The sequence below is a fragment of the Armatimonadota bacterium genome, assembly GCA_016125185.1.
In the GTDB taxonomy this organism is placed as follows: Bacteria; Armatimonadota; Fimbriimonadia; order Fimbriimonadales; family Fimbriimonadaceae; genus Fimbriimonas.
The window spans coordinates 1,597,581-1,826,470 of record WGMG01000006.1; the positions used below are offsets into that span (position 1 = coordinate 1,597,581).

A 228,890-nucleotide genomic window follows, 5' to 3' on the forward strand; every position below is an offset into this window, starting at 1 on the left:
CCAAAACGTCCGTTTGGCGGCCCGACTAACTGGCTGGACAATTGACATCCGCAGCGAGGCGCAAGCCGCCGCTGAGCGGGGACGAGGGTGAGGTGATGCTCCACAGTGCCAAGCCACGTTCCAATTCGGACCTGCATCGCCTGTCGCGGTAAATTTTCTCAGGAGAGCCTGTTTCGGCTCTCCCTGTCCGAAGAGCATATGCCAACCCCCTGGACTGGGCAGGGGCGGAGTGCGTATGTCTGCAAGTCTCGTCCGTGCGTCGAATCGTTCACGCACAAAGGACGCCTGCAAAAGGCGTTCAAAACCGGCAATCTCGTTCCAAACGAGCCCCTTTTACAAGATTTATTATGCAAACTGAGGTAAAGAAAGCAAATATGACAAGCATCGCCGAGATCGCGAAAGAATTCGAGATAAGACCGGGACAAGTGTTCACGGTCTTAAACGATCTCGGATTGAGCCACGACGGAGCCGCCTTCGATGTCGATTCCGACACGATGGAATTGGTTAAAGAAGGGTGCTTGGACCAACTCGACAAGAAAGCCATCACGCTGAAGCCGAACTCGTCGCCTCGCGACGTCGCCTTCGCACTCGATGTTCCGCAGGCCGAAATGCAGAAGAGCCTGATCGCCAAATTCCGAATCATGAAGGCGATCGGCAATCCGCTGACCGAAGAAGAGGCCCGCAAGATCGTCGAAGGGTACGGCTTCGAATACGCCGTGGCATCGGCCGTTGCGGCTAAACCCAAACCCAAGTCAGCCGCGCCCAAGCCGGGCGAAAAGATCTTGCGACCGCCGGTCGTCACCATCATGGGTCACGTCGACCACGGCAAGACATCCCTGCTCGACTACATTCGAAAGGCCAATGTCGCCGCCAAGGAGTACGGTGGCATCACCCAGCACATCGGCGCGTACCAGGTCACTCTGCCGGAAGGCGTCATCACCTTCCTGGATACCCCCGGCCACGCCGCCTTCACCAACATGCGGGCCCGTGGGGCCCAGGTCACGGACATCGCGATCCTGGTCGTTGCCGCCGATGACGGCATCATGCCGCAGACCATCGAAGCGATTCAGCACATTCAGGCCGCAAACGTTCCGATGATCGTCGCTGTCAACAAGATCGACAAGCCCGGCGCAAACCCGGACCGCGTTCTGACGCAGTTGACGGAGCACAACGTCGTTCCCGAATCGTACGGTGGCCAAACCATCACCGCCAACGTCTCGGCCATGACCGGCGAAGGCGTTCCCGAATTGCTGGAACTCATCCTCCTCCAAGCCGAAATCATGGAACTGAAGGCGGACCCGAAGGGGACGCTCGAGGGCACCGTCATCGAGGCGAAGCTGGAGAAGGGCCGCGGCCCGGTCGCCACGCTCCTCATCGAGGAAGGCACTCTGCACTCCGGCGACGCGCTGGTGGTCGGTAACACGTTCGGCCGCATCAAGGCGATGACCGACTACTTGGGCGAAAAGATGTCCGAAGCCGGACCGTCGACGCCGGTTGAGATCCTCGGTCTGAACGAAGTTCCGGCCGCCGGTGACAAGATCGAATTCTTCCCCGACGAGCGCTCGGCCCGTATCGAAGCCGAAGGTCGCGTCGCCAAGGAGCGCGCCCGATCGCTCACCAGTGGTGGACGTGGACTCACGCTTCGCGACCTGCGAAACCGAATGCAGGACGACGGTATGCGAGAGCTCAACCTCATCGTCAAGGCCGACGTTCAAGGCTCGGTCGAAGCGGTCAAGGGCATGCTCGAAAAGGTCAAGAACGAGGAAGTCGAGGCCAAAATCATCCTCAGCGGCGTCGGCCAGATCACCAAGGCGGATATCGACCTCGCGGCCGCATCCGACTCGATCGTCGTCGGCTTCAACGTGAAGCCGGAAGGCGAAGCCAAAAAGGAAGCCGAGAAGCGAAAGGTCGAAATTCGAACCTACACGATCATTTACGAACTCATCGAAGACATCGAAGCCGCCGTCAAGGGCATGCTTGCACCGAAGTTCGAGGAGCAATTCATTGGCGAGGCTGAGATTCGACTCCGCATGTCCTTCTCCAAGAAGGGCGTCATTGCCGGGTGCTACATCACCGAAGGCAAGGTCATGCGCGGTGCGAAGGCCAAGGTCTACCGCGGAAAGGACCTCATTCACGACGGCGACATCGTCACCCTCAAGCACTTCAAGGACGATGTCCGCGAAATGAACATGGGCCAGGAATGCGGTATGACGTTCGGCGATTGGGAAGGATTTGAAGAAGGCGACCGAGTCGAAGCCTTCGAAGTCGTTCAAGTTAACGCGTAACCATGATTGCGATCCGCGCCTTTTATAAGTTCGTCGCCATGACGCCTGAGCGGGCCGATGAGGTCACCGCTCAGATCAAGGCGCTGTGCGAGGAACTAGAATTCAAAGGCGCGATCACCTTCGCAACCGAAGGCATCAACGGCACCGTTTCGGCGTCGCCGGAGAACATGGAGGCGTTTTGGCGAGCGCTGACTTCCCTGCCCGAGTTTCCCGACGTGGATTACAAGGATTCGTCGCACGAAGAGCATCCGTTCCGTAAACTGCGCATCCGCCACCGAAAGGAGATCATCACGATCAAGGATCCGGCGGTCGATCCGACCAAGGTGGTGGGCACCTACGTTTCGCCTGCCGAATGGAACGACCTGATCTCCGATCCCGACGTCTTGGTCCTGGACACCCGCAACCACTATGAGTATGTCGAGGGCACCTTCGAGGGTGCCGTCGATCCCAATACCCGTAACTTCTCCCACCTGCCCGCTTGGGTGGACCAAAACCTCGATCCGTCGAAGGTCAAGAAAGTGGCGATGTTCTGCACCGGCGGAATCCGGTGCGAAAAGGCGTCGGCGATGATGCTTCAGCGCGGCTTCAAAGAGGTGTATCACCTCAAAGGTGGGATTCTGAAGTACCTGGAAGAGATCCCCGAAGGCGAGTCGAAGTTCACTGGCAGTTGCTTCATCTTCGACGATCGCGACGCGATTCTCACCGGGTTGAAGTCCGAGAAACGCAAATTCGACCAGAACAAGCTGGACGAGACCGTCGAGTATTACAGGCCTTCGTAAACGCACCGCCAAAAGTCCGTAAACACCTTCGGTGGTTCCGGCGAGGTCATCATACGCTGGGTCATCAGGACTCCACAGAGGTCATTTGATGGATCGGAGTAGGCCGAAGTGCCGAAGCCACCATCCCATCCGTACCGCCCCGGAACCTGCCACGGTTCTTCACCGCCAATGCATATGGCGCCGCCAAAGCCCCAACTACTGTGGTCACCAAAAAATATTTCACCTCCTATGCGCTGGGACGGCACTAAGCGGTCAGACATCATCATGGATATGCTTGATTCGGAAAGGACGCCCTGTCCCTTCCTCAGCAACATCCTGCAGAAACTCAGGTAGTCGCTTGCGGTGGAAACCAAGCCACCAGAGCCAGATTGGAAGGCAGGAGGAGTTGCAATTTCGCTTGACGAGCCGGCCGCATCGAAGACCTGAAGCCCGCCTTCGTTCGGCCAAAGAAGGGCAGGCAGACGATGATGCTTGCTTTCTGGAACACTGAAACCGGTGTCCGCCATCCCGAGCGGTTGGAAGAGGCGCTCTCTCATGAAGTCTTGGAGACTCATTCCCGACACTCGCGAAATTAGGATGCCAAGAACATCCGAACCTGTATTGTAGAGCCATCGTTCCCCAGGTTGATGCATTAGGGGTAGTGCGCCGAGGCGACGCATGAATTCGTCCTGCCCCGGAGCTCGGGACAGTCTTGGCGGTCCATCACCACCTAAATTCCCTTCAGCAATGGGCTTCTGAATCGGGTAGGTGCCTGGCATGGCCATGACGCTCCCAAATCCAAATGTAAACGTTTGGAGATCACGAAAAGTAATGGGTCGGTTTGCGTGAACCGTATCGTTCAACTCCGAACCGATGTCCCGCAATACTTGACGATTAGCCAATTCTGGAAGCCATGGCTCAACCGAATCATCGAGCCCGATCTTGCCATCATCGACGAGGATCATCCCCACCGCGGCAGTTACTGGCTTGGTAATCGAGGCAATCCGAAAGATCGTATCGAGTTCGACGTTTCCAAACGCCATCTGATGAACACTATCGCCGTGGCTAACCAAAGCAACAATGCCTGGCACTTCGCCGCCGACGACATGGCTCTCCATTTTCGCAAACAACCGGTCTAAATTCATAACTGATTGTAAGCCCAAATGGGTTACCAGAAGTCGTACGTTGCGAGCTAACGTTCCAGGTTTGCACCGGGATTCGGAGCGTCTCCGGGCTTTAGGGTACTCCTTCGCCCTAATCTTAGCGGCCCTAGTATCCCCTCAGAATTTTCCCGAGCTTCGACAGTCTGAATCTTTCAATCTTCATTCATTCCGTAATCTTGACCCAATGAACAGAGAAGCACCCTGGCCACCAACGAGAGTGCCCCAAAAAGCTCTGGATGAGCATCCTAACCTCCGATTGAGTCCCCTGTCTTTATCACAAACAGGACGATGAGACAAAAAAAGACCGCCCTCTCGGGCGGCCTTTGGTGCTCATTAGTGTCGGATTTAAGATCGGTTGCCGCGCAGGGCCTGCTGAGCGCGAGCCTGTTCCAGCTTCGTTCGCAGAGCCTTGTGGGTTCGGTGCAGTCGTGAGCGGATCGTGCCCACCGGAGCACCGAGCATCTCGGCGATTTCCGTGTACGGAACCTGCTTCACGTCGGCCAATTCGATTAGCTCTCGCTGATCCGGCGAAAGCGCGTCGAGAGCTTCCTGAAGCGGCTCGCTGTAGGCGTTCTCGATGAGCTGTTGCTCCGGCGAAGGACCATCGTCAGCCACTTCGAAGTGGATCGTGTCTCCGCCCACTTCGGCCGGAATTGAATTGTCATAGCTGACCGTCTGCACGCGTCGGCGTCGGTTGCGCAGAAGGTCCAGGTAGAGCCTCGTCACGATTCGGAAAATCCAGTTCTCGAACGGGCGATCTCCCTCATAGTCGTTGAACGACCGGTAGGCTCGATAGTAGGCTTCCTGCGTCAGGTCCTCTGCGTCGGGCCGATTTCCACTGAGGCGATAGGCCATGTTGTAGACCTTTCGATAGGTCTCATCCATCAATTGATTGAATCGGACCGTTTCTTTTTCGTTCAGTGCATAGGTTGTTGTCATTAGCTTTACTCCTCCTTTTGGTTCAAAGCTGCTTGCTCTGATAAGTTAAACGAGATATGTCATCGGAATGTTCCACATTTTTGAGTTTTTTGATATTAAGTAGCTTGAGCCTATGGGACTCAAGTCCCATAATCCTACCGGTCGGTAGTTCAAGACTTCTGTAGAAAAGGTAACGGGCGAGACTCCACCGGAGTTTCACTCAAACTACTATACGCACATAGTTTCGTCATTTACGGCATGGAAACATCAAATTTGGAAGCAGTGCGGGGATTTAGTACCCTTATGCGCCTCCGCCTGTCGGCGCGAATTTGTCGTAACCTTTGGGCAGTTCGAACGGTCGATTAGGCTCAAATGTGTTCCAAACCAGTTTCGAAATGTTCCTCAAAGCGACAAGCCCATCGTTATCGTGGACCCAGCGCTGGTCCTGCTGATCGGCCGTATACATGGCCAAAACGTACGGGCGCGAGGCGTAGACGATGGCCACTTCCGACCGGCTTTGGTTGACTGAACCCGTCTTCGAGCACACTTTCACATCGATCGGGCACATCGTCGGCGTAATGTCGTCCCAGTATTGGCGCGACAGAATCCTCAGTAGCTTCTCGCATACCGCCGGGCTCGCGGCCTTATGCTGGTACAGCAATTCGTATAGTCTCGCCTGCTCGCGCGGAGTAGTCATGCCCCACCCGAACTTTTGTTGCCACACGCTCTCTTGGTTGTCGCGGTCTGTGCGGTGGCCAAGAATCTTGGTATGGAGCAGGCCAAGCTTCTCCATCCTTTGGTTGACAGGCTTACTCCCGATGAAGTCCTGCATTGTCATCGTCGCCGTGTTGTCGCTCACACCGATCATCAGATTCACGTACCCGTCGATGTCCAGCGATGTCCCGTCCTTCATCAAATAGGTCCACATGCTCGCCTGCCGCTTCTCGGTGGGGAGTAGCGGGTACTTGTCGGTCATCTTGTGCTGACCTTCGTCCACCTCGCACAGTGCCTCCAAGGCAACGGAGGTCTTGATGGTCGAGGCTGTCGGGAAAATGTCCTCACCATTAAAGGAGATGCGTTTGCCGGTCGTCAGATCGACCACGCAGTAGCCCAGCCTTCCCCGAAACGCCTTAGCTATGGCCGTCAGGTCCTTCTCAAGCTTGGTGAGGTTAGGCGGAGTCGAAGAGAGGGCGAGGAACGCAGGAACCATGAGGCTAGATTACTTCAGCGGATAGCTTAGAGCCTTCAGCCTTTCTGGCCAATGGCCAAGATGTCTCTCTGGCGAGAGAGACCGGTGAGCGTTATGCGAACCGAGAGAGTCGTCTTTAGCCTTCGAGACTTGCCTCGAAGGCTAGAGCGCGAATAAATTCGCGCAGTCCAAAGGCCGCTTTCCGAAATTACTCCGCCATCATTGCTCGCAGGCCGCCAAAGTCCCCGTTGCTAAACGTCACGACCAGATCGCCAGGCTGGACCACATCCTCCAGCCAATCCCGAACGTACTTCCCCCAATCCGACTCTTTGCCTTGCTCAAGCGAAAGAACAAAAGCCGGGACCTTGAATTGGCTCCGGAGCCAATCCAAATCCAATCGTTCGGAATCCGAATATCTCCACGGTCGATCCAAGGCTCCAATCGCAACGCCGGAAGCCTTGGCGAAGCAGTCAACAATTTCCTGTTGGTAAAAGCGTCGCGTCGTGGTGTTGGTCCGGGGTTCGAAGCAAGCGATCAACCTTCTGTTCGGATACCGAGCAATTAGGGCATCGATTGTCTCGCGGATCGCGGTCGGATGATGGCCGAAATCGTCGATCACCAGCGCGCCCCGCCAGGTTCCCTTTTCCTGCATCCGTCGCTTGGGCGGAAGATAAGACGCCGCTCCCGACTGCAACTGATCGAGCGGCATTCCCAGCCGATGCCCGCAGACGAGCGCCACCAACATGTTGAGGGCATTGAACCGGCCATTGGCCGGACTCGCGAACTCGCCAAACTTTTCGCCGTTCCGCAGAACCGTAAAACGAGAGCCTTCCGGCGACTCCTCAAGGTCCACAACCCGCCAGAAGCAAGAGTCCCCAAAGCCGAACGTCTCCACCGGGGAGCAAGCAACTTTCAGAACCTCCGCGACAACGGGATCATCGCCATTGGCCAAGACCAAGCCATTGCGTGGCACCAACCGAATGAAGAGCCGGAACGACTTCTTGATCGCCTCCAAGTCATCGAAGATATCCGCGTGGTCGAACTCGATGTTATTCACCACCGCGATGTCGGGCCGATAATGCATGAACTTCGACCGCTTGTCGTAATACGCCGAATCGTATTCGTCTCCCTCAATGACGAATACATCGCTCTCGGCCGGAAGGCAGGAAACGGAAAAGTTACCCGGCACTCCGCCGATCATAAAGCCTGGTCGAAGCTCGCCAACCGTCAGCATATTGGCCGTCATCGCCGTCGTCGTGGTTTTTCCGTGCGTTCCCGCAATCACCACACTGGTCCGCTTGCCGATCAGTTGCTGGGCGACCAACTCCGGCAGAGAGATCAAGTCCAGCTTGTGCTCCAACGCGAACTCTAACTCCTCGTTGCCTCGTGAAACCGCATTGCCAACAACGATGCGATCTGGATTTAAACTGAGGATGTGTTCGGGATCGAAGGACGAGAAAACCTCGACTCCACAATCGGCCAGGTAGGACTTCATCGGCTCGTACAAAACCTCCTCCGAACCGAAGACCTCATTGCCGAGCTTTTTGCAGGCTCCGGCCACCCCGCCCATGGCGGTCCCACCGACGCGTATGAAATAGAGTTTTTCGCCCACTTTCCCGAAGAGTATGACGTAGAATCAGGGCATGGTAACCACGCTCGCAATCGCCTCATTGCTAGCCATGAAGGTAGGTAATCCGTCCGCCGGAACAATCTACGACTTCACGATGAACAACATCGACGGCAAGCCCACTCCGCTCAAGAAATTCAAGGGCAAAGTCCTCCTCGTCGTGAACGTCGCCAGCAAGTGCGGCAACACGCCTCAGTACGCCGCTCTCGAAGCGCTGTACAAGAAGTATCACAAGGAAGGCTTGGTCGTCCTCGGCTTCCCGGCGAACAACTTTGGCGGCCAAGAGCCCGGCACCAATGAAGAGATCAAGACGTTCTGCACCTCCACCTATGACGTTTCGTTCCCGATGTTCAGCAAGATTTCGGTGAAGGGCGAGGACATCGCTCCACTGTACAAGTGGCTTCTGACCGAATCGAACAGCACCACCGATATCGACTGGAACTTCGCCAAGTTCGTTGTCAGCCGAGACGGAACCACGGTCAAGCGATATGCGGCGAAAACAAAGCCGGATAGCCCCGACGTGGTCGAGGCTATCGAAGCAGCTCTGAAAGAGAAGGCTTAGAACGTCATAAGATAATCAAGGTTGATGGTCGTCGGCTGTCAACCTTCTTTGTTTATGACCGAGCAGTTTGTTCTAACGTACAATAGGTAGGCAACGACCTTTTTGAGAAAGATCATGAGCTTCGATATCCCGCCAAACATTGAGCCCCAAGTGAAGGAATTTGCCCGGGCCCAGCACATTTCGGAAACCGAAGCACTCATTCGGCTAATCCAAGCGGGGCTCAGTGTGCAGAAAATCCCGCCACAGGAAACAGTGCGTCCTTCTTACGGATCGATGTTTGGCATTCTCAAAAATGGATATGGTTCGCCCGAGGCAGTCGATAAGGCAATCGACGAGATACGCGACGCATGGTAACTCTTGCTGGCAAGCGCGTTTACTTAGACACCAACACGATCATTTACGCACTTGAGGGCTTCTCCAGCTACGCGAATCTGAAAGCTGGTCTGCTGGAACCACTAGACGCGGGGGCGTTTGTGGCGGTTACAAGTGAGCTCACGATTGTAGAAACAGTCGTTGGCGCCCGAAAGGCCGGACAGGCAAGCCACGAATCGGTACTTCGAGCCTTCCTGTCTCCAACTAGCAATTTCATTATTGAACCAATCTCAATTGCAGTTCTTGAGAAAGTGATTGACCTTAGATCGCAATTTGGATTCAAAGTGCCAGACGCCATTCACCTGGCAACGGGCATTCTGACTGGTTGCGATGTGTTTGTTTCCAACGACTCAGCTTGGAGCAATGCAGGCGTTCAGGTCATCGACCCCTCAAATATTCGGCCATAAGTCGCGAGTACACGTGGTTGGGAGTAATTACTCAATCGATTTGGATATTCCAAAGCCGGGTAGCCCCGACGTGGTCGAGGCTATCGAAGCTGCGCTGAAAGAGAAGGCTTAGATTTTCCCTTCGCTAATCTCTCTCAGCATCTTCTTACTCAGTTCTGGGATCGGAGTACTCTTTTCAATCTTGTATTGAATGAGCTTCCATCCCAGGAATCCACCGACCGCCAGAAGCAGTCCCCAAATCCATAACGGCTTCGAGGGTTTCTCTTCCTGAGCCACTCGATTAGTGGCCGTCGTGATCGCCCCGACCTTGTCGGCTTTCTCGGAGCCCAGCACAAGCGATTCCTCTCCATTCGAAGCGGCCGCCATGCCTGGCCTGGGCTTGTCGCCCTCTTGTCCAGCGTCGTTTGTATATCCCGGAACCTGACCCACGATCGGCGTTACACCGTTGAAGGCTTGCTGCTTAGCCACCTGCTCCTGAGTTTGCTCAGGGTGGTGAGGCTGGGCAACGCGGGCGTCGTTGATGGGCGCCGGGCTCAATGCCGCAGCCCCAAGAGCCGCGGCGGCAATGATTAGTTTACGTACCATATGTCGTTCCCCTATCCTGCCAAGTGCTCTTCATCAGCACTGGGCTTCTTGGCAATTTGATGTCGACCAGCGGCTTCTGCGAGAGCGTGCGCTCTTTGATCCGCGTATCGTAGTTCATCATCATCGGCAGACTGTAGATCACCATCGCCTCGTCGCGACTGATGATCGATCCATTGATCGTCACACCGCCACCGGACGTACCTAGGTTTCCACCACCGACAAAGTTCGTGTACATCACCGCGTCGATCTGATTGATGCCTTCCGCGATGCTGTTCATCGTCGTATCCGAGATGACGCTCTGATATTTCTTTCGCCCTGTCGAGTCCGTGTCGTAGGCGTTGAACGCGGGAATGGTATTGCCATTCTCGTCCAGGCGCGACTTGGTAAACGGAGGGCTCATATATTGGAGCGTGGTCGATGTGAACGAGTTCGGATTGCCCATCATGACCGATGCGCGTGCCGCCAGACCCAACAGGTCGGCTTTCTCGTTCTTGTTGTCGATCGTGGTCGGATTGGTGCCTCGGAAGTCGGGCGCGTTCACATACTTGATCGAACCGACGATGTGCACATTTCGCCCCGTATAGATCGTCCCTTGGCCTGTTACATAGCCTTTGATGACGGCATCTTGAGCGACCGTCACGGGACCATGGATTTTGATTGGGTGGCTGGAAGTGCCTACGATGACGGCCGATCCGTTCACGTAACCGCTGGTAGTCAGTCGCTGGTAGGCGTTCGTCGTCGAGTTCCAAACGTCGACGTAAGCGCCCTGCCCGTAGTACGGGTTTGCGGTGCCGTCGGCGTAAGTAGCCTTTGTATCCACATATGCGGCGCTGGCCGTTTGGTAGTCGGCAATGTCGCCGAGGTCCGGCATGATGACCTCCTCGGCCGGGGCCGGGTCGATTGTGGCGAAAGTCGGCGTCGAGGAAGAAGACGTCTTTACCCACGACCGTGATCCACTGGAATCCTGCAAGGTCGAGCCGATCAACTGGTTGTTCAGGACGCTGCCCGTGGTATCGAACAGGACATCCTTCCAAGTATCGTAGGTCGTCGATCCTTTGGTGCCATGGATCGTCGAGTCATACGCTTGACGCATGCGCGAAACATAGGTACCCGATCCACCCTGGTAGGTGGCGTAGGTTGAGTTCGTCCACTTCACCGGCGTGCCGGAGATGTTTCCCGAGACACCGGTGCTAAGTTTTTCGTTCTGGGTGGCAATGACCGTCCCATTGATGGTCGGAGTGCCGTTCGTGAACGTGAAGTCACCGTTGGCCCGGATATCGCCGTTCATAGTCAGGTCGCTCGGCCCAAAGCCGTCCATCCAACCATAGTTGTTCACGAAGTAGACGTAGTCAAAGACTTGGCTACGGCTGAGCTGGAACGTCACTTTGACGTCGATAATCTTGGCTGGCTCATTGGAGTCCAAGACCCCGTTGCCATTGCTGTCGATATAGCCGACCGCGCGCAACGTCACGCGCCGCGTGTAGTCATCGCCGTTAGGCTCGGAGTAGCTGATCACACCTACCGAGTAGTTGCCAACACCACTCATAGTCCCTGTCGTAACAGCTTTCGGGTGTTCGGTACTTGCGTTCTGGCAGGTCGATTCGAGATAGTCGAAACTCTGGGTCGATTTGAAGTCACGCCAGTAGGTTCGAAGGATGGTCTGGACGCCAGCATCGCAAAGCTGCGTCATTTGGACATCGAGCGCTCGGTGCTTGGCCGAACGCAAAGCGGTAGAAGCCGAACTCATATACGTCATGCCGGCCACGCTCAAAAGGGCCATCAGCATTGTGGCGGCAAGGTAAGTAGAGCCTCTCTTTCTTCGGAATCGGTTCATGGTTTACCTCGACAGTTGCGGAATGTTTCGCAGATACACGCTCTCACGTGATCGCGAAGGAGTCCAGTTGTTTCGAAATCCTTGTTTGGATGTGACAAGTTGAACGATGACCTGGCGGGTGACCGTACCGGAGTTGGCGGTAAAGATCTTGTAGGACGCGTTCGTGGTTGGGTCGGTTGTAAGAACGTTTTTCGAAATCGTTCGAGTGCTAGTCCCGATCGTTTGCGATAATGTTCCGTTCGACAAAGTGAACTTTCGAACGGTGGTATCCGTGGTCAGAGGCAGTATGTAGCTGCCACTGCTATCCTTCAACGGAAGTTGGTAGGAAACGGTATTCCCATCGTTGCTGATCGTCACACTGACGGCTTCGCGCAGTTGCTGCGCCATCAGCTTAACGGCGTTTTGCGAACTCGAAATAGAGTCCATTGCGCCGACGCCTTTCAGCCAGCTCATCATGCCGGCCATGTAGCAGGCAACACCGCCTACAAGTGTGAATACCGAAATGGCGGAAGCCGTGATAACTTCGAGGAGAGTTGCCGCGCGCTTGCGACGATTCGTATGTTTCCTCATAAGTTGGCCACCAATGAAGAGACCACGTAAGAGCGGGCTCTTCCCCTTTCGGTCCAGGAAATGGAGAGTGTAATCTTCTTGAGTTCAATATCGACCTGTTCGATCTTCACGGTTCCTTTGCCGTTGGGAAGCAGGTCGGTAACTCGGTCGCCGACAGCGCTGTCGGTGTTATTGCAGGAAAAGGTATTGGAGCTCACCGGTGTGGTGCTATCGATGAGATCGGCAGCGTAGAGTTTGGTTTCGTTGAGATTGGCGTAGGTTTGCGCCTTCATCAACTCGATTTCTTTTTGAGCAAAATTGGCTGCCTTGTTCGCGTAGTTCGCCTTGTTGCGGCTCAACGTCGAAATTGGCATCGCACTGGCCAAGATGGCTCCTGCACAAGCGACCATAAACACTGAAAGCATTGTTTCAACGAGAGTGAATCCTTTATGAACAGTTGCTTTCTGGTGCATCTTAAGAAATTTCTTCCATTAAGTGCGATTACCGGGGCTGGTACTTATGCAGGAATTTGGGTTCCTTGGGCTCGTAATTTTAGGGCAAAACGTGGCCCGAAACGGTGCAGGTCGGAACCGTGCCGATCGGATTGAGCGAATAGGTACCGCCTTCGGCGCACGATGGGGTCGACTTCATGTAGAGAGTCATCCCCACGAGGTCCGTAAACGCTACGGTGTCACCGTTGCTCTTGCGGTTATCCATCGCCCACTGCTCTTTGGCAGACTCGATTTCTTTCATGTTGGCAAGACACGAAGAACGTCGGCCGGATTGGCGAGCTTGGATAAAGCTCGGAACGGCGATAGACAAAAGAATGCCGATGATCAAGACCACAATCATGATCTCGACGAGAGTAAAGCCTCTCATTCGTTGGGATCCGCCGAATTTCATATATTCTCCGCGATTTCTTTTCTTATTCCACCTCGGGTCCCAAAACCAACACATCAAATTCAGTAAAGTGGCAAGAAGACTGCCTTTGTGACCATCAAACTGCGGACAGGCCCGGACCATACGGCCCGGACCCTAGACTGGAAGGAGTTTTCCTTACGGCAGCGCGTGGCCAGAGATCGAACAACTCGGGTTGGTACCGATGTTGTCGACGGTGTACGTACCGCCGCTCGGGCAGCTCGGATTGGCCTTCAGGTAAAGCGTCGCACCGACGAGGTCGGTCATTGCAACGGAGGCACCGGCATCCTTCTTGTTGTCCATTGCCCACTGCTCTTTAGCAGAGTCGATCTGCTTCAGGTTGGCAATGCAGGAATTCTTGCGGCTGCTCTCTCGAGCCTTCACAAAGTTCGGGACTGCGATCGCCATCAAGATACCAATGATCAGGACGACGATCATAATTTCGACGAGCGTGAACGCTCGATTTCGCATGTTGTTTCGCTTCATTGTTTCAGATCTTCCGCCACGCGGAATTCTCCTCAATGGTTGCAACTTTCCCTGCCGCCACCAATTCCCACACAGTAAAAATGCCTTAATCGTGAATTGGCGACCGGTCTAAAGCAAAAAAAGCCCAGGTTTTGAACCTGGGCTTTTTGACTGAAAGGATCAGAATCCTTACGGCAGCGCGTGACCGGACACCGAACAGCTCGGGTTGGTGCCGATGTTGTCGACGGTGTACGTACCGCCGCTCGGGCAGCTCGGATTGGCCTTCAGGTAAAGCGTCGCACCGACGAGGTCGGTCATCGCGACGGAGGCGCCGGCATCCTTCTTGTTATCCATTGCCCACTGCTCTTTGGCAGAGTCGATCTGCTTAAGGTTGGCAATACAGGAATTCTTGCGGCTGCTCTCTCGAGCCTTGACAAAGTTCGGGACTGCGATCGCCATCAAGATACCGATGATCAGGACGACGATCATGATTTCGACGAGCGTAAACGCTCGATTTCGCATGTTGTTTCGCTTCATATGGTTTGACATCCTCCCAGTCTTAATCCGGGATGCTCCCATTCAAAAGTTTCGGAGTTTCATTTTTGAATCCTCAGACATTTGTGGAAAATGCGGGACTCTGTTTGTCGCTTCTAAACCCACGGTTAGGAGATACAAATGGCTTATTCCACGAATCGCGAAGATTCTGGTACTAAAGGTAACTTTTTTGACAGACGCCGATCCGTGACCGGATACGGGTCGTCCTAAATCCGTAGAATAGGAAAGGAGTTCAGCCATGACCAAAAAGCTCTTAGGAACGATTTCGATAGCCTTGACGGTTGCATCCGCCAATGCCCAGCTATTCAAACCGTCTCCCGCTGACCAGGTAAAGGCAGGTAAAGAATACGCGGCTAAGATTCGCAAAGAAAACAAAGTCCTGCCCGATTCGGACCCGCGAGTCAAACTGCTTCGGGAGGTCGGCCAACGATTCCTCGATGCTCGAACCCCAGAAGAGAAGAAGAAAGAGATTTGGCAGTACTCGTTTGACGTTATCGACTCGAAAGAAGTCAATGCTTTCGCCATTCCCGGAGGCCCAGTCTTCTTCTTTACCGGTCTTCTCGACAAACTCACCAATGTCGATGAAATCGCGGGCATCATGGGGCACGAGCTCACCCACGTACGCCGCCAACACTGGGCGAGCGCCGTCAACTCCCAACAGGAGAAACAGGCAGGTCTGATCCTGCTTGGAACGCTTTTTGGCGTTAAACGCCAACAGATGGACATTCTGCAGGTCGTCAACGAGTTTGGCTTTAACCTTGCCGCCAGCCGCGGCCAGGAACGCGAAGCCGACCAATTTGGCTTCGATTTCGACTTAAGAGCGGGCTATAACCCCGAAGGCATGATCCAAGTCTTCCAAATGTTCGAGCACTTGAAGGGCTCGGGCAGTACGCCGGAATTCCTGAGCACCCACCCGGACGACAAGAGCCGCATTTCTTCGCTTCAGAAAAAGCTCGCCGACTACCAAAAGAGCGGCAAGATCAGGTCGCTTCCTGCCCTGACGCCGTTGCCTTTCGAGACCACCGCCATGAAGGAAGCCAAGAACCCCAAGACCAAAGATGGAGGCGGGGGCGGAAAGTCCTCCGGCGGAACGCGCTAGTCCAGCAACCCGTCAAATTGTAACGTGAACCAAACGATTCGGTTTGCCAAGGCAGCCAAGAATGCCGACAATCCTTGGCCCGTGCGGATCGCCTGCGCTCTGGCGACGGCGTATCTACTGTTTCCATTTGATGTCTTGCCCGACTTCTTACCCGTTATTGGATGGCTAGACGATTTCCTCGTCGTCTTCGGTGTGGTCATGTGGGTTGTCAACCGTCGCCGGAACCGTCTGCCGGTCCAATCCTAAAACCAGCAATTCAGCGAGTCGTTCAGCGTAAGGTTGGTGCCATCTAGAACCGACAATATCAGCAAACCGCCGATATGACTGAACGACAAGAGCAAGCCCTCAGCGATGCTAAATCCGCGCTCGAACTGAGCAATCGGATTCCGTATCAAGCCCTCGAACTCGCCAATAGTGCGCTGAATTTTGCGCATGATGACGACACGGAGACTCAAGCATTCGCCTTCGCCGCGCTCGGTTCGAGCTATGCGAGCCTGGGCCGATTCGAAGAAGCCGCTCGTCATATCGGCGAAGCCCAGAAACTGGCTTTCGAGCTTCGGCTGACCTACGTCATCGCCCGCATTCACCAGGCCCGAGGCTGGATCGCTTACGCCCAAGGAAACTCGGTCCTCGCGTTCTCCGACTGGCAGATCGCTTTCGACTATTTCCAACAGATTCGCGACATGCGCGGCACCGCGTGGATCCTGATGCACTACGGGGCCAACTACTGCTCGCTCGGCCTGCTCGATCACTCAATCCGATGCCAAGTCAGCGCCCTCGAATTAGTGACTCTGCTCGACGACACGGCGACTCAAATCGACTTGAGAATCTCGCTCGCCCGAACCTACGTCGAAAAGGCGTGGCAGCGATCGTTTGTCGGCGACAAGGGCTTTTCCTACTACGATGCCCAGATCGCGACCGCCATTGTCCTGAAGGTCCTCGACCAGTACGCCAATGACCTGACGCCGCTCGCGATGGAGCAGGCTTACCATTCGCTCGGAGAGGCGTTCCTCATCCAGGATCGACCTGAAGAAGCCCTGCAGAATCTGCAGATTGCCCTAGAGGCCTCGACTCACGGTGGCCACTACAGTTCCGAAGCGCGCATCCAGGGCGCTATCGGCTACGCCCATTTTCTTTGTGGAAACTCAAACGAGGCTCGCCGGTTCCTGGCGTCGGCCATCGACGAAGCACCGGACGCGACGCCCGTCGACGACATGGCGCTCATTCAACTTTTCAATTCGTCCGTCCTCGAGGGCGAACGAAACTACCGCGCCGCCATGCTGGCCATGCGTAAATCGGCCGAGCTCGAACAGAAAGCTCAGCAGTCCCGCATGACCCGCTGGGCCAAGGTCCACGACATGACGCTTGGTATTGGTCAAGCGCTCGTTCCGGTCGAGACCATCGCTCAACAAGAGAACGGCTGGATATTCACGGAGCGGCAGATCGAGCGACACCACTCGCGCGTCGAAACCATGCTCCGCTACGACCCGCTGACCGCAGTCCTCAATCAAAATGAGGCCCTCGCCCAGGCATCGTCGAATCACTTCGAAGTTGCCGCGATCTTTGAGGTCACAAACATGGGGCTGATCAACGAAAAGTTCGGTCGTACCGCCGGCGACGAGGTCCTGCGCAACATCGCAACGATCCTGGTAGCAAGTCTGCCGCGCGACGCAGTGATCGGTCGCTATTCGGGTAACGAATTCTTTGTGGCGACGCACGCCAACGGTTTCGAGAAGATCGATGCCGCGATCAAGCGGTTCCCGTGGCTAGCCATCGACCAGGAACTGAGCGTCCACGTCAATCGTCGATTGGTTCAGCCCGAAAAGCCGAACATTCTGGCGGCCTAAGATACAAAAGGTGTAGACAACTCGCTTATTTGGTCTCCCTGCAACACTTGGCCTTATCCTCACTAAGGAAGTCAAAAATACGAAGCCTGTTGCCACCAATCCTCTACAACAAAGGCATCAACAGACTACCCCAGACGTCCTGCCACTTAGGAAAAAGACCTGATTCAATTCTTGAAATCGCCTTGGATGAAAACAACCAAAGTGACTGGTGCCCCAAAGCATTATTACAAACAAATAACGCGCTCATTTGGTAAACACGCCAATGATGCTCTTATTAAGACGTCATACCTTAACAGCCTTCTTCAGTTCTTCGATTAACGTATCCATGTTCTTTAGGCGATTTCCGCCCTTCGCTCGTATAAGGTCGCGATATCTAGTCAAGTCCTTTACAGCCAGGGCAGAATCTGATTTTCGGCGAAAAGCTAGACCGCGGTAGAGCCAAAATGTCGGGTAGTTCGGCCATCGCTTAATCGCCTCCGTACAGGCCGTTTCCACGTATTTCCAATTCGGGCCCCATCCCGGTTTGAACTCTTTGTCCTCCGCGTTGCGATAACCGCCAGTATACTCCTCGACAGCGCAAGCTAGAAAGAACGGTTCGTCGGGATACATCTTTACACAATCATTGACAATCGCTCTATATTCATAGGACATAGTGCCAAGTCCAAGAGCGGCCAACGTCAAGTCATGCCCCAGAGATTTAGACGTACGCAGTTGTCCAAAATTAGCTAGAGGAGCAAGAGTTTGGGCAGTACCACTGCTTAGCCCCTGCCTGCTCAAATTAGATAATTCTCGCAAACAAACGGACATATAGCAGATGGCCAGCTGTGATTCTCCGTTCTTCAGTCGCGATAGTCCTTTTGCCAGCAGTGCGTCAGATATTTTTTCTTGAATTTTAGACACAACGGTCGTCTTGCGAAGAGAGTCAATTGCCAACTTAATTTTGAATGCAGTAACGGGCTCTGATGAAAGTTCTGTGATTACACTCTGCGCGGCCATATCAAATTTACCGATTTTGAAATCTCGATAGTATGACGATCCGAGCTCATCCTTTGTTGCTACTCTGTCCAAGGAAATATCTCCCCGCCGGTCCAACATACCGGCAGGGAAGACTTCAGATGGCAAGAGGGCTAAACGGCTCTGTAAGGCTACAACCAGCAGAGATAGAATCAATAGGAACCACCACTTGAAAATAAATGGCCCCTGACAATTATGTTGGCTGGCTGAGTGTTTGAAATCGTATCGATGTCGTCAGACTCATATCCTTCATCATCATAAAGTGCCTCGTGTCGATCCCTGTAATAAGTCCTTATTTGTATCTGTAAACCCCACTCTTCCACTGGGTCTTGACAAGGTCCGATGGGTACAGAGGCACCACTTGAGATGTTAAATCCCTGAGAATCACCAATTTGCCTATTTATGTCAGCCTTTACAGTGGCCTTTAGGAAGCCAATGTCTCCTCCAAAAGATACACCTGTCGAGAGGCCAACTGGAAATTTGTACGTATCGGTTTCTGTAATCGAGAAGGACAGCGAAGCGGATTGTCCTACTGCAGTAAGGTCCTGTCTTAGCGTGTAGTTTCCGTTAGGGCCCTGTAGTGCCGGCTCATACCAATCCGTCAATGAATCGTAATTATACGAACTTAGGAGCCTCGCTGGTGCCCAGATTTCCGCTTTCATCGTGCCAGAAAAGGGTCCCACGTTTGTGGAAAATGGATCGGTACTTTGCACCCTCAGCGTCACGTATTTTGGAGTAGTCCTCATCGAAAACATGTCGTCTACACTTATATCCATAAGGTGCTCGACTCCACTAACGTAAAACATGTCCCATGTCGGACCACCATCCCATAGTTCAACTTTACTTCCTTGATCAACAGACGAAACGAACGATTCGTTCCTTTTTACCCAATTCCCAAGCCGAGCGACCCCATAGGTGCGATCCACCGTTCCACCGTCAAAGTCCGAGTGAGGTGGAACCAAGTAGCCAATCCACTTAGACTTTGCAGCAAAGACACACGTTTGAGCGTCAAACTCAGGTGAATCCACTAGGGTACGCCTGATTTCGGGAGTGCCAGTATTAATTTCATCCCTATAGTAGGTTGGAGAGCTACTTACTCCAAGTGCCTTTGGGTCCAAAGCCGCGTCTGCGCCGCAACCCGCTCCAAGATTAGCCTTCAAGCCGGTCTTTGTCGCTTTTGCAGATACGGATACGTAGTAAGAAGCTGTATTGTCTGAGCCAACGGAGAGCTTTTTGGCATGAGTTCCAGCACTCTCGCCAGAATCACCGGATATTGTGTATGGGTCCCCTTGCCCGTCCGATCCGCTGTAAGATCCACCAGTTGCATCCCCTAATTCCGCGCTAGAAGCGCTACTGGATATTCCTAAGTACATATAATTCGGCGGACTCCCAGTTCCGTTCCAAGTCGCCGTGATCTTAATAATTCCTGTGGATTCCGCGGAACCAGAAAATGAGGTCGGCGTATTCCACGATGCTTGTGAGGGAACAGCGACTCCTTGAGGCAAAAGTGCCCCATCTTCAGACCATCGACCAGTCTTCCAGTCTCTGGTGTAGGTGTAGAGTCGATAACTTCCTTGAGACTGATCCCATTTCGGATACACATAGGTGTCTGTTCCAGCGTAGTCATAGGTGATAGTCCAGGGATTACTGTTCTGTCCCCCACCCGCTCCGGCTTGAGCGAAAGTCTCTTGCGCCATTCCGGCAAAGGTAACACTTCCAAGTAACACTCCAATAAACGCAAATAGTTTCATTGCGGTCACATTATATAGGCACTGCCACATGAATATGACAATAAAAGTTTAAAAAATATTATGCACCTTCGTTCACGATGTTGAGAGCGCGTTCGACGCCGCTCTCAACAAGCATCTCAATCCCGGCGATCGCCTTGCGGATCGCGGCGTCGACATCGACGCGCTCCTCGGGATGGAACTTGGACAGCACGAAGTCGATGGTTTCGTTGCGCCGCTCTGAGTGAATACCGATTCGGATGCGCGGATATTCGTCGGTGCCCAGCGAGTGAATGATGCTCTTGTGGCCGTTGTGCCCCGCCGATCCGCCCTTCGGCTTCATCCGAACCTTCCCGACCGGGAAATCAAGTTCATCCGCGATGACCACCAGATGGTCGGGCTTCACTCCATACTCGCGCAAGATCGGAGCTAGTGCCTGGCCGCTGAGGTTCATGAACGTCAGCGGCTTCACCAAAGCAACGCCGACACCATCGATGGTTCCGACTCCGATGCGAGCCTTGTGCTTGGCTCGATCAATCTTGATTCGATGCTTATCCGCCAGCACATCGATGAGATCGAATCCCACGTTGTGCCGGGTGCGAGCATATTCCGGCCCAGGATTGCCCAGACCTGCGATGATCCACTCGACGCTAGTTGGCGGTTGTGGTTTGCGACGAAACATTGGCGGTATCGGACGAGTGATCGACCGGATCGATCACGTGGGCGGCACAAAGGCCAAACAACAGGAGGCCGAGGATAATTCGGTAAGCAACGAAGGGCCGCGTGCCCTTGCGGGACAAGAACGAGATCAGCCAACCGATACAGGCGTAACCGACGACAAAGCTAACGAACGTCGAGACGAGGGTCGGTGTCATCATGCCACCCGACAGGTGCTTGAACTCCTTGGCGCCCTCATAGAGGCCCGCCAGCGTGACCGCCGGAACTGACATCAAGAACGAAAGGCGAGCCGCTGCCGCACGGTCGAAACCGGTCAAAAGCGCGCCGCTGATCGTACTGCCGCTTCGGCTCATGCCCGGGATCAGAGCCAGACACTGCCAGAGGCCGATCTTCAAGCCGTCCATCGGCTCAACCGTCTTAAGGTCGCGGCCACCTTGGCCCTTGTCGGCAAATCCCATCAGCACGCCCATCGCGATCATTGATCCGCCGATCACCCAGAGCGACCGAAGGGGCCCCTCGATGTACTTGTGAAGCGCCAAGCCAATGATGACGATCGGGATCGTGGCGTAGAACACCGCCCAGCCGGTTTTGGCTTCCACCGATGATTTGTCGCCCGACAGCGATCGAGCCCAGGCCATGAACGCAGCGGATAGATCCTTCCAGAAATAGATGAACACCGCGAGCACGGTTCCAAGCTGGATGACCGCCGTAAAAGCGGAGCCCGGGTCGGTCCAGTGAAGCAACGCCGGAACAAGCCGAAGGTGCGCCGTGGACGAAATAGGAAGAAATTCGGTCAGTCCTTGAACGACGCCGTAGACGATGGCTTGAATCAGGTTCATTTATGGTTTCCGTAGACCCGTACGATCAGCAATCCGATCACACAAAGGATCGCGACCGCCGTATAGAGTACCGCTACGGTTTGACGCTGAGATAGGCCCCGGGCCAAGAGTTCGTGGTGAAAATGTCGCTTGTCGGCTTGGGTGATCGGCGAGCCGCTTCGGATGCGCTTAATCACCACAACGACCGCGTCCACAATCGGCAGACCGAAGATCAGGAGGGGCATGAAAATAGCCGCCGCCGCCGCTGTCTTAAGGGTCCCGACCACGCTCAAACAAGCCAAGGTGAAGCCAAGCACGTAAGCGCCGCCAGTGCCCATGAATATCTTGGCCGGATTGTAGTTGTGGCGTAGGAATCCCAGCGCCGCGCCACAGATGCCCGCCGCGAGAATGCCTACTCTTCCCTGCCCTTCGTAAATCGCAATTAGGGAAAGGGTTGCCGCCGCAATAGTCGCAATGCCCGCCGTCAATCCATCGATCCCGTCGATGGTATCCATCGTCTTCGTCACCACGAAGATGTAGATCGCCGTGAGGGGTATCGCCATCCAGGCGAGATGAATGTAGCCAGGTGCAAACGGCACATCGAATCCCTGAATCTGAATCCGGCCATTCTTGACACCGTCATCGAAAAACTGAATAGCGACACCGGCCAGAAGCAGAACCCCGGCCTGAATCTTGGCCTTGTACTGGTAAAGGTCGTCCAACGCCCCAACCACCACGAGAGCGCTCGATATCGCCAAAATGCCCCAGATATAGGCGCCGATCCCGCGATTGAACACGAGCAGAGCGATGATCCACGCCGCCACGATACCGGCATAGATGGCCAGACCGCCCCAGCGAGGCGTCGGCTCTTTGTGGACCCGCCGGTCGTCCTGCTTCGGATCGTCCACAACCCCTCTCTTTATCGCCAGGTTGCGGACATAAGGCGTGAGGACGTAGCTGACAAAGACGGCGATTGCGAAGGCGATTCCCGCCTCCTGCACATTGTGCATCAGTGCTGCCCGATTGTGATCTCCTATCATTTACTGAACCGGCTCCAGCCTGCCATCGAAGAATCGATAGAGCTCGGTACCTGCTTCCCTAAACAGTTCTAACGAAAACTCGTCGAGATAAGCTCCCTCATAAATCACCTTCTCGATTCCGGCATTGATGATCATCTTCGCACACATGTTGCAAGGCTGATTGGTGACGTAAATGGTCGAACCGGCGCACGGTGTACCGATCATGGCTGCCGACAAGAGGGCATTCTGCTCGGCGTGCAGGGCGCGAATGCAGTGACCCGCCCGCAGACATCCTTGTGGCCATTCAGTCGAGTGACCGCCCTCGGGGCAATGCGAGATTCCGCGTGGAGCGCCGTTATAGCCCGTGGCGAGAATGCGACGATCTTTCACCAAGACCGCCCCAACACTCAGGCGAGGGCAGGTGGCCCGCGTCGCAACCAGATGGGCGATTTCCATAAAGTAGGTATCCCAACTTGGCCGTTCTGCCATACGAGTTGATTATGAAGCACAAAGCCCTCCTTGTGTCCAGAACACAGGAGGGCTTTTGCGGTCCGCCGGACCTTAGTTGTCGCCGAGTTGACCCCAGAAGTTACGGAGAATATTGAAGTCTGCCGTTCCAACCGTGCCGTTGCCATCGAGGTCGCAGTTGGCATTCCAGTTCGACGAAGTCGAAATTGAACCCCAAGCGGCTCGCATGGCGTTGAAGTCCGACGTACCGACAACGTTGCTTCCGTCGCAGTCGCCATTCTTCAGGCTTGGAGTCAGGCCACTCACGCCGGTGCTTCCGATATTCACGTTCGTAAGGGTCTTTCGCAGGAAGTGCGCGCCCTTGAACGCGAGGTCGAAGTTGCCCTGGCGCGTCGTCGTGAATGAGAAAGCCGAGCCGTTGTGAACGGTGATGTTGTGGCTTTCCAGGACAGTCGTCGTGCCATGGGTGCGAATATCGACCGTGATCGTACGATCATTCGTCGTTCCGAAGTTCTGCAACGTAATCGTGCCCGAGACGTTGACCGAAGCCGTACCAATGGTGAACGGCTTATCGACCGTCGTCGTAAAGCCTTCGCCGTTGGTGTAGATCGCTCGCATTTTGTACGAGCCGTTCGGGAGCGTTGTTCCGAACGGGAACGTCACGGCCGAACCTTCGGGGAAGATGCGATACGGGTTCACGACCACGTTGTTGCTCGAATCCAGAACCTGGAAGGTGATGTCTTCAAGCCGCGTGTCGGGGTCGTAGGCGAAGTGGTCGACGCCAAGGCCAGTCGCCGTCACCGAAGTGAGGTTCAGCCGCTGAACGACCGGCCCGTCCGAGTCGATGACGGGAGGTCCGCAGTAGAAGTCGATTCCACTTCGGTCCGAACCAGCCTTGACCTGAACATAGATGTCCTTTCGCGATCCGAAAGCCACGCCCCAGACCTTGTAGTAGCCGGGAGGCATGCCGTCGAATCGGAAGTTACCTGTCGCGTACGACGTCGTCGAATACTTCGTGCCCGAGGATGTTCCCGTCGTAGGATCCCACTTCTGGGCTTGGATCGAAGCGTTGCCGATCGGCGTTCCACCATAGTAGATAACGCCCTCAACACCGCCGATCTGCGCACCACGGGAATCCTGGTTTCGCATTAACGCATCCAGATCGAAGAAACCGTAACCGTTGGTCGGTTCCCAACCTCCGAACGCGGCGCCTTGGCTCTGGGCCGCGAGTTCTGCCGCTCGATAGACCTTGATGTTATTCCAGTCACCGTGACGCCAGTTGTTCATCGCCATGTAGTTGCCAAGCGATCCCGAAACCACCGGACAAGCCATGCTCGTACCGGTTAGGTACGTGTAGTCCAGCGTGTAGGGCGGAAAGGCCAACTGATTGATCGTGATGTAGTTGTCATAGCGCGTCGCAGTTGACCAGTCGAACTGGATCACGTAGTAGCCGTCGCCATTAAAGATGTCGCCGACCTGCTGGAAGTCGCCGCCAGGAGCGCCGACGTCAACGTACCAACCATAACCCGCATAGCTAGCAAACGTCCAGTTGGGACCATTTGCGGTAACGCCGAGCGCGCCACTGCTAGCCGCTGGCCAGATTGGCCCGAGGTCGCCGCCTCCGTTCCCATTTTCATTGCCAGCACAGACCACCACACAACCTTTTTCGGTCGCGTAGGTCACAGCGTCCTGCATTACCTGACTGAAGTTAGTGGTGCCAAGGCTGATGCTGATCACATCGGCACCGTTGTCGGTCGCCCAGTAGATCGAGCCCGCCACGTCGGAGTCCAAGCCGCTACCGTTGTCCTGCATACAGTTGATGATCATGCCTTTGCAGGAGTAGCCCGTACCCAAGGTGCCGTGACCGACAAAACTACCGTTGTTGCCCGACGCAAGCGCCAAGCCGGTCACATGGGTTCCGTGCCCGTTCATATCGGTGGGGTCGCCACCCGGCACCACATCGCCAAGTTGAAACTTGATGGATCGAGATTTGTCGATTTGACCGCCCTGCGTCACATCGCTACCTGAGCCGCCCGCATTCATAAAGTCGGGATGGTCCATGTCACAGCCGCTGTCGATGATCGCAATCGTCGGGGTGTTCGTCGGCTTGTTGGCCGCCGTGTAATATGTGTTGGGCCAGGTCGACCACCCGTTTAGGGCGTCGATTTCATCGAGGTGCCAGTCTCGACGGAACGAGAGAGGCACAGACTGATCGTCGCGGAAGTCGAGGAAGTAGGTTCCCGAACCATCATCGACCTCGAGCGCGTTAAAGTCGGGATCGTTGGGCGGGCCTAAAAGCGTGTGAACCGTATGGACATTTTCGACTGTGATTGCCCCAGGCTCATTCTTTCGAAGATAATCGGCTGCCTTCACTGGATCGACGATCGTCGGCATTCGATACATAATCCAGCCGGACTTGCCAAGCCTTGACTGGTAGGTCAGTTGAACGCCACCAGTGCCGCCCGCTCGTACGGGGCGTAACGGCTGCCCATTTGCGATCGCGTCCGCAGCCTCCTTCTTATACTTCACCATCACGAAGCCGGGCACAATCTGGCCACTCAACTGCTCCGATGTGGGGACAGGGACACGAAATGTCGGGTTAGCAAAAGATAGTCCCGCAACGGCCAGGACCAAGGAAGTTGACAATAATTTCAAGATAGACCCTCCAAGTTCAGAACTGGTACAAATGCTCGATGCTGACATTCTATCAAAAGAATGCAGAAACGAAAACTGGGACTTATGCCTGGGAGCGATAGTTCCCCCACCTGCGAAGGAAAGATTGACGAGGATAGTCCTTTAGTCCTGCTTCTTTGCCCTGTAAGAAGGCTAAAAGAATTTCCTCTGATTTTCTAACCGCAAATTACATTTTCTGCGCACGTCCGAAAAACTTGGTGTATAGTATTCCGAAACGTTTCGCGAAACGTTTCGGAATCCAGACGGCGATGGCGACGATCAAGGATATTGCGAGAGAGGCAAAGGTGTCGGTGAGCACGGTCAGCTATGCGCTGAACGACGGTCCCCGTCCTGTTCCCGAAGACGTCAAGCAGCGCATCCTCGAAGTCGCGAGCAAGCTTCACTACCGCCCGAACCGGGTCGCTCGGTCCCTCATCACCCGGCGCAGTCACGTCATCGGCGTGGTTCCGACCCGGATCGAGCGGGACATGATCATCGGTCCGTACTTCGTGAACATGCTCAATGGCATCGTCAACGCCTGCGAGGACATGCAACAAGACGTGTTGCTGCTCACCCAGATCAGCTCGACCGAATCGAAGGAGTCCCTCTATCCCCTTCTCGATGGCCGATGCGACGGCGCGATCTTCCTCGCCCCCCAAGAGGACTCGACCGGTCTCGACTACCTTCAGGAGATCGAATTCCCCCACGTCATCGTCAGCGGCCACCGACGGGACTCCACCAGCTTTGAAATCGACAATCGATCCGGCATCCGCCAGGCCGTCCGGCACTTAGCCGATCTTGGACATAGAAAGATCGGCATGCTCCTCGGTCCCGAGGACCTCGTCGATGGCCACGAACGCAATACGGCCTTTGTCGAGGCCATGAGAGAACTTGACCTCCCGATTCGCGAGGAATGGATGGTTTCCGCGATGTTTCATCCAGACACGGGCCAGCGTGCCGGGGGGTTACTGCTGGCCCAAAAATCCCTGCCCACCGCAGTTTGTTGCGCCAACGATGAAGTCGCCGTCGGCTTCTATCGAGCCTGCAAGCAGAAGGGTTTGCGCATCCCCGACGACATCTCTGTCGTCGGCTTCGACAACGCACCGGTCACAACCCTCATCGAACCCAACCTCACCACGATTGAGCAACCCATCGGCAGAATGTCCCGCCACGCCGCCGAAACGCTCATCGCCCTCATCGAGTGCAACACCGCACCGGCATCCGTACGATTTGAAACAACCTTGGTCGAGAGAGACTCGACGACCCGTCCAAAGGAGGACACGTAAGCAATGATGAAAAATAATCGAGCGTTTACGCTCATCGAACTCCTCGTCGTGATTGCGATCATCGCAATCTTAGCGGCGATTCTTTTCCCAGTCTTTGCTCAGGCCAAGCTTGCGGCAAAGAAGGCGGCTGACCTTTCTAATCTCAAGCAAATCGGGCTTGGGACGATGATGTACGCCGCTGACAACGACGACTACTATGCCCGTGGCGGCTATCCGGCCGACATGGCAAACCCTACCGGGTATTGGTACTCCTGGCGAGAATTCACGAACCCTTATATTAAGAGTGGAATCGATAAGAGCAACCCCTACACGATGGGCAAAGAGAGGGCTGTGGGTGGAATCTGGCGCTCGCCAACCGAACCGGGTAACTCGGTCAACGGCTACGGTGCGCACAACGCAATCTTCCCCGAGATGATCTGCGGCGGCTACTTCGCCTACGCTAATGAGACTGGCTGTACCCTTGGCGGTACAGGCGCACCGAGACCGTCCGTCTCCACAACCCAGCTCAGCCGACCGGCCAACCAGCTTCTCATCACGACCAACGGTCTGAACCCCGATTGGTCGAACTCCGGACCGACCACGCTGGAAGGCGACTGGTGGTTCTACGGCGGCGAAGTATGGCCTCCGAACGTCACTGGCGGTCCCAACAGCGGCGCGAAGAACGAAGGCGACGGCAACAACTACAACCAGTACGCAATGCCGCGCTACCGCTACACGCAGGTCGCCAACGTCGTCTGGGGAGACGGCCACGCCAAGGGCGTCAAGAAGTTCTCGCTGAACTGGTGTACGCAGGTCTATCCGGGCTTTAGCCACAACCCTCCAGGAGGCGACAACTGGCAGTGGATGTTTGCCCCGGGTAACCCTTGTTACGGACAAGATTCGCCACTCGGATGAAGTACTTCGTTCTCCTCGCGATGGTTGGAGCGGTGGTCGGATGTAATTCCGACCACCTCGACGTGACCAACAATCCAACGACCCCGCCCCCGACCAAGGAGCAACTGGACAAAATGCCGCCTGAAGCGGCTGCCCACGCGTCCCAGATGTCGGAGTACTCGAAGGCTATGGCCGATCAGAACAAAGGGCGTTCAAATCAACCTTCAAATCGATAAGTGAAAGGAAGATAAGCGCGGGTGTCCAAGGGAAACCTTGGGCCCCGCCGGCTCAATCATGAAACGAATACTAGTACCGATCCTCATTCTCTCCGCAGTCGTAGGTTGCTCGAATCCTGACGACGAAGTTGTAACCGCGCCAACCCAGGCTACGGTTCCCTTTGAAGGAAGCGTCGACAAGAAGCTCGTCGGCTCCTGGTCAAACGACGACAAGAGCCAAAACCTGGACATGAAGGAGGACGGAACCGTCCATATCCATGGCTTTGCCAACACCCCGAAGGGCAAGCAGGAAATCAACGACGACATGGAATGGAAGGCCGACGGAGAAAAGCTCCTTTTCAAGGCCAAGACCGGGGTCGTGCAACAGTACAAAATGTCGATGGACAAGGACGGGCTCGAACTGAAGACGTCCAAAACGACAACCAAGTACAAAAAGAATCCGTAAAGATTTTACGGCCCGGGCCTGATGCGCTTGCGTTTCGCCTGATTGGCCGCCCTCTCAACCCAGATGGCCCAAGTCACTCTGGAATACTAAAGTTTCGGATCTCGCTTCGGCGAGTGAAGAAAGTGAAACCTCTACGAACGGTGCTCCGAAAGGAGCACCTACACTTCAAGGGCGAATCACCGTTGACCGAAGCTCGGTCATCTCTTCCATTGCATAGCAAACGCCCTCGCGCCCAAATCCGCTCTCGCGCACTCCCCCGTACGGCAGACTGTCGAATCGCAGGCTCGGCGAATCGTTCACAATCAGGCCCCCAGTTTCGATCTCGGAAGCGACCAGAATGTCGTCATCCGAGTTCGTAAAGATCGACGCATGGATTCCGTACTTTCCGCAATTGAGGTCTTTGGCAAGGTCACCTAGATCCGAAAAGCGACTGAGAGTAAGGACAGGCCCAAAAACCTCTTCCGTCATCAGCGGCGAGCCTGGACGCGGCTCCTCGATTAACTGAGGCGGCAAAAGATTGCCGTTCGGTTCTCCACCGACCAACACCTTCCCTCCTGACGCGTCGATCATGTTCAAGATCTTCTCAACCAGATTCGTACCGATCAGAGGACCGCAAAGGGTCTCTTCCCTACTCGGATCGCCGGTCGATACCGCCTTCACTGCCTCGATCAGCCTGATTCGGACTTCGTCATACACAGACTCGTGGACATACAAATTCTGGAGCGAGATGCACACTTGCCCGGCGTATCCATAAGCGCTTGGCACCAGCTTGCCAATCGCTTGATCCAGATCGGCGGATGAGCAGATGATAGCTGGTGCATTCCCGCCAAGCTCCAACGTCACTGGTAGCTGCGAGTGAGCCTGCTTGATCGACCAGCCGACCGCCGCCGAACCCGTGAACGAAATCATCTTCACTCTCGGATCTCGTAAGGCCTTTTCGACCAGTGGAGTCGGGCCGTTCCAGCAGTTCACCACTCCCGGTGGACACCCGGCTTCGTGGATCAGGTGGGCCAAGGTGAGCGTGCACAGCGCCGACAGCGGATTCGGCTTTAGGATCACCGTGTTGCCGGTGGCCAGCGCGGGGGCCAGCTTATGCGCGGCCAGATTGTAGGGCCAATTGTAAGGTGTGATGGCATACACGACGCCACGCGGCCGCCTTTCGACAAACGCCTTCGCCCCCTGCGAACGGGGATCGTACGAGATGTCGACGTGCCGCGAAATCCATTCGTCGCTCTCCAACTCTTTTGCTGCAAGTTCGAAGGTTCGCACCAGCCGATCTACCTCTGCCAGGGCCATGTTGACCGGCTTCCCAATCTCCTTGACCGCAAGGTCAGCCAGTTCCTGCCGACGAGCTTTTGTCAAACTGGCGATATTGAGCAACAACTCGATGCGAGTCCCAATGCTCGACTTGCGCCAGCTATCGAAGGCATCATGAGCCGAGGCAAGCGCCGTCGAAAGCTCCGACCATCCGCCCTCTGCCACCGTTCCGACAATGGAGCCGTCATACGGATTCCGCACGACTTCCTTACCGACCGCTTGGTCGCATGGTCCTCCGATTCGATACCCAGCTATCAGCAGTTCCTGATGCACGACACTTATATATGACGCAATACTGGCCTCGCGATGCGGCATGAATTCTCCTCGGTAGACTTAATCGATGCTGTTCGAGACCGAACGCCTGCTTGTGCGTCGTCTGACTCACGAGGATGCCGAGGCAATGTTCGCCATTTACGGAGACCCGGAAGCCTCGATCTATATAGCGGACGGCGACCCGCTGCCGCTTGAAGATTGTCATAGGTGGGTTGACGTCACCGACAAGAACTTTGCAGTAAGAGGATATGGAATGGTGGCATTTGCCGACAAAGCTGCGGGCGAGGTCATCGGTTGCGGAGGCATCGTTCACCCAAACCAGCAACCCGAACCGGAGGTCAAATACGCATTCCGACGAGACAAATGGGGCCAAGGCTACGCCTCCGAAGCCATTCGCGGCCTCATCGAGTTTGGAAAGGCAAACTGGGGCATCGGGCGCCTCATCGCCACCGTCCACCCCGACAATCGCGGTTCGCAGAATGTCTTGACGAAGCTAGGCTTTCAATTAACCGAGACGCGAACCGAAGAAGATGGCTCCCACACCCAAGTGTGGGAGTTGAACTAACAGCCCCTTACAGCCCGTATAGCTCTCGGTACTTTGCGCCCAAGCCATCCAGATAGTACTTGGCGTTCATCGGCTCGCCCGTCGCGTTCAGGATCAACTCCTTCGGCGTATACTTGCGACCCTGCGAGTAGATCTTCGCCTGAAGCCAGCCCAGGATCGGCTCGAATTCGCCCTTCGCGATCAGTTCGTCAGGATTCTTCACATCCTTCTCCAGCGAATTCCAAATCTGGTAGCTGAGAATGTTGCCCATCGAGTAGGTCGGGAAGTACCCGATCGATCCCATTGACCAGTGCACATCCTGGAGGCATCCCTCAGAATCCGTCGTCGGACGGACGCCCAGGTACTCTTCATACTTGGCGTTCCAAGCTTCCGGCATGTCCTTCACCTTCAGCTCGTCCGTCAGAACCGCGCACTCGATCTCAAATCGCACTAGCGTGTGCAGGTTGTAAGTTAGTTCGTCGGCCTCCACCCGGATTAGCGAAGGTTCGACCTTGTTGATGATCTTGTAAAAGTGGTCGACCGAGAGATCGGCGATTGCCGGGAACGTCTTCTGCAGGTCGGGCAGGAAGTGCGTCCAGAACGCGCGACTGCGGCCCACGATGTTCTCCCATGTGCGGCTCTGGCTTTCGTGTACGCCCAGCGAAACGCCGCCGGCGAGCGAGGTCAGGTCCCATTTCTCCGGCGAGCCCTGCTCGTACATGCCATGCCCAGCCTCGTGCATGGAGCCGAAGATCGCTGAGCCGAGGTATGGCTTGTAGCGCGTCGTCAATCGGATATCTCCCACCGACCAGCCCGTGCAGAACGGGTGCGGCGCCGTATCCTGGCGGCCACGATTGAAGTCGAAGCCGATCGCCTTCACGATCATCTCGGTGAATTCGGACTGCTTAGTCTTGTCCCAATCGCCGTACAGTCGCGAGTCGTCGACCGGACCGCACTCCTTGATCGCCTTGACCAACTCGACCTGCGGGCCCTTGATCGACTCGTACATCTTCTTCCACTCGGCGGCGGTCATGCCTTCTTCGTACTGATCGGTCAGCGCATCGTAGATATGGTCTGTGTAGCCCAGGCACTCCGCTTCCTCCTTGCAGATGTCGAACATCTTCTCCAAGGTCTCGGCAAAGCCAGGGAAATCGTTGCGGGTCCGCGCCGAAACCCAATCTTCGTGGGCGATGGCCGCCAGCTTGCTCTTGCGTGCCACCAACTCAGACGGGAGTTTCGTCGCCAGCTCAAGATCGCGCTTGATGACTCTTACCAAAGCTAGGTCGTCGCCTTCCGCGTCTTTTGCTGCGGCCTCAACCAGCTTCTGAACTTCATCCGAAGTGAAGAGCTCGTGTCGCATTCGAGAGAGCGATTCCAAATGCGCGGCCCGGGCTTCGGCGCCACCACGCGGCATATAGGTCTGTTGGTCCCAATCCATGATCGACATGGCCGCCCCAAGGGCGTTCACATCGGCCATACGCTCTTTCAAAATGTCTAACGAAGATGACATAGGGCCCAGTGTACCGACCGGGACCTATGCCCGTCAAAAGTTAAACTTTTCTAATGATCAGGCTAGAATTATAACGAATATTGCGGAAAGGTCCCAAATAATTGAAGGTGGGACCACTATGGCTTTGCAACCGATCCGCCAAGATAAGAGTAAGTAGGCACATATGGACCGGAACAGACTTCACAGAATTCCCCACAAGGACCCGGTAAGCGGTGGCGAGCTCTTCATAAGCGAACTCACCAGCGAGGAAACCGGCATTACCATTCGTGGAAATTTTGAGATCCCGCGGTATGCGAGACTGGACCCCGACCAAATCGAATTCCTCGAAATCTTTTTGAAGAGCCGAGGAATGCTGAACGGAGTCGAACGAGAGCTTGGCATCAGCTACCCTACCGCCAAAGCTCGCCTCGATACCCTGCTCAACGCCCTGGGCCTCACGCCATACGAGACCAAGGAACGCGGCGACAAGCTATCGGGCAAACGCAAACAGATTCTCGAGCAGTTGGAGAAGGGTGAAATCACCGCTGAGGAAGCGAAGAGAAAATTGGGAGTTTTAAGTTGAAAGAGGAAATCAAGCGCATTAACAAGCTCGTAGCCGAGGGCAAGCTGTCGCCCGAGGACGCGGCCGACCTGATCGACGCCTTTTACAATTCGGAGAGCGAAGAAGCCGTCTACGCTGGTGCCGCCAGCACGACGAACGGCGCCACGACCGGCACTGAGGAGCCGCCGAAAACGGACGAGAAAGCCTACTCCGGCGAGTCTCGGCCCAGAGACCCATTCCGAGCCATCATCGACACCGTCGAGCGACTGGGCAAAGAAGTCACCGAGAACGTCGATTGGAAGGAGGTCACCGAATCCGCGCGAACCAACGCTAAGAAGGGTCTGGACGCGCTCAAATCGGGTCTCGAAGAGGTCAGCAAAGGCAAGTTCAACATCAATTGGCTGTTCAGCACCACCACCCGCGAGATTCGCCTTCCCATCACCATTAAGGAAGGTCAGACGCTCCGAGTCGAAAACGGAAGCGGCCACGTCACGATCATGCCCGACACCGCCGAATCCTACGTGATAGCCCGAGCCAAATTCCGGGGAGCCACCCAAGAAGACGCCAAAGCCAAGGCCGATGCCTACACGCTGATCGTGGAAGGCAACGACCGCGCGGTTGAGATTAAACAGCCCCACGTTACCGGCCTCGACGTTGATCTCGAGATTTTCGTCGCCGCCACCCCAGCGGTCGAAGTGAAGTCGGAGGCTGGACATGTAACGGTCAAGGACACGAAGAATTCGTGCCGCATCAATAGCACCGACGGTCGCATCGACCTGTCTGGCCTTGAGGGTCAAATCGAAGTCCAAGCCTATTCGGGTGATGTGTATCTCGAAGATTCCACCGCCAGCAATGTTCTTATCGAGAACAAAGCGGGCAACATCTCCGTCGACAAGGTCACCGGAAACATGAACCTCCGCTCGGCAAGCGGCAACATCTCGATCCGAAGCTCCAGCGGCAAGACGATCGCGGTCGAAGCCGTCTCTGGCGATATTTCGATCGACGTCATCGAACCGGTTACAGGATCGATGAACGTCCGAACCGTCAACGGCAACGCCTGGATTTCGATCCCCGATGGCTCGGACGCTCGGGTCGCGGTCACCACGCTTCGCGGCTTGGCCCAAACTTCGATTGAACTCGAAGACCGAGCTCAAAACGACCAGCGAATCACCGGCCGACTCGGCGCCGGCAATGGCTCCATCGACGTCAGTGCCGTCACTGGCAACGTCTCACTGGGCCTGAGAAACTCAGGCTAACCAATCCAGGACACAGAATGAAGGGTGCGACGATTTCGTCGCACCCTTCTCTGTTTTGATGAGTCCTTAGCGTCGAGCCCGGAACTGGTGGAGGCTCACGCGAGCATCCATCTCGTCTTCCGACCACAGCAGGTAGGTCGCAAAACCAATTCCCGCCGTTAAAATGCCGAACAGAACCAGGAATAGCAAACTGATCCAACCGCCAAATGAGGCCCGTGCGTGATCCACGGTCATCGTTAGGCTGTTGGCCAGTGCAAGGAATGTGGCGAAGCCAAAGGCGAAGAACATGCCTAGCGGCAGCTCAAACTGCACAGCCTTGTATCGCCGATTGGCAATCACGTAGTTGGCAACGCTGAAGCAAGGAACCGCATAGGCGGGCAACATGGCAACGGATTCGCCCGTCACCAAACTCAATAGAATCCCAATGATCGCATCCGCGACCAAGAATTGGACGACAATATCCCTGTGGAAGTACCACATCGTTTCGAGCTTGTCTCGAACCGTTATTCGGCTTTTGTTCATCAATCCCTCTCCCTTTGTGAGACGAGATTAGCCTGGTAAATATGACAGGTCTTCCCGATTTTGGGACTTTAGGACCTGTAGGGAACCAAAACGCGACCGCACCAAACAATTCGATAATCGAATGGACATTTGTTTTTGAGTTATTAGAAATTGACGCTGTACATCACCCAATAAATGTATCTTCCCCTATACTGGGGACCATGGCTCGTTCCCTTTTCATTGCTTTGGGTTTGGTAATTGCGACGGCGGCCAATGCTCAGACCGCGTCAAACTACTCGTTCGACATACACACCCTTCGGACAGACCGCGCTCTTAAGTTCAAGTCCCTGAACGATTCGGGCGACGTGACCGGGTTCTACCACGAGACAACCGGAGTCGAGAAGGGATTCGTGTACAACCCGTCGACCGGTTTCCAAGACATCGCCCTTGGAAACAACGACGTCATGTTTGGCAATTTCACGTCCGGCGGTTATGTCTACTCGCAGAACAAGGGTTCCTCCGGCAACGCCGACCCCAACAGCGGTATCTATCGGACTTCGGTGGGCGGAACCAAGACTCTCCTTGACCTGACCAACGGCGGAACCCTCAGCCTGGGAACAACCATTACTAATACGGTCCTCGCCGACGATGACCGCGTAAGTTTCTGGAGCGGCGGCCACTACTACGTTTGGTCCCAAGCAACTGGCACCCAGCAGCTAGCCGATGGATACGTGGTCTCCTTCGGACCTAGTGGCAGCATGTTCCTCAAGACCAGTTTGGGAATTGAGAAGGTTGACTCCGGCGGAAATCACTCGATCGTCGATCCTCCATCCGGCTCGGACCAATACGGCACCTTCGTTGGCTACAAAGAGTTGGCATCAGGAACAAAGCAGTACACGTTCACTTCTCCTTACACCGGTACGCAAACCGAGCTCGTTGTGCCCGTCGGAGGATACGCATCTAATATTTTTCGACATGGAAGTTCCGTTGGCGATTTCGGCATCACCTACTATTGGGGCGATCACGTTTTAGCGATCAACGACAACGGTCTCGCCATTACCGGAAACAATGCTGGAGGCGAGCCCTACCGCCTCAATAATCCCATGTTGTACGACGTCAAGAACGATGCAACGGGAACGGTCTATCACAACACATTCTTGGATGCCCAATTTGCTTCGACCGGCTACATCGTCGGCATCAGCAACTACGAAGCAAGCACCGGCTTCGAGACAGTCTACGGAACTTACACCGGCTTCGCCGAACCGCTTCCCGAGTCAGCCTCATTCGCCATCCTCGGCGTCGGATGCCTCGCGCTGATGCGACGAAAGAAGACTTCGTAACCGCTATTCGATCTCGTAGGCCCGCTTCGCAAGGCGGGTCTTCGAGAAGTGCAATAGGCTAAACAGGACGAACAAAAGTCCAAAGTCGATCGCGAAATACTCGGTATACGGCATTGGGGTCCAACCGTGAAAAATCTGGCTGATCGTCAAAATCGGATAAGTCTCTACGAGGCCAAAAGTAAGGATGATCGAATAGAACCCCGATCCAAGCGCCTCGTTCGATCCTGCCCAAAGGATCGGAAGACCGACGTAATAGACAACGCGAACGACGGTGATGACCGCCACCACAGCCAAAGTCAACCGCCAACTGAGGCGATGCCACAAAAGCCAGCACCGACGGTTCTTGGTGAGAAAAAGAGCCGCCACATAGGGCAAAAGCACAATGACCAGCAACAAAAACTGGGACGGAATGGCCACGATCAGCGGGACGTCTGGCTTTGGCGGGGCAAACATGGCGATCGACTAACCAAGATTGGAGACGGGCTGAGCTTTCCAGTCAAAAAACGCCAAAAGCGCTTGCATGTCAGGGTCATTGGCGCTCGACTCATTATGAAGGTGAGGAAACGGAATCGTTGGCATCTCTTCTCCAAAGCCTCGCTCGATCAAGAACTCTTCAACGGCGCCTAAGTTGCCGTAAACGTAGATCCAATCGTGCTCATCACAGATGAGCGTTCCTCCGCCCCCCTCGGCGTGAATCCACAGATGGTGCCGAGCGTCGCTCTCCAAGAATCGGCGAAACCGCCCGAAAAGGTCCACGATTTGACTTTTGTCCAACCCGGTAACTTCGTATTTCATCGGCTCGAACCCTTCCGGCGGAGTTACCAGCAGGTATGCCATCCGATACGGGCCGGGAAAGAAATCCAGCAAGTCGGTCAAGAGTTGGGTCGTGCTTCCCGCCGTCGCCGCCAGTATCCGACACACGCCCGAAATCGACTGCTTCTGAAAGCAGTTCAGATAGGTCACCGGAATCCAACCATGCACCGGATCCCACGCGCCAAGCTTCGAACCGAAATTGTCGGGCAGCACCATTCATAAGGTTACTAGAAGTTTGTTGGCGTTCTTATTGTTTCTTGAGAAGCATGATGACTTGGAAGACTTGAACTCCGATTTGTTTAGGTTTAAAGAAATCCAATTCCCATCCTTGGGCGATGTGTTCGTTAAGCGCAGACTCTGCCCGTTCCAAGACGGTGCGATCTGGCTTAAAAACCGAATCTTCCTTGACAACGTGGATGGTTTTATAGGTGGGCACAACATTAGGTACGACTCCGGGAAGAGTAAAGGTGCGGGTACCTCACCGAATGCTGGCCCTCAACACAAAGAACCTTCCCCCTGCTTCGTCGCAGTTTTCAAATCCACCTACCTTCGCCGCTGAAGGAGAAGAGTTAGATCTAGGCTTTGTTCAGGACCAGAAAGACACCCAACCAGTCACCCGAGGCTGTATTCACATTCGGAAGAATCTCCTTCAGCTTCCAGCCCTGGGTGGCCAACTCGTTCAGGATATGCTCGACTCGGCACATGAGTTCGTCGGCGTGCTCGATGCCCCGCTCCTTTTTCACCCAATGGATTTTATATTCATCCATATTCGTTTGACGGACATGCAAAGATCGAGGGTTCCCAAGGGGTATAATTTCCCCCGGCGCATCCGCGCCAATTTGTCACATCCGACAAGGAAGCCTAAACCGAATGCCTGGCACCGGAAAGATTATTCAGATTTTGGGTCCCGTTGTGGACTGCCGTTTCTCGTCCGACCAACTGCCTGCGATCTACAACGCGATTGAAATCAAAGACGCAGCCCGAAAAATCGACATCACCTGTGAGGTCGCTCAGCACCTCGGCGATGGTATCGTACGAACGGTCGCTTTGGCTTCCACCGACGGCCTCGTCCGCGGAATGGACGCCGCCGACACCGGTGCTCCGATTTCGGTTCCGGTCGGCAACGAAACCCTCGGCCGAGTCTTCAACCTTCTCGGCAAGCCGATCGACAACGGCGCCGCCGTTAGCGAAGGCACGCCGAGGCTCCCGATCCACCGCCAGCCACCGTCCTTCGAAGAGCAGTCGACCAAGGTCGAGCTTCTTCCCACCGGTCTGAAGGTCGTCGACCTTCTCATCCCGTTCAACAAGGGTGGAAAGATCGGTCTCTTTGGTGGTGCAGGTCTGGGTAAGACGGTTACCATCCAAGAGCTCATTCGAAACATTGCGGTTGAAGCCTCGGGCGTTTCGATGTTTGCTGGCGTGGGTGAGCGAACTCGTGAAGGAAACGACCTCTGGCTTGAAATGAAGGAAGCCAAGTTTAAGGATAAGGACGGCACCGAAAAGTCGGTTCTCGATAAGACGGCAATGGTCTTCGGTCAGATGAACGAGCCGCCCGGAGCACGACTTCGAGTAGCTCTGACCGCGCTTACGATGGCTGAGTACTTCCGCGACGAAGTCGGCAGCGACGTTCTGATCTTCGTTGACAACATCTTCCGATTCGTCCAGGCAGGTTCCGAGGTATCGGCGCTTCTCGGACGAATGCCCAGCGCGGTCGGCTACCAGCCGACGCTCGCCACGGAAATGGGACTTCTCCAAGAGCGAATCACCTCGACGACCAAGGGTTCGGTTACCTCGGTCCAGGCGGTCTACGTTCCGGCTGACGACCCCTCCGACCCGGCTCCGGCAACGACCTTCTCGCACCTTGACGCGTACGTCTACCTCGAGCGATCCATCGCTTCGAAGGGTCTCTTCCCGGCGGTCGACCCGCTCGCTTCTACGTCCAAGAACCTCGACCCGCACGTGGTCGGCGCTGAGCACTACGGCGTCGCTCGACAGGTTCAGCAGACGCTGCAGCGATACAAGGAACTGCAAGACATCATCGCGATCCTCGGTATCGACGAACTTTCCGACGACGACAAGCAGTTGGTTGGCCGAGCTCGAAAGCTCGAGCGATTCCTCTCGCAGCCTTTCTTCGTTGCTGAGCAGTTCACCGGTAACGCCGGTCGATACGTTTCGATCGATGAAACGGTCGCGTCGTTCAAGGAAATCGTGGAAGGCAACCTCGACCACTACCCAGAGCAGGCATTCCTCTACTGTGGCGGTCTCGAAGACGTCCACGAGAAGGCCAAGAAGCTCATGGCGGCTGGCTAAAAAATGGCAACCGAATTCGCACTCTCCGTCGTTGCTCCCGACCGCGAGGTCGTGAGCACGACCACGATCAGCGTGATCGCTCCTGGCGTCGATGGATACTTCGGCGTCCAGGCTGGCCACGTCGCCGTCGTGTCGGCTCTTCGACCGGGCGTGCTGGAGTACCTGGATAACTCCAACAACCGGCATCATGTCTATGTCGGTGGCGGATTCGTGCAGGTTGGCGACAACTCGGTGACCGTTTTGGCCGATGAGGCCCGCTATGCAGGCGATCTCGATGTCAGCGAAGCTGAAAAGGCGCTGGAGCAGGCGCGAATGGAACTCCGAGGCGATGGTAACTCGACCATGACCCAAGGGGAAGCCATCCTCGAAATCGAGCGAGCAACCGCTCGCCTCAAAGCCGCGAAGCGGTAGCTGATTGCAAATCTTGGATTGGCCTCGCCCCAGTGCGTGGCCTTTAATATGAGCGGGGATGTCTGTGGCGGCAAGTGGAGTCAGGCATAAGTCAGCTTCTTAATTTATTGAGGATTGAATTGGGAATGCCTTGTTCACCGTATTGCTCATACAGTAGGCGAAAGTGCTGAAGCTGAAGATCCGCCACTCCAGCAATCTCTCCATTTAGGATATCTGGCGCAAATTGAGTTAGCTTACGAATATCTTCTTGGATTGCTTGAGCCACTTGGGGTGAAGTTAACCGACTAGGTGCCCTCTTTTCGCCGCCACGAAGATTAACGGCATAGGCTAAGGGGAGGAGTTGTGCGTGCAATTCTCCGCTGTGGTCTCTCCAAACTCTCCCGTTCTCTAAATAGTAGGCCGTGTAATAATAGTCGCCGGTGTCGTAATGAAAAGTCAATTGGATACTTTCGTTCTCAAGGGACATCGTGAATTTTATTGGCCCTGATACACGTTCGGAGACAATCCTAAATCCAAATGCCTCAAGTCTTTGTGTGAGCTCTCGTATTTTGGGCAGATAGTACTGAATATCGTTTTCGCCAGATTTTCGAAAGAATTTCATATTTTGTCTTGCATTGCTGAGTTCGGAGGGACAAGCCCGTTGAAACTGAATTCCATTGAGTTTTACTAGACTCATAACTTGCGGGGAGAAATGTTGGCTGCTTCAATTCTAACATTAAGCGATCGGTCTCCGCAAAGAGTATCATGGGTACCCTTTGCTGCTTGCTAGAGGTACCTGGCGATTCCCGCGGAAGGGAAAAAGATGGACAAATCACAGATATACTCGTCGACTTGAAAATATCTAGACCAAGGATTGTTCTTCCTGGATTTCAGCCAAAGGAACACCATCCAAGGCTGTTCCGCGACTTTAGTGTATCATCATCGTACCTTGAGTTGGTGGCCAGCCCGTAGGCGGATAACTCAGAGGTATCGTCGGGTAATCTCCCACCCATCCTTGCTCATAGATAAAGCCAAGCCCCCGCTCGCTTCGAGCAGCGTCAATGCCAATCGAGTAAATAATGCGCCCATTAGCCTTAGCTGAATCGATGAAGGCTTGATTCTCCAATGTCAATTTATCCCAGTCTCCACGCTTTGCAGCCCTCAGCGCACTTTTGGACGGTTTGAAGTACTCTAGGTCATAAACTTTAGCCGCATTGATCACGCGATCCATGGTCTCGCCAATTACAATCGGGCGAGCCGTTACTGATTCAGACGCGCTAATCCCAGAGGCCTGCCCAGCTGTCAGCAGATTCAAAGCAATGTTTGCCCCATCCATTACGGCGGCACTAAGTGGGGTACAAGGGTCACCTCCGGCATAATGCCCTAAGTCCGTCCCCATTCGAAGAATATTGCTTAGGCCACCACCAACGAAGTCAACAGCCGTGGTTTCGAGCGTAGCAATACCGACTCCAAGCGCACCGTGATTGGCTTGACCGTCACGAATTGCGTCATCAACATAAGGCAAAAAGCGATGTATGCCCGCACCAAAATTCGATAACCAAGAGTCTGTACCTGCGGGATCCACCTTGCTGATCGGACTGTTTTGGGTATAGGAATACAGATTGATTCCCCCAGCCGCTCCAATCGGATCTCGAGTGAGGAACCGGGCCGTAGTAGGGTCGTAGTATCGATTGCCGAGACAATACATTCCGATCGCGGGCTCGAAATAATAGCCGTACTTGGCACCCATGCCGAAACACGATTCAGTTTTCTTGGATGAAATCGCTGCTAATCCGTAGGGATCAACATATTGATAACCGCCGATTGCCTGCGAAGAACTCGTCTTAAATGCAGCGTTACCTTGGCCATCAAAATGATAGTATGACGTCGTATAGGTGCCCAGGCCACCTGTAGGCGCTACCCGAGTAGATACGAGGCCATCGGGGCCATACGTATAGTAGGTTTGCCAGTCAGGCGAACTGTCAGTCTCGAACGCAACGTGCCCGTCGAGGTAGTAGAAGTATCGGGTGACGCCATCGATCGTACGGCTGGCACGATTGTTATCGAATCTATAAGTTGCAGTGTAGCTAGATCCAAAGGATAACAATCGATTCTCAGTATCATATGTTGCTGTCAAGCCTCGATAAGTCGTGGGGTTACCAGCCAGATCATAAGTGAACCCAGTTCCCGAAATCTGATTCAGGTTGTCATAGGAATACCCCGTTCCCCGAATCGTAGTCAGATTTCCGGCGCCATCGCTCGCAAAGGCCTGTGAATATCCGCCATTTAGAGTCGAAACAGCGCTAGTGAGTTCGTCCTTTGAGTTGTATGAATACGTAGACGTACCGCTGTACCTTGGGGCTCCAGGAATCGAAGAAGTCAAGCCCGTGACGTCGCCGATACCACTTCGCCCAGTGACGGAAAAGCTGCCGAGAGTAGTTCCCGAACTATTCTTGTGGATGATGCTTTGGACCTGTCGAAGAGCATTATAGCTATATGTAGTGTTGACACCATTTGCGTCTGTCTGCTTGTTAAGCGAGTTGTCAGCATTGTAGTCATAGTTGGTCGTCTCTCCAAACGGATTTACAATACTGGCCGGTCGCCCACCCGCATCATAGCTATAATTGCTCTGGAAGTCGAATTGCGGAACTTGTACCTGGCTGCGGCTGCCATTCGAGTAGTAGCCAAAGCTCATTGTTACGGACTTGACCCCAGTATAGGTAGTTGTATCCGTCAACAACTCGTCGTTCCGACCGTAGGTGTAGTTATAAGTTCCCTGACCATCCGTTACCTGCTGAGTACGACCAACGGAATCATAGAGGTAACTAATATTGTCTGACGGCGTAAGGGGGTAACTTACGCTTGTCAGGAAGCTCTCAGGGTCATTGTAATCGTAGTTGATGATTCGGCCACGAGGCTCAATTCGCTGTAGCAAATGTCCCTCATTGTCATAGGACGTATATTGCTCATTGGCACCGCCGGGGTATGTCACTTGGCTCAGCCGGCCAACATTGTCATAAGAAAACTGGGTCGCGTGATTGTTTCCGTCATAGCGGTAGGTCGGTCGATACACCGCATCGTACACCAGCGAAACGTTTTCGTTATCTCCCGATCGACCGAGCAACTCACCTTCATAACCGTACGTGAAATGAGATTGATTGACTAGCGCACCGGACTCATCGAAGAGCTTGGAATCGGAGAGTGGCCCTCCCGGCCACATAAAGGTGTCCTGCTTATGAGTATTTCCCGTACCAGTTTGCCCGCTCGCCGGGAAGTAGGCATCCGTGATGCTGCCAATGATGTCATATGTGAAGTTAGTTGTCCGCCCGACCTGATCCGTCGCATCGGTTACCCGCCCCTGGCTATCGTAGCGAAGATGCGACTGGTTGCCATTTGGATCGGTAATGACAATCGGTTCGTGCGACCTAGCTGTTTGCGAGTAGCTTCCGTCTGTCGTATAGCCGTATGTCGTCGTTGCAGACGTAACGGCGTTATTACCCGGAATCGTCTTTGTAGCGATGTTCCCGAGGCTGTCATAGGTGAAGGAAGTGTTTACCGTGCCAGAAGTAGCACCCGGCTTAGGCGACGTGACCGTATCGACGAGGCCATTACTGAAATAAGAAATGTTCGTTGGCGACTCTGAACCGCGTTGAATTTGGATGAGTCTGCCCGTCGGCCAAGCACTATAGTTGTACGAAAAGGTTGTAGTTACAGTCCGTGGCGTCGTAATAGAAACGACGTGACCAAAGCCGTCATATCCAAAGTGAGTAATATGTCCGTTTCGATCAGTGACCTTCGTCGGCCGATATGGGTTCGCTGAGTCCAGGTATTCATAAGTTGTGGTATGACCATTGGAGTCTGTGAAGCCCGTATTTCGAAGCTGGGAGTCGAAGTTCTGTGTGTACTGAAGAACAACACTATTACTCGGATCTTTGTCACTGACGACGGTTGCTAGACTGTTGTAGGTGTAGACCTCCTTGTTACCGTTTGCATCGGTGACATCGGTAACTCGAAGTCCAGAGTTATAATTAAGAACGGCCTGGCTAGTCGCCCCCCCACCAATCGGACTTGGAACAGTAACGGTACTCAAGAGTCCGTCTATGATGACTCCACCGCTGACGTCCACCGATGAATATGCGTAAGCTGCCTTCGAAGGTGGGTTAGCAGTACCGGTGGCAACTAATTGACTTGCTGACTGAAGCAATGAAGTTGTATTGCCAGAGTAAGCAAAGTAAGTACTCCTCGAGTAGCAATCTCTCACCTCGGAAAGCAAGTTGGAGCTGTAAACAAGAGTCAGGAGAGTAGTGCCATCTTGGTTCGAGACAGAAGCTAAATAGTCTCCATTCCAAGTCAAGGACAGGTACTGACCGGTGTTACTCGTGATCTTTGTTAAACGAAGCTTCCCAGAGCCGGATGGAGTGAGCGTCCAAACGGTCTCGTCATTCCACTTGATTGTTATGACATCCCAACTGAATGCGGTTGTAGTACTCGGCGTACCTTGTACAACATACGGTGAGCCTGAAGGAATCGTAAAAGAGCCCGTCGGATTTCCCGAAGAAAGGACTGGATCAAGAGTCACCTGCGAGTTGCCAGGGAACTTGAGGAGGATCGGTGCCCAACCGTTTAAGGTCGTATCATAAACGGCTGAAACATCGTAATTGTTCGACCAGCCCAAACCCATTCCTGCGGATGTCCCAGACTGAGAAACGCCAAGTTCATGGTACGTACGCTGAAAGATCACATTCGGGCCGGCAGGGTTGTAAACAGCTATGTCGGGCTTGGGCCGATAGCTTTCGAAACCCAATGCCAAATTGACAGGGTCCGCACTCCGCCCTTCATCGCTGCAGTTTGCCCTGGCACCACCCATAAGGGGGCTGCTTGGCCCACAAGGATCGCCCGGGTTAAAGGAATAATAGGGAATTGCTGGCCCATTTGGAGTCCAGATGATGGCGACGCTCGCCCACGGCCCGCCAGTTAGAACGCCATCGCCGTCGTAGTAAATGAACCTTGCCCGAATCCGGTAGATTCCCCCTACCACAGAACCGGGGCCTAGATAGAAGTTATATTGTCGTCCATCATCAAAATAGTACTCGTGCGTGACGGCGGTCCAAGCTGTCCAACCGCTTTCTGCAGGAGTCCATTTTTGAACTTCGATACTATCGGCACCTGGAATCGAATTGAGATGAGCGCTGATATTTCGAATAGCGCCCTGAAGATCAACGGTCAGATTTGGCGCAGGGAAAAATGGCGCTTCCGATGCTGCGACAGACCTGGCCCCAAAGAGTCCCCAGTTTCGGTACGAGAACTGATGGACGACAATAAAAACTGTCGACAATAAGACCGCCCAAAAAAGGCATTTGAGTTGAACAAGAGTATCAGTGCTCTTCTCCTGGGGAAGACTCTTAACCATAAGTACCATCATATTCCAGTTCGCCAAGCATTTTTACGGGAATAAATGAAAATTTAATAATATTCTAGACTTAGTCGACTGATGTGGGAGTCGTTTTGCTCGAGGCGACGCGCAAAGCTTGACCTTTCGGGCAAAAGCGAGTTACGCCGGAAAGCTCGGTCGCCTTAAAAGAAGAATCCTTACGAATCACCCCACCGTACTACTTGTTGTGATAGAACTATTCTTCGCACAGGCGTCGGACGGTCCAGGGGCGGGAGTCGTCCTTTTGCCGTTCCTGGCCCTCGTCGGGATCATTCTCTTTTTCAGTGGGGTCTTCGTCGTCGGTCAGCAGGACGCGGTCATCATCCAGAGGCTGGGCAAATTCAACCGCGTCGCCCGAGCAGGCCTCAACTTCAAGGTGCCGGTCCTTGAGACCGCCGCCGGAAGGCTCTCCCTCCGCATCCGTGAACTCGACATCCCTGGTCAGTTCAAAACCAGCGACAACGTCTTCATCAACATGATTCTGCGCGTGCAGTACGCGGTCATCCCCGAGCGAGCATCGGACGCCCATTATAAGCTCCAAAGCCCCGAACAGCAGATCACAGCGTTCGTGCTCAACGTGGTCCGCGGCGAGGTTGCCAAGATGCAACTCCGCGACGTCTTCGAGCATCAAGACTCCATCGGCAACGCCGTCAACGAGCAACTGACGATCTCCATGAGCGAGTTCGGATTCCAAATCCGCAACGCGCTGGTGAACGAAGTTCGTCCCGCCGAAGAGGTCGTTCGCGCCATGAACGCCGTTCAGGCTTCGGAGAACGAGAAGGTCGCAGCCAAGAACCAAGGTGAAGCCCAAAAGTTCCGCACCGTTCTCCACGCTGAAGCCGAAGCCGAAGCCAAGCGCCTGCAAGGCGAAGGTATCGCTGCCCAGCGCGAAGCCATCGTGCGCGGCCTGTCCATTTCAGTGGAAAGCCTCAAGACCGCCATGCCTGGCGCCGATCCCCAAACCCTGATGAACCTTGTGCTCATCAACCAGTATTTCGACGCCATGCGCGATATCTCGCAGGGTGAAAAGGCCAAGGTCATCTTCGTCCCCTCTGGACCAGGTGCTTACCGAGAAATCAGCGACCAGCTCTTCCAGTCGTTCATCAATGCCGCCGAGGCGAGTTCGCCCGTACCAGTCGCGGCCAAGAAACCTACGAAGGCAAACGAACCGCCTCCCATCCAATAACCAAAAAGGGGACCGCAATCTGCGCTCCCCTCTTTCTCTCTTACTGGCAAGAGATGTTTACTTCTTTCGTCGTCGAAGCAAGGCTACCGCGCCCAGACCGAGGACGGCGAAGGAAGCCGGTTCTGGAACCGGACTGCCAACCGTGAACTCAAGAACATCGAACGTTCCTGCCGGGTGGCTGCCAGCGTAAACCGATGTCCCATTGACATTGACGTTCATATTGCCCGTCGCATTGCCCGCGAAAGCAAAGCCGTTCGCAAACGTGCTGTTGTAGCCACCGGCCACAATGTAATAGTCCCCGTCTGCCAGGACGCCCGGAGTCAAAAGGCTGAGCGTTCCCGTGCCTCCATCGTCATCGTTGCCCAAAAGCGTTCCTGTCGACGTGTACAGAGCCAATTCGGTATCGAAGCTCGACGATTCGGTATCGATCGTAAAGTCCGTACCGGAAGAGTAGTTGCCGATGTTGATGATCGACGGACCACGGCTAAAGGTGAACGAAACGTTGTTCCAGGTCGAGTCCGGTCCAGCCCCATCATCAAAATACTCGTACGATTCGAATCCAAAGGTATCACCCGCGTTTGCCCACACGAGCGCTGAAGAATCTTTGGTAACAGAGATCGTGCCGCTATACGAACTTGTTGTACTGGGCTGAAATGACTGTGAGAACCCTGTGTTGAGATTCGAAATGTTCCAGCGAGCTTCGCTGGCATAGGTGCCTGAAATGACCTTCGTCAGATCTCCAGAGAAGCTAATATTGCCGAACAATGTTGTTGCGCCTGTGTAGGTCCCTGTGAAGTATCCGTTTCCTGCCGTCCCAATAGCCCCGACCGAGTCCAAAGGACCCGCATTCGAGACAGTAAAGTCGGCGAACGAGTAACTCGCAGAGAAGCCCAAGACAAGCATCGTGGTTAGCGATCTGCTTATTTTCATGTGTGCTCCAAAAAGAATGAGGCAAGTCCCCACGCTGGAACTCAAGCCGCTCGTATTTTTAACATGTTTAAGGAATGCCCGCAACCCGAAATCCCCCTTTTCACCCAGTATTTTTACCGTAAATAGAATTTCGTAAGAATCAGGACATTACCACGAACACAATAAAAGACCATTTGAAGTGTCTTGAATTCAGCGTGACCGTACTTCTACCAGGGCAATTCTCATACAATTTCCTAACTCCAAGCACTGCTCTATCGCCAATTCCCGCGACATTCTTTTTCGCACCGAAAAAGAGTTTGAACGATTCCCATGTTAAGGCGCACCCACGTTCTGTATGATGCTAGTTGTCCAACAACAGGCGGCCCCAAAGGTGGAAAAGCTGGATATTGCCCAACTTGCCAAGCAGCACTACGACCGTGTGTTTCGGTTCTGCTCGACGCGAGTGGGATACCACCACGCCGGAGACGCCGCCCAAGAAACCTTTCTGACGGCTCAGCGCAACCTTGCCAAATTCCGCGGCGAAAGCCAACCCCTCACCTGGCTGATCGGCATCGCGCTGAACGAATGTCGGCGCGTCAACCGCAACCTATCGCGCACCGAGCCACTCCCCGAGTTCAAGGATGAGACGTCCCAGGAATCCCAACTAATCAACCGCGAATTCCTGCGCATCGCTCTCTCCAAGCTCTCGGACGAGCACCGCGAGGTCGTCACCCTCCACGAGATCGACGGCTTCACCTACGAAGAGATCGCCCAAATCACCGGCGTCCCCGTCGGTACGGTCAAGAGCCGCCTCTTCCACGCCTTCACCAACCTGCGAAAGTCCATCTATTCGCCCGAAACCCAGCCTCAAACGGAGGTTCAGTAAATGGAAAACATCAAGAGCTACCTGGACGGCGAACTCGACCTCGCCCAGCAGACGGAAGTCGAAACCCACCTTCGAAACGATTCCCAACTGCAGAAAATGGTCGAAGACTTCAAGACGATTTCAGACACCCTTCGCACCGCCGATGCGGGCGAGCCCTACGGCTTCGACAAGCTTCAAGAGCGCTTGCAGAAGTCGGGGGCCGACCGAAAGAAGGAGACCCAGAAGATTTGGCGCATTGCCACCTATCTCAGTCTCGGCATGGGCTCACTGATCGTCGCCGCCATGATCTTCCCTGTCTTTGCCCAGTCTAAGGTTGCGGCAAAAGCGTCGAGCGAAAAGAGCGATGTGACGGCATCGGCCGCCAAACAAATGACGGAGAAGTCCAGGCTCAGCGCACAGTACCAGAACCCTGTTAACGGGGCCGCTCCCACGATGGCTGGCAAAGCACCCATGAGCCCCGGGGACAGCACCACCGATTCGCCTGCTTTGAGTGAGTCGAATGGCGTATCCGGTCTGAGTCGCTACAGTGGCGGCGGCCTCCCGGGCGATGCCGAAGCAGATAAGGCCGTTGACGGCGCTTCAATCAAGGGCATGCCCGAACAAATGAGCCAAGCCAAGGGATCAGGCTATATCCCCGCCGACTCCATGAAGAAGGCGGCCGAACCCGAAACTCCGTTCAAGTCCCAAATGCGCGACATTCGCGATAAGACTGCCAACGCGCCTGTCACCCTCAACGACACACCCCACGGCATCTACCTCGAGCGCACCGGCGAAATCCGCCTCCAGGTGGAAGACCTGCTCCGCTCGGTCGACGAAGTGACTGGCATGGTCCAAGGCTTCGACGGATTTGTGGTCAACAACCAGATGCAGAACACCGAGGACGGCGGCTCCGCCAACATGGTCGTTCGCGTCCCTACCAAGAACTACAGCGGCGCGATGAACAAGCTCCGCAACATGGGCAAGGTCCTCTCCGAAAGTGGCGCGAGCCAGGACATCACCAGCGAAACCGTCGACAGTTCCACCCGAATGATCTCGTGGGCCGACGAAGAGGATCGCCTGGTCAAGGCAATGGACAAGGCCAAAACGGAGCATGAGAAGAACGTATTGCGACGTGAGATCGCCGAGGTCCGAGTCAACCTGAACGCTTACCGAGCCCAAGTCAAGAGCCTCACCGAGCGTTCGCAGTACAGCACCATCACGGTGGACCTTCTGCGTGGCGACAAGGCCGATCAAGCCGGTGGAAGCACGAGCAGTAACTGGTCCGGCAATGCGTTCAAAGACGCTAAGAGCGGCCTCGGTTCCGTCGGACAAGTCCTCGGCGTGGTCTGCATCTACGCCCTGGTCTTCACTCCGGTCTGGCTTCCCTTCGCCATCGCCGCCTACATCGTCCGCAAGAAGAATCTTAGCTAGGTCTCTGCGAACCCTCAATGCCCCGACCCAAGTTCCTAGGGCGGGGCTTCTTCTTGCTCGCACCGGTAGTAACATAGCGATACCGTGGACAAAATCCCGATCCTCCTCGACACCGACCCAGGCAACGACATCGACGACGCCCTGGCCATCAGCTACCTTCTCAGCAAGCCGGAATGCGACCTTTTGGGGATCACCACGGTTACCGGCCCCGTCGATCAGCGAGCGGCCATCGCCGAAGTCCTGTGCTCCGCCGCTGGTCGAAAAGACGTTCCCATCCATTGCGGCCGCTCCGACGTGCTCGCCTACGGCCAGGGCCAGCCCTGGTGTGCCCAGTACGAACCCATCAAAGACCTGCCTCACAAACTCGACCGAAAGCAGGACGAAGCCGTCGACTTCCTTCGCCAAACCATCCGCTCCCGCCCTGGCGAGATCACCCTGCTTAGCATCGGCCCGTTCCCCAATGTCGCTCTGCTCTTCGCTCTTGATCCCGAAATCCCGTTCCTGCTCAAGGAGTTCGTCTCCATGGCTGGCGTCTTTCACCTCGACTTCGATACCGAATGGAACTGCGTATGCGACCCCGTCGCCACCGCCATGGTCGCCCACGCCAAACGGCGACGCCACTACTGGGTCGGGCTCGACGTCACCCTTCAATGCCAAATGGAGAAAGCCGAATGCGAAAAGCACTTCAAGGGCCCCCTGCTGGAGTTGGTGCTAAAGATGGCCACCAAGTGGTTCGAGCGTGAGGGCAAAATCACGTTCCACGACCCTCTCGCGGCCGCCTCGATCTTCAACCCCGGCTTACTCACCTTCGAGCAAGGCAAAGTCGCTGCAAATCCCGAGAAGGGTCAAACCAAATTCGCCGCTGGCGAAGGCACCGATTTTGTCGCCAGCAAAGTCGATTCCGCCAAGTTTTTCGAGGAATACTTCACCGTCGTCAAATGAGCGCACTTCACGAGATTCAAGGGATTCAAACCGCCCATCGCCGCCGAATGCTCGAAACATGGAGCATTCCAGCGGGATCAAAAGTGCTCGAGGTTGGATGCGGGCAAGGCGATATGACCGCTGTGCTCATGGAAGCCGTCGGCCCAGACGGACACGTCACTGCCGTCGACCTTGCTTCGCCGACCTACGGCGCTCCAGAGACCCTTGCCGAAGCGACGGAGAAGATTCAAAACTCTCCTATCGGCGACCGAGTCGACTTTCACTTCGAATGCGACATCCGAAGGGCTGACTTCCCCGAAAACTCCTTCGATGTCGCCGTCATGGCGATGTCGTCCTGGTACTTCGCTTCCCAACAAGAACTGGTCGAAACCCTCCAAGCGCTTCGCCGTCTCTCACCACGCCTCGCCTTCGCCGAATGGGATCTCCACCTCCACTCAAGCGATCAATTGGGTCACTTCACGGCAGTGCAAATCCAAGAAATGATCGAGTCCGCCAAACCCGAAAGTCAGGCCAACATCCGTACCCCGCTCACCCAAGATCAATTGAAAAGCCTTCTGCCCCGCTCAGGCTGGACGCTCGATAGCGAGTCGCTTGTCGATTCTCCCGACCTTCAGGACGCCGACTGGGAGATCGCCCACACCCAAAAACACTCAATCCTCGAAGCCGAGGACCTCGTCATCAACAACGAACAGAGATCGATGCTGAATCGCGACATCGCACGTCTTCGCGAGGTCGCCAAGCCGAACGGCAATCGTCCCCTCTTCGTGTACTCGTTAACCGCCGTTCATGGCCCGCTGCATGATGGCCGCGTTGGTTGAGTCCTGATCGTCGCTGGACATCTTGTCGAACTCCAGCGGAGTATTCACGCCAAAAACCTGCCCCGATTCATCCGTAATCTCGATTTTCTTGTCCGAAACTCGCTTCAGGTCGAACGGAAACTTGGCATTTGGGTCCGCCGAATAGTTGTGACCTTTCATCGTCGCCTTGCCGGCATCGACGGTCAGCTTGTCACCCTGCAAATCGCCCGGAGCCTGCATGTCCTGCCGAGTTCCAAAAAGGTTGACGGAGTTATCCTGGTAAATCTCCATCACCATGTAGTTGTCCTTCGACTTTCCCGTCCGCCAGTAGCCCTTGTACGTCGGCTTCACCGCCGTAAGGTCTGGCGGCTCGCCGCAACCAACAACAACCGAAAGGACCAAGACCACCAACGCAACCCGACGCATGGTGCATTATAACGCGGTCAAAGGCTAGCGGTTGGCAGTTCTCCGCGTCTTTCTTCGAACCAGAAGTGCCGCAGTCCCTAAGCCCAAAATTGCAAACGACGCAGGTTCAGGCACCATGCCATATTGTCCGATGATATTGACGTTCGTCCCCAGTCCAGAGCCGGTGCCACGCCCAATCACCCAGCCCATGGAGGCGCTTTGCCCTTTCACCGAAATCCCGCTATCGAGAATGTTATTCCGGTCCAGAACCGAGTAGCTGGGAAGGTTAGTAAGGTACCCATCTGCGTCTCTCCTAGCCGCATACCCGTCATCCGTCAAACCCAGGATGATTTCACCAGAATTGACCGCGCTTGCATTTGCCGAAGCGTAATAGGCCTCGCGAGAAACGACATAGGGTGCGGCTCCGCTGGATGGAACCACATAGTCGCGATTGAACCAGGAGGAGGCACCGCCGCCATAATTCTGTAGGCTAAGCATCTCGTAAACAGCGCTTCCCGACGGGGTCTCAGCGTACTGAATTTCAGTCTGACCTTGTGCAAGGGCACCAGAAGGAAAGGCAATATCCGAAGTGGTGCCATCCCCATAGACTCGCAAGATTTTGCCCGGACCGTTGGCCAACAGAGTCCCATTGTTCCCAAAGCCGAAAATGTTCGAAATTCCCGGACCCGACTTCGGAGCAAAGTAGGTCGTCCCCGTCGTCGGAGTCCAAATGTAGAAATCGGTATCGTCATTCAAAACGAGTCGGTCGTCATCGCTGACCAGCGGCGCCTGCATTTGGCCATGAAACGAGATGGCCCCGCCGTTGGTAAAGTCGATTTGAGACCGAGTGCCGTCGAGTGATGTTCGGTAGTAGGGTCCAGACGCGAATTGGCTGTAGAGCCGAGAATAAACGCTCCCGCTTTGCGTCAGCTTTCCAAAGACCTGGTCGTCATCCGTGATTCCTAGGTTGTGGAATCCGGTCGCCGAATTGTAAACCGTGCCCGTCTTGGTACCGTCCGCGTGGGTCAGAACGCCGACGACATCTCCTCGGTCGTTCACCGAGTTCATGGTAAACGGATCATCGCTCACGATCTCGGTGAACTTGAAGGATTGAGCATAAGCCGAAGAAACCGCCACTCCAAGGGCGAATGAAAAAGCAACCTTAACCATCGACTTCAATTCTACGCCAGAGATTTGAGATCTCAGACCTCGAAACCAACACTTAACTCGACTTAGCGCCCTAGCCTAGTGCACAACGGCTAGCGTGGCCGACTTGTCCGGCACAACTTGACCTTTAAGTGCACAAATCGACTTAGCCAAGGACATTCAAGTATCCTCGCAAAGTGAAGCCCGAGATATATGTCGACACTCATGTCATCACTCTTTACAACTTCCTAGACGCACCACAAAAGTTCTTGCCGGAGGGGATTGCCGAAGGAGATTTCTACATCTGCATGCCAATTCTGCGTGAATTAGAGTTAATAAAAGATAACCACATCAGCAAAGGGCAACGAAATCGAGCTCGAAATCTCCTTAACATGTTCCGAGACAATCCGATGGCCGGTAATTCCGTAAGCCTCTCATCTCTTATCAACCTTAAGATTGACCTTACCGAACCTACAGTCGATGAACATAACCTTTTTAAGCCAGTTACTCCCGACGACCAGTTCGTAGCTAAGGTGTGCGGAAGGGCAAAGTACGGCAGTCAAGATGTTTACTTGCTATCCAATGATGGTGGCGTTATCCTTAGAGCTAATTACGGTTCTCATCGGAACGGGTCGCCTAGAAATATCATTTGCTATTCCCCACCCGAGGAAGAGCGTCTCGTTAGTGATGACGATACCTTTTCTCAGAACTTCAAGGGCTTGGTGAAGCAGTTTGCGATCGCTTTAACTACGGAGCTAACGACAAATATAGTGGCTGAAGAGTGATGCTGCCCCAAAAATGAGGCAAGCGGGACCAATTTGGTCGCAACTTCGATTACCAATTACTCTAGTGGAGCCTGGAACTCAATTGTTGTGTGTTTAGGTATTTCATTCAATGCGGTCTTCGGTCAAAGTCATTTTAGGATTTGACCACGCACATCTGATAAGTGAAGTATTCGACCAAAGCCTTCCAAGGAAGTGAGAGCAAATTCTTACCTTCTTCTCTCTCTGACTTTGGAGTCTCCCTCGCTGGACGCGCCACTTCTCCCGCTCACAAAATTTCGAACCTTTCCGCCCCTCCCAACGTCTACATATCCTTGCCAATGAAGCTCATTGAGAACATTCCGTGTTGGGGCGATCCGGTTTTTCCGGAGGCCTTGCAACAACTCGACAACGCTCGAGCCACGGGTGCGGAGCGGTTGGCGCTGATGGCAGACCATCACGTCGGCTATGGCGTCCCCATCGGGGGCGTGGTGGCCTACAGACACCGAATCTCACCCAGTGGCGTCGGCTACGACATTGCCTGTGGCAATAAAGCCGTCCGGCTGGATGTAGACGCGATTAAGGTCAAAGCCAAGATCAATCCGATCATGGACGAGGTCTTTAAGAAGATCTCATTTGGCGTAGGACGCGCAAATAACGAAGACGTGGATCACGAACTCTTCGACGACGAAGCCTGGAAAATGAACCCGCTGAAAACTCTGAAAGAGAAAGCGAGGGCCCAGCTCGGAACCGTCGGGAGTGGAAACCACTACGTGGATATCTTTGAAGACGAGCAAAACCGAATCTGGGTTGGCGTGCATTTTGGTTCACGCGGACTTGGGCACGGCATTGCCCAGCACTTCATGGATATCGCGAAAGCAAACGGCCAGACGGAGCACTTCATCTCCTGGCTGTCGACTGAGAAGTACGAGGGACAGGAGTACCTGGAAGCGATGCGAGTGGCAGGCGAATACGCCTACGCCGGCCGCGACTGGGTATGCGCCAAGGTCGCCAAGATCCTCGGTGGGAAGATTGTTGAGGAAGTCCACAACCATCACAACTTCGCATGGAAAGAGAATCACGAAGGTCAGGAATTCTGGGTCGTACGCAAAGGGGCGACTCCGGCTTTCCCGGGCCAACGCGGATTCGTCGGCGGATCGATGGGTGACAATAGCGTGATCTTGGAAGGCGTCGATTCACCCGAGAGCCGAGAGGCGCTGTACTCGACCGTTCACGGCGCGGGTCGCGTGATGTCGCGAACGGCGGCCAAGGGTAAAGGCAAGGTCAAAGGTGCGGTCTCGAAAGAAGACATGCACAAGTGGATCAAACGGGAACAAGTCGTTCTTCGCGGGGCGGGAGTTGACGAAGCTCCCCTCGTGTATAAGCGACTGCACCGGGTACTGGAGCACCACTCCAGTTCAGTAAAGATCATCCATACGCTGAAGCCGCTTGGCGTGGCGATGGCAGGTGGCGACACCTTCGATCCTTACAAGGACTAGCCGTCGCTCCCCTCTCCTAGTTCTCCGCAGGAAACTGGGAGAGGGAGGCCCTCGATAGGATGGCGACCTAAGATTCTCCCTCGCTCGCCGAGGGAGCGGTGAGCCGACCATAGGCGAACCGGAGGGAGCGCCATGCTCTTGCGGTTCGAAAAGGGTTCGCCCATACTGTACTCACATCTTCATAATGTGAAGGCTATTGGGTGAGGGCTGACGCGCAACCCGCACCCATTTCTCTACTTGGCCAACGCCAGCAGAATCCGGCGATGCCCGGCTTCCAACCGAGCCAGATTATTCCCGCTCAACAGAGCGTTCACATCCACTCCGGCGTTGCTCGACGCTATGGCCCGCCGCAATCCCTCGCGAACGCTATCCAAGAACTTCGGATACTCCTTGTTTGTGATCTTGCCCGACTCGCGAGCATGAATGAACTCGAAGCATGCCTGTTGCATCTTGTCCACGCCGTCCAGCTTCGCCAGCGCCGGACGAAGGAACAGCGCCCGTTGCCACCGCACCATCTGCAGAATGTCGGCCACGTCGCCGTTCATCAACTGCATCTGCGTCAGACGCGAGTCGATGCCGTTCATCAGCGTCGCCATCGCCTGGATCATGGTCTCCGGCGTCGTCGCTTTGCCCGCCGCCGTGATCGCGGCAACCAGTCCAAACGGATCGGCGCCCGTCAGAGCCCCAGCCTTCTTCAGGTCGCTCGCCATCAGCGGTAGCGACTTCCCTTTCGTGAATGCCAGGTACGTCGCCCCATTCTTTGCCGCGCCGTCGAAATACTGACTGGGAACCTTGACGCCGCCAAATCCCGCCGCCAAGCGCTCCAACTCCTGCTGTTGCGTATCCAGACTCTCGCGGATCGCTTGCTCCAAGGTGCCAGCCGTCACGCCAACCCCAAAGCTGCTCGCCGCTTGACCGGCCGCAAGCTCATCGACGCCGACAAAAGCCGTCGTCCCTTTTGGAACTCCGTTCGTCTGGACGTTCACTCGAACCCACCGGTTTTCGCCCGGCTCCATGCCCTTCAGCACAATGGATGAACCGGTCTTGACCGTGATTGGTCGCCCTTCGCGCTGACCCGCCACCTGGTACGAAATGCTTCTCACGTAGCGTCGCGAGAGCCCCGAAACGCTGATCTGGAGCGGAATATCGCGCCGCATCAGGCCCGCGTTATGGATGATCGCCCAGTCGCCGATGAGCCCAAACCCGCCGTGCGGAGCGTCAGTCGTCAGGTGCATGTTGCGTTGCGCCTTGTTGTTGTCGCTGATGATCCGAAGGTCGGTCCCCGTGCCCCATCCTGGCGTATTGCCCACCAAGGATGGCGCGACATACGGGTCCGACGGCGACGAGATTTCAACCGCCAAGCAAAGGTGATTGCCCGAGGTCGGCTCCAGGTGCCAGTGGCACGCATCCGTAATCCACGGCCCCGCCGTACCGTCCGTCGTCAAAACCGGATCGGGATCGATCGTCACGTTCGGGTCGGCCGACGTGTTGTCCACATAGTTGCTTCCCGTCCCAAAGCGGGACACCAAGAAGTGGGCCGTCATGTTGGTCACCGGACCGCTGGTGTTGCGTCGAATCCGCGCAAACGCCCAATTATCGCCCGTCGAGCCCGAGCCGTTGCCCGCATCCTCGTTCGGCGGCTGATCGTTCACAAACGTTCCCGCCGTCGGACCCCGCCGATTCCACACGTCGCTAAACGAATAGAAGTTGCCATGGGTCGAAGGCTCCGCGCCATTGTCGCCATGAGTCGGATCATCGGTCCAGTCGCGCACATACACATCGTTGGACGGCGACGTCGTCTCGATCTCAAAGTAGTACGGATCGATCGAAGGCGCCACCGTCGTTGTGTGCGAAGCGTTGGTATACAACGTGTGCGTGGCCCAATTCACCTCCCGATTGAACTGTACGCCTGGCATAAAGTTCGCCGTATCTGGGTAATTGCTGGCGCAGAACATCCCCATGAAGTTCTTCCCCGCCGCAAACAGCGACGCGTAGTCGCCGATGTAAACGAGGTAGGTGGCCGAGGGAGTCGTCGCACTCTGGTTGCACATCGTAATGCCCGGAGTATTAAACGTCGTCGCATCGGGGTCCGTAGTCTGCACAAAGTGTGTTTCCCATCGTCCCGAAACGACCCGCTGGTACAAACAGCCGACCGTCCCTTCGATGTTCACCGCCACGTGCGGGTTCATCGCGCTCGTCACCGTCAAGAGGTCTCCCGACCACGTTTGCCCACGATTCGTCGACCGGCGAACGTGGATCGTTTCCAGATTCGAACCTCCGCTATCGCCGTACGCCAGGTACACGCGGTCGCTATTCCGAGGGTCGACGGAGATCGAAATATTGCTCGCTCCAAGCCGCTGTTGCCCCATATTGCCAGATGGCAAGGTCAACACCGGCGTAACGAATCGGCCGGCCACCGTGTCGCTAGGATCCTTCAAGATCGTAAATCCGCTTGCGCCGATGCCCCAGTTGTCATCGCGGACCACGCAGATTCGCGGCGATGAGTTCCAGTTTCCGTAGAAAGCCGCGTAAACCGTCCCGTCGTGATGCGGCGCGGGAACCTCGGCGAAGCCGTCTTGTCCACCCGTGTCACGATGCTGAATCAGGTTCAGCGCAAAACTCGCCGCCCCGACTTTGGCGTCCTGAGAGATGTCGAGCGTGGCCGTGCGGCCATTCGGAATCACACCGCCCCATCCGTTATTAAAGCCGACGTACAGTTTGTCCTCGCCGCCAAACACCGAAGTCGCCGACAGCACATGTGGCTGATCGACGTTACCGCTCCGCGTATCCAAAACCGTCATCGGCGTCGCCGAGTACGCATTTTGAGACCGCAGAACCACCATCGGCAGACCCGAAGTCGCCGTGCTGAGGATGCCCCCATACAACCAGCTCACGTCCGTCCCCGATCCGCCAAGGGTCGAGCTGAAGTTGAGCTGGATATCTCCCGTGCAAAATCCCCCGACCTTGCTCGGCACAATGAACGAAAGCGTCCACGTGTTGCCGCGGTCAGTCGAAACGTAGATCGGCGCCAGGCTACCCGTCATCGTCGATCCCGCCAGGTTGTCCCACGTAAAGGCGCTTCCCGCCAAACGGGCGTAGTTGTTCGGGTCGATCGCCAATGTCGGTTCACAGTCGCAGTTGGTTTCCGCGCTCCGGTTGTTCGGCGTCATATTGATCAATCGATTCTGGGCGAGCCCTAGGCTCGGAATCAGAGTCAATAGGCTAATCGCATGCAGACGTTTCATCGTCCAATCTCCTTCGCCATCAGCGTGCGGACCTTTTCCATCTGCGAACCAGGTTGAAACGCCGCATTGTCCGTCAAAAGCACCGCATTCATCTTGTCGATCATCTCCAAAGCGCCGGTTTCGCGCATCAAGATCGCCTCCTCTCGCTTTGGATTGCGAGTGATGAAAACACCCTCGTCGCCTTCCTTAAACTTGGGCGACGCGTACCAAACGATGTCACGACTGTTGGCAAACAGAATGTGAACGGTTTCGCCCTGCTTGACCGACTTCATCCCTGTTTCGACCGCGACCGTCGCCATCTGCCACTCGGGGTCGTGCTCAGAATCCAAATCCTTGGCCTCCCTCTCGATAGGTTCCACCTTCACGACTTTGCCCCGGAAAACCTGGCTGGCTTCCCGCAGTACAAGGCGAACTGGTAAATCGATGCGACCCTGAACGGCCGACGTGAAATCAGCTTTCGAGGCATCCGCTACTCGGCCGGTAACCTCACCAATGGCCGACATTGTCAGCGACTTGCCGATGAATCTGGGCACGCCAAAGAACACCATATCGGTTCCTGCTTTCGCGCCCCTGCTGGACATCTCTATTGTCGCGAGACTTCCGACGATGTTCCCGGTGATCGATTCCCCGACGTAAACCTTACTGACCTTTACGACCACCGTACGATTCGATGCCGGCATTAAAGGCTCGATGCTCGTATTGACTTTCTGAATCGTCCCACGCAAGATGATCGTCGATCGATCGGCCAGGCTCGCAAGGTTGACCTGCTGAGCCGAACTCCAAGGTGGCGCAAACTCGTACCGCGCTGAGGTGACCGGTGCCAGACAAATGCTCGCCGCGAGCACTCCCGGCATCACCCCTCTTATCCCATACATTTTCATAATGACTTCCTGAACCGTCGGACAAGCGACGCTCGAAGCAAGTCGGCGGGCGAATGGCGGGCCATCACGTGTCTTCCCAATGACAGGTGGGGACCGCCCGCTCGCTCTCCCACATTCAAGGCGATCAATCTCGCCAACGCACATTCACCAAACAGATGAATCGATTCCGTTATAACGCCTGGTAGAAATACTGTGTAGAGCCCCCCTCCAAAGGTCCTACTCACCCGATCAACGCCTTCGCCAGGCTTGAGCCGCCACGTTATCCCCAGCTACCTGTGGAAAACATGATGATTTTGTTAGCGCGATTGGCGTACCGCACACCTATAATAATCATGTCTCTCGTGCACAGCCTTCGGGCTCCTAAGACGCGAAAGACAGAGAGCCAGGATTCGGATGCTTCGGCAAAAGAATGCGATGCTCGTATTCCTTCGGTTGAAGGAAAAAGTCTTTCAGGTGGCTGATTTCGATCGGCCACCGAAAAGGACGAGATTTGGGACTCTGTCACAGTAGCCGAAAGGCAGCTTGGGTAGAGTCCCTTATTCATTTTTGCGAACCCTTCTTTCGGTAGCAGTTATGCACATAACATGGGGATAACTTAGCGCAATTCTTCTTGTTAATTTTCAATATGCATCGTATAGTAAAGATGTCTCCAGCAGACGGCCTCGGCCAGAAGCAAACGGAGGCACCGCCTTCAGTGAGAGACTTCGGTCAGACCATGTAAGTAGGGCAACCGTCTTCCGAGATCGACTTCGGTAGGTTCAAAGAAGACAAAAGTCTTTGAGGTGGTTAGCTTCGGCTAGCCACCGTAAAAGACGAACATTTTGGGGTTCTGCAACCAAAGCCGAAAGGCGACGGAGGTAGAGCCCCTTAATTGTCTTGAGAATTCCCAATCATTCAAGGATATAGAACTATCCACATACTATGTGGATAACTATTGGAACATTGATTTCACATCGATGCGCCCTAGGAAACCCGAATCTTTAGATCGCAAAATCCTTGCGACGCCGATCACTCGTTTGCGTCTTACACTCTGCCGGTAAGGCGAGCTTTCTTTCATGTAAGCCGGGCGCAACTAACCCTTTTAGTTATCCACACTAATTTGTGGATAACTTCGCGAATCTTTTCTTGTTTTCTAAGAATTAATGTCGTATAGTATTAATGTCTCCGGTGGAGAGCTTCGGCAGGAAACCAGGGGCGAGTCGCCTTTAGATCAGATTTCGGTCAGATCCACAGATAGGGCGGCAGCCGGAAGGCGCGGAGTTTCGACAAGGCGCAACATGGCAAAACCCGCTTTTGCTCGCTGGCTTCGGCCCGTGAGCCCTAGACAGGCGGAAAAAAGTTCTTGAAGGCGCTTAGCTTCGGCTAGGCGCCGAAGAGAGCTAAATTTTGGGGTTCCGTCAGGATCGTCGAAAGGCGACTCAGGCGGGACCCCTTAATTCTGTTTGAGCCTAGGCTACTACTTGCGATTGCGCCTCGCGTAGTAGCTCCAGAACCCCGAAGTGCTCAGCCCAGCGAGTCATGTACGCCTCGTCCAAGTCCTCTCCCTGAGTCTCCAACACCTGCACAATATCGTTCCATTGACGATCGCTGACCTTATTCCCCAGAACAAACCATCTTAGCTTCGTGATCACGATGTCTTCGGGAGACGCGAACGGTAACGACTTTCCCGGCAGGAATTCGACCCATCGCTTCCGCTCTAATTGCCCTCTGGAATATTCGTCGTGGGGCAAAAGGAAGATGTCGAACTTATCCAGCGTCTCTCCATGCAGAATCTGACCCGCCGCAAACTCCTGGCGCCCTTTCAGAGATTCCCGCATGAGTTCGGCGTCGATCACGTAGGGCCACTCGAAAGCCTCTTCCAGGAGGTCGATCTGTTCAACAGACAAAGAAGCCGCAATGTCCACGTCGCGAGTATTGCGCTCCTGCCCCCAAACAGAACTCGCCATCGACCCGCCGATCACAAAATCCACGCCAGCGGTCTGGAGCTTCTCGACCACCTCGAATAGGGTCTCGAAAATGGTCACTCGGGCCGGTACTTCCTTGTCGTCTCCCGAACGACCTTCATGCCCGCCATCAGCTCCAAAGTCTTTTTCAGACGCCAAGAAGGGCCCTTTTCACGCGAAAGCCGAACCCGAGCCCGGTGCATCTCGATCGACGTATCCTGTAGGTCCGTCCGCTTCACGAACCCATTATACTAGACACTCGTCTCCCCTAAAAACAAAAATCCCCATGGCCAAAGCCCTGGGGATTCCTATTCAAAACCGAGAACTTAGGCTTCGACCGGAGCGGACTCTTCTTCCTCTTCTGTTTCCTCGACCACGTTCAATGCCGGGTCGAAGACGTCGACGGTGATGTGTCCGTCAACATGTGCGTGCAGATCGAGCTCGACCGAGTACGAACCCAGTCGCTTGATCGGATCGTGCAGAGCAACCTGCTTCTTATCCAACTCGACACCAAGCTGAGCCTTGATCGCATCGGCGATGTTCTGCGAAGTGATCGCACCGTTCAGTCGGACGCCGTCTGCGCCAACCTTGGTCTCGATCTTGACGGTCTGACCGTCGAGCTTCGTCTTCAGGCCTTCGGCATCGGTCTTCTTCGCCGCAACCTTTTCGGCCAAGCGAGCGTTTCGCTTCTCAAGTGCCGCGATCTGGCTCTTATCGGCATAGATCGCCAAGCCGCGCGGGAAAAGGTAATTCCGCGCAAAGCCGTCGGCAACGTTCACGACCGTTCCGGCTTTGCCGACCTTCGGTACTGTCTGATTCAGGATTACCTTCATCTCGTTAAAATCTTCTCCAGCGGTTTCTTGTCCCGGGCCTCAGCGCTTAATTCCAAAGCCGATGCTCGGGGCGTTGTCCTTAAAGACGCGGTCCATGCCAAACCAGCCGTACACGTCTTTTCCGAAGTTATATCGGAGTCGCACATCGAATCTCGGATCGTTCAAACTGAACAAATCCGCACGCAACGATGCCGCAGGACCGAACGAATAATCTACCCCAAGTCCGGGCTTAGATGCAAATATTCCGTACCGTATTTGGAACCGATCGTCGATTTTCTTACCCAACTGCGCGATCAGGTTGTTCCCCTCAAACGCATTGTAAAGTCCAAAATGCACGCTGTCCCCGTTGCTCTGCGGGAAAACCAGCGTAAAGTCGGTCCGCGTAAAGTTCGGCTTCGACTCCTCGATCACGTCGAAATGCGACTCATACTTCAGAGCCGGAATCAGCGATCCGTTACCGCCCACGGTGTCGGAAACCTTCTTCACTGCCCCTTTCACATCGTCCGCAATATCGTTGATCTTCGTAGCGATTTCGTTCGCCTTCGTCATCAACTCGCTCATCTTGCGGCTGATCTCGGGCCCATCCTTCGACATCGTCTCGACGTTCTTGGCGATGACCTCGCCGTTGGCTGCCATCTTAACTCCGCTATCCGTCATCGCTTGGATGTTCTTCGCAGAACTCTTGATCGCCGTCTGGAGGTCGGGGTCGCTCACCAGCTTGTTCATCTCCGCGATCATCTTGCTTCCCTGCTCCGAAGCCACCCGGATATTCTCTAGCGTCTCCTTCAGATCGCCCTGAATCTTCCCTTCTTTCGACAGCGCGTACAGATCCTTCGTCATCCCCTGGATGTTCGCCATCGTCGCCGAAGCCTCCTGAAGCGTCTTCGAGAGGGTCGCTTGGTTCGAAACGATCAAGCTATTCACCGACGATGCCGTCTGGCCAAACTGCGCCATCGTCTTGTTCGTGGTCGCCATCAGGTCCTTGACCTCGTTCACCAGCGTCTTGTCTTCGAGGATTTTTCGGAAAGCCGCCATGGTCTTGGTCAGCTCGGCCACCGCATCCTTTCCGTTCGGCAAAAAGCTGTCCAGCGCGCCTTGCTTCACGCCCATCATCTCGTCGCCGGGCGAAAGGTAACCGTCGGCTGAGGTCGGCGGCACGACCGAAACGATGTTCTCACCAATGCCCGTCAGGCTGGTCGGAAGTTGAACCACCGATCCCCGTGGAATCTGCACCTCTGGGTTCACCGCCAGCACCATCTGCGCCTCGGTTGGAGACTTCAACGCCACCGCTTTCACCGTCCCGATGTTCACACCCGCCATCAAAACGCGGGTTCCCGGCGCGATCCCGCCCGCATCCTGGAATTTTGCGTAGTACGTCTGCGTCTTAGGCCCAAACAGCTTCTGACCCAGCACCGCATACGCGGCGTACAGCATCGCGAAAAAGGCGACAACTAAGACCCCAACTTTCCCAGCGTTTTGCATCGGCTTCCATTAAGTGTAGACGCTTAACCTGGCAATTTTGCTGTTCGAACCTGCTTACGGAGCGTTCGCCACATACAGACCGGGGTACTCGCCCGGCTCTTCGGCTAGTTCGTTGTCTACCGGCGACTCCAAAATCTTTGTCCAGAACTCCTCAAATTCCGCATCGTCCCGAATGATCCGGTCATAGCTTTCCTCGTAAAACGGTGGCCACCGCTCGCCCGTCTTCTTCACGATTCCTTTGCCCGTCTTCGTCTTCGCCTTCTCCACGATGTCGCTCAGTTCGTTGCCCTCCTCGACCCTAAACATTAGCTCTGTCTGGTTGGGTAGCACGCAGGCGATGATGAGGTCCCACTTCCGCCCATCCGGGCGGAGCAGATTGGAGAGTAACCGATTCCGCTCCTCGTCCGATAAGTCGCGCCGATGTCGAAAAGTCACGTAGTAAACGACGTTATCGGCCCGCCAATGCGGCAACCGGCCTCGCCAAATCGAAAAGTTCTCCCATCGCTTGCCCGCCATCGGCTAAGAAAGCGCTGCGTCCCCGCGCTCGTCGGTCCGAATCCGAATCGCCTCGACGATTTCGGAGACAAAAATCTTTCCGTCACCGATCTCGCCCGTCTTCGCCGCCCCAACGATCGCGTTCACCGCGACGTCCAGTTGATCGTCCGGCACCACCACCTCGACCCGCATCTTGGGCAACAGCACCGGCGCTTTGGTCTTAGCCGCGCCTTTCGTCTTCCCCATCTGTCGGCCATAGCCGCGAACCTGGTCGACGGTCACGCCTTGGATATCGGCGTCGTGCAGAGCCGCCTGCACCGCCTCAAGCTTTCCGATCTGAATAATGGCTTCGATTCGCTTCACGAGGACCCCCAAATTTACGCTGAATTAGACGATTCAATCGGTCGATTTGATGCGTCTTCTTTCTTGTGGGCGAATTTGTGTCCCAACGTTCGCTGATCATCGGTGTCCTGCTTGCCATTGGCGTTCTCGCCGTCGGCGCGTTTTCTGGTGCCTGGATCTGGGTCGCCATTCCCCTTGGCGTCGGCATTTTTGCCTTCAGTAGTGCCCTCAAGCGCGAACTCGACGCAGTGGAGGCCGACCTAGCCCGCAAACGCGAGCAGAACGAAACCCTCGGCGAAATCGCCCGATCTCAAAAGTCGGCGGTCGATGCCTTCGCCGACGGCCTCGACGTCGGCATCTTTGTCTGCGACGAGCGATGCCAAATCGCTTACGCTAACCGTTTCGCCCAAAGCCTCTTTGGCTTCGAGAATCCGCTCGGCCGCTCCCTCCTCGCCGTCACTCTCTCGGTCGAACTCGAACAGCTAGCCCTCAACGCCCTCGACGAAAAGAACGTCATCGAGGCCGAGATCAGCTTCAGCTTCCCCAAGGAGCGAATCTGCGTCGCCCGCGCCTGGACCACCAACGAGCCGCCCCAGCGCGTCTACCTTTCCCTGGTCGAAATCACGGACCTACGCCGGATGGAGCGCGTGCGAAAGGACTTCGTCGCCAACGTCAGCCACGAGCTTCGAACCCCAATGACCGTCATCCGTGCCTACGCGGAAACCATGATCGACGACGACAGCAAGGAGTTTCGCAAGAAGTATCTCCCGCGCATCATCTCCGAGGTAGATCGCCTCACCAGCATCACCCACGACCTGCTCGTCCTCAGCACCGCCGAGTCTAGCCCCGTCCGCAAAGGCCCCTGCGAGTTCGGCGCCATCATCCGCTACGCCATCAATCTACTCACGCCCCAGGCCAAGGAGAAAGGACTGGTCATCACCTACGAGGGTCCCGAGGACATGGACATCGAGGCCAACGCCCAGCAGATCACTCAAGTCGTGGTTAACCTCGTCGAGAACGCCATCAAATACACCAACGAGGGCGGCGTCGATCTTCGGCTCGAAGACCAAGGCGAATACATTCGATTCGACGTCACCGACACCGGCATCGGCATTCCCGAGGAACACCTTCCCCGCCTATTTGAACGCTTCTACCGCGTCGACAAAGCTCGTAGCCGCGCCAGCGGAGGCACAGGCCTGGGCCTCAGCATCGTCAAGCACATCGTAGAAGCCCACGGCGGCTCCATCCACGTGGACAGCGCCCAAAACCGCGGCTCGACCTTTAGCGTGGTGCTCCCGAAGGGCGACTCTACCTCTTTGTCGGTTGGATAACCGGCTCGCTCGCCACGCCGGTATCGCTGAACGTAACCGCCGCAATCGGTCCATGCGCCACGTTCACCCAACTGATCGGATCGCCCGAGTGGTACCGTTGCCAGTTCCCCCAAGTCACGTTCTCCGCTTCATCGCCGCCGTCCGGGTCTTTCCGCGTCCCGTAGCAAATCGCCATGAACTCGCCCGACTTCGGCGCCTCAAAACTCACGCTGCCCGCCACCACTATTCGCGGCATCCGCGGCTTCTTGTCGCCCAGCCACGGTGAGGCCGGCACGAACGCGTCGTCCTGGTACGGCCCGTTCTTCAGCGCCGTGGCGACATTCGCAAAGTTGTTGGCCAAGCACTTAAAGCTGAAGTGGACATTGCCCGAATCATCTTCCAACTTCCGCGAAATCGCGATCTGATTGAGGATTTCCGTAGCCTTCCAGTTCCCTTCGCTCGGGTCGGTCCGACCTGTGTAAAGCCCCGCCCACACGTGCCGGTCGTGCTTGTTTTGCCCCAGCCAATACTTCAAAAGGTCGGGGTACGGTTGCGGCGACGAAATCGCCCAATAAAGCTGGGGCGAGTAGTAGTCGCACCACCCTTCGTTCAGCCACTTCTGCGCGTCGGCATAAAGCTCGCTGTACTGATCGAAACCGGCCTTCACTGTCGACGGCTTGCCCGGACGCGCAATCCCAAACGGGCTGATACCCACGAGCACGTGCTTCTTCAGCTTCTTCACGCCCTTATACAGGTTCTCGATGAACTCGTCGACGTTTTGCCTCCGCCAGTCGTCCCGACTCAGCGTCCCTCCGCTCGATTTATACTTGTTCCAACTCGGTCCGTCGGGAAAATCAACTTCGTTCCCGCTTCCGTCCTTCACCGGGTACGGATAGAAGTAGTCGTCCAAGTGCACGCCATCGATGTCGTACCGCTTCACCACGTCGAAAATGACGTCGAGCGAGCGCTTCTGCACATCCTTCTCGCCCGGGTCCATCCAAAGATATCGGTCGTACTTCTTCACGATGCCCGGATTCGTGTTGAAAAGGTGGTTCGCCGCCAGCGGCCCCTTCTGCGCCGGGTGCTCCGCCCGATAGGGGTTGAACCAGCAATGAAGCTCAATTCCCCGTCGATGACACTCCGTCACCGCAAACTCGATCGGGTCCCACGCCGGATCGGGTGCTCGCCCCTGCAAGCCCGTCAAATACTCCGACCACGGCTCCAATGACGAGCGGTATAACGCGTCGGCCGAGGGCCGCACCTGAAACACCAACGCATTCAGATTGAGGTCCTGCGCCTTCTGAATGATCTTCAGCAGTTCGTCCTGCTGTTGCTGGGTCGTCAGGTCCCGCCGAGAGGGCCAGTCGATGTTGTCCACAGTGGCAACCCAAGCCGCCCGAAATTCCCGTGGAATCGGTGGAAGGGTGGCGGTGAGTTTGTCGTTCGCTAGCATCATTGTCGCAAACAGCAGAGTCATTACCCCCATTCTACTGGTAAATTTGAGAGTGTGAGTTCGCACGGCGTGATCCAAATCGGGGAAATAACCTCGAAGCTCACGTGGCTTATGACACCGATCGGCCTGCTGATCGATGAAGTCAATCTCCAGGGCGGCCCCCTCGATATCGACACCGACGACCTCGACAAGAGCCGCGGCAAACTCTCCTTCGAAGCTATCATCCGCAATCAGTCGGTCGCCGTCTTCCTCGAAAAACTCCAGCCGGGCGGACTGACGAATTTCCAAGTCTCGATCCAGCCCACGGGACTCCATATCCAGGCCGTCAAGACCGTCATCGTTCCGATTCCTGCCACCGCCCACGCCATCCTGAAGCTCGATTCACCCGAAGAAATCTCGGTCGAACTCGTCTCTGCCGAGGCTCTCGGAGCCGGTCTCAAGAACATGGTCGCCAACCAGATCGCGCAGATCAACCCGATCGTCAAGTCCGACATGTTCCCGATCCCCGTCCGCTTCAAAGGGGTCATTCACGGCGACGGACAGGTGACTGTCATCGGCGAAGGCGATCTTTCTGCAACCTAAACCGGTCCCAAACCCGTCTCTACAAGCATGAAGCTTGCAAGTGTTTCGGGGTTCATTCTGCTCGCGTCCATCGCCTTTTCCCAAGGCACCGACCCGCTCGGTAGTGGACGACCGTCGTCATACACGGTCGATAGCCTGCCCGCTGATTTGGTAGCCGTCGAGGTCGCAACCACCAAAGACAACCTGGCCACACTGATGGGTCTGAGCATGTCTCAAACCATGATTTCCTCCCACGATTCGGCGCCAAATCCGTTTAGCCGAGAATTCCTGATGTCGCTGATGGATGTCATTTGGATCGGCAAAGGCGAAGAACAAGGCAATAGCGAATATCTGATCGGCTACAAGCTAGATGTCTCGCGCGCCTTCCTACCGAGCCAGTCCCAAGGGAACAGCTTCACGTTCCGTCTGACCTACGTTCGCCGTCAAGCCATCGTGAGCCTCACTCCTCGCGAAGACCTCGCGCCGACCGCCCTCCGCGACATGATGAAGACCCCGGTTCAGGCCGTCGGGACGGTTACACAACGAACCGCCACGCTGTCAAACCTCAAGCAGGTCGCCACCGCCCTCGCCATCTTCGAAGCCGACTACGACGACCGGATTCCCTACGTCGAGAGCACGCCTCAACTCTTCGACCTCCTGAATCCTTACATCAAAAACCGCGAAGTATTCAAGACGCTGAATCCGGCGGGCGGCATGTTCCGGCTCAACATGAGCCTGGCGGGCACGAACTCTGACGAAATCCCCAATCCAGCGGGAACCGTGCTCTTCTACGAGTCCCTTCCGTGGGCCGATGGACGCCGGTGCGTGGCCTTCGTTGACATGCACGCCAAAGTCGTCGATGAGGCCGAATGGCAAAGCCTCCAACCCACGCTCAACCTCAAACTGAAGCGTTACGGCAAACCCCTCAAGCCCGGACAATTGCCGCCATCGACCAAATAAATTGGTCTGGTAAAATAGACGTTTCGCTGGGCGAGTGGCGAAATTGGTAGACGCACTGGATTTAGGTTCCAGCGCCTAATCAGCGTGAGAGTTCGAGTCTCTCCTCGCCCACCACGCATGTCATCGGTCGGCACTCAAACCTAGGCGACCGTGACCATGGAAGTTAAATCTAGTCTCAAAACTTTCCGCTCTACTTTAGCCTCTAAAATAGCCGAACAGCCTTGACCGCGTAGCGGTCACAGCAGGTAGCCGGGGCGTCGGAGCGAGGTACGAGCGTAGACCCCCGGATGAATTCGAACCCAAAATAGTCCGAGGAGTCCCGTGAATGGGACGACCCCGCCATTTTGGCGGCACTGATGAGATGAGGCAGAGAGTTTCATCCAACCTCGCTGTGCCAAGTGAACCTAGAAAATGGGCGACCCAAAATCCCTCTCCCAATTCTCCGATTTGAGGGTCCACATTTCAACTGCCACAAGGGCAGTTGAAATGTGGATGGGTGGCTCCTGACTGATGTCTGGAGCCGGGTGAGGGCCATTCCGCCCACCAACCCTAACTCTTAACCGGGGCAAACCATGAACCCAAAAGCTTCTCAACATCCGAAGAACTCAGCCGAGACAAATCGAGGCAACACGTAATCGGCTTCGGGCTCTTCGACAATCCATCGATCGCCAAGTTCAACTGCCACTTCACTTCGTCTCCACTCAAGCTATCGATCACGAACCGAGCCCCTGCTATGTTCGCCAAATTCACACCGAACGGCATCCCCGCCCCGCCGCCATCGAACGTAAACGGAGTGTCTTCCGTCATCAAGCAAAGCGGCACGATCTTTCCCTCAACCTTATTCGAGAGCCCCGGCAACAGGTCAGACCATACTGGCACGGAGATGCCCGCAAGCACCTTGGTCCGAAGCCGCTTTAACCCGTCCGCCATCTCCTTGGCTCGAAAATCGTCCCACTGCGCCACGTAAGGATGAATAATGTATTCATCCCCGTCGATTCGCCCATAGGTGCGCGGGTATCCCATCAGTTCCATGTCGGGAAAGAAGTATGGCGATACGTTCACGCTCGACATGAGCCCATCCGGCACCAAGTCGATCGGGTCCACGCCCGTCATCCGCAGAAACGCCGACCGCATTGACAGCGAATACCCGAGTCGCCGACCCACCAACTCCGACGGACTATTTCCGATCGAGTATCCCTCACCCAACTTCGCCTCGTAGCCGATCGGCTGTTCATCGCAGACGACCACTCCGGCAAGGCCAGGAGTCTTGGCTAGGCGACCCATCAACGACCAATCATCCGGCGTCTGATCGGGCGAAACCCCATTCTCCCAGGCAAGCACGGAACGAGTGATTTCGCTCGGTTCCCGCAGGCGGTTCAATCTTTTGCTCGTCAAAGCCCATTTCCCCGCCTCTTCCCCGGTTGTGCTGATCACCGTCCGATCGAGGTCGTCCGACGAAGAAACAGATCGCCATGGTCGGACGACGTATTTCACCTTCAACCCCGACCGAGTAGAAGCGTCCACCGCCGCCGTGAGCGTGCCCGAGTCCAGCGTGTCAACCCAAAGCTCGCTCATGCCAATCGCTTTGGCTTTCGCAACAAGCCCCCGAATCTGTTCGGGTTCATCCGTTCGGACAATGCAACTAACGTTGATGCCCTTAGCAATCGTCCACGGAGGCGTCGGTGCTGCCGGTCCCTGGCGACGTTGTCCACCAAACACAAAAGTCCTAAACTGCCCGATCGAGCCTCCCGCCTCCTCAAAGACGTCCTCTCCACTAGGCAAGGCAAAGTGGTAGCTCAGGGCATTATGAGCTCGTGCCCCGTCAACCTTTACGGGTTGCACGGTGTACTCTTCGTTGAACTTCGCCACCATCGACCGCAGACCATCGTCGACCAGACTCGGCGGTATCGCTCCCTCTCCTTTCGCAAGGTACTCCTCCATTTCCTTCGTCGGCTGATACGGGTCGCGCGGACTCGATTTGGCCGCCTTCAACAAACTGCTTTTGCCCACTGCCGCGCCCCATTCGTCCGACATCTTATATTGGTAGTCGCGAAGCTCGGCTTTCCACTGGTCGAACCTCGCTTTTCGCGTCCCCAATCCCATCAAGTCTGACGTCAGAACGTACTGGCTCCCAACTCGACGGTAGGTGCCCGTCACCATCTGTGCAATCGCCGCCAAAAGGTCCCCCGCCCGCGCCTTGCCGCCCACCATCGTCATCGAGCGCTTGGCGACTCTTGGGTCGGCATAAATCGTCAGATGGACCACTTGCCCGATACTCGCCAAAGCCTCCTGAACTGTAACCTGAGCCGAGAACCCGACGAGCGAGTCGAGGCTCTTCGCTGAATAATTCAGGTCCGAAGGTTTCTGTTTGTTAGGGACCTCCGTGCGGACGTTGATCCCAAAAATCGATCCCGGTCCGCTCTGCATGTCCGAAAGCTGGCGATAGAATCCCGCCACCTGGTGGAGCCCAACGTTGTCCATCGAGTCCGGCTGAACCGTGCCCTTACCATCCTTGAGGGAAAAGTCGAACGACACCGTCCGCGTGATGCGGAGCCGCACCTGCTTTCGTTGCTCGTCGTTCAGCGTGAACTTGTCGGTCGTCTTGAAGTCGTTGCCCAATACCTCGCGTCGCTCGACCTCAAACTTCTTGGGTAGAAGCGACTCGAACACAAGCTGTTGGTCGCGATTAAGATCGCCGAAGCCAATGCCTCTGGACGTAACCTGGTCGATCTGCCCTGGCGTCAGCGTTGAAAGCAGATAGATGATCTTGCTCCGCATGTCCATGCCCTCGTACAGGTCCGGTTGCTTGCTGAACGAGTCATCGATCTGAATCATCGTCGTGGGAACAATGGCCGTCAGGTCGCCAATCTCGACTACCTTTCGACGGAAAGCCGCAATCGAAGCGCTCTCGACCTTTAGTCGCTCTCCTTCCAGGTAAACCCCCGGACCGCCTTTAAACAAATCCGCCTTGTGCTTGGAAACATAGGCGTCGAGTGTGGTCTTTTGGCCAAAAGCGCTGGACGAAGCAACGACGAGTCCCCAAACAAGTAAGCGAAATTTCATCTCATTCCTTTGTTACTATTTTAACAGACTGTTTGTCAGGAAAAGTGACAATATCGCCTGGGCGAATTTTTCTCCCTCGACGGTTGTCCGGCTCACCATTAATCAGCGGCGAATGGTTTGCAAGATACTCCTTGGCCTCCGCCCCATTCGAGATGTAGTCCGTCAGCTTCAAAAGCTGGCCCAAGGTGATGTATTCGCTCCAAATCTCGACGGTTTTCACTGGATGAAGTATCCCCCATTTGACCCTCCTGATCCGTCTTGGAAATCATGGACTATCGGATTTACGCCTTGCTCTCGGCCCTCTTCGCCGGCATCACCGCGATTCTAGCCAAGAAAGGTGTGGAAGATGTTCCCGCCAACACCGCTCTCGCCGTCCGCGTCGCGTTTGTTTTCCTCTTCTCGCTGGGCCTGGCCGTCGCCTCCCGCCAAGCTTCCCTTGGCGGACTCACACGCCAAAACTGGATATTCCTCGTCCTCTCCGCCGTCGCTACCTGGCTCTCGTGGCTGTGCTATTTCCGCGCGTTGCAACTCGGCGAGGTTGCCAAGGTCGCTCCCATCGATAAACTCAGCTTCGTCATCGCCATGGTCCTCGGTATCGTGATCCTCAAGGAAAAGGTCGACGCCAAAGTCATCGGCGGCGCCGCCCTCATCGTCACCGGCGTTCTGCTGACCTTGCGCTAGCCTACTTGGGCTCGATGATCGAAATGGCGGTCAAGCCCTTGATGCCTCGCGTCACCATGATCTGCATCTTGTGGCCCTCAGAAACCACATCGAAGGTTTGCGAGTCGTAGCCCTTGTTGGGCACACCAAACTCTTTGCAGTAAAACTCGATCACCTGCTTTGGCGAGTCGGGTGTCGTGAGATTCGCACCAATGACACCCGCATTCTCACCGTTCGAAATGATCTTCGCGCCCGGATACAGCTTCGCATGCGGCAACTGAGCGCTAGAACCTGTGCGGGCATCGCAGCCAATCACGGCGGCAACGACAACCGCAACCAAAGCCCACTCTTTCACTGGAGCAAATGCTACCCCTACAAAGCGACATCTTCTCTGCACTCTGCACTCTGCACTCCGCTCTGAAACGTCCACCAAACCAAGGTGTCTCTCTGGCGAGAGAGACCGGAGAGTCTGTTCCCCAAAAAAGAGAATTCGAAACTGCCAGACGAACCGAGAGAGTCGCGAAAGCCTCTGAATTCTCAAGCCTGAACCATTCGGAAAACGAGGCTATCCCTTAAAAAAGGGATCGGTGAGCGAGGAACGAGCGAACCGAGGGATTGACGACAAACCCAAGACAAAACGGGCCACTAACCCTAACTCCTCATTTAATCCGATCGTACGGCGAGAACCCGTTCACCCGCGTCACCACCGGAACAAATATCTGAATCGACTTCGGTGGAGCCTCCACCGTCATCAATCCCATCTTCTGCAAAACCTTTCCGCCCGACACCAAATCCTGCATCTCCTCCCAGCTCATCAGGTTCCCCATCCGATGCGCAAACGTCTCCGTGACCTTCTTCGCCGTCGGATTCACGACCACGATCACATCCTCGCGCAACAGCCCCGTCGTCCGCGTAAACGCCAGCAGCTTCTCCGTCCTAAGAGCCTGAAAATCCCCGTACCGCAGCGACGGATGGCTCTTTCGGAACCCGATCAGCTTCTTCACCCACGCCAGGGTCTCGTTCTGCGGACTCACCAAATCCCATCGCATCGGTGCGCGATTCTCCGGGTCGCCGCCTCCGGTCATCCCCAACTCGCTTCCGTAATACACGTTTGGACAACCCGGCAACGTGAACAATAGAGCCCACTCCAACATCCGATCCTTGTCGCTGGGCAACATCGAGGTCAAGCGCGGCGTGTCATGGTTGTCCGCCACCAGCCAAGACTTCAGCACATTCTCGATGCCCGCATCCGCCACGTAGTCGTTGAGCATGTCAGCCGCTCGCCCACCGGACACTGTCCCATCCAACATCTCCATGCAAAGACCCGGTGCGAACAGATTGTATTGCCCGTCGATATTCGGGAACCAACCCGCCGGGTAGCCCAGAATCTCGCCAACCACTAAGCTTCCCTTCTTAGCCTTGTGCGCGTATTTCGTGATCTCGCCCAGCAATTCTGGGCCGATTTCATAGGCCACATCCAGCCGCCAACCGTCAATCCCCAGGTTCAAATAATGCTGAACCACCGAGTCCTTGTCTCGCCAAAGATACTTCTGAAGTCCAGCATCCTCCAGATGCAGGACCGGCATATTCACGCCTCCCAGCCACCCCTTGTAGCCCGCCTGGTACTGCTTGCCGAGGAAGAACCAATCGCGATACGGGCTCTTCGCCGACTTCAATGCGTCCTGCAAATAAGGCGATCGCCGTCCCATATGGTTGAACACGCCGTCGAGCACAACCTTGAGCCCCGACTTATGCGATTTCGAAATCAGGCCTGACAAGTCCTTCGTCGTCCCAAACGCCGGATCGACCTTCTTGTAGTCGATGGCATCGTACTTGTGGTTCGTAAACGCCTCGTGGATCGGATTCAGATAAAGTACATCCGCCCCAAGGTCGCGAATGTACGACAGCTTCGACTCCACACCCTTCAGGTCGCCGCCCCAAAAGTCGAGTTCATGCGTCCAAACCCCCAGCTTAGGGTCAAATTTTCCCGCTTTCGGCAGGTCGTCCCATGAGTGAAACGTTCGCGGACTGGCGTAAAACTTTGCTTTCGCCAGAGGGTTCGCAGGCGGCACAAACCGGTCGACGAACACCTGGTACACCACGGCGCCGTTTCTCCAATCCTTTGCGCGGCTTTCGATAGAGGCTTTCGACAAACTCATAGCAACGATCGGAACGATCATTAACGTGACCTTACCCACTCACTTTCGGCGGAGTCGCCGAAAAATCCGTGAATCTAGATTCACAAACAGAAAGGGCTCTTTCGTCAACCGAAAGAGCCCTCGAAATGGCCAAAATACGACTTAGTACATGACGATGCGCGGAAGCGCCTTCGCCTCTTCCACCCACTTCGCAACTTCGCTTTCCGATGGAACCCGATTCGTCAGGTTCTTCGTCTCGTTCACCTCGGTCATCTTTGCCGCCAGGTTCGTCGCATTGCGCGTCGCAAGCTCGGCGACGGTGTCCACACCGGCCGCTTCAAGCAGTTCGGCGAACTGCCCGGCCACACCATCGATGCGGAATAGGTCGGCATGATTAACCCATTTCAAAACGTGCGCATGGGCCAAACCGGTCCCTTCTTCGATCTTCTTTCGACCGGCCGGGGTCGAACCCTGCTCCAAAAGGGTCTCTACGGTCTTGATGCCTGCCGCTTCAAGCTTCTCCGCGTACGAATCTCCAATTCCTTCAATATCTCGAATGTTAGACATAGTCTTAAAAGGCACAGTTTCCTATCCGTGCTCTCCATTTATTCTAACGCTTCGACCCCAAACGGGCCGGGACCTAAGGGCTTTTCTGATCGTAGTGAAGACTCTTAACCACCACTTCACATTTGCCGTCCGAAGTCGGTTTGTACGAAATAATCAACTGTGCGTTGGTCTTGGTCGCCGCCATCGTCGTGGCCTGATCCGCCAAGATATTGGTGTCCAGCCCCTGATCCTTGAAGAATTGAGCCACCTTCGCCATCGGGTCGGAAGTGGTGAAAGTAATCTCATCCTTCAGCCCCCCGTCCGATCGCTTAAAGACGTCGCCACTCTCATTTTCCGTTCCCGGGTAAGCCTTGATGCCGGCAGTCTTGCACAGGTCCGCCATCGTAACCGTCCCCGACTTTTCTTCGGTCGGCTTATCGAAAGTCACCGAGTCCGGTGCCGCGTTGCTCGAGACCGCTTGCGCACCACCATTGCCGCATCCAACGATTGAAAAAATCAGAACGAGGAGAATCAGGTACCGCGACATCAGAGGAAGGTTACTTCAAAAGCTATAATTTCGGCATGACCCTCGGCGTCGCAATGGAGAGCGAAATTCGTCAGCAACCCTCTGTGCTGGCAGAAAACGGTCCGAAGTATTTTCAACAGCTCGAAGCCTTCTTCCGCGAGCGCGAAGAGTTCGACATGGTCCTGCTGGCCGCCCGTGGCTCTAGCGACAACGCGGCGCTCTACGCCCGATACCTGATCGAAATCCACCTCGGCATCCCTGTTTCGCTCGCCGCTCCCAGCGTCATCACCCGTTACAAAAGCAACATCCGCTACCGCAAGGCGCTTGCCATCGGCATCTCGCAGAGCGGCGCCGCACCCGACGTCGCCGAAGTCCTGGGCTACATGAAGGAGCAGGGCCACACCACCCTCGCCATCACCAACACGCCCAACTCCCGGCTGACCACCGTCGCCACCGAGAGCCTGCTTCTCGGATGCGGACCCGAGAACTCCGTCGCCGCCACCAAGACCTACACCTCGACGCTTCTCGCCCTCTATCAGTTGGTTCGTGCCCTTGGCGGAAAGCTCCCGTCGCCCCAAATCCCCGACGACGCCTGGATCGAGCGCAGCTCAGAAATCGCCCAAGGCTTCTCGGGACCGATGAACCGGTGCAATCCCATCTTCGCCATCGCCCGCGGCTACGGCTTTTGCACCGCTCTCGAAACCGCCCTCAAGCTGATGGAATGCGCTCTGGTGCCTTGCAAGGCCTACAGTGCCGCCGACTTCGAACATGGCCCCAAGGCTCTCGCCGGGCATGGCAGCGCGGCGATCTCTTACTTCGGGTCGCTTCCCGGCCTTCGCGATCAGGGATGCGAAATCCTCGAAGTCGATTCGCCCCTTCCGAAGTCGAGCGACACCGAACCGATCTTCCCTATCTGGGACATCATTGTCGGCCAATGGCTGGCTCTCCATGTTGCCCGCTCTCGTGGCCTCGATCCCGATAAGGCCCGTCACCTTAGCAAGGTCACCGAGACGCTATAAAAAAAGTGGGCCGTGCCTAAAAAAAGTGGGCCGTGCCTAGGCACGACCCACGGTTCGCGGCTTACCGCCGGTTACAGCTTCGTCGGAACCTTGATCTTTCCGTCGATGATGTCCTGCTTCGCCTGGTCGAGCTTCTTCAGCGTATCCGCACCGATGATGTCCTTGGTGTACTTCATGTCGCTGAGGCCCACGCCGTTGACCTTCAGGTCATAAACCTTGATACCCGGCGTGAACTTGCCGTCCTTCACGTCCTTGATCGTTTGGTAGACCGCTTCATCGACATGCTTGATCATCGAGGTCAGAACGTGGCCCGGAGCCTGGTCGTCTTGGTCGCTATCCACGCCGATGGCATACTTGCCCGTTTCCTTGGCCGCCTCGATCACGCCGATGCCGCATCGGCCCGCCGCGTGGTAAACGATGTCGGCCCCGTCGCTGAACAACGCCTTGGCGTTCTCTTTGCCCGCCTGGGTGTCGTCCCAGCTCTCGGTGTACTTGCCCGGAAGCACGACGACTTTCGGGTTGGCCGCCAGGGCGCCCGCCTTATAGCCAGCCTCAAACTTCTCGATCAGATCGATCTTTTGTCCGCCGACGAAGCCGATCTTGCCCGTCTTGGTCGTCGAACCGGCAATGAATCCCGCCAGATAGCTGCCCTGCTCTTCCGAAAACAGCAGAGATCGAACATTGGGAGCATCGACAGAAGCATCGATGATCGCAAAGTGAACCTTGGGATATTTCGGAGCAACCTGCTGAACCGCGTTCTGCTGGTTGATTCCAACTGCAAAAATAATGTCTTCGCCGTCTTCGGCAAGTGTCGAGAGGTTGGTGACGTAGTTGTTGGCGGCCTTCGTATCAACCGTTCGGCCCTTAAAGCCAAACTCTCTTTGGGCTCGGTCCAAACCTGCGTAGGCCGAGTCGTTGAAGGACTTGTCGCCCCGTCCGCCGGTATCGAAAACCATCGCAACCTTGAGGTCAGAACCGGATGGATTGGTCGCACCGTTATTCGCCGTCGAAGACGCGGAACTCGTACCGGAGCCGTTGGAATCACCACCCGTGCAGCCGGTTAGGAGGAGCGCCATGGTGGCCGCAACCAGTCCAAATGTCAGTGTTTTCATGAGAATCCTTAATACCGTACCTGGTAAACTAGGCGAATTATGGCGCAGTTTCTTGCGCCAATAGGAGCCCCATAGTTTGATTACTTGTAATCTCACCAAACTTGAATCCGCCGTAGACCAATTGCGTAAAGCTTATCCGAAAGTGGCCGCCGCTGATGCAGCCCTCGTTGCCACCGCTTTGAGCATCTCTGGTCGCCACGCTAAGGCGGTTTACGAAGGTGAGTATTTTCTTTGGCCGGACGACAATCAGAAGCTGATGGAGTCCATGTCGGCCCATCTCCACTCCGTCAACGAGGCGATCGAAGAAAGCACGCCTAAGAAGACCACCAAGGCCGCGGCCGCCGCTCTCGAAGAAGAGCCGGTCATGGTCAATATCGGCCTCGCCCCGAACCTTCCTGCCGGCGAAGCCGTTCTCACCAACCGCGAAGACCTGAAGACCCTGCTGTCTGATGTCCTTCAAGGCGGCGTCGAATACGTCTATGGTGCACAGGATATCGGCTGGCAGTGGGCGCTCGACCGAGCGAACTGGAGCACGATCTCCGATGGCGACCTCAGTCGGCGAATCAAGATCAAAGCCAACTTCACCGAAGGCGCCGTCGGCGTCGAGCAAGGTGCAACTACCAAGAAGCGCGGCAAGAAGGGCGAAGAATAAGCTTCTAGAAGTAACCGGAAATCTGGGCACTCAGACTTGTCTGAGTGCCCAGATTCATTTTTAGGAGGGCATTACGGACGGCATTCTCCCTCGCTGGCCGAGGGAGCGGTGAGCAGGCGCTAGGCGGCGAACCGGAGGGAGTGGAAACGAACCGTGGATTGAAGCAAACCGCCCAAGCGCGAAGCGCGAGCCCCAAGCGAAGCGGCCCTAGCGAAGCAGCCCTTGCACTCCGAACCAAGATATCCCTTGGCGAAGGAGGGTCCGCCAGAAAGGGCATCACAAAGATGCCCTTTCCGTGGAGGGTAAGCGACGCACGAGCGAACCGTGGGATTGAAGCAAACCGCCCTAGCGCGAAGCGCGAGCCCCAAGCGAAGCGGCCCTTGCACCAGCTTTCCTATCGGCGAGCGTCCCCAACCCCCAAACACCCACCAGCCAAAGATATCCCTTGGCGAAGGGATCGGTGAGCGACCAGCGAACCGAGGGATTGTTGCCCTGGCGACCTGAGCGAAGCGGCCCTTGCCCTGAGCGAGCCCTAGCGAAGCGAGCCCTTTGTCCCCGCCAACTTCTCCGCCGCCTCCAGATACCGCTTCGCCGCTGGCTCCGACGAATTCCACGTCGGTCGAGCCTCGCTGTTCGCCACATCCAAAACCGTCGCCGCCGTCATCCGAACGACCTTAGCCATATTGTCGTAGTCCAGTTTGTCCGCACTATCGCCAACCGCGTGATAGTCGGGAAACTCGAAGGCCGTACAAATCGTATGCGCCGGCACCCCCGCCCGCGCAAAGAACAGATTGTCGCTCGCCCCGAAGTACATCGCCGAATACCGCGGATGCCCTGTCACCGGAACCCCCATCGCCTTCCCGATCCGCTCGAACGTCGTTCCGATCGAACTAAACGAGAAGCCCGTCAACGACGCCGCGCTGACCCGCGGCCCTTCGGTATCGTCCGTCCGCCCAATCTGCTCGATATTGATATTCGCCACCGTGTCCTTCAGCGGAAAAACCGGATGATCCACGTAGTAGTGCGACCCCACCAGCCCCTTCTCCTCGCCGTAGAAGGTCATCAGAACGATCGTTCGACGCGGCTTCTCCTTGGCCAAAGCCTTTCCAATTTCAAGGACCCCTGCCACGCCGCTAGCGTCGTCGTCCGCTCCGTTGTAAATCACGTCTTCGCCGGGCTGAGCGTCGCCCCGCTTCACGCCCAGGTGGTCATAGTGAGCCGAAACAATCACGAACTGCTTCGCCAAAATCGAATCCGAGCCCGGAATCACGCCGATGACATTCCGGACCTTCTGGCCCGTCCCCGCCCCGCGCGACCAATCCGCAATCTGAAAATACGAGTCGATGTTGCCGGGCAAGACGCCCTCTTCCTTAAACTGCCTCGCGATATAGTCCGCGGCTTGGTCCAGCTCCGGCGACGGCGTCTGCCGCCCTTTCATGCTGTCCGAAGCCAAAAAGGTCACAAAATGGCGAAGGTCGGCCGCCTTCACCGACTGCAGATACGACTGGCCGAAAGCCGCCGCGACAAAAAGCGAGATCACAGATTTACCTTAGCATCTTGGCGCACGATCGTAAGGGTCGTTTTGAGGTTTCTGTTCGTCGTCTTCCCCGTCTTGATCGTCGTTGCCTCGGTGGCCGCATTCGTCTCCATCGCCACCTTGTCAAACATCCTTTTCGCCAGATCGAAAGTCGCCTTTCCCGTTCCCTTCAGGTCCGTCGTCAGCTTCACTTTCGCCGCCTCTTCTACCACTGGGTTGCCATACAGGTCCTCAAAGCCCGCTGTCTTCTGCTCGATCTCGATATCAAAATCCTGCTTGCCGTCCTTAACCGCCCCCGGCGTCACCTTGTAGTGCATCGGCACATCGTTGAAAGTCCGGTCGAACGAGTAAGCCGTCCCCGATGAAATCGCCAGCGGGTTCAGCACCACTGGCAGATAGCTGATCTCCGGCAGCTTGGTCGAATCCAATCCGGGAAGCTTGACCGGCATGTCCACCTTCCCCGCCCCGTTCGTCTTCACCAGCCCGGTGCGGTCAAAAGTCGCCACCGCACTGGGAAAGAATTCGCCGATGTTGTTCTTGTTCAGTGGCAGTTTCGCTCCAAATGCCGTCGCCGACATCTCAACGATTTCCGAGTTGACCGCTTGCAGGCTCGGCACCTTCTCCGCCACGCTCGTCGCCTGGACCACCATATCCACGTCCGCCTTGCCGTTCCGGCCGCCAAACAGTGGAATGAATCCGTCAAACTGCACTTTCACCGAGAACTTGGTGACCGAGTCGACCGGGAAGTCGTAGCCGATGGGAGATTGAAAAGAGAGAATTCCGAGGGTTAAGAGCGTGGAGATCACAAGGCTTCCTTTCTATGCCTCAACGGAATTTCGGGTAAGACCAGTTCCACATCTACCTTATTCGTGACTTTGATCAGCCGATCCAGCAGAACCTTAACCGAGCCCGCGATCGGAAACGCCAGAATCATTCCCGGCAACCCAAACAGCGCGCCGCCGCAGAAAATCACGAACATCGAAACGATCGGGTCCAAGCCGACCGCGTTACCCACGTACCGCGGATACACCATGCTGTCGAAGATGAAGTGGCAAATCACGTAGGTCGCCACCAGCACGCCAGCATAGGCCCACGATGAGGAAAAGTGAACGCCGAACCACTGAACCTTTCCGCTCAGTCCAGTGACCAAGAAGAGCGTGGTCCCGCTGATCAAAACGTTCAAATACGGAATCAGGTAGATCGCCCCGAACAAACAACCGAGCAGGAGCCCGTAAGGCGCACCCAAAACCGATAGCAGGATTGCCATGAACGCCATGTACCCAAACACTGCGATCGCCACGCCGCGTAGGTAGTTGCTAAAGACGTCCCCGATGTCGTCCGCCAGGTCGATCGACGACTCCCGCAACTGAGGTGGAATCAGATTCAGAAACTTCTTCTTGAACTTCTGCGTGTTGGGCAAGATGAACCACACCAGGAGCGGCACAAAAATCAGTGTAAAACCTTGCGAAAGGAACCCCGTCGCCGCGCTGAAAGAACCCTTGATCAGATTCTGGATCATATCCTTGATATGGTCCCTCTGCGGCTCGATGTACTGCGCGATCAGTTCGCGCTTGGTCGAAGGGAGGTTGAACCGGCTCAGCAGATCGGAATAGTTGCCGAGGAACTGGTCGACCGGATCCTTGTTGGATGCCATCTTCAACCGGTTCTCCGGGTTGCCCCGCATAAAGAAGTTATCCAGCGGGTTCGGCTTCGCCAACGAGGAAACGATCTGCTCGCCCCGATCCCGCAAGCCGCCCACCTGGTTGGTGATGATCGGCATCAGCGCAATCAATCCCACCAGCAAGGTTCCAAAGAACACCAGCATCGGCACGAATGCCGCCATGCCGTTGCCCCAGCCGTTTTTGCGAAGCATCCGGTAGATCGGATGCAAAAGAGCGCTGATCAGAATCGCAATGATGAACGGCAAAAGAATGCCGCGGACCATGTATAAAAAGCCAAGGGTTGCGATCGCAATCACAACCCATAGGACAATTCTCCAGTCGGCGGTTCTAGCCGTCACGAGGTGCTCTTAAACGCCGAGTTCTTCGGTCGAAGGAGCCGTAGCCCGCTTAGCTTTTTGTTCGTTGATCCACTCTTCGGTCTTCGACTTCAGTTCAGTGAATTTATCGTTCAACTCGTCGCGAGTCTCCGAACCGGCTTTCGGTGCGAACAGAAGTCCGGCGGCCGCGCCGATGATCGCGCCGAGCCCCACGCCGGCCAAGAGGTAGAGCATGCTGTTGCTATCGTTATTGTTATCGCTCATCTAATTCTCCTTATTGCACATTTTACGCTTGCGCTTAGGGTCGAGTTACGTTTTACTCCCCGATTACACAGAAATAAGCTCGGGAACGTCGCTCGTTAGTCTCAATTTCCTATTAGAGTCCGCAATGATACCACCGGCGATCACCGTCGCGCCGCGGTAAGCAACCGCCATCTGTCCCGGCGTCACTGCCTTCACCGGTTTCTTAAAGACGACCTTCGGCTCCGGTCCCGGATGGAGCACAGCCGACACCGGCTCCATGTTGTAGCGAATCTTTGCCTTCACCTCGATCGGCTCGTCCAACGTTTCCGACCAGTACACGTCCTCCATCGCAACTTCCGACTGCAAAAGGCTGTCTTCGGAGCCTAAAACCACCGTCTGCGTCTTTGGCTGAAGGTCGATCACGTACATCGGCTTGCCGTCTCGCGAAGCGATCTTTACGCCGCGCCGCTGGCCGATCGTAAAGTCCGCCACGCCCTCATGCCGCCCAATCTCATTGCCATCCGTGTCCAGTACCTTCCCTTCGCCGAACATTTCCGGCCGTTGCTTGCGCAAAAACTCCTTGTAGCCGCCCGCCTCACTCACGAAGCAGATTTCCTGCGAATCCGGCTTATCGTAAAGATGCAGGCCCAAATCCTTCGCCAGGCCACGCACCATCGCCTTCGAGGGCATCTCCCCCATCGGGAACATCACATCCTTCAGTTGGTCGTGGCCCAACATGTAAAGCACGTAGCTCTGGTCCTTGTCCTGCGCCCGAGATTTCAAAAGCTGATACCGGCCGTTTCGGTTCCGAATCCGTGCGTAATGGCCAGTCACGAGCTTGTCGCAACCCAGCTCCACCATCTTCTGCATCAGGATTTCAAACTTCACGTGTCGGTTGCACTGCACACAGGGGTTCGGCGTCCGACCTCGCGAATACTCCTCCACGAAGTTTTCGATAACGTTCTTCCGAAACTCTTCCCGAAAGTTCATCACGTAGTGCGGGATGTCCAGTACTCGGGCCACTCGCCGCGCATCCTCGACCGCTCCCAATGAACAGCATCCGGCGTGGCGCGGGTCGGTCTGGCTTTCTTGCCAAATCTGCATCGTCAGACCAATGACGTCGTAGCCGCGCTTCTTCATCAGAGCCGCGGCTACGCTACTGTCGACTCCGCCCGACATGGCAACCAGGACGGTAGGCTTCTTGCTCACTTCTTCGCGTTCATGATGTCCTGAATCGGTCGCGATTCAAGCTCATTCGTCAGTCCGGTGTAAGACAGCCTCTCGATCGGCTTGCCCGGAACGGAAAGCAGGAAGGTCGGCGTCCCTTTGATGCCGAAAGTTCCCAGCGCTTCGCCCAGGTCGCGCATCACGCGAGTCTGAGCCGGTGAGTTTGAATTCTGGATCGCCTTCGTGATCTCTTCGCCCGAAACGCCAACCGTCTGCGCAATCTGCTCGACGCCTTCGCGAGTCGTCGGTGCCTCTTCAGGAGCCGTAAATGCAGTCGCATAGTCCCAGAACTTGCCCTTCTCGGCCGCAAGCTCCGAGGCAACCGCCGTCACAATCGCCATCTGGTGCCCCGGAAGGGTGTCCAGCGGGAAGTGTCGATAGATGATTCGAATCTTGCCCGAATACTTCGCCGCAAGGTCATGAACCTTCGGGAACACCTGTCGGCAAGTCGGACAGCAAAGGTCGGCATATTCGACGACCGTCACCGGCGCGTCGTCCGGACCGATCTGATTTCGCTCGGAGCGAGGTTCCGGTACCAACTTGGCAATCGCGTCGGCCGAGCTAATGATCTCGATCTTTCCGGCTTCCTTCTGTCGGCCATAAACCGTTCCGGCGATCGCGAACGCCGCCAAGGCAACACCCGCAAGTCCCTGGAAAAGCGACTTCGGCGACCGCGTCTTTTCGACTTCGACCGACCCGACCTTACCAAACAAAATGGTGTAGAAAATGAACGTGATCACCATCGTGATTGCCGACGACATACACCAAACGCACAGGGCCCGAATCTGAGTCAGGCTCACGTACTGAAGGTAGATGCTCGTAATCACGCCGACCGCCGCGCCCATATAGCCAAGCCCGACTAAGATGCGGGACAACAGATCGCCCGTTGCCAGTCGAACTAGGGCAAGCGCCGTCAGCAGGAAATACCCGCCGAAGCCAACATACGCTACCGGCAGAGTTCCAAAAATATACGACGATGGGTGTCGCGCCACCACGGCGCAACCGCCGCCCGACGTACACGGAATTTGGATTTCAAATAAGTGCTCTGCCGATAGGACGCCGGAGACGTACAGTCCCACAACTCCCAGAATAAGCAGGATTCGATTGAGAGTTAGCGGACTCACTCCCTGATTATACGGTTTCGAAACGTCAACCATACCAAATTGAACCTAGCAGGTATCCTAGAAGTTCCTCGATGACCGCAATCGTAGCCCCCCGCGACCTAGTGACCACCGTGCGCCCAAAGACGCAGAAAGGGACCTATTTCGTCCAAACCTGGGGCTGCCAAATGAACGAGGAAGACAGTGAGCAGATGGGGCTATACCTGGAGCAGATCGGCCTCGTCCGAACTGATTCCATCATCGAAGCCCAAGTCGTACTTTTGAATACCTGCTCGGTTCGAAAGAAGCCGGAAGACAAAGCTTTTTCGATGCTCGGTGAACTCGCCTTTGTGAAGCAGGCGCGCCCCGATGTCGTCATCGGCGTCTGCGGATGCATGGCCCAGCTTCGGGCAAAAGAAATTCGCCAGCGCGCACCCCATGTCGACTTCGTCATCGGCACCGGAAATCTGTCCGAAATACCGGCTCTTGTTCAAGAAGCCTTCATCGAGCGACGCTTCAAAACCCGTCTCGAGCTTCCAGAACGCAAAGGCGCCGTCGTCGAAGACCTCCCTCAACGCCACGTCGGACGCGAGGCCAAGCTGAAATCTTTCATTCCGATCCAGTACGGTTGCGACAAGTTCTGCACCTTCTGCATCGTCCCCACCACCCGTGGCCGTGAGCGCTCTCGCTCCACCGCCGACATCCTCGACGAAGTCAAGCGCCTCGCCGACACCGGCACCCGCGAAGTCACCCTCCTGGGTCAGACCGTCAACTCGTACGGCAAAAACATGCCCGAGGGCAAAGTTCCGTTCTCCGAGCTCCTGCGCCTCGTCGCCGAAGTCCCCGGAATCGAACGCATCCGCTTCACCTCGCCCTACCCGCGCGACTTCAGGAAGGACGTCATCGAAGCCATCCGCGACATTCCTCAGGTCATGGAGCACGTCCACATGCCCCTCCAAGCTGGCTCCGATAGCGAGTTGAAACGCATGAAGCGGCTCTACACGCTCGACAGCTTCAACGAAATCGTTTCCAAGATGCGCGAAGCCATCCCGTCGATCGCGATCACCACCGACCTCATCGTCGGCTTCCCCGATGAGACCGACGAGGAGTTCCAAGCGACTCTCCAAGCCGTGCGCGACATCCGATTTGACGGCGCATTCATGTTCGCCTACTCTCCTCGCCCCGGCACTCCCGCCGCCGACTGGGAAAACCAAATCCCCGCTCAGGTCAAAAAGGACCGGCTCAACGAACTCATTGCTTTGCAGAACTCAATCACGCAGGAAATCAATGCCCAGCAGGTCGGCCAAGAGTTCGAAGTTCTCATCGAGGGCCCGACCCCCAAGAACAAGTCGCTCATGCAGGGCTATAGCCGCTGCTTCCGAATGATGCACTTCGAAGCCCCCACCGAACGCATCGGCCGCCTCGCCCGAGTCAAGGCCACCAAAAGCCACCAATGGGGCCTTACGGGCGAGCTAGTCTAAGACTCTGCACTCTGCAAATTAGAGTCTAATCCGCCCCTTCGTAGTTCAGCAGATACACCATAAACGCGCTAAACAACCCCGTCACGAAAATCTCGATCAGAACGATCAAGCCTGCTTCACGAGCTTTTCCGGTCGCGTCCCCGACAAAGCCAAACGCCAGACACGCGCAAAACATACATCGGATACAACTGATCACATACAGCCACTTCGAAATCGACATCCAGAAGTCGTTTCGCTGAAGGATGAAGATACAAGCCAGAACCTGAACGAACGCAATGACGAGCGTAAACCCGCCGCCTGGCGTCGCCTGACTGCCCTCCACGAACACCATAATCCCCTGGAAGGCCGCGATCAACATACCGATCCAGCAGAGGATGTTCAGCACAACCTCTTGCCACTCCGGCTTGTAGTCCGCCCCCGGCATCGCCTTGGACCGAATCACCATCTTGCAGTGCGGACACGTATGCACGCCGGCCATGATCTGCTGTTTGCAGAACGGGCACGCCTCAAACACGGAGGATGCGGCCGGAGCCATAGCCGGACCCGCCGCCGCGCTAACCGGCGGAGCCTCGGCGGGCAACTCCTTCAGCCTCGCCCGCATCGTATCCGAATTCTTCAACTGAGGTGGCAACAGTTCGGCGAACTGCCGCGCAGAATCTCCCCATCCGTTCTCAACATAGATATTAAAGATCCGCATCGCAAGTTCCGCGTTGCCCATGTCGCGTTGCCAAGCTCCGTAAAGCCACTCGATTGCCTTCATGGGCGATTCCGGCTGGTCGCGGTCGGCCAAGGCCTTGCTCGTATTCAAATAGCCCATCTTCGCGCCCGGGTGGTTCGGGTCCAATCCCAGCGCCCGCTCGAAAGACGCACGCGCCCCTTCGGTCTGCCCATTCAAATTCATGGCGTTCCCGTAGGCGAAGGCAACCGTCGCATCGTTCGGCAAAAGCTGGGCCGCCGTCATCAGCAAATGCACGGCTTCTTGATACTTGCCCTGCCCCAAAAGCGCCATTCCATACACGCGCTGCGCTTGACCATCGGTTTCCCGAATTAAAATTGGCTGAACTAAGGCAATAATTTCGTCATATTTCCGCTCGCCAAGTAAGCGGTTTGCCTCATCTATCTGAGACTGAAGGGAATCATCCATTCCGGCAATTGTAGCCGAATTCTGTTACGAAACTTATAAAGATCAGTAAGTATTCATGCTGGGATCGACGGTCGTCGCCCAACCGTTCATGCCTGTCTCAAGGTTGCGCACCCGCGTGTAGCCCTGCCCCAGCAAAAACTGTGTCGTTCGCCCACTTCGTCCACCCGTACGGCAGACCACCACAACGTCGCGATCCTTCGGAATCTCATCAAAGCGATCCTCGATTTCGCCCAGGGGGATATGCACGATATGAGGCAGAGCGCTGATGACCAGTTCATCCGGCTCTCGAACGTCCAGCAAATACAGGTCCGCCCCACCGGCGATTTCCGCCTGTAGCTCGATGGGCGTCAGCCCTGGTATATCCGACATGTCCGCATTTTACAGCTATGACACCGTAATCAGGGCTACATCTGATCGCCGTTGTTTCAGTTTTGTCCGCACTTTCGCCCACTCGGAACCGGACAGAGTCGGGTCGTCCTCGATGATTCGCATCGCCGCTTGCCGCGCGACCTCCAGTAGCTTCGAGTCTTGAACCAAGTCCGCAACCTTGAAGTCGAGCGAACCGCTTTGCTCGGTACCGGCAATATTTCCCGGTCCGCGGATATCCAAGTCCTCTTCGGCGATCCGAAAGCCGTCCGTCGTCGAAACCATCACATCCATTCGCTTCATCACATCCTCCGACTTCGTATCTGAAATCAAAATGCAGTACGACTGCGTCTCACCGCGCCCGACTCGCCCCCGAAGCTGATGGAGCTGCGCTAAACCAAACCGATTTGCATCTTCAATCACCATCACCGAGGCGTTCGGCACGTCCACCCCAACCTCGATAACCGTCGTCGCCACCAAAATCTGAAGCTCTCCGGCCCGAAACTGCTCCATCACAACGTCCTTGTCCGCCGACTTCATCTGACCGTGCAAAAGCCCAACCTTAAAGTCGATGAACACACCCGTCGAAAGCTGGCGGTACAGTTCCTCCGCCGCCTGCGCCATCATCTTCTCGTTTTCACTGACCATCGGGCAAACAAAGTAAGCCTGCCGCCCCTGGTCCACCAACTCTCGCACCTTGCTGTAAACCGAATCTCGTTGGAACGGCGGACGGTGATGCGTCTTGATCGGCTTTCGGCCCGGCGGCAATTGGTCGATGATCGACACATCGAGATCGCCGAACACCGTCATCGTGAGCGTGCGCGGGATCGGGGTCGCCGTCATCACCAAAACGTCCGGGTTGCCGTAGCCTTTATCCCGGATCGCCTTGCGCTGCAGCACCCCAAACCGGTGTTGCTCGTCCACCACCACGAAACCCAAACTCTGAAAAGTCACACCCTCCTGAATCAAGGCGTGCGTTCCCACCGCGATCTGCGCACTCCCATTCTCAAGTCGCTGATAAGCGGCCTTCCGGTCACGACTGCCCAGCTTGCCCACCAAGAGTTCGACATGGATGCCGAGCGGCTCAAACAAACCCCGCAGGTTCTTAAAGTGCTGCTCGGCCAGAATCTCGGTCGGTGCCATCAGCGCGCATTGAAATCCGCTCCGTACCGCTGCCAGCAGACAGCACGCCGCCACTGCCGTCTTTCCCGCGCCAACGTCGCCCTGCACCAGCCGGTTCATGGGGCTGGGCAACGCCATATCCGCAAACACCTCTCGAATCACTCGGTCCTGCGCATCCGTCAGCGTAAACGGCAACATCCGTCCGATCTGCGTCCACAGCGGCTCGCCCTCTCGCTTCTTCGCTTCTTCCTCAAAAAACAGGTCCTGCGGCACCATCTGGTCCGCCGTCCGCTTCGCCCGCTTGTCTTCTTTCACCATCAGTGGAGCCGGACGCTCCACCGTTTTTCCGGCCTCCAACTCCCGAATCGGAAACGCGATGCCAAGCTCCTGCTGGGTTTCGGCCCTCCGCATCGCCAATTCCAACTGCATGTACAAAAACTCTTCGAAAACAATTCGGCGACGGGCCAACAGCCGCGTCTCTTCGCTCTCGGGATGATGAATCTGCTGCAGGCACCACTGTAGGTCGCGAAGTTTCTGCGACCGAAGCAGACTCTCGGGCAAAGGATCGTCGACGAACTGCAATGCCGTCGCTAGCGCCGACTCGGCCGCCCGCCGCGCCACCTTCTGCGGCAACCCTTCGGTCAGCGGATACACCGGCACAATCTGCGCAAAGGCGTCCGCTTCGTCCTCATCGTCGATCGCTTCCCACTCTGGCGATGAAATCTCATAGAGGTTCGTCCCCGACTTCACCAATCCGTAGGCGATGATCTGCCGCGCATCGTCGAGTTGCTTCTTCAGCCAGGGTTGGTTGAACCAAGTCAGCGTGATCGCCCCCGAAGAGTCCTCGACGATCGCCCGCAGCAACACCCGCCCCTTCCCGATTGGACGCGACTCAACCCGCCGCACTCGACCGATGATGGTCACCACTTGTCCTGGTCGCGCCCGGGCAATCGGTGGAATATCGCGCCGGTCCTGATACCGCCGCGGCAGGTGAAACAGCACGTCTTCCGCCGTCTCAATCCCAATCTTCTTGTAGATCTGGGCAAACCGAGGGCCCACGCCCTTCAGAAACTGAACTTCGGTTGCCAACCCCTGACTCATGCCTTTTTACTAGACGTATGACGATTGGTTATCGTCGCTCCCATGCCGCCGGCAACTTCAATGCCTCGTACGTTTCGATTGCAAAGCGATCCGTCATGCCTGCAATATAGTCCACCGCGCCACGCAATCCAACATACCCTTCTGGCAATTCGCCCTCTTGGACAAAGTGGTCGAAAAGCTCCTTCACCAGGTTCACGGCTTTCTCCACGTCCGGGAAAACCACGGGGTAACGGAGGTACACGTTCTCAAACATCCACTCCTTCAATCCGTTCATCTTCGCCACCAGTGGCCGCGAAACCCGAACGTAAGGCTGGTCGAGGCTCTGCGTGATCACGTCCTCCACCAAAATCCCGATCCGACTCGAATATGTCGTTCCCAGCGCATCGAACTCCGAAGGAACCGAGTCGATCATCCCCGACCGCAAGGCATCGTCGATGTCGTGATTCAAATACGCGATTCGGTCGCTGATCTTCACGACGCCTGCCTCCAGACTCGAAATAGGCTCATCGTCCGCCGAAAGGTCCTTCCGGCCCTTGCTGTGGCCACCGATCCCCATTCGAACCTCCTCCGTCAGGTTCAAATTCTCCAAAACGTCTACGATCCGCAACGACTGCTCATAGTGGCGAAAGTGTCTCGGCTCGTCCACTTTCGCAACTCCCAACGGGAGTTCGTCTTGGTGCAGATTGACTGTCTCCCCTTTCTGAGCCCAATACGCCTGGATAGCCTCGTCCAGTGCCCGCTCGCCAGCATGCCCAAATGGAGAATGCCCCACGTCGTGCCCCAAGGCGATCGCCTCGATCAGATCTTCGTTCAAGCGCAAAGCCCTTCCGATGGTCCGGGCGATCTGCGCCACCTCCAGCGTATGCGTCAATCGCGTGCGATAGTGGTCGCCTAAAGGATCGATGAAAACCTGCGTCTTGTGCTTCAACCGCCGAAACGACTTGGAATGCAAAATCCGGTCGCGATCCCGCTGAAAGCAGGTTCGAACCGCGTCAGGATAGATCGCCAATTGACGTCCCAAGCTCTCCGACGCCTTCGTGGCGAAAGGAGAAAGAATCTGAGCTTCGCGCGCCTCGATTTGCTCGCGGATAGATTGGGACACGAGTCAAAGACGAAACGCATCGCCGGAAAGAACCGACTACTTGGTAGTAGCGGAACTCAGCAGAGCCGAAAGCGAGTTGCCCTGCGATTGAAGCTGAGAAATCTTGTCTTCCATCGCCGCAAACTGGTCGCGAAGCTCGGTCGCCTTGTCTTCAGCGCGCTTATTGATGGCGTCGATCTGCGTCTGAAGTTCGTCAGCCTGGTCGCGAATGCTCTTCGCACTCGTCACCGTCAAGCCGTTCGTGTAGTCGGTATAAACGTTCAGCAGCTTGTTCAGCACGCCGTTCAAGCCCGAAGTAAAGTTCACCGACCCTACCAGACCCGTGGTCGTGCCCGAATACTGAATCTGCAAACCCTTCGCCACCGTGTTCGTGGTGTCACCGGTCAAAAACTGTCCGACACCCGTTGCTGCTTGCCCGGCGATGGTGCCCGCAACGTCCAGACCGTCCGAGAGTGTTCCTGCCGAGAAGCCGACGCCCGAGTTGTCCGAAGTCGGCGACTGGTTACTAACCAGGGTAAATCGTCCGTTCGTCCCGTACTTCTTGCTGTCGACTTGCAGCTTTCCGCCGTTGTCGCTGGCAACCAGCGAATCCTTCAGCCGGGGGTCGCTATTAATCTTGTTGACGATGTCCGCCATGGTCGAGCCGATGTCGATGGTGATATCCACCGAACCGTTCGAAAACATACTTCCGGCAAAGGTCAGCTTCTCGGAAGTCGTGTTGGCCGTCGTCTTCGTCGTCCCTGCGATGTATTGCGACTTGGTGGCCGCCTGAGTGATGTTTATATCGTAGTTGCCCGTGCTCGACGTTAGCGTGTCGCTGGTACTCGAAACGTATCCAAGGCTTCCCGAAGTGGTCGTGCCAAAGTTCTGGAAGATGCGCTGCACCCCCACCGGGTCAGCCGAAATTGCCGCCTGAAGCTTAGTGTCGTCGACCGTCATGTTGCCCGTTGTGTCCAGGCCAAAACCGATGTCGATCAGGTTCTTGTAGGTTCCCGTCAGGCCCGGGACGTTGCTCATCAACGCGGAGTGAACCGAAGACTGATACTGCTGGACTAAGCTGTCGCCGAATAGCGGCCCGGTCGCGTAAGTCGAGGCATCGAACTGACTGTATTGGTTGATGAACGCTCCAACCTGGTTATAAGCCGTCATCACGCCCTTTACTCGCTCGGCAACCGCGCTCGCGTCGCTCGTCAGGTTGATGGTCGATGTCACCGGAGTGGTCGAATCCGCCTTCAAAAGCGTGACTGTCGCACCAGCGATAACATCCGTGATCGTGTTCGTCGCGCTCGTCAAGTTGACGTTGTCGATGGAATACTGCGCATCCTGAGCCTGGACCAGTTCGTTGGTCGGGTTGTTCTGCAGAATGCCGAGCGCCGCCAGGGTGTTACCGCTATCCGTAAAGGTCGGTGTCGAACTGGAACCCACAACCTGAAGCTGGTAGGAAGTGACGCCCGCGTTCTGAACCGCGACCACACTCGCCGTTGCGCCCGTCGATGCCGAGTTAATCTTGTCCGCGACGTCCTGAAGGGTATCGGTCGAGAGATCGACCGTCACACCGACGCCGTTGACCTGAAAAGTCTGGCTTGAAAGCCCCGAAGCGCCGACCATGCTGCCGACAGCCGTCGAAGAGGACGTCATCTGCGATCCTACTGCGCCGTTCGTCATCGTCTGCCGAATCGAACTCGTGCCCGAAAGAATGCCGATAGACGAAAGCAAGTTGCCGGTCAGATCAGCCAACTGCGGCTTGTTCTGAAGTCCCGTCTGAGAAGACGTAAAGGTGAGGTAGGCCTGGTTAGCGCCGCCGTTGATAACGCCCGCACTCACGCCGACGTTCAGAGCATTAACTTTGCTCGCGATGGACTGAAGCGAATCGGTCGCATCGACCGTCACCACTTTGCCATTAACCACGAACTGGCCCGTCTGGCCGAGAGCCGTCGAAGTCGAAGCTTGCGCCGCCGAAGAAATCTTTTCCGCTTGCGCCAGCTTGGAAACTTTAAGGGTGTAGCTGCCTGGCTGGGTACCCGTTGAAGTCGTGACCGAAAGGACGGAAGTGTCGGTAACCCCAACGCTCACCGCCTGAAAGGCTGTCGTGGTATTGAGGGCATTAACCGCCTGCGCAAGCCCAGATATCTGACCTTTGAACGAGTCGTATAGGTCGGCTTTCTGCTGAAGCGTTTTCTGTTGTTGAGTCAGACGCGAGATCGAGCTGGTTTCGACCGCCACCAACTTCTGAATAATGCCTTCAGTATCCAGACCGCTGGCGATGCCACCAAATGTAATTCCCGACGTACTGCTCGTAGCCATCTATTCCCTCGTTAAGCCGCCATCATGCCGTAGATTTGGCTCGCCTCATCAACTTTCTTCCGCACTTCTTCACCGATCTCATGGACGATTTCGGAGGTTAGGCCCAAAGTCTCGATCAATTGCGGGGCGAGCGGCCCGATGGGTCCTTTATTGTCGTAATAGAACGATTTGTTCATCCAATCCGCCACCGCTAAAATCGCAACCGTGATCGAAATCTCACCACTGTCGAACGGACCTTCGTGCAGTCGGATTCCTTCGACGATTTTCTCGGGAAGCTCCCATTTGTCCGCGACGATCGCGCCGACTCCGGCGTGCGTATCGCCGAGGAACAGAAACTCTTCTTCCTCGTAGCTGTTGCAGTTCTGGCAGGCTCGAAGCACAAGCTTCTGGTACGTCTGCTTGAAATTGCAGTAGAAGAACATGCGTCCGACATCGTGCAGAATGCCGATGGTCGCAATCTCGTCCGCTTGCTTGCGGTCCACGTTCAGCTTGGAGCACAGAGCTGTACAGGCCGCTGCAGTGGCAAACGAATGCTGCCAAAATCGGCGCATACCGTCTGCATCGACCGGTCCCTTCGACGAGAAAGCCGCGATCGAGCCGACGCTCAGGGTAATAGTGCGTACCTGCTGGATGCCCAAGATCAAAACCGCCTGACCTACGCTGGTGACTTGTCGCGAAAGGCCGTAATAGGCCGAGTTCACGATGCGAAGCACCTTGGAGGCCAAAGCCTGATCGCCAGAGATAATCTGGTCGATACGGTGCATGTCGGGTTCCTGACGATTGGTTTCGTCGAGAACCTTGGCAACTGCCGTAGGCAACGGCGGGAGTTCCTTGAGCGACTGCTCAAGCCTTTTCCGGATAACTAGCGCTTCTGCATCAATGACCATTTTCCAAACCTCGAGTGAACTCAAGAACCGAATTCACATCGACAATGAGCGCCACACGTCCATTTCCAAGGATTGTTGCGCCCGATAGACCCTTCAACTCCCCGCAGTACTTACTGATGGATTTAATGACGACCTCTTGTTCCCCAAGCAGCCGATCCACAACGAGACCAACCTTCTGGTCCGCTGAACCGACGACTACAACATAATCATCGGTATGTTCGCCCGCAAAACTTTGCTTAACTTTGAAAAGTTCGCGAAGTTTCAACAACGGCACAGTTTGCCCGCGTAGGAGCAGAACTGGTCGCTTGCCAACCTTCTGAACTTCCATCGATGCCGTCGCGATGGTCTCGAGGACCGATCCAATCGGCATGACGTAATCGACTGCGCCGACCCGCGACAGCAGCCCACCCATGATCGCTACCGTCAACGGCAGCTTCAAAATGATCTTCGTGCCTTCGCCCGGCGTGCTTTCGATGTCGATGATTCCGCCCATCGCCTGGATGTTCGCTCGTACGATATCCATGCCCACGCCACGGCCGGAAACGTCCGTGACTTCCTTCGCCGTGCTGAATCCACTGCTGAAGATGAGGAGTTGAGCGTCGCGATCGGTTAGTCGCGCCGCCGCTTCCTTCGTCATCAGCCCCTTCTCTACCGCCTTGGCGCGAAGCTTGTCGGGATCGATGCCTCGTCCGTCGTCGCTGAGTTCGACCCAAATCGCGTTGTCTTTGTGCTTGGCCGTCAAAAGAATCGAACCACCTTCCGGCTTGCCCTTCTTCTTTCGTTCGGCCGCGTCTTCCAAGCCGTGGTCCAGCGAGTTGCGGACCATATGGATCAACGGGTCGCTGATCCCTTCGATGACGGATCGATCGACTTCCGTCTCGCCGCCCTCGATCGTGATCGAAACCTGCTTGTTCAACTTTCGCGAGAGGTCGCGCACCATGCGCGGGAATCGCTGGAACACGGTATCGATCGGGAGCATTCGTGCTCGCATGATCTGCTCCTGCAGTTCCCCGGTTACGCGGGCGATGTGCCCAACTGTCTCCGCCAAAGCGTCCGTATTCTCCGAGTCGTTCACCTTGGCCGCGATGTTCGCGCCGATCTGGCTGAGGCGCGTTCGGTCGATGACCAATTCGCCAACCAGGTTCATCAAGGCGTCAAGGAGAGACACGTCCACGCGGATCGTCTGGCTCGCTTCTCGCTTCGGCTTGTCCGATTTAGCCCCGTCGCCTTCGGCTGCCGCTGCGACTTGCGTCGTCGCCGCATGGTCGTCGGCCTTGTCTTCCGAAACCGTGTACTTCTCAAACGTCACACTCGCGATTTCGCCGATCCCGTTCACGGTCTGAGTGGCTTCCTCGATCGAGGACTCCAGCGAGATCAGGAACTTCACATCGAAGTCAAACTCTTCGGCCTCCAGCTTGTCCTGAACCGGGTTCGAGGCCAGAACTTCACCCAGCGAGCCCAGAGCCGTCATCACCATGAAGACGCGAACGTACTTCATCACGCACGAAGGATCGAGCGTAAGGTGAACCGTGTAGATGTTTTCGTGGTTCGGCAGTTCGGTCAAAGCTTCGTTGACCGATTCGGGCCACGCAAAGCCGCTCTTCGCCGTCGGAGCCGCTTGGCTCGCCCCTGCAGCCGACTTTCCTCCGGAAAGCATCTTTAGGCTAGCCAAAAGCTCGACCTCCGCTACATAGTCCTCGCCGCTCGAAGCCAAGTGCTCCTTGCCCGTGATCATCGCGTCGACCGTCTGAATCAAAGTCTCGCCAACCTCATGGTCGACGGTCAAAGCTCCATCGCGAACGAGATAGAGAATGTTCTCAAATTCGTGTACTAGTTCGGCGTAGCTGCTAAAGCCCATCGCCTTACTCGATCCCTTGATCGTGTGCGCCGCCCGGAAAATAGAGTTGATTCGCTCAGTGGTCGGCTCCGCTTCAAGTTTGCCAATTTCGCTTTCAAGGATGGAAAGCTGCTCCTCCGTCTCCTGGAGGAAAAGGTCCAGGTAGTCCGACATGTTGATGCCGTTGCTCATTACGCTGCCACCTCCACAAGCTTTTCAAGGTCAAGAATCGAAATCAAAACGTCCTTCACATTCACAATTCCCGTTACGTAGCCTTGGATGTCATTCGAAATGTCCACCGTATTCTCCTGGATGTCATTCTCATTCACCGTCAAGACTTCGATGACGTGGTCGACTAACAAGCCAACACTGTTATGGTTGTCCTCAGTGACAATGACGAGACCGTCTTCTTTCACGACCGGCGACTCAATGCCCATCTTCAGGCGCAGATCGGTAACCGGCAGGGTGCGGCCGCGCAGATTCCCAAGCCCCAACAGATGGTCTTCGACGTTGGGAAGCGGGGTAACCTCTCGCCACTTGATGATTCCGGTGACGGAATCGACGGAAAAGGCAAAGTGCTCGTCGCCGAGTTGAAAACGGACAAACTTGAGTTCGTTGGCCACTTCAACGTCTTCATGAAGCTCTAAAGTATCTGACATGAGTTACATAAAGTGTTGGCAAACCGTCCTGTCATCTTTACAGTGATTTAAATGGCTATTCGACTGATTGCGATGGACCTCGATGGGACTGTGCTCCGCGAAGATCAAACGATTCATCCAGATCTCGCTGGATCGTTCTCACGGGCCCGCGACGCCGGCATCCAATTGGCTATCTGCACAGGCCGAGCATTCCAGAGCACCAAACGCATCGCCTCCGCCATCGATTTCAGCGGTCCGCTGGTCTGCTCCAATGGTGCCCACGTCATCAACGATGAGGAAGAGGTGATCGGTGCCGAATTCCTTCCCGGCGATGTTCAAGAGTGGATTCTCGAATACGCCGACGAGAACAGCATCCACGTGTCCTGCTATGGCGAGAATGGCGTCAGCACCCTCCGAGAGTCCGAGTGGCTCACCAAGTACAAGACCCTCGTCCGTGGCCTTGACATCCCCATCCTCGGGATGGAAGCCCTCAAGCAGAAGCCGCTTTTCAAAATCGTTCTAATCTGTTCCGCCGAAGTTCTACCGATCCATCGAGAAAAATTCGCCTTCCTCGTGGCCGAACAACGGGCTCAACTCACCGAAAGTGGGCCGGAATACCTGGAAATTTTGCCAGTGCAAGCCAATAAAGGAAATGGGCTTGCGAAGCTTGCTCAGTATCTGCGTCTGGACCGTTCGGAGATCGCCGCCATCGGCGACTATCGTAACGACCTGGAAATGCTAAGCTGGGTAGGGACGGCGGGGGCGGTAAAAAATGCACTTCCCGAAGTCAAATCACTGGCTCAATTCGTCGTAAAAAGTAACGAAGACGGAGGGGTTGCGGAATTCATTGACAGGTGTATTCTGTTAAACTCTAATATCGTTAGCGAGAGCTAAAAGGAAAAGGAACGTGAGAGGGATAAAGATTGCACTGGTTTCAGCGGGCTTGATGTCGGCTATTTCGGCTTATGCGGGTACTTTCAACGTCACAGCGCCGACCGACGGCAAGTGGCTCGGAACCACAAACACACTCAGCTTCACCGGTAAAGGTGCCAGCGTCCAGGTCACCGTCAAGGCGGTCGTCACTGGCCCCGATGGCTCCACCACCCTCACCACCACGGTCAACCCCGACGTAAACGGCGACTTCTCAGGAACCCTCGCCCTCACCTTCTCAACATCTTCCGCCCAAGGCGACTACACCATCGCCGTCACTGCCACCGAGCCGGGCAACACCTACTCGCCTGTCAATCTCGACGTCCACGTCGACACCAAAACGCCGAAGCTGCTCGAATACAGCCCAGCGCAGAACTCGTTCGCCAAAGGCACCGTGCCCATCCTCTTCAAGATTCTTGAAAACAACATGAAGGAATGGCGTATCACGGTTGGCGGGGCAGACATTCCCAACAACACGGGCACCACCGAAACCACGCTTTCGGTCAACTACGATTCATCCACCCTTGAAAACGATGGTTCCCAGAACATTGCGCTGACCGCAAAGGACCAAGCCGACAACACGCTCAGCTTCACCATTCCGCTGACGATCGACCGCAAACCCCCAGTTTCTACGATTCAGTTCCCGCAGAACGGAAGCCCGATCCGACCGAGAAGCGATGTCAACATCGTGATCGACGTCGCCGATCAATTCTCCGGCTCGGTCGATCTGACCGGACTCGACGTTGTGATTCAAAAGACCGACGGCACCTTCATTACCCGGGCCGCTCGGCAGTCGTGGCGAGACATCGGCAATAATACTTGGCGATGGACCGGCCGACTTCGCTACCGATCCGGACTGCCGCCGATCTTTAAGGTCGTTGCGTCCGCGCTCGATAAGGCGGGTAATGTAGCTACCAGACAAGAAGTAACTGTACATCCAGGCGCATAAAAGGAATTAGTTCATGAAGAAACGGATTTTGTACACCGCCCTAGGCACGCTAGGGCTCTCGGCCGCTGGGTTTGCGCAGATTCCCGATCTGCTCAACACCATCGACGCAGGAAGCCGCTCCATGGGGGCCGGCAGCGCCTTTGGCGTCACCTCAGCCGATACTCAAAGCATTCTGAACAACCCGGCTGGAATTGGATTCCTGTCGTCGAAGACGTTTGGAATCGCTTACCGAAACATGCCAAAGTCGACGACGCAGATTTTCGGCGACATCGCGAACCCAACTTACTCTTCGACCGGTCAAAGCGGCAAAACTCAATTGGCCCACTTCGGCTATGCCTTTCCGCTGAAGAAGGGCGGAACCTTCGGCTTCAGCTACCAGGTCACCGGTTACCTCGACGATTTTCGATCTGGAACGAACGTGACGATCGGCGGCTTCAGCGGCGCAACCTACGATGAGGCCGTCAAAGCCAAAACCGCGATGTACACCCTCGCGATCGGTCGCACCAATGGCGCGGGCGACAAATCTTTCGGCTGGGGTCTGACCATTGCCAATTTGGACCTGCGCGACCGACAGCTTGGTTTTGTTCCCGGCAACCCGCAAACGGTTCTGATCGACGCTGACAACTCGGCTTCGACCTGGGGCGTCGGACTGGTGGCCGGATTCCAATCGATTCCTGCCAACCGTCCAAACACGACCATCGGCGGCAGCATCCGCACCCCCATCAAGATGAGCTCGAACACGTTCGCAAACGGCGTGTACGATGTTCTTCCCGGTCAAGCCTCCTTTGGTATGGCTACCCGCAAGGATCGACTGCGCGGCAAGGATGACTACCTGATCCTTGGCGGTCAAGCCTCCTACTACTTCGGCGGAAGCGGCACCGGCCTCTTCGACCGAAACAACCAATTCGTTTTCGGCCTCGGTGCCGAATACAACATCGTTCGAGACAGCGCGACGATTCCGATTCGAGTCGGTCTTTCGTCCATCGCCTCGGGCGGCAGCCAGTTCGGAGACCGCAACGCATTCACCTTCGGCTTCGGATATCGACCCAAGGCTCAGCCCTGGTCGGTCGATCTGAACTACGGAAAGCCGAATGGCGGCGGAAGCGACTTCGCCTTTGCCTTCAATTATCGAGTGGAGAAATAAGGACATCAATATGCGACGAGTGATTACAGGGATTGTTGGGCTAGCTCTAACAGCATTTGCTTTTGGCCAATCTTGGACCGGTTCATACGATGCCGGACTCAAAGCCGCCAAGGCTGGAAAGTGGGAAGAAGCCAGGAAGGACTTCATGCAAACCAAGGCGTACCGACCGGACGATGTGGCCACCGCCACCATCCTCCCCGGACCGGTAACTGAGCAAAGGAAGTGGAGAAATGGCTCGCCCTACTCGCCAAACTTTCTCGCCGCCTACTGCCTCTATCGCGAAGGCATGGAATCCAAGCCGGACAAGGCCACCAGCCTCTTCAAGTCCGCCGCCGACGAATTCGAAGCCCTCATCACCAAGAAGCAGGTCAGCCAAGAAACCGTCTATTTCCTCTACTCGATCTATGGTCGTTTGAATCAGTCCGACAAGAAGGAAGCGCTGGCATCGAAAATCGCCCAGCCGAACTGGAAAGTTGACACCGAAATCCTCGCTCCCGAAGAAATTTCGGCGATGGGTGCCGGTGGAGCAACCACCAGCGATAACGGCGGCATCGTCAGCGTCGTTGATGCAGGCAAGGTCGATGGCAATGGCAACGCGGCCATAACCCCAGGTGGCCCCGTACCGATCATCTCGACCAAATATGCGCTCATCATCTGCAACGGTGACAACAAGCTGCCAGGTCAGCAGTTACCCTACGCCGCCGATGACGCCGCACTCCTCAAGGATTCACTTTCAACCAACGCTGGCTACCCGGCTGACAACATTGTCACGCTCACGAACGTGAATGCGGCCGCAATGCTCGCCGCCGCTAAGGACCTTGCGTCCAAAATGCCGGCCGAAGGAACGCTGTTCTTCTACTTCACCGGCGTGGGAGCCAACGTCGACGACCGCGACTGGTTCGCTGGCGTCAACACCGAGATCGCCACCGACACCTCCAGCATGGTCCGAAAGAACGACGTCTTCTTCCCCTTCACGCAGAAGGGCATCAGCGTCTACGCGTTCTACCAGGTCCCTCGCCCGTCCGTGAACGGTGCTTTCTTCGGCGAAGAAGAGTCCCGCGCTGGAAGCATCTCGCAGATGCAATCCACCATGGAAGGCGGCTCGGTCTTCTCGATCTTCCGCAACGGTAAAAACGTTGGTGCTTTCACCGACGCCATCACGCAGGTCTTCTCCGACCTCCATACCAATTCGATTCCGATCGGCGACTTCGGCTGGGCCGTCTTCTACAAGATTCGCCAAGGAGCAATCGGCGAGTCCGGCGGTGGAAGCAAGCAGACGCCAACCCTGCCGATTCTGCAGTTCCTGTCGTCCACATCGCGATTCTAAATCACTCAACTAAAACCAAAGTCCCCGAGAATCAAACTCTCGGGGACTTTTTTATTGCACACGGTTGCCAGCTTTTTAGCTGACAATCCATACAGCCTATCCATAGCCCGTAGATTCCGTTATAATGCGCCTATCGTTTTGCCTTCGCGCTTTGAGGGCATTGGTTTAGGAAGGTTATGTTTAGCGTTCATTCTCTCCTGAGAACTTCGCTTCTCGGGTGTGGACTCGCCGCCGCCGTCTTGGCGGGCGCGCAGGGTCGAGGCACCCAGAACCGAAACTTCATCGGCCCCATCGACGGCATGGCAAACCAAAAGCCGCCTCGAAACGTCAAACTGGTCCCGCGCCCGTACACGGTCCTTGTCGCTTACAAGTCCACAATGGCCCAACGAAGCATGGCGACCGTCGAAAACCAACTCGGCCTCTACGAAGACACGTCGATTCACTCGCCGTACTTCAAACGGTACTTCATCAGCCAAGAGGCGCAGTTGAGAGGCATGACCGTGGATCGGGCCATCGCCGCCCTCCATACCCTGCCCAACGTCTCGCGTGCCGAGTACGACATGCCGGTCTCGCCCGACCAGGTCAACGACCCGCAATACAATCTTCAGTGGGGCCTTAACAACACCGGCCAAACCGGCGGAACACCCGACGCCGATGTCGACGCGCCCGAAGCCTGGCCGCTCATCCCCACCGTTAGCCCCGTCACCGTCGCCGTGCTCGATGACGGCATCGAAGTCGGCCACCCCGATCTCCAAGCCAACGCCCTGGTCAACAGCGGCGAAATCCCCAACAATGGCATCGACGACGACGGCAATGGCTTCGTAGACGACTACCTCGGTTGGGACTTTGCTGATAATGACAACGATCCCACCCCGCCCGATACGTCGTTTTCCCACGGAACCCACGTCTCCGGCATCGTCGCCGCCGTCTCCAACAACGCGTTAGGCGTTGCCTCGGCGTCTCGCAACGTCAAGCTTCTCGGCGTCCGCTTCTACCGCGGACAATCCACCTGGATCTCCGACCTCATTCTCGCCGTCGACTACGCCCGCATCCGCGGCGCAAAGGTTATCAACATCTCCTACAACCTCGACGGCTGGACCCAGCTCCTCGTTGACGCTTTCGTCCGACTCAAAAATGCGGACGGCGTCGCCATGCTCTCTGCGGGCAATAACGGCGAAAAGGACCCCGCTCGTCTCGGCATGCTCGCCCAGGCGCCAAATCTCTGCTTCGTAGCCGCCACCGACCACAACGACCAGCTCGCCTCGTTTTCCAACTACGGCGCGCAGGTTCAGGTCGCGGCCCCCGGCGTGGACATCCTCAGCACGGTCCCCTTCGGTAGCTACGACACCTACAGCGGAACCTCGATGGCCTCGCCTTTCGCCGCGAGCATCATGGGCACCATCCGCGCCCTCTACCCAAGCATGACCTATTCACAGGCCATCGCCCGCCTCGGCCTCACCTGCGATCACAAGCCGCAACTCAACGGAAAAGTCACTTATGGCCGAGTCAACCTCGCCAATGCCATTCAAGACGACTCCGTGGCTCCCGCTCCCGTCAGCGGCCTCACCCTGCTCCGACGTTCGGCTGGTACCTTCCTCGTGCAGTTCATGGCCTCCGGCGATGACGGCATGGTCGGCGCGGCCAACTACTACGACGTCCGCTACAGCACGTCGCCCATCACGGCTGCGAACTTTAGCTCGGCACCCCAGAACCTATTCGCCACTCCGACTCCGGGCGCGGGCAATCCGGTCAAGACCAGTATCGGCGGCCTCGTCCCCGGCTCCAGCTACTACATAGCCGTAAAAGCCCTCGACGATGTCGGCAACGAGTCGACGATCACCACCGCCGGACCGTTCACCGTTCTCCCGGCCTTGGTCTACGAAAACATGGATGGCGCGACATCGCCGTTCACGCCAACCGGCACCTGGGCCAGAACGACCGACTACGCCAATTCGGGAAGCCAAAGCTGGACCGACAGCCCAGGCGGCAGCTACCTCAACAATGCCAACTCGACGCTGACCTACAACAACGCCGTCAACGTCACCACGCCGATGGCCGTCACGTTCCTGATGCGCTACGACCTGGAAAGCAACTACGACTACCTGTACCTGGAAGTCTCCACCGACGGCGGAGCCACCTGGTCTCAGTTAACCAAGACCACCGGCACGTCCGGTTCAGTCTTCAAGTCGTTCACGGCCTCCCTGTCCAACTATATCGGTCAGACCGTGAGGCTCCGTTTCCACATGACCTCCGACTCCTCCGTCACTTACGACGGCGTCTACATTGATGACTTCGCCGTGAAGGCTCTCACCACGACCTTCAACGACGACGTCGAGGGCGCAAACATGTTCGATCCGACCGGCTCCACGTGGGTCGTTAGCACCGAATCTGCCGCGTCGCCCACTCATGCGTGGAACGACAGCCCCGGCGCGAACTACGTCAACAACACCAACCAATGGCTCAAAGGCATCGTCAACCTCGACGCCGAAGCGAGCGGAAGCCCGTCGGTCACCTTCAAAGGACTTATCAACGTTGAGAACGGTTACGACTTCCTCAACGTGTCCACCTCGACCGACTTCGGTTCGTCGTGGGTGCCGCAAGCCAGCTACACCGGACTCGGAACGAGCTTCGCCTCGTACACGGTTCCGCTCGGCGTGCTTGGCACCGCCCGAGTCGGATTCCAGTTGACCAGTGACTCGTCCGTCGTCGCCAACGGCGCAATCATCGATGACATTAGTGTCGTCGGTGAGCCTTGGGTTCAGCAGATCGACGGCACCGTCGGACTCAATGGATTCGGCGGCACCAAGAACTTCACGGTCAAGCTCCGAACGGGTTCGACGATCGTCGCGACCTACCCGGTCACCATGACCGGTCTCACTGGCACCTTCTCGTTCCAAACCGACAAGTTCGGCATGTACGACGTAGTCATCGAAGGCCCATCCTACCTCCGACGCGTAATTCCCGGCGTAAACGTCACGGCGTTTACCACCGTTTCGACTAGCCTGGTTAACGGCGACATCGATGGTAATAACGTCATCGGCACGGCGGACTTCAACGCCATGCGCGCTGCATGGGGTGCCGTCCCCTCCAGTTCCAACTGGAACCCCAACGCCGACCTCAACGGCGACGGAGTCATTGGCGTGGCGGACTTCAACATCCTCCGCTCCAACTGGGGCGCCCTCGGCGACCTCTAAGCGAGAAGTCGTTCCCTTCCTTCTTCGGGAGGAAGGGAACCTTGACCTCATTTCAAAACACCTCTCTTGAGAGAGGTCGGCGAGGAACGAACCGGGAGAGTAGATCGATCAGAACCGTGTGCTTTGGTTCCTTGGCTACATTGGGCTTCTTGCGATCTCCTCGCCCTCGCCCTCGCCCTCGCACTGAACGAAGGGTAAACTTCCATTTCGTGCTCGACAAAATCATTTGCGCGCTCGACACGAGCGATCTCGACGTCGCCACGAAAACCGTTCAAAAGCTTTCGCCCCACATCAAACGCTTCAAAATAGGGCATTCGCTAACCCTCTCCCACTCCCTCTCGGTCGTCGCAAAACTTCAAGACGCCGGTGCGGAAAAGATCTTCCTCGATCTTAAATTCCACGACATACCCAACACTGTCGCCCTCGCCGTCAAAGAAGCCTCCAAGTACGGGGTCTGGATGACTACCGTCCACACCGTCGGTGGTCCCGAAATGATGCGTGCCGCCGCCGAAATCCCCAATCGCCCGTTGCTCATGGGCGTCTCTGTGCTCACCTCACTCGACGACCAGTCACTCCATCAGATCGGCGTTACCCGGTCGGTTGATAGCCAAATGACCGAGATGTCTTCCCTCGCCATCGAATGCGGCTTCGACGGCCTTATCTCCTCACCCCACGAAATCACGCTCCTTCGCGACAAACTCGGCCCCAAGCCACTCGTCGTCACTCCCGGAATCCGCCTTGCCGGAGGCGCATCCCACGACCAAAAGCGTATTGCCACGCCTCAACAGGCTATCGCCGACGGTGCCAGCTACCTCGTCATCGGCCGCGCCCTGTCCGAGGCTGAAGACTTGGACGTTGTGATCGAAGAGCTAAAATAGTTGACAACATAAGTAGACACTTGTATACTTTCAACGCTATGACGCTGAAGGAATATATCGTCCTTGAAACTGAAAAGTCGCTGAAGAATGTTTTCGAGTCTGCCCGCAAAGTGTCGGCTGACAAAGTCGAATGGAAACCGCTCGAAAACGGTCGATCCACCCTCGATCAGGTTCAGGAGTGCGCTTACTGCCCGCTCTGGGTCCCTGGTCTTCTCGAAAAGCGAGCCTTTGACCCTTCGGGCTTTGCCGCCTACGAGGAAACTCGCAAAGGCTGGAAGACCCTCGACGAATGCGAAGCCGCCGCGCAAAAGAACATGGAAGCATTCAAAGCTGCCGTTGACGCCCTCCCCGAGTCAGACTTCAATGTCGTCGTGAACCTGCCGTGGGGTAGCTATACCTTGGCTGAAGTTATGGGCTTCCCGATGTGGAACCTTCATTATCACATGGGCCAAATCAACTACATCCAAACCCTTTACGGCGACTTCTCGATGTAGTCTGAAACTCAATCGCTACCCCATGTCTCCGACAATTGGTGCCGAGGTAGGTCATCTTCAACGTTGACCTACCAGCTACGCTCCGCCCCAGCGGGGAGGTGTCTTCCGCTTTTAGCGGAAGACGGAGGGGAGAGTCAGGCACAAGCATCGTCGTGGCACTGGTAAAGGCTCCTGCGCAGCTGGGATTTACCAGTGATCCCAGAAGGAGCGCTGAAATCCCCTCCCCGGAGAGCCTGTCGCAAAACGATCAAAAGCCTGATCCCCGCGACAAGGACTGCCACAGGGGCAGTCCTTGTCGCGGATACAGAAGGTAGCCCGGGGTGCTTGCACCCCGGGAAAGACCCAAAAGAATTGAAAGTCCGATGGAGTCGCGAGAATCGGGACGACCCCGCCATTACGGCGGCCCCAAAAGGGTCATCGATGGTCGGAAAAACTGCCACGTGACAGGCTCAAGAAAGGAGGGCTGGTTTTGAGAATCGGAGACGGGGTGGGTGATCTTTCGTTCACCGGAGGTAAGCCCGCTGGGAGTTGCGAGCGTCTCGCTCGCAGGATCGGAATGGTCCTTCGCTCAATGGACGCCCGCCCAATGGGAGTTGCGAGCGTCACGAAGTTCCCGCCGTAGGGAAATGTCTACGATTCCGAGAGGCGAAGCTGAATCGGACAGCAAAGCGAATCGTAACCGCCGATGTAAGGTCATTCCAAACGAACACCCAACCACCTCGAACCATCCCAGTCCATTCCGTATAATGACCTTATTCGACGATGAAACTCCGCCCACTCCTCCTGCTCGCCGCGCTTGCGTTAGCCGGCTACGGAGGCTACCGCTGGGTCGAATATCAGCGCATCGCAAAAATTAAGAAAGAAGCGGACGCCTATGACCGCGATTTCCTACAGGGAAGAGTCGAACCGCTGCCCGGCCCTTACTTAGAAATAGGCAACATCTTCGAGCTTCAATTTCAAGTGATGGAATTGCCGGGCAAGATCGTCCGACTGCTTCCAAACGGAAGCATGTTGACTCAAGACGATCGGACATGGACTGTGCTCGACCGCGACGGCCACATTCAACAGTCGATCACTGCGGAAAAGGTTTTCTTGACCAGCGATGGAAAGACATACTCCTTCACCCAGGGTTCTCCAAGCAGCCAGGCGATAACAATGACGAAGCCGGACGGAGTCAAGCAGAGCATAGACGATAGCACGAAGGCGTGGAATTACGCCACTTCACCGGGATATCACATTGGCGAGCACGGATTCTATTTGGGCGGTATCGACTCCCCGGGCCAAATCGTTTTCGACGACTTCGATCTGAAACCCCACTCGGCCGCCGGATCAAAGAATCTTCGATTTCAGTTCTGCGGGTCGAGCGAAGAACTGGGCGATGTCGGCATTGGTCAGCCGACTAGCCCCTACGAAAAGAAATACCTAGTTTTCTTCAAGGGTCAGGACTTGAGCATTGAAGACACCCATTTGCCCACCGGATTTCTGGATGTGGTCGTTTCTGGCTCGACCATCGCCATCAACTGTGGCCGGGCATTCCAGGAACGAATCCCCTATCAAAGAACTGCCGCAGGTCAATACCTCCGCCTCGCGGTTCCCACCGGGGCCGTTACCGCATCTGTAACCGCCATCAATTCTAAAGGAATACACATCTTGAACTCTTGGAGCCCGTCGCCAGTCGAAGCGCGTAAACCAGGACAGTTGATGCCATATTGGTCGTATCTATACTACGTGGTCGGAAATCGATGCTACGATCTCCGAGAAATCTACACAACTCTCTTTGGCTCATTGCCCTCGCTGGATCGGGTAATTGAAACCGACAAGATCGACGAACAAGGCGACATCGTCGCCACCACCGACCGCGGAACATTCCTCCTAAAACCCATTCCCCACGTCGACCCGTAGCGATTTTCCCGTCCCCCACACCGTCTTTCCCGTCAACCTTCATTCAAAATGAACACATATGCCTTTCGAGTACGAACCGACGCTACAGCTTGGCCCCGACACCACCGAATACCGCTCCCTCGGTAAGGACGGCGTCTCCACCGTCCAGCTAAACGGCCGCGAGTACCTGCAGATCGATCGAAGCGTCCTCAAAAAGCTCGCCAAAGAGGCCTTCGCCGAAATCAACTTCTTCTTCCGCCGAAAGCACCTCCAACAGCTTCGTAGCGAACTCGACGACCCCGAAGCCAGCGACAACGATAAGTTCGTCATCTACACCCACCTCCAAAACGCCGTCGTCGCTTCCAAAGGCCTGCTTCCCACCTGTCAAGACACTGGCACCGCGATAGCCTTCGGCAAAAAGGGCCAGTTCGTCCTCACCGACTACGACGAGGAAGAAGCCATCAGCGAAGGCATCTACGAGACCTACCAAGAAAAGAACCTTCGCTACAGCCAGCTCGCCCCCACCGAGATGTTCAGCGAGGTCAACACGCGCAACAACCTCCCCGCCCAAATCGACATCATGGCGACCAAAGGCGATGAGTACAACCTCCTCTTCGTCGCCAAAGGCGGCGGAAGCGCCAACAAAATGTTTCTCTACCAGGCCACGCCCGCCGTTCTCAACGAGAAGGACATGGCCGAATTCATCCGCTCCAAGCTCAAAGAGATCGGCACCAGTGCCTGCCCGCCGTACCACCTCTGCGTCGTCATCGGCGGCACCAGCATCGAGAGCGCAACCAAAAATCTCAAGCTTCTCACCACCGGCTACCTCGACCACGTTCCGACGACCGGGAGCGACAAGGGCCGCGCCTTCCGCGATCCCGAATGGGAAGCCAAAATTCTCAAGATCGCCCAAGACTGCCACATTGGCGCCCAGTTCGGGGGCAAGTACTTCGCCCACGACGTCAAAGTCCTCCGTCTTCCCCGCCACGCCGCCTCCATGCCCATCGCCATCGGTGTCAGTTGCTCCGCTGACCGCCAGATCAAGGCCAAGATCACCAAAGAAGGTGTCTTCATCGAACAGCTTGAACACAACCCGGCCCAATTCCTTCCCGAAGAGCAACCCAAGCTGGCCCCGCCGGTGCCCATCGACCTCACGATGGGCATGGAAAAGATTCGCGAACTCCTCTCCCAATTCCCCGTCAAGACTCGCGTCAGCCTCACCGGACCGATGATCGTCGCCCGCGACAGCGCCCACGCCCGCGTCCGCAAGATGATGGAGGATGGCCAGCCGATGCCCCAATACTTCAAGGACTACCCGGTCTACTATGCCGGCCCTGCCAAAACCCCGGAAGGAATGGCCACCGGCTCGTTCGGCCCCACCACCGCCGGGCGAATGGACGCCTTCGTTGACCTTTTTCAGCAAAATGGTGGCTCGATGGTCATGCTCGCCAAAGGCAACCGCAGCCCCGGCGTCACCGCCGCCTGCAAAAAGAACGGGGGCTTCTACCTCGGTAGCATCGGTGGCCCCGCCGCCATCCTTGCCCAAAGCAACATCAAGAGCGTCAAAGTCATCGACTTCGAAGACCTCGGCATGGAGGCCATCCGCATGATCGAGGTCGAAAACTTCCCCGCCTTCATCGTCGTCGACGACAAAGGCAACGACTTCTTCGAACAGGTGTAGCGCGATCACTCCCGATCAAGTTCGAGCCCGGCTCCACGGCCTTTTGGAAGCAAACGAAGCGAAGTGCCTCTTCGCCGTGGAGTCTGGCAGTCGTGCCTGGGGGTTCGAGTCCGCCAATAGTGACTACGACGTCCGCTTCGTCTACTGGATGCCCAAGGACTGGTACCTAAGCATCGAGAACAAGCGCGACGTCATCGAAGAAATCGGAGACGACGACCTCGACTTTGCCGGATGGGATCTTCGCAAAGCCCTCAAACTGGCTCACAAATCCAACCCGTCCCTCCACGACTGGCTCGCCACTCCCGACTGCTACGACACGGACGACCGTTTCTTCACCGAGTTTAAAGAACTGAGTCGCGAGTACTTCGATCCCCACTCTGGCTACCAACACTTCCGGTCGATGGCGACCACCAACTTTCGCGACTTCGTCGATGCCGACAAACTGCCGTTCAAAAAGTACTTTTACGTCTTCCGAGCCCTTCTGTGCTCGCGCTACATCGCCGACCACCGAAAACCCGCTCCTTGCCTCTTCCAGGTTCTACTCGACGAGTATTACCCGGATGGAAATGTTCGCGAAGAGATCGAAAAGCTCCTCGAAGCAAAACGAAAAGGAATCGAAACTGCCGATACATCGCGAAATCCAACGCTCCATCGAGAGGTTGGCAGACTCCTCTCCGACACCTCGAACGAGCCACCGAAACGTCCTCTCATGCCAACCGAAAAGCTGGACGAATTCTTCAGAAAAGTGATCGAAAGCTAAATTTCGCACGGAACTTCCGACCCATACATGACGTTAGTCCGGCATAAGAACGGGCCAAAACATGAAAGTTGCATTATCGGTCGTCCTGTCGGTCTTTGCCGCCGCCACCCTCTTCGGACTCGTCTGTCAGCAACTCTTAGTCACTGGCGACATCGGCTTTAACATGAGCCTGATTGCGTTAGCTTTCTTTCTGGCTATAGTTATTCTCAAGTGGCGAAATAAAATCGTTCCCGACTTCAAAATGTGGGTCCTGGCCGTGCCATTTTGTGCCGGAATATACGGCTATGCCGTTCCAGACTCGCGCGGCCTCGACTCCCTCAACACCTGGATGGTCCTCCTCACCGTCTCCTACTGCGCCCTTCGCGCCGCCGCCAGCCGCCCCCTTTCGCTGGTAGAAAGCATTGGCAAAGCTCCTCTCGTTCTCTTCGTTCTGCCCTGGTGCGCCTTCCCCCTCCTCGGCGTCATCGACTGGAAGCAAAGCCCCAAAAACCGAAATATCCACATCAGCCGGGGAGCCTTGATCGGCTGTCTCACCGCCGTCCCTTTCCTCGCGGTCTTCGGTTCCCTGCTTGGACAGGCCGACCCAATGTTCGCCAACATGTTCTCCTTCAATCTGCAAATTGACCCTGATCAATTCGTAGTGAGATCGGTCATCTTCGCCATGACCGCATGCTTCATGGCCGGCGTACTCAGCTACTTCTCCAAGCCGATCTTCAACGCGATTAACGTCATGTTATCGCCAAGCCCAACGCCGCCACCGTACCCAATGATGACGGCCCCGAACGCCCCCACTCCCGCGGACCCCAAGGAACCGGCCGGTCAGGCTACGGAGCACGCGACGATCTTCATCACCTTCTTCGGCCTCATCTCCGCGATGTTCCTTCTCTTCGCCCTGGTCCAGGTCCGCTACCTTTTCGGCGGAAACTCCGTGGTTCAGCTCACCCAAGGCCTGACTTACGCAGACTATGCCCGCCGCGGCTTTCTAGAAATCGTCACCGTGGCGGGAATCTGCCTTCCCCTCGTCGTCTTCGGGCAATATGCCCTCCGCAACCTGTCCACCACTATTCGCAAAGGCGTCAACATCGTCATCTGGATCGTCGTTGCCCTTCTGATGCTCCTTCTCGCTTCCGCCGCCTTCCGCCTCAAGCTTTACATCGGTGCCTATGGGCTCTCCCCGCTCCGCGTCTACGTCGGGGCCGGCATGCTCTGGTTGCTGGTCCTCTTCGTGACCTACCTCATCTACGGCACCAAGTGGCAACTCGACAAAATCGGCAAGGTCGTCTATGGCGCGATGGTGTTCATCACCCTTGGGCTAAACATTGCCCGCCCCGACTACTGGATCGCCCGCGTCAACCTAACTCGAAGCCACGCCGTTAGCATCGATCCGACCATGATCACCGATGCCGGAGCCGACGCTCGCCCCGCCATCGTTCAATTCGGCAAGAAGGAATTGCTCGATAAGTTCGACGAAATGCAGTCCAAGCGCTCACGCGATTGGCGCGATCTCACCCTCTCCCAGATGGCCCTCCCCGCCCCTAAGAATTCAGCGACCGCACCAGATCAGTCAGCGGCTCCCCGTCCAGAAACCGCGAGAAGTTCCGCGCAAAATGACGCAGTAGAACATCCTGTTCATTCTGCATCCCTCCAGCCACATGAGGGGTGATCAGGCAGTTAGGCGCGCGCCAAAGCGGATGATCTTCAGGCAGCGGCTCGGGTGAAGTGACGTCGAGGTACGCCGCCCCAACATGCCCACTCTCCAAGCCTGAGACCAGGGCATCCTGATCTACCGTATCGCCGCGGCCAACATTATAGAACGCCGCTCCCGGCTTCATCAGTCCGAACCGCTGCGTATCGAAAAGCCGCGTTGTAGACTCGCTTGCGGGCAAAAGGTTCACCACATGGTCCGCCCACCCAAAGTGCTCGTCGAGTTCAGCAATAGCAAAGGTCGGCACCGGCTCATCACCTGAGACCTGTCGTCGCACACCTCGAATCTCGCACCCGAACGGCGATAGCAACTCCGTCAGTCGAACCCCGATCGCACCATATCCGACGATCAAAACCGTCTCACCGCCCAGGACTCTCTCGATCGGACGCAAGGCGTCGTAGGTCCATTTGCCCTCTCGGTGGCTCTCTGCACTCGCTATGATTCGCCGATTATGCCCCAACATCATGGCCAACGCATGTTGCGCGCAGGGGTCGTCGTAAACCGACGAGCTATTGGTAAACGCAATCCCGTTGGCGAGCAGGGCTTCGCGCAGATCGCTTCGGTCGTACCGGGTGTAACCCGCGCTCGTGATGTGGACCCATTGAAGGTCAGTTGAGGCCATCAGGTCTTCGACCGATGGCTGGCCGAAAGCGATATCGGCGTACACGCACTCTTCGTCCCTCCCTCCGGCGGTGAGATTGTTGACCCGATCTTGGTTAGAAACGATCAGGTGATGGGGGGCGATGTGTTCACGCAACCAGTCGAGCCGTTCGGCATCGAGGTCGTGATTGGTCCAGACTTTCAGCGTAGGTTGATCAGACACCAGACTTCCTCGTTGGGAAGTTTACTGGTTGCTTTCGTCGTGAATCGCTTCTTCGAGCTTTCTTTTGCCGTCTTCGAGCCCTCTCTGGAGTTCGCCGACGCCTCGCCCAATGCCTCGCATCAGTTCGGGCAGCTTATCCCCGCCAAACAAAAGGAGAATGACTAAAGCAATGACGATCCATTCGCTTCCACCGGGTAACCCAGGCATTGCTCGCTAGTCCTCTTTCTTTTCGTCTTTCTTCGGGTCATCCTTGCTGGAATCTTCGAAAGCCTTCTTTCCTTCTTCCAAGCCGCGCTTGAGCTCGCCTACACCCTGACCCACTCCTCGCATCAACTGTGGAATCTTCGCACCCCCGAACAGGAGCACGACCAAAACGAGGATGACCCAGATTTCGGAGCCACCGGGAAGGCCAAAGGCGGCGAACGGCAAGTTATTCATAGACATAAGCGTTAACGTCAGTATACTGACCTTAGTTCGAATTATCGTCGGAAGAATTGGTGGAACTACCGGTATCTGAGTCCTTATTCATCCCATCATCACTTGATCCGCTGCTAATGCCGCCCTTAATTTTCACGCCCGATCCCTCGTCGAAGGAATCGTCGAAGTTGAAGTTCTTGCCCATGTTGCGAAGGCGCCCCTTCTTGTCTCGCGTCATTAGCTCGCCGGTGGCGTTCAGCAAAATCCAACCTCGTCGCTCATCGATCATGCCGCTGAGAATCTTTGGGCTTTCGGAATAAGGCAACTCTTTGAAAGCCGCTGACTGGTTGAAGGCCACCGTCTTGGTCTCGAAGATGACGACAGTGTTCGGGTCCTTCTTCGACAGGTCCGCCACCTTCTTTTCCGAAGCATCCACATTGAACGCAAACCCCGTCTTCTCGCCACCGTCCTCGCAAGACCATTCGCCGTTCGCTTTCCAAAGTTTGAGAGGAGACTTATCCGCCTTTTCGCTGTGCTTGATGTACGGCGAGATGTCGCTCTGCCAGGTCTCCGCACTCGGCAACTTACCATCGTGAGCTTTCACATAGCTGTCCAAGGCATCCGACATCAGCTTTGCATTGGCAAAGCATCCGCCCATGTTGACGGCACCCTGGAAGCCTTTGTATCCAAAGTAACCAAGGAATCCAAGCGGTAAGCCACAGCAGATCAACAGAACGCCAAGAACGGCAAACAGGATCACCAAGCCGTTCGTCTTCGGCTTCTGTGGCGGCATCTGGCTTTCATACCCATGAAATGGCGGAGGTGTTTGCATTGCTTTCTCTCCATTACTATGACGGATTCGCCTAGGTTTTGGAAGTAGGAACGAAGCCCCATCCGTTAAAATGAACCTATGCCGGACTACCGCTCACTGCCGAGTGTGACCGAATTGGCGTCGAGTCCGGAACTAGCACCCTTTCCCGAGCGCATCCGAATCCTTGCTTCTCAATCCGCGATAGCCGCTGCCCGAGGCGAAATTGCCGACGGTGGCAAGCCCGATATCAGGGGCCTGGCCGCAGCGGAAGCCCTCCGCCTCACGACGCCTTCTCTACAAGCGATCCACAACTTTTCCGGCGTCATTCTTCACACCGGCCTCGGGCGTGCCCCGTTCGAACCGCCGATTCTTGGCAACGCCTATTTCAACTTGGAACTAGACCTTGAGTACGGAAAACGAGGCGACCGCCAAACGCACGTTCGAGAACTCCTGTGCGAGCTAACCGGAGCCGAAGACGCCTTAGTCGTCAACAACGGCGCGGCTGGCGTCCTCCTCGCCCTGACCGCTATCGCAAAAGGCAAGCAGGTACTCCTCAGCCGTAGTCAAAGCGTCGAAATTGGCGGCTCCTTCCGAATGCCGGACATCGTGCGCGCCAGCGGCTGCCGCCTTGTCGATGTTGGTACCACCAACAAGACCTACGTGTCCGACTACGTCGACGCCATTAACTCAAAAACCGGCGCTTTTCTCTTTTGCCATCCCTCGAACTACGAAGTCACCGGCTTCGTGGCATCTCCATCTCTCGACGAGGTCGCCAAAGCGGCAAAAGCGAATGGAGTTTGTTTCATCCACGACCAAGGCAACGGAGCATTGGTCGATTTCGAGCGCTACGGAATCCAGGGCATCGAAACCCTGCCCCAAAGCGTAGCCGCTGGTGCCGATTTGACGATCGCCAGCGGCGATAAGCTACTAGGCGGTCCCCAAGCCGGAATCATCGTCGGCAGGAAAGACCTCATCGCCAAACTCAAACGACATCCTCTCGCCCGTGTCGTCCGCATCGACAAAGTCAGCTTGCTAAGCCTGGAAAGTGTCCTCCTTCACTATCGCGCGGACCAACTCGCCAGAATCCCGTTGCATCGCATCCTCGGCATCCCCGCCGAAACGGTCCGCCTTTGGTGTGAGGCCATGGCTCCCGCCGGTGCAGAGGTACGGCCGACCCTTTGTGAGCTTGGCTCGGGGTCAGGATCTGGGAAAGGAGTTGAGTCTTACGCCCTGGTCCTGCCCAGCCGCAAGCCTGATGGGTTTGCAAAAGAACTCAGAAGGCTTAAGATTATTGGAAGAATCGAGAAAGATGCGATCTGGCTTGATCCTCGATGCGATGAAACAATCTATCATTCATGGCGTCCAGAGGCCGGCTCGCGGGTTCTCGACGGATTGAAAGCGAAACTCTCGGAGAGCTGGGAGAAATGGAAATAGACAACGAAACTCGTAAGGCGCGCAACGAAACCCTCCGGGCCCTGCTAAACGCCCTTGACCTCAACGCACCCGGCGAACGTATGCACGCCGAACGCGTAGCCGTTTACGCCGTCGCCACTGGGGAGGAACTTGGGCTTGGCGAAGAGGAACTCCTTCGCCTCCGTTACTCGGCGCTCCTTCACGATGTCGGAAAGACCAAACTCGACGGCTCCCTGCTCAGCAAGGTTGGCAAGCTATCCGAAGCTGAGTTGGACGTTCTGCGTCGTCACGCCGAATACTCGGTCAAGCTGGTCGAGTCCTACGATTTCCTCGTGCCCGCCATTCCTGGTATCCGATCCCACCACGAGCGATGGAACGGGATGGGCTACCCCGAAGGTCTGAAGGGACCCGAAATTCCCACCGCCGCCCAAATCATCGGTCTATGCGAAGCGTTCGACGTGATGATGAACGGCGCCGCTTGGAAGAGTTCGACGACGCGCGAAATCGCACTGGAAGAGATCGAGCGTAGCGCAGGCATCGAGTGGAACCCGGAAGTCGTTGACGCATTTCTGAAGGCAGAAAGAGTTATCCAACCGGTCGGAAGCGCTTAATCATTGTACAGAAAATGGTACAATGATTCTATGAAACCAATAACTTACTCCGAGTTGCGAGCCAACTTGGCCAAGTCCATGGACATGGTCTGCGAGAACCATGAGCCATTGGTGGTTACGCGGCAAAAGGCTGATCCGGTCGTCTTAATATCTCTCGAGGACTATCGATCAATGGAGGAAACCTACTATTTGATGAGGAGCCCGAAGAATGCCGCTCGCCTGGCAAGGTCGATTGAGTCGATCGAAAAGGGCGAAGGCATCATTGTTGAACTATGAACGTCAAATTCTCTCCCGAAGCATGGGAAGAATACGTTTCGTGGCAACAAGATGACTTAAAGAAGCTGACCAAAATCAGTAGGTTCATTGCTGAAATTAAGCGAACCCCATACGAGGGCCTAGGAAGTCCCGAAGCTTTGCGGCACGAATTATCCGGCTGGTGGTCTCGTCGCATTGACCAAGAGCAACGCCTCGTGTATCGAGTCGAAAACGACTGCATCGAGATAGTCCAGTGCCGCTATCACTACTAATCGAAACCGACACCCCCGCCTACCCCGTATAATTTCGGTATGGACGCGGATGCGTTGTACCAAGACGTGTACGATAAGTACACCAAGTACATCAACCCCAACCTCGCTCGACTCATGGGCTTCGCCGGATTCGGCGTAGAGATGACCGGCGAAGGATGCTACATCTTTGATCACGAGGGCCGGAAATACCTCGACTGCCTCGGCGGCTACGGCTGCTTCACCTTCGGCCACCGAAATCCCAAAATCGTCGGCGCGGTTCGAGACCAACTCGATCACCTCGCCCTAAGCGGCAAAGCCTTTTTCAGCAAGCAGGCGGCCGATCTCGCCGAAAAGCTGGCGCACATGACGCCGGGCGATCTCCAAATCACCTTCTTCTCGAACAGCGGAACCGAGTCCGTCGAAGCGGCCCTCAAGTTCGCCAAGGCAACCACGGGACGAATGAAAATCGTGTCGACCAACGGAAGCTACCACGGCAAAACCATCGGCGCCCTCTCCACTACCGGACGCGAGAAGTACCGCAAGAAGTTCGAGCCGCTGATGCCGGGTGTCTCCTTCGTCGAATACGGCGACATCAAAGCCCTGTCCACCGCCATCGACGACCAAACCGCCTGCTTCATCGTTGAGCCCATCCAAGGCGAAGGCGGCATCATCGTCCCGCCAGACGGCTACCTCAAGGCTGCGCGCGAAGCCTGCGACAAGCATGGCGCGCTCCTTATCTTCGACGAAGTACAGAGCGGACTTGGCCGTGCCGGATACGTCTTTGCCTGCAACCACGAGGGTGTCGCCCCCGACATCATGACGCTGGCCAAGGCGTTGGGCGGCGGCGTCATTCCCCTCGGAGCCACCATCTTCACCCAAGCGATCTACGACAAGGTCTTTGGCGACAATCCCATGGCCCACACCAGCACCTTCGGCGGCAATCCGCTCGCTTGTGCCGCAGGATTGGCGGCCATGGAGGTTTTGGAAACCGGCGGAATCGTCGAGAACTCCAAAGTCATGGGCGAGCGAATGCTTGCCGGATTTCAAGCGATCAAGGACAAATTCCCGGATCTGATGAAGGAAGTCCGCGGACGGGGCCTCATGATCGGCGTCGAATTCACCATGGACGAAGTCGGCGAGGTCGTCGTCGCCCAGTTGATGAAGCGCGGCGTCTGTGTAGCCTATGCGCTCAACAACCCGCGCGTCCTACGGTTCGAACCGCCGCTCGTCATCAACGCCGACCAGGTCGACTTCGCTCTGCAAGCATTTGAAGAAAGCCTGCAAGAGACCTCCGACCTCTTGGCTGTCCTGGTGTAATGGCTTAGAATTAACCCAGTCTCTGGGTTAGTTCTAACCTTGTTTCTCAACCGTGATTGGCGGATAATGAGGTTATGGTTGGGGCTTGTCTAGCTCTCGTTCTTGCACACCAGCAATATTCATACGGGAACATTCGCTCCCGAGCCGAGTTCGTAAAAGCCATCGACGGTGTCAAAAACGGATGGAGCGAAGACAAAGTTCGTCGTCTTCTTGGTCCTCCAGACCGCATTGTCTTCAGTATTGAAAACAACCGGCAAACCTGGCAGTACGGACTAGATGGGCCAGTCACCTGTCCTACCCTGGGGACCGTCGAAATTGAGGATGGTGTGGTCGACGTTGGGACCCGCAACTTCTTCAAACTGAAGCCCCCACCAACTAGCCTTGTACCAGAGCCTTTGCTTAGGAAGATTCTAAACGTCATGTGGCGACCCAATGACTTCCTTACGCAACTCGACGATGGATCTTCTGAACCGAACGATCCTCTAAGGCTTATCCGGGCCACTAATGCGCTTCAACGGCTAGGCACCGACGGCGCAATCTCGGTCATCAACGAGTACTGCCGAACAGTTCCCCGTAGTATTGGCTTTCCATGGAATGATTCATGGCTCTTTTGGCTAATTCGATGCGCCTTCGTCTCGTCAAATCCCGATTACGTATTTAGACCCCCTCGATTGGGTTCATACGGCGTACCTGACGATTTGAGCACTTGGCCGACGTTCCCCGTAGCCCTGATCAATGACTTCCCTGTAACGGATTTCAACGGAGCCTCCCTGAATGGCAGTCCAGAGCGATTCCTTCATTTCGAGAACTCTGATGGACTCACAATACGCCCCAACGCTCTTCGTCCGCCCGATGATCCATTCCTCATTTATGATGAGGCCATGTCGTTTCCCGGCATGAGCGAGGAAATGCTTCAAAGGGAAATTCTACGTCTTGTTCGAAACGCCTATCGCCCTAAATCGAGGATCGACGGGCCCGTGTCGCGCCAGGAATTCGAAGTGCTCCACAAAGAGTATCGAAGTGTCGGTGGACATTGGGACTCGACTCACGAGCTTTATGCCCGAAAGGACGGAAAGTTCGATCCGGATATGTATATTGATTACAGCGAGCAGTTGGTGGGTTCTTACGACGAAGCTGGCACGACCACAATCGTAGCTTGCCGCCGCCTCGATCGACACCGATGGAAGCTCATTAATATTTGCCTTGAGGCACCAAATATCAGCGTGCCGACATCGTTTGTGGCCGTCCGCCGACAGGACTCTGGCGTACTCGTAAAGGGAGTGCGAACGAGCGGACTAGACGTGCGCGAAATTGAACCCGATCAGTTCTTTGCCAAGTTGGTGCTTGCGCTACATCATGGCGAAGCCGATCGGCAGATCAGTTCGGCAACCATGGAGAGTCAGCCGGGCACTCGCTTTATCGCCGACATTTATGTAGGCCAATCTCTCCGCACTTCGTTTGTGTTTGCGCCATAGGCTAGTGGAAATACTAGGCGCGGTCTTTACACGGAACAAAAATCAGCCATAATAACTAACGACCAATAGAGCGGTGTCCGAGTGGTCGAAGGAGCACGATTGGAAATCGTGTAGGCGGCAACGTCTCGAGGGTTCGAATCCCTCCCGCTCTGCCACTTTCCTTCTCATGATCCCCGAATTGGAAAGCCTTCGAGACAAGCTTGACTCTAGAGAGCAAACCGGTCGAATCCGCATCGATTCTGAATCTGATGAAGCATTCGCCATCGTTCCGACCATCGAAGACACCTTCACCATCAACGCCTCGTATTCCGACGGAACCTACCAAATCGCGGTTGGACCTTGGTACGGCCAGTTCGAGGACATCCAGTCGGCTAGCGCCGTCACCTGTTGGCTCCTGACGCCCTACTACCGGATCGCAACTTCGTACACCCAAGACCAGCCCATCGCCAGTTGGTTAGAAATCTACACCGATGCTGGCTGGGAATCGACCGAGTATGTCTACTTCGAAGATTCCGACTCCATCGAGTCGCCCGTCGATAACGCCGACAAGATCGTCATCCTGACCCAAGCGGTCTTCCTGGACTCGTCCTTCACTGCGTACCATCCGGCGGCACACCTCGATGGCGCTGGCTACCCGCTGGGCACCATCATCGGCGAAACCACCTACGAAATGCGCGAAGATGGTTGGTATCCGACCGGTGTACCCATCGCCGACTAGGCTTCAGGAATCCTAACGACTTCCAAGTCCGTTTTGGCAAAGTCGTCACCCACAAACAAGAGCGGTGTATCAGAAAGCTTAGCCGTGGCGTAAACGATGCAGTCACCAAAATTGAGCTTCGCCGGATGTCGGCCCTTTCCGTATTTCTCGAAGGCAGTCTGGGCAATTGCTAAATGACGGAGACTAAAGTCGGTAACCGTGAAGCCATAGTCTGCCAACGCCCGATCAATCAATTCCTGAGCAGAGTCTCCCAACCTTGGTCGCAGAACAAGAAAAGTCTCAAGAATGGTCGCACTTGAAATCATTGGCTGGATTCCCAAGAGAATCGCTTCGAGCGCTTCCCAGCCGGATTCGCCCATGAGAATCGAAACGAGGACCGATGCGTCAACCGTGGCCAGTTTCATTCGAAAATCGCGTCGAAGTCCTCTTTCGTGATCTTGGTCTGCCTAATCGAGGGATTCTCTTCCCACATTTTCTCAAGCATTCGATGAAACTCCTCAAGACTCTTCCGACGATCGGGAATGCCAAGAACCTGAGCCCGATCTTGAAGCACCTGCCTAATCGCCTCGGTCTTCGAAACGCCCATTGCCTTCGCGACTTCGGTCGCCAGACGCTCGACTTCGGCATTCTTGATATTCAGGCCCATGGTAGAAATTATACCATTTTCTACCATTTTCCCCAACTCAGGTACACTTTCAGTCAGCAATGATTCGAACCGCAATCCACTGCTCTTCGTTCAGTCGAAGTTGAATCTGCCCGGTCAGTTGGCAGAGTGGTTGAATGCGCGTGATTGCTAATCCCGTGAGTCGCAAGGCTCCAAAGGTTCGAATCCTTTACTGACCGCCAAATTTCCCCTAAACCGGAAGCCCTTCTGCTTTCCGCAACCGGTCGATCAACCCGACATCAAACGTCAGCTTCTTACGAATCGGAGCCTTCGGTGGAATCATTCGCCAGAACGGCGTCACTTCCGACTCGCTCTTCCCTTCCACCAGTTCGTCGTGCGCCGCCTCCGAGGCAATCCGCACAAAGATTCCGCAACACATCGGACAGCTCACTTCCGCGCCCGCTTCCGTCGCCAAAGCCTTATTCATTTCCTGCAGAGTCCGCGCCTCGCCTTTGGGAATCGAGCGCATATAGGCATCCACTTGCATCGGCGTCGGTATCAGCATCCGATCTCCTGGCCCCGCGCCTGCATAGGACTTATCCAGAACCTCAACCGCTGGTTGCTTGCCGTTGTTCAGCTTTTCGCGCCAAGTCTTCTTTGCCATCGTCGTACGCGGCAATTATAAATCAATCTTCTGACGTAGAATAGTTAGATATGCCGAAAGCCGTCCCCGAAAGTCAGGGCGAATCGAGGGCGATGTCGACGATCGAACGAAGCCTATTCGAGTCCGAAGTCATCGAACAGATTCGGACCGTTTACGACCCCGAAATTCCGGTCAACGTTTACGATCTCGGGCTGATCTACGATATTCAAATCGACGATCACAAAAATGCGCACGTTCTGATGACACTAACCTCGCCAAGCTGTCCGGTTGCGGGCATCCTCCCTGGCCAGGTCGAGGACGCCGTCAAACAAACGCCCGGCATTGGTCAAGTCACACTCGAACTGACGTGGGATCCGCCGTTCACCATCGAAATGATGAGTGAAGAGGCTAAACTGATTTTGGGGCTCGACTAGATGAAATTTTCCGCGCAAGAAGAATATGGACTACGCTGTCTTATCCAAATCGCCAAGCGAGGCGATGGCGGGAGCGTCACAATTCCGGAGATTTCAAAGCTTGAAGGGTTGACCAGCACCCACGCCGCCAAACTGCTCATGATCCTTCGTAAGGAAGGCTATATCACCAGCGCCCGCGGACAGTCTGGTGGCTATTCGCTGGCCCGAAAGCCAAACGAAATCATGATCGGCGACGTGCTCAACAGTCTCGGCGGCAAGCTTTACGACGCCGAGTTTTGCGGCAAGCACAGCGGCGCACTCGATATCTGTACTCACGCGGTCGATTGCTCGGTACGGAGCCTCTGGCAGGTCATCCAAGGCGCAGTTGATTCCGTTCTCGACCGGCTCACCCTTGCCGACATGCTGGAGAGCCAAAAACCGAACGTCACCTTCTTCGATTCACACCCACGACAAGCCGTCTCGAACAAATGAGCACCCAAACGTTTCCTGTCATTGTCACTCCAACCGCTCTTGAGCAGGTGAAGCGAATCATCGCTAAAGATGGTCGCCCCGACGTCTTCCTTCGCCTTGGCGTGAAAGGCGGCGGCTGTTCGGGTCTGGAGTACGTGATGAAGCTCGACGTCGCTCGCAAGCCGATCGATCTGGAAATGGTCGTCGATGGCATCACGATCGTCTGTGACAGCAAGAGCGCGACCTTCCTCGAAGGCTCGACCTTCGACTACACCGGCAACCTCGTCGGTGGCGGTTTCGCCTTCCAAAACCCCAACGCCGCCCGTAGTTGCGGATGCGGAACCAGCTTCACGCCTCGAACTTAATTCGGGCGCAAAGTCCCAGGACGAACGCCCCACGTATTTGAACCCCAGAAAACGCCCAACGTTAGGCGCTTTCAATCACCAACGAGCAACCATAAAGGCTCCCAGTGAGGTCAGTTCAAATGAAAAGCATTCACATCCTCGTCGCCGCTCTCGCAGTCCTGACGGTTTCTTCGGCCTCGGCTCAAACCACCTCCGTCCAAAAGCATCACCACGCCAACTCGGCCGTTAGCCAAGATCCCAACATGCGTCTCATTCACCACGCGATGGAGGAGATCAGCAAGGGCGAAAAGGCACTCCACAAAGGCCTCCCCATCTACCAAGGCAATCGCGCCAATGCAATGGAACTTGGCCGCATGGCTCATGCCGAACTCGTGATCGGAATGGGCGAGCAGAAGGTCAATGCCCAAGCCAAGTCACCGGACAAGAAGGAAGAGGACAACAAGAGCCCCAAGGGCTACACTGACCAGCAGATCAAGGAGAGCAACGTCCACTTGGTCGTCGGCGGTCACTTTTTCGAAAACGCCATCGCTCTTCTCAATAAAACGACATGGGAAAGCAACGGCCACAAGGCCAACGCCATCGCCGACCTCCAGAGAGCGCTCGACGACCTCAAAGCGGCCCTCGCCCCCTATGGCGGAGCCAGCGCAAATATGCCGAAAGGCGGGTTCAAGCACAGCAAACCCAAGGTGAGCGGCGTAATTAAACCATAGGTCTGTCGTTGACAGACTTCCGGGGCCACCACTCCTCCTCCTTTTGGTGGCCTCACTCTATTTGGCCTGAACAAGCTCGGCCAGACTCTTTCCAAATGGCAGATTCGCCACTTCTTTGGCCCGCCAGCAAGCGCACCCAACACCGTTCTCGCTGAACTCCAAGGGAGGCTCCGATGCGCACTGATCGATTCGTAGCGGGCACCGCGGCGCAAACGAACACTCGCCGGTCAGCTTTGAAAAATCGGGCGGTTGGCCACCGATGCTCTCCAAGCGATCTTGTCCAGCGCGTGGCAACGACATCAGCAATGACCGGGAATATGGATGGGAGGCGTGGCGAAGCACCTGCTCTGCCGATCCGGTCTCGATGATGCGACCGGCGTAGAACACGGCGATGCGGTGAGAGACCGAAGCGATCGCCCCGATGTCGTGAGAAATCAGAATGACGCCCGTGCCTTCCTTTTGCTGAAGTTCGCGAAGCAATCGGAGGATTTGCGCCTGCAAAGTCACGTCCAAAGCCGTCGTCGGCTCGTCGGCAATCAGGACTTTTGGCTTACAGGCAAAAGCCATCGCAATGACCACCCTTTGCCGCTGTCCGCCACTCAACTGGTGGGGATACTTGTTGGCGCTCGATTCGGGTGCGGGAACCCCAACTTTATCGAGCATTTCGACCGCCCGCCGACGGGCTTCGCCATGGCTGATACCCTCATGCAAGGTGTACGCTTCAGCGATCTGGTCCGCGATCCGCATCATCGGATTTAGACTCGTAAATGGGTCCTGCATCACCAGCGCGATATCCTGACCTCGGATTTTTCGCATGTCGCGCTCCCTCATTCCGACCAACTCTCGGCCCTCAAGCTGAATGGAACCGGACGTGATCTTGCCAGGGGCTTGGAGCATCCCCATGATGGCGAATCCGGTCATCGATTTTCCGCATCCCGACTCGCCGACGACACCCAGGGTTTCACCCTCCTTCAGGTCAAAACTGACCCCTCGAAGAATCTCGGTAGAACCAAATGCCACGTGCAAATCGCTGACGCTCAACAAAGACATTGGCAACATTCTATCTGGAGTCCGTATAATCTGAAGTTATAAATGTCCGAAAAAATCCGCGTAGTCATCGCAGACGATGAAGATAACTATAGAAAGGCGATCCAGAAGACCCTGGGTTTCGCCCAAGACATCGATGTAATCGCCGTCTGCCGTGACGGGCAAGAAGCCCTCGACGCCTGCTTGTCCGAAGCGCCCGAGGTCCTCCTAACGGACATCAACATGCCGCGCCAAAGCGGCATCGAGCTCACACGCAAGCTTCTCCGCAAGGAAAAGGATGTCCGCGTTGTCATCCTCACGGTTCGCGAAGACGACGACTCCATTTTCGACGCCTTCCGTGCCGGAGCCCTTGGCTACCTTCTCAAAACCTCGACACCGCAAGAAGTGATCGAGAGCGTTCGCCTCGCAGCGCGAGGCGAAGCCAAGATCACGCCCCGAGTCGCCGCCAAGATCGTCGAAGATTTTCGACGTTTCGAGCGAACCGACACCACTGCCGAGGAAGCCGAAGGTGAGTTGCTCGTCCTTAGCGACCGTGAGCAGGAGATTCTCCAGTTCGTTGCCCAAGGTCTTCGCAACAAGGAAATCGCCGACAAGCTTGGCATCGCCGAAAAGACGGTGAAAAACCACGTCAGCAACATCCTCAAGGCGCTTCACGTCAACAGCCGCACTGAGGCGGCCATGAAGGCGATGAAGTCCAAGATGGGTCACTAAAGACAAAAAAAGGTCCCGGCCTGCTGGCCGAGACTGCGAAATCGTGCTTTTTCCGCCTCTGGTGGGCGCTAAGGTTAGGTTTGCCTAACTTGAAAGAGTGTACGGGTGAATTGTTAAGACAGGTTCCAAAGAATCCTGACTAGTGTCATTTCTTAACAATTCACCGCGGTTTTTTTAGCACTTGTCATACACAATTCTTACAAAAGTGAAATTCTTATGCGCCACTCTGCTGAATTTTGCGTCAGTATCTATAATAATTTTGTAAGAATCTGTCATGGAACTGAGTCGACGCAACATATTGGCTTTGCTGGGATCGGCTCCGCTCCTTTCTCTTCCCGGTGTGGCTTTAGCCTCACAGAAGCGTAAAGTTCGCATTTCGTTCCTCACCGACCTGCACCTTCCTGCCCGCAATGAGATCAACGACCGAGCGCAGAGGATTTTCAAGAAAGCCTCCGATTGCGATCTTTTCCTGTTCGGTGGCGACAATCTCATGTCCATCGACCACCAGCCCGAGGCCGAAAAGGCCGCTCAATTTGATAACTGGTCACGGTTCTTAGCCCATAACGTCTCCAAGCCTCACCTATCTGTGGTCGGCAACCATGATATTGAGATGTGGGACGATGGAGACCAATCTCACGGATGCGGCAAGCGCCGAGCCATGGAAGCCTTCGTGATGAAGCATCGGTATTGGGAGGAACGAGTGGGCGGCTGGCGAATTATCGGCTTGGATACGGTTCACCGAAATCGAGTCTCGTATTACGGCCACGTAGACCGTGAACAAATGGCGTGGCTAAGATCGACGCTCGAAGCCGACAAAAAGACGCCGACGATGGTCGTAGGGCATATGCCGCTCCTCAGCGTCACGCCGCTGGCCGACCTCTCGACTCAGGCTCGCCCGATGTCGATGCCGGTCTCATTCTGCTCGCAAGTTGGCAACGCTCGCGAAGTCATCAACCTTTTCCGCCAAGTCGACAATGTCAAGCTTTGCTTGAGTGGGCACACGCACATGGTGGACCGATGCGAATTCGACGGAACCACCTACCTTTGCGGAGGCTCCGTGTCTGGATCTTGGTGGAATGGCCCTCACCAGGGCTTTGCGCCGTCCTACACCAGCATTGAACTGATGCAAGACGGCACGTTTACGACGCAGACCGTCCGTTGCGGCTAGCCTAGTTCACTTGGAAGTGATACTTACCTGAGCCGACCTTCTCGGTCTTATCCTTCAGCATCACCTCGGCGGTCGTGTTCGGCGGCACCTGCACATCGACGGCGTATCCGCCGCCGGATCGCTTCCAATTCACCATGATCGGCCCGTGAACCGAATCATAGCTGGCCTTCACCCAATCCAGTTTGGGATCGAACAACGGCTGAAGTCGAATCGTATCGAAGCCCGGCGAACTGTACTCGATGCCGCCCAGTTCGCGATACATCCATCCAACCACCGCTCCAAATGCGTAGTGGGCAAACGAGTTCATGCCCGGGTCCTGGAAGCCCTTATCTGGAGTCCAACCGTCCCACCGCTCCCAAATCGAGGTCGCCCCGTTCTTGATGCTGAAGCCCCAAGACGGGAAGTCCGTATTGTGGAGCAGACGCAGGGCAATGTCGTTTCGGCCGATCTTTGTCAACGCGTTCATGATGTCGCGCGTACCGACAAAGCCCGTTGACAGCAGCCAGTTGCGCTTTTCGATGCTCTCCACAAACTTCGCCACCACCTTATCGCGGCTCTCCGGCTTCACCAGGTCGAACGACAGGGCCAGCACGTAGCTGCACTGCGTGTCGCCCTTCACCGTTCCGTCGACGTCGATGTAGTGGTCGTTGAAGTTCTTCACCAGTTTGGCGTGCAGGTCTTCGAACCGCTTCGCATCGTCCATCTGGCCCAGTGCCCGCGCGGATTCGGCCACCAATTGGGTCGAGTAGGCGAAGTAGGCCAGGAAGATCACTTCGTTCGGCGTATGCGCGTTGATGCTCACCCAGTCGCCGAAGCAGTGGAACTGCGCCGGTGGCATGAGGTCAGGTGTCGATCGTTTCTCGCAGAAATCGATGAACCTCTTCATGTTCGGATAGTGCTTGGCCAGCAGTTGCTTGTCGCCGTACACCTGCCAAATCGTCCACGGGCAGATCACGCCCGCGTCGGCCCAAGCCGGACCGCCATCGTCGCCCGCCACCTTCACGGGAGCGACCATCGGATACTGGCCGTCGGCTCGCTGGCCGTCGTCCAGGTCCACCAGCCACTTGGTGAAGAACGGCTGAACATCGGTCACGTAGGTCGCCGTACGGATGAATGCCTGCGCATCACCCGTCCAACCCAATCGCTCATCGCGTTGCGGACAATCGGTCGGGATGTCGATGAAGTTCATACGCTGGGTCCAGTAGGCGTTCGAGACCAGCTTGTTCAGCATCGAATCTGAGGTCTCCAGATGGCCCGCGTGCGGCGTGTCGCTGGAAATTGCCATGCCCTCGACCAGGTCCAAGCCTGGCTTCTTTTCCAGGCCAGTCACCTCGACGTACTGGAAGCCGTGGAAGGTGAAGTGCGGCTCAAAAATCTCGACGCCTGTTCCCTTGCAAACGTATGTCTCAGTCGCCAAAGCGGTACGCAGGTTGGTGGTGTAAATCGTGTTGTCAGGGTTCAACCGCTCAGCATGTCGAATCGTGATCCTTTGCCCTCGATAGCCCTGAACCTTCAGCCGAACAAAGCCCGCCATGTTCTGGCCCAGGTTGAAAACGTAAACGCCCTTCGTCGGCTCCGAAACCGAGATCGGCTTCACCATCTGGTACGACCGCACGGGGTCGCCGGGAAACGCTTCCAGAGCGCCCTTCGATGTCGCTCCAGTCACGACCGGATTCCAGGACGACGCATCGAACTTCGCCGAATCCCATCCGTCCTGCTCAAAACGGGCGTCGTACGACTCGCCCATCAGGAAGTCGGAATATTGGATCGGCCCGACCGACGCCCGCCAATCCGGCCCCGTCGTCACCGTGTCGTGCGAGCCGTCGCTGTATTCGATCTCAAGCTGGGCAATCAGCCGCGTGTGCTTGCCATAGTGTTCTCGCTGACCACCAAAGCCAACGTAACCGGCGTACCACCCTTCGCCCAGGATCGCGCCAAGGGCGTTTTCACCCTTATGCAGGGACTTTGTCACATCGTACGAGTGATAGTAAACGCGCTTTTCATAGTCGGTCCAGCCCGGCATGAAGTATTCGTTGCCGATCTTGCTGCCGTTCAGGTGGAAGTCGGCAATGCCGAACGCCGAGCAGTAAAGCACCGCCCGCTTAACCGACTTCGAGACGTCGAACGAACGCCGGAAGAACACCGGCGGCGGAAGGATATGCCCGCCCAACTCCTTCGTCTCGTCGCGGGGCTTGTCGTACCCGATCCATTCGGCTTTCCACAATGCCGGATCGGTGAGCCCAACACCAAACGATGCGGTCGGCGACCAATCGGAAACCTTTTCGTCCTGATCCCTCACTCGCACCTTCCAGAAATATTCATGGTCGGGTTGGAGTTTGTTTGTCGGAATCGAAATCCCATAGCTCTGATTGGTGGTCACCGCCCCCGAAGACCAAATATCGGCCTTCTCGGGCGAAAGGTTCTTGGGGTCCGAAGCCACCACGATTTCGTAGCAGTTCTGCCGAAGGTCCTTGGCGTCCGCTCGGACGCTGTCCAACCTCCAGCTCAGTCGCGGGTGGGTCGCGCCGATCCCGACCGGATCGACCAAGTTTTCGCATCGCAAATAGGAAGGCTTCAGGCTACACATGACAAAACCAGCGCTCAACGTCAGGAGAAGCATTGTTCGGGCATTTTACATCGAACGGCCCCGAGCCGCTATACTCAAACGTGATGGACTTGAAGATCGGTTCGATCGTCATTCTCGCCCTTTGCGCCATGACAGCCCTTGCAGACACTTGGAAACCCGCTCCTTCACCACTCAAAACGCCCTGGGCCGACAAGGTTGATCCGAACCACGTTCTGCCCGATTATCCGCGTCCGGCCATGGTGCGAAAGCAGTGGATGAACCTCAACGGTCTCTGGGATTTTGCCGCCAAAGTAGCGCCGGAATCGCAAGCCAAGATCAAGGACAAGATTCTTGTTCCGTTCCCGGTCGAATCTTCCCTCTCCGGCATTGGCTACCAAGTCCAGCCTAGCGATATCCTCATCTATTCCCGAGAGTTCACCATTCCAAAGGATTGGGGCAACGATCAGGTCCTCATCAATTTCGATGCCGTTGACTGGTCCTGCAAGGTCTACGTCAACGACCGATTTGTCGGCTCTCATGCCGGCGGCTACGATCGGTTCACCTTCGACATTCGCCCGTTCCTCACCGAATCTGGCCCGCAAAAGCTGAGAGTCGAAGTCACCGACCCCGGCAACACTGGTGGACAGCCAAACGGCAAGCAAGTTCTCAAGCCCGGCGGCATCTGGTACACCGGCACGAGCGGCATCTGGCAGACCGTCTGGCTAGAGCCCGTGTCGGATCGGTATATCCGCTCCTACCACGTCGAAACCAAAAAGGATGGCTCGTTCAAGATTTCCGTGAATGTTCCCGGTGAGTTCAAAGATCCGGTGGCCAAGCTGAGAATTCCGGGCGCCGACATCGAAGCCGAACTTCGCCCCAAGGGCGGACTGCCCAATCCGCTGGTCTTCGAAGGCAAGATTCGCCACGCAAAACTCTGGAGCCCCGACACCCCTTATCTTTATGACTTCACCCTCTCGCTTGAGGATGGAAGCGACAAGCTCGACGAAGTGAAAGGCTACTTTGGCGTCCGAGAAATCGAGGTCGCCAAAGACAAAAGCGGTATGAATCGCCTGATGCTGAACGGCGAGCCGACCTTCATGTTCGGCCCCCTCGATCAAGGCTTCAACCCCGACGGCTTGCATACCTACCCGACCGAAGATTGCTTCCTGTTCGACCTCAAGGCGATCAAGGACTACGGATGCAACATGCTCCGCAAGCACATCAAGGTTGAGCCGGATCGCTACTACTACGCTTGCGACAAGATGGGGATCATGGTCTGGCAAGACATGCCCAGCATGTCCGAACAGCCGTTCCTCAACAAGCCTGAGTTCGAATCCGAACTCACCCGCATGATCGAAACCCACTGGAACTACCCCAGCATCGTCATGTGGGTGCCCTTCAACGAAGGCTGGGGCCAGTACGACACCGAGCGGATCACGTACTTCGTCGAGCGCAAGGACCCGACCCGGCTGGTGAACAACGCCTCGGGCTGGGTAGATCACGGAGTTGGGTCCGTCAGCGACGCGCACGTCTATCCTGGTCCGGGCATGCCTGACCTCGAGGAGAAGCGCGCTTCCGTCCTCGGTGAGTTCGGTGGTCTTGGTTTGCCGGTTGCGGGCCACACCTGGCTCGACAAGGGCAACTGGGGTTATGTCAAGTTCAACTCGCCCAAGGAAGTCACCGACGCCTACGTGGACCTCATCACGAACCTGCGAGCGCTGGTTCCGCTTGGCCTTTGCGCGGCGGTCTATACCCAAACGACCGACGTCGAGGTCGAAACCAACGGGTGGATGACCTACGACCGAAAGGTCTTCAAGATTGACCAGAAGCGAGCCCGCGAAGCCACGCTGAAGCTGTACGACTCGAAGAACGGGGCCAAGCTCCTTGTCCCGCCCGCTGGCTTCGATGGAGCTTCCTCCAAGTACACGAATGCCAAGCCGGACGGCGACTGGGCCGCGGCCAAGTTCGATGACTCCTCATGGTCGACCGGCAAGGGACGCTACACGAACGAAAACCCAGCCGTGCCGCACACTGCCTGGCTCCCCGAAACGCCCGACATTTGGATCCGACGCGAGGTTAACCTCGACTCAACTTCCGACCTAAAGCTCCTGCTTCTGCACGATGACGACGTCGAGGTGTACATCAACGGCGTGCTGGCGCTTAGCCGCAAAGGGGCGATCAATAACTTCGTCCTCGCCGACCTCTCGCCGGAAGCCAAGAAAGCGCTGAAGAAGGGCAAAAACCTGATCGCCGTCCACTGCAACTCGCCCCAAGGGCGACAGCATGTAGACATCGGCCTGGTCTCGGTTAAGTAATCAAAAACAACCCCCTCCCAATTCTTGAAATGAGGGGTCCGCAGCTGTAACTGCCACAAAGGCAGTTACAGTGTGGAGAGGGTGGCTCCTGACTCGTCACGCAGGATCGCGGCTGGTACTAGCTACTTCTTCGCCGGGAAGACCTCGGTCTCCGACATAATCGGACCCGTCGGCTCTGCCGTGGCATGCGCGAATCCAGTGAAATCGCAATACGCCGTTCGCAACGTGTTCAAATCGGATGTCGTCAATTCGCCCGAGGCATTCCCCGTGTAATACATGATGTCTAAGCTATTCGGCGAATGCCCACCGATGCCCAGCGCGTGCCCCATCTCGTGGCACCCGGTCGGGTCATAGTTGTTTTGCGGGATCGAGGGCCAGGTGTAGATGGTCATTTCCGCCGAAGTCAACGTGCTCGAGCCACCGCTAAAGTAAACCGTCGTCGTGGCCAATGTTGTTTGCGGTGAGGAAGCCTGAACCTTCACCGTGAGGTCCGCACCCGACGCCGATGTGACCTCCGTCCATAAATCGCGCGAGAGGGCCGTTTCCCATTTGTTAAATCCATCCCGCACCAAATCCTCGATCGTCGTCCCCCCAATCTGCGTACTCGTTTGAAAATAAACCTTAATCGGCAGATGGTTCCACCGCCGCAGCGTCAGGTTGGAAGCTCCGGCATAATTCGGCACGTACAGCGTCGGCGAGCAGATGCCACTACTGGACGATCCTCCGCCCGAACCACCGCAACCGCCAACAAGCACGATGGCAAAGATCAGAATCGACCGACGGAACATGGCAATATCCTACTCGAATCCCTTCAAAACCGCCGAATTTGAGCCGAAAAAAGCTAAGAAGACCCAAGCAAGGTTTACAGGGAAAAGACTATAATTCAATCGCAAATGCCGGAAGTCGCTGAGTTGTGGGAACAGGTTGTGCCAGAGGTACGCAAAGGCGTCACCGGAATTGGCGTATGGACCGCCTTGAAGACGGCTGTGCCCGTCGCTCTGGAGGACGGAGTCTTCGTGCTCGGCGTCCCCCACGGAAGCGCTGAACTCGGCGGACATTTGCGAATGGCCTCGACGTCGCGGCTCATCGAAGTCACGACAGCGAAGGTTCTCGGAGCCCCCACCAAAGTTCGAATCATCGACGGCACCGATCCCCACGACTGGGAGGTCGCCAAGCGGCGCGACGCCGAGCGTCGGCGCATGCAGGAAGCCGAGATGGAAAAGATGAAGGCCGAACTCCTCGTTCGGAATTCTTGGGAATCCATCTACGAAAAAATTAGCCGCGAGTTTGCGGCCGTGCCGAACCGCTCCCTGCCCCAGAACCGCGCGAGGTTTTACGATGCGGCGATCTCGATCGTGGTCGAAGCTCGAAAAGAGCAAACCACCTACGATGACTCCAACGAGCGCAACTTCGCTCGATGCTTGGAGAGAATCGCCCAGTACACCGAAGTCCCGAGCACTCAGGTCGCGTACGAAGTTCTGAAGCGATCCGGCGAAATCTAACGATGGCTTCGGGCGAGGCGATCATCCTCGGATCAGGAACCAGCAACGGCGTGCCGATGCTCGGCGTTCACTACACCCCCGAGTTCCTCGCCAATCCCAAGAACCACCGCACCCGCTCGTCCTGCCTGCTCCAAGGTCCGGACGGCAACTTCCTCATCGACTGCACGCCTGAGATGCGCATCCAACTGGTGCGCGAGAGCATCTTCTCTGTTCAAGAGGTGCTGATCACCCATACCCACGCCGACCACGTTATGGGAATGGACGACCTCCGCTCGTTCTGCATCACCGAGGAGCGAGCCATTCCGGTCTACACCCTTCCCCGCTATCAAGACGATATCCGCCGGATCTTCCCGTACGCCTTCGTCGATCATCCCTCGGGCCTTTGGGTACCACGGTTCGATCTTCGCGACGCCCCGCCGATGCTGGAGACCTGCGGCCTCAACATCTACATCTTCGAAGTGCTGCACGGCAAAGTCCCATGCCTCGGCATCCGCGTCAATGACTTCGCCTACCTCACCGACGTGAACTTCATCCCTGACGCGGTCATCGCAAAATTACAGGACCTCGACACCTTGGTCATCGACGCCGTGCGCCACGAGCCGCATCCCAACCACTTCCACTTTGCCGCCGCGATGACGGTCATCGAAAAGCTGGCCCCCAAGAAGGCGTTCCTCACCCACCTCAGCCACGAATACGACCACAACACGTTCGAAGAAAACCTGCCCAGCCACGTCCGGCTCGCTTTCGACGGCCTTCAAATTCCCTTCTAAAAAAACAGAAGGCCCCTCACCATAACGGCGATGGGCCAATTGTTCAGGATTTTGGTTTTAGTGGCTTTGCTTCTGAATCACGACGATGCCATCGCTGGCCGTAATCGTGTACTCAGATGAGCTCAGGACGGCCTTGGCGGCCTCGCTGGCGGAAGTCTGGTTGACGTCCCATGTCACGTCGGTCTCGGCGTCCTTGGGAAGCTGAAGATGAACGACGGTTCGATACTTGGTCGCCAACAGCTTGGCGAAGGTGATGAGGTTCCCATGTCCGGCAGCTTCGTAGTCCGTGGCGGAACCAGGGAGCACGACGTAATGGTCCGTCGCCTCGCCCGTAGCTTCGACTTGGAAGACGCAGGGTTGCTCGCCGGTATTCTCCAGCGGGTTCGAAAGCTCGTTGCCGTTCAGTTCATACTTGCGGATCAGTGACTGATCCTCTTGATTCATGATCTTCAGGCTCTTCGGTCCACTGCTATTGAACGTCAGCACTGGACGGGTATTCATCATCTTAACTTCGATGGTGTCGAGAACCTTTCGCGGAGCCTCGACGGTGTGCGTCGGGCCGACTCCTGGCGTCACGCTCGACTGAACCGCTTGGGCGGCGTTTCGATTCTGAATAGCAAAGAAAGCGCCAGCGATGGCAACGCAGGCCAAGGCGCCGATTCCAAGATTTCTCCAAATAAGGCCGAACGAAAACGCAGGCTTCTTCTCATTGGCTTCCAGCCGATCCGCAATCATCGACGAAAGGTTCGTCGGAACTTCGATCTCTTCATCCTTCAAGGTATCCAAGAGCGCCATGGTCTCGGCGAACTGCTTGTAGTCGGACTGAAGATCGTAATCGGAGTCGAGCCTCGCCTTGATCTGCTGTCCGAGCCCAGGATCGATCGTCCCCTCAAATAAATCTGAGAATTGTTCCTGAATTCTTTCTCGGCTCATCGTGTTCTAAGTACTCCGTGCGTTCTATGTCCGTTGGACGAGACTAAACCTTAAACAGTTCCTCGTTTTCTGCCAGCAGTTCCCTCAGACTGATCCTCGCCCGGTTCAAACGGCTTTTTACGGTTCCAAGCGGTAGGTCTAAGGCCTCAGCGATCTCCTCGTAAGTCTGCTGCTCGGCGTGGAACATGATGATCATCGCCTTCTGAAATTCGGGCAGTTTGTTGAGGGCGCGTTGGAGCATCACTTCGCGCTGGTTGCGCTCCGCCAGCTCGTCTGGTGTGTTGCCACTGTCCTCGATTTCGCGCGTGATCTCCTCGTGGTCGTGGTGGACGGTCGCATCGATGCTCACCAGCGATTTAGATCGGTCGCGTTTGCGTCGGTCGAGATAGCAGTTGGTCACAATTCGGTACAGCCAAGTGCTGAATGCGCTGTTGCCCTTAAAATTCTTGATCGCGTTGTTGACGCGTAGGAAGGCGTCGGCGACCACGTCGCACGCCTCTTCGGGATTTCGGGTCAGGCGGAAGGCGTACTGGTAGGTCCGTTCCTGATACTTGCGGATGAGTTCATTCAGAGCGGCCTTATCGCCCCTCTGTGCTTTCTCCACCAATATCGCATCGTTTTGAAAGAACTCGCTCATGCCTACGCGCGGTCGCTCACCCAGCCTTGTATTTTAACACTACGCCGAATCGGAGCCCTTCGCGTGGGTTCGCACGGCATCCATGATCGCTTCCTGCTCTTCATCAGTGAGCGGGTGCCCAGTCTTACCGTTCGAAAGGTGCTTGCCGTAGACCTTGTTGTCGACTCGGCCAACAATACTCGTAAGGATTGCGCCGTCGCCATTGTCGTCATAGACGGCCAAAGTGAACGACTGGTTTCCTCCGATGTCAGGAAAAGCATCATATTTCGTCAGGCCAACGTGTCGCTTGGACTTCTGTAGCTTCCGCTCAAGTGTCGTAATCCGCTCCTCCAACTGCTCGGTCTTGTTGCGAAGCTCCTGCCTTTCTCTCATGTGATCCAAGAGCATCTGTTCGACGTTCTGAGACGAGTTCGCATTCAATAAATCAGAAAATTTACGCCGTGTCCTATTCAGAACCAGCCAAAAATTGACAAGAATAATGGTTATCACCCCCACCACGACCAGCAAAAATAGCAGGAGCCATCCGGCCAGGTGGGATAATGAAGTAGCTATATCGGCCATGGAATGTTCGTTAAAAGTATAAGAGTATAGCGGAGTGGGGAATGGAAGCAGTCGTTGAAAGTCAGAATCCGCCAAAGCCAAAGACCAAGGTTCGGGGCTTTACAATTTTCCTGATCGTCGTCCTCATGGTATCGATCGTCTTCTTCACCAGCTTCAAAACAGCCGAAGTTCGAGGCGAATCGATGCTTCCGACTCTGCAAAACGGACAAAAAGTTCTGACATGCCATGCCTATTGGCTTGTCGGGCAAATTAAGGTCAACGATATCATCGTCCTGAAGGAAGAAAAGTCGAATGATTACTTCATCAAGCGAGTTCTCGGCCTTCCGGGAGATGCGATCCCCTGGAGCATGGCCCCGAGGGATTGGCCCCTCGAAAAGGGCAATTATATCGTTCCGCCTGGTCGAATCTACGTGGTTGGCGACAACATCAACCACTCGGACGACAGCCGCAAGTTTGGAGCCTTTCTGCAGAGCAACATTCTAGGAAAGGTAATCACTTGGCGGTAAAGAAGTTTCCCTGCGGCTCCTACGGGCGACAGACCCTCCAGTTCTTCGCGGCCCCCTACAAAGCTCCTCTACGAGCCTTCGCCGCCCTCGTCTTTGCCTGGCAAGACGAAAACATTCTCCTCTGCAACATCGGTGACCGAGGCTGGTGCATCCCCTCCGGCCGTGTCGAGCCGTTCGAATCGTCGATCGAAGCCGTGAAGCGCGAAGCGATGGAAGAAGGCGGCGCGGAGATCGACAGCGTGCAGTACATCGGATGCTACAAAATCTGCGAAAAGGGCGAGGTCCGCTGGGCCGACGTCTACGTTGCCAACGTCGTGAGCCTCGGCGAAATCTCTATGCCCGAAGAGTCGCTTGGACGCCAAATCGTCACCATGGACGATCTGCCCAACATCTATTACGATTGGAATGACCTCACCAAGTGCGTGTTCGAACACGCCTACGAGATCATGCTGAGAGCCAAACAGCTCTAAAACCCATCGATCGTGAATTTCGGCTTCGCCTTCAGGTGAGCCATGGCAAACTCATCCGCCTCCTGATGGTGCCCGCTTTGCCGCAAGGCCCGCACGAAAGCCTGCCCGTTCTCCTCTGTGGGATTCTCTTTGTAGGCCACCCGCGCTGCAAACACATCGTCCTGAGTCGAAGGAATCTGCTCCTCCGTGTTCGGATCCTTCTCCTTAATAAACTCATCGACCTTGCCGAAGTACACGGCCTGCATGATGGGATCCATGAGGCTATTCTACGTCACAGAAGCAGGCGACGGGTAACCGATAGTCGAACGCGCCCGGCAAAAAGCCGCAGATCGTCGTCGTCCCAGGGGCACCGAACCTCCCCTTCCAGCAAGCGCTGCCCACCAGCCACTGCACTCTGAAGCAATTCCAGAAAGAGGATTCCGCGGCGGCATGTGGCCAAATCTCCATCCGCTGGAAACAGCGAAACCAAGAGACCCGGCGCGTCCTGCAAGACGCGGCAGGTTTCGGCCAAAACATCCGGCCGGTGCAGGAAAGCGCCGTCCGCCACACGAGCAAGATCGTAGCTGACGAAGGCGACCGTCCGCCGTAGCCGCTCGACGTCCATTTCCCAAATGCTTTCGGCGTCGACGGCACAACTCGTGAGGTCAGACAGCCCGTTGCCCTCGGCCCTAAAGTCCGCTCCCCAAAGCTGAATCACTCGATCTCGGTTGGTGGTCACCATCACCGCCGCTCGGCGAACGCATCCCGCCGAACACCTTCAATTATGTCGCTTGCAGGTGGCCACGAGCCTTCCGGTCGCACCTTCGTAGACCTTGGCGACCTTTCCATCCCACATCACGGCATAGTCTTTCCACGGTAGAACGCGATCGGGGTAATGATGGCTCTTGCCCGAAACCGGATCGAACACTTCGGTCTCCAGAAATGCGAGAGATTTTCCATCGATGCCGAGAGACGAACGATCAAAATAATTCTTGCCGGTGGCGATAGGACGGCTGTAACCATGTTGCTTCCAGACCAGCATTTGCCTACGCGCTGGATCAGCGATCAGGATCGCTTGATTTCCGATTTGACCGAGTGGAAATTGTCCCTTCGCGATGGGCGCAACCATTTCCCCTAGATTGCCCGAAGGGTCGCATAGGCAGATTCCATCTTGCGTCGCCACCAGAACCTTGCCACCAACTGAAAATACGCGCGGCCAGCTTGGAGCAATGGGCTCATTCTGATCGTTCAAGTACCCCAGGTCCCTAATGAAACTCGCCTTCAAGGTCGGTTCAAAGGTTATCTTCACCAGAGCCTGAGCAAGAGTCGGCTGGACTGATTCGGTCAGATTCTGAACCGTAAGAATGCCAAAGGCGTAGGTTGGCTCCACAACCACCTGGCTTAGCCAAGTTCGGTTCGTCAAAAAGCGTAAATCATTAGCCCGCTTATGGCCACCCCATTTTGCGTCGTCGCGAAGCCACTCTAGTCCGAGTGCATTGAAATCTAACCGCGATATCTCGACTCCATCTTCGTAAAGGGCGAGGTCCAAAAGCTCCCAATTCCTATTGGGTGCGACACGCTTCAACAAACGCCCCTTGCCCACCGGCCAGCCCAAAAGGTCGCCCTGAGAGTACAACCATTCCCAATTCCCAGCCTCCCTCGGAAGCCGAAAACGGGTGTTGCCCTCGATCAGCCAAGGATGCCCTTGGATCGTTTCCAGCCGAATCGAGCCGATCGAAAGGGCGTACATGGCCGCCAATGTCGCGATCATATCCAATCAGACGCTCTGCCGCCGCCGAGAGTGCCCGAGTAAACTCGTGCCGATGTCGATTTCGCGGAGAGACCTCATGGCCGGATGCCTGGGTGCCGGACTCTTTTCCGCCGTCGCCTTTGGCGACGAATCCCTCGACGCCAAAGTCAAAGCCCTTGGCGAGAAGTACTTCGACCTTTACGGTGCGCCGGGCCTCCTCGTCATCGCCGTCAAAGGTGGCAAACCGGTGACCACGCTCGCGCTCGGCTTTCGCGACATCGTCCAGCCCAACGACATCACTATCAAGGACCGCATCGCCGTCGGGTCCCTCTCCAAGCCGATCTGCGGCTACGTCGTCAGCCGCCTAGTTCAGGACAAGGTCCTGAGCTGGGAGACTCCTTTCTCCAAACTCGCTGGCGACCTTTGCCGAGACCTCCACTCGCCCGCCGCCAACGCCACGCTCGGACAGCTGATGTCCCACACCGCCGGGCTCACCTACAACGTGCCCGGCCAGGACCAAGTGACGGGTGTTGTGCCAACCGAGGGCCGTGAATATCTTGCCCGTCTGGAACTGAGCGCCACTGGGATCACAGCCCCGGGACAGCGGATGGAATACGCCGGTGGCGCGAACCTTGCTGTCGTCATGGCCGAGCGCGCCACCGAAAAGTCGTATGAAGAGCTGATCGCGCAGTACATCAACGAAGAACTGAAGCTCCCCTCTATCCAAATGGGGATGGACATCCTGGACAAAAACGTCGGCTCCACGCCCCGTGGGCATTACATCGACGGCAAGACCCACGAATTCCTCACCTACGGTCGCTACACCCTGTGGGGCCGTTCCATGCGCTATATGTGCGACGCCACCCTCGCCATCACCGGAGCCGCGAACGAAATCGCTTCCCTACTGGCTGTCGCCGCCGGGTTCGGTGGCCCCTCTGCCAGCGCGACGTTCGAGTCGGCCAGAAACACGAACAAAGACTTCCCGAAATACACTCTCGGCTCCTGGGCCAAAAACGACAAGGGTCTCTATCACTTCGGTAGCTCGAACCTGGGCGACTGGTCGTCGGTCTACGCCCTAGATTCATCCAAGACCACCGTCTTCGTCTACATGAACTGCAACACGATGGACAACTCGTTCAAAGGCGACGCCTTCGTCAACGAGCTAAATGCCCTGTTCACGAAAGGCTAGAAACGTTGCCCGACGTGGGTTTCCTGCATTCCGAAATACGGCCGGAAGGAACCAAGCCATTGGCCTTGCACCTCGGCATCGCCCATCAGCCCCTCACCGCAATTCAGAAACACTGCATGGTGGCACTGGTACTCGATCGACCCTTCGCTCGGGGTCATCATCTTCACGAAGTACTTCGGACGATCCAAAAACTCGAATTCCGACTCGTCCGTCACCATCCGATGGTCGCGGGTAATCGCGTAGCGAGCAATAATCCGGGCATGCTGGACCATGTGCCGAGGCCCCACGTGCTCGGTCTTCTCCGAATGGATTCCGTACGCCAGCCCCCCGACGTACATGAACAAGCCGATCAGCGGAATCACCTTCACCACGTTGAAAATATTGTCGATATGAAGTCCACCGATCGCTCCGCCGACGGCAAAGAAATAGACCAGCATCCCACCGGGCAAGAATAGGATCAGCCCGGCGAACATCAGCCAGCCAATGATCGTGTCTCGACGCTCCAGACGTCGCTCCTTCGAAAAAGGGTTCCAATGGTGCATCGGCATGGCGCTATACCACCGGCACATGCGGGACTTGATAAGGCCGAAACGCCCCTAGCCACCGCCCTTGAATATCCGCCTCTCCCTTCAAACCTTCACCGCACATCCAAAACACCTCTTCCACGCACTGATACTCCATTGAGCCCTCGGTCGCGCCCGACAAACGTACATAGTACTTCGGATCGTCCAGAAATTCGATCTGGCTTTGTTCGGTATACAAAACTCCTGTGCCATCGGTTGCAAATCTTGCAATCACCGTCATATTGGCGAACGTCATCCGCGTGCCTTTGCCGGGAGATCGGGCATTCACCAAGCCGTAAATAACGCTCATGACTGCGATGATCAGCCCCAGGGCCATCACCAACACGCCCCACGGAATATGCACACCCTCGCCCATGTCGGTGACAGCACCGGTGTTTGGGTTTCGTGTCGCGGTGGCCGTAAAGACGCTGCTGATCGCCAGCATCCACGTGATGACTCCGCCGCAAAGGAAAAGGACGACTCCGCCGATGAGCCCTCCTCCGACCGCGAGATGTCTCATCTTCTCGCGGTCTTCAGTGGTTTGGGGCTTCATGGACCGGCTCCTTGCTCGAATGCTTAAACCAGGCTTCGGTTGACTCCCGCAGTTCCCGGCATGATTAAGTCGGCCACGCCGTAGCTTCGACGTAGGTCGTGAAGCACGACCTTGGCGCGGTGCCCGATCGTTTCGTAGCCGTTGATGACCTCGACGAAGAAACCTTCGTCGGTCCAGCCAACCGCGCGGGTCGAGCCTTCAAAGGCCGACCGGCGAACGTTCACTTCCATCACCTGCGACCGGCGATAGATCATCAGTTCCTTGTCGAACTCGTCCAGCGTGCCCGCCGTGATCTCGTACTCTTCGTACTCCAAATCAAAGTTCGCACGGATATAGATGCCGCGTCGAATCTCGTGCTCGAGCTCTTCGACGTTCTCGCCGTCCAAGCCGATCAGTGCTTCGATGACCGCCGGGTGGGCTTCCACCAAGAAGGCATTGCCCGGCTCCAGCATGCGGCGGCGCATATCGCGCTCGATCCACAGCGAAACCGTCTCCTTACTCGGGATGCGTCCCACGCCCATGCACATCGGACAGCTTTCCGTGATCTCCTGCGTGACCGACTCGCCGGTGCGCTTTCGCGTCAACTCGACAAGGCCAAGCGACGAAATCTTGCCAACTCGCGTCCGGGCACGGTCATAGCCAAGGCCCGCCGTAAAGTGGTCGAGAATCTTCTTCTTGTCGCCCGCATCCTCCATGTCGATGAAGTCGCAGACGATAATGCCACCCATATCGCGAAGGCGGAGCTGGCGCAGGATTTCGTCCGCCGCCTCCAGGTTCGTCTTCAGGATCGTGTCGCTCAATGCGGTCGAGCCAATGTGCTTACCCGTGTTGACATCGATGGCGGTCAGCGCCTCCATCTCGTCGATGACCAGGTAGCCACCCGACTTCAGCGGAACGTGGTGTTGCATCAGCCGGTCGAGTTCCTTTTCGACTCCGTAGAAGTCGAAAATCGGCTCTTCCCGGTCGTAAAGCTGAATCTTGTTCACCATCGCCGGCGCAACCACCTTAGCGATCAGGTGTACCTTTTCGTACTCGTCCGGATCGTCGATGACCATCCGTGTGATCTGGTCGCCAAACACCTCGCGAACCGTTCGGAACAGCAGGGTTTGGTCGCGGTGGACGCACGCCGGCGCGCGGAGTCGCTTCGCCTGCTTGGTCACCTCTTCCCACACGCGAACGAGGTACAGAATGTCCGAGCGAAGCTCGGTTTCCGTGCGTCCGTCGCACTCGGTTCGGGCGATCAAGCCAAAGCCGGGCGGGCAAATCTTTTCGCCGATCTTCTTCAGCCGGTCGCGCTCACGTCGGTCGTCGATCTTTCGACTAACCGCCACGCCGCCAGATTCCGGCAGGAGGACGACATAGCGTCCCGGCAGGGAGATTCGGGTTGAAACTCGCGCCCCTTTCGTACCGCGCGGGCCTTTAGTGACCTGAACCATGACTTGCTGGCCCGGCTTCAAAAGGTCCTTGATCTTTCGACGTCGAAGCTCCGACCGCCGAACCGAAGCCGGCGAATTGTCGTTGCCTTCTTCCGGCAGAATGTCGGCGATGCTGAGGTAGGTGTTTCGCTCGAGGCCGATGTCCACAAAGGCGGCTTCCATACCTGGAAGCACGTTCTGAACAATGCCCTTGAAAATGGAGCCGACCACGCGTTCTTCGCGTTCCACGCGAAATTCCATCAGCTTGCCATCATCGAGGAGGGCGATACGGGTCTCTCGGTTCGAGACGTTGACGATGAGTTCGCTTGTGCGAGGTGCGCTTGGGGCGCTAGGTTTTAAATCGGTTGTGCGGCGCCGCGTGGTGCGTCCGGTCTGTTTTCTTGCGGCCATTGGAAATCGTTTCCAGGTTGCATTTTACCGTGAAGTAAGCTATTCCGTGGTGTTAGAACCCAACCAGAACGAACAAGCCCGCCGAGATGAGGTCATGCGGAGGATTTTAGAGTGCGTTCGCGAGGATCGCCGAGTCGCGCTTCCCGTCTTCGATCCCTCTCTTTCGCGCCCGTCCGATCAGTTCGCTCTCCTCAGTATTGGACTCGAACCCAACGACTTTTCGGGAACCCTCGGCGTTTACCGCTATCAGTTCGAAGGCGAAGAAGATCTCCTGCATCTGATCGTCACTCGCGATGATCAAGGCTCATTCTCTGCCGAAGAAGCTCAATCCGTCGCCTCGTTCGTTCTTCTCGGCGTCCCCACCGCCCTCATCTGGCTCCGCCCCGGCGAATTCTCCCACCACTTTTACTTCGGACACGACGATTTAGTTGGGAACCTCGAAATTTAGTTCGAGCCTTTAGCCAAGAAGTCTTTAGCCTTTAGCGTCCTTCGTCAATGTCAAAATCAAACTGGCAATCATCTTTGATTCCTCACCTAGCCTCGGAAGCAGTTCGAGACGATCCTTGAAGTAGCCCAATTCGACAGATATATCGAGAAGAGTTTCTAGCTCCTTGACCGAACCTAAGCTGATATGAAGGAAGCGAACGAAGTCTGCATCGGAGCTTCTCCCATGCCCCTCAGCAATGTTCGTGGGGACCGAAACCGCGGCTCGCCGAATTTGGGAAACAATTCCATATTGCTCTTGAACCGGAAAGTTGGCCGTGACCTTGTAAAGGTCGATGCAAATGGCCCTGCCTTTCACCCAAACCTGAAGATCTCGAAAGTCTGAACGCCGCATTGTCGCCTAGATTACCAATACAGCCTCGGGCTCAATTCGCTAAAGGCTAAAGGCTTCTTGGCTAAAAGCTACTTGCTACATCAGAAACTGATGTATAATTCCAATACCTCAGAAATGGGAGGTATGAAATGGCATTCAAAACGGATAATGAAGCACTGATCCTAGGGGTTCTTGCCGAACGGTCGCTCCACGGCTATGAAATCTCCAAGCAGATCAAACTCAAAAGCAAGGACGCGCTCGCGCTCCCCGAAAACAAGCTCTACCCTGCGCTCCACAAACTGGAAGAGCAAGGCCTGATCTCCGCCGAATGGGTTCCCCAGCATGGACGGCCGGATCGTAAGGTCTACTCGATCACCGCCGAGGGAACCCAGGAACTCCAAAACCAGCGCTCCGCGTGGCAAAAGTTCGTCACCAACATCAACTCGGTGATGATGGATGCAGCCATCAAGGAGGGCAAATAATGGCACGGTTTGCAGACTGGTATTCGGTCGAACTCGATAGCTACCTGAAGGGCCGCATGTCCGATGTCCGGCGCTTCGAGGCGGTCAAGGAAATCATGAGCCACCTTGCCGAACACGTCGACGATCTGATGGAGAAGGGGATGGAACCAATTCAAGCGGAAAAGGCCGCGATCTCATCGTTCGGATCACCCAGAGACGCCGCCCTTAACCTGCTGAGTCAAGGTCCTCGCTGGCGGTTTGGCGGCATGTTCCACACACTGAGCGGCATCGCGCTCTTCTTCAGTCTCATCTTCGGTGCCTGGTTGATGCGCGCCTACATGATGCACCTGGGTATGGCCTACAACTTCACATATGGCGCTCTAGGGTCGATCTGGGCTGTGCCCGTACTCGCGCTCCTCGGCGGTTTCTTTTCGCGTAAAAGCGATTGGCGAAAACTAGCCCTGGGATGGGCGGCCGGACTGGCGGTGTCTGGTTGCTACTTGGTCTTTGGTCCTCAGCCCACCTTTGCCGACGTCCCGAAGGGAGAGCTTCCCGCCAAAATCAATCTTTGGACTGATGGCCTAAACGCGACGAAAAAGCTGGCAAGTCTCGAACGTCAGATTGAGTCCAACTTCTCGTCAAACTACGATGACGGCCGGTATCAGACGAAGCCGGTCAACAAGGAGCAGGCCCTCGACGCTATTCGGAAGGTCGGCCCCCAGCTTTTGCAGGTCAAGCCGAGCTACGTCTCTCTCAACGGAAAACTGACCGCCGGGTTCCTGGTTCCTACTTCAACCAACGGAATGAACTCCTACTACTATCGCACGAGATATCACTACTCCGCCAGCGACCACGAGTTCAATCCTCCAACCGGAGAGGAATTCCCGTGGACCTACATGAATCTCAAATATGTTGCCACGGCCGACGAGGCTCTTGATGCATGGGCCAGTCGTTCGTCCCCATATCGAAGTTCGTCCTTCGAAATGATTGCCGACGAGCAGCAGTCATTCCTGTCGATGGCAAACCGAATGTCAAATCGAACCAGCACCGATGCCGCGACCGAAGTGATTGGATCGATGGCTCTGTCTGGCTTCATCTTCCTCCTCATCGCGTATGTCCTAGGTTTTATCGCATCCAAGATCCCAACGATCACCTTCTACTCGTCGTTCCGGCGTCGCCTTGCGTAGCCGCTAACGAATCCTCTCGGCAAACCACTCAGCCGACCTCTCCAGAGTCGGCTGATCCGCCGTTTCGGCCAGCTCCCGGAGCACATCCGCCAGAGATGTCTGTGCAAGCTCACGATGATAAGCCTTCTCCGCTTTCCGCATCGCCACGGCAATGAGGCAAGGCCCCTTCCCTCGATTCACCAGACAGGGGTTGTTGAATCGGATATCCGTACAGCGAAAGCAGTTCGAGTTCCCCTCCAGTCCAAGCACAATGTCTAGGAGCGAAATCTCGGCCGCTGGCTTCGCTAACTGGTATCCACCCTTTGGCCCCACTGAACCACTGAGGATTCCTGCCTCCTCAAGCCGCTGGAGTCCCTTGGCCAAATAGGCCTTCGGAACTCCATGAAACTCCGCAAGCGACGCTACCGACAGCCGCCGCCCCTCCGGTAAACCGGCCAATACGGCACAGCAGTGAATCGCCCATTCGACCTGATTCCCGTGCTGCATGCCAAGAGGATGACTAACTGAGGCCCGCTTGGTCAAGGCCAAACATCTTGTCGTAGGCGCCAGGAGTGGTTCGGAACACCGCATTCAGCCGGTTCCAAGCGTTGATGAGCCCGATTCCGTACACCAAGGCCACAAACTCCTTCTCCGAAAAGTGTTGACGCGAAGCATTGTAGAGATCATCGCTGACACCCTGATCGGGGTGAAGAGTCAAATGCTCGGTGAGAGCCAACGCTGCCCGCTCTCGCTCACTAAAGAGGTTCGATTCCGGCCATGCCGCGATGTGATACAGCTTCAGTTCCCTCTCCCCGGCTATCTTGGCCTCCTTGGAGTGCATGTCCAGGCAGAAGCTGCATCGGTTGATCTGGGAGGCGCGGATGTCCACCAGGTAAAGCAGAGAGCCGTCAATCCCCTCCTGGACGCTTCGGCCGAGGGCCGCCATGTCCATTGCCCAGCTCGGGGCGATCGTCGAATAGTTGAGTCGTTTCTCCATACTCATATTATGGATACTATTTGTCCGAAATAAACGAATCGCGGACAAAAAGTATCCGTATTTAATATTTTTCTTGTATACCTAGAAAATTGATGTATGATATTCATACATAGAAATAAGAGGTATCAAAATGGGATTTAAAGGCGACTTGGAAGCACTGATCTTAGCGGTCATCGGCGATCACGCACTCCACGGCTACGAGATATCGAAGCGAATTCGAACTCAAAGCCAGGACGTGCTGAAGTACGGCGAGGGCCAGCTCTACCCTGCCCTCCACAAACTCGAAGAATCGGGCTTCGTTGCCGCCGAATGGATCGAGCAGGATGGAAAGCCGAATCGGAAGGTCTACTCCCTGACCCCCGCAGGCAAAGTCGAACTCGAAAAGAGAAAGTCGGCTTGGACAAAGTTCGTCGCTGGCGTCGGGGGAGTCTTCTCCGCCCAAACCATGGAGGAAGGAAAATGAACCTTAGCTACATCGACTGGTACCTTGTCGAAATGGGTCGAGAGCTCAACGGCCTCATGCCCGACGAGCGCCGCGAAGCCCTCCTCTTCGAGACCAAAAATCACCTGATGGCGATCGTCGAAGAACTAACCGATGAAGGACAACAGCAGACCGAAGCCGAAAAGACCGCCATCGAGCGGTTCGGCGATCCTCGGACCATCGCGCGTCAGTTTGTGCGCACCGGCCACGACAGCCAAGGCACATTCGCCCGAGTGGCTCGCGGATCTCTGGTCTCCATGATGACGCTCTTCCTTGTCCTTGGTGCCATTGCCGTCCCATTCGTTCCTCAGTATGTCTTCGGCTGGCTCCTCTTCGCGTCTTTCGCGCTCTTCGGCATCTACGCGCGCCTCACCGGACTCATGCCCAAGGTCACTACCTTCCTCATTCCGGCCGCCGTCATCGCTGGACTGGCTCTACCCACCGCCGGCTTCTTCTCCTACTACCAGTCGTACAACGGGAGCCCAATCCTCCTTCCGAGAAATCAACTTCATGCCATGGCCGCCGATGCCGCTTCGAGGGATCGCAAGGCGATCGCTTTCGAGGATCACATCATCAGTCAGTGGAAGCAGATTCTCAGCGATCCGAAGTTCGCCAACGGCATCCCGGATGGTTCTTCTCTTTTGATCCCAGCCCTGCGTGAGGGCGGAGGCAACGGTATCTTCGTCCTCATGCCGATGGAGCCAGGAAAGACCTTCCATAAAGTCGACGGCAACGAACAAATCCTTCTCGGCGGCCCAAATGTGAGGCTGTCTGTCCCTGTTGCGAGGGCCGATGATGTGATCAAAGGCCCAGTATCCCGCGCTAAATTTGAGAGCCAAATGAAGGAGCAGATCGCTCAGACCGGTTGGCAAAGGAACTTCCGCGGTCAAGCGGTTGGCATCCTCGAATCCGCCGCCGACCGACCGTTCATCGAATGCTACGGGTTCTTCACGCTGCCACTCCTGGCGATGTACTTGCTGGGTGGAGTGCCCGTTGGCCTCCTTGCGAGCCTGCTTGGGTCGGCAATGCACCGATACTTCCGACTTCGCCGACTCAAACTCCGTCTGGCTTAGCTCACTCGCCCCGCCCTTGCCCTCGCACTCGCCCTGAATTATGCTACATCTCTCGGCGATACTCAAGCGCCGAGAGAAGGGTGGCCGAATCGGCGTAGTCCAATTCGCCACCGATCGGCATACCGTGCGCAATCCGCGTCACCTTGAGTCCGACCGGCTTCAAAAGCTTCGCCAAATAAAGCGCTGTCGAGTCACCCTCGATGGTCGGATTCGTCGCCACGATCACCTCTTCGATGGGCTCATGGTGGAACCGCTCAAGCAATTCGCGAATCCGAAGCTGCTCCGGGAAAATGTTGTCAACCGGGGAGATCAGCCCGTGAAGCACGTGGTACTGCCCCTTGTAGTCGTTGATCCGCTCGATCGCTACAATATCGCGTGGCTCGCCCACCACGCACACAACGGTCTTATCGCGCCGCACATCGCGGCAGATTTCGCACTCTTCCGACTCAGAAATGTTCTGACAGCGTATGCAGAATCGTAGCTTCTGCTTAGCGTTCATGATGGAAGAAGCCAACTTCTCCGCCTCGTGGTCGGGCACGCGCAGAAGGTGGTAAGCCAAGCGTTGCGCCGATTTCGGCCCAACGCCTGGGAGTTTCTCAAGCTCCGCGATCAGCTCAGCAAGCGGTTTCGCGAATAGCAAGGTTTAGAGCCCGAGGCCGGGAATAGGAGGCAGACCCTTCGTGATTTCACTGACGCGATCCGCGCGCAGTTCGACCGCCTTCTCAAAGCCGTCGCGAATCGCGCCCGTGATCAGGTCTTCAAGAGCTTCGACATCGTCGGGATCGACGACGCTCTTATCGATCTTGATCGTCTGGATGCGGCCGGTTCCATCGAAGGTCGCTTTGACCGGGCCTTTGTCGACGTTGATGGTCTCCGTCTCCAGCTCTTGCTCCAGGTTCTGAGCCCGAGCCATCGCATTCTGAACGTTCGCCATGAGCCCGCCGCCCATGCCACCACCGAGTCCTTTTGGAAGTTTCATTGTCTAACTTAAATCCTCTTCTTTGTTATCCGAAAGGTTGAAAACTTCTTTTACCAACCTTTCGAGCCGTGCGCCTTCAACGTGTAATTCTACCGCTTCAGACTCAATCAGCTTGTGATTGTTTTTTTTTTCAAGGATGAATTCAAGTTTCGTGCCTTCCCGGCCAATTGCCGCTAATTGGTCAGTCACGAACTTAATTCTCTGTGCATTTTCGTTGAACCACTCGAAGTCGATCTGCCGATGGATCGCCACCACCATCTTCTCGCCCGAGTCCTCGATCAAGGACGCCGCGTCGAGCTTCAGCTTATGCATGGTCGGCTTTCCGGTGTTTGGATTGATTGGAAGGGAGTTCCACAGCCGATCCCAATCGTTGTTTTCTGGTCGTCCATTGCCAGAAGAAGGCGCCAGCGCAGGCTCAGAAACGGGAGCCGCCTCAACCGGCGGAGTCGTTTCAACTGGAGGCGTTTCCACCACCGCTCGAACCTCTCTTGGTGCGGCTTCCCGAGGCATTGGCTTCGGTTCTTCACGCGCGGGCGCAGCCCGAACCGGTTCCGGCTGGGTTCCCGCCGTGGCAATGCGGATCAGCTCGCTCTCCAGCCAGAGCTTCGGCAGCGAGATGTCTCGAATGATCTTGTGCGCCTCGGCCAGCGCTGCCCGAACCTGAATCAGGAACGGCTTGCCCAACCGCGCCGCAATCTCGTGGAGCGACGACTCGCGCACTGCGTCTACTCCTTCGCCCGGCACCTGATAGATCGCCCGAGTTAGGTCCGCCAGTCGATGAAGCATCGACTCTAGCAACGACCGGGGGTCGCGTCCCGTGCGGATGATCTCTTCCAGCAGCGTGATGATCTTCGGCACATCGCCAATCTGCACCGCAATCAAAAGATCGTCGACTGACTGCTCCGAGACCAATCCCAACTGGTCGTAAACCAGATCGACCGAAATCTGCCCTTCCGACACGATGATCGCCTGTTCGAGCAGCGTTAGCGCATCTCGAAAGCCGCCGTCTGCCATTCGCGCGATCGCCGCAATCGCGGCCGGCTCTGCCGTCACACCTTCCTGCTGGCAAACGTAGTTCAGCCGGTCGATAAGGTTCTTCAGCGAGGCTCGGTGGAATTCGTACTTCTGGCATCGCGATCGAATCGTCGCCGGAACCTTGTTGTACTCCGTCGTCGCCAAGATGAAAACCAGGTGAGCCGGAGGCTCCTCGACCGTCTTTAGCAGGGCGTCAAATGCCTTGGGCGAGAGGTCATGGACCTCGTCGATGATGAAAACTTTGTAGCGACCGACCATCGGCGCATACGACACCACATCCACGATCTTATCGCGAACGTCATCCACGCCCGAGTCGCTCGCGGCGTCCATCTCGATAACGTCGGGGTGAGACCCGTTGGTGATCATGACGCATTGCTCGCACTCGTTGCACGGCGTCCCCGAGGGGCCCTTTTCGCAATTGAGCGCTTTGGCCAGCAGGCGGGCCGAAGAAGTCTTTCCCGTGCCGCGCGGACCCGTGAAAAGGAAGGTTTGGGCGGTCCGCCCAGAGTTCAGAGCGTTTTGGATCGTTCGTACGACATGGTCTTGCCCGATCAGATCCTCAAAGGTCTGACTTCGATATTTTCGGTAGAGAGCAAGTTGTGCCACGAGAAAACGAATTCACCGCCACAAGCCATATCTGCGACAAGACCCACGCTCATGGCTCGTCCGAACCAGCCAGCAAGGGTCAAATCTTCAAAAGCCTGACTTCGATTTTTTTGATTGAAAGCAAGTCGTACCACAAGAGAACGAACTCACTGCCGGGAGGGCCGCGTCACCCAGAGTTTCACCTTACCGCTGCTGCCTTCCGGCCCTGACGGAGTTCGATGAACTGCTGCCGCGCAGTTCCCGGCGATGAATTGTAGCACCGCCGGGCACTGACTTGCTTTGTCATTGACCGCGAAGAATCGGAATATCCGCTTCGCCAGTCGCAGTATGCGTGTAGTCCTTCTCGGTATCGTGATACCCGGCCGATCGGATCACGGGCGTCGTTCCACGGTACTTTCCGCGAAGAAGGATTTGGTCCTTCGAGATCGGAAGCGAAAGGTACAGGCACTTCATTCCCGGGCGGATATCCGTTCGCATATTCGTCGGATTCTCCTTGTCGGTCATGCCTTCGCCGTTCCATCCGAACTTGTCCTGAATGTGCTCAGGCGCCGATCGCGGGTTGTAGTAGAACTCCAGGACGTAGTTGTCGCCGAAGAACGGATACATCGTTGGGTCGCGGCTCATGTCGATCGTCTTGTCGAACCGTTGGTTTCGAACAAAGAGCTGCTCCTGCATGTAGGTGCTCTGTCGATCAGGGTCGAAGTTGACTGTCGCCCCCTTGTCCCAGTTGTCACCACCCGGAATCACGTTCGGGAAATTCGCATCGCGCAGAACGCATCGAATTCGCGAACCAATCGAAAGGACGTTCCAGTTACCCTGAACGCGGATCACGCGCTCGTCGGTAACCGTCACCTTCACGCTGAATCCTACGTCGAACGGAGGATTGACGTCGTACCCTTCAAGGCTGCGGTTCTCCTTCTCAGCGAAGTAGCCGCGTTGGGACATACGAATCAATAGCGTGTCGAGGTTGTTCTCAATCGTATCGCGGTTCTGACGAAGCTGGTAGTTGCGTCGATCTTTGTCCTCGTCGTAGGCCGCTTGGGCGATATCGTAGACCGTATACCAGTGGTTCAGGGCCTTGTCGATTTCGCCGTTGCGCTCATACAAACGACTTAAGAGGTTTCGTCGCGCCGGTTGAAGCAGGATGTCCTGCTTGCTGTCGGCTTGCTCCATCCAGTACACCGCCTTATCATAGTTGTCGTCGATCTTGTGGTACCAAAGCCAACCGGTTTCAAAGTACAGTTCGTAGGTGTTCGGGTTCTGCTTTGCGCCTTCCTCGCCGAGGGCCAAAGCCGAAGGCAGGTAGCGTCGGTCAGACCGTTGCTCCTCGTCCGTAAAGTTGTAGCCGATGTGCCACATACCCGTCGCGTACACGTCGATTTCGTGCGGGTCCAGGAACGTAACCAAGCGGATGATCGGAAGAATCGCGTCGTAGTTGCCAGACTCGAAGAACGAGTCAGCGCGAACCCACAGGATACCGGCGATGAACTCGCGGAATCCGGCGAGCGCGAACAGCATCTGGTCTGCACCAAGTCCGCCGGTGATCAGGTCCTTACCGGACTGTACCGGGCTGTAGTTCTGGCTCCAGCCGGGGTAGACCATCTTACTGCCCCAGAACGCTTGCAAGCCGAACAGGGCTAGGCCGGCGGCCATCAGATTGCTTCTCAGCTTTCTTTTGCTTGCGGTTGCCACTGGATTAGACCTCTCTTCGGTCGAAGATCAGCATGCCTGCGATGAGCATGATGACGATGTAGAACAGACCGTAAACCACCGCGTTGACCGCGTAGGCAAACTGGTTCTGGATGACCGTCTCTGGGTTGATTAGCTTGTTCTGAACGTTATAGCTCGCGAAGTTCGGCAGGATCGTACTAACGAACCAAGCCAATCCCTTCGAGAACGCCGGAGCGTTCGGGTTCTTATTGAACGAGTCGAAGAACGCGTAGCCCAAGGTTCCGATCAGGTAAATACCACCGCTGAGGAAGAAGTTCACCAACGGTGCGACGAACGTCGAAAGGCACATCGCCACCGACGCAAGCAAGCTCATCTGAACGAAGAACATGCCGATGCCCTGGAGAAGTTCGATACCCTTCGCCCAGTCGTGTTGCATCACGCCGAACTCGAGGATCGTCACACAAGCCATCAAACCCATCATCAGCGCCAGCGCGGACACCGCTCCTAGGTACTTGCCCATGAGGAACTGGAACCGCTGAACCGGCTTGGAGAGAATGGTGTAAATGGTGCGCCGCTCAATCTCGTTCGGCAACATGTACACAGTGAGCGTAATCGCGATCACTGCGCTGCTGAGCTGAACGATACCGAGGACGAAACCGGTCAAAACCGTCTTTTCTTGGCGGGCCGAAAGCACGCCGAGAAGCGGAGCGACGAAAAGAAGAATGGTCGCGACAAAAAGAATGATGAGGAGCACGCGGCGTCGAATCGCTTCGCCAACCGTTGCCTTTGCAATTGCGATAATCGGTCTCATAGTTGCTCCGGTTATTTGGCGGTGACCGTCTCCACAAACAGGTCTTCAAGGCGCTTTTTGCGCGGGACGACGCTGATCACCGAGCCGCCGTTCGAGCGAACGCCGTCGATGAGGGCATTGATGTCGGACTCTTCCGGAACATCGAACAGCAGGCCCGACGGAATCTCGTGCAGGTTGCTATCGTTGATCTTGAAGTCCTCGAGCAGACCTCGCTTGACACCCGAAACCGAAAGCTCGACGCGACCACCACGAAGGAGTTCGGTCAGCTTGCCTTGTCGGGCGATAACGCCGTGGTTGATGATCGCGACTCGGTCGCAGATCAGTTCGACTTCGCTCAACTCGTGCGAGGAAATGAAGACCGTTCGGCCTTCTTCGCGGAAGCTAAGGATGAGGTCTCGAATCTCGCGGTGTGCGATGGGGTCCAGACCACCCGTCGGCTCGTCCAAGAAGAGGAGTTTGGGGTCGTTGAGAAGAGCCTGCGCCAGTCCGATGCGCTGCTGCATACCTTTCGAGAACTGCGAAATGGTCTTCGTCTTGTCTCGGTGGAGGTTCACTTTCTCCAGCAGCATGTCCATGCGGGCCGTGTCCGAAATACCAAAAAGCGATCCGTAAAACTTAAGGATCTCCATTCCCGTCATGTACTCGTAATAGTACGGTCGTTCGGGAACGTAGCTGATGATCTTGTGGACATCGTAGTCGCCAAGTTCTTTTCCTAAAACGTAGCCTTCACCCGCTGTCGGTTCGATGATGCTCAGGAGCATCTTAATCGTCGTCGTCTTTCCTGCGCCGTTCGGGCCAAGGAAGCCGAAGATTTCACCTTCTTCAACGTGCAAATCGAGCTGCTTGACAACGTCAACCATCCCGTGCGCTTTACTCTTGTAACTTTTCGTCAGTTTTTTGGTTTCAATGGCGGCGGCCAAGGGACGCACACCTCCCGTGTATGATTTCGGCGTAATGATACCTAGTCCGGGCGCTTACGCGACGCTCGGCACGGGAAGTGACAACATTAATGATGCCAAAGTTCCCGTTTCTCTTTTTTCCGGTACCAGGTTCTGAGCTGGCCCAAAATTTGAGTCTAGATATGGTGTTCGCCCTCGTAAAAATACGAGCCTAACTTTACCTCTATTTGGTACTGACTACGTCAACGTTAAGGATTGACCTGCCCGCCTACTTCGGCCTCTTGGCCTGGGTCGGTAGAATGGCCCCATGAACACCTTGATCGTCGGCGCAGTGTTGCTTTGCGCTGGCTTGGGACTAACCACCTCGGCGGGCCGCGAGAATCCGCACTGGGTGTGCTGTTGGGGCGGCTCTCCCCAGCTAACCGAACCCGGCAATATGCCACCTAACCCGGGCCTTGCCGATTCCACGCTTCGCCAGGTCGTTCATCTATCCCTTGGCAGTAACCGGTTCCGATTCCATTTCTCAAACGCGTACGGAACCCGGCCACTCACGCTCATGGCTGTTCACATCGCCCAATCCGCCGGAAGCGGAAAGATCGACGTCGCCACCGATACGCCCTTGGCCTTCGGCGGACAGCCCTCCGTCACCATTCCTCCTGGAGCCGAGTTCGCGTCGGACCCCGTCAAGTTCGATGCAAAGGCCATCACCGATGTCATGGTCACCATCCGCGTTCAAGACGCCACCCGGACCATCACCGGTCACCCGGGTGCTCGGTGCACCAGCTACATCACCGCTGGTGATCACGTTTCCGACGCATCTCTGCCCGACGCCGTCCCGGTCCAGCACTGGTACTACATCTCCGCTCTCGACGCCCAAGCTCCCGCCTCGTCGGCCACCGTCGCCATTATTGGCGACTCGATTACCGATGGCCGTGGATCGACCACCGACGAAAACCGACGCTGGCCGGATTTCCTCGCTCGACGTCTCCAGGCCGACAAAGTCGCCCACCGGATCGCTATCGTCAACCAGGGCATTGGCGGCAACCGCATCCTAAATGACGGCCTTGGCCCCAGCGTCATGGCCCGGTTCGATCGCGACGTCATTGGCCGAGCAGGGGTCAAGTGGGTTGTATTGTTCGAAGGCATCAACGACTTTGGCACCAAATCCAGCGCACAGGGCCCTGGCCGTCCAGCCCAGGAAATCGCAAATGACCTCATCGCCGCCTATAGCGAACTGATCAACCGAGCCCATGACCACGGCATCAAAGCCATCGGCGCGACCATCACGCCTTGCGGAGAATCCTTCTATTTCTCGCCCGAACTCGAAGCCGCTCGCCAATCCTTTAATAAGTGGATTCGCACCAGCGGCAAGTTCGACGCCGTGTTCGACTTCGATAAGGCGATCCAAGACCCGAACACTCCAACAAAACTCCGCGCCGAAGCCGACTCGGGCGACCACCTCCACCTATCCGACGAAGGTTATCGTCTCCTCGCCGAATCCATCGATATCGGTTTTTTCGCGTAATCCCAGGCAAACGGTCAAGTGCAGCGCCATTCTCCCTCGCTGGCCGAGGGGCGATTAAGTGAGGTCAACCTGCTTTGGAGTGCTCAAGCCGGCTTGAGCTTTGGACCAGCGAAGCCTGCTTCGCTGAATCAGAAAAGCTGGATGCCATGCCCTACCAACCGAACAAAGGACTCCTAACCTTCAGAAATACTTGCTCGCGAACTCAATAAACGTCGGCCAATTCGGACCATTCGTATGCCCGCCGCTATGCTGACGGAACCCCAAGTCCCCGGCGATCAGCGCCGTTTCCATCGGCGGCATCTCCATGGTCCCCAAACCCTTCTTGCCCAACAGCTTGTAAACCGGACTCGCGTACGCCGTCGCCAAGAACATTCCCTTGTCATCGACCCAGGTCCCTTCGACATTCGGCGAACCGCAGCTCACAAACACTGGCCTTGGCGCACACAGCGCGATTAACTCATGGGCATCCACCGGCAGGTCGTTCGGCGTCAGCGGACCCGCATATTTCAGATAGTTCCCCGCCATCCAATGGTATTCGCCCGAACCCGCCAGATTCTCAACCTTCTCGCCGAAGTCCCTCCGCATCAACTTTGCTCCACCATTGCCCGAGGAACCCACAAACGCAATCGCAAACCGAGGCTCATATGCCATCGTCACCAGCGTTGCCTTGCCGTACCGCGACAAACCTTCGATCGCCACCTTCTTAGCGTCAACTGCCTTGTCAGTTTCCAGATAGTCGAGCCCTCGGCTCGCTCCCCAGGCCCACGCCCGCAACGAACCCCAGTCGTCCACCTTACGAGGTTGACCCTTGTTCGCCAGGCCAATGATTCCTTCCGTCAAACCGCCGCCATTGTCCGCTTGATAAGAGGTCGGCACGATCACCGCATAGCCCCATCCCTTCGCCAAAAGCTGTTCCTTCCAACTTGGCGGCTGAGGTCCGCCTTGCGGATTTGGTCGCGGACCAAAGTTGCCGCCGAATCCAAACTCCATCACGACCGGAACCTTCTTGGTCGCATCTTTCGGCGTACTCAAGCTCATTCGAATATCGACTTTGATGGCCGGACAGGACGAATTATCGACGTGGCCAACAAGCGTTTTCGTGACCACCTTGTACGACCCGACTGTCTCGTCCTTCGTATCCGTTACCTCCCAATTCACCTTAAACTTCTGCTTGGGAGCCCGTCCATAGACTTCCCGGTCGAAGTCCTCAAAAAGCTCTTTGCGCCGCGCCGCCCAATCGCGCGCTGTCTTCACCGGCTTTCCGTTCCTAAAGACCAGCGGGTCGGGCAAAGACGTATAGGTGGTCGCCTTCGCCTCGTCCACGTTCTGATAGTTCGCAGCTTTGGGGTTCATCCCATCTGCCCCCGGACGCAGACTATCGATATGGAGTAGCTCCATCAGCCGCTTGTGGTCTTGCTCGGCGGTTAACTTGACGGGTTGTTGAAAGACGAGCGGCAATGCGAGAACGAAAAGGCTTGAAACAACGACCATGGTGATTCTCCTTCGTCGCCATCGTACCACCCGTAAGGCAGCCTGGTTGATTTACCGATACATTTACTTATGCGAAACCTACAAGTTCGTTAACAAAACACCTTTTTATCTACCTTCAATTCTAGCTTTAGGGCCAAAATTTGAACTTAGCGCCAACATTTTTACACTTTGTAAGAATTTTGTAAGAATAGCCCTTGACAATGTATTTGCCTGCCTCGTATCATTACCGATACCGAAGCGGGACGCCCCCGGGGGAGAAACGAACACGAGGGGCCAAAGCAATCGGTGCAAGCCTTGGCGAGGGTCGCTTTAGCTCTCCTTTCAGCGCCCTCGCACTTTTTTTGTCAAGGCACCAAACCCTACGCCTGCTTCGCGTTCTGAATAAAGTCCTTCAGCATCGCCGCATCTTTCAAACCTGGCTTCTCCTCGATCCCGCTCGACACGTCCACCATAAACGGACGCACCCGCCGCACCGCATCGGCCACGTTGCCCGGGTTCAATCCGCCTGCCAAAATCACCGGCCGCTCCGCACACTGCACAAATTCCGACGCAAAATCCCAGTCGATCATCGCTCCCGTTCCACCGTACGCCCCATCCTTATAGGCATCCAAAAGCAGGGCTGATGAGTTGACCGTCAACTGCGCAAAGTCGGAAGCTTTTTGCCCGGGTCGGACCCGCAGAACATGAATCCGCTTGGTTGACGGCTCGGGATACTCTTCCCACTCCGACCCCTGCACCAAATCGAAGATGCCCGCAAAGGCCGGCTTATGCACCCGGCCAAACACCGCCACCTTGATCGGCACCGGCGGCAACACCTTTAGCCATTCCAGATCAAACTCGCTGATGCACCTCGGAGACGACGGCTCGTGGACAAATCCCACCGCATCCGCCCCCAACTCGATGGCGAGCTCCGCATCCTTATAATTGGTCAGACCGCAAATTTTCACCCTCGTCATCGGCCCATTACCTCACGCACCTTGGCCCCAATGTCGGGCGATCCGCAAAACGCCGTTCCAATCAGCACCGCGTCCGCGCCATAGCCAGCTACCCTCGCCACATCGTCGTGCGCATGCAGCGCGCTCTCGCTCACCTTAAAGATGTGATCGGGAATGAGGTTAATCAGTCTCCGAGTCGTCTCGATGTCCGTCTCAAAAGTCGAAAGGTCTCGATTGTTAATTCCAATCAGATCTGGACTCAGACCAAGCGCAATCTCCGTTTCGGGCTCATTGTGGACTTCGACCAAAACATCCACGCCTCGCTCCTTCGCCGCATCAAATAGCGACCGCAAGCGCTCGACCTCCAGTCCAGCCACAATCAGCAAAATGCAGTCCGCCCCCCAGACCAACGCCTCATCGATTTGGTATTCGTCGAAAATGAAGTCCTTCCGAAGCAGAGGGATATGAACTTCCTTTCGCACCGCCCGCAGATACTCCGGCGATCCCTTAAAGTAAGGCTCGTCGGTCAGCACCGACAAACACTCCGCCCCACTTGCCTCATAAGTCTTAGCGATCTCGACCGGGTTGAACTCTCCGTTGTAAATCTGCCCCTGCGACGGACTCGCCTGCTTCACCTCGGCGATCAACGCAGGCTTAGCCGGAGCATTCTGCAGTGCTTGCAAAAACCCGAGCCGGCGCGGACTATCCTTGGCGAAAGCCCGAAGCTCCGCCGGTGAAAGAATCGACTTCGACCGCTCGACTTCGTCTCGCTTGGTCAAAAAAATCTTCTCAAGAATCGTCAAGCGTCTTTCCTCAGATGCTCAAGCTTGTCGGCACCCTTGCCCGACCGCACCGTCTCACGCGCCAATTCATAGGCCGACGGCCAAGAGTCGGCCAGACCCGCCAACCGAATAGCCACCGCCGCGCTGGGCAAGACGGCAAGACACTTGTCGGAGTCGACCTCGGTCACCGCTCGGATCAGCATGTTGCCATTCTCGATTGACGTTTCCGCCGACAACAACGCCGAGAAATCGACCGGCTTTGCCCCAAATGTCGCCGGAGTCCACTCCTCTCGTCGCATCTCGCCGTTCTCGATGACCCGAACCTGCGTCGTGCTGATCGGCGAAATCTCATCCAGCCCCGGCTCGCCATGCACCACAATCGAAAACTCCGACTCTAGTCGCAAGAGCGTCTCCCCTACGATATTCAGGAGCGCCGGGTCCCACACGCCGACGATTTGTCGCCGGGCCGCCGCCGGATTCAACAGGGGGCCAAGAATGTTGAACACCGTGCGAAAAGGCAATTCCTTGCGAATTGGCGCAACCCGCGCCGCCGTCGGATGAAACTTCGGCGCAAAAAGGAAGGCAAAGCCCAAGTGCTCTAGTCGCCTAGTGGCAATCTCCGGCCCTTCACAGATCGGAACCCCGATCGCTTCCAGCACGTCGGCGCTCCCAAATCGACCCGTCACCGCTCGATTGCCGTGCTTGGCCACCACGGCACCCGCCGCCGCTGCGATGATCGCCGCCGCCGTCGAGACGTTAAACGACGACACGCCTCCGCCCGTCCCACAGGTGTCGATATGGTTATCGACGTGGCATGGCACCGGCACTGCGTCCTCTCGGAGTCGCTGAGCAAAGCCCGCCAATTCATCGGCCTGAATCCCCTTCACCGCCAAAGCCGTCAAGAAGGCGGAAATCTGTGCGGGAGTTCCTTCGCTAACGATCGCTCCGATCAAGACGTTGGCTTCCGGCATGGTGAGATTCTCCCGGAGGACAATCTTGTGGAGGAGCGTCGCTTGGTCCATCGTTCAATTCATTATCCACTTCTGACGCGGACATTGGGTATCTTTTCCTCTAATGGGACCGTATCTCGGCATACTCGCACTGATGGGCCTGGCCGCAACGCTTTGCGTGGTTTTCGCCACCATCAGTTGGGTTCTCGGTCCAAAGCGAATCACCTCCTATAAGAGTGCCCCCTATGAGTGCGGTGTAGCTCCCGTCGGCGACGCCCGCGAGCGATTCCCAATCAAGTTCTATCTGGTCGCCATTGTCTTCATCCTGTTCGACATTGAAGTCGTCTTCCTCTGGGCTTGGTTCACCGTCTATAAGAATGCGTCGGTTGACTTCATCCAGGCCAGCTTCATCGAGTTCATGACCTATATGGCCACCTGGATTCTCGCCTACGCCTACATCATTCGGGTTGGCGCGATCGATTGGGAAGAAGAAGCCGAACTCGCCCTCGCCGAAAAGCTCGAACGGGAGGTTGCCTAAATGTCCGAAGAAACCACCGAAGCTCCAGTCGAAACGCCAGCGCCAGCCGAAGCTGTAGCACTCGGGGATAAGCTCCTCAAGTCCACTGAAAAGAACGGTGATCTCTATTTGTGCGTATCCAAAGAGAATCTGCTGGATGCTTTGCGGACCCTGAAGGAAAGCGCCGACCTCCAATACACCTTCTTTAGTGAATGTGTCGGCGTCGATTACTCGACCTGGACGCACGAACGCGATCTCGACGGTCGCTTCGAAGTGATCTACAATTTGATCTCCGTCAAACTTAACCGACGGGTCTTCGTCAAGACGTCGGTTAACGACGGCGAATCCATCCCGACCGCAAAGCACATTTTCCTAGGTGCCGAATATCCCGAGAAAGAAATCGGCGACATGTACGGGATCGTGTTCGCAGGCAACGGACTGGCTCCTGGCAGTCGATTCATGCTCCCTGATGACTGGGTTGGCTTCCCGCTCCGCAAAGAATATCCGCTTGGCGGCGAAGACGTTTTGTTCGACAAAGGCGACCGTGGCCCCGCGGTCGAAGACAAGCAATCGCCCCATGCCGGCGAGAGCTTTGAAGGCAAAACCGGGACTCAAGACGTCAGCGGACGCTGAGGAATCTCAGATCAAACGTTAAATCATGTCCAAAGGACCGGTATTTTTGGACTTTTTAACAAAATCCTTGTATTTGAGCACGATTTTTGCTAAGATTCATACAACAGCGAGTCTCCATCTGAACCGATGGCGTGCGTCAAGGTTAAGACGGATTCAGACAAACTGGGAAAGTATTGCTTTCCAGCATTTATTTAGGAACACATCATGAAAAAAGCGTTTACGCTCATTGAACTGTTGGTTGTCATCGCGATCATCGCGATCCTGGCAGCGATCCTCTTCCCTGTCTTCGCACAGGCTAAGGAAGCAGCCAAGAAGACGGCTGACCTCTCCAACGTGAAGCAGATCGGTACCGCTGCGGCTATCTACCTGTCGGACAACGACGACCTGTTCCCGCTTCAGTCCGGTCAGAGCCTGACTGGCGTCTGGGGTCACAACTACAACAAGTACGTTCCGGCTGACTGGACGACCACGCCGACCCCGGCCGAGCGACTTCAGTACTCTCAGGGCTTCTTCATGAACACGATTCAGCCGTACACGAAGAACTACGACATGCTGTCCATGCCGGGCGCAAGCGTCGTTGAGTACGCAGCTACTCTTCCGATCGCCGCTGGCAAGAAGAAGGAAACCACCAACTACGCCTATAACGGCATGCTCACCGCCTACAGCTCCACGGCTATTGCCGACGTTGCTAAACTTCCGTTCCTGACGGGCGCTAACGGTAAGGATGCTGGTAAGGGTTGGGGCTTCGCGAACCCGGCTCTTGACTGTAGCACAGCTAACGCAAGTTGCACCTATGTTCCGTGCGGCGGTACTGGCAACGGTGCTTACGGCTACATGTACACTACGTACAACGGCAGCAGCTACTGGGCATACAGCCGAGGCCAGAACTGGGCCTTCGCCGATACCCACGGCAAGTTCCGCCGAGTTGGCGCGACCGCTTCGCCTGGCGCTACCGACTGGCGAACCGACCCGTGGACGGGCTACGATGCTTCTGGTCACGCTGGTTCCTACTGGTGGGACGGTTGCCACCCGTGGCTGTTCCGACCGGACTACGACTTCAGCATCTAAGTCGAATCGCCACTTAAATGTAAGCTCCACCGATTTCGGTGGAGCTTATTTCATTTGACGAACCAACCACTAAACTAGTAAAATTACCAACATGAGAAAAGCAATTCTCTTCGCATTTGTTCTGTCACTGATCGGCGGCGTGATGGCAGGCTGTAGCGGCGGCGACGATGGCAGCAAAGATGCCGTTAACTCCTCCTCGACGGTGAAAGCCGATACGACCAAGCCCGCGTCGAAGACCAATCCGGGTAGTGTGGCGCCAGATACGCCTCTCTAGTTTCTTACGATTTAAGTTCCAGCCTCTCCTTCAAGAAGGAGAGGCTGTTTTCATGTTAATATATGGAACTATGAAGTTTCATCTTCTTTCGTTGGCAGTCGTGTCCATGATCTTGGTCGGATGCGGCAAGGGGGATGACTCCGATCAGCCGGAAGCGAACAATGCTCCCAAGAAGTCTCCTGGCTATTCGCGAATCGTCAACCTGACAAATGGTGACGTGGATCTCTACTCAAAGAATCGAAAGGTCTGCTCGACCGTCCACACAATGGAAGCCTCCGAGCTACTTCCCATCGGCCTCAATGAACAGACCCTGAGGATTGTGCCAACCAGCGGCAAGGAATTCGAGGTCAAAACCACCCTCGAAGCGGATAAAGGCGTCTCTATCATCCTCATGCCCGACGGGAAGACGACCAAGCTCATCGAAAACGAGCTAAGATACGCTTCCAGCGAAACCAACACCCACATGGTCCCCGTCGAAGCCGGCGGCAAGATGCCCTCAAGCGCGAAAATTGACGATAAGAGCTACCCCATCAAGGACTCCTACATCAACTTGAGCCAAGGACAGGTCACGTTCCCCGATCAGACATCGTTCAATGTCAGCGATCGCATCGGCTTCTCCCTGTTCGTAGCCGCCACGCCAAGCGGCGTCCACTACATCATGGGCAAGAACGCCAGCGATCGCAAACCATCCGGATCGGGCTTGTCGGCCAACTAAGAATCAAACTGGAATCGGCTAAACTTTAAGTAATGTCAGAACAGACTTTCATGCCGTCCACCGAGACGATCTTCGAGCGTGTTGGCGAGAACACGATGATCGTCAACATGGGCCCGCAGCACCCGTCGACGCACGGAGTGTTGCGGGTAATCACCGAGTTGGACGGCGAGAATATTGTTCAGTGCAAGTGTGTCATCGGCTACTTGCACACCGGCATGGAAAAAGAAGCCGAGTACCAGCAGTACAACAAGTGTGTGGTCATGACCGACCGCATGGACTACCTCAACGCTAACGGCAATAACCTCGCCCACGCCTTGGCCGTTGAGAAACTGCTCCAGTGCGATATACCCAAACGCGCACAGTACCTTCGTGTCATCCTCGCCGAGCTCAGCCGCGTCGCCTCCCACCTCGTATGGCTGGGCACCCACGCGCTCGACCTTGGCGCGATGACGCCGTTCTTCTACGCCTTCCAGCAACGCGAACTCATCCTCGACATGTTCGAGATGTTCAGCGGCGTTCGCATGATGCCATCCTGGATCGTCCCTGGCGGTCTCCGTGGCGACATGCCTGCTGAATTCGAGTCTCGCCTGCGAACCTTTCTCAAAGGCTTTGGCAAGGAGCTAGAAACCCTTGAGGGGCTTCTCTCCGAAAACCCCATTTTCAAGGAGCGCACGTTCGACGTCGGCATCCTCTCCGCCGAAGATGCCCTCAACCTCGGTTGTTCCGGCCCTATCCTCCGCGCTAGCGGCGTCGCATGGGATCTCCGCAAGGACATGCCATACAGCAGCTACGACGACTTCGATTTCGGGGTACCCGTTGGCAAGACTGGCGATGTGTATGACCGCTATCTCGTCCGCGTCATGGAGATGAAGGAAAGCTGCCGCATCATCCAGCAGGCCATCGACGGACTACCGGAGGGCGCATTCCGCACCAGTGACCGCAAGATTTCTCCTCCCCCGCGCGAAGAGCTCGACACCTCGATGGAGTCGCTCATCCACCACTTTAAGCTGTACACGGAAGGCTACCGGCCGGCCGTCGGCGAAGCCTACGCCGCCGTCGAAGGCTCGAAAGGCGAACTGGGCTTCTATGTCGTCTCCGATGGCACCAACCGCCCGTACCGTTGGCACGAACGCCCTTCCAGCTTCATGAACCTGAAGTCGCTGGAAGTCCTCGCGGTTGGAAGAATGATCGCCGACCTCATCGCGATCATCGGCTCAATCGACATCGTCCTTGGCGAAATCGATCGCTAATACTTCGACAGCTTTGAAAACCGTCAGGTCGTCCGTTTGAATCTCGACCCGGCAGGGTCGCTTAAGGTAGCCAGGGTGTCGAAGCAAAGCGAAGACCCCTGGCCAGCTACGTAGAGACCAGAGCCTCCTTGGTGGCCCAGCAGGACACTCTTAATAGTAGTTGTTACTCGTATCGACCGCCTTATCGATCCAGTCGGCCGCAAACTTCTTCATCTTGTCCACGTCTCGCGTGCCCATCGGCATGATGCGCACAAAAGCGCCCTCATCGTCCTTGCCCATATGCTTCAGCTTGTACGTGAACATGTCCCACTTCAGCTTCGCCATGTCGGCATAATAGCCCTGGGTCGTCTTCAAAAAGTACATTGCCGTCCGCTTGTCGCCGCCCTGAGCCATGTCGAACAGCGTGATCGGCACCGTGCCGCGCGTCTTCGTCTCGATCTTGTCGATGCGCTGGTTGGTCAACTCCCAACCCTGCGCCCGAAGGCAAACCTGCGGGTCATGAAAGCTTTCCTTTCGATGGCTGGCAATCACGACCACGTCATAGCTTTCCGGACCGTCCACAAACGTCCGAGCCACAATCCCCCACGGCTGAAGAATCTGATAGTTTGATTCGTTCATCACGTAAGAGCAGTACTGTCCTTCGGCCAGTTGCGCCGTAAAGTGGTCGACCTTGGTCGGCAACATATCCGCAATCTGCTTCTCCGTGCGCTCAACCTGCTTAGCCCGCGGCGCAAAGTTAAGGGTCGCCCCTGTAGCCAAAAAGAGGCCGCAGAGAATGCCGAGTTTCTTGGTCATAGTTAGCCTTTCCATCCGAACCACCTTGCAAATTTGAAGAGGATCATGAAGCAGATCAGCAGAGTGATATATCCGCTCCAATCATGAAATTGGTGTGCCGCATCCGCGCCCTGAAGCTCTCCGACCACGCCGATCAAGGCGATTCGGAGCCCGTTGATGAACAGGCAGAGCGGAACGACGAGCATAAACATCAGTACGTTGAAACTCCACTCTTTGCGCGCAATCAGCGTAAAGTGGGCTGTAAAACACGACACCGCAACCATCAGCTTAAGGCCGCTACACGGCACCGCCACCGTCAGCGCATAACTGTTGAGCTGAAGCGTTTGCCCTTCTAGGCGGAGCGGATGGAAGCCGAACAGCTTCAACAACATCTCTGCAACATCGGTCGAAAGCATTTGCAGAGGATTGGTATAGGCGTCAATGAACGAACCCCAAATCGGGAGCGCGAACAGCGCAAAGCAAATCGGCATCGCCAGCAATTTGGCTCTTTTGAATCCGAAAAGGAGCCATATGCTCGTCATGACGAACGACACGAACATCAAACATTGGATCGCCCAGAAGTCGCCGACGAAACCAATGTACTGAATCAGCAGGATCGGCACAAACGCCGCCAAAGCCCAGACTCCATTCGTAACCGGAGTCTTGTTCCAGTCCTCCTGGCGAACCTTGATCTGCCAAGCGATCAAAAGCGGGACAATCCAGCCGTGCGAGTAGTAGTCGTTGTTGATCCAGTTCTGAACCGTTCCCCGGAACAGGGACCAAAACATGAGAAAGAGCCCGCCGATCGCACCAATAGCCAACCAAAAATTGGCTGAGCGAACAATCACGTTCCAATCGAGACCCTTCAGATAGTCAATGCGCGCTTGTAGCCAATCGCGAATATCGTCCAATATCGTTGGGTTTTCGGTATTAGTGGCGGTTACGGCTTGTTCCAAAACTACTCCACGTTGAATAACAGCAAAAAGCGTTCCAAGATTCCGAACTTGGACAGTTGCCCTATTTAATACTTGTATTATCGCCCACTTGGCATCCGATTGGCAAAAAAGTCTATGATTTACTCGGATGCTCGATCTCTCCAAAGCGGTTGTAATGGTCTGTGGCGGCGCAGGCTTTATCGGCTCACACTTCGCGCGCCTGATCCTCAAAAATCACCCTGGCGCAAAGGTGGTCATCTTCGACGCCCTCACCTACGCCGGCAACCTGTCGACGATTCAAGACATCCTTGGCGACCGAGCGACTTTCGTTCATGGAAAGATTCAGGATATGGCCGCCGTCGATGCCGCCATCAAAGCCAACGGCATCACCCATATAGTCAACTTTGCCGCCGAATCTCATAACGATCGTTCCATTCTCGACCCCGGTTCCTTCATCCACACCGATGTCTTTGGCGTCTTTGTCCTGTGCGAGGCGACCAAGAAGTTCGGCCTCGAAAAGTATGTCCAGGTCAGCACCGACGAAGTCTACGGCTCCATCAATGAAGGCCGATTCACTGAGGAGTCGCCGATCATGCCCAACACGCCGTATTCCTCCAGCAAGGCCGGCGGCGACCTCCAGGCCCGCGCCCACCACATCACCTTTGGCACCCCCGTTTGCGTCACCCGTGGCGGAAACAACTATGGCCCCTACCAATATCCTGAAAAGCTGATTTCCTTCTTCGCCGTCCGGCTGATCCTCGGCAAAAAGGTTCCCCTTTATGGAGACGGAACCCAAGTCCGTGAGTGGATTCATGTCCAAGATCACTGCCGTGGAATCGAAGCCGTTCTCCTCAAAGGCGAACCCGGCGGCGTCTACAACGTCGGCGACGAAAACGAACGCCAAAACAAAGAGATCGTTCGCATCCTCCTCGAAGAAACCGGACAGGGCGAAGAACTGGTCAAGCGCATCGAAGACCCCCGCAAAGGTGCCCACGACAAGCGCTACTCGATGACCTCCAACCGAACCCGAGCCCTAGGCTGGCAACCGGAAATGGACTTCGAAACTGAGGTCCGCAACACCGTTCGTTGGTACCGCGACAACAAGGATTGGTGGGAGCCCATCGTCGCCATGCCCGACTACCAGTCGTTCGTTAAAAGCTTCTATGGTCGCTACTTAGGAGATGATCTATGAAAGCTCTCATTCTCGCCGGCGGAAAAGGGACGCGGCTTCGCCCCATCACCTACAGTCTGGCCAAACAGCTTGTTCCCGTGGCCAATAAACCGGTCATCGAATACGGCATCGACGCCATCGTCGCCGCCGGAATCAAGGAAATCGGTATCGTCGTCATCGAGCCTAACAGCCCGATCGAAGAGTCGTGCGGCGACGGCTCTCGCTGGGGCGCAAAGTTCACCTACATTGTCCAACCCGACCCGCTCGGCCTCGCCCACGCCGTCGCCACCGCCAAGCCTTTCCTCGGTGACGATGACTTCATCATGTACCTGGGCGACAATCTCATCAAGTCGTCCCTCGGTGACCTGATCTCCGAATTCCAAGAGCATCGCCCCGCCGCCACCGTCCTCCTCACTCCGGTCCCGAACCCAACCCAATTTGGCGTGGCCGAGATGGAAAACGACAAAGTCGTCCGCCTCGAAGAAAAGCCCAAACAGCCGCGATCCAACCTCGCCCTTGTCGGCATCTACCTCTTCGATCGCGTCATCCACGACATCATCGCCGCGCTCCAGCCCAGCGCCCGTGGCGAATACGAGATAACCGAAGCCATCCAAGGTCTGATCGACCGCAACATGACCGTCCGGTCGCATATCGTCACCGGTTGGTGGAAGGACACCGGCACCGTCGAGGCCATGCTGGAGGCCAACCGCCTCATCCTCGAGGACATCGAACCCACCCAACTCGGCACCGTCACCAATTCTCAAATCGATGGCCGAGTCAGCATCGGCAAAGGTGCCGTCATCGAGAATTCGTCCGTGCGCGGCCCGGCCATCATCGGAGAGGGCTGCGTCATCACCAACAGCTACATCGGGCCATTTTCCGCCATCGACCGCAACACAAAAGTCACCAGTTCGGAGATCGAGCACAGCATCGTCCTCCAAGACTGCGAAATCGAAGGCGTCTCCCGCCTCGACGGCTGCCTCATCGGAAGGGGCGCAAAGGTGACCAAGGCGCTCCAGAAACCCGCCAGTATGCGGCTCGTGCTCGGAGACTCGAGCGAAGTCCGACTACCATAATTAGCAACCACGGGAAGATCTCTGACCGCTACTTCAGTGCGGAGGCTCCGGTCTTACTTTTGAATCCGTACGCAGAGGTTCTGAGGTTTCAGATAAAGCTCCCCATGCGAAAAACGCGGCTGACTTTTGAGGTCAGCTGCCTTCAATTTCCCGTATAGCCAAAGGCTATACGGGAAATTGACCGATCCTCCCTTACGAGATTGCCCCTTCAGGGCGCCCAAAAGAGCCCTGAAGGGGCGATCTGTTATTAGCCCAGGTCGAAGTTCCGCAGGAACGCAGGCCTGGATCATAGCCCGCGCCAGAAAAAGTCCAAGGAGCCCCGAGAATCGGGGCGACCCCAAGCTCCCTCTCCAAATTCTCTGCAGGAAATTTGGGGAGGGTGCCTCCTGACTTGTGTCAGGAGGCGGGAGGGGAAAATCCACTAAAGACAACAACCCGCCGACTTAACACAAATCTCCTTGACCTTACTTTAACCGACCAACGGTAGAACCTAGAATGGTGCATCAAGTATGCTTGCCCACGATGAGTTTGCAAGTCACACGATGGACCGTGGACTATGGCAATGGGACGATCAAGGAAGTACGAGTCCCCCACGCCTGGCGCCAAGACGTCGATGTCCGATGGGAAGGTCCAGCGATCTACAAAACCCTGATCGATGTTCCGGTTCGGCCAACCAAGCTTCGATTTAACGGCGTCAGCTACGCCTGCAAGGTCCTCATCAACGGAAAACAGGTCGCTTTCCACGAGGGCGTCTGGGACGCCTTCGAAGTCGTCCTCACCCCCTTTCGCGGCAAACGCGTCGAACTCGAAGTCCAAGTCATCAAGAACGGCGGTGCCACCTACCCCGTCAAGAAGACCCTCGCCGGGTTCCTCCCTTACGTCTACCACACCTTCGGCGGTATCTTCCGCCCGGTCGAAATCGTCGATGAAGCCGAGCCTCTCACGAAGATGCCCGGCGAACGCGCCCCGTTCGAAGACTACATGCGCGGCATCCTCCACTGGGGTTGGTATCCCGAAATCGGCCATTGCCATCCCGGCACCGAACAAATCGCCGAAGAACTCGACTACGTCCAATCCCTCGGCTTCAACACCGTCAAATTCTGCCTCTGGCTCCCGCCTCACCAATACATCGAGGAAATGCACGCGCGCGGAATGCACGCCTGGATTGAACTCCCCCTTTGGATGCCAGACGCCTGCCTTTTCGATTCGCCCTCAACCGAAGTCGAACTCGACGCGATCGTCCGCCAGTATGCCCACCATCCAAACGTCGTCGCGTGGACCCTTGGCTGTGAGTTCGGCAGCGCCCCTGCCGAATTCCGCGAAAAGTGGGTGAAGAAGCTCCAAGCGTTGACCCGGTGCCAACTTATCAAGGACAACTCCGGCGGGGCCGAGATGTACGGTGGCGACCCCCGCGAGTACGGCACGTTCTACGATTTCCACCCCTACGGGGACGCCCAGTTCTTCCCTTCCCTGCTGGATTCGCTCTCGACCGGCCCGCGCGAAAAGGAAAAGTCGTTTCTCGGAGAGACGATGGACCACGACGTCCACCGCGACATCGAGCAGATTGGCGAAACAATGCCTTTTTGGGCCTCTGCCCTTGCCGAACTCAACGACCAAGGCGTCCGCTGGCAATACGACATGCCCAAGTTCATCAGCGAGAACCGCTTCGTCAACGAAGCAAAAGTTTCCCGCCATAAGGAACTGATGGCCTCCAGTGTCGACAAAGCTCTCTTTGTCCGCAAACACCTGGTCGAACAGCTTCGCTCCAAAGGCGACTTCAACGGCTACGTCCTTACTGGCCTCCGCGACACCCCGATCTCCAGTTCAGGAATCCTCACCGACTGGGCCCGAAAGCGCTACACGCCCGACCAGTTCACCACCTGGAACTCCGACCAAGTTCTTTTCCTCATCCCCGCCCGCAACCCCCGCTGGATTCGCGGCGGAAACCGGATGGGCTACTCGGACCTGTACAACGTCTTCGCCGACCGCCCGACTCTCATCCGCATCGGTTACGCCGGATCAGCCACGACCGGGAGCGCCATTTGGACGCTCAAAACCCTCAACGGAAAGCCGATCCAGGAAGGCATCGCCGAGCCCACTAGTGCCGAAGGCGAACCAATCCAAATCGCCAGCGTCTTCCTCGATTCCCTCGCCCCCGGCTCCTACCTCTTCCACTGCGAATTCGGCGGCGCCCAGAACACCTGGGAAATTCACGCCCACTATTCGCTCACGTTCGAGGACTGTTCCCTCCTCGTCTCCGACGACCGCATGAATGACGTCAAGTTCGGAAAAGACGGAGTCCCAATCGCGCTTGGGTGGCGCGACTTCCTGCGCGAGCGCGTCGGTCAACCAATGATCGTCCTTGTCGATGGGCAAGGCGGCCTACCCATGCCCTACTGGCGCGAGTGCATCACCCAAGGCTTCGGCCTATCGTGGGAAGAACGCCTCGCCGTCTGCCCCGATCAGGTTCTCGATCCCGAATGGTTAGCCCGCCTCTGCGATGTTGAAGTTCTCGAAACCCGAATCGATACGCGAACCTATGTCGAGACGGCCTATACGGTTCGGGTTGGCGACACCATCCTCACGACCTACCGTCCGTATGGTGGTCTTGGCACGCAACCCAACGGCCTCTCCATCAACCCCGCCGGACAAACCCTCCTGCGCCGCCTTGTCGACCTCATCCACCCCGTGTTCTAGGCCACTTTAGATCTCGATCTTTGCACGGGTAAAGGCATCTGCGAAGCCGGAACTTACCCGTGCTAACGTCAGACTCGTCACCCTAGCGACCTCGCCAACTTCATGATTTGCTCGCTGTTCCGGCGTCATACAAAGAACCCCATATACGCGGCGGGCAAGAATCCTTTCTCCAAATTCTCCGAAGGAAATTTGGGGAGAGGGTCGTTCCGCAACACCGCGCGGAACGACGAGAGGGGAAAGACTACTTGAGCTCACCTCACGCCGGGAAATCCGGTGACGGCAAACCAGAATTCCTCTCCTCTAAGGAGAGGACGTTGCCGCGACGATAGGAGTCTGGCAACAGGTGGGGTAGAGAATCCTCCAAATTGGCAAACGCTAAATCACGCCGGAAAATCCGGCGACGTCTTGTACAAATACACCTGCCCCTGGTGGTACCCCGGGTGAAACGCGAACCGCGCCAACGCACCCTCGCCCGTAATAATCGGCCCCAGCGCACTCTTGATCTCTTTCGCCAAAAACTCCGGACTCGGATTCTCGATATTGCTCCTCAAATGCGACTCGGCCGTGTCTAATGCCCATGCGACCAACTCCGGCGTAATCTCCTCATCCGAAAACGGAAACGGATTGTCGTTCACCACGCCCTCCGTAGCCGAATTCGCAACCCGTTGCTCCTCGGGCGACAACTCACGACCGGTCAACTGTGAATTGAACCAAATCTCCACGCCTGCCACGTGAACCACCATTTCACCCACCGAAAGCGCCCCCGGCTGGATTCGGTAGCTCATCTGCGCATGAGAAAAGCCTTCGATTTCGGCCTTCAGTCGTCCACGGCTCAAATTCCAAGATTTCGCAAAATCCGTCACACTCGAATCGTACCCGCCAGTCATTACCTCGAACCTTTTCGGCCCAGTCCACGTTATGATCTTCAGGAGCAAAGGTGGAGGACCAAAGAGAAATCCCGGTTCAAGGATGGTTTGGCGGTGTTGGCTCTCTTCTCGCGCTCCTGTTCCCCGCCCTAGTCCTTAGTACACAGTACCAAAGGGGGCTCAATATTGCCCTCCTTTGTGGGGCCGCGGCTCCAGGTCTCGCCCTTACCTGTATCACCAAAAAGGTCATCGTCGACCGGCGCTACAAAACTATCGCGGCAAGTTATGGCCTCTTCAACCGTTGGGCGTTCTCGACCGGCCCCTCAACGCAATTTGAGCATAGCTATCTGCTGGCAAGGCCCGGAGCAAAGGGTCTCGGCACGACGTACTACGCCGGAGTCGTCACCGCCGACGTAACCAAAGATCAGCGGATATGCGCAACCGAATGGCGGACCGATACCAACGCACCCGAAAAGGTCCTCGCCTTTCTTACCTGGCTCGGCACCACCGTCACAATCATTCCGTCCAGCCAAGAAATCCCCACTCCAATCCTCCAACGAGTAGCCAAGATCAGCAACCCTGACTAACTGTAATGAGCTTCGGAAACGTCGGTGCCAAAAAGCAAAAGTATCCAGGCAAAGACGAAGAGCGCAGAACCGAGTTCCAAGACTTCAATCCGGCCTATCAAAGATGTCCCTTAGCAAAGGGACCGGTTAGCGAGGAACGAACGAACCGAGGGATTGATCCCAATGACTAACTCTCGTAGCAAAGCGAAGACCCTTGGAATGGCCCATTCTAGAAAGAGTCCAAGGAGTCCCGAGCATCAGGCGCCCCCGCCATTATGGCGGCAATGCTCATGTCTCCACGCAGGAATACCTCGCAATGCGGCTGCCCCAACTCCAACTCCCAACTCCCAACTCCCAACTAAAAGAGCTTGCAGTCAAAAAAGAAAAACCTCTCCGGGGATGGAGAGGTGTGGGTGGGGTTTTATTGGTCCCTTCCTACGAACGAGGAAGGTGGGAGGGCTTTGTAGGTCCCTCCCTAGCTTTCGCTAGAGAGAGTTTTCATTGCCTCACAATTTACATTACGCACATAGGACTTTATTTAGTTCACTTTGGCGTAGACGACGAAAAAAGATGGTGCTAAAGTCTCACCCTCGCCGGTCCTAACCGGGTCGGCGAGGGTGAAGGTGCTTAGTGGTGCCCTTTCGACTTGCCTCGGCCATGGGCTTTACCGTTGTCGTGGTGGCCCGGCTTCTGCCAGCCCTTTTCCTTCACAAACTGGTAGTACTTCTTGCCACTCTTCACTACCAGGTGTCGGTCGTAGCGAACTCCGTCTCGGTAGAAGTGGTCGCGGCTGAAGTATTCGGCTCGCAGTCGCGACAGGCGGTCCTTACTCTTCGTGTCCTCGTTGTATCGGTACAGCGAGTACAGAGCGCCCGCGCCACCGGCGAAGGTGAGCGTATCGTCCTTGCTCAGAAGTCCGAGGACCGCTACCGCCCCACTCAAGGTCGCGATGCTCTTCCATTCGTCGCGCGTCTGGTTTCGTCGAGCAATCTCCTTATTGATTTGGTGACCGCTCTGGGCCAAAGCCATCGACGGGGCCACTACCGCGCAAGCGGTAAGGGCAAGGATGCCGATTTTGGTCAGTGTCTTCTTCATTTTCTGTCTCCTTTTGTCCAAACGAGTAATCTGCTGCGTCGATTCCGAGGCTAGGTCTTTGGGCCGCCAGATGAACTAGTGGTCTCCGTGCCCTCGGTGGTTGCCATGGTCATGATGGTCGTCCCGATCATGGCCGTTGTCGTGTCGACGGTCGTCTCGGCGACGATCGTCATCGCGTCGTCGGTCTTCGTCCCGACGTCGGTCCTCGTCCCTGCGGCGCTGCTCGTCGCGCCAGCGAGCCTCTTCCCGTCGTCGTTCATCCTCGCGTCGACGTTCGTCTTCGCGCCTGCGCTCGTCTTCACGGCGCTGAGCATCTCGGCGATCGTAGTCCACGTTCACGAACTGGTAGTACTTCTGCCCACCTCTCCAAACGGTTCGCTTCTCATAGCGGCATCCGTCTCGGTAGAAGTAGTCTCGGTCGAAGTACTCGGCTCGGGCCCGAGCAATCCGGTCGATGCTCTTTTGGTCCTCGTTGTATCGGTAAGCCGAGTACAGCGCGCCGGTAGCTCCGACGAAGGTCAAAGTGTCGTCGTGATTCAGGTACCCGAGCACCGCCGCCAAGCCGCTGATCGTCGCGATGTTCTTCCACTCGTTTGCGGTTTGTTCTCGTCGCCGGATCTGAGCGTTGGCCGCTGCCGGGACCACCATTGAGATCGCCAGAGCGGTGAGAGTGCCGAATTTTGTGATGTTGTTCATCTTTCTCTCCTATGCTCTTCAAAACGGCCAGCCCCATGCCAGGATTTACAAAGCTATGACTTCCGGCCCAATTTCAGGTTGTAAACTTACACGCAATGTCTAGCTCGTTCGGCCAAATTTTCCGAATCACGACGTGGGGCGAGTCCCACGGCGGTGGTGTGGGAGTCGTGGTCGACGGATGCCCCCCGCGCCTACCCATCACGATCGAGGAAATCCAGCACGAACTCGACCGTCGCCGACCGGGCCAAAGCAAGATCGTCACCCAGCGAAAAGAGTCCGACACCGTCAAAATTCTCAGCGGAATCAACGAAAACGGCCTCACCCTCGGAACCCCGATTTCTCTCCTCGTGTTCAACGAGGACCAGCGCAGTAACGACTATGACGAAATGCAGACGAAGTACCGCCCGAGCCACGCGGACTACGCCTACGACCAAAAATACGGCATCCGAGCCTGGCAAGGCGGAGGACGATCTTCCGCTCGCGAAACCGTCGGTCGCGTCGCCGCCGGTGCCATCGCCAAAAAACTCCTCGCCGCGTTCGGTGTCGAGATCGTCGCCTTCGTCAAAAAAGTCCACACCATCCAAACCGACATCGACCCGCTCACGGTCACGATGGAAGACGTAGAATCGAATATCGTTCGGTGTCCAGACAAAACCGTCGCCGAGGCGATGATCGAACACATCGAAGCCATCCGGAAAGAGGGCAACTCTGTCGGCGGTATCGTCACCTGCGTCGCCAAAAACGTCCCCGCCGGTTGGGGCGAACCCGTATTCGACAAGCTTGAAGCCGACCTCGGCAAAGCCATCCTCTCTCTTCCCGCTTGCAAAGGCATCGAGTTTGGCGGCGGCTTTGGCCTTACCGATCACACCGGCCTCGAAGTCAACGACGAGTTCTATTCGGTTGACGAACAAAAGTCGAAAAAGTCGGTCTACACCAAGACCAATAATTCCGGTGGTATCCAAGGCGGCATCTCCAACGGAATGCCCATCATTTTCCACGCCGCATTTAAGCCGACCGCCACCGTCCTAAGGCCCCAAGACACCGTCGATACCGACCACGAAGAGACCATTCTCACCGGTCGCGGACGCCACGATCCTTGCGTCCTTCCCCGCGCGGTACCCATCGTCGAGGCCATGGCCGCCGTCACTCTTGCTGATCATTGCTTGCGTCAAGCCGCGACACAAAGCTTAACGAAGGGATAACATATATGGGCCAAGATGCTTACGTGACATCCTCGGCGACATTAACTGCCAACAAGCCCATGAGTGACATTGCCGAAGAGATCGTCGACAACCCAAAAATCGTCGCCGAGAATATCAACTTCAAATATGGGTCGTTCCAGGCGCTGAAGTCCGTCAGTATCCGAATTCCCGAAAAGAAGGTCACCGCTTTCATCGGCCCCTCCGGTTGCGGAAAGTCCACCTTCCTTCGATGCCTCAACCGCATGAATGACCTCATCGATGGCACCAGCCTGGAGGGCACTATCACTATCGACGGCATCGACATTTACGGCAAAGACGTCGACCCCGTCGCCCTTCGAAAAGACATCGGTATGGTCTTCCAAAAGCCCAATCCGTTCCCGATGTCCATCTACGACAACATCACCTACGGTCCCAAACTCCACGGCGTCAAAAGCAAATCCACCCTCGATGGTATCGTCGAAAAAACCCTCCGTCAGGCGGCCTTATTCGACGAGGTGAAGGAGAAGCTCAACAAGTCGGCAATGGAACTCTCCGGCGGTCAGCAGCAGCGACTCTGCATAGCCAGAACCCTCGCCGTTGACCCCAAAATCATCCTGATGGACGAGCCATGCTCGGCGCTCGACCCCATCGCCACCTCTCGCATCGAAGATCTCATCTTCGAACTCAAGCGGGAATACACCATTGTCATCGTCACCCACAACATGCAGCAGGCCCAGCGCGCCAGCGACCGCACCGCATTCTTCATGCTCGGTCAGCTCATCGAGGAAAACTCGACCTCGAACATGTTCCTATATCCCAAGAAAACGGAAACTCAAGGCTACATTTCGGGCCGTTTCGGATAAGAACAAACCACCGCCGCCCGATTTCGGCTTCTTCTGCTTGTCCAACATGTCTAGCAGCATCTGGCCGTTCGAATCCACCTTCTTCGGGTCCGCTTCCGCGGCTATAAACCATTCCTGCTTGCCCGGCTTATATCCGTACGTCTTCTCGAGGTCCGCCTCCATGCTCGGCAGGTGCTTGGCCCCATAGAACACCGCGATGGACTTCGGTGGCTTATCTGATGCGATCGATTTCGCCAGCGAGTCCAGCACCACCTGGTTCCGAGCCTTGATCACGATCTTGTCCGTCGTATCGTCCAGCCCAACCTCGCCCGATGCCACGCTCTTCACAATCATCAGCTTGATCGCCTCCTTCGTCCCTGGCGTCGCCGTGTCCATCATCGTCGCAAACATCTTCGACTGTGGCGACTTCGGATCGAGGAGTTGCTTGATCTGGCCGTATGTTCCGCCCTTATCGCCGTTCCCTGCTTCCTTGCTCACCTTGTCCATCTCTTCCCAAGTCAGGTCGCAATTCACCCAGTTAGCGTGGTCATAGTTCACCGCGTTAAGCTGAAACTCCAGCCCAAGGGCGTCGCTCAAAACCTTATAGATCGGCCGGTCCGTGGTCTCGCCCTCGACCTTCTTCGGCGGCTCGGCCTTCTTCTTCTGCTCGTCGGACTTCACCCCTTCGTACAGCACCACCTCCTCTTGGTCCAAAATGCCCTGGAGCGAAGAATAATACGCCTTCGACCCGATGTGAACGGCCCCCACCAGCCAGATGTCCGGCTTGCCCTCCCGCACCAACTGTTGGCACAAGGTCTTCATTTGCACGACGCCGTCCGCCGTCGTCACCGACTGCGTATAGAGGGGAGTCGTTGCCTGGGTCTGGCCAAATAAGAAGAGTGCTAGGATGGGCTGGATCATTCGCGATGGTGCCTCAAGTGGCATTGTAGCCGCAAACAAGCGTCCCAAAACAAAAAAAGTGGATGCCCCTGAAACCAGAGAGCATCCAAATAGGCATTTACTTTTGGGGGACTTTAAGCTGCTTTTCTGAGGTGGCCGGTGGCGCTTTCCGTACGGTTGCCACGCTCGATCGATCGATTCGTTTCTTCTGCCACTCGATTGAGGTTCTCGATTCCGCTGGTCAGTCGCAACAGGCCGCCGACGAGCTTATTCACCATCTCTTCGGCTTCCGATGACGAAGCTGCCATCTCCTCGGTCGCCGCCGCATTCTCTTCCGCGGTCGCCGCGATCTGCTCCACCGAGAACGAGGCCGAGTCGATGTGGTCGAACACACTGGAAAGCTTTCCTTGGATAGTCGCCGTCGCTTCGTTCACCAACCCCATCGATTCCGTCACCGCTGAGTTCAGGGAGGTCGCCTTGTTGGCCGATCCGGCGATGCCTTCAAGCGAGGAGGTCGCACGGCTTGTGATATCGAGAACTTCGTCGACGTCGCCCAACGTATCTTCCATCGCGAGCGAAACCGAATGACTGCCGTCCTGAATCACTTTGATCAGATCGGTGATCTCAAGAGCCGCCGCCGCGCTCTTCTCCGCGAGTTTGCGCACTTCATCGGCCACTACCGCAAAACCTTTGCCCTGCTCTCCCGCCCGCGCCGCCTCGATGGCGGCGTTGAGGGCGAGGAGATTGGTTTGGTTTGCGATCTCGGTGATAGTATTCGTAATATTGTTGATGGACTGCGAATGGCTGCGCATCTCCGTAATCTGCGAGGCCGTCTTCTCGACCGTCTTGCGAAGCTTCTCGATAGCATCCATGCGGTTGCTCAGCTCATGCCAGATTTCTGACTCTTTGCCGATCACGGCAACTTCCTGCTGAATGCTGGAAACGGCATCCGAAGCGCTGCCGATCGCGTTTCGCTGCTCGGTCGCGCTCGCCAGAACATCGTTAGCGCTGTTGGAAATGTTTGTCATCGCCGTCGAAATCTGACCGGCGCTTTGTGCTTGAAGCGTAATCGCCTCTGCAACCTGGTTGGTCGCAAGCTGAACTTCGGTGGCAACCCGTCCGGTCGTATCCGCGCTTTGATTAAGCACTTGGCTCTCACCGTTGAGCTCGGCGGCGATCTTTATCACCTCACCCGTCACCGCCTGAAGTTTGGCGATGAACACAAATTCGACGTAGCTTTCGATGATAAGTTCTTGATCCAAGTTGAAAACTTTCTGAATCGCTCGAACCGCCTTCAAAGCCTTCTTTCGCCCGATCTCGTCGGATTCAGCCATAAGTGTGTAAATCGCATCGATATAAGCGCTATAGCCGGCAAAAAAGAATAAAGGCGTGATGCCGATTTCAGCGTGGATTTTGCCAACTCGAAGTCGACCTTCGAAGTAGTCGCGGCCAATATCGCCGCTGAACACCGCTAAGAGATAGCCCGGGTTCGTCCGCTTAAGTCGCTCGATCGATGAACCACTTTGATCGATAATCCCGACTGCCTCGGGAAACTGCCGCAAATGTTCATAAAAGGCATCAACGATTGCAGGCATATTTGCCTCGACGAAAGGCTTCATAGCCTTCAAGGCTTTGAGGTCCTCGTCGGCAATCCGATACAGCCGTAGGCGCCGCTCAATTTCCCCGAAATCGATTCCAAAATGTTGGACAAGCACGGGGTTTATATTTGGTTTTATCAAAGCCCTTATCAGTCTTGAAACGACCCCTGGGGTCGAAAATGAGGACACAAATGAAAATGCTCTAGAAGGGGTCTAAAGAATGTAAACTATGGCCTTGATTGACGTTAATGGTAGGTTGATTCGTGCAGTTCAGCTGGCGACCCACACCCTTGCAGGCCACGGAGAATTTGATAGTCTGCTCAAGCGGGTGCTTCGGATTTCGGTAAACGCCGTCGGGGCCGAGGGAGGGACGATTTACCTTCATGATCCTGCCACCAAACGGCTCATTTTCCAGCACGTGGAACCACCGGACGTCGAGCCAAGGCTACCGATGCGCGACATCGCCGACGACTTCGGTATGGCCGGCGAAGCCTTCCAGAAGAAGCGCACCGTCCTCCGGGAAATGCCATCGCGTGCCACATCCGATCTGAATCCGTTCGAGATCGCAACCGGCATCGTGGTCCGAAACATGGTCGCCACCCCGCTCATGATGGAGCAGGAAGACCCCATCGGCGTTGTCCAACTCCTCAACAAGTCCGAGGGGCCCTTCAACGAAACGGACGGCGCGGTGTTGGACACCATCGCCTCCGTCGCCACCATGGCCTACCTCAACTACCGGCTCAGCGAAGAATCGGCCCGCGCATCCACCCTACTCGGAATGGGCAAGGTCAGTCACGATATCGGCAACCTCGCCGCTAGCCTTTACGCCAGCCTTTCCTTCTCCGAAATGGCAATCTGCGGCCTCAAGGACAGCCTCACCGACCACAACCTGCCGATGAATGCGCAGGAGAACCTCGAAGCCCTCGACCCCATGGTCGAAGACCTCAAAAAATCGGTTGATCGCATTGTCGGCTACTCGCGCCTCATCTCTGACATGTCCGCCGGTCGCGGCCTCCGTCCAAATTTCACGCTTGGCTCCATGGCCGACACCATCCAGCGCGGCGCCGCGTACCTGGAGACCGAAAGCCGATCCAAGCACGTCGATCTCGTCTACGAAATCGACCTCAACGCCCCCGAAACCTATTTTGACGACCTGTTCGTCTTCCGCATCGTCCAAAACCTCGTCGGCAACTCGGTCAAGGCCGTCTACGAAATCATCCCCGACGAAAAGATTGACGGCGCGGACGAAGACGACACCTTCGGATCTGTCACCGTGCGCTACCAGTTCCGCGACGGTGAACACGTTTTCGAAGTCAGCGACACCGGACCGGGCATGACCCGCGAGGTCGCCAACCGAATCCTGTCCGGCAACGCCCGAAGCCAATGGTCAAAGGCAGGCGGCAGCGGTTGGGGCACCAAAATCGTCCTAGAACTCGCCGTTAGCCACGGTGGCGTAGTTGAAATCGACTCCGTCGTTGGTCAAGGCTCCACCTTCCGCGTCCGCTTCCCGCATCGAGAAATGGACTCCTAAGCAAGCTTTCGCCCGCTGAACTATAATAATCGAGGAACATTCGTCATGGAGGACGTGTTGAATCTGCCGATACAAAAGATGCCGAAGCAAGGAATGCAAAGAGGTCATTCGACCGTTTCTCGCCCAGGCGAACTTCAACGAGGAAACAAGAAGATGGTCAAGCGGGGAATTTGGGGATGAGCGAGAACACGTCTTACGATCCGACCGCACCAGAGGGCGAGTCTTCACCGGGTGGACAATATCTAACCAAAAAGGACGCCAAGTGGATCATCCTCGCCGCCGTTGGCTTCTTCGTGGTCATGATTCCCATCTACCTCACGATGCGCGAGAAAGCCTATCGGGCCACCTGTGTGCGCAACATGAACGGAATCATGGAAGCCATGATCCTCTACTCCACCGAGCACGACGACCGTTTCCCGCCGCTTTATAACACCAACGACAAGGGCGAGCCCGACGCCGATAGCAGTGGCTACGCTTACACATGGGTCAGCGACGTTTGGCCTTTGCGTGCACCCCGAATCAATTTCGTCTGCCCCACCGCCACGCCCGAAGAGCTGGCCTATTCGGCCAATCCCACCGGTGGCGATCCTATCCCGTCTTCCTACGGTTTCTACGCACCCTACGCGTCCTACTCGACTCAACTGGTCGATCACCCGGAAACCGTAGTCATCCTCGCCGAAACCAGCAACGCTGGCACCCGCGACACCTACGATCCTCTGCCGTTTAAGACCAGCAAGTACGACGGCTTTGTCATCAATTGGGACACGGGCAATGATTGGCCCGACCAGCAGACCCGCTTCGTGACGCGCCTCGCCTTCCCTGGCTCAAAAGGTGGCAATCCCGGTAAAGCCGAAGCCCGTCATGGCCAATACATCAATGCCATCGCCGCCAGCCGCAGTAAAACCTTCCTCAGCCCCGACTCCATGCTGACCGACTATAACCCCGCCAAATACACCCTCTCGGGCCACTGGCAGGAACCTGTCCAGCGAAAAGGCAACTGATTCGGGAGCAAAGGCATCATTCCTTTTCAAAGCACTCGAAGGAGGTCAGCCGACTGGAAGGTGGGCATCTTACCCACCAACAAAGGCAGGATCTGGGAGCACAGCGTCTCGCCTACCACACCTTGCTTGGCAAGGGAAACGACCGAGGCGAATGAGGTACAGCCCCATTTACCCTCTCCCATTTCTTGCGGAGCAAAAATGGGAGAGGGTGGCTCCTGACCTTTGTCAGGAGCCGGGTGAGGGCTAACGGATGCGTCTAGATTCTCTCGAAGATTGAACTGGCTTAAACGATTCTGGGAAGGTGGGCATCTTGCCCACCAATAAGCTTTTTGGCATAGACGTCTCGCCCGTGGATCAATCACCCATACGCCCTTGACTTCGCTCTCTTAACTCGGTCATAATAACTCTTGCGTCGCGGGGTGGAGCAGTCTGGTAGCTCGTCGGGCTCATAACCCGGAGGTCATAGGTTCAAATCCTGTCCCCGCACCCAATTTTTCATACCGTACTCCGGTACCCAGTTTCTGGTTCTATTCCCAGATGATATTGAACTCTGGGAATAGTTCTAAAGCCCCCCTTTCTCGCTTCTTGCGTTAGCTGGCCTCTTCCGCAAACGGATCGTAGTCGTCGTCCTGCTTCTTCGGACCGACGTCCCGACGACGATCGAGCGCATACACGTTATCCGCCACGATCTCCATCGACTCCCGATTCTGCCCCGTCTGATCCTGCCATCGCCGAGTCTGGATACGCCCATCGCACGCCACCAAGCGCCCCTTCAACAGATAGTCGTGAACGTACTTTGCCGAGTGTCCCCATGTCGTGATGCGCAGAAAATCGGCGGTCGGCTCCCCCTCGCGAGGCTTGCCCTTCTTTTGGACAGCAATCGTGAACGTCGCCACACTCTTCCCCGTCGACGTCTCTCTCAATTCAGGATCGGCCGTCAAACGGCCACTCAATACGACCCGATTCACACTCATAGAAAAACTTTCCTCGGCTCCACAGCGGAACCGAGGAAAGTATAACACACATGTAACAATTTGTTACAGTTTTTCTGTAGACAAAACTATACCGGATTCAACATGCCAACCGACTGCGTCACCCAGGTGTACTGCATAGATTCCTTCAGCCGGTCCTCAAACTTCTTCATCGGATAGCCGACCGGATCGGATACCCGTCCGTGTGGCTCCGCCACGTAAGCGTGAGTGAGGATGTTGCCCAGCTTCAGCCCGTACCGCTGGCAAAGGAACGCACAAAGGTCCGCCGCCGCGCAAACTTGCTCGTCGGGCCAATCCTGGTTCGCTTTCCGCCCTACCGTCGGGTCGGGGTCAAAATGCTCATGCTCGATGCCGATCGTAGCGGCGTTCGAATACAGCGTGCTGATCGCCTTGCCAACGTGATACGCGGTGTCCGCGTTGTCCACAAATTGGTAGACCTTGCCGGTCCGAGTGATGTACCAGTGAGCCGAAACCGCGCTCGTCGTGAAGTACGACAGATCGTCGTTCTCTGAGCCGTTGCTTGCGTGCAGAATGATATTCTGCACCGGTCGGCTACGCCCAGGCAGATAGTTTCGCGCCTGAATGTACATGTACTCGATCGTCTTCACCACCGCGACCGCGCCACCCTGCGAATCAACCGACGCCGTCGGGATTGTGACCTCGACGACATCGTCGATCGAGACCCCGAGGTAACTGGCCAACCCTGGCGAAAGATTCGCGATTCGGCCCGAAGCGATCTCCGGCCCCCACTCAATGGGCTTTGCCATCGCGCTTCGTCCCGTAAGCGGGTCTCTTACCGAGACCAGCATCGTACGCAGATTCTCAACGGGATGCTCGCTATAATTCCAGCGGCAAGCGATGTAGAAGGAATCCGGGTCGAGCCGCCGAGCGGTACCACTGGTCCCCCTCGGCTGCGTCGGAAGAAAATATTCTCCGACGATCGGCCACAGCTTCTCAAGCTCTTCCGAGCTGACGAACGATAGATCGTGATCGGGGGCTGCACCTTTGTCGTGCGGCCCACCGAAAACCGATAGTTTTCCTGTTATTTTAGTTTCCATATTTTGCCGACCCCCCTTCGGCTTGATGAAGCATTTTGGCTTCTTACCGAATACTTAGCACCTTTCCACGTTTTTTACTACTGGAATTACGCAGGAAATTGAAAAAAAGTTCAAGCTCGCGGTGAACCTAAATGGCATCATTTTTCAATATGGTACAGTTTCGATATAAGTTCTTAAACATAAGTGAAATATTTTCGTCACATTTTTGATAAAAAGATCAAGATATAAATTTTGCTATAACCATTCTAAACACCAAATCTAGGCATCCAATCCAATCCTGTACCCCAAATTCAGTCCCCTCGTCCGGCTTATGGGCGACGCGGCAAACACCCGCTAAAAACGGCAAGTCTTTGGCACTACCGAGCAACCACTCGCTCCCACAAAGGATAATTCCAAGAGTATGCGTCGCACCATAGCTCTCCTGGCCGTCTGCCTTGCCGGACTTGCCTCCGCTCAGACTTCCGTGCCAAAACGTGCCAAAGCGCTCGAAGCCTGGGGTGGCGACAAAATCCTCGGGGAATGGACCCTCCACGGCACCGAGTTCGTCCATGGTCGCATCCACCCGCTCACCATCACCTTCGACTCCGTGTTTCGATTTCGAGAAGACGCCACCGGCCCCATGCCCGAGTCCGAAGGTTACGACCTCGAAGCCTCATGGACCATGAACGGGTCCGGCGTTCCCCACGCCACCTCCTACTCGGATCACGACTTTTCCCTCATCAACTTCTACGTGATGTCCGGCCAATGGACCTCCGAACAATCCCCCATCAAGGTCCTCTCCGAAAAAGACGACACGTGCGAGATCGCCCTCTCCGAAGACGGGCCTAAAGCCCTCGTCACCTTGGACGGCACCACGAACCTGCCCACCTACATGCAGTACACCGGCTCAGGCGGAACCGAAACTTGGACCTACTCCAATTACCAAAAGATGGATGGAATCCAGGTGCCAACCCTCATTGACCACATGGCTGGCAAGAATCACCAGCAAATCAAGATCAGAGGTTCAAAATTTGCTAAGAATGGCAAAGCCTCTTACGCCATGCCACCTATCGATAACACCGGCTATAAGTTCAATAGCGCTACAGGCAATACCATCGAGGTCAAGCGAGTCTTCGGCTACCTTTTCGTCAAGCCCCTGATCAATGGAAAAGACGAAGGCTGGTTCTTCCTCGATACCGGCGCCGAGGTCATGGTCATCGACACGACGCTTGCCAAGCAGCTCAAGATGAAGACGGTCGGTAATGAGGAAGTCTCCGGCGTGGTGGGCAGCGTCAACTCCGATTTTGTTCAAGGCATCGACTTCCGCCTCGGCCCCGCTTCCATCAAGAACGCCTCGTACATGACCCTCGACATGGCCCCGTTTTCCAAGGCGCTAGGCATGAAGTTCGCGGGCATCTGCGGCTACGATTGGATCTCCCGGGTCATTCTCGACATTGATCCCACCAAGCCAACGACAATCGGCGTTTACCCCGGTGGAACAACGCCCATGCCCGACGACACATTGTGGACTACCGTCCCGTTCCTCGGCTTCATTCCGTGCATGACATGTCAGTTTGAGGGCGACCACGAGGGTCTCTTCACCCTCGACACCGGCTCCGGCTCAACAGTCGATTTCTTTACGCCCACCGTCAACAAGTACGACATGATGAAGGACAAACTTCTCAGCACCGGCAAGACGGGCGGAGCGGGCGGCTCAACCGAAAGCAAGGGCGGTTCCATCGACTGGTTCCAGTTCGGTCCCAAGCGATTCGTAAAGCCACGGGTCATTTTCCAAATCACTGGCGAAGGTGAGTTTGCCAGCACCCTCTCGGCAGGCAACATCGGCATGGGATTCTTGTCGAAGTTCCGAATGATCCTCGACTATCAAAACTCGCGCATCGCCTTCACCGAAATCTCAAAATAGCGATTCGGTTTCGACCTCGTCTTTAGCCGCAGTCGGCAGCGAATGCGGCTTCACCACCGCGTTCAGGATTTCCGGTTCTTCAAGAGCCTTCTGCGTCTTCGCGCCCATCTCCTTGATGCGTCGCGTCTTTGGCAGCACGTTTCTCTCAAGCGATCCGATTCCCTCGTTGTACTTCTTCACTGCCGAGCCAAGTGCCTTCCCGACTCCCGAGAAGTGCTCGGCAAAAACCGCGACCGAGTCGTGTAGCTCTCCGCCAAGCTTAGCGATCTGGAGCGCATTCTCATAAGCCTTCTGTTGCTGCATCCCGTTCGCAATCGTCTTGAGCAACGCCACCAGCGTCATCGGGTTGGCCAGGATCACTTTCCGATTGAACGCCTCGTCCAACAATCCGGGGTCTTCCTGAATCGCGACCTGATACAGCGCCTCGCTGGGCACAAACATGACCACAAAGTCCGCTGTATCCGCATACAAGCCCTGATACGACTTGGTCGATAGCTGAAGAATGTGCTTCTTAACCTGCGCTGAGTGCTCCTTCAGCCGCACCTGCTTCTCGCTCGGGTCCTGTGTTTCGCTCGCCGCCAAATAGGCATGAAGCGGCGTCTTTGCGTCCACCACAATCACCCGATCATTCGGCAATCGCACAATCATGTCCGGCCGGAACCGGCCGTCCTCGGTCGACGTGCTGACCTGCATCTCGAAATCGGTTCCCTCGACCAGCCCGGCATGTTCCGCCGCCCGCCGCAACGTCAATTCGCCCCAGGACCCGCGAACCTCCGGCCGCTGAAGTGCGTTTCCCAACCGGTTTGTCGAGGCCATCAGCCCGCGAACCTGCGTCATCAACTCGGTATACGACTCTGTTCGCTTCTGTTCCAGGTCGCGCGTATGCTCCCGAAGCTGCTCCAGCGTCTGCTTCATCGGTGCTAGCACTTCGTCGATCTCCTTCTGGCCAACCTTTCGCTCGTCCGCAAACTTCTCCTTGGCCAACTGCAAGAACGACTCTTGCGCCTGACTCAGGGCCTGCTTGGAAAGGTTCGCGAAGGAGTTCTCCAGTTGCTCCTTCTCTTCAAGAAATCGCTTGCGCTCCCGCGCCAAGGCCTCTTCCTTTTCGGCCACCACGCTCTGCGAGGTCTGAAGCTCAGTTTGAGCTTTGATCCGCTCACTCCGCTCCGATTCCGCTTCCTGGGTTCGCGCCTGAATGCTCTCCCGCAAATGCCGAATCTCGCCCTCGAGGGAGAGAAGTTCGGACACCTTGGCCTGCTTTTCCTTCGAGTCGTTTTCCGCATTCTCCATGCGTTCTCGCATCGCCGATTCCATCACTTGGAATCGCGACCGAACCATCAGGACCGCCACTCCAGCCCCAAGGGCTAGTCCGACCAACAGGAAAAGAATCGAAATACTAGACATAACTCTATGTATATAGAGACGATGCTACCCGAAGGAGGACGCGCTTAGGTGTTCAAAATGGGCGCGTTACCCAGAGCCTTACCGCGCATTGGCCCCGCGCTGGACCTTCGTAACCGTTCCCTTCGTAAAGGTCACCAAGAGAAAATCGCCAACCTTCATGGTCTTGGCGATGTACTGGAGCCTCCCGCTAAACGCTTCAATCTTCTTCTCATCTGCCGGCAACCGAAGATCAAACCGGAAGTCGCTCGACGCCGAATAGCGAACGTCGGATTTCGGCGAAAGGCTCTTGATCACCTCGTTCACGGTCTGCTTCGGAGCCTTTTGAGAGACATGACCACTCTCGAAGACCAAGCGTCGCCCATTCTGAAAATAAATGACGTCAAAGGAATACTTGGTTCGATCCTTGAGCACAAGCAGTAACCCAGAGAGCACGGAGCGTTTCGTTGGCTTTAGGTCCGCGACTTTGGGAAGCATCCAAGGGTTGGCCTCTGCCAGGTAAGTCCCGCCGCACTTCTGAGAGAATTCCCGAGCCGACATGCCAACCTGTTGCCCTAACAGCAGTGCGCCAAAGAATGACAAAGCAATCATGTCTTTTAGAGGCTATTCCTAGCGAAAACGTTCATCACATCAAACCTTTCGCATAAAATTGAGGATGTGCTCATCCCTGCCGTCGCCCTTGTCCTCCTGAGCCACCCGCTAGATCGATCACCGATCGCCATCGACTCCTTTGAGGGCAAATCTTATCGGGGCTGGCGGGTCACCGGCACCGCGTTCGGCTCTGGACCAGCCCACGGAACCCTACCCAATCAAATGCCGGTCAGTGGCTACGAAGGCGAAGGTCTCGTCAATAGCTATAACGGCGGCGACGGCTCCACTGGCTCGATGACTTCATCGAAGTTCAAGCTCCAGCGGCCCTATCTCAACTTCAAGATTGGTGGTGGCAACCATCCCCGCGAGACCTGCATCGACCTGATCGTCGATGGAAAGGTCGTCTACTCCACCACGGGAAAATCGACGACGCCCCAAGATACCGAATCCCTCGCCTGGGCAACCTGGGACGTCTCCGCCTACCAAGGCAAGTCTGCCCAAATTCAAATTCTCGACCTCAACTCGGGCGGATGGGGTCACATCAACATTGACGAAATCGTCCAAAGCGACCAAGCCCAAGCCCCCTCGGAGCCCCTCTTGACCACCCCTGCCGAACCGTACACGCCTCCCGTTCCCGAACCGATCTACCGCGAGCGGTATCGCCCTCAGTTCCACTTCTCGGCCAAGCACAATTGGCTGAACGATCCCAACGGCTTGGTTTACTTCGAAGGTGATTACCACCTCTTCTTCCAATACAACCCGACCGGAATCCAGTGGGGCAACATGCACTGGGGACACGCCATCAGCCCAGACCTCGTCCACTGGCGCGAACTCAATCCTGCTCTGTCGCCCGACGAGCACGGGACGAACTACTCCGGTAGCGCCGCCGTCGACGTCGCCAACACCACCGGCTTCGGCAAGGAGCCCCGACCGCCTCTCGTTGCCATGTACACCGCCGCCGGAAAGCCGTTCACCCAATGTCTGGTGTACAGCAACGACCACGGCCGAACCTGGACGAAGTACTCTGGCAACCCGGTCTTGCCCCACGTCGTCGGCGAGAACCGCGATCCTCGCATCTTCTGGCACGAGCCCAGCCACAAGTGGGTGATGGCTCTCTACCTGGACGGTGACGAATTCGCCATCTACGGCTCACCCGATCTTAAATCTTGGACGGAACTGAGCCGCCTCCATATCCCCGGGAGCAGTGAATGCCCCGAGCTATTCCAAATCCCGCTGGAAGGCACCGACGAAACTCGCTGGATTTTCTACGGCGCAAACTATCACTACCTCGTAGGCACTTTCGACGGAACCACGTTCCACCAAGAGGAAGGCCCAATCCAAGGCGACTTCGGCGCAAACTTCTACGCATCGCAGACCTACAACGGCATGACCGACGGCCGTCGCGTCCAGATTGCGTGGATGAACGGCCCCGGCCCCATGCCCAACATGCCGTTCAATCAGCAGATGAGCTTCCCGTGCGAGCTCAAACTGATCCAAACCGACGACGGCCCAAGGCTCACTCGCACGCCCGTGCAGGAGATCGAGTCACTTAGGGGCCAAGGCTATGCCCTCGCCGCGACACCGATCGCCGACGGGGAGTCGGTACCTGTCAATCTTCACTCACATCAGTACGATGTGTCGCTGAGCGTCCATCTCGATCCCGGCACCCAGACCGTCATTCAGGTCGGAACCCAAGAGGTCGTCATCGATGCCGATAAGAAGACCATCACCAGCCTTGGTCGGACGGCCCCGTTGAAGCTCCAAGACGGCAATGTCGACGTACGCCTTCTCATTGATCGCTCATCACTGGAGGTATTTGCCGAGCACGGACTAGTTTCGCTGACATCCTATCTGCCGACGCCATACCGAACCAACGACGTCCGCATCCTCAGCCGAGGAGGAACTTCGAACATCGTTTCCCTGCAGGCCTTCGAGCTCAAGTCGGCTTGGCCCTAAATCGGCCACATGCCCTTCGGGCGAGCATCCTTGAAGGGTTTGCCTGCAAGCTTGGTAAGGGAGTCTCGCTGATCGTCGGTCAGCATCGCCAACAGGTCCTTCTCTTCCTGTTTGGAGATGTCCTCCATTACCTTATCAAGCTGTCCGTGCTTAGGCTTCTGCAACTCGCGAACCAATTGGCTGGTGGCTTCGCTCCGCCGCTTCTTGATCGAAGCCCTCTGATCGTCGGTGAGCTTCAGTTCGGTGGCCACGTCGTCGTCACTCAGTGATGTTGCCCCTTTGATCTGAACGCGAATCTCCGACAGGCGCTGCCGCTGCTCATCGTTAAGCACGGCCAAGATGTCTTTCTCCGTCTTATCGATGGCACCCGAGAATGCCAGACCCGCCGCTGGAGTCTTCGACTTCGGCTGGTTGGCAAACGCCTGGATAAGCCCATCTATTTGCTTCGACTGCTCCGGCGTGACCTTCAGTTCGACTCGAACGTCCCGTCGCTGAATCACCGCAAATGGCCGATAACTCTCGTCGAACATCGACGTTCCCATGCCGAACTGTGCGTTCGCCCCAACAGCCATCGCAATCAAAACAAAAGTGAGCAGGCGTTTCATATTCCTCATCGTATCCAAAAATTGGAAGTCTCGCCCATCTTTTCGTTTCATTTCTCTTCCACCGAAACCGTCGAATGAAGCTCGAATGAAGTTCGCGGAACGGTCCGAGGATTCCTCATCCTTTTCTCATTTTTGACGTTCAAGCTAACATCATGCAAAACGACGACGCACCCGTAGGAACAATCTACACTCGACGAGAAGCGCTCACCATCGCTGCGAAGGCCGGACTGGGTTTAACCGCCGGATCACTGTTCTCCTTTGCAGGCGCATCTGCCCCGTTTCAGCAGACTCAACCAAAAGTCAATCTCATCGCCAGTCCCGAGTTGACCGAGGGCCCATTCTTCGTGGACGAAAAGCTGGATCGCGCCAACCTCTTGTCCGGCACCAGCCGTCCGTCAGTGGTCAAAGCCACTCCGCTCGAACTGGAATTGCTGATCTACAAGTTGGTTAACGACAAACACGAACCGCTCCCGCTCGCCCAAATCGATGTCTGGCATTGCGACGCCAAAGGCGTGTATTCCGACGAGAACCACCCGATGAACCACGAGAACACTGCCCGCCAAACCTGGCTTCGTGGTTACCAACTAACCGATACGCACGGAACCGCCAAGTTCCGCACGATCATTCCGGGCTGGTACGAAGGGCGTACCCCACACATCCACTTCAAGATTCGCACCTTCTCCAAAAAGATGCAGGCGACCGCCGAGTTCACATCCCAATTCTTCTTCGACGAAGCCCTCCTCAAGAAGGTGTACGCCAAGGACCCCTACCGCGACAAGGGAATGCCCGACACTCACAATTCAACCGACAACATCTACGCCGACCGACAAATCGACGGCTCCTTGGCTGGCTCGCACATGCTCCTCGACCTTCAGCCGTCCAAGTCTGGAGGTTACGCCACTAAGTTCACGGTCGTCCTCACCGACAAGAATTTCCATGCTGGACGACGCGGATTCGGCGGTGGATTCCCGCCCCCTCCGGGCGGTGGCTTCGGCGGCGGATGGGAGAGCTTTTAGGCACTCGACTGCAGGTCAAGCTGACTGCCTTCTTTTGCACCAAACGAGATACCTCTCCAGATGGAGAGAGGGTCTGCAATTGAGAACACCACAAAGGTGTTCTCAATGCGGAGAATGAGGCAAGGGCCGAACCGGGTGAGGCGCCCAATGGGAAAAGAGCTATCGAGCCTGAGCCAGTTCCAGCAGTTCGCGGTTCGGCTTGAACGCGACGTCTTCCTTCACGGTCTCCAAGACCTCGACAGGAATTCCCGTTCGGCCGTTCAGCAAGGAACCGATGATCTCTTGGACCAGCACCTCCGGCGTCGAAGCGCCCGACGAAATGCCAACTGATCGGTACTCGGTTCGCCACTCGGGCTTAATCTCGTCCGTGCTCATCAGCAGATGAGCCTCGGCACCGTACTGCTCGGCAACCTCGCGCAGCCGGTTGGAATTCGACGACGTCGTCGAACCCACCACCAAAACCAAATCGCACTCCTTGGCCAATTCGCGAATCGCCATCTGGCGGTTCGTGGTGGCGTAGCAAATATCGCCTTTCTTCGGCTTTTCGAGGTGCGGGAACCGGCGCTCCAACACCGCCATCGTCGCCATCACTTCATCGACCGAGAGCGTCGTTTGCGAAAGCACCGCCAGCTTGTCGTAGTGCGGAATATCAAGCTGTTCGGCGTCCTCGGGTGTCTCAACCAAGACCATTCGGTTCGGAGCCTCGCCCATCGTCCCTTCGGCCTCCACATGGCCGCGGTGGCCTATGTAGATCATGAAATAGCCCTTCGCCGCATAGTGCCGCGCCTCGTTGTGAACCTTGGTCACCAGCGGGCAGGTCGCGTCCACGATCTTCAGCTTTCGCTCGTCCGACTGACGTCGAACCTCGGGCGATACGCCGTGGGCGCTGTAAACCACCGGCATTCCATTGGGAATGTCGGAGATGTCCTCGACGAAAATCACGCCTTGGCTCTCGAAATTCTTAACGACCCACTCGTTGTGCACAATCGCGTGGCGAACATAAAGCGGCGCGCCGTGCACCTTCAGGGCGAGATCGACAATTTCGATTGCGTAGGCCACTCCAGCGCAAAATCCTCGGGGTGCGGCAAGCAAAATTCGATCCACCCTTCTATTGTACTTGCCTTCCCTAAACCATGAACCGAGAGCCGTGAACCGGGCTGACGAAATAGGCAAATGTGCGTAGAATGGTTGCGTGAGTATTCCCGTCGCCGCCTACGCCGCGCATTCTTCGACCGATCCGATGGTTCCCTGGTCGTTTGACCGCCGAACGCCTCGTCCCGGCGATGTACTGATCGATATTCTCTACTGCGGCGTCTGCCACTCCGACCTCCACCAGGTCCGCAACGAGTGGGGCGGAACCATGTACCCGATCGTGCCCGGCCACGAGATCATCGGCCGCGTCGCCGAAGTCGGATCCGAGGTAACCAAATGGAAAGTCGGCGACACCGTCGGCGTCGGTGTGTTTGTCGACTCTTGCCGCCAATGCCCTAACTGTCTAGCCGGCGAGGAGCAGTACTGCGACGACGGAATGACGGGAACCTACAACGCCAAGGAGCGCGACGGCTCCGGCATCACGTACGGCGGGTACTCCACCAAAATCACGGTTGACCAGAACTACGTCCTCAGCATTCCCGAGGGCGTCCCGCTTGAGGGCGCTGCGCCCCTGCTCTGCGCTGGCATCACCACCTACTCGCCCCTCCGCCACTGGAAGGTCGGTCCTGGCATGAACGTGGCTGTGGTTGGCCTTGGCGGCCTTGGACACATGGGTGTTAAGTTCGCCCACGCGATGGGTGCCCATGTCACCGTCATCTCTCACTCCGACAAAAAGCGCGAAGACTCCAAGCGACTCGGTGCCGACGACTTCATCAACACTAGCGAAGAGGGAGCCTTCCAAAAGAACGCTAAGCGGTTCGACTTCATCCTCAACACGATCTCAGCGAACCACTCCTACAACGACTACCTCGGCCTCCTGGCCCTCAACGGCACGATGTGCCTGGTGGGCCTCCCCGAGCCGACCGCCGTCGCCGCTTTCCCCCTCGTTGGGCGACGGCGCAGTCTGGCCGGCTCGATGATCGGTGGCATCAAGGAGACTCAGGAAATGCTGAACTTCTGCGCCGAAAAGGGCCTCGCCGCCGACGTCGAAGTGATCTCCATGTCGTACATCAACGAAGCGTACGAACGCATGCTCAGGAGCGACGTTCGTTACCGCTTCGTCATCGATATCGCGAGCCTGAAGTAGTTACTTCTCGTCGAGCCGAAGGGTCATCTTCCCTTCGGCATCGCCGCCACCGGCCGGAATCGGCACACCAGTGAACTTGATGTCTGCGCGCAGAACATGCCCGCTGTCATCGACGAAAAACGTCCCTTCGGTCGTGAAGGCGGTCCCGTCCTCCGAAACCTTTTGGGACATCTTGTGGACCTTGTGCTTGCCGATGGTGTCATCCCCCTGATAAGTGGTCTCGATCTTCAGAGCTCCTAACTTCAGATCGTCATTCTTCGTCACTTCCCACTTGGCGGCCGTATCTTTTGTCAACGCCTGGGTCGGGTTAAAAAACAAACCAATCAGGAACATGTGGACTGGCTCCGAGCCCTGGATTCCACCGTCGAGCTTGGTGAGTACGAACTTCTTGTCGAAATGTGCCTTATAGTCGTCGAAGGGCGGATTGACCTCGTTGTCGTTCGCCATGATAGTGAGGTAGTCATGGTGAATTGTAAGGTCGTAGCCGTCATCGCCCGTGTCGCCGGATAGTACGTAGCCGCCTTCGATCGTCGCGCTGTTGCCCGCAATCTCCAAGGTCGCTTTGACCTTTAGGTTGTACGTGGAATCCTTCGTCCATTTCGGCTCGATCTTAACGCTATCTTGAGCGACGCAAACCGCCGAAAGTGCGATGAGAAAAGGAATACCGATTGTTTTAAGCTTATTCATGAAATCTCCCTGAGAATGTCCGATGTGCCGGAACCTATTTGGGCTACAGGCTGGTAGAAGGGCGGGTTTCAAGTCCCACGAGTGGCTAGGACCAAGCGCCTCCTCTTCATCAAACGCAAATCTGACATACACCGAGGGAACTCCCATCCTGCATCGAGGGTCAAAGAGCCCTACCGCGATGAAATACTTCAAGCAAATACTTTTATTCGGACTCCTCGCGACGATCTTATCTTGTGGAGGATCGGGGGTATCCGTCTTCACCTCAGCAAACCTGCGATACGCCGCGCCCTCCCTCATCCAAAACGACGATGGCAACAGCCCGATCGTCATCTGTAGCGTCGCCCACGACGGAAAGATGATTGGCAACACAAGCTCGTCCTTGTATTACTGGACTGGACCACTTGCCCCGCCAACAAATACCGGCCTAGTTAACTACAAGTACTCCCAAGTTAACTCAAATGGCTCGATGATTTCCTCAGCAGGCTTTTACAACTCAGTTGTTGCAAACCCGTTCCACCTGACTACCGATCCAACCGGGCTATGGACCCCCTACGGTATCAACGACTTAGGGGAAGGAATTGCCCAGGTCGAGATCAATGAAGGGATGATCGGAGGCTTTTGGGATGTTGATCACACGTTCCACCAATTGCCCATCGCCGATGCTTCGCAATCTTACGGCGTGTTCAACCTCACAAATAGCAAACGGTTCTTTGGTGCAGAACTCGACTACATATCGTTCGACAAACCAGTTGTCCTCAAAGACACCCTAGTGTGGAATTCGCCAACTTCTCTACCATTTAAGCCGACCTACCCCAGCGACCCAGGTTCTGGCTACTGGTGGCCTATGAAGGTCAATACTCAAACGGGTGTCGCCGTTTTCGCCGCAATCGACTCTTCATTCTCCGTCGAAGCGGCGGGTGTTTTGCCAGCAAATGAGACCGAAGTGTTTGCGCTACAAGGATCAGGAATCATGCCCTTAGGTATTTCCGATAACGGCATCATCATTGGTGGCATGAAGGATGCAGGGTCCAGCACTCTCGTCAGTACGACCTACTCACCCTATGTCTGGCCGAACAAGGACGAAGCAGCCGTGCCCCTCAATAGCGTGGTCACCGACACCAGCGGATGGGAACTCGGAACTCCGATTGCCATACTCGGGAATGGCGACATCATCGGTGCTGGAAAGTACACGGTCGGAGGAGTCACGAAAGACGCCTACTACTACCTCAAACGCCTATAGCACCTACGAAAAAGCCCCTCGGCTGTTTATTAGCGCGGGGGGCTTTGTTGGGAGTTAGGCTCCGCACAGTTCGAGACTGGGCTCGGCTTCGATACGATGATTTGATTGTTTGGTTGTCTTCGCGTTCCGTCTCGGCTGGCTGCTCGATCTTGAATCGTCATTGGCCTTGATTCGAGTCGCAGCGTAAGCCGGAATGGCGAGAACGGCTTGGCCGTTCAGATATTTCGCGGGCAACATAGTTTCCTATAAGTCCGTACATTTCTACGCCAAACCTGGTTTCCGCATGAGGCTTTTGTCAGAAAATCCTTCACAAATGAATCCAGATTCTTACGGAATTCTTACGCCAGAATGTTAAGTGCAAGCGGTCAAAGGAATCGGGGACATGAAAACATATCAGCAATTCATTCTATTCTCGTTCGCTGCGACCGTCCTCGCTTGTGGAGGTGGTGGCAGCACCATCACTGCGGATAATCTGAAGTACGCGTCTCCGGTTCTTATTGCCGGGACCGACACCGGAGACGTCCACAGTGTTTCGTCCGACGGATTCCTCGTAGGCTTCGTCACCAATTCGTCAAATCAAGGCGTCGGCGTCTACTGGGCCTCGCCGACTGCAGCACCTACCCAGGTTCCTGGAACCCTCTCGGTGAACTTCACCAACGATAAGCACCAAATGCTGACCAGTGTCTCGTCGGGCATACCGTTCTTCTACGATTCGCCCACATCGACCGGCACGCAAGTCTTCCTTCAAGGCGCTTGGATCATGAATATGAACGACCGGGGCGAAATCGTCACGGTGAACGTCGACTACTCAACCAGTACGCCCACCTACACCGGTGGATACTTCAGTGACGAAAACGGTAACTGGACTCTGCTCGCCAATCTGCCGTCTGGAGCCCCGATCCTTCCCTACTATCTCGATGACAGTGGTCGGATCGCCGGTCCTCAAATGGAAACGACTGGGGTGGTCGGTAGCGGTACCTGGGCCACGAGTGCGTCCAACGTATCCGTCGTCGCTAAGCCGGGCTCAAACAGCCATTGGTCTGTCACCGGCATGAATCGAAAAACCGGCGAACTGTTGATGGTCCAAGTCTACGACACGAACAGCACAGGCGCATTGAGTTGCGGAATCTACGAGCCGTCGACCGGAACCGTTGACTCCCTTCCCGGAGTCGGAGCGAAACCAACGGTCGTATCCCAAAGCGGAATCATCGGAGGAACGTCGAGTCCGTCTCACACAACGGCCTATGTCTGGCCGAACCGTAATTCCGGTCCGATTGATCTGAACACCCTCGTTCCCGCCGGAACCAGCGTTGTCTTCGATAACGTACGGTTCGTCTTGGCGAATGGAGATGTGATCGCTCACGGGCCAGGAGGACTCTACTACCTGAAGCGGTTATAAATCTTAGACTAATACGAAAGTCTCAATCATCGAATTCGATGATTGAGACTTCTTTTTTGCAGGACATTTTTTTTAGCTATCGCTGATATTCAAATATTCTTATACTTTTCTTACACATTAAAATCGTCTTTTGTCTAAAGTCATAGGTCGAAAGGACTAGGGATATGAAATCATTCACGTCACTCGTCATCTCGTCGTTTTGCTTGGCCTCACTAGCCTCTGCAAACCCACACGCCCAAGGCGGCCACCAACACCTACACTACGCGGCACCCGTACTGATCACAACCGCCGATGGTAGCGACATCCAAGTTACCAGCGTTGCCTTAAACGGCAAAATGGCTGGCACTAGCACCTATAGTTCCAGCCAGTTCAATGGCTACATCTGGGATTCGCCTACCTCGGTTCCGTCCGCTCTGCCTTCCGGTATCTACCCCCAGTTGATCAACAAGAAGGGATCGTTCGTTACCGTCAATCTCCAGTTCTACGCCTCTGTTTCGTCGAGCCCCGTCAACCTCTCCTACCCCCAAAATTACGATATCTTCCCGATCTCGATGAACGACAAGGACGAAATCGTCGGCGTGTTCTACAATGACTTCACTGGCGACTACAGCGGCGGCTATTGGAACGGCCAGCAAGCCTTTTCCTTCCTCCCTCCACCAGCCGGTAGCCAAGGCCAATTTGCCGCCTACATCAATGATAAGCACCATGTGTTCGGCATTGAACTTCCCCAAGGCGATTACTTCTCCTACGGCATCGAGTGGTCGGACCCGACCCAAGCCGGAAGCTACATCTCGGGGCCGGTCATGTCCGATCCAGGTTATTGGCAAATCGTCGGCGGCAACATGCAGACCGGCGACAGTGTAGCCGTTTACCGCTACCAAAACACCCGGCTCGGCTGTGGCTTCCGTGACTCCAACAGCAACACCATCGAGGTGATTCCTTTTGTCGATGGTGCGATCCCGACGGCTGTATCCAATAATGGAATCATCATCGGCCAGCAGCAGACCTCGTCTGGAGTCATACCTCTGGTCTGGGCGAGCAAATACGCCACCCCCGTCGATCTCAATACTCTAATCCCAACGGGAACCGGCTGGACACTAACCCGCGCCAGCTTCATCCTTTCGAACGGCGACATTGTGGGCCAAGGAACCTATATGGACGGAGCCACCGTCAAGAGCGGCTTCTTCTACCTCCAACGCCAATAAACCCTACGCCTCGCACCTCACCAGGCGGTGAGGTGCGAGATCAATTTATCGGATTTCCTACGACTTTCTAACCGTATTGCATCATCCAAATCCGAACCAAGCTCAGTCGAAAGCCCCAGGGACATGAAAGCAATCACGCAATTATCACTCGCATCGCTTATCGTAACCGCCCTGGCTTGTGGAGGAGGTGGATCGGAGGTGATCACTCCAGCCAACCTTCACTACTCCGCACCGACGCGCATCGTGACCAAAGACGGTAACGGCGACATCACCATCTCCGACGTCTCGAGCAACGGAATCATCGTTGGAACGCTCGGCAGCCAAGGCTACTACTGGACAAGCCCAGCCTCCTCGCCGATCCCATTGTCCAACGGCATGCAGCCTCAGGTCGTCAATTCACATGGAGCAATGGCCGGATATCAAGCCGGATCCGACTTGGCTTTCGCCAGTTCGCCAACGGCTACGCCGGTTGCGTTGGCACGCGACGCAGCGTCGACCAACAAATCCGTCTTCCTGAAGTCCATGACTGACACGAACGCAATCCTCGGACAGGCCTCGAACGTCTCTTCGCCTGAGGAGTATGCGGGCATCTTCTGGGATAACAGCCACCAGGTGCAGACGATCGCTTCGTCTCCGGGTAGCTCTGAATATGTGACGGTCGGCAATTCCAAAGATGGGAGCATCTTCGGAATTGAATTCGATTCGGGTGCAGGCAGCTTCGGACGCAGTATTCGATGGGCGAATTACGCGACCACAGGGGTATTCGTCGATGGTCCAAGCCTAAGTGGCCCGGGTGCTTGGTCGGTCGTTAGCGTCAATAGAGACACTGGCGTCAGCGTGGCTTTGAATTTCGACGACCAACAAACGTACTACGGCGTTGGCTACTTGCCCTCAGGAAGCACGACGATCCTCCAAATGCCCGGCTCGGGTGTTTCGCCGGTCGCAATCTCCAACAACGGAATCGTGATCGGAGGTGCGAAGATCGATTCAAACGGTCTCTTCCAATTCCCGAACGTCACGCCGATGGTTTGGGCAAACGTTCAGTCCGACCCGGTCGACCTCAACACCCTGATCCCAAGCGGAACGGGCTGGGTCCTCGGCTTGCCCAAATACATTCTCGCCAACGGCGACATCATCGGCCAAGGAAAGCTCACGGTGAGTGGAGTCACCACCGACGAGTGGTACTACATCCAACGCCAATAAACCCTACGGCACGCGGCGAATTTCGGGATCGGTAAAGATGTCGAGTTCGTCGCGGCTCTTCGTCGAAAACTCGGAGACGACGGCCCCGTCGTCTCCGGCCTGGAACCAGTGCAACGTATTCGGTAGGATCGTGTACTGCTCGCCCGGCCCAAGCGCCACCTCATGCCAAACGGTATAGGCCGACTCCCGCCTCGCTGGCGGACGGCACGACGGATTCGGTGTCGCCTCCCCCTCGACGTACAGGTACACCATCCCCCAACGACATCGAAACGTCTCCTCCTTGCCCGGGTCGTCACCCACCGGCGGATGCCGATGCTCAGGGCATGTCTGCCGCGGAAACAACACCAACTCCTTGGCACAGCACCGCTCCGTGTTGATGTACGTCACCAATTCTAGACCGGTCGTTTCCAACTCACCCAAGCCGAAGTCGGCGACTTCGATATGCTCAGCTTCCGTCGGCGTCAGCACAATCCCTGCGCGGCCGAGCATCTCCTTTGCCCGGCTCCGTACCAAAGCCATTTCCTGCGGCGAGACCATCGCCCCAGTCTATATCCTCGCCGACCAAATCCCACCTTCTACCGACCGCTAGACTGGATATAATTTCGCGGATGGTCCTCCCTCAACTCTGCCTTTATCTGGCCGCCAATCTCTATTCCCAAGCCAAGCCAAGCGAATTCAAAGGCGTCGAGTACACGTTGCCCGCCAACTGGCAGGTCCAACAGTCCGCGGAGGTCCTCATTCTCACGCCAAACCATCTCGACGAAGGCAAGATCGTGGCCGTCATCGTCGCTCCGCCGATCCCCAAGAGCGGCAAGCCTTGGCTCGATAATTTCAACGTCTTTCTCGCTGCCGCCGGCGAAAAGACTCACGTGGTCTCTCATGGCGAAACACAATCGACCAAGCGTCCACCTTACGAAATATTTGTACAACTTCAAAAGCTAAAAGATGATAATATCGGCGACTACCAATGCCTTTACCAAATGGTCGCCGACGACGATAACGGGGCGTGCATGTGCGTCATGTCCAACGACGACACCCTCGTCGAGAAATACCAAAAAGACCTTTCGCAGATCCTCCTCAGCTCGCGCCCCAAGAAGGCCGCCAAGAAAATCCGCACCGGCGACACGCCAGGTCTCTACCTCGGCAGCCCCGGCTGGCTCCCCAGCGGCCGCGGGACCGAAATCCCGAAGGCGCATTTGGTCGATGGCAAGCCGACCGGCATGTGGATGAATGCCGGATTTGAGCTCAATAGCAAAAGCGCCATCTTTGCCACCATCTACCTGCCCGACGGCACGATGGTTCGCTTTCCCCGGTTCGGCGGCGGAAACCTAATCGACATCGAAGGCGAGCGCGCCAACCCCAACGACGCCAAGAGCGTGGGCACCTGGAGCGTCGGCAACGGCACGATGACCACCCACATCAGCGGCGGCAACTCGACCTTCAAGTATTCGACCGGCAAAGACGACGAGGGCGAATTCTTCCTGTATGGCGGCGCGAAATACCGCCCGTGCGTACCCGTGACCGCCGATTACTTAGTGGGCAAATGGCACATTCCGGGCGCGGGCGAGTACGAATTTGCAAAGGACGGCACCGTCAAGTACAGCTTCTCCTTTCAGCCCGAAAACGGGCCCGACCGAAGATCGACTGGGACCTGGGTGCTCGACGGATACCTGTTCGCCGTCGACCAACCCAACCTCTACATCGTCAACAGCATCTACCGATTTGGAACCGACAGCATCGTCATCGGCGAGCATATCTACTCCCGCGTCAAATAGCGCCTGCCCGTATACTGGAAGGACCTCCCGTGCAAGTAGTTCGCAATTTGGCCCTCGGTGCACTCGCCGTCACGATCTTCGCCTGCGGCGGAGTCACGTCGGGCGTCAAAACCACGTCCTTCGGCACGCCCGTGGTCATTGCCGTGCCCGACAATGGCAACACAACCCTAACCGGTTTCGCCGCCAACGGCAAGATGGTCGGCAACTTCGTGGCCAATGGATCATCGACCTCGGTTCCCTACTATTGGGAGTCTCCGACCGCCACACCCGCGATGCTCCAAGGAACGGATTGCTACGCCAACGCGATCAACTCCTCCGGAGCCATCGTCGGCAACATGCAGACCGGATCGGGAAATCAGCTGGCCGCATTCTGGGGTTCGCCGCAATCCGCTCCCGTCACCCTCCCCGAGGCTCCCGCCACTCCCCACCAAACGAACGCGACCTCCATCAACGAAAGCAATGTGATCGTCGGCCAAGATGGCAGCTTCGGTGTGTACTGGGACGCCTCGCACGCGACCGCATACGCCTTCGGCGGACCAAATTTAGAGGGCGTCTATAACGCCGCTATCGCCGACTCAGGGACCATCTACTTCACCATCTATTCAAGCCTGACCAACAACCTAGCCCACCGGCTTTGTACGTTCACAAACTTTCCGAACGAGCCCGCCGCCTACGTCCCTGGCACGAACGCTCACTCGGCATACTCCGAGTTCGTCGCCCTCAATCGCTTCCGAGGTCAGGCCGCGATCCTCGATACCAACCTGGGCGGCGTGCCCTCTGGCTCCGAGGTCCTTCTCGATCCCGCCTTTGCTCCCTCACAACTCACCGGCACCGATGCCCGAGTCAAGTACGTCGGCGACGACGGCGTCTACTGCGGGGCCGAAGGGTTCGGCGTCGATCAGTTCGCCGTCATTTGGCAAAGCGGCATCTCGAAGCCGGTCAATATGAATAACCTCATCCCGCCTGGCTCGGGGCTCGTCCTCACCGACGCCCTATTCCAAACGTCCGATGGCGGTGTCATCGGCATCGCCCGGCAAACCAGTTCGGGCAAAAGCGTGTACGTCTACGTCCCGAGAGCGCCCTAAGAAATCAGCCCCTGAACGCCTTCTCGTAGCTGTCCTCGTAAGTCACGAGGCACTCCTTGAAGCTCACATCGGCGTCGTGCCCCTTCTCGTCGACGAGTTCAAAGGTGCCGTTGAGGACCCGGCACCGCTGGACCTTCATGTTCGTCCACGGCATGGTTTTAAACTTCACGCCGATGAAGTGCATCTTGAAATCGTGCAGTTGCCCTTTGACCGACTGGCAAATCTCAAGCTCCATTTCATTCTCGTCCATCGATCGCGCCACCCGAGTGACCTCGCACGCTCGCAGGGGAAAGTTTCGGACGAATTGCTCAAGAGGCATGGATTTGCTCACGCCTCATCTTACTGCTATTCGAGACTCAAATGAAAACCGGCTACTCCCAACTGCAAACTGCCGACTCCCAACTTTTTTCATCTCCTCTTAGAGTCTGTCGCACCGCAAGCGAAGACCTGATCCCGGAGGGATCACAGATGGTAGCCGGGCGGTCGGAGCGAGGGACGAGCGTAGACCCCCGGTAGCATTCGAACCTGAAATGGTCCGAGGAGTCCCGATATTCGGGACGACCCCGCCATTATGGCGGCGACAAATGGGTCGTCAAATGTTTGGAAAAACTGCTGTGCGACAGGCACTCTTAGGAGAGGACCCTCCCGCGACCTTAGGAGCTTGTCGTTAGACCCCGCCGAGCATCGCGAGGAAGAGCCCTTGGAAAAGGGTGCCACAAAGGCACTATTTTCTGAGGATGAAGCGAAGCTGAATCGGGGGGAGGAGGTGAGGTAGATAAACGCTCCAAACTCCCAACCCTCGTAGCGAAGCGGAAACCCCCGAACCATCGGGCCAACTCCCAACTCCCAACTCCCAACTCCCAACTCCCAACCTAATTCGCCAACGCCGTAAACCCTTCCGACGGCGTCCGCATAAACTTGATCTTCGGATGCTGTTCAACCTGGTAGTTGCAGCCCCACTCGGTCGTAAACAGCGCCACCGGAACCCCGTAGTTGTCCTCCAGACCCACCGCGTTCGAGCCCCAATAGATGCCCTTGATCTCCGCCGCGTCGCCGTCCAGCCACCGAATAATCTCGTACGGCATCATCTCCACGTTGGTCTTCACGCCGTACTCGGCGATCAGCCGGTACTGAACGACCTCGAACTGCAATCGCCCAATCGCGCCCAAAATCGGCTCGCGCTGAACGCTTTTCGGGTTCCAGAAAAGCTGAACCAGGCCCTCTTGGCACAACTGCTCCACCCCCTTCTCAAAGTTCTTCAGCTTCGATACGTCCATGTTCGTCAGCCGCGCAAACACCTCCGGCACAAACTCAGGCACCTCGCTGTACTGAATCTTGGCGTTGGTCGTCACCGTGTCGCCCAGCATAAACGCCCCTGGGTTCGTCAGGCCCACGATGTCGCCCGGGTACGCCAGTTCGACCGTCTCCCGCTCCTGCGCAAACAGCCGTTGCGGGCGCGACAGCTTCAGCCGCTTGTTGCTCCGCTTGTTCAGCACCTCCATGTCCTTCTCAAACATGCCCGAAACGATCCGCACAAACGCGATTCGGTCGCGATGGTTGGGGTCCATGTTCGCCTGAATCTTGAACACGAAGCCGCTGAAATCGTCGCTCTCCACCACGTCCTTCGTCTTCGCCAAGCGGCTCTCGGGCGTCGGCGCCATGGTCATAAATTGGTCCAGGAACAGGCTCACGCCGAAGTTGGTCAGCGCCGAACCGAAGAAGATCGGCGTCAGATTTCCCGCCAAAACCCTCTCCAAATCGAACGGCTCGCCCGCCACGTCAAGCAGTTCGATGTCCTCCATGAGCTGGTTGTACTTCGCCTCACCCAGTTCGTCCTTCAGGCGCGGATCGTCGAGTGACAGCTTCGTGGCTTCGATCGCGTTCGAGCCGTGCGACGCCTTGTCGTAAAGGTGCACCGTCTTCGACGCCCGGTCGAACACGCCCTTGAAGTCCACGCCCTGCCCGATCGGCCAGTTCATCGGCGTGCTCTGAATCCCGAGCACGTCTTCGATCTCCGCCATGATCGCTAGCGGCCCCGGACCTTCGTTGTCCAGCTTGTTGACGAACGTAAAGATCGGCAGTCCCCGTTGCTTACACACGGCAAAGAGCTTTCGCGTCTGGCTCTCGACGCCGCTCGCATTGTCGATCAGCATGACCGCCGCGTCGGCCGCCGTCAGGGTTCGATACGTGTCCGCACTGAAGTCGTCGTGCCCCGGAGTGTCCAGCAGGTTCAGCACGTGCCCCTTGTATTCGAACTGAAGCACCGTCGAAGTGATCGAGATGCCGCGCTGTTTTTCTAGCTCCATCCAGTCCGAGGTAGCGGTGCGCTGGTTGCGCCGCGCCTTCACCGACCCCGCCAACTGGATCGCCCCTCCATAAAGCAAAAGCTTCTCGGTGAGGGTCGTCTTTCCGGCGTCGGGGTGAGAGATGATGGCGAACGTGCGGCGACGCTTCGCTTCTTGCTCGATGGTGCTCATAGGGTCTGTTGTTCGCGCTCTCTTGGCCGCCCTAGCCTTGTGCGAAGGAGGCCGTCCGGCGTAGCTTCCTGTCCGACGTAGCTTTAGCGAAGTCAGGATGCGAAAGGCATCTCGCGGGGATACGACTATTTTACTCCGAGCGAAAAACCGACCGTCAAACACAACCAATTAGGAAGATTTTCCTGTACAGCAAGTGGTCTCGACCTCCATTTGGGCTGTCCAGCCTGAACACAAGGTCGAAGAATCTTCGAAAACACTATCATTCTTTCTACCTACGAGGAATCCGTAGCACAGGCAATCATTTCCGGCAAAAGACGAGAACCACGAATGAAACGTGAACCTGGTCGGACATAATTGCCGGATATAATCATCCTCGCAGCTGGAGGAACGGCAATACAAACTTCATTTCAAGATTGGACTCAGACTCGCCAAATCAAAAGTCTTGGAACAAATGCGGGAGCATTAGAGATTCCGTTCCAAGGTTGGCGACATTTCAAGGAAGCCTTTGCACCAGAACTCATTCAGCGCGCTATTTCTGAGAATCCAATTCCCACCACAAATTGTATTGACCCTTTTGGTGGCTCTGGCACTACGGCATTGGCATGTCAATTTTTGGGAGTTCACCCAATAACTGCGGAAGTCAATCCTTTCCTGGCTGACCTAATTGAATCCAAGATTGACAGCTACGATACTGACCTGTTAACTCGAGATTTTGGTCTCGTAATTAAAAACTCTCAGCGTCACGGTTGCTCTTACACCGCACCTCAATTCCCCAGGACGTTAATTGAGCCTGGGTATAAGAAGAGGTGGATATTTTCCAAAGAGGTTGCTCGCAGTATATTTTCACTTCTTGAGTCGATTGAATCCTTAGATGAATTTCGACACAGAAGACTATTTCGCATACTTCTCGGCGGAATTTTAGTCGATCTAAGTAATGTTGTGGTAAGTGGAAAAGGTCGACGTTACAGACCTAATTGGCAGTCGAGGACGATAACGGGACCTGATGTATATACGAGATTTATAGAAGCCTCAAAAAATGCCATTACAGATATACATCGATTTTCAAAACGCAGTTGCTTGTCATATTCTTTATTACGAGGTGACATTAGGCAACTATTGGCGGGCAAAGATGATACATCCCTCTGTGTCTTCTCGCCACCGTATCCTAATTCATTCGACTATACTGATGTTTATAATGTGGAACTTTGGACATTGGGTTATCTATCCGACGCTGATTCAAATTACGAATTACGTTCTTCAACACTTACATCACATGTCCAAGTTGGCCGGATCTTCGCGCCCCACCCTAGCGGTTCACCTACGCTGGAAAAAGTTATGGCAGACCTACACTTAAGGCAATCCATGCTTTGGGACCGACGCTTGACTCAAATGATCGGTGCCTACTTCGCCGAACTAACTGATCTGCTTCACAAACTATTCAACAAAATAAAGGATGGAGGATCAGTATGGATCGTCATAGGTGACAGTATTTATGCAGGTGTCCATATTGAAACAGCAAGGATTCTTAAGGAACTAGCAATAGCCAACGGGTGGACGCTTCTTGCACTCGAACCGTTTCGGTCAATGCAATCATCGCCGCAACAAGGCGGAAGAGCCGAGCTAGCCGAAACTCTTTTAGTATTGCAGAAGTGTTAGGCGGTCTGATTAAGGTACTCCCTGTAGAGTTCACTGCTTGCAAACAAGTACCAAAGCCGCGTGACCACGCTCCTATCCTGAGCCAGATCGCGTACATGTTCAAAGCAACATTCATCTGAACTTTTCGAAGTTCTCATGTCGAAACAGCACAATGCGGACTCGCGTGCTCCTCGCTCATCTCTATAGCTTGACGCCTGCTTAACCCCAGACTCAATCCAATTCATGGTATAGTCTTGAGTGACCACATCTCCCGTGCTCCCAAATGAGCGCAAGACCTTAAGTTCTAATAAGGCGTATCTTGTAAAACTACTTCTATTGATAGCATCTTGTCCCTCTACCTCTAGGTCTATTCTGCCCGTCGTCTGTGATTGCTCTTCTCGAATTATGCAGGCCGGAAAAGCCCCTTGTAACCCCATACGGAGATACGCCTGAATACCTCGCTCGGCATTCTTTATTGGCCAAAACTTACCCGGATTCTCCCATAGCTTCAATTCCTGTGACTGTGCATCCGGCGTAACTAACATTTTTTCATAGATTGTTTCGACAGTCTTTAGAACCTGCTCTAATGTCACTTCAGAGTTAAGACTTATTAAGCTTCGCGTATCCAATTCCGAAAGGCCCGATGGGTAGTAAACCACTTCAGGACTAGCAGTTCTCGAATCATAGAAAATCGCAGGGACCGCACCTAAACTTAACTCGTTGCACACCAATTCAAACACGGCTTCGTCATCTTTATCTCCTATATTCATGCTACGTCCGCTGGCAGCAATCTCGTTTACAAACCATAATTTTTCTACAAGAGAAGTTAGACCATTCTCCAACCTAGGCACACGAACCGCGTCTTCTTCTATCTCGTCCGGCACATTTGGGGCAAGCAGGAACACTGCAACCCCTTTTTTTTCAGGTTGTGCTGCCGCCTCGGCGATTCTTCGCCTGATAAGCTTTACGGTGTTTGCGAGAAACCGGACTTCTGCGGGGAGTCCGGCGTCAGTTCCAATACCTACACCAACAAGTGCCGCTTCCGTGTACTCAATCATAGACCAAGTACCAAGGGAACCCGGCGCAATTTGATCAGGCACTTTCTAACCTCATGTGAAGATATCTAATGTACGAATGAACTTTTTCGCCCGGGGACATGGTCACCAGCGCCGACATCCTCTGTTCGATTTCCTTAGTCGCAAGATAACTTAGATTCTTGAACTCCGTTCGGCTAAAGTCCAACCTGTTACCATTTGTTACCAAGGGCGTCGAGTAAGTTATGTCTTCAGTCATGGCGTCGTCGAACTCATTATCGGAGAGCGATGATAGTGCTAGCGCCAACTCACAGGCAAATTCCACAAGTCGTTGCTCCTCCGGAAAATATTTCAAGCACTCCATAATGGGCTTTGAAAACTCTGTATTCAGCTTATAGGACCCATCCAGTCGCCAACGCCCCATTTCATCTTTAATATGGCTGGGGTCAAGCACCCGAGCCACACCTATGCCCACCAGCCGGTCTAAGTCCTGCTGGAGAGCAGGATAATATGGTCCACCTTGCCTTTTGAGTAGGTCACTGTCAAGCGCGCTTAATTCCCAAATTGGCGCAAGAACATTCATAAGGTATGCAAAGGTATGGAGCCTCAATACACGAAGTGGCAATATCCCTGCCCTCTCTGCCGAATAAAGCAGAATTATCAACCTGACTTGATGCCTTAATCTCGTCTCTAATTCAGATTTCACGAATTGTCACCCAGAGATGCAAGTAAGCTCTCAATTCGTTCTTGATATTCATCATGCAACTGTCTAATCGCCTCAGTTGGCTCCGCAATGTCAAAAAGATTCAGCAACCGTTCAAAATTATGGTTATCACTTTCGGCTGTCTTCAATAGAAGTGGCAACAATTGCCCTTCCACCAAATTTGATGTTACGACCAGTCTGTTTTCCACGGTAGCACGTGCAAATTTAGCGAGAACGCTTGCCGCCCTAACCACAAAAACGGCATCCAATGATGACTCTGGCGCATCAATAAGCAGGCTGGTGAATCCATGTGCTCCTGCCGTTGATGTCAAAGCCATTCGAAATGAGAGATCGATGAATTCTCGCTGACTTTCGGACACCTGTTCAGGCCCGGTACGGCGCACCGTTGAATTGAAGTCTGAGCCACTTAGATCCAATTCAAAAAATGGAAAATCGAATGACTCACCTGTCTCTCCCAGCCTTGACTTCCTTGGTGCCCAGCTTAGGGTGCAATCCTCCAGTAAGAATCCTCTGGCAAAGCTGTGAAAGGAAGCTACAACATCTGAAGCTTTATCAGCTATTTCCTTATTTCTGATCTCAATGAAAGAGCGAAAAGATGTGCGCAATTCTTGGAGCATTTGACGCTGAGACTCAACACTACTTCTCAATGCCGCCGTTTCCGCCTGCTTTCGGTGCAGTTTTGACTCCTCCGGGGGTAAAAGCTTAACTAATTCCGCTAGCCTTGCCGATTTTTTGGCAATAGAAGTATTTAGTTCTTGAATTGTAAGAACATGTTGCGAAAAGGCAGATTCAATTTCCTTCAGCGCATTTGCCGCACTCTCTTGTGCAACATCACAGTCATTAAGTTGTCGAAGACTTACTTGCACGCGTTTATCGGCCAGTTCGCTAGATTCCGCTAAGATCTCACTTTCGGAAATATCAGAAGCGCACACAACACAAAGTGAGTCTTCTATACGCTGGGTGAGCTCTTCTACCACTCCCGGTACCTCGGAGCCACAAACTAAGCAGGTGTTGTCCGTCATCAATTGCGCAAGGATATAGCGAGCCGTATCAGAGCGACTCGGGAATCTAGATGCAATAGCAATCAACTTAGCATTTTCGAATTCTCTAAAAGCAGATTCCCTCTCTTGTTCTTTTTGCAAGTACGAAAGGCGGCGATCCTGCCTTGCTGCCTCAATGCCTACCAGATCATATTGAAGGGTTTCCCGGTCAGCTGAATCGCTTGTCAAAAGCTTTTCAATCGTTTCCAATTCAGCACGTATGTCCTTGGCTCCTTCCGACTTTGCAACCTCACTTGCTAGTGCCCGTTCCTCCCTTGAAACAGCACTCTGCAGGTTCCTCATACGACTGTCTAACTCTAAAACTTCACGTTCCTTCTTGATCCAGACCTCAGACATATCTGGCTGCATAAACAGTATCCGGAGAATCTGGCGTTGTGCTGATTGATCCCAAACCAACGCTCGTCGATCCTCAAAATAGAAGATCATGTGCCGTAGCAGTAATATCCAGTCGCCAAACGACCAAACTCCAGCGAGTCTACATATTTCGGCTTGCAAATCCTCCTCGGCTAAATGGGTTATCAAACCGTCTATGATTACTTGCCTTAGGCTCAAATCATGTAACGACCTTGAAATGACCACCGACGTGTCATTCAGCATAAACGTCAAGGTAACCACGGCGTCCGATGCACCATTCATAACGCGGTTGGCAAATACGCTGCGGGCGTACGAGGGCATCCTGATAGCCTGGATTCGTGCGCTACCTAAGTCTCCAGTGAGAGTCGCCGTAGGTAGCTCGTACGGTCCCGTGAGTGACCGGAACAGAATTGAAATGAAAGTCGTTTTACCTATTCCATTTGCTCCTAGAATGAGGCTAAGGCCGGGCTTAAATTCAAATGTTAGACCCGGTTGATCTGTTGTACCGGGATACATTCCATATCCCTCGATAATAACGTTCTTTAATATTGGGAAGCTGACCATATCTTTGCCTTTTCCTCCCGGCTCAGTTGCAATCTATATTAGCATCATAAGCTTCTTTCGAGCGCTGTGCTTCGGAAGTTATTTGCTGTTTGACCTTCTTCTGTTTTTTTGTTAGTAGAATTACGTCGTTCGTGGGCATCTCTTGTCGAACTTGGGACTATCGAGTTCTTTACCCCAAGAGCAAAACCTCAGTCCCACCAGAAATACCACACGTTCGCGCCCAACACCGCGTTAGCAAGCTCTTCGACCGACTCCGTGCCCTGATCCACCACATCAGGGCAGAGCCAGAACATCTCCATCGCCAGCTTCGCCGCGACCGCCGGGTCCTCGATCGGACGATCCACCCAAAACTCGATCACGTCGTTTGAAATCAGAGCCGGAACCGCCCCAAACCGCTCGAACCAATCGCGGAACACCGCCGTCAACTCGTGGTCGTAAGGCGTATCGTTCCACCCGCCAAACGGGTAGTGCGCCAACACCTGCCAAGGCGCCTCGCAAGGGATTTCCGACAGAAAAGCGCTCTTCCCAAACTCCGCCCCCGAAAACGTCCGAACAGGGTCGGTCGCCTTGGTCAGCTTCGCCGGGTCCGGCTCGCGATGCGCGGACTCCAGTTCCTCGTCGGCCTCTTCGTCCTCGTCCAACGACAAGTTCTCACGCCGTGCCGCGAAAAACTCCGCCAGGTCCACCTCGGCGGCCTGAGCCAGAACCTCGGCGGGCCGGCCGTCCACCGCATCTTCCTTGATCTCAATATGGTCGAAGGGATCGACCAAAATCACCGCCACCCCGCGAGCCGAGCCCCTTCGCTTCTGCCATTCTGCCTGCGCCTGCTCCTTCTGAATCGGCATCAAAGGCAGTACGCCGCCCCGCGCCATGGCACCCTGCGGAGGCGCGCTCGCCGGTGGACTCGACTCACTCTTTCCAAACAAACCCTTCAGCCATTTCATCATGGGTGAATCATACCAACCCGCAAAAGCAAATCAGCCTCCAGCAAAAAACTGGAGGCTGATTTCAAAAGGCTAAAGGCTCAAAACTAAACCGTCGCGCGAGTGCGTTGAATAACGCCTTCGATAAACGCGGCGTTGTTCGGCGTTCGCTTGATGAGCTTGATGAACTGCTCGGTGGCTTCCAGCGAGCTCTGCTCCTTCGCCATCAGGCGGCGAAGCTGGACCACGCCTTCGTAAATCTCCCGGTTGAACAGCAGTTCTTCGTGTCGGGTCGACGACCGTCGCACGTCGATAGCTGGCCAAATGCGGCGCTCCGACAGTTCGCGGTCGAGGATGATTTCCGAGTTACCCGTACCCTTCAACTCTTCAAAGATCGATTCGTCCATCTTCGAACCGGTATCCACCAGAACCGAAGCGATGATCGTGAGCGAGCCGCCTTCTTCGATGTTGCGCGCCGCGCCGAAGAACCGTCGCGGTCGGTACAGCGCCGACGGGTCGAGACCGCCGGTCAGCGTTCGTCCCGAAGGGTTGATCGTCAAGTTGGAAGCGCGCGAAAGTCGCGTCAGCGAGTCGAGCATGATGACCACGTCTCGACCGGATTCCACCAGTCGCTTGGCTTGCTCAAGGCAAAGTTCGGCCACTCGCATGTGGTTCTCCGCCGGCTCGTCGAAGGTCGACGAGATCACCTGGCCGCGAACCGATCGTCGCATGTCCGTCACCTCTTCCGGTCGTTCGTCGACCAGCAAGACCAGCAGAGCGACTTCGGGATGATTGGTCGAAATCGCATTGGCGATCGACTTCATCATCGTCGTCTTACCCGCCTTGGGCGGCGACACGATCAGGGCGCGCTGGCCCTTGCCGATCGGCGAGATCAGGTCGACGATTCGCGTCGGAATATTGTCCGCCGTCGTCTCCATCACCAGCTTCTCGTCGGGATACAGCGGCGTCAGTTCGTCGAAATTCTTTCGCTTGACGTTGTGCAGCAGCGCGAGACCGGTGTTGTTCACCGCCTCGACGCGGAGCATGCCGCGATACTTCTCGCCTTCCTTCGGCGCTCGAACCAGGCCGAAAACGAGGTCGCCGCTTCGAAGGTTGCCCTTCTTCACCAGCGATTGCGAAACGTAAACATCGTCGGGCGACGGCTGATAGGTGTCCTTTCGCAGGAAGCCCCATCCGTCGTTCATGATCTCAAGAATGCCCTTGGCATACTGAGGCTCCTTTTCCTTGTTCATCACTGGCAGGAGCGCCTCGATGACCTCGTACTTGAGCAGGTCGGCCGAAATCTTGGCCTTCTTTGCCACCTTCAGCAGTTCGGCTGGCGGCATGGCGTCGAACTCAGAAAAATCGTGTTCTGGCAGATTTTCGAGCTCTGTCTGGGAGTCGCCCTTAGGCAGACCCTCGTTGGCACGGTTGCGTCGGCGTCGGTTGTTGTTTTGGTTGTTACCGCCGCCTTGCCCTTGGCGTTGTCTGAATGTCGGAGTCATAGACAGTAGAGTCCGTAATAGAGAGATTTATAAGGAAAAACTTCGAACCAGGGAGACGCGAGATTAGAAACCTATTCGTCTTGGTGGAAAACGGCGATGGTCGGCAGATTGCGAAATCGCTCGTCGAAGTCTAATCCGTATCCTACCACAAATTTGTTAGGAATGGGGAAACCTATATACTCACATTCCACATTTACGATCCTTGCATCCGGTTTTGAGAGCAAAGCGCAGATTTGGAGCGAGCGAGGACGCCGGGTTCCCAGCAGTTCGCGAAGGTGCGAGAGCGTCCGGCCCGTGTCGAGAATATCTTCCACGATGACGACGTCCCGATCTTCGATGCTGCTGTCGAGATCCTTCTTAATTTGTACTACGCCGGAACTGCTCGTTTCGCCATGCCAACTGCTCACTTGCATGAATTCCAGGTGGCAATCGCGGCCCAAATCCCACAAAGCCCGGGAAAGATCGCTCAGAAAATGGACCGAGCCTTTCAGAATTCCGAGCAGAATGATCGGCTGGTCGGACTTGGGAATCGAAGCGTCGATCTGCTGGGCGAGTTCACGAACTTTTGACTGAATTTCGTCGGAAGAGATCAACACTTCAAGGCGCATGGAAGCAATTAAGATACCCTCAGTTCGCCTCCCGATCCATAAAACTTTGGCGCTCGGAATCTTGATAAAGACCCGTTTTGTTTGAAGTAAATTCTTATGACAAAAAGCGACCCCGATTCATCAATCAAGCTCCTTTCGGGAATCACCCCATTCGGAACATTTGCAGAGGAGCTATTTGAAACAATGACTCTACCATTGCCGTCGAGCCCAGTCTGGGCCGACATTATTTCGGGGAAGAAGGCCATCGCCTTCGAAAGCCTGACCATCAAAATTTTTCTCGGTTCGGCTCAACAGCGCTTCAAGCTGAAGCCAGAGACGATGAGCCAAATCGTCGCCGAACTCCACAACCTTTTCGAAAAGAACATCAAGATTCCGACCGTCCAGCGCGACATCGAGAAACTCGCCTAAGGAGGACCATGACCATGAGTTCACAACTTTTAACGCTTGAACAAGCATCGCAATTGTTGACCCAGCCTGGGGCCTATCTCGTCGCCGCGGACGCCAATGTCCTTTGCCAGCTTCCCAAGGGCAACTGGATCGGTGGAAGCATTCCGTATTTCATCGCCGAAGAGGGCGGCGTCGTTTCCCAAAATCGAGTCTTCGTAACCAAGCTGCCCGAGGCGACGAAAATCGTTTCGACCCAACTGGTGTCCGAAGCCGACCTACCGAACGTCTACCGAAACATGCCGGAGAACGGCTTCGGCGTCATCATCCTGCCTGCCACCAGCCCGAGCCACCTTTCGTTTGCCCTGAATGCGCCGAGCTACGAAGACTTCGCCATGAAGCCCTTGGTCGGATGGATTTCTGGAGTGCACCTGAGCGAACTCGGCAAAACGACGCCGACAGTCTTTGACGGCCGAAATGGCCGGTCTTCTGAATCGGATGCGGTTCTGATGTACCTCGACCTCGACGCCGACTACGTCTGCGACATGGGTATCGTCAACATCTTCACCCAAGGCGGCGGCGACACGCTTGAGTTCCCCGAGACCAGCTTCTCCGTAAAGGATGTCCTCGTCAACGGTGTCAAGCAGAACTTCGCCGAGTACCTGAAGGCAAACAATGTCGACATCAAAAATCCGCTCGTCGCGAACTACGCCGGGGCGATGATCAACGTCAGCTTCCAGGGCATCGACGAAGCCAATCAGATCGTCAACCTATACGCTCCCGTCTTCCAGGGCGCGGAGTACAAGCTTGCGGACCCGATTCAGGACTATGTGGGCCAGTTCACCAGCCAAATGCCGAAGGATTCCGACTCCATCGCGTTCTCCTGCAACTGCATCCTTAACTTCCTGTATTCGGAACTCGAAGGCAAGAAGACGGGCAATGTCACCGGACCGATTACCTTCGGCGAGGTCGCGTTCCAGTTGCTAAACCAAACGATGGTCTACCTGACCCTCGAAAAAATTTAAGTTCCACCTCGTTCCCAGTTCGGGGGCGTCTGTTGTTGCGGCAGCGCCCCTTGTTTCCCAGAGCGGCCCCACTTCGGGGCCGTCTTTTTTTAGAACTTGCAGAGCCAATCGTATAACGGGGTCAATTTCTGCATTCCGTCCAGGGCCAACGATGCCTCGATTGCTTCTCGGTCCAACTCGTGGTCGAACCACGCGCTGATCCCTTTTCGCCGATAGTGATCGGCCAACGGTAAAGCCGCGTCGAACCCCTTCGGCACCCGCGCTAATTCAGGTTCAGGTATCCGCGCTCCCATCTCCACCAAGGCGTCGAGCACCGCCGGAAGTTCATCCACGCTCTGCCGAAAGGCCGCCAGCCGCTCAGAGTCGAACTCCCAAACCCCTGTCCCAACGGTCAGCCGATCAGGCTCGATCGAGGCATGAAAAGCCCGACACAAACCCGACTCTTCCGGCATCCGCCAAAACGACATTCGCACGTAAGGCGTGTACGGCGTCTTATCCTTCGAAAACCGGACGTCGCGGTAGATTCGATACAGCTTGCCGCCGAATTCTTCGCCGCGCAGGTCCGCCAGCCCCTGCCGAACGTCTTCGAAGAACTCCTCGCTCGGCCCTTTCACCTCGGTCTCGTACTCCGCCTTGTGCGCATTGAACCAATCCCGGTTGTTGTTAAGCTCCAGTTCCCGCAGGAACCGTCGCCCCGATTCTGGAAAACTCATTTCTTCTTCCCCAACATATGCTCTCGAACAAAAGTCGTGCTCTTCTGCATCCAGCCCAGCAGGTCCTCGTCCGAATCGTAATGCCCCTTCGCCACATAGGCAAAGTTGCGCAACGGCTTACCCGTAAAGTCCATCGGATCAACGGCATTGGCGGCTATCGCCCCTTCCATGTCCTCATCCCCAAGGCGGATCATCAGCCGATCCTTCCCCACGCCGACCGTCATCTTTCGGTTGATCGCAAAGCAAAGCCCGCCGAACATCTTGATCTCGCTCATCTCCTCGTTCGGAGCTAGGTCAAGTCGCGGCACCAGCACGCGAATGCGTTCCGCCAATTCCGGATCGTGTGGCATCGTCCCTTCGTTATACGACTTTTGCGGAGCGAGAAATTGCCGGTCGGACTTCCGTTCCGAAACGAACCTTCCAACTGCCGCCGCGCGTCCTATTTGCAATGAGAAAGCTGTTCTCGATTTGCATTGTGCTGTCCATCGTGACAGCGGGGTTTGCCCAAGACCAAGCGGCACCCGCCGCAAGCCAGGCGTCTGAAAAGTATCGCGAGTATCGCAACCAGATCACCGAGCCAAAATACGGCCTCGCCAAAGTCAAAAAGCTCATCAAGGCCATCAAGCCCGACGGCGAAGACAACGTGATCATGGCGAACAAAACTTACAACGCCCTTTCGGTCGAGGAGAAGTTCACCTATAACGCCCTCCACGGCGAAGTTTTCTCCCAAAACTGCGATGTTATGCCCCCGATGGTCGACGAGGAAAAGAAAATCTTTGGCCACATCCCCGGCAACTTCGGCGACGAGGAGCAGTGGAGTGAACGCCAGCTCGCGTTCTTCAAGAAGTACCGCTCGAAAGTCGTCAGCCTTTTGCGCGAAACCATGACCGGCCAGAAGCACGTCGGTCTCAATCTCAAGCACATCGCCATCGAGATTCAGGCCTACGAACTCATTCCAGATATGATCAAGATTTATGGCCAAAAGCATTACGATCAAGACATCTTGACCGTGCTAATGGACCTCATGCACCAAGGCAAATACGGCCCCTTTATGAAGTCGCAATCCTGCGAAAAGCTCTTTGGTGACGCCTCCAACTACCGAAGCTTTATCGTCGCCAATCCCGAAAACCAAGCCCTCGTTATCGAGCGCGCAACCGCGTACTATAAGACCAAAAGGAGATGATCGTCGCCGCCCTTGTCCTGCTTGCCTCGCCGCTTGGGGCCAAGGGCTACGTGGCCATTCCCGCCGGCACCTACCAGGTCGGCAAAGCCGATCGTCTCGACACGCCCGTGAGGAAGGTCACCCTCAAAGCGTTCGAAATCGCCGTCTACGAAACGACGAACCGTGAGTTCAAACAGTTCGTCGACGCCGCCCACTACGTCACCGACGCCGAACGCCTGCACAACGCGATGGTGTTCGCCCCGCCGCTGAAAGAGTTCACGTGGCTCCAAGACAAAACCGCCAACTGGCGTTACCCAAACGGCAAAAAGCGCGGCGGGATCGAAAAGTTGATGGATCACCCGGTGACCTCCATCAGCTACCGCGACGCCCTGGCCTACTGCACATGGGCGGGCGTCCGCCTCCCGACCCTCGACGAGTGGGAGGTCGCCTGCCGCGCCGGGACCACCACCGACACCTTCTTCGGCGACGATCTCACCAAGATCGGCAAGTATGCCAACGTCTGGCATGGTCGAGATCACCTCCGGGCCGATACCTCCGACGGCTATATGACCACCGCGCCGGTCGGCAGTTTCGCGCCCAGTCCCAACGGACTGTACGACATGTACGGAAACGTCTTCGAGTTCTGCTCCGGCCATCTCAAAAGCGACAAATCCGACCGCACCGTCCACGCCCGCGGCGGCTCCTGGTGGTGCAGTCTCAACTCGTGCTGCTTCTTCAACTCCATCGACATCGGCAAGGTAGATATGCGGGCTTCTTTCAGCAACCAAGGCTTTCGAGTTGCACGCGACGTCAAATCCCGGTAGCATGGGTTCATGCCGAAGTGGGCTGTGGTCCTCGCTTTGTTGGTGCCGTGCCTAGCCTCGGCCCAAAGTTCCCTGGAATCTGACTTCAAAAATCCGCCCAATTCCGGCAAGCTCCGTGCCTATTGGTGGTGGCTCAACGGCAATGTCACCCGCGCCTCCATCCAGCGCGATCTTGAGCAAATGGCCGCCAAAGGGTTTGGTGGAGCCCTCATCTGCGATGCCAACGGAGCCGACCAATTTGGCAACGGACCGGTCCCACATGGTCCAGATTTCTTTTCTCCCGAATGGCGTGAACTGTATAAGTTCACACTTCAAGAAGCCCACAAATTAGGCTTAGAAATGAGCCTCAACATCATGAGCGGGTGGAACCTCGGTGGCCCGATGGTGCCCGCCAAAGACGCCCCCAAGAAGCTCGTTTTCTCGTCGACGACCGTCGATGGCAACGCAACCACCATCAAGCTTCAGGAGCCCAAACACGATCCTGCCCTTTACGGCGAAGTCGCCGTCGTCGCTTATCCCGTCGATCCCTCTGCCAAGCCCGGAACCTTGCGCCATTTCGAAGAAAAGGCTCTCATCAAAGGTCTCTCTTTTTCCGCCCCCGACACTTCCCTTTTGCTAGACGACGGTCCTGATATCCCGCGTGAAGCCGCTACCCGCTCGTCCGAGGTCATCGATGTCTCCCGCGACATGGACGCCGACGGCACACTCCATTGGAAGAAACGGCCCGGCCATTGGCAGGTCTTCCGCATCGGCTATACCCTCAACGATCACTGTCACGTCTCGACCAACAGCGAAGGATGGTACGGCTACGCCATCGATCCTTTCGACAAGGGCGCATTCATGCGCTATTGGAACACCGTCGTCGAACCCCTCATCCGCGACGCCGGTCCGCTCGCAGGTAACACCCTCAAGTACCTTCACACCGACAGTTGGGAGGTCGAAGTCGCTAACTGGACTCCCACTCTCCGAGAGGAGTTTCGACGCCGACGCGGCTACGACATGTGGCCCTACCTTCCCGTCATGCTCGGCCAAATCGTCGACAGCCGCACCAAGAGCAATCGCTTCCTCAACGACCTCCGCCGCACCATCGGCGACCTCGCCATCGACAACCACTATCGCCTCTTCCGAGACAACGCTCACAAGCACGGTCTCCTCATCCATCCCGAGTCGGGCGGGCCCCACGCAGTCCCTATCGACTCCCTTCAATGCCTCGGCATGGATGACGCACCTATGTCCGAGTTTTGGGCCTCATCCTGGACACATCGAGTCAAAGAAGAAGACCGCTTCTTTGTGAAGCAGCCCGCGTCTGCTGCCCACACCTATGGTCATAACCTTGTCCTCGCCGAAGGTTTCACCACCATCGGACCTCACTGGCAGGAGACCCTTTGGGACAACCTCAAACCCAATTTCGACGAAGCAAGCTGTCAGGGTCTGAACCGCCTGGTCTGGCATGCCTTCGTCTGCTCGCCTGACTCCACCGGTCTGCCCGGTCAGCAGTACTTTGCTGGTACCCATCTCAACCCCAAAGTCACCTGGTGGAACCAATCTCAGCCCTTTTTCGCCTATCTTAACCGCGTCCAAACCATGCTCCAAAAGGGACGCTTTGTGGCCGACGCGCTGGTGTATTACGGAAACCACGTCCCCAACTTTGCCCAGCTCGAAAAGTCCGATCCCGCCAAGGTTCGACCCGGCTACGACTACGATGTCGCCACCGAGGAGGTCATACTCAATCGCGTCCAGGTGGAAAACGGCGACCTCGTCCTCCCCGATGGCATGCGCTACCGCCTCCTCGTGCTGCCCAACCGCACCACCATTTCGTTGCCCGTGCTCAAGAAGGTCCGCGAGTTAGTAATTGCCGGCGCAACCGTGCTCGGGCCCAAGCCCACCGAAGCCACCAGTCTAGAAGACTATCCTCAGCGTGACGCCGAGGTCAAAAAGATCGCCGATGAACTTTGGGGTGCTGGCCCATCCGTGCCCGTTCGCACCGTTGGCGACGGGGTCGTACTCTCCGGGCTTTCCGGTCGCGATGCCCTGCTTGGCCGCACCGCTGGACCCGACTTCGCCTTCACCTCGCCCGACGATCTCGACATCAATTATGTCCACCGTCGCGATGGCGACGCCGACATTTACTTCGTGGCCAACCGCTCCAAGACCGCTGGAAAAGCTGCCTGTTCGTTCCGCGTGACCGGCAAAGTGCCCGAGTTTTGGGACCCGATGACCGGCGAGGTCCGCGACGTTCCGTCCTGGACCGACGACACCATCCACACCACCGTGCCCATGGAGTTCAACCCCTGCGGCTCCATGTTCGTCGTCTTCCGCCGCCCGGGCCGTCCCGATCCCAAGATCGGCCCTCTCGCCAACTACGATCGCGTCACCGACCTCGGCTTCCTCGATTCGGGCTGGGGCGTCGCGTTCGATCCCAAGTGGGGCGGTCCCGCCCACACCGCCTTCGAAAAGCTGACCGACTGGTCCGAAAACCCCGACCCCGGCATCCGCTATTACTCGGGCACCGCCGTCTACACCACGACGTTCGAAGGTCCGCAAACCGCCATCAAAGGCCTCGCCCTCGACCTCGGTTCGGTCCACGAGGTCTCTGAAGTCATCCTCAATGGTCGCAATCTCGGCATCGTCTGGGCCCCGCCGTTCCGCGTCGACATCAGCCAAGCCGTACAACCCGGCACCAACGTCCTCGAAGTGAGGGTCACCAACTTCTGGCCGAACCGAGTCATCGGCGACGCCCGCTCTCCTGGCCAAACCCCGTTCACCCGAACCAACATCCGCAACCTCACCGCCGACTCCAAACTCATGCCCTCCGGCCTCCTCGGCCCGGTCCGCATCGTTTCGATCAGTCGAGGCAAATAGCCCTGATTTGGAGGCACAGGAACGACACTGAAACCCCTCTCCGGTTTCTCGCGAAGCGAAAACGGGGGAGGGTGTGTCCTGACTTGTGTCAGGAGACGGGAGGGGAAAATCCGCTCAACAAAACTTCGCACCTAGAGGCATAAACAAGCCACCTTTGGGTCACATCAAAGACCGTGTTAGCCCGGCCACAGAAAGGACCCCAGCGGGGTCCCAGACCATAGCCTGGGGTGCTTGCACCCCAGGAAATCCAAGTCAACAGCCAAAGTCCGAGGAGTTCCGAGTATCGGGACGACCCAAATATCCCTCCCTAAGTTCTCCGCGGGTAATTTGGATCAGTTTCTCCTGACTCGTGTCAGGAGACCGAAGGTGAAAATCCGCTAAGCCAACCTTATAGATTTGAGGCTTTTTGGGGGCACAGGCGTCCCGCCTGTGGGCATCTAAAACACTTCAAGCTTCGATAGAAGGTTGACCCAAAGAGTCCCAGTCCTATGCGCCGCCACAATGAAGTACCCTTCCAACTATGGATTTAGGACTCGCCGGAAAGGTCGCCCTGGTGGCCGCCGGTAGCAAAGGCATCGGCTTTGCTACCGCCAAAATGCTTGCCCAAGAAGGCTGTCGCGTCTCAATCTGCGGACGCACCCAAGACTCCCTCGACAACGCCATTTCCGAAATCGGAAACGGATCGATCGGCATCGTCTGCGACGTCTCAAACCCCAACCAAGTTGATCATTGGATAAAAGAATCCACGACGAAACTTGGACCAATCGATATCCTCGTCACCAACACCGGTGGACCTCCGGCCGGGTCTTGGCAGATCATGACCGACGACCAATGGCAGTCCGGTTTTGACTCCACGCTGATGAATGTCGTCCGTATGGTCCGAGGCGTCGCCGCCGACATGCAGCAGCGCGGTTGGGGCCGCATCGTCCACAACACTTCCCTCGTCGCCAAAGAACCAAACGCCCTTCTCCCCATCTCCTCCACCCTCCGCGCCGGTCTCATGGCCCTCACCCGCCTCCAGGCTCTCGAACTCGCCCCACACGGCATCACCGTCAACAGCGTCCTGCCCGGCCATACGCTTACCGACCGCCAAATCCACCTCGCCGAGGTCCGAAGCCAGCGCGACGGCATCTCCCCCCGAGAAGCCCTCGATAAGCAAGCCCAAGAAGTCCCAATGAAGCGCCTCGGCACTCCCGAAGAAATCGCCGCCGCCATCGTCTTCCTCTGCTCCCAACCCGCCGCCTATATCACCGGCACCAACCTTCTGGTCGATGGGGGCCTCACGAAAGGCTTAGCTTGAGCCGATAAGTATGATATACTCATTTCATACTCATGATCAAACGTCAGAACTTCAATGTCGATCCCGATCAAGAAGCGCTCTTAGAGTCGGCCAGGGTCTTCCTGAAGGCCCCGACGATCAAAGACGCGGTTCTCCGCGCGGCCGGAATCGTCAATTCGATCGGGCGCGAGCTGGAGTCTGGTAAGCAACTGATGGTGGTCGACTCCAACGGCCAAGCCTCGCGAATTCTCATTCCCGAAATGGAAGCGGGCGGCTCAGCTTGGACCTACCTTTGCCTCCGCCCTCATCCTTGGCGCAGACAGCTCTCCATCAAAGGCACGAAGCTTCTGGCCTCGACGGTGTGGCAGGACATGACAGCCAATGGTCTCACTCCCGAGCAAGTTGCCGAGGACCTCGATTTGCCGCTTCCAGCTATTCTCGAAGCAACTCGATACTGCGAAGCAAACAACGACCTGATCCGAATGGAAGCCGCGGAAGAAAGAAACCGCTTGGCCGACGCAGGGCTCAAGCTCGGTGCTTAGGCTTCTTCTCGACGAGGACAGCAAATCGAAGACACTCGTAAGGCTCCTAACCGAAGCGGGCCACGATGTCGCGACTACCGCTGACCTGAATCTCGATGGCCAACCAGACCACGAGGTCCTCAAGGCAAGCGTGTCCGAAAATCGAGTGCTTTTGACGCGCAATTGTGGCGATTTCCTTGAACTTCACCAGCAAGATTCAAGTCATCCAGGAGTCCTGTTGGTCTTCCAAGACCCTCGATCTCCAATGAGTTTCGGCGACATCGCTCGCTCCATCGCCAATCTGGAGGCCGCCAACTGCCCTCTCGCTGAACAATGTCACGTCCTCAACGCATGGCAGTTCTGAGGTGGTGTAGAATGGCGCTATGTCATTGGTCGGACTCATCGCCTCGACAATCCTGCTTCGTCAGGATCCTCAGGTGGTCGACCACGGAGCCGCTTGGATCGGCAAAACCGCCAAAAGCGTCGTCGTCAAAGACGAGGACGGCAAGGACGTCGATCTATCCAAGCAATTCGGAAAAAGGCCGGTCGTGCTGGTCTTTTACCGTGGCGTGTGGTGACCCTATTGCCATCGCCAGCTCGGTGAGCTTGGCAAGTTAGAGAAGGATTTCAAAGCAAATCAGGCGATCATCTACGCCATTTCGAACGAACCCGCCGACAAACTCAAGAAGATGCGCGAGTCCGAAAAACTCGGTTCGCAATTCGTCTTCCTGTCGGACCCCGACGCAAAACTAGCCGAACTGTACGCTGGCAAGTACCCGCAAGGCTTCCTTCGCCCCGCGACCATCGTCGTCGGCAAGAAGGGCATCGTCACCTTCGCCACGTCTCTGGACGATTACAAGGTGAGACCCGCCGCCGACAAGGTGCTGTCCATCGTCAAAGAATTCGGAAAGAAGGGCAGCTAGGCGCTGCTCTGCCGCACATCGGCGATCGCTTCCCACGCCTCTCGGTAGTCGGGATCGATCGCCAATGCCCGCTCAAAGGCCTCGATCGCTTCGGCGCCTCGCCCCAACTGAACCAAAAGCGTGCCCACTCCATAGTGCGTCGTCTCGATCGTCGGATCGACCTCCGCCGCCCGCTGGTAAGCCTCCAATGCCAGCTTCGGCTCCTTCAGGGCCACATAACAGTTACCCAGCGTCCGCAACGCCACCAAGTTAGCCGAATCCAAAGCCAGCGACCGCAAAAACGCCTCTGCGCACTCCCAGTACCGGTGCATCTCCCAAAGCACCTGACCGAGATGAAAAACGGCATCGACGTCGCCTGGGTCGGCCAAACTCGCCGCCTCAAAATCTCGCCTTGCCGCCTTCAAATCGCCATCTTTATAGGCCAACAGACCGCGTCCAACCAGGACCGACGGAGCCGAGGCATCCAGTCCAGAGGCCCGTTCCAAGTACGGCTTAGCCCCTTCGAAATTGCCGAGATAGCACAGCGACTTTGCCATTCCCGCCCACGCCGCCGTGCACGATTCATCGAGCGAAGACGCCTCGCCGTACTCCCGCGCCGCGTCTCGATACCGCTCCAATCGCAGGTACCCATCCGCCAAATCCAGCCGCGCCTCTAGGTCGCCAGGATTCTCCTTGACCCGCGTCATCGCCTCGCGAACAACCGCCTCGTAGTCAACCGTCGGCGGCAGTCCCGAGAGCGAAACCGCGTCCACCTTGCGAGAAAAGGGATTTCGCCAGCGTGCCACTTCCCTATGATGCCACGCCGCCCCGTACAATAGGCATATGCTCGCCGCCATCGCCGCCCTTTCCCTCGCCGCCAAAGGCACGGTCGTCATGATCCACGGTGCCGGCGGAGGTGGGTGGGAGTACGACAAGTGGCGTCCCGTCTTCGAAAAGGCCGGTTGGACCGTCGTCAATCGCGACCTCGTGCCCGTTGGTGGTAAGTACGAAAACACGAAGTTCAACGACTACGTCCGCCAGGTTCTGACGTGGACTCCCAAGCACGGCAAAATCGTCTACATCGGAGCCAGCATGGGCGGCATCCTCGCCCTCAAAGCCAACGAAAAGCATCCTGCCAGTGCCGTCGTCCTCGTGAACAGCGTCGGCCCGAAAGGCATCGGCCCCAAAACCGATCGCAAGCCCAACCCACCCCTCGTCGTCTGGAAGGATGGCCCCCTCAAAGACACCGAAGACGCCATGCCTGACAGCGATCGCGAGACGATCCTTTGGGCCTGGAAGCGCTGGCGAAACGAATCCGGCGCGGTCATGAACCAGATTCATGCAGGCATTCCCGCCCGAAGACCCAAGTGCCCCGTCCTCGTCGTCCTCGGCGCAAACGATACTGACGTCCCCCATGCGACCGGCCTCGCCCTCGCCAAATGGTCCTCTGCCGATGTCAAAACTTACGAAAACATGAGCCACGTCGGCCCCCTCATGAGCACCCGCGCCGAAGGAGTCGCCTCCTTTGTCGAAAGCTGGGTGAACCAGAAAACCAACTGAATTAGGGCAAGCGCGCCAAATGGGAATCTTCGACCGAAAAAGCCCTGAAGGGGCGTGATATCTTAGCCCAGGTTGGAGTCCCGAAGGGACGCAGGCCTGGGTAACAATCCGAGCCAGCAAAAGTCCGAGGAGCAAAGTCGAAGACTCCGCTGAGCGAAGCGAAGGAAATGGAGCAAAGCGGAATCGGGGCGACCCGGGCGAAGCCCTGCCGTAGGCTCGACCGAAGGAAGACGATAGTCGCTCACGCCGCATAAACGGCAAGCTCTAACTCGGCCAAACCCGCCAACGCCCGCCGATGGTCCGGCTTCAACTGCAGGACCGCCCGAAAATCGGCTTCGGCATCGTCATACCGATGGATCTTCATCAAAGCCGAAGCCTTGCTGCACAAAATCAGCGTGTGGTTCGGATACGAAAACAGCGCTCGCCGATACGCCGTCACTGCCTTCGCATATTCGCCCATCTGCGTATAGGTGTTCCCCATCACAAAATTCGTAAAGGCATCCGTCGGATCAATCTGCAGAATCCGCTGATAACAGAAAAGCTCTCGGTCCACCTCCCCCCGCAACCCAAAAACCGTCGCCAGCCCATGAAAAGCTGCAACGTTTTCGGGAGAATTGCGAAGCGCTTCGGAAAACGCCTGTTCGGCGTCCTCGAAGCGCATCGCATGGCATAATGCCCACGCCAATCCCATCAAAAGGTCCACGTCCGCCGGGTTCTTCACCCGAGCCCGTCGATACACATCAACGGCCTCCTCGTACCGGCAACGCGAATAATATGAAGCGGCCTTCAGTTTCAACATGCGTGAGGCTGCGACTTCCTCATTCGAAACTTTTGGACGAGCCTGGTCGGCCTTGCGTAATCCGAAGAGCGACTCCAACAATTGGAGAGGCGACTTCCAGAAAACATTTGTAGGCCAACTCAAGCTCACGAGGGGGATATTCCGCGAACCAATCCGATCTGGGTCGGGAAACCGCCCTATGTAAGTCAAATAAGCCACAAATCAGCCCCTTGGCACGAATTTCGCTTGGCACCTTTGTCGCCGTTTCGGGGTTGATTAGGGATAGGCCGAATCCCATTCGGCGTACAAATAACCAATGAAACGAATCGCACTGTTTCTCGCCACGAACCTGATGGTCATGGCCATGGTCGCCATCGTCTTCTCGGTGTTCGGGCTGGACGGCGTCTTCTCGCAGCGCGGTCTTAACCTAACGTCGCTCCTCGTCCTGTCGCTGGTCATCGGCTTCGGCGGCTCCATCGTCAGCCTCCTGATGTCGCGCACCATGGCAAAGTGGATGATGAAGATCGAGCTCGTCACCCCGCAGTCCGGCGGTGGATACGGCCAAATCGCCAACGACGTCTACGCTCTCGCCCGAGCCGCGAACCTCAAAGCTATGCCCGAGGTCGGCATCTACGACAGCCCAGAGATGAATGCGTTCGCAACCGGCCCCAGCCAGAGCAAGTCCCTGGTCGCCGTCTCGACTGGTCTCCTGGCCCAGATGCCTCGCGACCAGGTCCAAGCCGTCATCGCCCACGAGATTTCGCACATCAAGAACGGCGACATGGTCACGATGACCCTGATTCAAGGCGTGGTCAACACCTTCGCCGTCTTCCTGGCCCGGATCGTCGCCTACATCGCATCGAACTTCGTCGACTCTCGCCTGGCCGGCCTGGTCTACTTCCTCGTGTCGATTGTCTGCCAAATCCTATTCACGATCCTCGGCTCGCTCATCACCTTCGCGTTCTCCCGAGCCCGCGAGTACCGAGCTGACGCCGGGGCCGCCGAATTGGTCGGCAAAGCGGGCATGATCGGCGCGCTCCAAACGCTCCAACACGGCTTCGAGCCACTGGATGCCCCGAACGGTCTTCAGACCGCAAAAATCGCCGATGGCAAGTCGAGATTCAGCCTCTTCGACTCCCACCCTCCGCTCGCAAAGCGGATTGCCGCCCTCCAGCAAAGAGCCTAAATTCAGTCCCCTCCAACGAGGGGACTTTTCTTGTCTGACGGCCCAGCGGGACCTATTGCCAGACACATCGGTAGGTGATAAAACGTAACTACCGTTATGAAGAGAATCTTTCTGTTCAACGAGACGGTCGTACCGATCACGGACTTCGATATCCGCGTCACGATCGTCGCGCTTCAGGCGGTTCGAGGGCTCATCATCGAGCGCTGCGGTTGGCCGGATCATCTCGATCTCGATCAGAAAATGCTCTCTCGATTCCTCGATCTGCCGATCGTCCCCACCTTCCTCGGCCCCGACGACGACTTCGTGCCGTTCGAAAACCGTTACCAGTCCAGGCTCAAGGAGTTGACCGGCTTCCCGTCCCACTCCAAGGACTTCCACTCGCGAGGAAAGACCTTCCGCGACTTCGCCGAGCACCGGCTGGGAACCACGCTAGAAGGCGCCCTGTTCCACATGTTCCTCGACGCTCACCGAACCGGACGGGCCACCATCCCATCGCTCAGCGGCTCCGAGGACATCCAAGATCGTCTACAACGGCCAATCACCAAAATCGACCTCGCTGGACTCACTAAGGTGATGGAAGTAGTTCTGAATCCGCTCCTCGAAACCGGGCACGCCATCGTGCAAATGAATCCGCACATCGAGAAGGAGTTTCCGCGCATTGCATCGATCATTGACCACTCCTCGATCGGCCGCCGCTTCGGCGACGTCGTCTCCGACGCGATCTACCCACTCCCCACCCGAGATCGAGCGCCAGCCTAGATCAGACAGGATTTGAAAGTCTAAAACCTTTCTCCAAATTCTCTGAAGGAAATTTGGAGAGAGTGTCGTTCCGCTAGTCCATGCGCGGAACGACGAGAGAGGAAAATCCGCTAGGGCTTACGCAGAGTCATCAAAGCGCTCTCAAGTTCGTAGAAGTCCACTCGAGAATAGGCTGTTGCCAAAAGGAACCAACCCCCTACTGCCTCCGATCAAAATCTGGCGACACGTACGTAAAGTCCGCAATCCCTCGCGAAACCGACTCCTTTCCACTCGCCTCGATATTGATCAGCGTCAACGTATCCATCCCCGTCCGCTTCCAAATTCGCCAGTTGATCCCCTGCTTATACAGCCCGTGGCCCATGCCCGCCACGATCACGAAAACCGAATGTGGCGGCATCGCTTTCGCCGAACCATAGCGGCCCGTCACGTACTTGATCGCGGTATCCGCCATTCCCTCATCCCACAGGCACTGCGCCGCGTACATGTTCTCGCCCACCGAGCCCTGCATCGGATGCCCGCCCATCATCGCGTTAAACACCACTCGGTGGCTTGCATTGTCGGTCCGCACCGTCGGAATCTGGGACTGCTCGTCCGCCGTCAACCCCTTCAGGCCACTCTTACCGACCGACCGCACCCAGTCGCGCGGCACGTTCAACGCCACCATCGGCAAGCGGTTCTTCTTGATCACGTCGAAAATCGGCTTATAGAGTGGATACGGAAAGCCCCATTCCTTCTTCCAGTTCGAGTTCTCGATGAACTCGTCGTCCGACCACTTCCCAAGCGTCCACGCATTGATGTTCGGCTGGTTTGGCCGAGTAAACATCTCGAACCCAACCGTCACGTTCCGCCCCCGCTTCACCAATCCGTCGATCACCTTCGCCTGAATTTGGTGATGCACGGGATCGTCGTGCGACTCCCCGAGGAAAATAAACTGATAACGGTCCGAAGCCTTCAAAAAGGCGTCCAGCGAGCTCTCTTTTCCACTCGTCAGGTCGTACCAGTTGTTCGCCTCCACCGTCGCCTGACCCGCTCGCCACAGGTTCAATTTCAGCGGATCGACTTCTGCCGGAGGGGTCGCGACGACTTTCGGCGCGTGCGCCTTCTGGTTCTGCAGGGCCGAAGCCACGACGATGGAGCTGAGAAGCATGTGGTTAGGATACTCCCGCGCCGCCCCAACACCAAACCGCCGGTGCCAAAGAACTACAATACACAAGCAATGACGACGCAGGAACGCATTCAATCCGTAATCGAACGGCACATGCCCGGCGCGTCACTCGTGCGAACTTGGCCCCTGTCCGGCGGCATCTCCGCCCACATGACCGCCTTCGAGGTCGAACACCATGGTGCCAACCAAAAGCTCATTGCCCGCCAACCCAACAAGTGGTGGTTCGAACAGCGTCCGAACGCCGCACAGGTCGAATTCGATACCCTTCATTCGCTCTTTCGCATGGGTCTCCCGGTCCAAGAACCGCTCTTCGTCGAGCCGCAATCCGAAGCCGTTCCCCACCCCTTCTTCGTCATGCGCTACATCGAGGGCCGACCCGAAATCGCGCCGACCAATGTGGATTCCTACCTCCAAAAGTACGCCGACCAACTCGTCGCCATCCATCGCACACCCACCGAAAACCTCGACATCGAACCCGGTCTTGCCGAATCCCTTCCCAACCGCCAGACCTTCAACGAGGCCCTTCGCGAACCCGAAATTCGCGCCGCTCTCGTCGACCGAAAGCGTCTAGACCTCAACCCTAGCGTCTTGCGCCACGGCGACTTCTGGCCCGGCAACATCCTGTGGCGCGACGGCAGCATCGCCGCCGTCATCGATTGGGAGGAGGCCACCATTGGCAATCCCCTCGCTGACCTTGCCATCTGCCGTCTCGACCTCCTCTGGATCCTCGACTTCGACGCCGTCGACAAATTCACCCAACTCTATCTAGCCCAAATAAACCTTGCTCTCGATGACCTGCCGTGGTGGGATTTGTGGGCCAGCCTCCGCCCCGCCGCCAACCTGCCCGAATGGGCGCCCGCCTACACCGCCCTCGGTCGCCCCGACATCACCGCCGAAACCATGACCCGGGATCACCAAGCCTTCGTCACCCAAGCTCTAAAGAAACTCGATAAGTGAGCAACAGCAAAATCTCGTCCCGTCCTTTCAAAGCATTCCATCTTATGCGCGAGACGACCCCATCTGACCAGTCGAACTGCCTCTTTAGGGTTCGCGAAATCGTTGCCCCAAAGGCAACGATTCTGTGGAGAGTGGCCGGTGAGGAACGAACCGGGTGAGTCGACTGAGGAGCTTGCGAACATTCCGTTTCGAAAAGCTTAGCGAAGCCCGTTGGAGAAACCCGAAACTGCCAAGGTCCGAGTTTGAGAGCTGTGTGCAACGACTTTTCGGGGTCGATCCGGAGGATCGCAGATGCTAGCCTTCGCCACGAAGGCTTCGGCGAGCGAAAGGATGCCGGAGCGAAGACCCTTGGAGAAATCCGAAACTGCCAAAGTCCGATTTGAGAGTTCTTTGCAACGACTTTTCGGGGTCGATCCGGAGGATCGCAGATGGTAGCCAGGGCGTCGAAGCGGAGCGAAGACCCCTGGAGGGGCCCGAAATAGCCAGAGTCCGAGGAGTCCCGATAGTCGGGACGACCCCGCCAATTTGGCGGCAACAAACACTCCTCTACTCACGGACATATCGAGAAGCAATGACCTCATCGCGTTGAGTCGAACTAAAAGGACGCAAATCGAAAAGCCGAGGGCGAAGCATCCTGACGTTGCCCCCAAAACGAGGTCAGCCCAAGTCCCCTCCAAAGATTGGAGGGGTGACGCGAAGCGGCGGGGTGGATGACCTTTGTTTGACAAACCAACAACCACGATCCGAGATATCTCTCTTGAGAAAGAGGTCGGTGACCAAGGGGAACCGGGAGAGTAGAACCAAACGCAAAAAAATCCCAAAAATCCCAATAACTTATTGTATTATTCAATTAATACAATAATGCAGTTACGAATCTCCGAACAGGACGGCGTCCCGATCTACCTTCAGATCGTGAACCAGGTGAAGCTCCTCGTCGCCTCGGGCCGACTGGAGCCCGGCGAGGAACTCCCCGCCATCCGCGGCCTCGCCGAGCAACTGATGGTGAACCCCAACACCGTCGCCCGCGCTTACCGAGAACTCGAAAACGAGGGCGTAGTGACCAAAAAGCGCACCACCGGAACCTATATCTCCGAAGGCGCTCCCCGCCTCTCTCGCCCCGAGTGCATCCGCATTCTCACCGAACGCATCGACGCTCTTCTCGCCGAAGCTCGGCAAATGAACGTCCCCACCCACGAAATTTTAGACCTCGTCCGCCAACGCGACGAGATGATGAACACGCCCCAACCGGTAACGAACCATGAGTGACGCAGTAATTCAAATCGACAACCTCTCCCGCCGATTCGGCTCCAAACTGGCCCTCGACAACGTCTCGCTCACGGTTCAGCCCGGCACCGTCATGGGCTTGGTCGGAGAAAACGGCGCGGGCAAAACCACCCTCATCAAGCACGTCCTCGGACTCCTCCGCGCCCAACAGGGCTCGGTCCAGGTCTTCGGCCTCGATCCCGTCGCCTACCCGGAAAAGGTCCTCGCCCAGATCGGCTACCTTAGCGAAGAAGGCGATATCCCCCTCTGGATGAAGGTCCACGAGCTAATGCGCTACGCCAGCGCTTTCTACCCAACCTGGGACGACCAATACGCCCAAAGCTTGCTGAAGGAATTCAACCTCGACCCCGGCGCAAAGCTCGGAAAGCTCTCGAAAGGCCAGCGCTCGCGGGCCGGACTTCTCGTCGCCATGTCCTACCGGCCCCAACTGCTCGTCCTCGACGAACCCTCGTCTGGCCTCGATCCGATCGTCCGCCGCGACATCCTCGGTGCCATCATCCGCACCATCGCCGACGACGGCCGTACCGTCCTCTTTTCGTCCCACCTCCTCAGCGAAGTCGAGCGCGTTTCTGATCAAATTTCAATGGTAAAAGGTGGACGAATCGTCCTTTCCGATTCCCTCGACAGCGTGAAAGAAAAGCATCTCCGCGTCACCCTCTTGTTCGAGTCCGACCGCGATGTTGCCCCCAGCATCCCCGGCTGTTTGGCCTGGACCGGTCGCGGACGGGAGTGGTCCACCACCTTCTTCGGCGAAACCGAATTGTTCGAAGCCTCCGCCGCCGAAATCGGCGCTCAGATCGTCGACCGGTCGGGCCTCTCCCTCGATGAAATCTTCGTCGCTCGGGTCGGTGCAGCATGATCGCCCTTCGCAATATCGCCTGGACGCTGTTCTATCGTAACCGCGTCATCCTTTCCGTCACCCTCGGCTTCATCTTTGTCTTCGGCGTTCTGCTCGCCGCCGTCGGCTATCGCCACTTGCCAGAGCTCGTCATCGCCTGGGGCGTGCTCGGCTTGGGACTCGCGATCCTGGTGCTCATCGCGGTGCTGATGTACCAGGACGCCGACGTGGGAGCCAGCGGATCGCAGTTCCCG

At 56.1% G+C, this 228,890-nt stretch carries 228 protein-coding genes, 4 tRNA genes and 1 other RNA gene (2 of these 233 cut by a window edge); 115 read left to right on the forward strand and 118 right to left on the reverse strand.

Annotated elements, in window-relative coordinates:
• The 4 genes in view from nusA to GC165_15540 are tightly spaced (at most 14 nt apart) and all read left to right on the forward strand, a layout consistent with a single transcriptional unit that may run on beyond the window.
• On the forward strand, positions 1–91 hold the 3' portion of the coding sequence (gene nusA / locus GC165_15525) for a transcription termination/antitermination protein NusA (GenBank protein MBI1334279.1). It extends 1,241 nt beyond the left edge of the window; only the last 91 of its 1,332 coding nucleotides appear in the window; its start codon lies off the left edge, out of view; the stop codon is at positions 89–91.
• A 14-nt stretch (positions 92–105) separates the two neighbouring features.
• The gene (locus GC165_15530; GenBank protein MBI1334280.1) at positions 106–363 is read left to right on the forward strand and encodes a DUF448 domain-containing protein; all 258 of its coding nucleotides are present in this window, start codon (positions 106–108) and stop codon (positions 361–363) included.
• A complete protein-coding gene (infB, locus tag GC165_15535) occupies positions 348–2,285 on the forward strand; it encodes a translation initiation factor IF-2 (protein MBI1334281.1) in 1,938 nt (645 codons plus the stop codon). Before GC165_15530 ends, infB begins: the two co-directional genes overlap by 16 nt.
• A 2-nt stretch (positions 2,286–2,287) precedes the next feature.
• A complete protein-coding gene (locus tag GC165_15540; GenBank protein MBI1334282.1) occupies positions 2,288–3,064 on the forward strand; it encodes a hypothetical protein in 777 nt (258 codons plus the stop codon).
• Here GC165_15540 and GC165_15545 read toward each other — a convergent pair.
• From GC165_15545 to GC165_15560, 4 genes are all read right to left on the reverse strand, one after another.
• Entirely contained in the window at positions 3,049–4,188 is a 1,140-nt protein-coding gene (locus GC165_15545; GenBank protein ID MBI1334283.1) for a serine hydrolase, read from the reverse strand. The two genes, GC165_15540 and GC165_15545, sit on opposite strands and share 16 nt — an antisense overlap.
• 363 nt (positions 4,189–4,551) lie before the next feature.
• Positions 4,552–5,145 (reverse strand): sigma-70 family RNA polymerase sigma factor, encoded by a 594-nt coding sequence (locus tag GC165_15550; protein ID MBI1334284.1) that lies wholly within the window; start codon positions 5,143–5,145, stop codon positions 4,552–4,554.
• Between the two features lie 280 nt (positions 5,146–5,425).
• Positions 5,426–6,334, reverse strand: a complete 909-nt coding sequence (locus GC165_15555) for a hypothetical protein (GenBank protein ID MBI1334285.1) — start codon at positions 6,332–6,334, stop codon at positions 5,426–5,428.
• Between the two features lie 187 nt (positions 6,335–6,521).
• Positions 6,522–7,925 carry a UDP-N-acetylmuramate--alanine ligase gene (locus GC165_15560; GenBank protein MBI1334286.1) on the reverse strand — a complete coding sequence of 468 codons (1,404 nt, stop codon included), beginning with the start codon at positions 7,923–7,925 and terminating at the stop codon, positions 6,522–6,524.
• A 67-nt stretch (positions 7,926–7,992) separates the two neighbouring features.
• On the opposite strand from GC165_15560, the gene GC165_15565 reads away from it, so the two are divergent.
• From GC165_15565 to GC165_15575, 3 genes are all read left to right on the forward strand, one after another.
• Complete coding sequence (locus tag GC165_15565) at positions 7,993–8,502, forward strand: redoxin domain-containing protein (protein MBI1334287.1); 510 nt, start codon at positions 7,993–7,995, stop codon at positions 8,500–8,502.
• A gap of 114 nt (positions 8,503–8,616) precedes the next feature.
• A complete protein-coding gene (locus GC165_15570) occupies positions 8,617–8,856 on the forward strand; it encodes a hypothetical protein (protein MBI1334288.1) in 240 nt (79 codons plus the stop codon).
• A complete protein-coding gene (locus GC165_15575) occupies positions 8,850–9,281 on the forward strand; it encodes a PIN domain-containing protein (GenBank protein MBI1334289.1) in 432 nt (143 codons plus the stop codon). The genes GC165_15570 and GC165_15575 overlap by 7 nt, the downstream gene beginning before the upstream one ends.
• A gap of 108 nt (positions 9,282–9,389) precedes the next feature.
• On the opposite strand, the gene GC165_15580 is transcribed toward GC165_15575, so the two are convergent.
• The 7 genes from GC165_15580 to GC165_15610 all read right to left on the reverse strand — a co-directional run bounded on the left by GC165_15580 (position 9,390) and on the right by GC165_15610 (position 14,169).
• On the reverse strand, positions 9,390–9,866 hold the full coding sequence (locus tag GC165_15580; protein ID MBI1334290.1) for a hypothetical protein: 477 nt from the start codon (positions 9,864–9,866) through the stop codon (positions 9,390–9,392).
• Entirely contained in the window at positions 9,856–11,700 is a 1,845-nt protein-coding gene (locus GC165_15585) for a hypothetical protein (GenBank protein ID MBI1334291.1), read from the reverse strand. Before GC165_15585 ends, GC165_15580 begins: the two co-directional genes overlap by 11 nt.
• A gap of 3 nt (positions 11,701–11,703) precedes the next feature.
• On the reverse strand, positions 11,704–12,270 hold the full coding sequence (locus GC165_15590; protein ID MBI1334292.1) for a hypothetical protein: 567 nt from the start codon (positions 12,268–12,270) through the stop codon (positions 11,704–11,706).
• A complete protein-coding gene (locus GC165_15595; GenBank protein MBI1334293.1) occupies positions 12,267–12,722 on the reverse strand; it encodes a hypothetical protein in 456 nt (151 codons plus the stop codon). The genes GC165_15590 and GC165_15595 overlap by 4 nt, the downstream gene beginning before the upstream one ends.
• A 79-nt stretch (positions 12,723–12,801) precedes the next feature.
• Complete coding sequence (locus tag GC165_15600; protein ID MBI1334294.1) at positions 12,802–13,272, reverse strand: prepilin-type N-terminal cleavage/methylation domain-containing protein; 471 nt, start codon at positions 13,270–13,272, stop codon at positions 12,802–12,804.
• A gap of 33 nt (positions 13,273–13,305) precedes the next feature.
• The gene (locus GC165_15605; GenBank protein ID MBI1334295.1) at positions 13,306–13,653 is read right to left on the reverse strand and encodes a prepilin-type N-terminal cleavage/methylation domain-containing protein; all 348 of its coding nucleotides are present in this window, start codon (positions 13,651–13,653) and stop codon (positions 13,306–13,308) included.
• Positions 13,654–13,821: 168 nt separating this feature from the next.
• Entirely contained in the window at positions 13,822–14,169 is a 348-nt protein-coding gene (locus GC165_15610) for a prepilin-type N-terminal cleavage/methylation domain-containing protein (GenBank protein MBI1334296.1), read from the reverse strand.
• A 256-nt stretch (positions 14,170–14,425) separates the two neighbouring features.
• Here GC165_15610 and GC165_15615 point away from each other — a divergent pair, with 256 nt between their 5' ends.
• The 3 genes from GC165_15615 (at position 14,426) to GC165_15625 (ending at position 17,133) form a co-directional block, all read left to right on the forward strand.
• Positions 14,426–15,286 (forward strand): M48 family metalloprotease, encoded by an 861-nt coding sequence (locus GC165_15615; protein ID MBI1334297.1) that lies wholly within the window; start codon positions 14,426–14,428, stop codon positions 15,284–15,286.
• A 24-nt stretch (positions 15,287–15,310) separates the two neighbouring features.
• Positions 15,311–15,532, forward strand: coding sequence for a DUF1232 domain-containing protein (locus GC165_15620; GenBank protein MBI1334298.1), 222 nt, complete (start codon positions 15,311–15,313; stop codon positions 15,530–15,532).
• 74 nt (positions 15,533–15,606) lie between these two features.
• Positions 15,607–17,133, forward strand: coding sequence for a diguanylate cyclase (locus tag GC165_15625; GenBank protein MBI1334299.1), 1,527 nt, complete (start codon positions 15,607–15,609; stop codon positions 17,131–17,133).
• Between the two features lie 282 nt (positions 17,134–17,415).
• On the opposite strand, the gene GC165_15630 is transcribed toward GC165_15625, so the two are convergent.
• The 7 genes from GC165_15630 to GC165_15660 form a co-directional block, all read right to left on the reverse strand.
• On the reverse strand, positions 17,416–18,303 hold the full coding sequence (locus GC165_15630) for a hypothetical protein (GenBank protein MBI1334300.1): 888 nt from the start codon (positions 18,301–18,303) through the stop codon (positions 17,416–17,418).
• Entirely contained in the window at positions 18,300–19,898 is a 1,599-nt protein-coding gene (locus tag GC165_15635; protein ID MBI1334301.1) for a hypothetical protein, read from the reverse strand. The genes GC165_15630 and GC165_15635 overlap by 4 nt, the downstream gene beginning before the upstream one ends.
• Before the next feature lie 58 nt (positions 19,899–19,956).
• On the reverse strand, positions 19,957–20,556 hold the full coding sequence (locus tag GC165_15640; GenBank protein ID MBI1334302.1) for an aminoacyl-tRNA hydrolase: 600 nt from the start codon (positions 20,554–20,556) through the stop codon (positions 19,957–19,959).
• Complete coding sequence (uppP, locus tag GC165_15645) at positions 20,525–21,391, reverse strand: undecaprenyl-diphosphatase UppP (protein ID MBI1334303.1); 867 nt, start codon at positions 21,389–21,391, stop codon at positions 20,525–20,527. The genes GC165_15640 and uppP overlap by 32 nt, the downstream gene beginning before the upstream one ends.
• Positions 21,388–22,410, reverse strand: a complete 1,023-nt coding sequence (locus tag GC165_15650; protein ID MBI1334304.1) for an undecaprenyl/decaprenyl-phosphate alpha-N-acetylglucosaminyl 1-phosphate transferase — start codon at positions 22,408–22,410, stop codon at positions 21,388–21,390. Before GC165_15650 ends, uppP begins: the two co-directional genes overlap by 4 nt.
• Positions 22,411–22,878, reverse strand: coding sequence for a cytidine deaminase (locus tag GC165_15655; protein ID MBI1334305.1), 468 nt, complete (start codon positions 22,876–22,878; stop codon positions 22,411–22,413).
• Between the two features lie 72 nt (positions 22,879–22,950).
• A complete protein-coding gene (locus GC165_15660; protein ID MBI1334306.1) occupies positions 22,951–25,560 on the reverse strand; it encodes a S8 family serine peptidase in 2,610 nt (869 codons plus the stop codon).
• Positions 25,561–25,799: 239 nt separating this feature from the next.
• Here GC165_15660 and GC165_15665 point away from each other — a divergent pair, with 239 nt between their 5' ends.
• The 4 genes from GC165_15665 to GC165_15680 are packed head-to-tail and all read left to right on the forward strand — an operon-like array spanning position 25,800 to position 28,370.
• Positions 25,800–26,816 (forward strand): LacI family DNA-binding transcriptional regulator, encoded by a 1,017-nt coding sequence (locus tag GC165_15665; GenBank protein ID MBI1334307.1) that lies wholly within the window; start codon positions 25,800–25,802, stop codon positions 26,814–26,816.
• 3 nt (positions 26,817–26,819) lie between these two features.
• Positions 26,820–27,710, forward strand: a complete 891-nt coding sequence (locus GC165_15670; GenBank protein ID MBI1334308.1) for a prepilin-type N-terminal cleavage/methylation domain-containing protein — start codon at positions 26,820–26,822, stop codon at positions 27,708–27,710.
• On the forward strand, positions 27,707–27,925 hold the full coding sequence (locus GC165_15675) for a hypothetical protein (protein MBI1334309.1): 219 nt from the start codon (positions 27,707–27,709) through the stop codon (positions 27,923–27,925). Before GC165_15670 ends, GC165_15675 begins: the two co-directional genes overlap by 4 nt.
• A 58-nt stretch (positions 27,926–27,983) precedes the next feature.
• Positions 27,984–28,370, forward strand: coding sequence for a hypothetical protein (locus GC165_15680; GenBank protein ID MBI1334310.1), 387 nt, complete (start codon positions 27,984–27,986; stop codon positions 28,368–28,370).
• A gap of 165 nt (positions 28,371–28,535) precedes the next feature.
• Here the strand turns inward: GC165_15680 and GC165_15685 are convergent, their stop codons facing one another.
• Complete coding sequence (locus tag GC165_15685) at positions 28,536–30,002, reverse strand: aldehyde dehydrogenase family protein (protein MBI1334311.1); 1,467 nt, start codon at positions 30,000–30,002, stop codon at positions 28,536–28,538.
• A 25-nt stretch (positions 30,003–30,027) separates the two neighbouring features.
• Here GC165_15685 and GC165_15690 point away from each other — a divergent pair, with 25 nt between their 5' ends.
• Positions 30,028–30,525: a GNAT family N-acetyltransferase gene (locus GC165_15690; protein MBI1334312.1), complete on the forward strand. Its 498-nt coding sequence runs from the start codon at positions 30,028–30,030 to the stop codon at positions 30,523–30,525.
• A 7-nt stretch (positions 30,526–30,532) separates the two neighbouring features.
• Here the strand turns inward: GC165_15690 and GC165_15695 are convergent, their stop codons facing one another.
• Positions 30,533–32,014, reverse strand: coding sequence for a carboxypeptidase M32 (locus GC165_15695; protein MBI1334313.1), 1,482 nt, complete (start codon positions 32,012–32,014; stop codon positions 30,533–30,535).
• A 163-nt stretch (positions 32,015–32,177) separates the two neighbouring features.
• Between GC165_15695 and GC165_15700 the strand changes: the two genes are divergently transcribed.
• Positions 32,178–32,576, forward strand: a complete 399-nt coding sequence (locus GC165_15700) for a DUF2089 family protein (protein MBI1334314.1) — start codon at positions 32,178–32,180, stop codon at positions 32,574–32,576.
• Entirely contained in the window at positions 32,573–33,811 is a 1,239-nt protein-coding gene (locus tag GC165_15705) for a DUF4097 family beta strand repeat protein (GenBank protein MBI1334315.1), read from the forward strand. The genes GC165_15700 and GC165_15705 overlap by 4 nt, the downstream gene beginning before the upstream one ends.
• A 66-nt stretch (positions 33,812–33,877) precedes the next feature.
• On the opposite strand, the gene GC165_15710 is transcribed toward GC165_15705, so the two are convergent.
• A complete protein-coding gene (locus GC165_15710; protein ID MBI1334316.1) occupies positions 33,878–34,333 on the reverse strand; it encodes a hypothetical protein in 456 nt (151 codons plus the stop codon).
• Positions 34,334–34,533: 200 nt separating this feature from the next.
• On the opposite strand from GC165_15710, the gene GC165_15715 reads away from it, so the two are divergent.
• Positions 34,534–35,652: a hypothetical protein gene (locus GC165_15715; protein MBI1334317.1), complete on the forward strand. Its 1,119-nt coding sequence runs from the start codon at positions 34,534–34,536 to the stop codon at positions 35,650–35,652.
• A 3-nt stretch (positions 35,653–35,655) separates the two neighbouring features.
• Here GC165_15715 and GC165_15720 read toward each other — a convergent pair whose 3' ends face one another.
• From GC165_15720 to GC165_15730, 3 genes are read right to left on the reverse strand one after another with little or no spacing between them, the layout of a single operon-like run.
• A complete protein-coding gene (locus GC165_15720; GenBank protein MBI1334318.1) occupies positions 35,656–36,105 on the reverse strand; it encodes a hypothetical protein in 450 nt (149 codons plus the stop codon).
• Positions 36,106–36,114: 9 nt separating this feature from the next.
• Positions 36,115–36,681, reverse strand: coding sequence for a hypothetical protein (locus GC165_15725; protein MBI1334319.1), 567 nt, complete (start codon positions 36,679–36,681; stop codon positions 36,115–36,117).
• Between the two features lie 31 nt (positions 36,682–36,712).
• On the reverse strand, positions 36,713–36,901 hold the full coding sequence (locus GC165_15730) for a hypothetical protein (protein MBI1334320.1): 189 nt from the start codon (positions 36,899–36,901) through the stop codon (positions 36,713–36,715).
• A gap of 434 nt (positions 36,902–37,335) precedes the next feature.
• Here GC165_15730 and atpD point away from each other — a divergent pair, with 434 nt between their 5' ends.
• Positions 37,336–38,775: a F0F1 ATP synthase subunit beta gene (gene atpD / locus GC165_15735; protein MBI1334321.1), complete on the forward strand. Its 1,440-nt coding sequence runs from the start codon at positions 37,336–37,338 to the stop codon at positions 38,773–38,775.
• A 3-nt stretch (positions 38,776–38,778) separates the two neighbouring features.
• Positions 38,779–39,186: an ATP synthase F1 subunit epsilon gene (gene atpC, locus GC165_15740; protein MBI1334322.1), complete on the forward strand. Its 408-nt coding sequence runs from the start codon at positions 38,779–38,781 to the stop codon at positions 39,184–39,186.
• 91 nt (positions 39,187–39,277) lie between these two features.
• Here the strand turns inward: atpC and GC165_15745 are convergent, their stop codons facing one another.
• A complete protein-coding gene (locus GC165_15745; protein ID MBI1334323.1) occupies positions 39,278–39,862 on the reverse strand; it encodes a hypothetical protein in 585 nt (194 codons plus the stop codon).
• Between the two features lie 231 nt (positions 39,863–40,093).
• The gene (locus tag GC165_15750; protein MBI1334324.1) at positions 40,094–44,587 is read right to left on the reverse strand and encodes a hypothetical protein; all 4,494 of its coding nucleotides are present in this window, start codon (positions 44,585–44,587) and stop codon (positions 40,094–40,096) included.
• A gap of 106 nt (positions 44,588–44,693) precedes the next feature.
• Here GC165_15750 and GC165_15755 point away from each other — a divergent pair, with 106 nt between their 5' ends.
• On the forward strand, positions 44,694–45,782 hold the full coding sequence (locus tag GC165_15755) for an SPFH domain-containing protein (protein ID MBI1334325.1): 1,089 nt from the start codon (positions 44,694–44,696) through the stop codon (positions 45,780–45,782).
• A gap of 57 nt (positions 45,783–45,839) precedes the next feature.
• Here the strand turns inward: GC165_15755 and GC165_15760 are convergent, their stop codons facing one another.
• Positions 45,840–46,712, reverse strand: a complete 873-nt coding sequence (locus GC165_15760) for a PEP-CTERM sorting domain-containing protein (GenBank protein ID MBI1334326.1) — start codon at positions 46,710–46,712, stop codon at positions 45,840–45,842.
• Between the two features lie 334 nt (positions 46,713–47,046).
• Between GC165_15760 and GC165_15765 the strand changes: the two genes are divergently transcribed.
• The 4 genes from GC165_15765 to GC165_15780 all read left to right on the forward strand — a co-directional run bounded on the left by GC165_15765 (position 47,047) and on the right by GC165_15780 (position 50,747).
• Positions 47,047–47,577, forward strand: a complete 531-nt coding sequence (locus GC165_15765) for a sigma-70 family RNA polymerase sigma factor (GenBank protein MBI1334327.1) — start codon at positions 47,047–47,049, stop codon at positions 47,575–47,577.
• On the forward strand, positions 47,578–48,987 hold the full coding sequence (locus tag GC165_15770) for a DUF4349 domain-containing protein (GenBank protein ID MBI1334328.1): 1,410 nt from the start codon (positions 47,578–47,580) through the stop codon (positions 48,985–48,987).
• Positions 48,988–49,071: 84 nt separating this feature from the next.
• On the forward strand, positions 49,072–49,929 hold the full coding sequence (locus tag GC165_15775) for a nucleoside hydrolase (GenBank protein ID MBI1334329.1): 858 nt from the start codon (positions 49,072–49,074) through the stop codon (positions 49,927–49,929).
• Entirely contained in the window at positions 49,926–50,747 is an 822-nt protein-coding gene (locus GC165_15780; protein MBI1334330.1) for a methyltransferase domain-containing protein, read from the forward strand. Before GC165_15775 ends, GC165_15780 begins: the two co-directional genes overlap by 4 nt.
• On the opposite strand, the gene GC165_15785 is transcribed toward GC165_15780, so the two are convergent.
• Positions 50,703–51,152 (reverse strand): hypothetical protein, encoded by a 450-nt coding sequence (locus GC165_15785; protein MBI1334331.1) that lies wholly within the window; start codon positions 51,150–51,152, stop codon positions 50,703–50,705. The genes GC165_15780 and GC165_15785 overlap by 45 nt on opposite strands.
• A gap of 24 nt (positions 51,153–51,176) precedes the next feature.
• On the reverse strand, positions 51,177–52,301 hold the full coding sequence (locus GC165_15790) for a PEP-CTERM sorting domain-containing protein (GenBank protein MBI1334332.1): 1,125 nt from the start codon (positions 52,299–52,301) through the stop codon (positions 51,177–51,179).
• Between the two features lie 173 nt (positions 52,302–52,474).
• On the opposite strand from GC165_15790, the gene GC165_15795 reads away from it, so the two are divergent.
• Both GC165_15795 and GC165_15800 read left to right on the forward strand, forming a co-directional pair.
• A complete protein-coding gene (locus GC165_15795; protein ID MBI1334333.1) occupies positions 52,475–53,062 on the forward strand; it encodes a hypothetical protein in 588 nt (195 codons plus the stop codon).
• Positions 53,063–53,379: 317 nt separating this feature from the next.
• Complete coding sequence (locus GC165_15800; protein MBI1334334.1) at positions 53,380–54,537, forward strand: RtcB family protein; 1,158 nt, start codon at positions 53,380–53,382, stop codon at positions 54,535–54,537.
• Positions 54,538–54,770: 233 nt separating this feature from the next.
• On the opposite strand, the gene GC165_15805 is transcribed toward GC165_15800, so the two are convergent.
• The 7 genes from GC165_15805 to GC165_15835 all read right to left on the reverse strand — a co-directional run bounded on the left by GC165_15805 (position 54,771) and on the right by GC165_15835 (position 63,779).
• The gene (locus tag GC165_15805; protein ID MBI1334335.1) at positions 54,771–57,782 is read right to left on the reverse strand and encodes a hypothetical protein; all 3,012 of its coding nucleotides are present in this window, start codon (positions 57,780–57,782) and stop codon (positions 54,771–54,773) included.
• Positions 57,779–58,636, reverse strand: a complete 858-nt coding sequence (locus GC165_15810; protein MBI1334336.1) for a hypothetical protein — start codon at positions 58,634–58,636, stop codon at positions 57,779–57,781. The genes GC165_15805 and GC165_15810 overlap by 4 nt, the downstream gene beginning before the upstream one ends.
• 1,475 nt (positions 58,637–60,111) lie before the next feature.
• Complete coding sequence (locus GC165_15815) at positions 60,112–60,687, reverse strand: hypothetical protein (GenBank protein MBI1334337.1); 576 nt, start codon at positions 60,685–60,687, stop codon at positions 60,112–60,114.
• A 245-nt stretch (positions 60,688–60,932) separates the two neighbouring features.
• Positions 60,933–61,439, reverse strand: coding sequence for a 50S ribosomal protein L9 (locus tag GC165_15820; protein MBI1334338.1), 507 nt, complete (start codon positions 61,437–61,439; stop codon positions 60,933–60,935).
• Between the two features lie 39 nt (positions 61,440–61,478).
• Positions 61,479–62,921, reverse strand: a complete 1,443-nt coding sequence (locus GC165_15825) for an MCE family protein (GenBank protein MBI1334339.1) — start codon at positions 62,919–62,921, stop codon at positions 61,479–61,481.
• Positions 62,922–62,975: 54 nt separating this feature from the next.
• A complete protein-coding gene (locus tag GC165_15830) occupies positions 62,976–63,437 on the reverse strand; it encodes a hypothetical protein (protein ID MBI1334340.1) in 462 nt (153 codons plus the stop codon).
• A 3-nt stretch (positions 63,438–63,440) separates the two neighbouring features.
• Positions 63,441–63,779 carry a P-II family nitrogen regulator gene (locus GC165_15835; protein MBI1334341.1) on the reverse strand — a complete coding sequence of 113 codons (339 nt, stop codon included), beginning with the start codon at positions 63,777–63,779 and terminating at the stop codon, positions 63,441–63,443.
• A 77-nt stretch (positions 63,780–63,856) separates the two neighbouring features.
• Here GC165_15835 and GC165_15840 point away from each other — a divergent pair, with 77 nt between their 5' ends.
• A complete protein-coding gene (locus tag GC165_15840) occupies positions 63,857–65,089 on the forward strand; it encodes a hypothetical protein (GenBank protein MBI1334342.1) in 1,233 nt (410 codons plus the stop codon).
• Here GC165_15840 and GC165_15845 read toward each other — a convergent pair.
• Complete coding sequence (locus tag GC165_15845) at positions 65,067–66,836, reverse strand: family 10 glycosylhydrolase (protein MBI1334343.1); 1,770 nt, start codon at positions 66,834–66,836, stop codon at positions 65,067–65,069. The two genes, GC165_15840 and GC165_15845, sit on opposite strands and share 23 nt — an antisense overlap.
• Before the next feature lie 294 nt (positions 66,837–67,130).
• Between GC165_15845 and GC165_15850 the strand changes: the two genes are divergently transcribed.
• Positions 67,131–68,042 (forward strand): hypothetical protein, encoded by a 912-nt coding sequence (locus GC165_15850; protein ID MBI1334344.1) that lies wholly within the window; start codon positions 67,131–67,133, stop codon positions 68,040–68,042.
• Positions 68,043–68,070: 28 nt separating this feature from the next.
• Positions 68,071–68,156, forward strand: a tRNA-Leu gene (locus GC165_15855).
• 435 nt (positions 68,157–68,591) lie between these two features.
• On the opposite strand, the gene GC165_15860 is transcribed toward GC165_15855, so the two are convergent.
• Together GC165_15860 and yaaA are read right to left on the reverse strand one after the other, a co-directional pair.
• Positions 68,592–71,105 carry a hypothetical protein gene (locus GC165_15860; protein MBI1334345.1) on the reverse strand — a complete coding sequence of 838 codons (2,514 nt, stop codon included), beginning with the start codon at positions 71,103–71,105 and terminating at the stop codon, positions 68,592–68,594.
• A gap of 1 nt (position 71,106) precedes the next feature.
• Entirely contained in the window at positions 71,107–71,325 is a 219-nt protein-coding gene (gene yaaA, locus GC165_15865) for a S4 domain-containing protein YaaA (GenBank protein MBI1334346.1), read from the reverse strand.
• 47 nt (positions 71,326–71,372) lie between these two features.
• Between yaaA and GC165_15870 the strand changes: the two genes are divergently transcribed.
• On the forward strand, positions 71,373–71,786 hold the full coding sequence (locus tag GC165_15870) for an EamA family transporter (protein ID MBI1334347.1): 414 nt from the start codon (positions 71,373–71,375) through the stop codon (positions 71,784–71,786).
• Position 71,787: 1 nt separating this feature from the next.
• On the opposite strand, the gene GC165_15875 is transcribed toward GC165_15870, so the two are convergent.
• From GC165_15875 to GC165_15890, 4 genes are all read right to left on the reverse strand, one after another.
• Positions 71,788–72,120: a hypothetical protein gene (locus GC165_15875; protein ID MBI1334348.1), complete on the reverse strand. Its 333-nt coding sequence runs from the start codon at positions 72,118–72,120 to the stop codon at positions 71,788–71,790.
• A gap of 304 nt (positions 72,121–72,424) precedes the next feature.
• Positions 72,425–73,945 carry a glycoside hydrolase family 13 protein gene (locus tag GC165_15880; GenBank protein MBI1334349.1) on the reverse strand — a complete coding sequence of 507 codons (1,521 nt, stop codon included), beginning with the start codon at positions 73,943–73,945 and terminating at the stop codon, positions 72,425–72,427.
• Positions 73,946–74,065: 120 nt separating this feature from the next.
• The gene (locus tag GC165_15885) at positions 74,066–74,470 is read right to left on the reverse strand and encodes a DUF4332 domain-containing protein (GenBank protein ID MBI1334350.1); all 405 of its coding nucleotides are present in this window, start codon (positions 74,468–74,470) and stop codon (positions 74,066–74,068) included.
• Between the two features lie 73 nt (positions 74,471–74,543).
• Positions 74,544–74,996, reverse strand: a complete 453-nt coding sequence (locus GC165_15890) for a hypothetical protein (GenBank protein MBI1334351.1) — start codon at positions 74,994–74,996, stop codon at positions 74,544–74,546.
• 35 nt (positions 74,997–75,031) lie between these two features.
• On the opposite strand from GC165_15890, the gene GC165_15895 reads away from it, so the two are divergent.
• Positions 75,032–75,994: an SIS domain-containing protein gene (locus GC165_15895; protein ID MBI1334352.1), complete on the forward strand. Its 963-nt coding sequence runs from the start codon at positions 75,032–75,034 to the stop codon at positions 75,992–75,994.
• A gap of 71 nt (positions 75,995–76,065) precedes the next feature.
• On the opposite strand, the gene GC165_15900 is transcribed toward GC165_15895, so the two are convergent.
• Positions 76,066–77,106 (reverse strand): BMP family ABC transporter substrate-binding protein, encoded by a 1,041-nt coding sequence (locus GC165_15900; protein ID MBI1334353.1) that lies wholly within the window; start codon positions 77,104–77,106, stop codon positions 76,066–76,068.
• A gap of 142 nt (positions 77,107–77,248) precedes the next feature.
• Here GC165_15900 and GC165_15905 point away from each other — a divergent pair, with 142 nt between their 5' ends.
• Positions 77,249–77,758 carry a hypothetical protein gene (locus GC165_15905; GenBank protein MBI1334354.1) on the forward strand — a complete coding sequence of 170 codons (510 nt, stop codon included), beginning with the start codon at positions 77,249–77,251 and terminating at the stop codon, positions 77,756–77,758.
• Positions 77,759–78,290: 532 nt separating this feature from the next.
• Here GC165_15905 and GC165_15910 read toward each other — a convergent pair.
• The 6 genes from GC165_15910 to GC165_15935 form a co-directional block, all read right to left on the reverse strand.
• Positions 78,291–79,298, reverse strand: a complete 1,008-nt coding sequence (locus tag GC165_15910) for a M20/M25/M40 family metallo-hydrolase (GenBank protein ID MBI1334355.1) — start codon at positions 79,296–79,298, stop codon at positions 78,291–78,293.
• The gene (locus GC165_15915; GenBank protein MBI1334356.1) at positions 79,295–80,101 is read right to left on the reverse strand and encodes a hypothetical protein; all 807 of its coding nucleotides are present in this window, start codon (positions 80,099–80,101) and stop codon (positions 79,295–79,297) included. The genes GC165_15910 and GC165_15915 overlap by 4 nt, the downstream gene beginning before the upstream one ends.
• Positions 80,098–81,273: an AI-2E family transporter gene (locus tag GC165_15920; protein ID MBI1334357.1), complete on the reverse strand. Its 1,176-nt coding sequence runs from the start codon at positions 81,271–81,273 to the stop codon at positions 80,098–80,100. Before GC165_15920 ends, GC165_15915 begins: the two co-directional genes overlap by 4 nt.
• 51 nt (positions 81,274–81,324) lie before the next feature.
• Positions 81,325–81,558: a hypothetical protein gene (locus tag GC165_15925; protein ID MBI1334358.1), complete on the reverse strand. Its 234-nt coding sequence runs from the start codon at positions 81,556–81,558 to the stop codon at positions 81,325–81,327.
• 63 nt (positions 81,559–81,621) lie between these two features.
• Positions 81,622–82,716, reverse strand: coding sequence for a tRNA 2-thiouridine(34) synthase MnmA (gene mnmA, locus GC165_15930; GenBank protein ID MBI1334359.1), 1,095 nt, complete (start codon positions 82,714–82,716; stop codon positions 81,622–81,624).
• A 26-nt stretch (positions 82,717–82,742) separates the two neighbouring features.
• Positions 82,743–83,921, reverse strand: a complete 1,179-nt coding sequence (locus tag GC165_15935) for a thioredoxin domain-containing protein (protein ID MBI1334360.1) — start codon at positions 83,919–83,921, stop codon at positions 82,743–82,745.
• A 38-nt stretch (positions 83,922–83,959) separates the two neighbouring features.
• Between GC165_15935 and miaB the strand changes: the two genes are divergently transcribed.
• Positions 83,960–85,345, forward strand: a complete 1,386-nt coding sequence (miaB, locus tag GC165_15940) for a tRNA (N6-isopentenyl adenosine(37)-C2)-methylthiotransferase MiaB (protein MBI1334361.1) — start codon at positions 83,960–83,962, stop codon at positions 85,343–85,345.
• A 25-nt stretch (positions 85,346–85,370) separates the two neighbouring features.
• Here the strand turns inward: miaB and GC165_15945 are convergent, their stop codons facing one another.
• Genes GC165_15945 through GC165_15980 form a run of 8 tightly spaced genes read right to left on the reverse strand, consistent with a single transcriptional unit; the run spans position 85,371 to position 95,867 of the window.
• A complete protein-coding gene (locus tag GC165_15945) occupies positions 85,371–86,489 on the reverse strand; it encodes a tetratricopeptide repeat protein (protein ID MBI1334362.1) in 1,119 nt (372 codons plus the stop codon).
• Between the two features lie 42 nt (positions 86,490–86,531).
• Positions 86,532–86,858, reverse strand: coding sequence for a hypothetical protein (locus GC165_15950; protein ID MBI1334363.1), 327 nt, complete (start codon positions 86,856–86,858; stop codon positions 86,532–86,534).
• A gap of 15 nt (positions 86,859–86,873) precedes the next feature.
• Positions 86,874–89,078: an ATP-dependent DNA helicase RecG gene (gene recG / locus GC165_15955; protein MBI1334364.1), complete on the reverse strand. Its 2,205-nt coding sequence runs from the start codon at positions 89,076–89,078 to the stop codon at positions 86,874–86,876.
• A 28-nt stretch (positions 89,079–89,106) separates the two neighbouring features.
• Positions 89,107–90,180, reverse strand: a complete 1,074-nt coding sequence (locus GC165_15960) for an HD domain-containing protein (GenBank protein MBI1334365.1) — start codon at positions 90,178–90,180, stop codon at positions 89,107–89,109.
• Between the two features lie 36 nt (positions 90,181–90,216).
• Positions 90,217–92,484, reverse strand: coding sequence for a flagellar filament capping protein FliD (gene fliD, locus GC165_15965; GenBank protein ID MBI1334366.1), 2,268 nt, complete (start codon positions 92,482–92,484; stop codon positions 90,217–90,219).
• A gap of 11 nt (positions 92,485–92,495) precedes the next feature.
• Positions 92,496–93,371 carry an HDOD domain-containing protein gene (locus GC165_15970; GenBank protein MBI1334367.1) on the reverse strand — a complete coding sequence of 292 codons (876 nt, stop codon included), beginning with the start codon at positions 93,369–93,371 and terminating at the stop codon, positions 92,496–92,498.
• Entirely contained in the window at positions 93,361–95,400 is a 2,040-nt protein-coding gene (locus GC165_15975; GenBank protein MBI1334368.1) for a chemotaxis protein CheA, read from the reverse strand. The genes GC165_15970 and GC165_15975 overlap by 11 nt, the downstream gene beginning before the upstream one ends.
• A complete protein-coding gene (locus GC165_15980) occupies positions 95,400–95,867 on the reverse strand; it encodes a hypothetical protein (GenBank protein MBI1334369.1) in 468 nt (155 codons plus the stop codon). The genes GC165_15975 and GC165_15980 overlap by 1 nt, the downstream gene beginning before the upstream one ends.
• 51 nt (positions 95,868–95,918) lie before the next feature.
• On the opposite strand from GC165_15980, the gene GC165_15985 reads away from it, so the two are divergent.
• The 11 genes from GC165_15985 (at position 95,919) to GC165_16035 (ending at position 110,747) form a co-directional block, all read left to right on the forward strand.
• Positions 95,919–96,740 carry a Cof-type HAD-IIB family hydrolase gene (locus tag GC165_15985; GenBank protein ID MBI1334370.1) on the forward strand — a complete coding sequence of 274 codons (822 nt, stop codon included), beginning with the start codon at positions 95,919–95,921 and terminating at the stop codon, positions 96,738–96,740.
• Positions 96,741–96,753: 13 nt separating this feature from the next.
• Entirely contained in the window at positions 96,754–97,725 is a 972-nt protein-coding gene (locus tag GC165_15990) for a hypothetical protein (GenBank protein ID MBI1334371.1), read from the forward strand.
• A gap of 13 nt (positions 97,726–97,738) precedes the next feature.
• Positions 97,739–98,869, forward strand: a complete 1,131-nt coding sequence (locus GC165_15995) for a hypothetical protein (protein ID MBI1334372.1) — start codon at positions 97,739–97,741, stop codon at positions 98,867–98,869.
• Complete coding sequence (locus GC165_16000; protein ID MBI1334373.1) at positions 98,817–100,196, forward strand: hypothetical protein; 1,380 nt, start codon at positions 98,817–98,819, stop codon at positions 100,194–100,196. The genes GC165_15995 and GC165_16000 overlap by 53 nt, the downstream gene beginning before the upstream one ends.
• A gap of 176 nt (positions 100,197–100,372) precedes the next feature.
• A complete protein-coding gene (locus GC165_16005; protein ID MBI1334374.1) occupies positions 100,373–103,390 on the forward strand; it encodes a S8 family serine peptidase in 3,018 nt (1,005 codons plus the stop codon).
• Positions 103,267–104,268 (forward strand): orotidine-5'-phosphate decarboxylase, encoded by a 1,002-nt coding sequence (gene pyrF / locus GC165_16010; GenBank protein ID MBI1334375.1) that lies wholly within the window; start codon positions 103,267–103,269, stop codon positions 104,266–104,268. Before GC165_16005 ends, pyrF begins: the two co-directional genes overlap by 124 nt.
• Positions 104,269–104,306: 38 nt before the next feature.
• Positions 104,307–104,762 carry a hypothetical protein gene (locus tag GC165_16015; GenBank protein ID MBI1334376.1) on the forward strand — a complete coding sequence of 152 codons (456 nt, stop codon included), beginning with the start codon at positions 104,307–104,309 and terminating at the stop codon, positions 104,760–104,762.
• A 762-nt stretch (positions 104,763–105,524) separates the two neighbouring features.
• A complete protein-coding gene (locus GC165_16020) occupies positions 105,525–106,664 on the forward strand; it encodes a hypothetical protein (protein MBI1334377.1) in 1,140 nt (379 codons plus the stop codon).
• Between the two features lie 58 nt (positions 106,665–106,722).
• Positions 106,723–108,324: a fumarate hydratase gene (locus GC165_16025; protein MBI1334378.1), complete on the forward strand. Its 1,602-nt coding sequence runs from the start codon at positions 106,723–106,725 to the stop codon at positions 108,322–108,324.
• A 4-nt stretch (positions 108,325–108,328) separates the two neighbouring features.
• Positions 108,329–109,084, forward strand: coding sequence for a nucleotidyltransferase domain-containing protein (locus GC165_16030; GenBank protein ID MBI1334379.1), 756 nt, complete (start codon positions 108,329–108,331; stop codon positions 109,082–109,084).
• Positions 109,085–109,145: 61 nt separating this feature from the next.
• Positions 109,146–110,747, forward strand: a complete 1,602-nt coding sequence (locus GC165_16035) for a DUF4173 domain-containing protein (GenBank protein MBI1334380.1) — start codon at positions 109,146–109,148, stop codon at positions 110,745–110,747.
• Here the strand turns inward: GC165_16035 and GC165_16040 are convergent.
• From GC165_16040 to GC165_16055, 4 genes are read right to left on the reverse strand one after another with little or no spacing between them, the layout of a single operon-like run.
• Positions 110,620–111,612, reverse strand: coding sequence for a D-2-hydroxyacid dehydrogenase (locus GC165_16040; GenBank protein MBI1334381.1), 993 nt, complete (start codon positions 111,610–111,612; stop codon positions 110,620–110,622). The genes GC165_16035 and GC165_16040 overlap by 128 nt on opposite strands.
• Before the next feature lie 21 nt (positions 111,613–111,633).
• A complete protein-coding gene (tatA, locus tag GC165_16045) occupies positions 111,634–111,819 on the reverse strand; it encodes a twin-arginine translocase TatA/TatE family subunit (GenBank protein MBI1334382.1) in 186 nt (61 codons plus the stop codon).
• A gap of 6 nt (positions 111,820–111,825) precedes the next feature.
• Complete coding sequence (locus GC165_16050; GenBank protein MBI1334383.1) at positions 111,826–112,050, reverse strand: twin-arginine translocase TatA/TatE family subunit; 225 nt, start codon at positions 112,048–112,050, stop codon at positions 111,826–111,828.
• 31 nt (positions 112,051–112,081) lie between these two features.
• Positions 112,082–112,822, reverse strand: a complete 741-nt coding sequence (locus tag GC165_16055) for a hypothetical protein (GenBank protein MBI1334384.1) — start codon at positions 112,820–112,822, stop codon at positions 112,082–112,084.
• A 117-nt stretch (positions 112,823–112,939) separates the two neighbouring features.
• On the opposite strand from GC165_16055, the gene selA reads away from it, so the two are divergent.
• The 8 genes from selA to GC165_16095 all read left to right on the forward strand — a co-directional run bounded on the left by selA (position 112,940) and on the right by GC165_16095 (position 118,880).
• On the forward strand, positions 112,940–114,274 hold the full coding sequence (gene selA / locus GC165_16060) for an L-seryl-tRNA(Sec) selenium transferase (GenBank protein MBI1334385.1): 1,335 nt from the start codon (positions 112,940–112,942) through the stop codon (positions 114,272–114,274).
• The gene (locus GC165_16065) at positions 114,196–114,864 is read left to right on the forward strand and encodes an HD domain-containing protein (GenBank protein ID MBI1334386.1); all 669 of its coding nucleotides are present in this window, start codon (positions 114,196–114,198) and stop codon (positions 114,862–114,864) included. Before selA ends, GC165_16065 begins: the two co-directional genes overlap by 79 nt.
• A gap of 30 nt (positions 114,865–114,894) precedes the next feature.
• Positions 114,895–115,140, forward strand: coding sequence for a type II toxin-antitoxin system prevent-host-death family antitoxin (locus GC165_16070; GenBank protein MBI1334387.1), 246 nt, complete (start codon positions 114,895–114,897; stop codon positions 115,138–115,140).
• Positions 115,137–115,391 (forward strand): Txe/YoeB family addiction module toxin, encoded by a 255-nt coding sequence (locus GC165_16075; protein MBI1334388.1) that lies wholly within the window; start codon positions 115,137–115,139, stop codon positions 115,389–115,391. Before GC165_16070 ends, GC165_16075 begins: the two co-directional genes overlap by 4 nt.
• Positions 115,392–115,430: 39 nt before the next feature.
• On the forward strand, positions 115,431–116,687 hold the full coding sequence (locus GC165_16080) for an aminotransferase class III-fold pyridoxal phosphate-dependent enzyme (protein MBI1334389.1): 1,257 nt from the start codon (positions 115,431–115,433) through the stop codon (positions 116,685–116,687).
• An 881-nt stretch (positions 116,688–117,568) separates the two neighbouring features.
• Positions 117,569–118,162 (forward strand): hypothetical protein, encoded by a 594-nt coding sequence (locus tag GC165_16085; protein MBI1334390.1) that lies wholly within the window; start codon positions 117,569–117,571, stop codon positions 118,160–118,162.
• A gap of 67 nt (positions 118,163–118,229) precedes the next feature.
• Positions 118,230–118,317: transfer RNA gene (locus tag GC165_16090), tRNA-Ser, on the forward strand.
• An 11-nt stretch (positions 118,318–118,328) separates the two neighbouring features.
• Complete coding sequence (locus GC165_16095) at positions 118,329–118,880, forward strand: hypothetical protein (protein ID MBI1334391.1); 552 nt, start codon at positions 118,329–118,331, stop codon at positions 118,878–118,880.
• On the opposite strand, the gene GC165_16100 is transcribed toward GC165_16095, so the two are convergent.
• Positions 118,877–119,284, reverse strand: a complete 408-nt coding sequence (locus GC165_16100) for a PIN domain-containing protein (GenBank protein MBI1334392.1) — start codon at positions 119,282–119,284, stop codon at positions 118,877–118,879. The two genes, GC165_16095 and GC165_16100, sit on opposite strands and share 4 nt — an antisense overlap.
• Positions 119,281–119,526, reverse strand: a complete 246-nt coding sequence (locus GC165_16105) for a protein transcription factor (GenBank protein ID MBI1334393.1) — start codon at positions 119,524–119,526, stop codon at positions 119,281–119,283. The genes GC165_16100 and GC165_16105 overlap by 4 nt, the downstream gene beginning before the upstream one ends.
• A gap of 112 nt (positions 119,527–119,638) precedes the next feature.
• On the opposite strand from GC165_16105, the gene GC165_16110 reads away from it, so the two are divergent.
• Positions 119,639–119,726, forward strand: a tRNA-Ser gene (locus GC165_16110).
• Positions 119,727–119,734: 8 nt separating this feature from the next.
• Here the strand turns inward: GC165_16110 and GC165_16115 are convergent.
• Positions 119,735–120,148 (reverse strand): hypothetical protein, encoded by a 414-nt coding sequence (locus tag GC165_16115; GenBank protein MBI1334394.1) that lies wholly within the window; start codon positions 120,146–120,148, stop codon positions 119,735–119,737.
• Between the two features lie 50 nt (positions 120,149–120,198).
• Here GC165_16115 and GC165_16120 point away from each other — a divergent pair, with 50 nt between their 5' ends.
• From GC165_16120 to GC165_16135, 4 genes are all read left to right on the forward strand, one after another.
• Positions 120,199–120,561, forward strand: a complete 363-nt coding sequence (locus tag GC165_16120) for an SUF system Fe-S cluster assembly protein (GenBank protein ID MBI1334395.1) — start codon at positions 120,199–120,201, stop codon at positions 120,559–120,561.
• Positions 120,562–121,032, forward strand: a complete 471-nt coding sequence (locus GC165_16125; protein MBI1334396.1) for an Rrf2 family transcriptional regulator — start codon at positions 120,562–120,564, stop codon at positions 121,030–121,032.
• On the forward strand, positions 121,029–121,376 hold the full coding sequence (locus GC165_16130; GenBank protein MBI1334397.1) for an iron-sulfur cluster assembly accessory protein: 348 nt from the start codon (positions 121,029–121,031) through the stop codon (positions 121,374–121,376). Before GC165_16125 ends, GC165_16130 begins: the two co-directional genes overlap by 4 nt.
• Before the next feature lie 119 nt (positions 121,377–121,495).
• Positions 121,496–122,086, forward strand: a complete 591-nt coding sequence (locus tag GC165_16135; protein ID MBI1334398.1) for a hypothetical protein — start codon at positions 121,496–121,498, stop codon at positions 122,084–122,086.
• Positions 122,087–122,143: 57 nt separating this feature from the next.
• Here GC165_16135 and GC165_16140 read toward each other — a convergent pair whose 3' ends face one another.
• Positions 122,144–123,145: an ATP-binding cassette domain-containing protein gene (locus tag GC165_16140; protein MBI1334399.1), complete on the reverse strand. Its 1,002-nt coding sequence runs from the start codon at positions 123,143–123,145 to the stop codon at positions 122,144–122,146.
• Between the two features lie 33 nt (positions 123,146–123,178).
• On the opposite strand from GC165_16140, the gene GC165_16145 reads away from it, so the two are divergent.
• Complete coding sequence (locus tag GC165_16145; protein MBI1334400.1) at positions 123,179–123,844, forward strand: response regulator; 666 nt, start codon at positions 123,179–123,181, stop codon at positions 123,842–123,844.
• 274 nt (positions 123,845–124,118) lie between these two features.
• Positions 124,119–125,012 (forward strand): hypothetical protein, encoded by an 894-nt coding sequence (locus tag GC165_16150; GenBank protein ID MBI1334401.1) that lies wholly within the window; start codon positions 124,119–124,121, stop codon positions 125,010–125,012.
• 1 nt (position 125,013) lies between these two features.
• Here GC165_16150 and GC165_16155 read toward each other — a convergent pair whose 3' ends face one another.
• The gene (locus GC165_16155; protein ID MBI1334402.1) at positions 125,014–127,632 is read right to left on the reverse strand and encodes a Bacterial alpha-L-rhamnosidase; all 2,619 of its coding nucleotides are present in this window, start codon (positions 127,630–127,632) and stop codon (positions 125,014–125,016) included.
• 50 nt (positions 127,633–127,682) lie between these two features.
• Between GC165_16155 and GC165_16160 the strand changes: the two genes are divergently transcribed.
• Complete coding sequence (locus GC165_16160; protein ID MBI1334403.1) at positions 127,683–129,893, forward strand: glycoside hydrolase family 2; 2,211 nt, start codon at positions 127,683–127,685, stop codon at positions 129,891–129,893.
• A gap of 122 nt (positions 129,894–130,015) precedes the next feature.
• Here the strand turns inward: GC165_16160 and GC165_16165 are convergent, their stop codons facing one another.
• Complete coding sequence (locus GC165_16165; GenBank protein ID MBI1334404.1) at positions 130,016–130,681, reverse strand: hypothetical protein; 666 nt, start codon at positions 130,679–130,681, stop codon at positions 130,016–130,018.
• A 105-nt stretch (positions 130,682–130,786) separates the two neighbouring features.
• On the opposite strand from GC165_16165, the gene GC165_16170 reads away from it, so the two are divergent.
• Positions 130,787–131,395 carry a hypothetical protein gene (locus GC165_16170; GenBank protein ID MBI1334405.1) on the forward strand — a complete coding sequence of 203 codons (609 nt, stop codon included), beginning with the start codon at positions 130,787–130,789 and terminating at the stop codon, positions 131,393–131,395.
• Positions 131,311–132,165, forward strand: a complete 855-nt coding sequence (locus tag GC165_16175; GenBank protein MBI1334406.1) for an MBL fold metallo-hydrolase — start codon at positions 131,311–131,313, stop codon at positions 132,163–132,165. The genes GC165_16170 and GC165_16175 overlap by 85 nt, the downstream gene beginning before the upstream one ends.
• Positions 132,166–132,222: 57 nt before the next feature.
• On the opposite strand, the gene GC165_16180 is transcribed toward GC165_16175, so the two are convergent.
• Genes GC165_16180 through GC165_16190 form a run of 3 tightly spaced genes read right to left on the reverse strand, consistent with a single transcriptional unit; the run spans position 132,223 to position 134,296 of the window.
• Positions 132,223–133,098, reverse strand: a complete 876-nt coding sequence (locus GC165_16180; protein MBI1334407.1) for a hypothetical protein — start codon at positions 133,096–133,098, stop codon at positions 132,223–132,225.
• Between the two features lie 43 nt (positions 133,099–133,141).
• Positions 133,142–133,735, reverse strand: coding sequence for a sigma-70 family RNA polymerase sigma factor (locus GC165_16185; GenBank protein MBI1334408.1), 594 nt, complete (start codon positions 133,733–133,735; stop codon positions 133,142–133,144).
• Positions 133,736–133,774: 39 nt separating this feature from the next.
• Positions 133,775–134,296 (reverse strand): DUF4446 family protein, encoded by a 522-nt coding sequence (locus GC165_16190; GenBank protein ID MBI1334409.1) that lies wholly within the window; start codon positions 134,294–134,296, stop codon positions 133,775–133,777.
• A gap of 41 nt (positions 134,297–134,337) precedes the next feature.
• On the opposite strand from GC165_16190, the gene lepB reads away from it, so the two are divergent.
• Together lepB and GC165_16200 are read left to right on the forward strand one after the other, a co-directional pair.
• Positions 134,338–134,802: a signal peptidase I gene (lepB, locus tag GC165_16195; protein ID MBI1334410.1), complete on the forward strand. Its 465-nt coding sequence runs from the start codon at positions 134,338–134,340 to the stop codon at positions 134,800–134,802.
• Positions 134,637–135,272: an NUDIX domain-containing protein gene (locus tag GC165_16200; protein MBI1334411.1), complete on the forward strand. Its 636-nt coding sequence runs from the start codon at positions 134,637–134,639 to the stop codon at positions 135,270–135,272. Before lepB ends, GC165_16200 begins: the two co-directional genes overlap by 166 nt.
• Here the strand turns inward: GC165_16200 and GC165_16205 are convergent.
• The 3 genes from GC165_16205 to GC165_16215 are packed head-to-tail and all read right to left on the reverse strand — an operon-like array spanning position 135,269 to position 137,022.
• Positions 135,269–135,529 carry a hypothetical protein gene (locus GC165_16205; protein MBI1334412.1) on the reverse strand — a complete coding sequence of 87 codons (261 nt, stop codon included), beginning with the start codon at positions 135,527–135,529 and terminating at the stop codon, positions 135,269–135,271. The genes GC165_16200 and GC165_16205 overlap by 4 nt on opposite strands.
• A 14-nt stretch (positions 135,530–135,543) precedes the next feature.
• A complete protein-coding gene (locus tag GC165_16210; GenBank protein MBI1334413.1) occupies positions 135,544–135,969 on the reverse strand; it encodes a hypothetical protein in 426 nt (141 codons plus the stop codon).
• 60 nt (positions 135,970–136,029) lie between these two features.
• A complete protein-coding gene (locus GC165_16215; GenBank protein ID MBI1334414.1) occupies positions 136,030–137,022 on the reverse strand; it encodes a hypothetical protein in 993 nt (330 codons plus the stop codon).
• Here GC165_16215 and GC165_16220 point away from each other — a divergent pair.
• A complete protein-coding gene (locus GC165_16220; protein ID MBI1334415.1) occupies positions 137,000–138,190 on the forward strand; it encodes a serine hydrolase in 1,191 nt (396 codons plus the stop codon). The genes GC165_16215 and GC165_16220 overlap by 23 nt on opposite strands.
• Here the strand turns inward: GC165_16220 and GC165_16225 are convergent.
• The 3 genes from GC165_16225 to GC165_16235 are packed head-to-tail and all read right to left on the reverse strand — an operon-like array spanning position 138,187 to position 141,132.
• Positions 138,187–138,759 carry a hypothetical protein gene (locus GC165_16225; protein ID MBI1334416.1) on the reverse strand — a complete coding sequence of 191 codons (573 nt, stop codon included), beginning with the start codon at positions 138,757–138,759 and terminating at the stop codon, positions 138,187–138,189. The two genes, GC165_16220 and GC165_16225, sit on opposite strands and share 4 nt — an antisense overlap.
• The gene (locus tag GC165_16230) at positions 138,743–139,306 is read right to left on the reverse strand and encodes a hypothetical protein (protein ID MBI1334417.1); all 564 of its coding nucleotides are present in this window, start codon (positions 139,304–139,306) and stop codon (positions 138,743–138,745) included. The genes GC165_16225 and GC165_16230 overlap by 17 nt, the downstream gene beginning before the upstream one ends.
• Before the next feature lie 23 nt (positions 139,307–139,329).
• Complete coding sequence (locus tag GC165_16235; GenBank protein ID MBI1334418.1) at positions 139,330–141,132, reverse strand: Rne/Rng family ribonuclease; 1,803 nt, start codon at positions 141,130–141,132, stop codon at positions 139,330–139,332.
• Between the two features lie 94 nt (positions 141,133–141,226).
• Between GC165_16235 and GC165_16240 the strand changes: the two genes are divergently transcribed.
• On the forward strand, positions 141,227–141,580 hold the full coding sequence (locus tag GC165_16240) for a hypothetical protein (GenBank protein MBI1334419.1): 354 nt from the start codon (positions 141,227–141,229) through the stop codon (positions 141,578–141,580).
• Between the two features lie 24 nt (positions 141,581–141,604).
• Here GC165_16240 and GC165_16245 read toward each other — a convergent pair whose 3' ends face one another.
• Positions 141,605–141,970, reverse strand: a complete 366-nt coding sequence (locus GC165_16245) for a four helix bundle protein (protein ID MBI1334420.1) — start codon at positions 141,968–141,970, stop codon at positions 141,605–141,607.
• 128 nt (positions 141,971–142,098) lie between these two features.
• On the opposite strand from GC165_16245, the gene GC165_16250 reads away from it, so the two are divergent.
• Together GC165_16250 and GC165_16255 are read left to right on the forward strand one after the other, a co-directional pair.
• Positions 142,099–142,431, forward strand: a complete 333-nt coding sequence (locus GC165_16250) for a PadR family transcriptional regulator (GenBank protein MBI1334421.1) — start codon at positions 142,099–142,101, stop codon at positions 142,429–142,431.
• Positions 142,431–143,597 carry a hypothetical protein gene (locus tag GC165_16255; GenBank protein ID MBI1334422.1) on the forward strand — a complete coding sequence of 389 codons (1,167 nt, stop codon included), beginning with the start codon at positions 142,431–142,433 and terminating at the stop codon, positions 143,595–143,597. Before GC165_16250 ends, GC165_16255 begins: the two co-directional genes overlap by 1 nt.
• Positions 143,598–143,600: 3 nt before the next feature.
• Here GC165_16255 and GC165_16260 read toward each other — a convergent pair whose 3' ends face one another.
• Together GC165_16260 and GC165_16265 are read right to left on the reverse strand one after the other, a co-directional pair.
• Entirely contained in the window at positions 143,601–144,083 is a 483-nt protein-coding gene (locus GC165_16260; GenBank protein ID MBI1334423.1) for an Rrf2 family transcriptional regulator, read from the reverse strand.
• Positions 144,084–144,096: 13 nt separating this feature from the next.
• Entirely contained in the window at positions 144,097–144,573 is a 477-nt protein-coding gene (locus tag GC165_16265) for a carboxymuconolactone decarboxylase family protein (GenBank protein ID MBI1334424.1), read from the reverse strand.
• 130 nt (positions 144,574–144,703) lie between these two features.
• Between GC165_16265 and GC165_16270 the strand changes: the two genes are divergently transcribed.
• Together GC165_16270 and GC165_16275 are read left to right on the forward strand one after the other, a co-directional pair.
• Positions 144,704–145,036, forward strand: a complete 333-nt coding sequence (locus GC165_16270; protein ID MBI1334425.1) for a PadR family transcriptional regulator — start codon at positions 144,704–144,706, stop codon at positions 145,034–145,036.
• Positions 145,033–146,127: a hypothetical protein gene (locus GC165_16275; protein ID MBI1334426.1), complete on the forward strand. Its 1,095-nt coding sequence runs from the start codon at positions 145,033–145,035 to the stop codon at positions 146,125–146,127. The genes GC165_16270 and GC165_16275 overlap by 4 nt, the downstream gene beginning before the upstream one ends.
• Positions 146,128–146,170: 43 nt before the next feature.
• On the opposite strand, the gene recR is transcribed toward GC165_16275, so the two are convergent.
• The 7 genes from recR to GC165_16310 form a co-directional block, all read right to left on the reverse strand.
• Positions 146,171–146,767 carry a recombination protein RecR gene (gene recR, locus GC165_16280; protein MBI1334427.1) on the reverse strand — a complete coding sequence of 199 codons (597 nt, stop codon included), beginning with the start codon at positions 146,765–146,767 and terminating at the stop codon, positions 146,171–146,173.
• Between the two features lie 3 nt (positions 146,768–146,770).
• A complete protein-coding gene (locus tag GC165_16285; protein ID MBI1334428.1) occupies positions 146,771–147,106 on the reverse strand; it encodes a YbaB/EbfC family nucleoid-associated protein in 336 nt (111 codons plus the stop codon).
• A 3-nt stretch (positions 147,107–147,109) separates the two neighbouring features.
• Entirely contained in the window at positions 147,110–148,759 is a 1,650-nt protein-coding gene (gene dnaX / locus GC165_16290) for a DNA polymerase III subunit gamma/tau (protein MBI1334429.1), read from the reverse strand.
• A 135-nt stretch (positions 148,760–148,894) separates the two neighbouring features.
• Positions 148,895–148,993, reverse strand: an RNA gene (gene ffs / locus GC165_16295) — signal recognition particle sRNA small type.
• 36 nt (positions 148,994–149,029) lie between these two features.
• A complete protein-coding gene (locus GC165_16300) occupies positions 149,030–150,400 on the reverse strand; it encodes a hypothetical protein (protein MBI1334430.1) in 1,371 nt (456 codons plus the stop codon).
• 43 nt (positions 150,401–150,443) lie between these two features.
• Positions 150,444–151,229, reverse strand: coding sequence for an ABC transporter permease subunit (locus GC165_16305; protein ID MBI1334431.1), 786 nt, complete (start codon positions 151,227–151,229; stop codon positions 150,444–150,446).
• An 11-nt stretch (positions 151,230–151,240) separates the two neighbouring features.
• Positions 151,241–152,089 (reverse strand): ATP-binding cassette domain-containing protein, encoded by an 849-nt coding sequence (locus tag GC165_16310; protein MBI1334432.1) that lies wholly within the window; start codon positions 152,087–152,089, stop codon positions 151,241–151,243.
• A gap of 346 nt (positions 152,090–152,435) precedes the next feature.
• Here GC165_16310 and GC165_16315 point away from each other — a divergent pair, with 346 nt between their 5' ends.
• Positions 152,436–153,653, forward strand: coding sequence for an SGNH/GDSL hydrolase family protein (locus GC165_16315; protein ID MBI1334433.1), 1,218 nt, complete (start codon positions 152,436–152,438; stop codon positions 153,651–153,653).
• A gap of 180 nt (positions 153,654–153,833) precedes the next feature.
• Here GC165_16315 and GC165_16320 read toward each other — a convergent pair whose 3' ends face one another.
• From GC165_16320 to trpD, 4 genes are all read right to left on the reverse strand, one after another.
• On the reverse strand, positions 153,834–155,144 hold the full coding sequence (locus GC165_16320) for an acetylxylan esterase (GenBank protein MBI1334434.1): 1,311 nt from the start codon (positions 155,142–155,144) through the stop codon (positions 153,834–153,836).
• Positions 155,145–155,503: 359 nt separating this feature from the next.
• Positions 155,504–156,100 carry an N-(5'-phosphoribosyl)anthranilate isomerase gene (locus GC165_16325; GenBank protein ID MBI1334435.1) on the reverse strand — a complete coding sequence of 199 codons (597 nt, stop codon included), beginning with the start codon at positions 156,098–156,100 and terminating at the stop codon, positions 155,504–155,506.
• Positions 156,097–156,882 (reverse strand): indole-3-glycerol phosphate synthase TrpC, encoded by a 786-nt coding sequence (gene trpC / locus GC165_16330; GenBank protein ID MBI1334436.1) that lies wholly within the window; start codon positions 156,880–156,882, stop codon positions 156,097–156,099. Before trpC ends, GC165_16325 begins: the two co-directional genes overlap by 4 nt.
• The gene (gene trpD, locus GC165_16335) at positions 156,879–157,883 is read right to left on the reverse strand and encodes an anthranilate phosphoribosyltransferase (protein MBI1334437.1); all 1,005 of its coding nucleotides are present in this window, start codon (positions 157,881–157,883) and stop codon (positions 156,879–156,881) included. The genes trpC and trpD overlap by 4 nt, the downstream gene beginning before the upstream one ends.
• A 52-nt stretch (positions 157,884–157,935) precedes the next feature.
• Here trpD and GC165_16340 point away from each other — a divergent pair, with 52 nt between their 5' ends.
• From GC165_16340 to nuoD, 6 genes are all read left to right on the forward strand, one after another.
• Positions 157,936–158,349: an NADH-quinone oxidoreductase subunit A gene (locus GC165_16340; protein ID MBI1334438.1), complete on the forward strand. Its 414-nt coding sequence runs from the start codon at positions 157,936–157,938 to the stop codon at positions 158,347–158,349.
• Positions 158,350–158,961 carry an NADH-quinone oxidoreductase subunit C gene (locus tag GC165_16345; protein ID MBI1334439.1) on the forward strand — a complete coding sequence of 204 codons (612 nt, stop codon included), beginning with the start codon at positions 158,350–158,352 and terminating at the stop codon, positions 158,959–158,961.
• Positions 158,962–159,165: 204 nt separating this feature from the next.
• A complete protein-coding gene (locus GC165_16350; protein ID MBI1334440.1) occupies positions 159,166–160,029 on the forward strand; it encodes a prepilin-type N-terminal cleavage/methylation domain-containing protein in 864 nt (287 codons plus the stop codon).
• Between the two features lie 91 nt (positions 160,030–160,120).
• Positions 160,121–160,303, forward strand: coding sequence for a hypothetical protein (locus GC165_16355; protein MBI1334441.1), 183 nt, complete (start codon positions 160,121–160,123; stop codon positions 160,301–160,303).
• A gap of 70 nt (positions 160,304–160,373) precedes the next feature.
• A complete protein-coding gene (locus tag GC165_16360; protein ID MBI1334442.1) occupies positions 160,374–161,018 on the forward strand; it encodes a hypothetical protein in 645 nt (214 codons plus the stop codon).
• Positions 161,019–161,050: 32 nt separating this feature from the next.
• Positions 161,051–162,268: an NADH dehydrogenase (quinone) subunit D gene (nuoD, locus tag GC165_16365; GenBank protein MBI1334443.1), complete on the forward strand. Its 1,218-nt coding sequence runs from the start codon at positions 161,051–161,053 to the stop codon at positions 162,266–162,268.
• A gap of 150 nt (positions 162,269–162,418) precedes the next feature.
• On the opposite strand, the gene GC165_16370 is transcribed toward nuoD, so the two are convergent.
• Both GC165_16370 and xrt read right to left on the reverse strand, forming a co-directional pair.
• The gene (locus GC165_16370) at positions 162,419–163,078 is read right to left on the reverse strand and encodes an exosortase-associated EpsI family protein (protein MBI1334444.1); all 660 of its coding nucleotides are present in this window, start codon (positions 163,076–163,078) and stop codon (positions 162,419–162,421) included.
• Positions 163,066–163,998, reverse strand: a complete 933-nt coding sequence (gene xrt / locus GC165_16375) for an exosortase (GenBank protein MBI1334445.1) — start codon at positions 163,996–163,998, stop codon at positions 163,066–163,068. The genes GC165_16370 and xrt overlap by 13 nt, the downstream gene beginning before the upstream one ends.
• 127 nt (positions 163,999–164,125) lie before the next feature.
• Between xrt and rfbB the strand changes: the two genes are divergently transcribed.
• The 3 genes from rfbB (at position 164,126) to GC165_16390 (ending at position 168,921) form a co-directional block, all read left to right on the forward strand.
• Positions 164,126–165,169 carry a dTDP-glucose 4,6-dehydratase gene (rfbB, locus tag GC165_16380; GenBank protein MBI1334446.1) on the forward strand — a complete coding sequence of 348 codons (1,044 nt, stop codon included), beginning with the start codon at positions 164,126–164,128 and terminating at the stop codon, positions 165,167–165,169.
• Positions 165,166–166,224: a glucose-1-phosphate thymidylyltransferase gene (locus GC165_16385; protein ID MBI1334447.1), complete on the forward strand. Its 1,059-nt coding sequence runs from the start codon at positions 165,166–165,168 to the stop codon at positions 166,222–166,224. Before rfbB ends, GC165_16385 begins: the two co-directional genes overlap by 4 nt.
• Before the next feature lie 495 nt (positions 166,225–166,719).
• The gene (locus GC165_16390) at positions 166,720–168,921 is read left to right on the forward strand and encodes a hypothetical protein (GenBank protein ID MBI1334448.1); all 2,202 of its coding nucleotides are present in this window, start codon (positions 166,720–166,722) and stop codon (positions 168,919–168,921) included.
• Positions 168,922–169,301: 380 nt separating this feature from the next.
• Here the strand turns inward: GC165_16390 and GC165_16395 are convergent, their stop codons facing one another.
• Positions 169,302–169,808: a DUF664 domain-containing protein gene (locus GC165_16395; GenBank protein ID MBI1334449.1), complete on the reverse strand. Its 507-nt coding sequence runs from the start codon at positions 169,806–169,808 to the stop codon at positions 169,302–169,304.
• Between the two features lie 50 nt (positions 169,809–169,858).
• Between GC165_16395 and GC165_16400 the strand changes: the two genes are divergently transcribed.
• The gene (locus tag GC165_16400) at positions 169,859–170,374 is read left to right on the forward strand and encodes a hypothetical protein (protein ID MBI1334450.1); all 516 of its coding nucleotides are present in this window, start codon (positions 169,859–169,861) and stop codon (positions 170,372–170,374) included.
• A gap of 606 nt (positions 170,375–170,980) precedes the next feature.
• Here GC165_16400 and GC165_16405 read toward each other — a convergent pair.
• Positions 170,981–171,448 carry a hypothetical protein gene (locus GC165_16405; GenBank protein MBI1334451.1) on the reverse strand — a complete coding sequence of 156 codons (468 nt, stop codon included), beginning with the start codon at positions 171,446–171,448 and terminating at the stop codon, positions 170,981–170,983.
• A 791-nt stretch (positions 171,449–172,239) separates the two neighbouring features.
• Between GC165_16405 and aroC the strand changes: the two genes are divergently transcribed.
• Positions 172,240–173,346: a chorismate synthase gene (gene aroC, locus GC165_16410; protein ID MBI1334452.1), complete on the forward strand. Its 1,107-nt coding sequence runs from the start codon at positions 172,240–172,242 to the stop codon at positions 173,344–173,346.
• Between the two features lie 59 nt (positions 173,347–173,405).
• Positions 173,406–174,188 (forward strand): phosphate ABC transporter ATP-binding protein, encoded by a 783-nt coding sequence (locus GC165_16415; protein MBI1334453.1) that lies wholly within the window; start codon positions 173,406–173,408, stop codon positions 174,186–174,188.
• On the opposite strand, the gene GC165_16420 is transcribed toward GC165_16415, so the two are convergent.
• The gene (locus GC165_16420; protein ID MBI1334454.1) at positions 174,135–175,088 is read right to left on the reverse strand and encodes a hypothetical protein; all 954 of its coding nucleotides are present in this window, start codon (positions 175,086–175,088) and stop codon (positions 174,135–174,137) included. The two genes, GC165_16415 and GC165_16420, sit on opposite strands and share 54 nt — an antisense overlap.
• A gap of 113 nt (positions 175,089–175,201) precedes the next feature.
• Complete coding sequence (locus tag GC165_16425; GenBank protein ID MBI1334455.1) at positions 175,202–176,854, reverse strand: hypothetical protein; 1,653 nt, start codon at positions 176,852–176,854, stop codon at positions 175,202–175,204.
• A 40-nt stretch (positions 176,855–176,894) separates the two neighbouring features.
• Between GC165_16425 and GC165_16430 the strand changes: the two genes are divergently transcribed.
• The 3 genes from GC165_16430 to GC165_16440 all read left to right on the forward strand — a co-directional run bounded on the left by GC165_16430 (position 176,895) and on the right by GC165_16440 (position 179,687).
• The gene (locus GC165_16430) at positions 176,895–178,196 is read left to right on the forward strand and encodes a GAF domain-containing protein (protein MBI1334456.1); all 1,302 of its coding nucleotides are present in this window, start codon (positions 176,895–176,897) and stop codon (positions 178,194–178,196) included.
• 176 nt (positions 178,197–178,372) lie between these two features.
• Positions 178,373–179,197: a hypothetical protein gene (locus GC165_16435; GenBank protein ID MBI1334457.1), complete on the forward strand. Its 825-nt coding sequence runs from the start codon at positions 178,373–178,375 to the stop codon at positions 179,195–179,197.
• A 413-nt stretch (positions 179,198–179,610) separates the two neighbouring features.
• Positions 179,611–179,687: transfer RNA gene (locus GC165_16440), tRNA-Met, on the forward strand.
• Positions 179,688–179,787: 100 nt separating this feature from the next.
• Here the strand turns inward: GC165_16440 and ssb are convergent.
• On the reverse strand, positions 179,788–180,171 hold the full coding sequence (gene ssb / locus GC165_16445) for a single-stranded DNA-binding protein (GenBank protein MBI1334458.1): 384 nt from the start codon (positions 180,169–180,171) through the stop codon (positions 179,788–179,790).
• Between the two features lie 86 nt (positions 180,172–180,257).
• A complete protein-coding gene (locus GC165_16450; protein ID MBI1334459.1) occupies positions 180,258–181,247 on the reverse strand; it encodes a hypothetical protein in 990 nt (329 codons plus the stop codon).
• A 400-nt stretch (positions 181,248–181,647) separates the two neighbouring features.
• Between GC165_16450 and GC165_16455 the strand changes: the two genes are divergently transcribed.
• Positions 181,648–183,150: a hypothetical protein gene (locus tag GC165_16455; protein MBI1334460.1), complete on the forward strand. Its 1,503-nt coding sequence runs from the start codon at positions 181,648–181,650 to the stop codon at positions 183,148–183,150.
• Here the strand turns inward: GC165_16455 and rmuC are convergent.
• On the reverse strand, positions 183,142–184,554 hold the full coding sequence (gene rmuC, locus GC165_16460) for a DNA recombination protein RmuC (GenBank protein MBI1334461.1): 1,413 nt from the start codon (positions 184,552–184,554) through the stop codon (positions 183,142–183,144). The two genes, GC165_16455 and rmuC, sit on opposite strands and share 9 nt — an antisense overlap.
• 78 nt (positions 184,555–184,632) lie before the next feature.
• The gene (locus tag GC165_16465; protein MBI1334462.1) at positions 184,633–185,142 is read right to left on the reverse strand and encodes a hypothetical protein; all 510 of its coding nucleotides are present in this window, start codon (positions 185,140–185,142) and stop codon (positions 184,633–184,635) included.
• Positions 185,143–185,208: 66 nt separating this feature from the next.
• Here GC165_16465 and GC165_16470 point away from each other — a divergent pair, with 66 nt between their 5' ends.
• Complete coding sequence (locus tag GC165_16470; GenBank protein MBI1334463.1) at positions 185,209–187,098, forward strand: hypothetical protein; 1,890 nt, start codon at positions 185,209–185,211, stop codon at positions 187,096–187,098.
• Here GC165_16470 and GC165_16475 read toward each other — a convergent pair.
• Positions 187,095–187,703 (reverse strand): hypothetical protein, encoded by a 609-nt coding sequence (locus tag GC165_16475; GenBank protein MBI1334464.1) that lies wholly within the window; start codon positions 187,701–187,703, stop codon positions 187,095–187,097. The genes GC165_16470 and GC165_16475 overlap by 4 nt on opposite strands.
• 152 nt (positions 187,704–187,855) lie before the next feature.
• Here GC165_16475 and GC165_16480 point away from each other — a divergent pair, with 152 nt between their 5' ends.
• Positions 187,856–188,719, forward strand: a complete 864-nt coding sequence (locus GC165_16480) for a twin-arginine translocation pathway signal protein (protein MBI1334465.1) — start codon at positions 187,856–187,858, stop codon at positions 188,717–188,719.
• A 159-nt stretch (positions 188,720–188,878) separates the two neighbouring features.
• Here the strand turns inward: GC165_16480 and ispH are convergent, their stop codons facing one another.
• Positions 188,879–189,823 (reverse strand): 4-hydroxy-3-methylbut-2-enyl diphosphate reductase, encoded by a 945-nt coding sequence (gene ispH / locus GC165_16485; GenBank protein ID MBI1334466.1) that lies wholly within the window; start codon positions 189,821–189,823, stop codon positions 188,879–188,881.
• A 136-nt stretch (positions 189,824–189,959) separates the two neighbouring features.
• Between ispH and GC165_16490 the strand changes: the two genes are divergently transcribed.
• On the forward strand, positions 189,960–190,958 hold the full coding sequence (locus GC165_16490; protein MBI1334467.1) for an alcohol dehydrogenase catalytic domain-containing protein: 999 nt from the start codon (positions 189,960–189,962) through the stop codon (positions 190,956–190,958).
• On the opposite strand, the gene GC165_16495 is transcribed toward GC165_16490, so the two are convergent.
• Complete coding sequence (locus tag GC165_16495; GenBank protein MBI1334468.1) at positions 190,959–191,645, reverse strand: hypothetical protein; 687 nt, start codon at positions 191,643–191,645, stop codon at positions 190,959–190,961.
• Positions 191,646–191,823: 178 nt separating this feature from the next.
• Here GC165_16495 and GC165_16500 point away from each other — a divergent pair, with 178 nt between their 5' ends.
• From GC165_16500 to GC165_16515, 4 genes are all read left to right on the forward strand, one after another.
• On the forward strand, positions 191,824–192,885 hold the full coding sequence (locus GC165_16500; protein ID MBI1334469.1) for a hypothetical protein: 1,062 nt from the start codon (positions 191,824–191,826) through the stop codon (positions 192,883–192,885).
• Between the two features lie 382 nt (positions 192,886–193,267).
• Positions 193,268–194,284 (forward strand): hypothetical protein, encoded by a 1,017-nt coding sequence (locus GC165_16505; protein MBI1334470.1) that lies wholly within the window; start codon positions 193,268–193,270, stop codon positions 194,282–194,284.
• Between the two features lie 164 nt (positions 194,285–194,448).
• On the forward strand, positions 194,449–195,489 hold the full coding sequence (locus GC165_16510) for a hypothetical protein (GenBank protein MBI1334471.1): 1,041 nt from the start codon (positions 194,449–194,451) through the stop codon (positions 195,487–195,489).
• A 198-nt stretch (positions 195,490–195,687) separates the two neighbouring features.
• Positions 195,688–196,692, forward strand: a complete 1,005-nt coding sequence (locus GC165_16515; GenBank protein MBI1334472.1) for a hypothetical protein — start codon at positions 195,688–195,690, stop codon at positions 196,690–196,692.
• A gap of 3 nt (positions 196,693–196,695) precedes the next feature.
• On the opposite strand, the gene GC165_16520 is transcribed toward GC165_16515, so the two are convergent.
• On the reverse strand, positions 196,696–197,229 hold the full coding sequence (locus GC165_16520; GenBank protein MBI1334473.1) for a D-lyxose/D-mannose family sugar isomerase: 534 nt from the start codon (positions 197,227–197,229) through the stop codon (positions 196,696–196,698).
• Between the two features lie 71 nt (positions 197,230–197,300).
• On the opposite strand from GC165_16520, the gene GC165_16525 reads away from it, so the two are divergent.
• Together GC165_16525 and GC165_16530 are read left to right on the forward strand one after the other, a co-directional pair.
• Complete coding sequence (locus GC165_16525; GenBank protein ID MBI1334474.1) at positions 197,301–198,467, forward strand: hypothetical protein; 1,167 nt, start codon at positions 197,301–197,303, stop codon at positions 198,465–198,467.
• Positions 198,468–198,496: 29 nt separating this feature from the next.
• Positions 198,497–199,552, forward strand: a complete 1,056-nt coding sequence (locus GC165_16530) for a hypothetical protein (protein ID MBI1334475.1) — start codon at positions 198,497–198,499, stop codon at positions 199,550–199,552.
• 4 nt (positions 199,553–199,556) lie between these two features.
• Here the strand turns inward: GC165_16530 and GC165_16535 are convergent, their stop codons facing one another.
• Both GC165_16535 and GC165_16540 read right to left on the reverse strand, forming a co-directional pair.
• A complete protein-coding gene (locus tag GC165_16535) occupies positions 199,557–199,871 on the reverse strand; it encodes a hypothetical protein (GenBank protein ID MBI1334476.1) in 315 nt (104 codons plus the stop codon).
• Positions 199,872–200,424: 553 nt separating this feature from the next.
• Positions 200,425–202,029, reverse strand: a complete 1,605-nt coding sequence (locus GC165_16540; GenBank protein ID MBI1334477.1) for a peptide chain release factor 3 — start codon at positions 202,027–202,029, stop codon at positions 200,425–200,427.
• A gap of 393 nt (positions 202,030–202,422) precedes the next feature.
• On the opposite strand from GC165_16540, the gene GC165_16545 reads away from it, so the two are divergent.
• On the forward strand, positions 202,423–203,685 hold the full coding sequence (locus tag GC165_16545; protein MBI1334478.1) for a hypothetical protein: 1,263 nt from the start codon (positions 202,423–202,425) through the stop codon (positions 203,683–203,685).
• On the opposite strand, the gene GC165_16550 is transcribed toward GC165_16545, so the two are convergent.
• The 6 genes from GC165_16550 to hpt all read right to left on the reverse strand — a co-directional run bounded on the left by GC165_16550 (position 203,682) and on the right by hpt (position 210,437).
• A complete protein-coding gene (locus GC165_16550) occupies positions 203,682–204,764 on the reverse strand; it encodes a hypothetical protein (protein ID MBI1334479.1) in 1,083 nt (360 codons plus the stop codon). The genes GC165_16545 and GC165_16550 overlap by 4 nt on opposite strands.
• Complete coding sequence (locus GC165_16555) at positions 204,757–205,281, reverse strand: hypothetical protein (GenBank protein MBI1334480.1); 525 nt, start codon at positions 205,279–205,281, stop codon at positions 204,757–204,759. Before GC165_16555 ends, GC165_16550 begins: the two co-directional genes overlap by 8 nt.
• A 119-nt stretch (positions 205,282–205,400) precedes the next feature.
• Positions 205,401–207,401 (reverse strand): AAA family ATPase, encoded by a 2,001-nt coding sequence (locus tag GC165_16560; GenBank protein MBI1334481.1) that lies wholly within the window; start codon positions 207,399–207,401, stop codon positions 205,401–205,403.
• A gap of 188 nt (positions 207,402–207,589) precedes the next feature.
• Positions 207,590–208,348 (reverse strand): DUF4253 domain-containing protein, encoded by a 759-nt coding sequence (locus tag GC165_16565; protein MBI1334482.1) that lies wholly within the window; start codon positions 208,346–208,348, stop codon positions 207,590–207,592.
• A gap of 83 nt (positions 208,349–208,431) precedes the next feature.
• Positions 208,432–209,829 (reverse strand): transcription termination factor Rho, encoded by a 1,398-nt coding sequence (locus tag GC165_16570; protein ID MBI1334483.1) that lies wholly within the window; start codon positions 209,827–209,829, stop codon positions 208,432–208,434.
• Between the two features lie 71 nt (positions 209,830–209,900).
• Positions 209,901–210,437 (reverse strand): hypoxanthine phosphoribosyltransferase, encoded by a 537-nt coding sequence (gene hpt / locus GC165_16575; protein MBI1334484.1) that lies wholly within the window; start codon positions 210,435–210,437, stop codon positions 209,901–209,903.
• 183 nt (positions 210,438–210,620) lie between these two features.
• Between hpt and GC165_16580 the strand changes: the two genes are divergently transcribed.
• Together GC165_16580 and GC165_16585 are read left to right on the forward strand one after the other, a co-directional pair.
• Positions 210,621–210,845: a hypothetical protein gene (locus GC165_16580; protein MBI1334485.1), complete on the forward strand. Its 225-nt coding sequence runs from the start codon at positions 210,621–210,623 to the stop codon at positions 210,843–210,845.
• Between the two features lie 14 nt (positions 210,846–210,859).
• Positions 210,860–211,846 carry a hypothetical protein gene (locus tag GC165_16585; protein MBI1334486.1) on the forward strand — a complete coding sequence of 329 codons (987 nt, stop codon included), beginning with the start codon at positions 210,860–210,862 and terminating at the stop codon, positions 211,844–211,846.
• 89 nt (positions 211,847–211,935) lie between these two features.
• On the opposite strand, the gene GC165_16590 is transcribed toward GC165_16585, so the two are convergent.
• Together GC165_16590 and GC165_16595 are read right to left on the reverse strand one after the other, a co-directional pair.
• The gene (locus tag GC165_16590) at positions 211,936–212,559 is read right to left on the reverse strand and encodes a TIGR02453 family protein (GenBank protein ID MBI1334487.1); all 624 of its coding nucleotides are present in this window, start codon (positions 212,557–212,559) and stop codon (positions 211,936–211,938) included.
• Positions 212,556–212,909, reverse strand: a complete 354-nt coding sequence (locus GC165_16595) for a hypothetical protein (GenBank protein MBI1334488.1) — start codon at positions 212,907–212,909, stop codon at positions 212,556–212,558. The genes GC165_16590 and GC165_16595 overlap by 4 nt, the downstream gene beginning before the upstream one ends.
• A gap of 98 nt (positions 212,910–213,007) precedes the next feature.
• Here GC165_16595 and GC165_16600 point away from each other — a divergent pair, with 98 nt between their 5' ends.
• The 8 genes from GC165_16600 to GC165_16635 all read left to right on the forward strand — a co-directional run bounded on the left by GC165_16600 (position 213,008) and on the right by GC165_16635 (position 220,130).
• Positions 213,008–213,742, forward strand: a complete 735-nt coding sequence (locus GC165_16600; protein ID MBI1334489.1) for a hypothetical protein — start codon at positions 213,008–213,010, stop codon at positions 213,740–213,742.
• Positions 213,739–214,545, forward strand: a complete 807-nt coding sequence (locus GC165_16605) for an SUMF1/EgtB/PvdO family nonheme iron enzyme (protein ID MBI1334490.1) — start codon at positions 213,739–213,741, stop codon at positions 214,543–214,545. Before GC165_16600 ends, GC165_16605 begins: the two co-directional genes overlap by 4 nt.
• 9 nt (positions 214,546–214,554) lie before the next feature.
• A complete protein-coding gene (locus GC165_16610) occupies positions 214,555–217,407 on the forward strand; it encodes a glycoside hydrolase (protein ID MBI1334491.1) in 2,853 nt (950 codons plus the stop codon).
• 520 nt (positions 217,408–217,927) lie between these two features.
• Positions 217,928–218,707, forward strand: a complete 780-nt coding sequence (locus GC165_16615; GenBank protein ID MBI1334492.1) for an SDR family oxidoreductase — start codon at positions 217,928–217,930, stop codon at positions 218,705–218,707.
• A 239-nt stretch (positions 218,708–218,946) separates the two neighbouring features.
• Entirely contained in the window at positions 218,947–219,228 is a 282-nt protein-coding gene (locus GC165_16620; GenBank protein ID MBI1334493.1) for a hypothetical protein, read from the forward strand.
• On the forward strand, positions 219,221–219,571 hold the full coding sequence (locus GC165_16625) for a hypothetical protein (GenBank protein MBI1334494.1): 351 nt from the start codon (positions 219,221–219,223) through the stop codon (positions 219,569–219,571). Before GC165_16620 ends, GC165_16625 begins: the two co-directional genes overlap by 8 nt.
• Positions 219,572–219,590: 19 nt before the next feature.
• Complete coding sequence (locus tag GC165_16630; protein MBI1334495.1) at positions 219,591–219,785, forward strand: hypothetical protein; 195 nt, start codon at positions 219,591–219,593, stop codon at positions 219,783–219,785.
• 111 nt (positions 219,786–219,896) lie between these two features.
• Positions 219,897–220,130: a hypothetical protein gene (locus tag GC165_16635; protein MBI1334496.1), complete on the forward strand. Its 234-nt coding sequence runs from the start codon at positions 219,897–219,899 to the stop codon at positions 220,128–220,130.
• Here the strand turns inward: GC165_16635 and GC165_16640 are convergent.
• Positions 220,127–221,005: a tetratricopeptide repeat protein gene (locus GC165_16640; protein MBI1334497.1), complete on the reverse strand. Its 879-nt coding sequence runs from the start codon at positions 221,003–221,005 to the stop codon at positions 220,127–220,129. The genes GC165_16635 and GC165_16640 overlap by 4 nt on opposite strands.
• Here GC165_16640 and GC165_16645 point away from each other — a divergent pair.
• Positions 220,953–221,669 carry an alpha/beta fold hydrolase gene (locus GC165_16645; GenBank protein ID MBI1334498.1) on the forward strand — a complete coding sequence of 239 codons (717 nt, stop codon included), beginning with the start codon at positions 220,953–220,955 and terminating at the stop codon, positions 221,667–221,669. The genes GC165_16640 and GC165_16645 overlap by 53 nt on opposite strands.
• 241 nt (positions 221,670–221,910) lie before the next feature.
• Here the strand turns inward: GC165_16645 and GC165_16650 are convergent, their stop codons facing one another.
• Positions 221,911–222,468, reverse strand: coding sequence for a tetratricopeptide repeat protein (locus GC165_16650; protein ID MBI1334499.1), 558 nt, complete (start codon positions 222,466–222,468; stop codon positions 221,911–221,913).
• Positions 222,469–222,763: 295 nt separating this feature from the next.
• Between GC165_16650 and htpX the strand changes: the two genes are divergently transcribed.
• Together htpX and GC165_16660 are read left to right on the forward strand one after the other, a co-directional pair.
• On the forward strand, positions 222,764–223,633 hold the full coding sequence (gene htpX, locus GC165_16655) for a protease HtpX (GenBank protein ID MBI1334500.1): 870 nt from the start codon (positions 222,764–222,766) through the stop codon (positions 223,631–223,633).
• A gap of 96 nt (positions 223,634–223,729) precedes the next feature.
• Positions 223,730–224,392: a hypothetical protein gene (locus tag GC165_16660; GenBank protein MBI1334501.1), complete on the forward strand. Its 663-nt coding sequence runs from the start codon at positions 223,730–223,732 to the stop codon at positions 224,390–224,392.
• 196 nt (positions 224,393–224,588) lie between these two features.
• Here the strand turns inward: GC165_16660 and GC165_16665 are convergent, their stop codons facing one another.
• Positions 224,589–225,539 (reverse strand): hypothetical protein, encoded by a 951-nt coding sequence (locus GC165_16665; protein ID MBI1334502.1) that lies wholly within the window; start codon positions 225,537–225,539, stop codon positions 224,589–224,591.
• Between GC165_16665 and GC165_16670 the strand changes: the two genes are divergently transcribed.
• The 4 genes from GC165_16670 to GC165_16685 all read left to right on the forward strand — a co-directional run.
• Positions 225,285–226,514 (forward strand): phosphotransferase, encoded by a 1,230-nt coding sequence (locus GC165_16670; GenBank protein ID MBI1334503.1) that lies wholly within the window; start codon positions 225,285–225,287, stop codon positions 226,512–226,514. The two genes, GC165_16665 and GC165_16670, sit on opposite strands and share 255 nt — an antisense overlap.
• An 861-nt stretch (positions 226,515–227,375) precedes the next feature.
• Positions 227,376–227,780 (forward strand): GntR family transcriptional regulator, encoded by a 405-nt coding sequence (locus GC165_16675; GenBank protein MBI1334504.1) that lies wholly within the window; start codon positions 227,376–227,378, stop codon positions 227,778–227,780.
• Positions 227,773–228,657 carry an ATP-binding cassette domain-containing protein gene (locus GC165_16680; protein ID MBI1334505.1) on the forward strand — a complete coding sequence of 295 codons (885 nt, stop codon included), beginning with the start codon at positions 227,773–227,775 and terminating at the stop codon, positions 228,655–228,657. Before GC165_16675 ends, GC165_16680 begins: the two co-directional genes overlap by 8 nt.
• Positions 228,654–228,890 carry the beginning of a hypothetical protein gene (locus tag GC165_16685; protein MBI1334506.1) on the forward strand. Its footprint extends 1,476 nt past the window's final position, so 237 of the gene's 1,713 nt are visible here — the first part of the coding sequence; it begins with the start codon at positions 228,654–228,656; its stop codon lies off the right edge, out of view. The genes GC165_16680 and GC165_16685 overlap by 4 nt, the downstream gene beginning before the upstream one ends.

What these genes read in the sequence shown, in the direction of transcription:
- infB (MBI1334281.1), top strand. Translation starts at nt 348, where the DNA reads ATGCAAACTGAGGTAAAGAAAGCAAATATGACAAGCATCGCCGAGATC.
- GC165_15540 (MBI1334282.1), top strand. Translation starts at nt 2,288, where the DNA reads ATGATTGCGATCCGCGCCTTTTATAAGTTCGTCGCCATGACGCCTGAG.
- GC165_15545 (MBI1334283.1), bottom strand. Translation starts at nt 4,188, where the DNA reads ATGAATTTAGACCGGTTGTTTGCGAAAATGGAGAGCCATGTCGTCGGC.
- GC165_15550 (MBI1334284.1), bottom strand. Translation starts at nt 5,145, where the DNA reads ATGACAACAACCTATGCACTGAACGAAAAAGAAACGGTCCGATTCAAT.
- GC165_15555 (MBI1334285.1), bottom strand. Translation starts at nt 6,334, where the DNA reads ATGGTTCCTGCGTTCCTCGCCCTCTCTTCGACTCCGCCTAACCTCACC.
- GC165_15565 (MBI1334287.1), top strand. Translation starts at nt 7,993, where the DNA reads ATGAAGGTAGGTAATCCGTCCGCCGGAACAATCTACGACTTCACGATG.
- GC165_15570 (MBI1334288.1), top strand. Translation starts at nt 8,617, where the DNA reads ATGAGCTTCGATATCCCGCCAAACATTGAGCCCCAAGTGAAGGAATTT.
- GC165_15575 (MBI1334289.1), top strand. Translation starts at nt 8,850, where the DNA reads ATGGTAACTCTTGCTGGCAAGCGCGTTTACTTAGACACCAACACGATC.
- GC165_15580 (MBI1334290.1), bottom strand. Translation starts at nt 9,866, where the DNA reads ATGGTACGTAAACTAATCATTGCCGCCGCGGCTCTTGGGGCTGCGGCA.
- GC165_15585 (MBI1334291.1), bottom strand. Translation starts at nt 11,700, where the DNA reads ATGAACCGATTCCGAAGAAAGAGAGGCTCTACTTACCTTGCCGCCACA.
- GC165_15590 (MBI1334292.1), bottom strand. Translation starts at nt 12,270, where the DNA reads ATGAGGAAACATACGAATCGTCGCAAGCGCGCGGCAACTCTCCTCGAA.
- GC165_15595 (MBI1334293.1), bottom strand. Translation starts at nt 12,722, where the DNA reads ATGCACCAGAAAGCAACTGTTCATAAAGGATTCACTCTCGTTGAAACA.
- GC165_15600 (MBI1334294.1), bottom strand. Translation starts at nt 13,272, where the DNA reads ATGGTCCGGGCCTGTCCGCAGTTTGATGGTCACAAAGGCAGTCTTCTT.
- GC165_15605 (MBI1334295.1), bottom strand. Translation starts at nt 13,653, where the DNA reads ATGAAGCGAAACAACATGCGAAATCGAGCGTTCACGCTCGTCGAAATT.
- GC165_15610 (MBI1334296.1), bottom strand. Translation starts at nt 14,169, where the DNA reads ATGAAGCGAAACAACATGCGAAATCGAGCGTTTACGCTCGTCGAAATC.
- GC165_15615 (MBI1334297.1), top strand. Translation starts at nt 14,426, where the DNA reads ATGACCAAAAAGCTCTTAGGAACGATTTCGATAGCCTTGACGGTTGCA.
- GC165_15625 (MBI1334299.1), top strand. Translation starts at nt 15,607, where the DNA reads ATGACTGAACGACAAGAGCAAGCCCTCAGCGATGCTAAATCCGCGCTC.
- GC165_15635 (MBI1334301.1), bottom strand. Translation starts at nt 19,898, where the DNA reads ATGAAACTATTTGCGTTTATTGGAGTGTTACTTGGAAGTGTTACCTTT.
- GC165_15640 (MBI1334302.1), bottom strand. Translation starts at nt 20,556, where the DNA reads ATGTTTCGTCGCAAACCACAACCGCCAACTAGCGTCGAGTGGATCATC.
- uppP (MBI1334303.1), bottom strand. Translation starts at nt 21,391, where the DNA reads ATGAACCTGATTCAAGCCATCGTCTACGGCGTCGTTCAAGGACTGACC.
- GC165_15650 (MBI1334304.1), bottom strand. Translation starts at nt 22,410, where the DNA reads ATGATAGGAGATCACAATCGGGCAGCACTGATGCACAATGTGCAGGAG.
- GC165_15655 (MBI1334305.1), bottom strand. Translation starts at nt 22,878, where the DNA reads ATGGCAGAACGGCCAAGTTGGGATACCTACTTTATGGAAATCGCCCAT.
- GC165_15660 (MBI1334306.1), bottom strand. Translation starts at nt 25,560, where the DNA reads ATGTCAGCATCGAGCATTTGTACCAGTTCTGAACTTGGAGGGTCTATC.
- GC165_15665 (MBI1334307.1), top strand. Translation starts at nt 25,800, where the DNA reads ATGGCGACGATCAAGGATATTGCGAGAGAGGCAAAGGTGTCGGTGAGC.
- GC165_15670 (MBI1334308.1), top strand. Translation starts at nt 26,820, where the DNA reads ATGATGAAAAATAATCGAGCGTTTACGCTCATCGAACTCCTCGTCGTG.
- GC165_15675 (MBI1334309.1), top strand. Translation starts at nt 27,707, where the DNA reads ATGAAGTACTTCGTTCTCCTCGCGATGGTTGGAGCGGTGGTCGGATGT.
- GC165_15680 (MBI1334310.1), top strand. Translation starts at nt 27,984, where the DNA reads ATGAAACGAATACTAGTACCGATCCTCATTCTCTCCGCAGTCGTAGGT.
- GC165_15685 (MBI1334311.1), bottom strand. Translation starts at nt 30,002, where the DNA reads ATGCCGCATCGCGAGGCCAGTATTGCGTCATATATAAGTGTCGTGCAT.
- GC165_15690 (MBI1334312.1), top strand. Translation starts at nt 30,028, where the DNA reads ATGCTGTTCGAGACCGAACGCCTGCTTGTGCGTCGTCTGACTCACGAG.
- GC165_15695 (MBI1334313.1), bottom strand. Translation starts at nt 32,014, where the DNA reads ATGTCATCTTCGTTAGACATTTTGAAAGAGCGTATGGCCGATGTGAAC.
- GC165_15700 (MBI1334314.1), top strand. Translation starts at nt 32,178, where the DNA reads ATGGACCGGAACAGACTTCACAGAATTCCCCACAAGGACCCGGTAAGC.
- GC165_15710 (MBI1334316.1), bottom strand. Translation starts at nt 34,333, where the DNA reads ATGAACAAAAGCCGAATAACGGTTCGAGACAAGCTCGAAACGATGTGG.
- GC165_15715 (MBI1334317.1), top strand. Translation starts at nt 34,534, where the DNA reads ATGGCTCGTTCCCTTTTCATTGCTTTGGGTTTGGTAATTGCGACGGCG.
- GC165_15720 (MBI1334318.1), bottom strand. Translation starts at nt 36,105, where the DNA reads ATGTTTGCCCCGCCAAAGCCAGACGTCCCGCTGATCGTGGCCATTCCG.
- GC165_15725 (MBI1334319.1), bottom strand. Translation starts at nt 36,681, where the DNA reads ATGGTGCTGCCCGACAATTTCGGTTCGAAGCTTGGCGCGTGGGATCCG.
- atpD (MBI1334321.1), top strand. Translation starts at nt 37,336, where the DNA reads ATGCCTGGCACCGGAAAGATTATTCAGATTTTGGGTCCCGTTGTGGAC.
- atpC (MBI1334322.1), top strand. Translation starts at nt 38,779, where the DNA reads ATGGCAACCGAATTCGCACTCTCCGTCGTTGCTCCCGACCGCGAGGTC.
- GC165_15745 (MBI1334323.1), bottom strand. Translation starts at nt 39,862, where the DNA reads ATGAGTCTAGTAAAACTCAATGGAATTCAGTTTCAACGGGCTTGTCCC.
- GC165_15750 (MBI1334324.1), bottom strand. Translation starts at nt 44,587, where the DNA reads ATGATGGTACTTATGGTTAAGAGTCTTCCCCAGGAGAAGAGCACTGAT.
- GC165_15760 (MBI1334326.1), bottom strand. Translation starts at nt 46,712, where the DNA reads ATGAAAATAAGCAGATCGCTAACCACGATGCTTGTCTTGGGCTTCTCT.
- GC165_15765 (MBI1334327.1), top strand. Translation starts at nt 47,047, where the DNA reads ATGATGCTAGTTGTCCAACAACAGGCGGCCCCAAAGGTGGAAAAGCTG.
- GC165_15770 (MBI1334328.1), top strand. Translation starts at nt 47,578, where the DNA reads ATGGAAAACATCAAGAGCTACCTGGACGGCGAACTCGACCTCGCCCAG.
- GC165_15780 (MBI1334330.1), top strand. Translation starts at nt 49,926, where the DNA reads ATGAGCGCACTTCACGAGATTCAAGGGATTCAAACCGCCCATCGCCGC.
- GC165_15785 (MBI1334331.1), bottom strand. Translation starts at nt 51,152, where the DNA reads ATGCGTCGGGTTGCGTTGGTGGTCTTGGTCCTTTCGGTTGTTGTTGGT.
- GC165_15790 (MBI1334332.1), bottom strand. Translation starts at nt 52,301, where the DNA reads ATGGTTAAGGTTGCTTTTTCATTCGCCCTTGGAGTGGCGGTTTCTTCG.
- GC165_15800 (MBI1334334.1), top strand. Translation starts at nt 53,380, where the DNA reads ATGAAGCTCATTGAGAACATTCCGTGTTGGGGCGATCCGGTTTTTCCG.
- GC165_15805 (MBI1334335.1), bottom strand. Translation starts at nt 57,782, where the DNA reads ATGAAACGTCTGCATGCGATTAGCCTATTGACTCTGATTCCGAGCCTA.
- GC165_15810 (MBI1334336.1), bottom strand. Translation starts at nt 58,636, where the DNA reads ATGCCGGGAGTGCTCGCGGCGAGCATTTGTCTGGCACCGGTCACCTCA.
- GC165_15820 (MBI1334338.1), bottom strand. Translation starts at nt 61,439, where the DNA reads ATGAAGGTAATCCTGAATCAGACAGTACCGAAGGTCGGCAAAGCCGGA.
- GC165_15825 (MBI1334339.1), bottom strand. Translation starts at nt 62,921, where the DNA reads ATGCAAAACGCTGGGAAAGTTGGGGTCTTAGTTGTCGCCTTTTTCGCG.
- GC165_15830 (MBI1334340.1), bottom strand. Translation starts at nt 63,437, where the DNA reads ATGGCGGGCAAGCGATGGGAGAACTTTTCGATTTGGCGAGGCCGGTTG.
- GC165_15845 (MBI1334343.1), bottom strand. Translation starts at nt 66,836, where the DNA reads ATGGAGTCCCGTGGGCTGGATCGAGACTTGGAAATTCGTCAGTCCGCC.
- GC165_15850 (MBI1334344.1), top strand. Translation starts at nt 67,131, where the DNA reads ATGAAGCTTGCAAGTGTTTCGGGGTTCATTCTGCTCGCGTCCATCGCC.
- GC165_15860 (MBI1334345.1), bottom strand. Translation starts at nt 71,105, where the DNA reads ATGAAATTTCGCTTACTTGTTTGGGGACTCGTCGTTGCTTCGTCCAGC.
- GC165_15870 (MBI1334347.1), top strand. Translation starts at nt 71,373, where the DNA reads ATGGACTATCGGATTTACGCCTTGCTCTCGGCCCTCTTCGCCGGCATC.
- GC165_15880 (MBI1334349.1), bottom strand. Translation starts at nt 73,945, where the DNA reads ATGATCGTTCCGATCGTTGCTATGAGTTTGTCGAAAGCCTCTATCGAA.
- GC165_15885 (MBI1334350.1), bottom strand. Translation starts at nt 74,470, where the DNA reads ATGTCTAACATTCGAGATATTGAAGGAATTGGAGATTCGTACGCGGAG.
- GC165_15890 (MBI1334351.1), bottom strand. Translation starts at nt 74,996, where the DNA reads ATGTCGCGGTACCTGATTCTCCTCGTTCTGATTTTTTCAATCGTTGGA.
- GC165_15895 (MBI1334352.1), top strand. Translation starts at nt 75,032, where the DNA reads ATGACCCTCGGCGTCGCAATGGAGAGCGAAATTCGTCAGCAACCCTCT.
- GC165_15900 (MBI1334353.1), bottom strand. Translation starts at nt 77,106, where the DNA reads ATGAAAACACTGACATTTGGACTGGTTGCGGCCACCATGGCGCTCCTC.
- GC165_15925 (MBI1334358.1), bottom strand. Translation starts at nt 81,558, where the DNA reads ATGAGCGATAACAATAACGATAGCAACAGCATGCTCTACCTCTTGGCC.
- mnmA (MBI1334359.1), bottom strand. Translation starts at nt 82,716, where the DNA reads ATGTCGGGCGGAGTCGACAGTAGCGTAGCCGCGGCTCTGATGAAGAAG.
- GC165_15935 (MBI1334360.1), bottom strand. Translation starts at nt 83,921, where the DNA reads ATGGTTGACGTTTCGAAACCGTATAATCAGGGAGTGAGTCCGCTAACT.
- miaB (MBI1334361.1), top strand. Translation starts at nt 83,960, where the DNA reads ATGACCGCAATCGTAGCCCCCCGCGACCTAGTGACCACCGTGCGCCCA.
- GC165_15945 (MBI1334362.1), bottom strand. Translation starts at nt 86,489, where the DNA reads ATGGATGATTCCCTTCAGTCTCAGATAGATGAGGCAAACCGCTTACTT.
- GC165_15950 (MBI1334363.1), bottom strand. Translation starts at nt 86,858, where the DNA reads ATGTCGGATATACCAGGGCTGACGCCCATCGAGCTACAGGCGGAAATC.
- recG (MBI1334364.1), bottom strand. Translation starts at nt 89,078, where the DNA reads ATGAGTCAGGGGTTGGCAACCGAAGTTCAGTTTCTGAAGGGCGTGGGC.
- fliD (MBI1334366.1), bottom strand. Translation starts at nt 92,484, where the DNA reads ATGGCTACGAGCAGTACGTCGGGAATTACATTTGGTGGCATCGCCAGC.
- GC165_15970 (MBI1334367.1), bottom strand. Translation starts at nt 93,371, where the DNA reads ATGGTCATTGATGCAGAAGCGCTAGTTATCCGGAAAAGGCTTGAGCAG.
- GC165_15975 (MBI1334368.1), bottom strand. Translation starts at nt 95,400, where the DNA reads ATGAGCAACGGCATCAACATGTCGGACTACCTGGACCTTTTCCTCCAG.
- GC165_15980 (MBI1334369.1), bottom strand. Translation starts at nt 95,867, where the DNA reads ATGTCAGATACTTTAGAGCTTCATGAAGACGTTGAAGTGGCCAACGAA.
- GC165_15985 (MBI1334370.1), top strand. Translation starts at nt 95,919, where the DNA reads ATGGCTATTCGACTGATTGCGATGGACCTCGATGGGACTGTGCTCCGC.
- GC165_15995 (MBI1334372.1), top strand. Translation starts at nt 97,739, where the DNA reads ATGAAGAAACGGATTTTGTACACCGCCCTAGGCACGCTAGGGCTCTCG.
- GC165_16000 (MBI1334373.1), top strand. Translation starts at nt 98,817, where the DNA reads ATGGCGGCGGAAGCGACTTCGCCTTTGCCTTCAATTATCGAGTGGAGA.
- GC165_16005 (MBI1334374.1), top strand. Translation starts at nt 100,373, where the DNA reads ATGTTTAGCGTTCATTCTCTCCTGAGAACTTCGCTTCTCGGGTGTGGA.
- pyrF (MBI1334375.1), top strand. Translation starts at nt 103,267, where the DNA reads ATGGGGTGCCGTCCCCTCCAGTTCCAACTGGAACCCCAACGCCGACCT.
- GC165_16015 (MBI1334376.1), top strand. Translation starts at nt 104,307, where the DNA reads ATGACGCTGAAGGAATATATCGTCCTTGAAACTGAAAAGTCGCTGAAG.
- GC165_16020 (MBI1334377.1), top strand. Translation starts at nt 105,525, where the DNA reads ATGAAACTCCGCCCACTCCTCCTGCTCGCCGCGCTTGCGTTAGCCGGC.
- GC165_16025 (MBI1334378.1), top strand. Translation starts at nt 106,723, where the DNA reads ATGCCTTTCGAGTACGAACCGACGCTACAGCTTGGCCCCGACACCACC.
- GC165_16035 (MBI1334380.1), top strand. Translation starts at nt 109,146, where the DNA reads ATGAAAGTTGCATTATCGGTCGTCCTGTCGGTCTTTGCCGCCGCCACC.
- tatA (MBI1334382.1), bottom strand. Translation starts at nt 111,819, where the DNA reads ATGCCTGGGTTACCCGGTGGAAGCGAATGGATCGTCATTGCTTTAGTC.
- GC165_16050 (MBI1334383.1), bottom strand. Translation starts at nt 112,050, where the DNA reads ATGAATAACTTGCCGTTCGCCGCCTTTGGCCTTCCCGGTGGCTCCGAA.
- GC165_16055 (MBI1334384.1), bottom strand. Translation starts at nt 112,822, where the DNA reads ATGCCGCCACAGAAGCCGAAGACGAACGGCTTGGTGATCCTGTTTGCC.
- selA (MBI1334385.1), top strand. Translation starts at nt 112,940, where the DNA reads ATGCCGGACTACCGCTCACTGCCGAGTGTGACCGAATTGGCGTCGAGT.
- GC165_16065 (MBI1334386.1), top strand. Translation starts at nt 114,196, where the DNA reads ATGGCGTCCAGAGGCCGGCTCGCGGGTTCTCGACGGATTGAAAGCGAA.
- GC165_16070 (MBI1334387.1), top strand. Translation starts at nt 114,895, where the DNA reads ATGAAACCAATAACTTACTCCGAGTTGCGAGCCAACTTGGCCAAGTCC.
- GC165_16075 (MBI1334388.1), top strand. Translation starts at nt 115,137, where the DNA reads ATGAACGTCAAATTCTCTCCCGAAGCATGGGAAGAATACGTTTCGTGG.
- GC165_16080 (MBI1334389.1), top strand. Translation starts at nt 115,431, where the DNA reads ATGGACGCGGATGCGTTGTACCAAGACGTGTACGATAAGTACACCAAG.
- GC165_16085 (MBI1334390.1), top strand. Translation starts at nt 117,569, where the DNA reads ATGTCGTTTCCCGGCATGAGCGAGGAAATGCTTCAAAGGGAAATTCTA.
- GC165_16095 (MBI1334391.1), top strand. Translation starts at nt 118,329, where the DNA reads ATGATCCCCGAATTGGAAAGCCTTCGAGACAAGCTTGACTCTAGAGAG.
- GC165_16100 (MBI1334392.1), bottom strand. Translation starts at nt 119,284, where the DNA reads ATGAAACTGGCCACGGTTGACGCATCGGTCCTCGTTTCGATTCTCATG.
- GC165_16105 (MBI1334393.1), bottom strand. Translation starts at nt 119,526, where the DNA reads ATGGGCCTGAATATCAAGAATGCCGAAGTCGAGCGTCTGGCGACCGAA.
- GC165_16115 (MBI1334394.1), bottom strand. Translation starts at nt 120,148, where the DNA reads ATGGCAAAGAAGACTTGGCGCGAAAAGCTGAACAACGGCAAGCAACCA.
- GC165_16120 (MBI1334395.1), top strand. Translation starts at nt 120,199, where the DNA reads ATGCCGAAAGCCGTCCCCGAAAGTCAGGGCGAATCGAGGGCGATGTCG.
- GC165_16125 (MBI1334396.1), top strand. Translation starts at nt 120,562, where the DNA reads ATGAAATTTTCCGCGCAAGAAGAATATGGACTACGCTGTCTTATCCAA.
- GC165_16130 (MBI1334397.1), top strand. Translation starts at nt 121,029, where the DNA reads ATGAGCACCCAAACGTTTCCTGTCATTGTCACTCCAACCGCTCTTGAG.
- GC165_16135 (MBI1334398.1), top strand. Translation starts at nt 121,496, where the DNA reads ATGAAAAGCATTCACATCCTCGTCGCCGCTCTCGCAGTCCTGACGGTT.
- GC165_16140 (MBI1334399.1), bottom strand. Translation starts at nt 123,145, where the DNA reads ATGTTGCCAATGTCTTTGTTGAGCGTCAGCGATTTGCACGTGGCATTT.
- GC165_16145 (MBI1334400.1), top strand. Translation starts at nt 123,179, where the DNA reads ATGTCCGAAAAAATCCGCGTAGTCATCGCAGACGATGAAGATAACTAT.
- GC165_16150 (MBI1334401.1), top strand. Translation starts at nt 124,119, where the DNA reads ATGGAACTGAGTCGACGCAACATATTGGCTTTGCTGGGATCGGCTCCG.
- GC165_16155 (MBI1334402.1), bottom strand. Translation starts at nt 127,632, where the DNA reads ATGCTTCTCCTGACGTTGAGCGCTGGTTTTGTCATGTGTAGCCTGAAG.
- GC165_16160 (MBI1334403.1), top strand. Translation starts at nt 127,683, where the DNA reads ATGGACTTGAAGATCGGTTCGATCGTCATTCTCGCCCTTTGCGCCATG.
- GC165_16165 (MBI1334404.1), bottom strand. Translation starts at nt 130,681, where the DNA reads ATGTTCCGTCGGTCGATTCTGATCTTTGCCATCGTGCTTGTTGGCGGT.
- GC165_16170 (MBI1334405.1), top strand. Translation starts at nt 130,787, where the DNA reads ATGCCGGAAGTCGCTGAGTTGTGGGAACAGGTTGTGCCAGAGGTACGC.
- GC165_16175 (MBI1334406.1), top strand. Translation starts at nt 131,311, where the DNA reads ATGCTTGGAGAGAATCGCCCAGTACACCGAAGTCCCGAGCACTCAGGT.
- GC165_16180 (MBI1334407.1), bottom strand. Translation starts at nt 133,098, where the DNA reads ATGAGCCGAGAAAGAATTCAGGAACAATTCTCAGATTTATTTGAGGGG.
- GC165_16185 (MBI1334408.1), bottom strand. Translation starts at nt 133,735, where the DNA reads ATGAGCGAGTTCTTTCAAAACGATGCGATATTGGTGGAGAAAGCACAG.
- GC165_16190 (MBI1334409.1), bottom strand. Translation starts at nt 134,296, where the DNA reads ATGGCCGATATAGCTACTTCATTATCCCACCTGGCCGGATGGCTCCTG.
- lepB (MBI1334410.1), top strand. Translation starts at nt 134,338, where the DNA reads ATGGAAGCAGTCGTTGAAAGTCAGAATCCGCCAAAGCCAAAGACCAAG.
- GC165_16205 (MBI1334412.1), bottom strand. Translation starts at nt 135,529, where the DNA reads ATGGATCCCATCATGCAGGCCGTGTACTTCGGCAAGGTCGATGAGTTT.
- GC165_16220 (MBI1334415.1), top strand. Translation starts at nt 137,000, where the DNA reads ATGGCCGCCAATGTCGCGATCATATCCAATCAGACGCTCTGCCGCCGC.
- GC165_16215 (MBI1334414.1), bottom strand. Translation starts at nt 137,022, where the DNA reads ATGATCGCGACATTGGCGGCCATGTACGCCCTTTCGATCGGCTCGATT.
- GC165_16225 (MBI1334416.1), bottom strand. Translation starts at nt 138,759, where the DNA reads ATGTGCCGGTGGTATAGCGCCATGCCGATGCACCATTGGAACCCTTTT.
- GC165_16230 (MBI1334417.1), bottom strand. Translation starts at nt 139,306, where the DNA reads ATGAAGCCCCAAACCACTGAAGACCGCGAGAAGATGAGACATCTCGCG.
- GC165_16235 (MBI1334418.1), bottom strand. Translation starts at nt 141,132, where the DNA reads ATGGCCGCAAGAAAACAGACCGGACGCACCACGCGGCGCCGCACAACC.
- GC165_16240 (MBI1334419.1), top strand. Translation starts at nt 141,227, where the DNA reads ATGCGGAGGATTTTAGAGTGCGTTCGCGAGGATCGCCGAGTCGCGCTT.
- GC165_16245 (MBI1334420.1), bottom strand. Translation starts at nt 141,970, where the DNA reads ATGCGGCGTTCAGACTTTCGAGATCTTCAGGTTTGGGTGAAAGGCAGG.
- GC165_16250 (MBI1334421.1), top strand. Translation starts at nt 142,099, where the DNA reads ATGGCATTCAAAACGGATAATGAAGCACTGATCCTAGGGGTTCTTGCC.
- GC165_16255 (MBI1334422.1), top strand. Translation starts at nt 142,431, where the DNA reads ATGGCACGGTTTGCAGACTGGTATTCGGTCGAACTCGATAGCTACCTG.
- GC165_16260 (MBI1334423.1), bottom strand. Translation starts at nt 144,083, where the DNA reads ATGCAGCACGGGAATCAGGTCGAATGGGCGATTCACTGCTGTGCCGTA.
- GC165_16265 (MBI1334424.1), bottom strand. Translation starts at nt 144,573, where the DNA reads ATGGAGAAACGACTCAACTATTCGACGATCGCCCCGAGCTGGGCAATG.
- GC165_16270 (MBI1334425.1), top strand. Translation starts at nt 144,704, where the DNA reads ATGGGATTTAAAGGCGACTTGGAAGCACTGATCTTAGCGGTCATCGGC.
- GC165_16275 (MBI1334426.1), top strand. Translation starts at nt 145,033, where the DNA reads ATGAACCTTAGCTACATCGACTGGTACCTTGTCGAAATGGGTCGAGAG.
- GC165_16285 (MBI1334428.1), bottom strand. Translation starts at nt 147,106, where the DNA reads ATGAAACTTCCAAAAGGACTCGGTGGTGGCATGGGCGGCGGGCTCATG.
- GC165_16300 (MBI1334430.1), bottom strand. Translation starts at nt 150,400, where the DNA reads ATGGCCGCCGGCCTAGCCCTGTTCGGCTTGCAAGCGTTCTGGGGCAGT.
- GC165_16305 (MBI1334431.1), bottom strand. Translation starts at nt 151,229, where the DNA reads ATGAGACCGATTATCGCAATTGCAAAGGCAACGGTTGGCGAAGCGATT.
- GC165_16310 (MBI1334432.1), bottom strand. Translation starts at nt 152,089, where the DNA reads ATGGTTGACGTTGTCAAGCAGCTCGATTTGCACGTTGAAGAAGGTGAA.
- GC165_16315 (MBI1334433.1), top strand. Translation starts at nt 152,436, where the DNA reads ATGAACACCTTGATCGTCGGCGCAGTGTTGCTTTGCGCTGGCTTGGGA.
- GC165_16320 (MBI1334434.1), bottom strand. Translation starts at nt 155,144, where the DNA reads ATGGTCGTTGTTTCAAGCCTTTTCGTTCTCGCATTGCCGCTCGTCTTT.
- GC165_16325 (MBI1334435.1), bottom strand. Translation starts at nt 156,100, where the DNA reads ATGACGAGGGTGAAAATTTGCGGTCTGACCAATTATAAGGATGCGGAG.
- trpD (MBI1334437.1), bottom strand. Translation starts at nt 157,883, where the DNA reads ATGGACCAAGCGACGCTCCTCCACAAGATTGTCCTCCGGGAGAATCTC.
- GC165_16340 (MBI1334438.1), top strand. Translation starts at nt 157,936, where the DNA reads ATGGGACCGTATCTCGGCATACTCGCACTGATGGGCCTGGCCGCAACG.
- GC165_16345 (MBI1334439.1), top strand. Translation starts at nt 158,350, where the DNA reads ATGTCCGAAGAAACCACCGAAGCTCCAGTCGAAACGCCAGCGCCAGCC.
- GC165_16350 (MBI1334440.1), top strand. Translation starts at nt 159,166, where the DNA reads ATGAAAAAAGCGTTTACGCTCATTGAACTGTTGGTTGTCATCGCGATC.
- GC165_16355 (MBI1334441.1), top strand. Translation starts at nt 160,121, where the DNA reads ATGAGAAAAGCAATTCTCTTCGCATTTGTTCTGTCACTGATCGGCGGC.
- GC165_16360 (MBI1334442.1), top strand. Translation starts at nt 160,374, where the DNA reads ATGAAGTTTCATCTTCTTTCGTTGGCAGTCGTGTCCATGATCTTGGTC.
- nuoD (MBI1334443.1), top strand. Translation starts at nt 161,051, where the DNA reads ATGTCAGAACAGACTTTCATGCCGTCCACCGAGACGATCTTCGAGCGT.
- GC165_16370 (MBI1334444.1), bottom strand. Translation starts at nt 163,078, where the DNA reads ATGGAAAGGCTAACTATGACCAAGAAACTCGGCATTCTCTGCGGCCTC.
- rfbB (MBI1334446.1), top strand. Translation starts at nt 164,126, where the DNA reads ATGCTCGATCTCTCCAAAGCGGTTGTAATGGTCTGTGGCGGCGCAGGC.
- GC165_16385 (MBI1334447.1), top strand. Translation starts at nt 165,166, where the DNA reads ATGAAAGCTCTCATTCTCGCCGGCGGAAAAGGGACGCGGCTTCGCCCC.
- GC165_16390 (MBI1334448.1), top strand. Translation starts at nt 166,720, where the DNA reads ATGGTGCATCAAGTATGCTTGCCCACGATGAGTTTGCAAGTCACACGA.
- GC165_16395 (MBI1334449.1), bottom strand. Translation starts at nt 169,808, where the DNA reads ATGACTGGCGGGTACGATTCGAGTGTGACGGATTTTGCGAAATCTTGG.
- GC165_16405 (MBI1334451.1), bottom strand. Translation starts at nt 171,448, where the DNA reads ATGAAGAAGACACTGACCAAAATCGGCATCCTTGCCCTTACCGCTTGC.
- aroC (MBI1334452.1), top strand. Translation starts at nt 172,240, where the DNA reads ATGTCTAGCTCGTTCGGCCAAATTTTCCGAATCACGACGTGGGGCGAG.
- GC165_16415 (MBI1334453.1), top strand. Translation starts at nt 173,406, where the DNA reads ATGAGTGACATTGCCGAAGAGATCGTCGACAACCCAAAAATCGTCGCC.
- GC165_16420 (MBI1334454.1), bottom strand. Translation starts at nt 175,088, where the DNA reads ATGATCCAGCCCATCCTAGCACTCTTCTTATTTGGCCAGACCCAGGCA.
- GC165_16430 (MBI1334456.1), top strand. Translation starts at nt 176,895, where the DNA reads ATGGCCTTGATTGACGTTAATGGTAGGTTGATTCGTGCAGTTCAGCTG.
- GC165_16435 (MBI1334457.1), top strand. Translation starts at nt 178,373, where the DNA reads ATGAGCGAGAACACGTCTTACGATCCGACCGCACCAGAGGGCGAGTCT.
- ssb (MBI1334458.1), bottom strand. Translation starts at nt 180,171, where the DNA reads ATGAGTGTGAATCGGGTCGTATTGAGTGGCCGTTTGACGGCCGATCCT.
- GC165_16450 (MBI1334459.1), bottom strand. Translation starts at nt 181,247, where the DNA reads ATGGAAACTAAAATAACAGGAAAACTATCGGTTTTCGGTGGGCCGCAC.
- GC165_16455 (MBI1334460.1), top strand. Translation starts at nt 181,648, where the DNA reads ATGCGTCGCACCATAGCTCTCCTGGCCGTCTGCCTTGCCGGACTTGCC.
- rmuC (MBI1334461.1), bottom strand. Translation starts at nt 184,554, where the DNA reads ATGTCTAGTATTTCGATTCTTTTCCTGTTGGTCGGACTAGCCCTTGGG.
- GC165_16465 (MBI1334462.1), bottom strand. Translation starts at nt 185,142, where the DNA reads ATGATTGCTTTGTCATTCTTTGGCGCACTGCTGTTAGGGCAACAGGTT.
- GC165_16475 (MBI1334464.1), bottom strand. Translation starts at nt 187,703, where the DNA reads ATGAAACGCCTGCTCACTTTTGTTTTGATTGCGATGGCTGTTGGGGCG.
- GC165_16480 (MBI1334465.1), top strand. Translation starts at nt 187,856, where the DNA reads ATGCAAAACGACGACGCACCCGTAGGAACAATCTACACTCGACGAGAA.
- GC165_16490 (MBI1334467.1), top strand. Translation starts at nt 189,960, where the DNA reads ATGGTTCCCTGGTCGTTTGACCGCCGAACGCCTCGTCCCGGCGATGTA.
- GC165_16495 (MBI1334468.1), bottom strand. Translation starts at nt 191,645, where the DNA reads ATGAATAAGCTTAAAACAATCGGTATTCCTTTTCTCATCGCACTTTCG.
- GC165_16500 (MBI1334469.1), top strand. Translation starts at nt 191,824, where the DNA reads ATGAAATACTTCAAGCAAATACTTTTATTCGGACTCCTCGCGACGATC.
- GC165_16505 (MBI1334470.1), top strand. Translation starts at nt 193,268, where the DNA reads ATGAAAACATATCAGCAATTCATTCTATTCTCGTTCGCTGCGACCGTC.
- GC165_16510 (MBI1334471.1), top strand. Translation starts at nt 194,449, where the DNA reads ATGAAATCATTCACGTCACTCGTCATCTCGTCGTTTTGCTTGGCCTCA.
- GC165_16520 (MBI1334473.1), bottom strand. Translation starts at nt 197,229, where the DNA reads ATGGTCTCGCCGCAGGAAATGGCTTTGGTACGGAGCCGGGCAAAGGAG.
- GC165_16525 (MBI1334474.1), top strand. Translation starts at nt 197,301, where the DNA reads ATGGTCCTCCCTCAACTCTGCCTTTATCTGGCCGCCAATCTCTATTCC.
- GC165_16535 (MBI1334476.1), bottom strand. Translation starts at nt 199,871, where the DNA reads ATGCCTCTTGAGCAATTCGTCCGAAACTTTCCCCTGCGAGCGTGCGAG.
- GC165_16540 (MBI1334477.1), bottom strand. Translation starts at nt 202,029, where the DNA reads ATGAGCACCATCGAGCAAGAAGCGAAGCGTCGCCGCACGTTCGCCATC.
- GC165_16555 (MBI1334480.1), bottom strand. Translation starts at nt 205,281, where the DNA reads ATGAATGTTCTTGCGCCAATTTGGGAATTAAGCGCGCTTGACAGTGAC.
- GC165_16560 (MBI1334481.1), bottom strand. Translation starts at nt 207,401, where the DNA reads ATGGTCAGCTTCCCAATATTAAAGAACGTTATTATCGAGGGATATGGA.
- GC165_16565 (MBI1334482.1), bottom strand. Translation starts at nt 208,348, where the DNA reads ATGATGAAATGGCTGAAGGGTTTGTTTGGAAAGAGTGAGTCGAGTCCA.
- GC165_16570 (MBI1334483.1), bottom strand. Translation starts at nt 209,829, where the DNA reads ATGACTCCGACATTCAGACAACGCCAAGGGCAAGGCGGCGGTAACAAC.
- hpt (MBI1334484.1), bottom strand. Translation starts at nt 210,437, where the DNA reads ATGCGCCTTGAAGTGTTGATCTCTTCCGACGAAATTCAGTCAAAAGTT.
- GC165_16580 (MBI1334485.1), top strand. Translation starts at nt 210,621, where the DNA reads ATGACTCTACCATTGCCGTCGAGCCCAGTCTGGGCCGACATTATTTCG.
- GC165_16585 (MBI1334486.1), top strand. Translation starts at nt 210,860, where the DNA reads ATGAGTTCACAACTTTTAACGCTTGAACAAGCATCGCAATTGTTGACC.
- GC165_16590 (MBI1334487.1), bottom strand. Translation starts at nt 212,559, where the DNA reads ATGAGTTTTCCAGAATCGGGGCGACGGTTCCTGCGGGAACTGGAGCTT.
- GC165_16595 (MBI1334488.1), bottom strand. Translation starts at nt 212,909, where the DNA reads ATGCCACACGATCCGGAATTGGCGGAACGCATTCGCGTGCTGGTGCCG.
- GC165_16600 (MBI1334489.1), top strand. Translation starts at nt 213,008, where the DNA reads ATGAGAAAGCTGTTCTCGATTTGCATTGTGCTGTCCATCGTGACAGCG.
- GC165_16605 (MBI1334490.1), top strand. Translation starts at nt 213,739, where the DNA reads ATGATCGTCGCCGCCCTTGTCCTGCTTGCCTCGCCGCTTGGGGCCAAG.
- GC165_16610 (MBI1334491.1), top strand. Translation starts at nt 214,555, where the DNA reads ATGCCGAAGTGGGCTGTGGTCCTCGCTTTGTTGGTGCCGTGCCTAGCC.
- GC165_16615 (MBI1334492.1), top strand. Translation starts at nt 217,928, where the DNA reads ATGGATTTAGGACTCGCCGGAAAGGTCGCCCTGGTGGCCGCCGGTAGC.
- GC165_16620 (MBI1334493.1), top strand. Translation starts at nt 218,947, where the DNA reads ATGGAAGCGGGCGGCTCAGCTTGGACCTACCTTTGCCTCCGCCCTCAT.
- GC165_16630 (MBI1334495.1), top strand. Translation starts at nt 219,591, where the DNA reads ATGTCATTGGTCGGACTCATCGCCTCGACAATCCTGCTTCGTCAGGAT.
- GC165_16635 (MBI1334496.1), top strand. Translation starts at nt 219,897, where the DNA reads ATGCGCGAGTCCGAAAAACTCGGTTCGCAATTCGTCTTCCTGTCGGAC.
- GC165_16645 (MBI1334498.1), top strand. Translation starts at nt 220,953, where the DNA reads ATGCTCGCCGCCATCGCCGCCCTTTCCCTCGCCGCCAAAGGCACGGTC.
- GC165_16640 (MBI1334497.1), bottom strand. Translation starts at nt 221,005, where the DNA reads ATGACGACCGTGCCTTTGGCGGCGAGGGAAAGGGCGGCGATGGCGGCG.
- GC165_16650 (MBI1334499.1), bottom strand. Translation starts at nt 222,468, where the DNA reads ATGTTGAAACTGAAGGCCGCTTCATATTATTCGCGTTGCCGGTACGAG.
- htpX (MBI1334500.1), top strand. Translation starts at nt 222,764, where the DNA reads ATGAAACGAATCGCACTGTTTCTCGCCACGAACCTGATGGTCATGGCC.
- GC165_16660 (MBI1334501.1), top strand. Translation starts at nt 223,730, where the DNA reads ATGAAGAGAATCTTTCTGTTCAACGAGACGGTCGTACCGATCACGGAC.
- GC165_16670 (MBI1334503.1), top strand. Translation starts at nt 225,285, where the DNA reads ATGCACGGGATCGTCGTGCGACTCCCCGAGGAAAATAAACTGATAACG.
- GC165_16665 (MBI1334502.1), bottom strand. Translation starts at nt 225,539, where the DNA reads ATGCTTCTCAGCTCCATCGTCGTGGCTTCGGCCCTGCAGAACCAGAAG.
- GC165_16675 (MBI1334504.1), top strand. Translation starts at nt 227,376, where the DNA reads ATGCAGTTACGAATCTCCGAACAGGACGGCGTCCCGATCTACCTTCAG.
- GC165_16680 (MBI1334505.1), top strand. Translation starts at nt 227,773, where the DNA reads ATGAGTGACGCAGTAATTCAAATCGACAACCTCTCCCGCCGATTCGGC.